Genomic DNA, 170,533 nt, shown 5'->3' with positions numbered 1-170,533 from the left:
TTAGAATTAGTGAGTGAATGTGGTGCAGGCGGGAAACCCTTTCGGTGGGCCTTTCAGGCCGAGGCCGGTAACAGAGGCTTTCAGCCGCAGAGCAAACCACCAGTTCACACTGGTGGTTTTGATTGTGTTGTTCCTCCTTTCATCACTCCGAAATAAGTTCTAGTCCTTTCTCTTATCGCTCTTCTCATCTCAATCCCAGCAGTTGATAGATGCTGCGCACTACCTATAGCGGTTATCCAACGCTTCGGTAGCATCCTTCGCTTTCCGCGGGCACGGCTTCAGCTAACTTGGTAAAGAAAAGCCCTTTACCAAGTGGATCTTCAGCTCGCGCTGTTCCCGCTGGAGTCTTCGTATGCTCCCTGCGCTAAGGAGCATGCTGATTAGCGGAAGCGTAGACTTTTTCCTGAGAACCAACAAAGCCATCTTAAAAACGTTTGTCAGGAAGTAGGTATTCCTTTTCATAAAAGACAGTTGGAGTTCCCGTCTTATCTCCTGTTCTTGGACTTTCCGCTTGTTTTTCTAGCAATGTCATTTGATGATACGGGCCATGAAGTACGATGAATAAAAAAATGTCCAGTACACGCGTTTATAAACAGAAAGCTGTTCCTAGCGAAGAAAATACCCGGAGACTCCCGCGGGAGGAAAGGCCTCGGTGAGATCCCGCAGAGCGTCAGCTCGAGGAAGCTCACCAGCCGCCCGCGGAAAGCGCAGGGTATTTTCGCAGCGTCGAATTCCAACTCAACAAAAGTAAGAAGTCAGGAAGACGCATCCAAACTATGTCGCAGTTTATATTTAATACGAAAAAATCAAATGGTCAGCTTGATAGGGCGGAGCTTCGTTACAAGTAATTCAGTGAATTTTTTGTTGACAAGCGAGGGAGGAAATTCTATCATGATAATGAGAATCATTTTCAATTAAAGAGCTCTAATTGAAAACCACTCAATCTATACTGCTGCAAATCACCACCATTTTTATCGGCTGCCAAAAAACATGCTGCATGCTGGAGTGATGAGACAGCTGGTCATTGATACATAAAAACAAAAGAGGAAAGGAATGGTTTTACAAATGAATACAAAAGGGAAATTTTCACTGGCAATCACGGTTATTTTGACTTTTAGCATTCTGGTTTTGTTTGGATGCTCAGCGGGCCAAACAAGTTCTGCCTCTAAATCAGAAGATAACGAGGACGCTTCGGCCAATGAAGAAAACACCGAATATCCAATTGTGATCGAGCATGCCTTTGGCGAAACGGTCATTGAGAGCAAGCCTGAACGAGTTGCGACCGTTCAATGGGCGAATCACGATGTTGCACTTGCCCTTGGAGTAGTACCTGTCGGTTTCTCGGCAGCAAATTACGGGGTCCAGGATGGCAGCGGGATGTTGCCTTGGACAGCTGAAAAACTGGAAGAACTCGGAGCAGAAGATCCGAATATTTTCCAGGATACAGATGGTCTTGATTTCGAGGCGATTTCAGATACAAATCCGGATGTCATTTTAGCCGGTTATTCCGGAATCACACAGGAAGACTATGATATCCTCAGTGAAATCGCTCCGGTTGTTGCCTATAAGGATGGTCCTTGGCTGACCACTTGGCGGGAGCAAGTCAGATTGGATGCAGCAGGCATGGGAATGAAACAAGAGGGGGAACAACTTATAAAAGACACCGAGAACCTGATCAAGGAAAAAGCAAGCGATTACCCTGAGATGAAAGGGAAAAAAGTTGTTTTTGCCAACTTCTCTGCCGATGATTTATCGAAAATTTATGTTTATACACCTGAAGATCCTCGAGGAGCATTCTTGACCGAGCTAGGAATGGAATATCCGGAAAGTGTAACGGATGAAATCACGGATCCAAACAGCTTTTCCCTGACCCTAAGCGCCGAGAATGCCGATGTCCTTAACGATGCGGATATATTGATCGGCTATGGTGATGAAAGCTTATACCAGGCAGTGAAAGAAGATCCTCTGCTCGGAAAAATCCCGGCCATTGAAAGAGGTTCTGTTGTATTCATTGGAAACAATACACCTCTAGCGGCATCTGGGAATCCAAATCCGCTTTCGATTGCTTATACCATTGACGACTATCTAGAACTAATTGGAGGAGCTATTGAAAAGCTAGATGAATAGTTTACCAAATTCCAAAAAGAAAGGCTTCACCCCGCATGTTCCGCACAACTTTGTCGCGGTGCTGGTTATTTGTTTCATTTTGCTGTGTTTATGTGTGGCTGCGTCCCTCGTCCTTGGTTCGCGCCCGATAAGTTTCGATGAATTGATAGATGGTTTGTTTCATCCGTCTATCGACTCTTATGAGGCTAATGTAGTGCGTAAAAGGGTCTCCCGCACCGTATTCAGCTTGTTTTGCGGTGCGGCACTTGGCATTTCCGGTGCACTAATGCAGGCGGTCACTCACAACCCGATTGCGGATCCAAGCATATTGGGAGTCAACACAGGTGCTTCCTTGTTTGTGGTAGGCGGTATTGCATTCCTGAACATTAACACTGCCAATCAGTATATCTTGCTTGCCTTAGCAGGGGCGATGCTTACTGCTGTTTTCGTGTTTGGAATCGGGTCTATGGGACGGGGCGGTGCCACTCCCCTTAAGCTTGTGTTGGCTGGAGCCGCCACGAGCGCTGCCCTTTCTTCTCTGGTGACAGCAATCATGATTCCGCGCTCTTACGTTATGGATCAATTCAGGTTTTGGCAAGTGGGAAGCGTCAGCTCAGCAAACTGGAGCGATATTACTACCTTCCTCCCATTTTTGTTGATTGGAATTCTGCTGGGGATCATTTCCACCACCGCACTCAATGCATTGGCCTTAGGGGATGAAGTTGCTACAGGGTTGGGTGTTCGAACTGGCATGCTGCGCCTTGTTGCAGCTTTGGCTGCTGTTCTTTTGTGTGGAGCGACTACGGCATTGGCAGGGCCGATCGGTTTTATAGGCTTGCTGGCGACTCATGTCATGCGACTTATTCTAGGGTCGGACATGCGGTTTATTATTCCGATGTCAGCCATCTCCGGAGCCGTCATTTTAACGATATCAGATGTGTGCGGGAGATTCCTCGGCAGCCCAGGAGAGCTTGAGGTCGGGGTTGTAACAGCTTTTGTAGGGGCTCCCATATTGATTATACTTGCCAGAAAGGCGAAAGTGCGTTCATTATGAAGAATAATAAATCTGTAGAGTTTATCATTGCAGGCAGACGTCAAAGACGCCGGCGATGGATAATTGTCACAGGAACTCTTGCAATACTTTTATTTATATTATGCTGGGCGATGCTCATACTGGGGAGCACCGTTTACCCAATAAAGGATGTATTGCAAGTCCTTCTGGGAGAAAAAATCAAGGGTGTGTCTTTTGCCGTCAATAACATTCGCTTGCCGAGAATGCTGGCTGGTCTTCTTGCGGGCTTTGCTTTTGGCATCGGCGGAAACACCTTTCAGACGATGCTGCGCAATCCACTCGCCAATCCGAATGTCATTGGAATCACTACAGGATCCAGCGCGGCTGCCGTTTTTTGTATTGTCATCCTGCATACTAGTGATGCGATTGTTTCTATGGCGTCCATCATTGCCGGTCTGGCCACTGTTTTGTTCATTTATCTGTTCTCAAGGGGAAAAACATTTTCGATAGGGCGGATCATCTTAGTCGGAATCGGTATACAGGCGATGCTTAATTCATTGATATCCTATCTTCTGTTAGTGGGAGCGCAACAAGATATACCCGCCGCACTTAGATGGCTCAGCGGCAGTCTCAATGGTTCGCAAATGCACGAACTTCCACTGCTTATTATCAGTGTTCTGTGCTTGGCGCCTATCATTGTAGCACTGGGGAAACAACTTGGCATTCTGGAGCTTGGAGAACAATCGGCCACTTCTCTGGGAGTAAGAACGGATATGACCAGAATTGTTCTGATTTTGAGTTCCGTGTGTATCATTGCATTGGCAACGGCCGTCACGGGGCCGATCGCCTTTGTGGCATTTCTTGCTGGACCGATTGCGAAAAGACTCGTAGGTGTTGGGTTTTCGAGCGCGATCCCGGCAGGTCTTGTTGGTGCCAATCTAGTTTTGGCGTCTGATTTGATCGGTCAATTTGCATTTGAGGTCCGATACCCTGTAGGAATCATCACCGGCATCATCGGTGCGCCGTATTTGATTTACTTGCTAGTCCGTATGAATCGAAAAGGAGAGTTGTAATGAAACCGAATCATATCTTTCAGGCAGAAAAGGTAATCGCTGGCTATGATGATAAAACGGTTATCCAAGAAATTAGCATGGAGATTCCAAGTAACAAAATAAATGTGATCATTGGTGCAAATGCCTGCGGAAAGTCTACGCTTCTTAAAACATTGGCAAGGCTGATTAAACCGATTTCCGGTAAAATCACCCTGGATGGAAAGTCGATCAGCAAAGTACCGCCAAAGCATCTTGCGCGTATTGTAGGGCTTCTTCCACAGTCACCGATCGTTCCTGAAGGAATCAGTGTGGCTGATTTGGTTGGACGAGGGAGGTTTCCGCATCAAGCCCTGTTTGGCGGTTGGACGAAAGAGGACTACGAGGCAGTTGCCGAGGCGATGGAAATCATGAATATCACAGAACTCGCCAATCAGCACATTGACGAGCTCTCAGGCGGTCAAAGACAGCGCGTCTGGATAGCGATGGCGCTGGCACAGCAAACAGACATATTATTTCTGGATGAACCGACTACCTTTCTTGATATCACCTATCAGGTGGAAATTCTCGATTTGCTTACAGACCTTAACCGAAAATACGGAACAACCATTGTCATGGTGCTTCATGACATAAACTTGTCAGCACGCTATGCCGACCATATTTTTGCTCTTAACAAAGGAAAACTGGTCGCAAATGGCTGCCCTTCCCGAGTCATCTCAAGTACGTTGATTAAAGATATTTTCGGACTGGATTGTACCGTGATAGAAGACCCGATTTCAGGTTCTCCTTTTGTGGTGCCGATAGGACGACATCACGTTACGAGTAGGACCGGTACTTATAGTTGAAAACAGGTGAATCATGGCGCAAAAAATTGCTCGCTTTAAGCAGTTTTTTTGCGTCATTTGCATGCTTCACCCTACGTACTACGTGGAAAGAGCATTTTATCCTGGGCTAAGCTGTCTTCTTAAGCGGCGGAATTTCTGCCGATGTGTCTTTTAGTGTTCAATAGAACTTCCAAAAGGGGCTAAGCCGCTTGCCTGCAATACAATAGGACTAGGTTGAATAAAACGCTTCCCGGGTATAAGCTGGATATAATCAAATCATCCTTTAACAAGGGAGGCAGGTAACATGGCATATGACGTGGAGGAGAAGAAAAGAAGAGCCGGTGAAAAAGCAGTCGAATACATAGAAGACGGGATGACGATTGGTTTGGGTTCTGGCTCTACCGTCTACTGGATGATGAAAAAGCTGGGAGAACGAATCAAGCAAGGGTTGGAGATTAAGGGAGTTCCTTCATCTTTGCGTACGGAAGCATGGGCCCAAGACTTTGGCATCCCCCTTGCCACTTTTGCTGAAATCAACAGGCTTGACTTGACAATCGATGGCGCAGATGAAGTCGATCCAGATTTTCAGCTGATTAAAGGAGGCGGTGGGTCCCTGCTTCGGGAAAAGCTAGTCGCTGACGCTGCAAAGAAACTAATCATTATTGTAGATGAAAGTAAGCAGGTTCGAAAGCTGGGCAGTTTTCCACTCCCTGTGGAGATTGTCCGCTTTGGTTGGGAAAACACAACGAGAAAACTTTCCTCCTTAGGATGTACACCAAAATTGAGGAAAACTGAGGAGGGAGAAGTGTTTGTGACCAACAATGACAATTATATCGTGGATTGCGCTTTCGAGGCGATGGGAGACCCCGCAGCTGTACACCGTGAACTAAAACTGACATTAGGAGTGGTGGAAACAGGATTGTTTCTCAATCGGACGAACAAAGTGATTGTCGGCCGGAAAAGCGGTGTTGAAATTCTGGAAAGATAGGGTTGGAGAAAACTTGCAGACTATGCATCTGCAAGTTTTTTTGCCTTTCACATTGTGGTGAGTATGCACTTTAACAAAAGGGAAGCCTTGAAAAGAGATTGACAGGGGAGAAGGGATAAGCTAAGATTGCACTGTAAATGATAATGAGAATCTTTATCATTTATAATGATTACATAACCATACTTAAACTAAAAGAGGGGGACAAAATGAAATGAAGAAGTGGTATATACTTATAATCACGATAATCACGGCTGTTTTGCTGGCTGCCTGCGGAGACGGTTCCGATCAGGACGAGCAAGCCGGTCAAAAAGAAGATACCTCTGGGAAAGAAGCTATTACAGTAGAAGATGCATACGGCGAACAGTCTTTTGACCAGGCTCCGGAACGTGTCGTCGTATTGGAATGGGTTTATGCGGAAGATTTATTGGCTCTTGGCATTCAGCCAGTCGGGATGGCTGACATAGAAGGATATCATAACTGGGTAAACATCGAACCGGAGCTTGGAGAGGATGTCCAGGATGTCGGGACGAGACAGGAACCGAATTTGGAAGCGATTGCCGAGTTGGATCCAGATTTGATCATCACAGCGGGGTATCGTCACGAAGCGATAATGGACAGCTTGAAAGAAATCGCGCCGACTATGGCATTTAATCCCTATCCAGCGGAAGGAGAGGGGAATCAGTATGAGGAAATGACCGGGACGTTCAACGAATTGGCCAAGCTGTTTGGAAAACAGGATAAGGCTGACCAAGTTTTAAATGATTTGGAATCTGCCTATCAACAAGCGGAACAGGAAATATCCGACGCTGGGATGGGCGAAAAGCCGTTTGTGCTGTCCCAGGCATACAGTTCGGACAATAGTCCGGTAATCCGTTTGTTCAAAGATAACGCAATGGCAGTTCAAATCATGGAAAATATCGGATTGGAAAATGCCTACCAATCAGATGGATTCCAGGTATATGGATATGATGAAACGAGTGTCGAAACGTTGCAAAATTTCCAGGACGCACGCTTTTTTTACATCGTTCAGGAAGAAGACAATATTTTTGACGATCAGTTGAAAGGAAACCCTGCTTGGGAAAATCTCCGATTTGTCGAACAGGATGAAACTTATCGGCTGCCAGGGGACACATGGACATTCGGAGGCCCGTTGTCGGCAGGAGTATTTGCGGAACAAATCAAGGAAGCGCTAATCGAGTAGAGAAGTGATAGTATGAAGGATGCTTTTTTGAACGTGAATAAATGGTTGAAGACGGCTTTCACTTTTGGAGGGGGAGCCGTACTTCTCGTTTCCCTTCTGTTTCTGCACATCAATCAAGGGAGCGTCGATTTATCCTGGGATGTAGTATGGAATGCTTTGGTGGCACCCGAAGACATCATTGAGCACCATACCGTACGCTATCTCCGCCTGCCGAGGGCAGTGATGGGGATTTTGGCTGGAGGATCCCTGGCTGTCTCCGGCGTTATTTTGCAGACGATCACGAAAAATCCACTTGCCTCTGCCAGTACACTTGGAATTCATTCTGGTACATATTTTGCGGTTGTTGTCAGTACCATCTTTCTTCCTGCCTCCCTTCCCCTTCAAGGATTGCTACCTGCGTTCCTTGGAGGTCTTTTCACCGCCCTGCTTGTTTATGGGCTGGCAGGAGGGACGGCGGCCAACCCGGTCAGAATGGTCTTGGCAGGAATGGTTGTAACCATCATGTTTTCATCATTTACTTCTGTCCTGCAAATATTTTATGAAAACGAAACAGCTGGTTTGTTTTTATGGGGAGCCGGAACGCTTGTCCAAAATGACTGGAGCGGTGTACAGTTTTCCATGCCTTTGATTGTGATCGGCATGGTCGTAGCGTTTTTTCTTGCAAAACAGCTTGATATTTTCCGGATGGGTGAGGATGTAGCGGCCTCTCTGGGACAGCAAGTGGGTCGAATCCGCATGATTGCGTTACTTGCTGCGGTGCTGCTCACAGCTGTAACGGTGAGTGTGGTAGGTCCCATCGGATTTGTCGGGCTGATTGCTCCCCATCTAATCAAGCTGCTCGGTTTTCGTAATCATTTTAGCCTGGTGACTGCGTCCTTTATCTGGGGGGCAAATGTTCTTTTAGGAGCGGATGTGCTCGCAAGATGGGTCGATCCTTCGTTTTCCGAGCTTCCTGTCGGGGCGATCACGGCCCTGATTGGAGCCCCATGGCTGATATGGCTTGTACTGAGAAACAGAAGCAGACAATATGGAGAAAAGAACACTGCTATGCTTGCAGGAAGCGTCAGACTTCCTCTTCAAGGCGGGTGGTTTATTGCAGGGCTTGTACTGTTGCTTATTTCCGCTATTGTAGTCGGTGCTGCCACCGGGAATAATGGCATTCAACTTACACAAAGTTTCTCAGCCGTTTTTGACGACGGGCAGGAGTTCCTTCGCAATATGATTTTTCAGTTACGCTTGCCACGTCTGCTTGTTGCCGCACTCAGTGGAGGACTGCTAGCTGTCAGTGGATTCGTCTTTCAAGGGGTGCTTCGCAATCCCTTGGCAGATCCTTCGGTGATCGGGATTACATCGGGTGCAGGGGTGGGGGCTTTGCTGGTCATTTTTTCTGCCTTTTCCGCAGCGTTTATTCCACTTGGTGCCTTCATCGGTGCACTTGCGGCATTTCTTGTGGTCATGGGATTATCCTACCGTGCCAACTTCCAGCCATCTTTGTTGGCATTGCTAGGAATCGGTGTTTCTGCTTTTGGCTCTGCAATTATCCAAATTGTCGTAGTGCAAGCGGATATGGCTGTGGCCTCAGCGCTGACATGGCTGTCTGGCAGTACGTATGCCAAAAGCTGGGAGGCACTGCTGTATTACTTACTCGGTCCTATGCTTCTTCTTGTTCCGCTTCTATATTTGCAAATAAGAAATCTGAACGTCCTGTCGCTTGGAGATGAAACAGCGAAAGGATTGGGAATGAAAGTGTCCAGGACACGTTTTTATATGGCATTGATTGCTTCCCTGTTGGCTGCTGCAAGTGTTTCAGCTGTCGGAACGATAAGCTTCGTCGGTTTGTTGGCTCCGCATGCTGCACGGATTCTGCTTGGCTCTGGTCACAAACAGCTGCTGCCCGCTTCTGCGCTGATTGGAGCAGTCTTGCTGGTGATTGCCGATGTTTTGAGCCGGACGCTGTTGGTACCAAAAGAAATCCCATCAGGTATTCTGGTCGCTTTGATCGGCGCCCCTTACTTTTTATGGTTGATGTACCGCTCCTCACACGTGAAAAAAGCTTAGGGGAAACCGGCATCATTCACTGGCAAAAGACGAACGATAACAGGTTTTGAAATAAGGAAAAGAACTCCATTTCCTGCAATAAACTTATTATGAAGGTGCAACTCCGGCAAGGTATTTTGCTTTCTGCGGGCATGGCTTCAGTTAACTTGGTAAAGAAAATCGCTTTGCCAAGTGGGTCTTCAGCTCGTGCTCATCCCGCAGGAGTCTATATACCTTGCCTCCGTTTGCTTTGAATAAGCGCAGTATCTTGCCGTAGCGATGGGGGGAAGGCACTCTTCAAACAATAGAATAAAAGCAAGCATGTCATTAAAAAAACCGAACGTGTTCGAATGTTTCCATTCGAAGCATCGTTCGGTTTTTGTTTCGGTGTCTCTATAATATTGTTTCAATCATTTGAATTCAGCGATTTACTGATTTGTTTTTTCGCGGATGAACTGTTCGACTTCTTCTGCTGTATTCATCGACAACAGCTTGTCCTTGAAGGAGGCAAGCTCTTCCTTGGAAAGATCTTTGATCTGGGTTCTTGCAGGAAGAATCGAAGTCGCGCTCATGCTGAATTCATCCAGTCCAAGGCCAAGTAAGATTGGAATGGCGATTGAATCTCCGGCCATTTCTCCACACATTCCAGCCCATTTTCCTTCTGCGTGGGCAGCTTCGATGACGTTATTGACCAGGTTCAGAATCGATGGGTTATACGGCTGGTACAAGTAGGAAACCCTCTCGTTCATCCGGTCAGCCGCCATCGTATATTGAATCAAGTCGTTCGTGCCAATGCTGAAAAAGTCGACTTCTTTGGCGAATTGGCGTGCAATGACTGCAGTAGAAGGGATTTCTACCATAATGCCGATTTCGATATCGTCAGAAACTTCGGTACCGGCGTTCGTCAAGTTCTCTTTTTCTTCCAATAGAATCGCTTTTGCCTGACGGAACTCGTCCAGCGTGGCGATCATCGGGAACATGATTTTCAGGTTGCCGGATGTACTTGCCCGCAGCAATGCGCGCAGCTGGGTACGGAAAATGTCATCTCGCTCCAGACAAAGGCGGATGGCGCGGAAGCCTAAGAACGGATTCAATTCTTTCGGCAAATCCAAATAAGAAAGCTCTTTATCTCCTCCGATGTCGAGTGTACGGACAACTACCGGTTTGTCTCCCATTTGCTCCAATACGGATTTATAGGCTTCATACTGTTCTTCTTCAGTAGGAAGTTCGCTTTTGCCCATGTAAAGGAACTCGGTACGGTAAAGTCCGACACCTTCGCCGCCGTTATTGATTACACCTTCTACATCATCCGGAGTACCAATGTTGGCTACCAGCTCTACATGCTTGCCATCAGCGGTTTTAGTCGGTTCATCTCTCAGTTTGGCCCACTCTTGTTTTTGTTCTTCAAAGTCAGCTTGTTTTTGTTTATATGTCGCAAGTTGTTTTTCATCCGGATCGACGATGACTTCGCCGTCGATGCCATCGACAATTACCAAGGTGTCTTTTTCCGCCGTATCGGTAATGTTCTTCGTACCCACTACTGCCGGAATTTCCAGGGACCTCGCCATAATGGCAGAATGGGAAGTTCTTCCGCCGATATTTGTGGTGAACCCTTTGACAAACTGTTTGTTCAATTGGGCGGTGTCGGAAGGAGTCAAGTCTTCAGCGACTATGACTACTTCCTCATCGATCAGTGCTGGATCAGGGAAGGTCACTTTCAACAGGTGAGCCATGACACGTTTGGTGACATCCTGGATATCGGCAGCGCGTTCTCTCATGTACTCATTGTCCATGTTTTTGAACATATCGATAAACATGTTTGCCGTTTCATCCAATGCTGCTTCTGCATTGACATTTTCTGATTTGATTTTATCCTTGATCGGATTGATCATCTCCGGATCACTAAGTACAAGCAAGTGCGCCGAGAAAATCTCAGCATGTTCGTCGCCAAGAGATTTTCTGGCATTTTCCTTGATGATTTCCAGCTCTTGCTTGGATACGGATAACGCATCGTTTAAGCGTTCGATCTCCGCATCAGGATTTTCGATACTTTTCTTATCGAAAGTAAGTTCCGGGACCTCTAATTTATATACTTTGGCAATCGCGATCCCGCTTGATGCTGCAATACCCTTAATGCTGTTCATTATGTTTATTCTCCTAGCCCTTCATTTTTAATGGTGTCTACGATTGTCTGCAAGGCTTCTTCTTCATCAGAACCATCAGCAGTCACTTTGACTTCGGCATCCTTCGGAATACCAAGGGACATAACGCCCATGATCGATTTAAGATTGACGGATTTTCCGTTATACTCCAGGTTGATGTCTGATTCAAAGTTACCGGCTTTATTGACTAAAACCGTCGCTGGACGCGCGTGAACTCCTGTTTCGTCTGTGATAGTCATTGTTTTTTCTACCATAGATAAAACCTCCTATAAAAATTTATGATAAGCAAACAACGGGCAGTCTCCCTGTCCTATTTTACTCTTTTGTCAGGTCTTTTTTCAAGAATCCAAGAATGACAGCACTTACTGCAGAACCAATCAGGATTGCCAGCAAGTACAGTAGTGGATTTCCTTCCACAAGCCCAGCTACTACAATACCACCATGGGGGGCTCTGAGTCCAATATCGAACAACATCGTCAATCCGCCCGCGATGGCAGAACCGATGGCAACAGACGGGATGACCCTGGCCGGATCTGCTGCCGCAAACGGGATGGCCCCTTCTGTGATAAAGAAGGCACCGAGTGCATAGGCGGATTTACCTGCTTCCCGTTCCTGTTTCGTGAACTTGTTTTTGAAAAAGGTAGTGGCCAATGCCAGTGACAGAGGTGGTACCATTCCGCCTGCCATAATGGCGGCGATAAACGAAAAGTTATCAGCATCGAGCATGGCGATACCGAATGTATAGGCTGCTTTGTTGATCGGGCCGCCCATATCAATCGCCATCATGCCTCCCAACAGCAGTCCGAGCAAGACAAGGTTGGAACCACCCAGGCTTTCCAGCCAGCTGGATAAGCCAGTGTAAATGGTGGTCAATGGCGGGTTTATCAGCAACATAATCAATCCGGTAATTCCGATCGAGAAGACTGGGTAAAGCAATACAGTTTTTAATCCATCAAAAATAGCCGGCAATACTTCCATAGCTTTTTTTACGAGCAGGGTGATATACCCGGCAAGGAAACCTGCGATCAAACCGCCAAGGAACCCGGAACCGCCATCTGCACCTTCCACACCGGAAGAGATGGCAATCAAACCAGCAACCATACCCGGCGCAAAACCTGGCCTGTCAGCAATACTGGAGGCGATAAATCCGGCAAGGACAGGAACCATCAGGAAGAAGGCGTTCCCGCCGCCAATCGTATTGAGCATTTCGGCAAACCGATTATAGTCAGCACTTTCTGGATCGGCTGAATTGATACCCCATAGGAAAGAAATAGCAATCAGGATACCGCCTCCGACCACGAATGGAAGCATGTTGGAAACACCGTTCATCAAATGTTTATAAAAGCCGGTACGTCCTTTTTCCTCCTGTTGTCCTTCTTCCTTACCTTCACCTCCGTCTCCTTGGTAAATCGGCGCATCCTTTTCAATGGCTTTGTTCAGCAGTTCTTGCGGCTGATGGATCGCCTTGCCTACAGGCACTTGAATCAAAGGTTTACCGCGGAAGCGTTCGGTTTCGATTTTGGTATCTGCTGCGACGATAATAGCATCAGCTGCTTCGATTTCTTCTTTGGTCAAACGGTTTTTCACCCCGCCGGAACCATTGGTTTCCACTTTAATCGAAATGCCCATTTCAGTGGCGGTTTCTTTCAGTTTGTCCGCCGCCATGTAAGTATGGGCGATTCCTGTAGGACAACCGGTCACAGCCAAGATCCGGCTGGAAGCAGCTCCATCGGTCGTTTCCTCCTCGGCGGATTCGTCTTGTTCTTTTGCATCGACGACGGCCATCACTTCTTCCGCAGTGGATGCTTCTTCCAGCTTCTGGCGGAACTTTTTATCCATCAAGAAAGAAGATAATCGTGACAGGGTTTCCAAGTGTGTCTGATTGGCTCCTTCAGAAGCGGCAATCATGAAAAACAAGTGGGAAGGGGACTCATCCAATGCCTTATAATCAATTCCCTCAGCAGATCTCCCGAAAACGATAGCTGGTGTTTTTACAGCAGCTGTCTTGGCGTGCGGGATGGCAATCCCTTCGCCGATTCCGGTCGTGCTTTGTTCTTCCCGTGCGAGGATCGCTTTTTTATATTCCTCTTTATCGTTTAAACGGCCGGCTTCATCGAGCTTGTTGACAAGCTCCTCGATAACGCCGGGCTTGTCTGACGCCTTTAAATCAAGAATAATCGTGTCTTTTTTCAATAAGTCTGTGATTTTCATTGTTAGAACCTCCCTTTATCTAATGAATGAACGGTGACTTGAGGGAGCAGGCCGTCCACGTCTGTTTTGTTACATAAATCATCCTGAAACGCAGTGGCGCTCCCTGCCGCGACAGCTGTTTGAAAAGCTTGTTCCGGTTTGTTCCCGGCTGCAATGCTTGCGAGAAATCCTGCTACCATCGAGTCGCCGGATCCTACGGTGTTTCGAACTTCTCCAGCAGGAACATGTGCCTGCAAGTACGTATCGCCGCTAACATAAACTGCTCCTTGTCCGCCCATCGATATAATGACATGTTTGGCTCCTTGCTCGTGCAGTTTACTGCCAAAATGAACGGCATCTTCTACGGTGGTGATTGTGGTATCGAACAATTCACCCAGCTCATGGTGGTTTGGTTTTACCAGAAATACTTCCTGGCCGACGATTTTTTTCAGTGCGTAACTGGATGTGTCCGCTATCATGTTCACTTCATTATTCCGGCAAAATTCTGCCGCTTTCACATAAAAGTCAGAGGAAACAGTGGAAGGAACGCTGCCGGCGGCAACCAGATAGTCGCCTTTTTTCAGATTGGCGATTTTTTGAAGCAGTTTCTGCTCCTGTTCTGCGGATATTGCCGGGCCGGGTCCGTTGATTTCCGTCTCTTCTTCTGATTTTAACTTCATATTCACTCGGGTCGGGCCGTCCGTTTCAATAAAGTCATGGGTGATTTGGGCCTTGTCCAGCTCCTTTTTTATGAAGTCACCGGTAAAACCGCCGAGGAACCCTAGAGCCGTATTCTGTTGTCCCAGTCGCTGCAGCACTCTGGACACGTTGATTCCTTTACCCCCAGGGTAATAAGCGGTGTCTTTCCCTCTGTTCAAACCTCCCTGTTCAAATCGTTCGACGTGGATGATGTAATCTACGGATGGATTCAATGTACATGTATAAATCATTTGTTACACAACCTTTATGTTTGTCTTGTCTTGATAAGGGGAGAGGATGTCTTCATCCTTTTCATTGGTGATAAGAAGTACCTCTTCTAAACCTGCAATCTTGCTGAATGAAACCTGACCAAATTTCGTGTGATCCGCCAGTACAAAACATTGTTGAGCTGAATGTAAAGCCTGTTGTTTGATCAATGCTTCTTCGGGATCGGGAGTAGTCAGTCCATAAGTTAAATCAATGCCGTTAACCCCGATAAAACATTTATCAAAACGATAGTTTTGCAAGCCGGTCTGGGCTCCGCGGCCAATCAAAGCTCTTGTCTTATGTTTTACCAATCCGCCAGTCAGATACGTGGTTATTTGCTGTGCGCTCAATGCGTCCAAATGGGTGAGACCATTCGTCACCACCGTGATATTTTTGTCCTTCAGGTGAGGAATCATCTCCAATGTCGTGGTGCCAGCATCCAAGTAAATGTATTCATCGTGTTCCACCAATGCGGCTGCTTCGGCAGCAATCCGCTTTTTTTCTTGAAGGTTTTTGGTCGTTTTTTCCGGAATGCTTAATTCCTGGCTGATTGTTTGTCTTGAAGCAGCTCCACCGTGGACCCGGACCAGCTTATGTTGGTTTTCCAGTTCGCTCAAATCTCTGCGGATCGTCGACTCTGAGGCTGTCGTCAGTTTGATGAGGTCTTGGATGGCAACGGTTCCATATTCGGCGACTTGCTTTAGAATTAATTGATGTCGTTCTGGTGTCAGGATAAGTCATCACCTCTATTTTTCTTTCAACCATCTAAATCATAAAGCAACCCCTTACATTTTTCAATCATAAATGTTCAAAAACATTCAAAAACATTCACCGATGTCATAAAATAGTCACGGAAAAAACAGCCATGTTCCTAAGCAGATCTTTCCGTGTTCTCCATTAAATATAGGGTGGATTATAGTGGGATGGGAAATACGGATACAGCAACGGGGGAAAAAACGGAGGTCGGGGAAGTTGTCAGCCCAACGCTGCGGAGACGGATTGTTTTCCGGAACATCAGGCCAGGGGCAAATCCCGGACATTCTGTTTAAATCCGGGTATTAGCTTAACTCATGACATCATGGATCCAGTTGACGATGTCAGTAAAAACTTCTTCTTTGTTTATTTCATTCAACATTTCATGTCGTCCATTTTCATAAATCCGGACGGTGATATCCTGGATGCCGTGTTGATAATATGTGTCTGCAGTGCGAAAAACACCCTTCACCTGTTTTCCGACTGGATCCTTACTACCAGAGAAAAACAACATGGGAAGTTGTTTAGCAATGGATTCAATCCCATTCGGATCATCCATATGGTCGAATCCTGTGAATAAATCTAAAAAGAAAGCTGCTGTCGGGACAAAACCGGAAAATGGATCGTTCAGATAAGCGCGAACCAGTTCGGAATCCCGGCTCAACCAGTCGAATTCAGTGACCCGATTATCAATGTTCCGATTGTAATTGGCGAAAGCCAGTTGATGGAGGAGCTTGGAGGGAACTTTTGGACCTCTGCGCTTTCTTTCTGCGATTGCCAGTATTTTTCCCAAATTATTTATCAAACCAGGGTGACTTCCTGTTCCTGAGAGAAGAACCCCGTTAAGCGCATGGCTATGCTGCTGGATGTAGCGTCTTGCTAAAAAAGATCCCATGCTATGGCCAAGCAGGAACAATGGCTTTCCGGGATGTTCTCTTTCAATCGTTTTCGTTACGCTCCATAAATCATTGACCGTTTTATCAAAGCCGTTCTTTTCGTCAAGAAAACCGAGGGTGCCCTGCCTTTTGCCGGTGTGACCGTGCCCTCGATGATCATTGGCATATACCGCGAAGTTTCGTTCAACCATAAATTCGGCGAATCGCTGGTATCTGCCGGTATGTTCTGCCATTCCATGAGCCAGCTGTATGATGGCTTTTGGCGAATGATTTGACTGGTACCAATTCCGGACAAAAACCTTATGGTGATCATCCGTGGTCAGCCAATACGTTTTTTGCTCCATATTTTTCCTCTCCTTTTATTTCATCATAATATTTATTTGGGAAACCGTCTAATATCGGCTTGCTAAGCGTCGGGGGATTATGCTACATTACTAGTATGTAATCGTCCGTTTATATGAGGTGTTATTGGATAAGAAATAGATTGGACAAGGATAATTTCTGGATGGACTTATAATCGGCGCAAATCAGCCGATAGTTTATTAGGGGGTGGAGCAGCATGTATGCAGCTGCGATTACGTTATTAATCATTGATGCAATTGCACTTATCGTATTGGTTTTACTTCAGTCCGGGAAAAGTGCTGGTCTTTCGGGAGCGATTTCCGGAGGAGCTGAGCAGCTTTTCGGCAAACAGAAAGCGCGCGGAATGGATTTAGTTCTTCACCGGGCCACCGTGGTGGCTTCGGTTGTCTTGTTCGTGCTCACGTTTGTTGTCGGTTTTATTTTGCAACCATAAGACTGGAGCCTGAACGGGACTGATTGAATTTGAATAAGGTATCCCAACGATCCCTTGCTGCAAGAGCGGCAGGGGATTGTTTAATTTTAAAGATAAGAAGGCCAGTCTTAACGCCCTCGAGGGTTTGTTGAAGTTTGTCGATAGCCCGCACGATGGGGGACGTGCAGGGGTTGTCATTGGAAGTGTTGATTTTAGCCTGATTCCTTTACAGGCGCTTGTGCTTTTCTTAACCCGGCAAGTAAAACCTTATCCCGTTACAATCCTTCATAAGAAAGCTAAAATAGGGGAAGAGAAACACGACGGTGAAATCTGTAAGAGGAAGCAGAAATTCCGTTGCACACAGAAAATACATGAAACAGCGAAAAATGAGGAGTGGAAGCAATTATGAAAATCAAACTGCCGGAACCATTTACGTTTGAAGGTGGAGAGCGCGCGGTATTATTATTACATGGATTCACAGGCCATACTGCTGATGTGCGGATGCTGGGCAGATACCTGCAAAAAAAAGGATATACTTGCCATGCACCTATTTATCGCGGGCATGGAGCACCGCCTGAAGAATTGATCAAAGCCCATCCGGATCAATGGTGGGAAGATGTCCAGGCAGCGATGAAACACCTGGAGGATATGGGACACCGAGAAATCGCCATTGCAGGACTGTCTCTTGGCGGGGTGTTGGGTTTGAAGCTAGCACATTCCCGACCTGTCAAAGCAGTCATCCCGATGTGCGCACCGATGTTTTTTGACAACGAAAAGCAGTTGACCAAGGGGTTTCAAGCATTCGCGAAAGAATTTAAACAACTGGAGAAAAAAGATGACCAGACGATTGAACGCGAAGTCCAGGAACTGCTAGACCATTCCAGCCGTATGTTCAAGGATTTAGGCGGACTGATTACTGAAGTGAAGGGAAAGGTCGATGAAATTTATGCACCGACTTTTGTGGTACAGGCCAGGAATGATGAAATGATCAATACGGACAGTGCTTCTTACATATATGAAAATGTGGAAGCGGACCATAAGGACATGAAATGGTATGAAAATTCTTCCCATGTGATAACACTCGACAAAGAAAAAGACCAGCTTCATGAGGATATTTATCAATTTTTAGAATCCTTGGAATGGAGTTAAGGCATAATAGAAATACTTATACCATTCTGGATAAAAAAGACCGAACGTAACGAATAAAAGACTAGTGAAGGAAGGTGAGCGTTTGGAAAACGAGATGAAACAGCAAATAATGGATTATTTCAAAGAGAATGCGTCCAAGCCATTGTCTGTGCAGGAAATCGAAGAAATTCTCGATTTGCAGGAGGCTGACGATTTTAAAATTTTGATGAAAAATCTTAATGAGCTGGAAGAAGCAGGAGAACTGGTCAGGACGAGAAAAAACCGCTATGGCCCCCCTGAAAGGATGAATTTGATCCGCGGAAAAATACAAATGCATGCGAAAGGCTTTGCATTCCTGATACCAGAAGAAGAAGGATTGGACGATGTTTATATCAATCATGCAGATTTACAATCTGCAATGAATAACGATAAGGTTCTGGTCCGGATTGAGGGAAGGGACGAGCACGGCAAACGGCCGGAAGGAGTTGTCGTCCGCATTTTGGAGCGTGCTGCCACTGAAGTGGTCGGTACTTACGATGATAACGGGAATTTTGGTTTTGTCATGGCGGATGACAAACGGATTCCGAATGATATTTTCGTCCCGAAAAGTGCTTCCAAGGGAGCAGTAGACGGACACAAGGTGATTGTCAAAATCACCAAATTTCCGGAAGGACGCATGAGTGCCGAGGGAGAAGTTTTGCAAATACTTGGTCACAAAAATGATCCAGGCATCGATATTATTTCCATTATCTACAAACATGGAATCAAAATCGACTTCCCGGAGGCGGTACTGGAACAGGCGGAAAACACACCGGAAACAATCCGGCCGGAGGAAATCGCCAACCGGAAAGATTTACGCGATGAAATGATTGTGACAATAGACGGCGCCGACGCAAAGGATTTGGATGACGCTGTCACTGTTAAACAATTGGAAAACGGTAACTATAAGTTAGGCGTCTATATCGCAGATGTTTCTTACTATGTAGAAGAAGGCTCTCCGATTGACGAGGAAGCGAATGAGCGGGCGACAAGTGTGTATTTGGTGGATCGCGTCATACCGATGATTCCGCACCGGCTTTCTAACGGAATTTGTTCTTTGAACCCACAAGTGGACAGACTGACACTTGGCTGTGAGATGGAAATCACACCACAAGGAGAAGTCATCAGCCATGACATTTTCCAAAGTGTCATCAAAACAAATGAACGAATGACCTACCATGACGTAAATAAAATTTTGGTGGATGATGATCCTGCTTTGAAAGATCGCTATGAGGAATTGGTTCCCATGTTCAAGGATATGGAAGAGCTTGCGGCCATACTACGCCGTAAGCGGATGAATCGCGGGGCCATCGACTTTGATTTCAAAGAAGCACAAGTCTTGGTGGATAAGGAAGGAAAAGCAGTAGATGTCGCACTACGGGAACGTTCTGTGGCCGAGCGTTTGATCGAAGAATTCATGCTTGCTGCTAATGAGACAGTGGCCGAGCATTTTCATTGGATGGAAGTTCCGTTCATTCACCGGATTCACCAGGATCCGAACCCGGATAAACTGCAGCATTTCTTTGAATTCATCGCCAACCTGGGTTACGTTGTGAAAGGGACATCGAACGAAATTCATCCACAGGCACTTCAGAGCGTATTGGAGGAAGTACAGGGAACGCAGGAAGAAATGATCATTTCCAAACTGATGCTGCGTTCCATGCAACAGGCGAAATATGACCCGCAAAGCATCGGTCATTTTGGTCTGGCGACAGATTTTTATACCCACTTTACTTCCCCGATTCGTCGTTATCCGGATTTGATTGTTCATCGATTGATCAGGACTTATTTGGTGAACGGCCAGTTGGATCAGCAAACACAGAAGCATTGGAAAAAAAAGATGCCGGAAATCGCCAGGCATTCTTCCGAGATGGAAAGGGCTGCTGTCGATGCCGAGCGTGAAACCGATGATTTGAAGAAAGCGGAATATATGCAAGATAAAATCGGTGAAGAGTACGATGGTGTCATTAGTTCGGTAACAGGATTCGGTTTGTTTGTCGAATTGCCGAATACGATCGAAGGACTTGTCCATGTCAGTTACTTGACCGACGACTATTATCATTTTGACGAAAAACATTACGCGATGATCGGTGAACGGACCGGCAACATTTTCCGGATTGGAGACGAAATCACGATCCGGGTGGTGAATGTCAATTTAGACGAGCGGGTGGTCGACTTCGAGATTGTCGGAATGAAACCGAGAAAGGCACGGGTTGCACCGGATCGTCCGAAGGTGATCACGGCCAAAAGGGAACGTACCAACAAACAAAACGGGAAAGCAAGCAAGAAACCGAAAGGCTCGTCGAAAAAGAGCAATGGGAAACGAAAGAAAAAGAAGAAGTAGGGCTTGTATTTTTTGGCTGTCGGCAGCATACCGCCAGCCTTTTTGCTTGTCTTTTCCCGTGCACTTGGCTGCGTTAATTTGCTTTTGATAGAAACTGCGCATTAACTGATGTTGTCTTGTCTCTGGAAAAGTGTAGTCCAACGCTGCGGAAATACCCTGCGCTTTCCGCGGGCGGCTGGTGAGCTTCCTCGAGCTGAAGCTCTGCGGGATCTCACCGAGGCCTTTCCTCCCGCAGGACAAGGAAGGCTGCGGCAGCGATGCATCGCACGAAGAAAATTGTTTTGTATTTTCGAGGAGTCTTCGGGTATTTCCTTCGCTAGGGCAAGTTTCCTGTTTAGAAACAATGAACTAGGCATTTTTTTATTCATGGTTCTCGACGCACCGTTTTATCAAAAGACATAGCTAGGAAAACAAGCAGAAAGAAAGTCCATGAAAAGGGGAAAAGACAGAACTCCAACTGTTTTCTGGGAAGATAAGCATGCGTTTCCTGACAACCGTTTTAAAGAATTCTTGTTGGGCTTCAAGGAAAGAGTTTCTACGCTTCTACGCTTGCGATAATCAGCATACTTCTTGGCGCAGGTAGCATGCGCAGACTCCTGCGGGAACAGCACGAGCTGAAGATCCACTTGGTAAAGCGGTTTTCTTTACCAAGTTAGCTGAAGCCGTGCCCGCGGAAAGCGAAGTATGCTACCGAAGCGTTGATTAGCACGCTTTTTGAATAGGCAATGAAACTTCTCATTACAGTTACTGCGCAGTTAATATTTTTTACAAAAGAGGAACCGTAGAAAAAACACTCGCAGAGGTTTTAGCGAGTGTTTTTCAAAGAATCAGGAGAGCAGAAGTGCCAAACAAATGAACAGGATAGCCGAAATCAAGTAAACAAGCCCTAGTATGCGTGATTTGGTCTCCTTATTGCGAATGGAAATTCCTCCTGTAATAAAGAGAAACAAGGTGAATACGACAAACGCTGCCCAGCCCCAGCGGTAAGGGAGACCAAACTGGAGCCGGATCAAAAATAAAATGTTTGCCGGAATGGCAATAATCAATGGAATATATAAGGAGTTAAGCGTGACTTGTTTGTTCTGATCCATCGTAATGCCTCCTTATCAACTAAACTTACTATTCATTTACCCGATAAGTTTTTCCGTTAAATCCATGTCCCATACAAAACCCAGGGATCTTCGAGTCGGAACGCCTGCTTATTGGGGATACTTTCGAAAGCTGTCTGGGAAAAATCGAACCAGGCAGTCGGTTGAAGCTCATCTTTGGCCAAATGATCTTTGACAGTGTCCATGAAACCAGGCTGTTCAAAATGATCGTTCCAGAAGTATTTAATTTGAGCATACCATTCGCGCTTGTGATCGTTTTTTATGGTGAAGAACCGTTTCCTGTCCGGACTCACATAAAAAGTTGATTCTGCCAGATATTCATCTGTCAGCAAACCCGGAGTCAATGGCAGTGGATAATAACATTCGTAAGGAAAAACATTGATTGCATTCTCACTCAATGAATCAAGCAAAGCATGTTTATCTTTCACGTCACCGATACGATCCCATTTTGGCCCTGACGTTCCGGTTAGCAGTTTGCAATCGACTGCTGGCAACGAATGTAACTTTGTAAACACATCCAGATTGAGTTTTTCCAATACACGGCGTGCTGGAAAGTTATGTTCATTCGTATTCGCTCCCGCCCACCGGATCTGCGGGTTTTCTTTCAGGCTGGAAATGATGTAGGCCAACAGTTCTGTCGCATGCCCTTGAGAAAGAAAGCGGTTATCGCTTCGCAATCTGCCAAGCATCGCCATTCCCCCGGGAAACAGCGTATAACCTGCAATGGCAGCCAGTTGATTTCCCGAAAATAATCCAAAGAGTTCATGTGCGTTTGAATCAACTAAATCCGGGAAAATATCAACGACGTAATCGTATTCTAGATTTGTTTTCATTTGCTTTACTAAAATCCAATCATCGGAAGTCAGTTTTCTGATTTGCAATAAGTCTTGAGGCACTGTCATCGTACTCCTTCTGGGGATATTTCTTTCGGTATTTTCTCACAGACCTCCCCGATTTGCACTAAAAAAGTACGGGAGTCTTTTAAACGAAAGTGGACCGATAATTGGAATCGAACGGTTTTTTTGTTAAAATGAAAGGTACGGAAACATAGGAGGAAATAGGGATGCCAAAAGGACAAGGGAACACAATCGCACAAAATCGAAAAGCAGGACACGATTTTTTTATAGAAGAAACATTTGAAGCAGGCATCGTCTTGAAAGGTACCGAGATTAAATCAATCCGGGCCGGCAGGGTGAATTTGAAAGACAGCTTTGCCCGTATCGACAGGGGCGAGGCTTACTTGATGAATATGCACATCTCTCCCTACGAACAGGGCAACCGTTTCAATCATGATCCAACCCGGACACGCAAACTGCTGCTTCATCGCAAAGAGATCGACAAACTGATCGGAGCAACCCAGCAGCAGGGCTATTCTCTTGTGCCCTTGAAGGTATATATAAAAAATGGTGTTGCCAAAGTGCTGATTGGATTAGGAAAAGGGAAGAAAAAGTACGACAAACGGGAAGATCTGAAACGTAAACAGGCTAAACGTGATGTCGACAGAGCCATCAAGGAAAGCCTGCAATGATTGCACTGGGTTGAAAAAAAGCGTATTTATGATATAATAAGAATTGTCTTAGGGACATTTACAACTCCATATGATAATGCTTGATCATATTTTCCGTTGTACCCTTTTTTACATGGGGACGTTACGGATTCGACAGGGATAGATCGAGCTCAGGCTGCGGGTCGAGGTTACGTCTCGTAAACCGTTACTCGCCTAAATATAACTGGCAAAGAAAACAATTACTCTTTAGCAGCTGCGTAAGCAGCACTAAAGGATCCTTCCTGCCATCGCCCGTGTGGCAGATTGAAGGGTCTCAACTGAAGCGGGCTACGCTGTCATCCACCGTCTGAGGATGCCAGAAGAGACTAATCAGACTAGCTCCCCGGAAGCCTGTTGGTAGGCTGAAAGGGTAGTGAATGATAATATACCAACTACGCTCGTAGATGCCTGAGTGCCGATATCTCTGGACGTGGGTTCGATTCCCACCGTCTCCACCAAATACATAGAAGATGGTTTTGGTGGATTTTCTATATCATAAACCGATAAAGCATAAGCTTTCACTTCAGGAAAGCTTATGCTTTATTTTATTTTTGGCTTTAGTGGTAGACATCAATTCATATTCTAATGATGGAAATTCTCCTGGTTGACAAAATACCCCGAGAGGTATATTATTGGTTTTGCATTACGAGCTACCGGTATTTTGTAACGGAAACTGGTAACAGGGCAGAGGCCCATTTTTATTTCCATTTTTAAATACCCCTAGGGGTAACTTAGGGGCAGCAAAGAGGAGGTTTTATTGGTATGTCAGAAACGAAAAAAACAACAATCGTTCTATTCAGCGGCGATTATGATAAGGCGATGGCCGCATACATCATCGCAAATGGCGCTGCTGCATATGACCATGAAGTCACCATATTCCATACCTTTTGGGGTTTGAATGCACTTAGAAAAGCAGAAAGCATGGAAGTGAAAAAAGGATTCATGGAGAAATTGTTTGGGAAAATGATGCCACGTGGTGTAGACAAAATGGGCTTATCGAAGATGAATTTTGCTGGATTTGGCCCTAAAATGATCAAGAAAGTCATGAAAAAGCATAATGCAATGAGCCTGCCGAACTTAATGGAAATGGCCCAAGAACAAGAGGTAAAGCTAGTGGCATGCACGATGACAATGGATTTATTGGGACTTCAAAAAGAAGAACTTTTAGATGATATAGAGTATGCAGGGGTTGCAGCGTACCTTGGTGACGCAGAAGATGGCAATGTAAACCTGTTTATCTGATCGTTTAGGTTCTCCCTGGTCACGAAAAGGGATGAGTCATATTTGTTCTCCATGCAAATGATTGGTATTTGTTTAAAAAAGCTTCATAGAAAGGAGATGATTAGCATGAAAGAAATAACAGCAAAAGAACTGCAGCGTTTTATGGAGAAGGATCAAACGTTAACTATTATTGATGTCAGGGAAACTGCTGAAGTGGCAGACGGAAAAATACCGGGTGCGGTGAACATTCCGCTTGGGTTGTTAGAATTCCGCATACACGATTTGGATAAATCGGCCGAATATATTTTAGTTTGTCGTTCAGGCGGCAGAAGCGCGCAAGCTGTACAATTTCTGGAAAATCAAGGATTCGATGCCATTAACATGGTTGGCGGAATGTTAGCTTGGGAAGGCAAAACAGAATAATTTTTTTAAACTACATTATACCCCTAGTGGTATAGGAGGTTGAAGTAATATGGAAAACGTGAAAGCCGATATAGTGTTGGATGCGAAAGGATTGGCATGTCCAATGCCAATCGTGAAAACGAAAAAAGCGATGAAAGATGTGGAAGCGGGCCAAGTGATCGAAGTACAAGCAACCGATAAAGGATCGAAAGCTGATATCGAGGCGTGGGCCAACAGTGCCGGGCACCAATATTTAGGTACACTGGAGGAAGGCACAACGTTAAAACACTATTTAAGAAAAGCATCCGAAGAAGAAACGGTTGAAAAACAACATCCTATAACTGCGACAAATGAAGATTTACAAGCAAAGTTATCGGAAAACATTGTTGTTCTCGATGTAAGAGAGACAGCAGAATTTGCGTTCAATCATATTCCGAGTGCGGTTTCTATCCCGCTAGGAGATCTGGAAAACCGTCTGGATGAATTAAACAAAGAGGATGAAATCTATGTCGTCTGTCGCACAGGAAGCAGAAGTGATCTAGCTGCTCAAAAATTGACGGAAAACGGTTTTGAACATGTCGTCAATGTTGTGCCCGGCATGAGTCAGTGGAACGGGGAAACGAAAAAACTGAACAATTGAGAAAAGGAAAAAACAAGAATTAACCATGATTTTTTTTGATTGAAAATATACGGTAGGGGGTAAAGATATGGCCGTGAACATGATGACCGCACATGAAGTCACGAAGAAGGTTATTAACAAGGAAGAGCTGTTTATTTTAGATGTTCGCAATCCGGATGCATTTTCAGATTGGAAAATTGAAGGAGAAAACTTCGACTATTTGAACATCCCTTATTTTGAACTGTTGGATGGAGTGGATGAAGTCCTTGATAAAATCCCTTCAAACAAAGAGGTATTGGTGGTTTGTGCAAAAGAGGGTTCGTCTGTAATGGTAGCAGAAATGCTGTCTGACGAAGGTTTGACGGTCTCTGTTTTGCAAGGTGGGATGAAGGCTTGGAGTGAACATTTAGAGCCTGTCAAAGTAGGAGACTTGAAAGGCGGCGGTGAAGTTTATCAGTTTGTGCGTATCGGGAAAGGCTGCTTGTCTTACATGGTTCTTTCGGATGGGGAAGCTGCAATCATCGATGCCACACGGATGATAGATGTTTTTATAGATTTTGCAAAAAGTAAAGAAGCAAAGATAACCAACGTGTTTGATACGCATCTTCATGCAGATCATATCTCTGGGGGAAGAAAAATCGCTGAACAAACAGGTGCAACATATTGGATGCCTTCACAAGATGCACAGGAAGTTACTTTCACATATACAGCATTAGAAGGTGGACAGGAAGTAACCATTGGGAACACAGCGATTGATATCCATGCCCTATATACACCAGGACACACGATTGGCTCCACATCTTTTGTCGTAGATGACAAGTTTTTACTGACTGGGGATATTTTATTCATCGACTCTATTGGACGACCAGATTTGGCAGGAAGGGCCGAAGACTGGGGCGGTGATTTAAGAGAAAGCCTGTATACCCGTTATAGAGAATTGTCTTCGGAACTAATTGTTTTACCCGCACACTTTATGATTATGGATGAATTGAATGAAGATGGAAGTGTTGGAGAAAAATTGGGTGTGCTTTTTAAACAAAATCATGGGTTGAACATAGCGGATGAAACAGCGTTCAGGAAACTTGTTACAGAAAATTTGCCGCCGCAGCCTAATGCATACCATGAGATCCGTGAAACAAATATGGGGATGATCGACCCGGAAGAAGAAAAGCAAAGAGAAATGGAAATCGGGCCGAACCGCTGTGCAGTTCGTTGATTGAGGAAAACGAAGAGAAAAATATCAAGGAGGAATTGAAGATGGATGTAACCAAAGTAATAGATGCAAAAGGATTGGCTTGCCCAATGCCGATCGTAAGGACAAAAAAGGCAATGAACGATTTGGAATCTGGTCAAATCCTTGAAGTACATGCCACCGACAAAGGAGCAAAAAGCGATTTGTCGGCATGGGCAAAATCCGGGGGTCATGAATTACTGAAAGATACCGAAGAAAATGATGTTTTAAAATTTTGGATAAAAAAGGGATGAAAGAGGGAACCGCTCTAGGTTCCTCTTTTTTTAAAGATAAGAAAGCATAAACCACTTCGAGGATTCGCTTAAGCTTGTCGGAGGCCCACACGAAGTGGGTCATGCAGGCGTTGCCACAAGAGGTGGCGGATTTAGCCTGTATCCTTTAAACACCGCTTGCGCTTTTCTTGTCTAGCTTCAGCGCCTACCCCCTCGAGGTCTTAAGCGAAGCCTCTATGTGGCAAAAAATCGCCACTTCGAGGATTCGCTTAAGCTTGTCGGGGGTGCCCAAGGCGCTTGCGCTTTTCTTATAAGGAGGTTCAACCATGGATTTTTTTGTTATTGTGACGATTTTCTTCTTGGGTTTTGTAGGTTCGTTTTTTTCAGGAATGCTTGGTATCGGGGGATCTATTATAAACTTTCCCATGCTATTGTATATTCCTGCTGCCTTGGGAGTGGCCGAGTTCAGTGCCCATGAAGTTTCTGGAATTACTGCCATCCAAGTGTTATTTGCAACAATCGGCGGTGTATGGGCCTATCGGAAAGGCGGATTGTTGAATATATCTTTGATTGGTTACATGGGGGTTAGTATTTTAATCGGAAGTTTTATTGGTGGATTCGGTTCGACCCATCTATCAGAAAATAGTGTCAATGTCGTTTATGGAGTGTTGGCGATAATTGCAGTTATCATGATGTTCCTTCCGAAAAAGATAAAGGAGGAAATTCCTTTGGAACAAGTGACATTCAACAAGGGGCTAGCGGCATTTCTTGCTTTTTTAGTCGGGATTGGCGCTGGAATTGTGGGTGCTGGCGGTGCATTTCTTTTAGTCCCGATTATGTTGGGCGTTTTGAAGATCCCTACAAGAATGACTATCGCTTCTTCATTAGCTATCACTTTTTTATCGTCCATCGGAGCAACGATAGGAAAGATTTCTACAGGGCAAGTAGAGTATTTTGCCGCTGCAATTATGGTTGTTGCTAGTTTAATTGCTTCGCCTTTGGGAGCAAAGGCAGCTAAAAAAACAAATACGAAAGTGTTGCAAATGATTCTGGCATTGTTGATAACAGGGACTGCAGTGAAGATATGGATGGAGATTCTTTAAAACGGACATTATAATCGAAAAGAGATAACAACCGCATTTGAATGAAGGAGTGGGGGAGAATCAATGGGTTTCTTATCAATCGTATTCATACTCGTTTTTTTGACTCTCTATCAAAGATATTTCCCAGTACAGGGAGTCAAAGAACTGAGAAAACGGACAAATGATTTAAATAGCAAATCAGATGTGATATTTTTAGATACAAGGGACTACCAAACCTCGTCCAAAGAAAAAATCGACGGAAATACTTTTTGCATACCACTTCCCTATCTAAAACGCCATTATGTCCATTTGCCTATAGATAAAGATTTGATTGTCATTAATTCCGATCGAACGGAGAGCTATTTGAGTATTAGGTTGTTAAGAAAGAAAGGTTTTCGGGTAGTCGGCTATTTCTTACCTGGTAAAAAGAAGAAGGAGGAGTACCGTTATGGAATACAATGCTCAAATGAAAAATAGAATGAAAAGGATTGAAGGGCAAGTCAGAGGTTTGGTACGAATGATGGAAGAACAAAAGGATTGCAGAGATGTCGTTACACAAATGTCAGCCGTAAGAAGTGCTCTGGATAAAACAGCGGCGCTTATTGTAAGTACCAATCTGGAGCGATGCATTCGAGAGGAACAAGAAGCTGGGGAAAGCTCCGAAGAATTAATAAAAGAAGCGGTGAATTTACTAGTGAAAAGTAGATAATGCACTTAATTAGTTTCTTTTAACAGAAGCCTTTTTATTATAGTGATCACCAGATATTTTTTAGGTTTCATCATACGCTTACCCGTATATGTATGTTTTTGGATTGACCTGCAAAGCATGGTCGGCAGGCAAATACGCTGAACGTCTTTTGCTTTCTGAGGAAGTTGAAGCCGTGCCCGTGGAACGCGTAGTATCTTGCCGTAGCGATACGAACCACGCATCAAACAACAGGATGATAAGAAATCTATCTAAAGAACACAAATAGTAAAAGTCGAACGAATTTGATTGATAGTTCAAGTTCGCCCGGTTGTTGCTTTGGTGGCCATGCTTTTGTCTGGCCACTCTTCTGTTTAAATTTTCGTCTTCACGTTGGACGGTTATGAATTACCAGATAGATAAGCTCCTCGATGGACATTTTATGTTCTTGCTGCATACTATTTTTCCAGAGACCAATTTATCCGCCTACTGGGAATATACTTGTTTACAGGAGATTTCCTGTAAAGTTATCGGCGGATGAACATATACTAATCCCACTTGATGGCTATCTTGTGAGCAGAGGAGAAGATGTGCTTTGGAAAATGTAATGCTTGCTTTCGCCCTCACTTTAATGGCAGGTTTGGCCACTGGTATCGGGAGTTTGCTGGCCTTCTTCACTTCCACTACCAATACTAAGTTTTTATCCTTTTCCCTCGGCTTTTCTGCCGGGGTCATGATTTATGTTTCCATGATCGAGATTTTTGTGAAAGCCCAAGATGCCCTTGTCGGCGCGCTTGGCAATGGACCTGGGCACTGGTTTACGGTTATCGGTTTTTTCGCCGGAATGCTGTTGATTGCCTTGATTGATAAAATCATACCGAAGCAAGGGAATCCACATGAAGTAAAGAAAGTAGAGGATATGTCTAAACACAAACGGACTGTCAGCGATCCCTCCCTTTTGAAAATGGGCACCTTCACAGCATTGGCAATCGGAATCCATAACTTTCCGGAAGGGATTGCCACTTTTACATCGGCATTGCAGGACCCCGCGCTCGGTCTTGCGATAGCTGTCGCTATTGCTATTCATAATATTCCGGAAGGGATTGCTGTTTCGGTTCCTGTTTATTTCTCCACGGGGGATAAGCGAAAAGCTTTCAAACTGTCTTTCTTGTCCGGGTTGTCTGAGCCGGTCGGTGCTGTTGCTGCCTATTTTCTTCTTATGCCCTTTCTGAATGATGTAATGTTTGGAATGATTTTTGCTGCTGTCGCAGGAATCATGGTGTTTATTTCGCTTGACGAGCTGCTTCCTGCTTCCAAAAGATATGATGAAGCCCATCTATCCATTTATGGTTTGATCGGCGGCATGGCTGTCATGGCGTTGAGTCTTCTTTTGTTTATTTAGCATGGAACAGGAAAGGGAGCGGCAATAAAATTTTGCTGGCGACCTTTCCTTCTGGGTGCACGTTCCTTCTCAAATGATTTATACTTATTGGGGAACTCTATCAATGAAAACGAAAATTGGAGGATGACACGTGTTTTTCGCCATTATTTTTTTCTTAGTAGCGTCTTTTTTCCTGTCAGGCAGTGAAACTGCATTGACAGCCGTAAATAAAATGAAGGTGAAATCGAAAGCGGAGAACGGGGACAAGCGATCGCAAAATCTGTTGAAAATGGTGCAGAAGCCCGATGAATTGATTACGGCCATTCTGATTGGAAACAATATCTCCAATATCATGCTGCCGACGCTGGTAACAATGGTTGCCATCGAATATGGGTTCAATGTGGGAATGGCGACAGGGATTTTGACGTTTGTATTGATCATTTTTGCAGAAGTGTTGCCGAAATCGATTGCAGCTGCTTTTGCAGAAAAAGTATCCTATATAGTTTTTCCGTTCATTCGTCTGTTGATGATGATAACCAAGCCTTTAACCTTTCTATTGAACAAGCTGACCAGACTTGTTATCCGGCTAGTATCCAGTGAAGATCCGGACAAGGTTTCCATTTCAAAAGAAGAATTTATCACGATGGTCGATATCGCGACTGCGGAAGGAACATTTGCCAGCGAGGAAAAACACCGGATAAAGGGGGTCATCGATTTCCAGCGACTAGATGTGAGAGACGCATTGAAAACCCCGCGTATGGAAATCGACGGCATTCCCGCCGATGCTACCTATGAAACTGCTTTGTCCGACGTGATGAACAGCAATCATACGCGCTATCCTGTTTACCAGGACAACATGGATAACATTATCGGTGTATTCCATGCTAAACAACTGTTGGCCTGGTCACTGGAACAGGACAAGCCTTTAGAAGAATTCATGGACGGAGAACCGTTGTATGTTTTTGAGTTTTATTCCATAGAAAAAGTGTTCAAACTAATGCTGAAAGAACGGAAACATATGGCTATCGTTCTCGATGAATACGGGGGGACTAGCGGAATCTTAAGTAATGAAGATATTATCGAAGCGATGATCGGGCAGGAAATAAAAGACGAGACAGACGATAACGAGGAAGTCTTGATTGAGGAATTGGGAGAAAACAGAATAGTTTGTAACGGGAAATTATCCCTTCATCGATTGAATGAAATGTTCCGAACTGATATACCGGAAGAAGAGGATATCTTGTCGGGGTTTTTGTTACGTGAATTCGGTCGATTTCCCGAGGAGGGGGAAATCATCTATTTTCAAAATCTGCAATTCGAAATTCTGCGAGTAGAGGAAAATCGGCTCCAATCCATAGCCATTGAAAAAATGTCAGAGTGAAGGTCGTTGGAACAGGAGTAACTTGTTCTTATCCAGAGAGGTCTTGCACTCTACACAGGAATGTGGTGTTCCCTGTCTTGCTGCGGGTTCGTGGTGCGAGAGGGACGCCAATTTTTCATAGAAATACGGGAGATTAAAGATAGTCAAATGGATTGTACTATAAAGCCTGTTAACCAAAATAGGATCCACAGCGGACTTTTCAAGGAACCTCGGTCGTTCGTGTCAGCAGAAAGCGAGTTTAGTTCCTGTGTGGCTTGTGGGAAATCGCTACTTTGATGGTATATGGATTGAAAATCTATTTGCAGAGAACCCTGTTTTCTGACGGTGGCAAATAATAGCAAACCGGACGGTATTTCGAAAACTTTGGAAATATCGTCCGGCTTTTATATTGGCTACTGGGCTTTTATGCCAGTCATTTTCAAATCAAACTGTCTTAGAAAGACACTAGTTGCTGCTTTACTTTATTTTTATGACGATTTTTCCCTGGGCATGATGAGTTTCACTCAGTTTATGTGCGTCGCGTACTCCTTGGGTAGTCAGAGGGAAAGTTTTGCCGACGTTTGCCTTCACCTTTCCATCCTCCAGCAGCTTTCCGAGTTCTGCCAGTTGCTCGCCATCAGGGTTGAGCCACAAGGACCCCGATTTGATTTGTTTTCTGTCGGCAATCTCCTTGTCCGGTTCTCCGACAATCGAAACGAGCGTGCCGCCTTCTTTTAAGATTTCAAAGCTTTTTTTCTGTATATCCCCACCTAATGTGTCGACGACGATGTCATATTCCTGCAGTACTTCTGCAAAATCTTCTTCCTGGTAATTGATAAACCGGTCCACGCCTAACTGCTTCAGAAAATCTTCATTCTTTCCGCTGGCTGTGGAAGCGACATAAGCTCCAAAACTTTTGGCGATTTGGATTGCAAAACTTCCAACTCCGCCAGCTCCGGCATGGATCAACACTTTATCGCCTTCTTTTATTTCGGCGAAGTCTATGAGACACTGCCACGCAGTAAGTCCTGCCAGTGGCACGGCAGCGGCTTCTTCAAAGCTTATGTTTTCAGGCATTTTTGCCAGCAATCCTTCGTCAATGGCGGTGTATTCTGCATACGTACCATTCCGGGTAGTGGCTGGTCTGGCAAATACACGATCCCCTGGCTGAAACCGGGATACGTTTGAGCCGGTTTCTTTTACGATTCCAGCGGCATCCCACCCTAAAATTATCGGGAAATCAAACGGCAGCATTTCTTTCAAATAACCTTCTCTCAGCTTCCAATCAATCGGATTGACAGAGGTGGCATGCATTTCGACTAAAACCTGTCCTGCTTCAATTGACGGTTTTTCCATCTCTATTTCATGTAATTGATCCGTGGATCCATATTGATCGATGACGACTGCTTTCATCATTACCCCTTCTTTCCTTCGTTTTCATCAAATATTACTACTTTTCCCGATTAACACTTCTGCCATTCGATAAAAGGTTACATTTATGGGTCTTGACGAACAAAATCCATGAAATCTATTAACTGGATTTTAATCGAGCTTCGAGTCAATGACAGCAAGAATGTAAAATCTCTATTATTTACCCCGTGATAGAAGTGAATAATCGTGGAATACAGCATAACCAATTCGTCAGAGTTACACAATCAAACAGCTTTCGAGGCGATTTTTGTTACTTTTTACCTGTAATTGATACACAATTGTAATATTGAGATAATATTTCTGTCATTTTGTAGTGATATACTACTAATTGCAATCGATAGATTTACGAGAAAAATAGATAACAATAACTACGAGAGAGTTCATACATAAATAGCGATTAAATTGTAAACAAGGTACTTAGGGGGAATAGCATGCTTACGAGAAAGTGGATCGGGATTAACACTGCCGTAATGATTTGTTTTGGAAGCGCGATCGCGGCACCGGCTGTTTCTGCAGAAACGAGCCTGGAAGACGAACAGCAACAAGTGCAAAGCGAACGGTCGGAAGTGCAGGCGGATATCGATGCGAAACAAGCAGAGATTGAAGAAGTACTGGCTGAATTGGAGCAATTAAACGAGCAAATCAAGCGGGTAGAGCAGGCGATCAAAGACAACGAGCAGAAAATCACTGATACAAAAACGGAAATCAAGCAGACCAAAGAGGATATCGAAAAACTCGAAGCGGAAATTGCCGAGCTTCAAGAAACAATGGAAAAACGATTCGACATTTTGAAAGAACGGGCAAAAACGTTACAAAAAAATGGTGGTACGGTCAGTTACATGGAAGTAATTCTAGGTTCGAAAAACTTTGGTGATTTTATTGATCGTGTAACCCTTGTATCGAAAGTGATGGATTCAGATGCCGATCTTCTGGAGCAGCATGAAGCGGATAAGGAAAAATTGGAAACGAAGCGCCAGGACATGGACGACAAGCTGGCTGATTTGAATGACATGAAAACAGAATTGGAAGGCATGCAGGCTCAGATACTTGAGCAAAAAGAACAAAATGATCAATTGAAGGAAGAATTGAAAGAAAAAGAACAAGCCACTCGTGATGAAAAAGCATCCTTACAGGAAAAGGATCAGCAGCTGGCTTCAGAGGAACAGCAAATTAAAGAAGATATCGAAAAACAGGAAACGCAGATTCAGGCAATGAGTATCGAGCAGTCACGCGATAATGCTTCGTCTTCCGGCAAGTCTTCGGCAGCATCCTCTGCCCCTAAGGCAACGGGAGCAAGCGGAAATGTAAGTACGGTTATTTCAGCAGGATATAAGTATATTGGCAATTCGGTATATGTATTTGGTGGAGGAAGAACGGCTTCTGACGTTGCAAACGGTCGATTCGACTGTTCCGGGTTTGTAAGCTGGGCGTTCTCCCAGGCGGGTGTAAGTGTTCCGGCAAGCACCGGAGCTTTGACAGGCGCTGGAAGCAAAGTATCTACCGGCAATATGAAACCTGGTGACTTAGTCTTCTTTGATACTTACAAAAAAGACGGACATGTCGGTATTTATATCGGCGGCGGCAACTTCATCGGTTCCCAAAGCTCTACAGGGGTTGCTGTAGCAAACATGACCAGCGGTTACTGGAAAAATCACTTTAAAGGCCATGTTGTCCGGGTAATGAACTGAACGGGTGTATGAAAAAGTTAACATAGAGGACTTTCCGTTATGGAGAGTTCTCTTTTTATTGCAGGCCATGTGACTAACAGCCAATGATTAGAAGCATACTGTCAAATGTTGTCGCCGGACATCAGGAGGAATGCTTCCAATCCGCCGAGCAGTGGTGTTGATAAAAGACCCACTTATGAATGACTTAATGTTTAACTAGCGGGGTGCTATTGTGAAAAAACTTCTTTCTTCTTTTTTATTATTGATTATCTTTACCCAACATATACTGCCATCAAACGTCGATGCAGCTGATTTAAATGAAAAATTGTTGAGTGAATCCGCTATATTGATCGATGCGGATTCTGGACAGGTTTTATATGAAAAAAACGCAGAGAAATCAATGTATCCCGCTAGTTTGACCAAAGTGGCAACCGCCATTTATGCAATTGAAACGGCCGATTTAGATGAAGTGGTGACTGTTAGTGCCAATGCGCGGTCAGTTGAAGGAACGAGAGTATATCTGGAAGAAGGCGAGCAAGTATCGTTGAAAAAATTGATCCAGGGAATGCTCATCAATTCCGGCAATGATGCCGGCGTCGCGATTGCCGAACATCTGGGAGGAAGCTCTGCACAATTCGCGGATGATTTAAACAGCTATTTAAAGGCGGTCATCGGTGTTCGCGATACCCATTTCACCAATGCCCATGGTTTGTTCAATGAAAATCACACTACAACGGCCTCAGACCTGGCAAAAATAACTCAATACGCCATGAAAAATCCTACTTTCAAAGAAATATTTGGAACTAAAGAATTGAAGTGGGAGGGAGAAGCCTGGTCGACCACACTTTATCATCACCACAAAATGATGCGGGAGAATCCTTATGAAGGGATCACTGGCGGTAAAACCGGATATGTCGATCAGTCGGGACATACCTTGATCACGACAGCCGAGCGAGGTGACCAACGGTTGATTGCGGTAACGTTGAAAGCAGCGACACAAGATTGGGCTTACCAGGATGCTGAAGCTCTGCTTGATTATGGTTTTGGTTCATTCGAAACGGTCACCGTACCAAAAGGGACAGAGTTTGTTAGTGACAACGGTTCTGCGTACAGTACCGACCATGCGATTGTATACACCAAAATGAAGGGACAGGATGCAGAACTCTCGGTGGATGATCAAGGAAACTTGGCTATTGAACAGGAGAACCAATCATTGGACATTTCTTTTGAACTGAAAGGGGATAAAGATAAACAAGAAGCTGAAAAAAGCAAGAAAGCAGCAGCTGATCAACCCGATAAACAGTCCGGTTTTACTTCTCTGTGGATAATTGCAGGACTGGCAGGAATTGCAGTGGTGTTTTTCCGGAAATGGATCAAACGTGTGGTCATGTAGGAACGTCATTAGGATAAGACAGGTCTTGGATTTTACCTTTGCAGTACAGCGGAGGACCTTCAAATTTACTTGACTATAATAAAGCTCTCTGACCCTTTTCTTTTGAATGATGGGTTGTCCATTTAAAGAAGCTTAATTTATATCGAACTAAAAAGAAACCGAACGATTTCGAAGTGTATGCATCGAATCATCGTTCGGTTTTTGTACTTCCATGCATTGATGATTTTGACCAAAGCACAGGAGTGTCTTGTTTCAGGCAGTCGTTTTCTTGAACCAGTTAGCATGATTCTGTTGAATATGCCGCATACTAACAGAAGAAAACGAAAGAAAAGGAGTAATCCAGTGAACAACTTTGACGGCGTTTTATTCAGCGGTGAATTTTCTGATGATGATGAACTGTTTTATTTGCGGCGGGTGAAAAATCTGCAAACACAGTCCATCCTTTCCAATCGGCAATTGGAGCAGCTGTATCATTATTTGTCCAGACAAAATGACAGGCAGGAGAGCTGTACGATTACGGTGAATGATCAAATTCCCGTTCTTTTGACCCCGCAAGAAGCAGAGCAATTGTTGACAGAGCTGGACGAAATAATCACCCACTTGTAAAAAAGAATAGTAGGAGGAATTAGGATGACAAATAAACGGAAATCCATGAAAAATGATGCTGAAAAGGTAGCGGAAAAAATGTATGATCCTGCTGACTATCAGAAAGATGAACAGTTATCGAAAGGAATGGCTGTAACACATGAACAAGTTTCCGACGATTATACAGAGGGCACAATTGATGGAGCCATTGATGCAGTAGATGACAATGGCAATTTAATCAACCATCATGGGGAGAAGATGACAAATGACAGAAGGAGGGGTGAAAATGGTGGCAAGAAGGAATAAAATTCTTGTTCCGGAAGCTAGAGAAGGATTGGACAGGCTTAAGGCAAAAGTCTCCAACACGCAGGATCCGGATAAGGCAAAGTACGAAACAGCCGAAGAACAAGGCATTGATTTGAAACAAGGATACAACGGAAACATCAAGGCAAAAGATGCCGGGAAAATCGGTGGCAAGATCGGTGGCAATATGGTTAAAGAAATGATCGAAATGGCAGAAGAACAATTGAAAAACAAGCAATAAGCAGCTGTCTGGTTCTGGGTTTATCTCCTTTCCTTTGTGGTTATCGAATAGTAAGGAAAGGTGGGTGAGAGGATGACGAGACATAAGTTAAACGATCTTAGAGTGGGCGAAAATTACTCGGCCTCCGAGTTGGACAGCTTTGTTTCTTCAAGCGATGTAGTGATTATCTCATCAAACGACTCCCAGCTTTTTTCTGATCCAGAAAGAGAGTATAAAGTTGTCCACCAATTTAACGGTTTCTTTGAGCATTCTTCCGAAAATGGAGAAAAATATTTCAGGGACAAACCTGCGTTTTTAGTAGAAAAAGTATAGAGTGCCAGGCCGGGATTAAAAAAGCGGCAGCTCCTGTTTACTTATACAGGGTCTGCCGCTTGCTTTTGTTAACAGTGTTTGTTGTATGCCTGAGAAAGGTTTGCTGCGATATCTTCCACTTCATGATCTTCAATCTCTTCACGTGGAATAAAGTGAAGGACTTTTCCATCTTTCATAACGGCCATTGAAGGGGAGGAGGGTTCGATCCCCACAAAATATTCGCGCATCCTTGCCGTTGCTTCCCGGTCTTGTCCTGCGAACACAGTCACGAGGTTATCTGGCTTTTTATCATTGTTCAAGGATTCTCTTACCGCCGGTCTTGCAAGCCCGGCCGCACATCCACAGACCGAATTGACTACGACTAGTGAAGTGCCTTGAGTTGAATGGATAAATTCATCGACTGCTTCAGAAGATGTCAATTCCTCGAAACCAGCTTCTGTCAGCTCTGATCTCATCGGCTGAGATATTTCTTTCATATATTGTTCATATGCATTCATTTTGCTTCCTCCTTAACTTTCACTTTTGGTTGCTTCGGTCATCTGACTCCATACTGAACCTTTTGCTTCTTCCCCGCCTTTGATTCGTTCAAGGGCAAGGTTCACTTGCATCCTCACTTCGAATTCCGGATCATCGCTGGCTGCCTCCAAAGCAGGAATCGCACGTTCATCTCCTACCTCGTATAAAAACATGGCGGCACGCCAACGTACGAGCCGATTCTTGTCTTTCAGCGATTCAGTCATTTGTGGCATTGCCTGTTTGAATCCGAGATCTGAGATACAATCGCCTGCCGTGCGGCGGACAGTAACCACTTTATCGTGGAGGGCTTTGTATAAAAAAGGCAGCACGGCAGGATCTTCTATCATACCTAAGTATGCAGTGGCCAAACGACGGATAGAGGCTTTATCATCCTGTAATGCTTTATCCAAAAAAGGAAGGTCTTCTTCATCCGGCTCGCCCAGTCTGTCCAATGCCGCATAACGTTTTTTCCAGTCAGGATCGTCCAGCACTGCCGGGTTTGGACGTTCTTTTGCAGATTCTGTTGATTTCTGCTCTGTTCCATCCTCAAAGGCTAGGTTTACCAGTTTTTTTAACCGCTCCTCATCATAACTGGCCGTTATTTCATCCACGACAGTTTCTCCGATTTCCTCCAATGTACCATAACGGGGACTTTGCTCTATCCATTTCCGTTCCATCACCATGTTTGCTGATGCGGTGGACGCTTCCATTGCGGCATCCAGGAATCGTTGGGGCAGGCCGAATCGCTGTTCTCGATCACCGTCCTCCAATTTCACCTGCATTGGCAACCCACGGAACTTTTGGATATATACTTTCACTTCGCCAAAAGCGTCATCAGGCGTTTGGATGGCTTCTATCTTACCGGCTGATCCTGTCAGCTCTTCCCCGAAAATTTGTCTCGCCGCCGGCAGTATTGTTTCCCATGCATGCTTTGGATGGCGTTCCAACGCAAGGAAATCAGCGACCCGATAAATGCCCTTAACGCCTTCTATGTCAAATAGCGCTTGAATATAATCAGGAGCAGAACGTAAGTCGTCTCCTTGTTTATAGTTATGGTTTTGTCCTGCGGGTAATTCCTCGTCTACATTGATTTTCATCGAATGCGGGCTGGGAGTGGGCTCTATTGATATTATTTTCACTTATATCCCCCTTTCAAGCCTTCTTGACTGAAATTTTACCAGACTTTGCGGCGATAATCCATCATCCTGATAGCGACAGGGACACATGAATCTCATTGACAGGAATAAAAAGCCGGCTTGAATAATCAGTTCTGAAAACAATGGCCATATTTTTACTTTTGAAAAGTTGCCTGCTGAGTGGAGGAAAAGCTTCCTTTCTTTAAAACATCTTCGGTTTTGGTTATAGTAATAATCAAAGAAAAGGAGGAATAAGAAAATGGCGAAACAAGTGATTCTTTACAGCCAGGAGACCTGCAGTCCTTGCCATGCTGAAAAGGAGTGGCTGAAAGACAACGGAGTCTCGTTTGAAGACCGCGATATTCGCAGTGATTCTCAATACATGAACGAAGTGATGGCCTTGGGGGCCAGTGCAACTCCGGTGACAGTGATCAAAGAAGCTGATGAGCAGGAAGTTGTCATGGGATTTGACAAAGAACGGCTGTCCGTTTTGCTCGGAATCTAAAAGATGTAAAAGTTATCCGGCTGCATACATTGCAGACCGGATTTTTTGCCTTGAAGAAGCTTAAACGACGGTTCAAGTTGCCAGCTGTTGTGTCGATTGGTTGTTAAGAAACGGTTTACCTTAGTTGGATGGGTAGATTCACTTATTCCGAGGAACGAAGAAGCCTTCCTTTTCCACAAAAATTTTGATAATTTTCGCTGGTGCGTTGACAGATGAAAATTACATGATAATATAAGGGTAGCTAATTGATAATGAATCTCATTATTAATTAGTCCTGGAATTACATAAGAGCAGACGGAAAGTGAAGGATTTTGTTATGAAGTTACGTTATTTGACACTAGCACTGATTGTACTATCGCTCATCTCGTTGTTTACCGGAGTGACAAGCCTGTCGCCTTCCGATATATTCAACCTTACAGAGGATCAGCTGGAGATATTGTGGTTGAGCAGGGTACCAAGGCTGATCAGTATTCTGATCGCCGGAATGGGAATGAGCATATGCGGTCTGATCATGCAGCAACTGAGCAGAAATAAATTTGTTTCCCCCACTACGGCCGGGACAATCGATTCGGCCAGATTCGGTATCCTGATTTCGCTGCTGATGTTCTCGTCTGCCGGCCCTTTGCAAAAAATGCTGGTCGCCTTTTTCTTTGCTTTGCTGGGTACTTTTATTTTCATGAAAATACTCGATAAAGTGAAGTTCAAAGATGCCATCTTCATTCCGCTCGTCGGATTGATGTTTGGGAATATTGTCAGTTCCATCACCACTTTTTTTGCATATAAAGAAGATTTGATCCAAAACATGTCATCCTGGCTCCAGGGCAATTTCGCTTTGATATTACAGGGGCGATACGAATTATTGTATATAAGCATTCCTTTGCTGGCGGTAGCGTATTTGTACGCCAACCGTTTTACGATAGCCGGCATGGGAGAGGAATTTTCAACCAATCTTGGTTTGAACCATAAACAAGTAGTCAATATTGGTTTGGTTATTGTGGCGCTGGTCACCACGGTTGTTGTTTTGACGGTCGGCATGATTCCTTTCCTGGGATTGATCATCCCGAACATCGTTACCATCTATCAGGGGGACCACTTGAAAAAAAGCCTTACTCATACTGCTTTGCTAGGTGCCGTATTTGTACTTGCTTGTGATATCATCGGCAGGGTGATCATTTACCCTTATGAAATTGCCATTGGAGTCACCGTCGGCGTCATCGGTAGCGGAATTTTTCTATACCTGGTATTGAGGAGAAAAGCGTATGAGTAATCGAACGAAACTGATCATACTTACAGTTATGTCTGCTGTCCTGGTGATTGTTTTTCTGTTTGGCAGTGCTGGCAGCAACTGGGACTACATACTGCCGAGAAGGACGACGAAAATTTTGGCTATCGCACTTACCGGCGGAGTTATCGCATTTTCGACTGTTATATTTCAAACCATCACCAACAACCGGATTCTGACTCCGAGCATCATCGGATTGGATTCACTATACTTATTGATTCAAACATTTATCATTTTTGTATTCGGATCGAACAGTGTGATGGTACTGAACAAAAATTTCAATTTCATTCTTTCGGTCGGCATGATGGTGTTGTTTGCCGGAGTGCTTTATAAGCTCCTCTTTAAGCAGAGTGGCAAAAATATTTACTTTCTCCTTCTGGTCGGATTGATTTTCGGTACATTTTTTGAAAGTTTGTCGACTTTCATGCAGGTGTTGATTGATCCGAACGAGTTCATGATTGTCCAGAATAAAATGTTCGCAAGTTTCAACAATGTCAATACCGATTTACTTGCTATTTCTTTTGTGCTGGTACTGTTGATTGTGATTTACTTTTGGCGTTTTTCCAAATACTTGGATGTGATGGCGCTTGGAAAGGAACAGGCGATCAATTTAGGGGTGGATTACGATTATGTGGTCAAACGGATGCTGGTCATCATTGCGGTCTTAGTGTCTATATCCACGGCGTTGGTCGGCCCGATAACCTTCCTTGGGTTACTTGTGGCCAATGTCGCTCACGAATTTTTGAAAACGTACCGTCATCGTTACTTGATTGTCGGGTCGATATTGATCAGTGTTGTCGCCTTGGTCGGGGGCCAACTGATTGTTGAGCGTGTGTTCACTTTTTCTACGACTTTGAGTGTAATCGTCAATTTTGTCGGTGGGGTTTACTTTATCTATCTTTTATTAAAGGAGAGTAAAGCATGGTAGTTGTAAAAGAAGTTTCCAAGCAATATGGAACGAAAAATGTAGTGGATAATGTGTCGATGAACATCCCCCGGGGGAAAATAACATCTTTTATTGGTCCAAACGGGGCAGGCAAAAGCACCCTGTTGTCCATGGTCAGCCGGTTAATTGCGAAAGACCATGGAGAAATTTTGATAGATGGCCAGGAAGTGAGTGAAAGCAAAAACAAAGAGCTGGCCAAAAAAATATCGATTCTCCGGCAGTCCAACCATATAAATATCCGGCTTACCGTGAAAGAACTGGTCAGCTTTGGTCGTTTTCCATATTCACAGGGAAAATTAAGCATAGAAGACAAGCGGTTTGTCGATGAAGCAATCGCTTATATGGAGTTACAGGAAATCCAGGATAAGTTTCTCGACCAACTAAGCGGAGGACAGCAGCAACGGGCATATATCGCCATGGTAATCGCCCAGGATACGGAATATATTTTGCTGGACGAACCATTGAACAATCTCGATATGAAACATTCCGTGCAAATTATGAAAGTCTTGCGGAGGCTGGTGAATGACCTTGGCAAAACAGTCATTCTTGTCATTCATGATGTTAACTTCGCTTCTGTATATTCTGATTATATTGTTGCATTAAAAGATGGGAAAATTGTGAACAAGGGGCCGACAAACGAGATTATCGACAAGGCGGTCTTAAAAGAAGTTTATGATATGGATATTGATATCCAGGATATCGATCAATGCAAGATTTGTTTGTACTTTTCTTAATGATGTGTATCAAATGACAGGAAGGCATGCCGATTTTCCGTAAACCTGATCGACGCTTTCCCGAAGGACAGTCTGACAGTGGGCCCAATTAATAACTGTTCAATGATTGTTTTTAAGGGAAGAAGGAAGACAGGCCGAGGAAGAAAAGTGAGCTTTATTCTGTCAATTAAAAAAATTTATTTAGAGGTGAAAGGTTATGACAAAAAGATTAGCAATGCTAATTTCCATTCTTATACTGGCTTTGTTCACAGCTGCATGCGGCAGTCAGGACTCTTCTGGCGATGACGCTGCAGCGGCATCCGAAAGTGGAGAAAAGGAACAAAAGACCGTTACGGTCGAGCATGAGTTAGGGAAGACCGAGGTACCTGTCAATCCAGAAAAAGTGGTAGTCTTCGATTTTGGTACACTTGATACGCTGAATAAACTCGGCGTCGATGTAACTGCCGTACCAAAAGAAAATCTTCCGTCTTACTTATCCGATTATGATAGTGAAGAGTATGAAAATGCCGGAACATTATTTGAACCGGATTTTGAGAAATTAAGCGAAATCGACCCTGATTTAATCATCATCTCCGGTCGTACTTCCGAAGCATATGATGATTTAAACGAGCTTGCTCCTACAATCCATCTTGGTGTAGACACGACCAGATATATGGATTCCTTTAAAGAAAATGCAACAGTGCTGGGAGAAATTTTCGGGAAAGAGTCTGAAGTGGAAGAAGAACTGGCTACAATCGATGGACAAATTTCCGACTTGAATGAAAAAGCTTCTGCTAGCGGAAAAAACAGTCTGGTGATCCTTACCAACGATGGCAGTATCAATGCTTATGGTCCTGGCTCACGCTTTGGCGTGATTCATGATGTGTTTGGTTTTACACCTGTTGATGAAAACATCGAAGCATCGACTCATGGACAAAATGTTTCTTTCGAGTACTTAGCAGAAAAGGATCCCGATTATTTATTTGTCGTGGATAGGAATAAAGTGGTAGGCGGAGAATCATCTGCCAAAAAAACTTTGGAAAATAAATTGGTGCAAGACACCAAAGCATATAAAGAAGACAATATTGTTTATCTGAATCCAGATTACTGGTACCTATCCGGCGGAGGATTGATTTCCGTGTCGGAAATGGTAAACGAAGTTGCAAGCAGTATCGAATAATTTAAAAAGAGCGTGACAAAAGCATAGTGACCTGTATAAAAACCGGACGATTTTCCAATTCGTTCGGTTTTTAATCTTCTCTTTTGATAAGGGTGCCACACTCCACTCCGGCAAAGTACTTCGCATTCCGCGGGCACGGCTTCAGCTAATTTGGCAAAGAAACCCGCTTGCCAAGTGGATTTTCATCACGACTGGAGTCTGCGCACCTTGCCTCCGTTGGAAGGAGAGACTTTCTCTACTGGCAGGATTACCGTTTTGCCTATTGCCGTCCGGGATAGAAAGTTAAGACGTATGGAACCAGGAGTTCTTCTTTTATCAAAGAACAAAGGCCACCTTTCTGCTGGTTCTTCGTCACTGTTTAGATACCTTTCAGCCAATAGAAAAATTCGTTTAATCCATCTTGTCTCGGTAACATAAAATCAGAAACGCGAAAATGTAGCGAAGGCAAGATACAGAGACTCCGATGGAACAGCACGAGCTGAAAATCCCGCAGGAAAGCGGTTGGTGCTTTCTGTGAAAGTGAAGCCGTGCTCGTGGAACACATATATGCTGAGACTCAATCTACAATTTTTTCAGGATAATGCAATTACCACTAGGATGGAAAGGATACAATTTATTTACTATTTACACAAAAATATGTTGAATTGTGTCGAAAATATATTATAATGAATGCAAACCAACTAAATCTTTATACTTAGTCAAAAAGAACTAACGAAAAGGGCAAACTCTTTGAAAAAAGGGGACGCAAAGCTTAGGGTCTAAAGCCGTCAAGGTCAAGATCGCCTGGCTGCCGATATCTTTTCTATTAGTCTATGGCTATTCAGAGAACCAGAATAGCCACTTTTAATGACTATATTTGTTAGAATATTCAGATAAAGGAGTGGTTATCATCGTAACAAGTGAAAAGAATCGAGTTGTAAAAGAATTGTACAATGAAACGCTAAAGTCAATTCAAGCCGTCATTCCTTTAGAAGCAGAGATCGGCAAAGCGAAAGTACTACAAGAATCCTTGACGATTCCTTTCGGTGTATTAATCGAGGTGACGGGAGATGTGCAGGGGACATTGGTGTTGAAGGCAAACGACGGGTTATTTGGATCGATTGGTGAAGCAATGTTCGGCATGCCCCTTGAAGGAGAGATGCTCCATTCTTTCTCTGGGGAACTCGGCAATATGATTGCCGGCAGCATGTCTACCGGTATTTATGAAAAAGGGTTGGAAACAGATATTACTTCCCCCTTGGTCACATCGGATGGGGACAAGGTTCTTGAAAATTTCCAACAGGCAATACAAGTCGAGTTGACCTATGAAACCATCGGCAAGATGGAAATTGCTTTGTTGATTCATACATAAACAGACAAGATGTCATGCAGGTAAAAAACGGAAAGGAATGATGCGCCGGAAGAAAACCAAACATTGCCGTGACTGTAAAACAGCTTTTGGACCAACTCAAAGGAAGAAGGTGCTGCAATGAAATTATTTCAATTCAAGCGTCTAAGAACAAAGATTTTGGCGGGTTTCTCCATAGTTATTTTATTGGTAGTCGGATTCGGACTTTATAATTTTTTATCACAGGGAAAAGTAAACCAAGATACAGAATCGATTGTTACGGAACAGCTTCCATTACTTATCGCCGATGAGCGGGCTGCATTTAATATAGCAGAAATGATCGCTTTGACAAGAGGTTATGTCATTTATGGAGATCCGGAATACCTGGAGCAGTTTGATCGATATGCTGAAGAGTTAGATCAAATGGAAAAAACGATATTGTCGTTAAGTGATAATGAGCAAGTAAAACAATTGGTGGAAAAAGGGGACGAATGGGAAACGACAGTCCGGGAACAAGTATTTGCCGTCTATAAGAACGGCAATGAAGACCAGGCGATATCTAATCTCTCCTTGCAAGTCAAACCGTTGGCCAGGGAGTTGATGAACGGTTTCAATGAGATGGCTGAACATAGGGAATCGGAAATCAAAACAGTTGGAGACAGTCTGGTTTCTTCGGGGAAAACAACACAAATCACCAGTGTAGCCATTTCCATCCTGGTTGCTGTACTTGGTATTTTAATAGCCATAATGACTGCCCGTATGATAACGAATCCTGTTTCCAGGGTGATGAAACGGATGAAACTGGTAGCGGAAGGCGATTTAAGCCATGAACCTCTGAAGGTACATTCCCGGGATGAAGTCGGTCAGCTGGTTACTGCAGTCAACCAAATGAACGACAACATGCGGGAATTGGTGACGGAAATCAGTTCGGTTTCAACGACTGTATCTGGTCAAAGCGAGGAATTGAGTCAATCGGCAAATGAAGTAAAAGAAGGAAGTAACCAAGTGGCAGTCACGATGGAAGAGCTCTCTTCGGGCTCGGAATCGCAGGCTAACACCACGACAGATTTGGCTGCATCGATGGCCGGTTTCACGGATAAAATTAAAGAAGCGCATGAAAACGGGAATACAATTCATGATAAATCCGAAAGCGTCCTGAAGCTGACGGAGGAAGGCAGCCAGATGATGCATTCTTCCATTGCACAAATGAGCCAGATTGATGCCATCGTCAAAAATGCCGTGGAAAAAGTAAAAGGATTGGACAAACAGTCAAAAGAAATATCAAAATTGGTTGGAGTCATAAAAGATATAGCCGAGCAAACCAATTTGCTTGCACTAAATGCCGCAATCGAGGCAGCGCGGGCGGGTGAGCAAGGAAAAGGTTTCGCAGTAGTGGCCGATGAAGTCAGAAAACTTGCCGAACAGGTATCTTCTTCCGTAACAGATATCACGGGGATTGTAACAAGCATACAAGCAGAATCAGGTTCTGTTGCCGAAGCCCTTCAGGGCGGTTATGAAGAAGTGGAAAACGGGACAGCTCAAATCAAAACAACCGGCCAAACCTTTGACGGTATCAATCATTCCATCAATGAAATGGTCGAGAGTGTCACGGTCATAACCGGCAACTTGACCAGCATCGTAGAAACAAGTGGACAAATGAGCCAATCTATTGAAGATATTGCCGCTGTTTCAGAAGAATCGGCAGCAGGCATCGAGGAAACTTCTGCTTCCATCCAGCAAACAAGCAGTTCGATGGAAGAAATCGCAGACAGGTCCACAGAACTTTCCCGGCTTGCTGACAATTTGAACGGATTGATTGGACGTTTTAAAGTATGATGCAAAGAGCCATTGTTTTTGGTGGAGTTGTATTCTCCATGCACTCGGTGGAATTCCGGAGAGCATTAATTTAAGGAAGCTCACCAGCAGTCCTCGGAAAGCGAAGGTATTTCCGGCAGTGGCGCGCACCAATTCCAATGTAATGCAGGGGGTTGGTAAAACTGTTTTAGCTATATCGCAGTTTCTTTTCATCGCGACTTTTCGCAAGCAGTAAAGAAGGCGGCGATAGAAGCCTTTTTAAAAAGAGAAGTGTTACACGGAGAGAAGAATCTTCATGTCCTCTTTTTTCGCTATGAAAAAGTATTGGAATACAAAACAAGCGTAGTCCATAGTCATTCAAATGACAAAGGGTCTGCGCTTGTTTATTTAGCAAAAATTTTGTCTGCTTCCTTCTCTAAGGGCTTCTGCTTCAACTATGGGCGGCATTCGGTTTGCCCATGCTTGCTTTTTGTTTCAATGTTTTAACATAGGGAAGCAAAAAGCTGATTAAAACACCGCTGAACAACGCATTGATCAAGGTGCCTGGACCGATTGCACCGCTGCATAGAAATGCTAAAAGAACGAGGATGACACTTATCAAAGCTCTTGAATAGGTAACACTCCATCCGGTAATCTCCGTAATCACCATCATGGAGCGATCCATCGGATTCGGGGCAATTTTTGATTGAAGATAGGTCGCCACTCCAGCAGCCGTGAATAACAATCCTGCTGTGAAACAAACCGATTGTCCGAACAAGGTTTCTGGCTCTATCCGGCCATTCAATAGATATACCCAGCCATCAATACCAGCTCCGGTAATAAAGGAAGTAATCATGGCGCTGAATTCAGGGAGGCTCTTTTTTGCCAAGGCGTTTCCTGCAATCATGGCAAAACCCACGACAACTTCCCAAGAGCCGATTGTCAGGCCGAAGGTACGATAGAGTCCGACAAGCAAGGCATCGAATGGAGATGTTCCTAGGTGCGATTGAATAGTTAGTCCTATCCCTAAGGTGAGAATGAGCAGCCCTGCCAAATAAAAAGGACTTTCTTGTTTAAGTGTCTGCATGGTTGGTCTTCCTTCCTATTCCGGTTATCCTAGTTCACTATAACAAAGTGAAAGGTATGCGGAAAGCTAAAGGTTGGTAATGAAAATAAATACAAGTAAGCCAAGTTGAAAACTTGTATTTTTTGACCCCCCTTTTGTAAAATGGAAGCAGACCGTAAGTATACGAAGGACAGGAGTGATAAAGGGTGTCTTACTTCTTGGACTCATTCGTCCAAAACAACCGCCAGCAGGAAATGCTGGAAACAGCAGAAAGCTTGGCGGCAAAATTTAAACAAAGAACGGAAGAAACAGAACAAAGTGCTGAATTTTCAAAGGATAATCTGGAAGATTTAAAACAAACGGGATATGTCACGTTGCCACTTCCAGAGAAATTTGGCGGAAAACACATCAATTTGAGCGAATTGCTGATGATGCAGGAAAGACTTGCGGAAGGAGACGGTTCTGCAGCGTTGTCAATTGGCTGGCACATGGGAGTTGTGATGGAACTCAGTGAACAACAGCTATGGAGCCAAGATCAATTTGAAGCTTTCGCACGGGAAATCGGTGAGAAAAAACTGGTTGTCAATCGGGCTGCATCCGAGCCGGCTACAGGCAGTCCGACTCGCGGCGGCATACCAGAAACAAAAGCAGTCAGACAAGGGGAGCACTATATCGTCAACGGCAGAAAAACGTTTACAACGATGGCCAGCGTACTTGACTACTATCTTGTTACTGCTTATATAGAAGAAAAAGAAGCAATCGGTTCTTTTTTAATTCCGCGGAACACCCGTGGCCTCGAGGTGGAACATACTTGGGATACCATGGCAATGCGCGGAACCGGCAGTGATGATTTGGTATTGCAAAATGTAAAATTGCCCCAACAGGCTTTAGTTGAATTGAATCAAGGTAAATCATCAAAACCAAAAGGCTGGCTGCTGCACATCCCGGCATGTTATTTGGGAATTGCAGTCGCTGCCCGCAATGATGCTGTCACCTTCGCTAAAAATTATCAACCGAACAGCCTGAAAACTACTATTTCAGAAGTCCCGCACATCAAGCAAAAAATCGGTGAGATGGATTTGAAGTTAGTGCAGGCACATTATTTCATGTACGGTGTCGCACGCAAATGGGATGAATATCCCGAATCGAGAGAGCAACTTGGAACAGAGCTTGCTGCAGTGAAGACATCCGTTACCAATGCGGCAAATGAAGTGGTCGATTTGGCACTCCGTATTGCCGGAGGTAGAGGGTTGTCTAAGCAGTACAAATTTGAACAATATTATCGTAATGTGAGAGCAGGTCTTCATAACCCGCCAATGGATGATATGGTTATTCAAATGCTTGCCGGAAAAGCGTTGAAGTCTGTTTGATAATGCTGTTGGCAGGATAAGAAAGCACCTGGGCTGAACTTTCTCTCAACTTGATTTGATGCGTGTTTCGCATCTTTCCGGAGTGGAAACGTGAAGGGTAGAACTGTTCACTTCTTGCTAATCAAAAAACCGAACGACTGGGATAATCGTTCGGTTTATATGTTTTTATCACGATGCTTGACCCGGCTTCTTTGATTAATGGAAGAGCGAACCGAGCTGATAACCGATAAAAGCAAGAGCGATTCCGCCTGCATAAGTGAAAATAGTATAGAAAATAAATGCTCTTTTTTGCTTTCTCAGATGGAGTTGGACTGCTTCCAGTTTGAAAGTGGAAAAAGTAGTGAAGGCACCGCAAAAACCAGTTCCAGCCAGAAGCAACATATATTCACTTACATGGAGGCCGTTCAATAATCCGAGCAAAAAAGATCCTATGACATTTACAAATACTGTCGCAACCGGAATGGTAAATCGAACATGGTGTTTCAGCTGTTGACTGATTGCAAAGCGGGCGATTGCACCAATAAACCCGCCGATTGCCACCAGAATAAATAGTAATCCGTTCATTCAGATTCACTCCTCACTACCGCCCGGTACCCCAGCTTGCTCATTGCAAGGCCGCCGAATATACTGATCAAGACATAAAATACGGCGAGCAGCTGCCTTTCATCCTGAAATAAATTGATTGTTTCCACACTCAATGTCGAAAACGTGGTAAAAGAACCGACAAACCCTGTTCCAATTGCTGTTTTCATTGCGGGAGATAGCTTCACAGCATGGAAAATGGACGCTGTCAGCCATGCCAGCAGAAAACTCCCCGCCAAATTGATGATTAAAGTAGAAACAGGAAATACTGCATCGGCTTGGTAAAATGCCAGTCCGACTCCATATCGCAACATGGCACCAAGCGACCCGGCTATTCCTACATAAAAATAAATCATACAAAACCTCCAATATTTTCCAATGCAAAAATGACTCCTGCCAGAATGTACACTGGCAGGAGTCATCAGCACGTCGGCGGTTAAAGGTGAACTCCATCACCTATCGAATCTTTTGTTAATATACATATATAGTACCACTTTACGGATGGGATGCAAATCATTCCTTACGTCAGAAACCAATAAATCAAGGAGAGGCATTTCTATGACGCACATGTTAACAAAGGATTCCCTATACACTTTTGAGAAAATGGAAGCGGATATTCAAGAATTGGTGAGACGTTATCCAGACATCTTTCAAGCTGAAATAATCGGCGAATCAGTGGAAGGCAGACCCCTTTATGCTTTCAGAGTGGGAACAGGAAAGGCAAAAGTGCTTTTAAACGGATCCCATCATGCAAGGGAATGGCTGACCTCCTATTTATTGATGCAAATGGCGGAGGCTTACTCCTTGGCTTGGACTAAAAAAGAAACCATCTCCGGTTTTGAGATTCGTGATCTTCTCAGTAAGGCTTCCATCTGGTTTATACCGATGGTCAATCCTGATGGCGTCACCTTGGTGCAAAAGGGTGCCCAAGCCGCCAAGCAGCCAGACACCGTTTTACGGCTCAACGATAACCAAACTGAATTTGCGGGATGGAAGGCAAACATAAGAGGGGTAGATCTCAATCGACAATATCCGGCAGGCTGGGAAACAATCAAACCGACCGTCGACAGACCAGGTCCTATGAATCACAAAGGGCCTTACCCACTGAATGAACCAGAAGCAAAGGCTGTTTACCATTTCACGAAAAAGCATCGTTTCCACATCGCTGCTGCTTACCATTCGTCTGGAGAGGAAATATACTGGAAGTACAAAATCGATGGGAAACTGCTGGCTATCAGCCGTGAAATAGCTGAAAAGATAAGCGGACAAACCGGTTATCGTCTGGTCGATCCAGGTCCCGATCCAAGCGGGGGCGGCTACACTGATTGGTTTTTAACAGAAATGAAAAGACCGGCGTTCACCCCTGAAATTTCTCCATACATCGGTCCCAGGCCAGTTCCTGTTGAACATTATCCTGCGATATGGAAACAAAACCAGTCGATTGGGCTGCTTCTTGCAGAAGAAGCCTGTGACCTTCTATACAAAGTGTAGTTCTTTAAGTCCACTCTGAAACGGCCGCCTTCACCAGTGGTAAAATTGACAATCTGGCATGGACGGCCGATTATTCATCCTTCTTTTCGTCCGTTTTCCCGTCCTGTAATTCGATAATGTCCTGCCCTTCATTTTCTTCTGCAAATTCTGTTTGTAGACGAGCAGTCGTTTGTCTGTTTGCTTCTTCGTAATCCGGTTCATCATCCAGCACTCTGTTTTGCATGTACATATGAAAAATGACTTCAGCTGCTGCAATAAACAGGGCCGAAAACAAGGAGGCATTGACAACGGCGACGTCATTCCCGATAAAGAAGGTGCTCAATATCCAAACGGAAGCAAATGCAAGCCCAAAGTCGGCTATGGAGGCAGTCAGGTTGCCGAAACGCGGCAGGATGAATAGATCTCCAAGCAAGTAGGCGACTCCGGTGACAAGCAGTGTGATGATAAAGATATCCCCTGCCGTTGCAGTATAAAAAATGCCTAAAATCGAGTAAAGGACAATTCCGGTGACTGCAAATTTGATGACAAGCGCTCTTACATGTTCCATTGTATTCTTTCCTTTCATACTGGAATATACGTTCAAGCTTATTCTGTACGAAATGATAAAAATTATTGACAGAAACTAAAAAAGCTTGAGCCAAAAAACTCCGATTACAAAAATTGCCGATAAATAGAGTAAAGGAAAGAAAATGAAAGGAATCGCTTTATGATTTACGTTTACATGGGATTTGTCTTATTCGGTTCGGTGTGGTAAGATTCAATTTGTTTTGAGCGGATTTACTTTCTTGCGGAAAGTTTAAAATAGAAATGAAAGAGGTGTCGTGTTGAATCTATCTGCAATTAAACAGAGTTGGTTTGGCAATATCAAGGGAGACATATTAGCTGGGATGGTCGTGGCCTTGGCATTAATTCCGGAAGCAATTGCTTTTTCGATTATAGCCGGTGTCGATCCGATGGTCGGTTTATATGCTTCCTTTTGTATTGCCGTCGTAATTGCTTTTGTCGGCGGCAGACCGGGAATGATTTCCGCAGCAACTGGAGCGATGGCGTTGGTCATGGTCACCTTGGTCGCTGAACACGGTTTGCAGTATTTATTGGCTGCTACGATTTTGACAGGTATTATCCAGATTGTGATGGGAATATTCAAGCTTGCCAGGTTTATGAAATTTGTCCCAAGATCGGTGATGATCGGATTTGTAAACGCACTGGCCATTTTGATTTTCACTTCACAATTACAGCATTTTGTCGGTGAGTCTTGGCAGATGTATGCGATGGTGGCAGGAGCATTGGCCATTATTTATATTCTTCCGCGTTTTACTAAAGCTGTACCTGCTCCTCTAGTTGCCATCGTCGTCATCACCTTAATAGCGGTCTATACGGGAAGCGAAGTCCGGACCGTTGGAGATATGGGGGAGCTGACCCAAGCGCTTCCGTTATTTTTACTGCCGGATATCCCGCTGAATTTGGAAACATTGATGATCATCTTTCCTTATTCCTTGGCACTCGCTGTAGTGGGATTGTTGGAATCCCTTCTGACTGCCCAAATCGTCGACGATATGACGGATACAGAAAGTGATAAGAATAAAGAAACAAAAGGACAGGGAATCGCCAATGTTGTTGCCGGATTTTTTGGTGGTATGGCAGGCTGTGCCATGATCGGTCAATCCGTTATCAATGTGAAGTCGGGGGGCACTGGCCGTTTATCCACCTTGACTGCGGGGGTTTTCCTGATGATTCTGATCATGGTATTCAATGATTTATTGGTGCAAATACCGATGGCCGCCCTGGTTGGTGTGATGATTATGGTTTCGATCGGTACCTTCGATTGGTCATCGCTCCGGCATTTGCACTTGATGCCGAAAACGGACGCAGTCGTCATGGTTGTCACGGTGGCAGCTGTTGTGCTGACCCACAATTTATCAATCGGTGTACTGGTAGGTGTCTTATTGAGCGCCATCTTCTTCGCCGCCAAGATATCCAAGGTCCATGTCCACAGTCTACAGGTGGAAGCAGGACGTAAAAAAGTCTATGTGGTGACAGGTCAATTATTTTTTGCCTCCGTCAATGAGTTTGTAGCTTCGTTCGATTACAAAGAATCATGCGAGGAAATAGATATCGATTTAAAAGCAGCGCACCTATGGGACGATTCAGCTGTCGGCGCAATCGATAAAGTTGTTTTGAAGTATCAGGATAATGGAACAAAAGTAAATATTATAGGTTTGAATCACGAGAGTTCTATATTGGTCGAGAAGCGCGCGGTTTATAATAAACCAGACGCAAAAGCGGCCAATCATTGATAGAGGAGGGCAGGATGCTGAATAAAGCTCCTGTCCTGTTTTTTTCGCCAAAGAACTCCATCTTTAAGAGAAGAGAATCTTTGTTATAATTGGGATAGGAAATCTTTTTTCTGGAGGACATAGAATGTTTGATAAAATATTATTAGCTTCAGACGGCTCTGAACATGCTATCAGGGCTGTGGAAAAGGCATTGTTTTTGACCCGAAATAATTCAAACGCTTTCATCGAAGTGGTATATGTAGTGGACAGGGACAAATCAAAGGCAGACGTTTTGCAAAATTGGAATGCCGCCGATATTGATTTGAAGCGGAAGGAAAAACTCGCATTCACAGAGCAAAAGTTAAAACATGCCGGAGTTCGTTATCAGATCAACATTCTGCACGGGGATCCCGGGCCAAGCATCGTAAAACATGCCAATGAGAAAGCGTTTGATGTTTGCGTGATTGGCAGCCGCGGATTGAATTCCTTGCAGGAAATGGTATTGGGAAGTGTCAGTCACAAAGTGGCAAAACGGGCAAATTGTCCTGTGATGATTGTGAAGTAGTTGAACAAAAAAGATAAGAGCGGGGATATCCGTCCTTATCTTTTTTCTATGACTTTTTTTACTTTTTTCTTGCGGAAGACGATAAATTTCATCAAGAGAAAACTGGTGGAAAACGAAAGGAACATTGCGGCCCCTTTGGCGACATTGTGTACAAAAAAGCTTGGCAACGACAGAGCGGAAATCTGGAATAGCAGTTTGCTCAGGCCGATAAAAACCACGTTGTTGATGACCCAGGCAACAATCGCCTGTAATGAGAATAAACCCAATTCCTTTGTGTTTATCCGGGCATGATGACTGAATGTATATTTTACATTCCATATATAGGAGTTCATTATCGCTAGAAAGTAAGCGATGGTGTTGAAGATAAACAGCATTCGTGTTTCTTCTGTCGGCCATATCCATAACAATAGATTTAGTACGCCGATATCGATGGCGGCGTTGGCCAGACCGATAAAACTGAACTGAATTATCTGTGCTTTTACTTTTTTGGCCATATGATCCTTCTCTTTCTGGAGATTAGGTAATAAGTTTATCATGTTTCCAACTATACGTAAAAATACACCGCCTCCGGTTTCTTCCTTTTTCCATAACCGCTAGGAGCAACGATCGAAACAGGTTTTGGTTTTTGGATGAAAGGATACACACTTTATATAAATGGATAACACTTCTAAAGGAGTGAGTCTTGATGAAATTCGATAAACAGCTGAAGCAATTGGAAAATATCCAGTTACAACGTCCCAACAGAGTGCTCTCCATGTATCTGAATACGGACCCTTCTGATCCCGAGCAACAAGGCGGAGAATGGAAAATTCACTTAAAAAACGGGCTAAACCATTTTGAAAGTTATCTGAAGGAAAGTGGAGACAATCAAGAATTGAAAAATTTTCAAGCGGTCCGTGAAAAAGTGGAACGCTTTGTACAAGGGAATGAACAGGCATTTAAAAAAGGCATCGTTTTATTTGCTTCTGCAGACGAACAGGTATGGTTTGCCGAGCGGCTTCAAATGCGCTTGCAAACGGAGTTTCATTGGGAAGATGCCCCTGTTACAGACCAACTGAAAGAATTGAGGAACAAGTTTCCGAAATCGGGTATCATACTAGTGCAACAGAACCAAGTAAAAGTGATTGAAGCAGAATTGGGTGCCATCCTGGAAACGAAGCATTATGAACTGGATCTGGATACAGAGGACTGGCGTGAATATACTGCTGAACAAAAACGACCGATGTCCATGGGAAAAGGCGGTAAGGACCCAAGCCGCGACAGCTTTGATGCGAGAGTGAGCGCAAACCAGCAGCGCTGGTATAAAGGACTGGCACCGAAGCTGGATAAACTCGCCAAAGACAATCAATGGGACCGCATCTATCTTGTAGGGGAAAAAGAAGAGGCAAAAGATATGGAATCATATATGAACAAGGAAGTTTATCAGGTAGAAGGAAAGAATATGCTTGATCATGAAGAAATGAAAGTGATTGAAAAAGTCGTGGCATAATGGTCATGCATCTATTTTAGTGACTGAAATCCTAATAAAAAACATCGCCTTTTCTATAAGGGAATCTGACCTCGTGAAAAGGCGGTGTTTTCTTTGATTCTTTTGTCTCTATACGAGATGTGGCGGGGTTCCCTGTCGTGATGCGGATTCGGGTCATTGCAGACCGATTTCACTTCATGCGATTTTGGGGTTTTGTGGAAAAAACCATTCCGACTTTAAGAAGAAGGGCGGCGCTAGGTTGAAAAGCAAATCCATCCCCGTTTAAAAGAAACGCATGCCTTAAAGAACAGATTGGATGAATGGTTGTTTAAGACAAGTGAGGAAAGACAGGCGGAAAAGGACTGAAGGAATGTCCGGATGGATGCGTCGTCCGCGGAAAGAGATTATATTTCCCCGGCAGCTTTAGATGAAAGGAGTCGTGCCAGAGAAAATCAAGGGTCTTAACCATACATACGAGAAAAAGGAGTTTATAATGAAAAAAAGCTGGGCATGTGAAAGGTATTGGAAGAATAAAATTGATTGTAGAAGTTGGCCGTGATCAGTTAACTTTGTAAGTAGTGCCTTTGTTTCACCTATATAGGCATTAAATCATGCTTGATCCACTGACCATAGTACTTTTGTAAGAAATTGTACGTAATCGGTTTCACGGCTGGATAAACTGGGAATCGGGCAACAAAACAACATAAAGATAGTTGGCTCAGTTTGCGGTGAAAAAGGGACCTGGCCCTGTTCCAGGCTAATTTATCTGGTAAAAGGAGACGATAAAGGTGAAACAAGTGGTAAAGATTTATACGAAAGCAGCTTGTCAAGAAAGCCAGTCGCTGAAAGAGTTTTTGTCGAAGGACCAGGTACCGTACGTTGAAGTCGACATTACTGAATCCGAAGAAAAACAAAGACAGCTGCAGTCAACAGCCGGTACAAACCTAGTGCCGACTATCGTAATTGAGCAAGAAGGCATCATCGGAAAAAAGAAGAATATCATTTATACCGGTTTCACCAACAACAAAGATGAAATCGACCGTACTATAAAACACTGAATCGACAGTTATTTCGTACTCACACGATAATGGAAAAAATGAAAAATAGCCATGGATGAAAGTCGGCGTCCTTTGCTTTTATAAGAAAAAGGGCTGTCCTAGAAAAATTGGACAGCCCTTTTTATATCTTGGTGAGATTTACGTTTACTTTAGAAGACCCTGTCAATCCTGTTTGCTGGATCAAATCGTCAGGAAGCCTGGCAAGACGGACAACGCCCATAAATTTCAAACTTGTGGTCCTCAACTTGGAAACCGCCCAATTCCCCTTTGACATTATCCATCGGACACGTTTCGATTTCTTTGGTAATCCCGCATTGCTTGCAGATGAAATGATGATGATGGTGACCGACGCAGCTGATTCTGAAGAGTTTTTCCCCTTCCAGCTCGGTTGATTCCAAAATCGCCAGTTCGTCGAACAAATGAAGATTCCGGTAAATCGTATCAAAACTGATGCCCGGGTACGATGGCTCCATGAAATTCAACAAATCCTTCGCACTGCGGTAACCGTCTTCCTGGTCGAAATAAGACAAAATATCCTTTCTTTTCTGGGTGTACTTATATCCCTTCTGTTTCAAGATAACCAATGCTTCTTCCATGTTCATTGCTGCGTCCTCCTTGTAAAGAAATTCATCCGGAGACGTTTTACGGTCAATGCCGCCAACAAAATGATAATAGAGGTCATCACGATTGTTCCTCCGGGAGGTATTTCAAAATAGTAACCGGAAACCAATCCGGCAATCACAGAGATTTCTCCAAAAACAACAGACAGTATAATGGATTGCTTGAATCCTTTCGCGAGCCGGATGCTTGCTGCTACCGGCAAGGTCATCAGTGCAGACACAAGCAGCACACCGACAATCCTGATAGAAGCTGCAATCACAAGTGCCGTCAATAAAATGAATAAGAAATGAATCCGTTTAGCATGAATACCTGAAACGACTGCATGTTCTTCGTCAAATGATAACATAAACAGCTCCTTAAAAAATAAGAACAAGACTGCAAGTACAATCACAGAAATAACGATAATGGTCCACAAATCAGAACGGCTGACCGCAGACACCGATCCGAACAAGTAATTGAATAAATCGGTGTTGAAACCATCGGCAAGCGAGATGAACACAACGCTCAAACCGACTCCGCCAGACAAAATGATGGGGATGGCAAGTTCCTGATAGGCTTTATATACACTTCGCAGCTGTTCGATGAATATGGAGGCAATCACCGAAAAACCCATCCCGCTGTAGAAAGGGGTAATAAAGCCGGCGGCAAATTTCTTTTCGATCAGTAAACCGAACGCAATCCCGGCCAGTGTCACATGGGAGAGGGCGTCGGCGATCAGGGAAAGCCGTCTGACTACGATGAACGAACCGAGTAGTGGAGCGATCAAACCGATCAACAAACCGGTATATAAAGTATTTTGTAAAAATTCGTATTGAAAAAAATTAGCTAACATGTTGACTACGCTCCTTAATGCTCATGGGACACCAAATTTAAGGCATGGCCGTAATAATTGGACAGTTCGGCGTCGGATAAAGAAGAAAACTGATCCGCGTTTCCGTGGAAATGCATCGTTTTATTCAAGCATACTATATTTGTCGCATGGTGTGTCATGGTTCCTATATCGTGGGTGACCAGCAGCAGGGTGATGTTTTTTTCCTGATTGAGTCTGTGCAGCAATCCGTAAAACTTTTGGACATGCTCCGTATCTACCCCGACAGTCGGCTCATCAAGAATCAACAGTTCCGGGTCGCTTACAAGTGCCCTGGCGATAAATACACGCTGTTGCTGACCTCCGGATAAATCACCAATATTCTCATGAAGGTAAGCGCCCATGCCTACTTGATCGACTGCCTGCTTTATTTTTTCCCGGTGACTTCGGGAGAAAAAGCGAAGATAACCGACCTTGGCAGTCAAGCCCATTGATACGACCTCTTCCACTGTGGCTGGAAACCCTCGGTTAAAGGTGTTTGCTTTTTGAGATACAAAACCAATCTTATTCCAGCTTTTGAATTTGTTGATCGGAGTGCCCAGTAACTCGATTGATCCATGTTGAGGTTTTAATAAACCGAGAATCAGCTTGATGAGGGTGGTTTTCCCCCCGCCGTTAGGGCCGACAAGCCCCATGAATGCTCCTTGGGGAATCTCGAAATTGATATGTTGCAAAGCTGGTTTGTGATCATAATAGAAATCGACATTTTGCATGGAGATCACTGTGTTCTTCATTCATCCATCCTCCTTTGTTGTTCGGTCTGTAGCTCTCTGGAGCACTTGAAGGTTTTGTTTCATCAGGGATAGATAATCTTCCCCATGATTGATATCTTCTTCGGTCAGGACGGCTAAATTATGAATTTGCAGGGCTTTGCCGTCTATTTCCCTTTGAATTTCTTTTGATACTTTGTCCTGGACATTTTGTTCGAAAATGACATAATCCATTCCGAGATTCTTTGCCTGTTCTATAATGTTGATCAAATCCTGCTGAGATGGTTCACTGCTGTTGGATATGCCATTAACGGCAATCTGTCTGATTCCATAACGATCTTCCCAATAACCATATGCGGCATGGGAAACCAAAATTTCCTTATGCTTGCTCTTACTTAACGTATTAAGGAATTGGTTATCCAATTTCGTTAAATCTTCTTGTAATGACGAAAGATTTTGCTGTAAAACAGCTTCATGGTTCGGGTATATGTCCGTTAATCGCTTTTCGATAATACCAGCCATTTCCTGCATTCGCAGAGGATCAAGCCAAATATGGGGATCGTGGCTTCCATGGTCGTGGCTATGATGTTTCGATTCAGCATGATTGCTGTCATGATCCGCAGTACTTTCGCTTGCAGTATGAAACAACTCTTCATATCCTGCCAGGCCGATCAGCCGAACCTCTTCTTGTTGCAAAGCTTCAGCTGTCGTGGAGGCGAATGATTCCAATTCTTCGCCGAGATATACGAAAGCATAGCCCTCGGCAATATCGGTCATTGTTTTGGCAGTAGGTTCGTAAGAATGGGCATCCGCACCAGGAGGGTATATGGTTGTTACCTCTACAAAGTCACCGGCCAATCTTTCAATAATGTATTGAATAGGATAGACCGTCGTATAAATGGTGTGCTCCGCTTTCTCCCCATAATTATCAGGGGAGGGGCTGCATCCAGCTTGCAGCAAGATGCCGCTGAATAAAAGGATCAATACTACCTTCCACTTCATCATTGTCCTCGTTTCTTCAAGTTTCTATTTATGTGGTAAACAAGATTTCTTACTATACTTATTGTCTTTCCTGACTTAAAAATGAATACTCTTCATTCTATCGTAATGATTATGGTTTGTAAATAATAACGATTCCGTTTTACTTGGGGAGGAGTCCGGGAAAGGCAAGGGACATCATAGGAAATACCCTATAAATAGTGCGGGGTAAAGAAAAACTCGCCAAATTGGCGAGCCATCAGATGAAGACAGAAGGACGGCGTTAAGTAATGCTTTTGCAGTCCATAAATGTCAGTGAACGAGGGATTTAGACTTGGATCACTGAATCTGTCGCTATGATATCGATAAATACTCTCTTGTTTTTCTGGAAGAGTTCCTGAAGAACCTGTGTGTTATATTCATTGAAAGAGGAGAGCGCTAATCGAGGGTATTGGTTCATAAAGCTGTCGGGATCGTCATTCGGAAAGTTAAGGAGTAGGATATGATCGGCCGGCTGTTTATCTGAAAAAAAGTACTGATTCAGATTGGCAGCAGATTCTGTCACCAGTTTGGCTTGCACAGCCTCCAAACGTAAAAATCCAGATAGCAGCCTGGCGTACAAGTAGGCAGTTTCTTCCGCTGGGTAAAGGATTAAAGCACTTGACCTGCAAGTTGTATAACGCTCCGTCTCTTGTTCAATTTGGATCAATAACTCTGTTACTATTTGCGTGCTTTTATGGTAAGCAACTGATGACAACTCATCAATAGCTGCCATTTGATTGAGTTTGGCCACGGCTGGAAACAATATTTTTTCAAAGATATGATGGTAATGAAGACCATCAGAAAGAGTCTGATACAAGGCTTTGACTTCGTTTTGGTCACCGGATGAAAGGTTGTCCAAAAATTCACGGAACAATTGCTCGTCCGATTTAGGCTGGAAAGCCAGAATTTTTTGAACTGTGAGCGAAAAGTTGGTCGGAAGTGAAAAATCACCACCTCCCTTTAACAAGCGTACCTGTGGAACGGTAGGATAGTATTTACTGACGCTTGAAATTTTTGCCTGCTCGTTATTGGATAGGAGTACCGTTGCATCATACGGATAAATCATAAGTGCATCGATAAAATGATAAAGTATATGCCAATCAAACTGCTTTTGATCCTTTAACAATATCTTAATCGCTTCATATGCCGGCACTTCTTCTTTGTAGGCGCGCTTCAATGTGAGTGCAGAGAAGACATCCACAATGGATAAGATTCGCAATTCTAATGGCAGCTGACCGCCACTTAGACCATCCGGATAACCGGAACCATCCAAACGTTCGTGATGGGAGCGGGCGAAAGCGCCCAACTGTTCATACCCTAGGGATTGAAGCAGCCTTTCTCCGTCTGTCGTATGCTTCTGGATTTGCTTGAATTCCGCACCGGTCAGTTTAGCTTGTTTATGTAGTATTTCTCGTGGTGTTTCAATTTTTCCGATATCATGAAAAAGAAAACCAGCTGCGCAGGTCTCCAGGTCAGTGACAGTTAGTTTTTCTGCCATGAGGCTCCCTAGGACAAAAACATCGAAGGAATGGATATATGCATAAGAATCCCATTTATATAGAGCAGAAAGTGTGTCGGTTATACCGTAATTTTTATGAATGTTAATGAATAGTTGTTTTAGAAACAGCACTGTTTCTTGTCTGTTCAACAACTTTCCATAGCGATATTCATAGCCTATTTTTTCGAGAATGTGAAAAAAATGTTTTCCCAGTTCTTCTTCTGAGTATTGCCCTCGGTTGGTTTCTAGCGGCTGTGTTGCAGTGATCCCCATAGTATTTGGTTGGTTTTCGTTAGCCGCTGTCGAAGTATTCGGTTCAATAACCTTCAATTCTTTTATTCCTCGTTTTTTTAAACGGTTGATCAGTCTTGGGGTCATTTTCGTCCCTTTTTTGATGATCAACGTATCACCGGCATAAATATCTTCTGCCAAACGTTCTTCCGGCAGCACTTGAGAAATGGACTTAGCTTTCATATAAATACCTCCCATTTGTTTTACTCGAAAGGAAAATCGAATAACTCCTTGACGGGAATATCGAGTGCCTCGGCTAGCCTGCGGATATTCAGTAAGGATATATTCCGCTTGCCGGTTTCAATTTCTGTGTAATATGATCTCGAAAATCCAGCCAACTCAGCTAATTCTTCTTGCGTCATCCGTTGATGAAGCCGATATCGCCGCAGCCGACTTCCGAATGTTTTCAGGAAACAGACGTCCTTTGACTGGTAGGCCACCGTAATCACATTATTCCCTCCCCCCGGTATATGGTTTGCTAACTGCCTCCTATGGTGCCCTGAAAGTATTTTACGTTCGTGGAGAAACGATTGCTTAACAGTAGTTGTCATTAGCAAACAGTTGCAGAAAAACGGTAAGAACTAGTTCAATTCATTGTAGATTCACTTATTGGCAACAATATGAAGTCGATGATTCCAAAGACTAGGGAAGCCAGTTACCTCATTAGATTAACAACTTAGTAAGTGTAAGGAATCAAAAGAACCATTCTGTTATAAGCCGGTTTCTTGGACTGCAGAGTATTAAGTCGAATCGCATGCAAGCACTCGCGTTGCATAGAAGGAGAACGCTTTCTGAAGGACGCAATTCGACATTATAATTCTAAAGTCCTACATCCATCTCTATCATATGACAATAGCCGACGGAGGCTCCACCTGATATAAGTGACATACAGAGAGACATGTTTAAGGAGAGGGACAATTCAGGAGGCACATAGAGGCACAGAGGCTCGACGAGAATCAAGCCAACAGAGCGTGCTGCATTTCCGAAAAAAACAGCCGAAGCTCAGAAGCATCGGCTGTTTATCGCATTTGGAGTAATGGCAACAGTAGGCTGTAAAGCGGACTTCCAGTCACTGTGGTGGCAACTGATTCAAATATCCGCTGTATTGCTGATAGGCTTGTTGAATCTTATGCTGATCGGCTTTTTCAAGAGAATACCAGCCGTTCTTGAACATCAAGTTGTAAAGGGTTCGCTGGCAATCCTGGGTTTCTTTGCATATAGCTGCCAAGTCCTGATACAGCCCTTGATTGCTCGCCTCGTTCAAAGCAATACTGTATGCGCCGGTCAAATATTTCTCTGAAGCCAATACATCATTGACAAAATCTCTTTCACTCATTTGCGGTGTCTTCGGTACTTGTGTTTCCGGATTTTGCACTTTCTGTTGCTGATTCATGCTAATCCCCTTTCTAAATGACATTCCCGGGCTGGGTGTTCAAATGGCTGAGAATCTGCTGATAGTGGCGCTGATGCATCTTGGCGGTTGTATCAAGCGCCTGCTTTATTTCCGGTAATTGGCACTGTTCAGCATAAAAGTTGGCTTTTTTGCTGGCATTCAAATTCCAGGACAGCATATCGGTGATGTAAAGTAAATCTTTTTCGCTAATCATATTCGGCGGCTGCTGCATAGGTTGTTGGTTCAAGCGAATTCCTCCTTAAAAAAAGACTGTCGGTTCCCGTTTTATTATTGCCGGGTAGGTGCGTGGTTATTCTGCTTGCAACATCGTGATGAATTTTGTATGCAAAAAGTACCTCTTTCCCCGTAAAAATGATAGAATAGTACAAGAAAGCATACTAGTTTGAAAGTTTTCACATCGGCTGCGGCGGATATAGATAAGCAACCGTTTTGCTGAGTTTGCGTTTAATTAAGAAAGCGGTTCCGCTGTACTGGATGATTACTGGGGGGGCTTATAATGGAACAAATCCTGCGTAACTTCTTTTTATTTTTATCCAAAAACAAGTTTTTCACCAAGTTGGCTAAAAGGTATGGTCTACGCTTCGGGGCCGGCCGTTTTGTAGCTGGGGAATCGGTGGATAACGCCGCAAAGGTCATTGAGCAATTGAATCAAAAAGGGATGGTTGTTACTGTTGATCATCTTGGAGAGTTTATCGACAGCGAACAAGAAGCACGCCAGGCGGCTGATGAATGTGTGGAAATGATTGAAAAAATTGCCGAACAGAAGCTGGACTCTCAGCTATCTTTAAAAATGACTTCCATGGGACTGGATATATCGGAAGCATTGGTGATGGAAAACATGCGGAAAATTCTCGCTGCAGGAAAAAAACACGGTGTTTTTGTGACGATTGATATGGAAGACTACGAGCGCTGCCAAAAGACGATCGATATATTTAAAGAGTTAAAGGAAGAGTACGATAATATCGGTACCGTCATTCAAGCATATTTATACCGTACTGTAGGAGACATAGAGGAACTGAATGCTTATCATCCGAATCTCCGGCTGGTCAAAGGCGCGTACAAAGAGTCACCGAAGGTTGCTTTTCCGGATAAACAGGACGTGGATGAGAATTATAAGAAAATCATCAAAATGCATTTGTTGAATGGGAATTACACTGCCATTGCTACTCATGACGATGAAATGATCGCATACACAAAGCATTTGGAGAAAGAACATGACATTCCCAGGGATCAATTTGAATTTCAAATGCTTTACGGAATCCGAATCGATAGGCAGGAGGAACTGACTGCCGAAGGATATAAAATGAGAGTTTACGTTCCTTATGGTACAGACTGGTATGGATATTTTATGCGGCGCCTGGCCGAACGGCCGGCAAATGTGGCATTCGTTCTTAAAGGAGTCTTCGGTAAATAGACCACGAGCGACTGGGACAACCGAATGATTTCAGCGTTCTACTCTTTTATTATGAAAGTGCGATTTTCCACGATGGCAAGGTACTTCGCTTTCTGCGGCCACGGCTGCAGCTAACCGGCGGCTTGCCAAGTCGGTTTTCAGCTTGCGCTCATCCCGCCGGAGATGCCTTTTCTTCTGGCGGGATTTCCGCTTTGCCTAATCCCGCACCTATTACCCAATAGAAGAATATGGTTCATCCTGTCTTTATCATATGGAAATCAGTTCACGAAAATGCAGCGATACGAAGCACGCATCAAATGACAGGATAAAAAGAAGTCAATCCAAGGAATAGACAAATAAAAGTATCGGGCGGACTCGCTCGGTGTATAGAGTTCGTTTTTTGCTTTGGTGGGTATGCTTTTGTCCGGGCCACTATAAAATCTGCATGGAACCGGGAAAAAATGATTGCGAAATATCTGAAAATACCTTATAGTTGAATTAGATGCAGATAGGGAACTATCTACTTTTTTTACACGCATAGTGAATGAGTATTCATTCAAAATGATAGGGGGATAAAGGAATGACTCGAAAAATCAGACGTGCAGCCGTTTTGGGATCAGGAGTGATGGGATCCGGAATAGCGGCACACTTGGCAAACGTCGGCATTGAAACTTGGATGCTCGATATCGTACCCAAGGAATTGACGGATGAGGAGCAGGGCAAGGGACTTTCCTTAGAAGACAAAGTGATACGCAATAAGTTTGCGGATACAAGCAAAAAAGCGTTGTTAAAACAAAAACCTTCACCGCTTACCAGCAAAGGCAGTCTTGATTTGATCCATACAGGAAATATGTCGGATGACCTTGATGTGCTTGGAAAAGTCGACTGGATCATCGAGGTGGTCGTGGAAAATCTTCAAGTGAAAAAGCAGGTTTTCCAGAATGTAGACAAGTACCGGAAAACGGGAGCCGTTGTCAGTTCCAATACGTCGGGCATTTCCATAGAAAAAATGGCTGAAGACTGTTCGGATGATTTTAAACAACATTTTCTCGGGACGCACTTTTTCAATCCTCCACGCTATCTGAAACTGCTCGAAGTCATTCCGACCAAATGGACGGATGAGCAGGTTTTACGTGAAATGAAGCAAATTGGGGAAGACATCCTCGGTAAAGGAGTAGTCGAGGCGAAAGACACACCAAACTTCATCGCCAACCGCATCGGGACTTATGGGCTTCTTGTAACAGTGAGAGAGATGAAGAAACAGGGATTGAGCATCGGTGAAGTGGATTCGATCACCGGGCCCATGATCGGGAGACCGAAAAGCGCCACCTTCCGTACGCTGGATGTTGTAGGACTCGACACCTTTATCCATGTTGCTAAAAATGTCTATGACCAGGTGGAAGGAGACGAAAAACAGGTTTTCGAAATCCCGGAATTCCTGCAAACCATGAATGCGAAAGGCTGGCTGGGCCAAAAAAGCGGTCAGGGATTCTACTTGAAGAAAAAACAAGGCGGCAGCAGTACAATCTATGAATTGAACCCGGGAACTTTGGAATATCAGGAGCGTAAGAAGTTGAAAACCAAGGCGACAGAACAAGCCAAACAAGAAAAAGGTCCCGGCAGAAAAATGAAAGCGCTTGTATATTCGGAAGGTGATCCGGCAGGTGATTTAATTTGGTCCATTACGAAACCAGTATTGCTGTATGCTGCGCGACTCACTGGAGAAATCGCAGACGACATCCTTTCGATTGATGAAGCAATGAAGTGGGGATTCGGCTGGAGACTAGGACCATTTGAAATGTGGGATGCAATCGGTGTCGGAAAAGCAGTAGAACGCATGAAAGCTGATGGCGAAACTGTCCCGGGATGGATAGAACGGATGCTTGCCAATGGGGCGGAATCTTTCTATAAAACAGATGGAGGAAATCTGCTTTATTATCGGGATGGCGAATATCGACAAAAGCAGGTAAACCAGAAAGAGATTCATATTAAGGGCTTGAAGGAAAGAAAGGGAGTCATCAAGAAAAACACGGGAGCAAGCTTAATTGACTTGGGTGACGGGGTGGCCGGTTTAGAGTTTCACTCAAAGAGCAACGCCATCGGTCTTGACATCATCCAGATGATCAACTACTCCGTAGAAGAAGTTGAAAAGAACTTCCAGGGTCTGGTCATCGGCAACCAGGGGAAAAACTTCTGCGTGGGAGCCAATCTGGCGATGATGCTCATGGAAGCACAGGATCATAATTTCTTTGAAATAGAAATGGTCGTGAAACATTTTCAAAATGCCATGATGAAAGTCAAATATGCAGAAAAACCAGTTGTGGCTGCGCCGTTTGGAATGACACTCGGCGGAGGTGCAGAGGTTTGCCTGCCGGCCAGTTCGATTCAGGCAGCGCAAGAAACGTATATTGGGCTGGTGGAAGCCGGGGTTGGCCTGATTCCTGGAGGCGGCGGCAATAAAGAACTATACATCAAGCAAGTAAGAGATTTGCCACAGGGGATCGAGTTTGATTTGCAGAAAGCTGCCAATAAAGTTTTTGAGACAATTGCTACTGCCAAGGTTTCAACGTCGGCAGCTGAAGGGCATGAGAACGGTTTTCTGAACAAACGTGATGCAATCAGTGTCAATACTGACCATTTACTTCATGACGCCAAGCAAAAAGTGCTTGCATTGAGCAAGGCAGGGTACGAGCCGCCAAAACGGGAGAAAATTCCTGTCGTGGGTGAGGCCGGATATTCCGCCATGTTATTGGGGGCCAAGTCACTGGCGTTTGGGGGGTATGCATCGGAGCATGATGTGAAAATTGCAGATAAACTGGCATTTGTGCTCGCGGGTGGACGCCTGCAGTCGGGAACGCTTGTCGATGAACAATACTTACTGGATTTGGAACGGGAAGCGTTTCTAAGCCTGATCGGTGAGAGAAAAACACAGGAAAGGATGCAGCACATGCTGCTCAAGGGAAAACCATTGCGTAACTAATGCCATATTTATTTAGAAGAGGGGGAAGTGCTGTGAAGGAAGCAGTGATTGTTTCTGGCTCGAGAACACCGGTCGGAAAGGCTAAAAAAGGTGCTTTAGCCAATGTCCGTCCCGATGATCTTGCAGCTTTGACTATCAAAGAAACGTTGAAGAGGGCTGACGGATATCAAGGCAATATCGATGATGTGATTATCGGCTGTGCAATGCCGGAAGCTGAACAGGGCATGAATATGGCCCGTAACATCGCCGGACTGGCAGGATTGCCATTGGATGTCCCCGGCATAACAGTCAATCGCTATTGTTCGTCCGGCCTGCAAAGCATCGCTTATGCAGCAGAACGAATCATGCTGGGACATAGCGATGCTATCATCGCTGGCGGGGCCGAATCAATGAGTTTGATACCAATGGGCGGCCATGTCATCAAACCTAATTTGGAGCTGGTGAAAAATGCACCAGGCTATTATATGGCAATGGGTCATACTGCTGAAGAAGTGGCCCGAAGGTTCGATATATCCCGTGAGGATCAGGATGCATTTGCGGCCAACAGCCATCGAAAAGCAGCCAATGCTCTGAAAGAGGGTAAGTTTGATGACGAAGTAGTTCCGGTAGAAGTTACCGCAAGGCAAATCGGTCAGGATAACAAAGTTGAAGAAAAAACATTCCTGTTCAGTAAAGACGAAGGGGTCCGCGCCGCTACGACAGAAGCAGTGCTGGCCAAATTGAAGCCAGCATTTGCGCTGAAAGGAACTGTAACAGCCGGCAATTCTTCACAAATGAGCGATGGCGCTGCTTCCGTGTTGGTGATGGACAGGGAAAAAGCGGAAGCAGAGGGACTGAAGCCGCTGGTTAAATTCCGTTCGTTCGCATTAGCGGGAGTGGAACCGGAAATCATGGGAGTCGGTCCGATAAAGGCCATCCCGAAAGCCTTGAAGTTAGCTGGTTTGGATCTCTCTGATATTGGATTGTTTGAATTAAACGAAGCGTTTGCTTCCCAGTCGTTGCGTGTCATTCGGGCTCTGGAACTGGATGAGGATAAAGTCAATGTGAACGGAGGCGCTATCGCACTCGGGCATCCACTTGGCTGCACTGGTACAAAGTTGACGCTCAGCCTCATTCATGAAATGAAACGCCGGAATGAACAGTTCGGTGTCGTCACCATGTGTATTGGAGGAGGAATGGGAGCTGCAGGTGTATTCGAACTAGTTTAGTATTTTCTACTATTAAGAAAAAGGGGCGAAAAACATGAGTGAAACCAAAGAAAAAATGTTTAAAGGCGGCGCATTCATCATAGAAGATTTAGAGCCGGAAGATATTATTACTCCGGAAGACTTCACGGATGAGCATCATATGATTGCCAAGACAACTGAAGACTTTGTTGCAGGGGAAGTCGTTCCGAAAATCGATAAGCTGGAAAACCATGAATTTGAACATTCTGTGCAACTTTTGAAACAGGCTGGAGAACTTGGGCTTCTGGGAGTCGATGTTCCAGAAGAGTATGGCGGATTGGGATTGGACAAAATCAGTTCTTCCCTGATTACTGAAAAGTTCTCGAAAGCCGGCGGATTCTCGGTAACACACGGAGCACACGTCGGAATTGGGTCCCTTCCAATCGTCTTTTTCGGAAATGAAGCGCAAAAACAAAAGTATCTGCCACTTTTGGCAACAGGTGAAAAACTCGCCGCATATGCATTGACGGAGCCAGGTTCCGGTTCGGACGCCCTAGGAGCCAAAACAACAGCAAAACTAAATGAAGCTGGCACCCATTATTTGCTGAATGGAGAAAAACAATGGATCACCAACTCGGCTTTTGCTGACATTTTCATTGTGTATGCCAAAGTTGATGGAGAGAAATTTACAGCCTTTATTGTGGAAAGAGAATTTCCGGGTGTTTCGACAGGCGCTGAAGAGAAGAAAATGGGAATCAAAAGCTCCTCCACGAGGACGGTCATTCTCGAAGATGCCGAGGTTCCGGTAGAAAACGTACTCGGTGAAATCGGCCGGGGTCATGTAATCGCGTTTAACATTTTGAATGTCGGGCGTTATAAATTGGCCATTGGCGGTGTTGGCGGTTCAAAAATCGGTATCGAGTTGTCTGCCAAGTATGCCAATGAACGCAAACAATTCAATACCCCAATTTCCCGCTTTTCTTTGATACAGGAAAAACTGGCTACCATGGCCGCTAAAACATATGCCAACGAGAGTGCGGTGTATCGTACAGTCGGTTTGTTCGAACAGCGGATGAGCAATCTGAGCAACGAGGAACTCAATGATGGCAAGGCCGTTGCAGCGGCTATTGCGGAGTACCAGGTGGAATGCTCATTGAATAAAGTCTCTGCGACAGAACTGATGGACTTTGTAGCGGATGAAGCGGTCCAAATCCATGGCGGTTATGGCTTCATGCAGGAATACGAAGTGGAGCGGATGTACCGGGACTCTCGTATCCAGCGAATTTTCGAGGGGACAAATGAAATCAATAGGCTGCTAGTTCCTGGTTCTCTTCTGAAAAAAGCAATGAAAGGTGAACTGCCATTGCTGCAAAAGGCCCAGGCGCTGCAGGAAGAATTGATGATGCTGATGCCGGAAGAAGTGGGTTCGGAGCCACTGGAACAGGAAAAATATCTGTTGAAAAACGCGAAAAAAATCGGCTTGCTGGCCGCTGGGCTAGCAGCACAGAAATATGGGAATAAACTGGAACAAGAGCAGGAAATCCTTGCTAATATAGCTGACATAGTCAATGAGGTTTATAACATGGAAGCGGCCGTCTTGCGTACAGAAAAAGCAATCAACAAATCTGGATTGGAAGCGAGCTCGCTTAAGCTTCTTTATACCCAGGTATATGTACAGGAAGCGTTCAATCGAGTAGAAGCTAATGCTAAGGAAACATTGATTGCAAGCGAAGAGGGGGACACATTGAGAATGATGCTGTCCGCGATGCGTAAGCTGACAAGACATGATCCGACCAATGTCATTGCCAAGAAGCGGGAAATCGCCAAGCGGATAATTGAAGAAGAAAAATATGTCGTCTGATCATTAATCTTATTTAAAGGGCCGCCTCAGTCAAATTGACTGAAGCGGCCTTTTTACATGGGACCCGCATTGCGTATCGATTCGTAAAGCAAAGGTACAGCTAACAGAAGGTTGTTTAAAAGAAAGTTTCGTCATAAAAATTATAGACTGCGCAGTAACTGTAATGGGAAGTTCCATTGCTTATTCAAAAAGCGAATTACCCACCGCTTCGGTAGCATACTTCGCTTTCCGCGGGCACGGCTTCAGCTAACTTGGTAAAGAAAAGCCCTTTACCAAGTGGATCTTCAGCTCGCGCTGTTCCCGCTGGAGTCTGCGTATGCTACCTACGCTAAGAAGCATGCTGCTTGTCGTAAGTATAGAGAATTTTTTTTTTGAGACCCAACAAGCCATCTTAAAAACGGTTGTCAGAAAACATGTACTTCTTTTCATAAAAAGAAAGATGGAATTCTGTATTTGCTCCTTCTCTTGAACTTCTTCCTTGTTTTCCCAGCTATGTCCTTTGATGATACGGTGCATGGAGTATTATGAATAAAAAAATTCGAGTACACGCGTTTCTAAACAGAAAGCTGTTTCTAGCGAAGAAAATACCCGGAGACTCCAGCGGGAGGAAAGGCCTCGGGGAGATCCCGCAGAGCGTCAGCTCGAGGAAGCTCACCAGCCGCCCGCGGAAAGCGCAGGGTATTTTCGCAGCGTCGAACTCCCACTCAACGAATGGAAGAAGTCAGGAAGACAACTTCAAACTATGTCGCAGTTTCTATCTGCAACGACGGTTATTCAGTAACGAAGCGAAACAAATTAAGTAAATTTTCTCATGGAATTTATCAGCTTGCTTTTCTCTCCAGTGCAGACTGCTGACATATATGCTTGTTGGCAGTTTTGCATGAAATATATAAGCAAGTTATGATAATATAGGAAGAAATTAAAGGGGGTGCTGCCATGTCACTGAAATTTTACTGGTATCCAAACTGTGGTACTTGCAAAAACGCGAAAAAATGGCTGGACGACAACAAAGTCGATTATCAGGAAATACATATTGTGGAAGAAACGCCGTCCAAAAATGATTTGAAAAGCCTCGTGGAAAAAAGCGGACAGCCTGTGAAGAAATTTTTCAATACAAGTGGAAAAAAGTATCGAGAATTGGGCTTGAAGGATAAATTGAAAGAAGCAGATGAAAATCAGATGCTGGAATGGCTGGCTTCGGACGGAATGTTGATAAAGCGGCCGATTTTAGAATCCGAAGAGAAAGCAACAGTCGGTTTTAAACCGGAAGTCTATGAAGAAAACTGGAAATGACGAATTGAAGCAAACCACTGGAATTTGCCTTGGGGAGCTACTATATTAGATGAAGGATGTTCGCTGTTTGGAGGAAACTTGGAACAGGACAGTTGGACAAGTTAAGACAAATAAAAGCAGATAAGGAAAGTGGAGGTTTTATACGATGAGTTTACCAAAGGAATTACGTTACTCTGAAGAACATGAATGGGTCAAAGTGGAAGGGGAGAAAGTCCGGATCGGAATCACAGACCACGCCCAATCCGAATTGGGAGATATTGTTTTTGTCGAACTTCCGGAAGTCGGAGATACTATTGAAGCGGACGAGCCGTTTGGCAGTGTCGAATCCGTGAAGACGGTATCTGAGTTGTATGCTCCAATCAATGGTAAAGTAGTGGAAGTAAACGAAGATCTCGATGATAGTCCTGAATTTGTCAATGAATCTCCATATGAAAAAGCGTGGATGATCGTCGTGGAAACAGAAGATCTTTCGCAAGTCGATGAACTGATGAGTGCTGACCAATATCAGGAAATGATCGACGAAGAGTAAGCTTCTTCCGTATTCCGCGTCCATCTTTTTTATGTCATTGTCTATGCCATGCATCAAAAAAGAAATAATCAATACAATGATTATAGAGAGCGAACGCAATCCCTTGTTACCGTTAATGTGACAGGGGATTATTGTTAAGCAGGATGGCCGCGTTTTAAACTTATCGATTAAAAAGCAGGTGAACGCTATGAATGATGCTGACAAAGTGATTATTGTGGAGGGGCGGACCGACAAGGTACAGATTCAGAAAGTGATTGATGAAAAAATAGAAATCATTTGCACCAATGGTACTTTGGGAGTCGAAAGGCTGGAAGAGCTGTTGATAGAATATGATCTGGATAATAAGGACGTCTTTATACTGGTGGATGAGGACAATGCAGGACATAAACTGCGAAAGCAATTGTCCTTCGAACTCCCTCATGCCGAACATATCTATGTAGATAAAACCTTCAGGGAAGTGGCGGCTACTCCAGAAGCGGAATTAGCAGCAGCTCTATTGAGCAGAAGCATAGCAGTGAATCCACTTTATCTATAGAGGTGGCGGATAAGTTATATTCAAAAGGAAAAGGGATGGAATTTATGTTGGCAATTTCGGATGAACACGCACTCAAAGACTTTTCAAAAGGGTTTGTGTTTATTCATACGCCTTTCTGCGGCACATGTAAAATGGCGGAGAAAATGCTGTTGGTATTAGAACAAATCGAAGAGGCATCACTTTTCCATGAAATGAATGCCTCTCTTTTTCCGGGCTTCATGCAATCATTTCACATAGAAAGCGTTCCCTGTCTGTTAATAGTGGAAAATGGCCGGGTGCAGGAAAAAATATACGCATTTCATTCGTTAATGCATATTCAGGAGAAGATACAGAAATACAGAAACTAAAAAGGAAGGAATATTTCCCGAGAAATACTCCTTCCTTTTTTGCTTATGTCTTTTGGAAGACTCCATCTGCTTTTCTTTTTTGCAGGAAATACATGCTGGATGGCGAACTACTGTTAACAGGGAGGCGGTAGTCTTGTCAGAACAACTTTTGGCAGAATGGAAACGGCGTTTGGAAGATCGTGAAGATTTGTTGTATTTATATGAACAAAAGCACTTGGACATCAAAGTGGATGTAGGTGAATTCTCGGCTTGGGTTAAATTTCGTTCAGGAATTGTGGAACTCCATGCCGATTCACAATTCCCGTCTGCTGCCCCTTTAAAGGTGAAGGTGAACAATGACATAGCAGAACAACTTTTTAACGGGGAGCGGAAGCTGACAGCTTTCCCTGCAGGGCTTGCCTCCTGGACAGGGAGGTACAGGGACTGCCTGCTTTTTGAAACATTGCTGTACCTGCCTTAAACGAGTTGCCTGCCCAATGCTTGGACAATAGATAAAAAAGGTGCTTTGTCGCCAAACTGAGCCGCTATATCACCCTGCTTGTCAATAATGACAGTACTGGGAACCCCTTGACAGCGGTACATATCGTAAACGTTTGTCCCTTCGTCCGACAATGTCGGCTGTTGCAGAAACTTCTTATGGAATGCTTCTGCTTCATCCACCGAACGTTCTCTCCCAGTCACATTGATGGTCAACATTTTTATATCATTTTTGTTGATTGTTTTATATAACTGCTCTTTTTTGGGTAAGTCCGCTGCGCAGTCCGGGCACCAGGATGTCCAAAAGGTAAGCATGATCACCTTGCCAAGGTCCTTTTTCAGTTGATAGGTCTTTGGGGTACCCAGAATCGGAAGCTCGAAAACCGGGGCTTTCATCCAACCACTCCTTGCTTCTCAGTAAGTTTTTCTTGTTGTATATGCTAACATAACCAAAAATGGAAAACGATTATCGCACTTCAATTAATGAATTAGCTTGACACCTAACTGCGCCAATGCTAAAATCCTATTTAGCGCTTAAGGAACGACCTAATTAAATATTCTAATCTCTTATCAAGAGAGGTGGAGGGACTGGCCCTGTGAAGCCCGGCAACCGTTAACCAGTTTTTACTGGTTAAAATGGTGCCAATTCCTGCGAAGCAATAAGCTTTGGCAGATGAGAGAACATGAAAGTAGTCATACTGCGTCTTTCTGTTCTCTTGTGAACGGAAGGACGCTTTTTTAATACACACAAAAGAAGTATTAGGTAGTTCGGCAAGTATTGCTGAGGAGGAAGAAAGTTGATTTCAATTAAAGGCTTGAAAAAAGTTTATCCAGCCAAGCATCAGGATGTCCTCGCTGTCGATAACCTCAACCTGGAAGTAAGCAAAGGGGAAATTTTCGGGGTGATCGGATACAGTGGTGCTGGTAAAAGTACGTTCATCAGACTGCTTAATCGGCTGGAAGAACCGACTGAAGGACAAATTTATATTGATGGAAAAGAAATATCTGCAATGGGAAAGCAGCAGCTGCGTAAATCACGACAGGAAATAGGGATGATTTTTCAACATTTCAACCTGCTCTGGTCCCGTACCGTTCGTGACAACATTGCTTTTCCGCTGGAAATAGCGGGAATTCCCAAGGGGAAAAGGAGAGCCAGGGTCGAAGAGCTGATAGATTTAGTCGGGCTTAAAGGAAGAGAAGATGCCTATCCTTCGCAATTAAGCGGAGGGCAAAAACAACGGGTCGGCATTGCAAGGGCGTTGGCCAACAACCCAAAAGTGCTGTTGTGTGATGAAGCCACATCGGCGCTAGATCCGGATACGACGGATGCGATATTACGGCTGCTTGTCGATATCAATGAAAAATTGGGGTTGACCATCATTTTGATCACACATGAGATGCATGTCATCCGTAAGATTTGTCATCGGGTCGCTGTGATGGAGTCAGGAAGAGTAGCAGAGCAAGGCGATGTGCTGGATGTTTTCTTGCATCCCAAACAGCCTGTTACCAAGCGGTTCGTTGAACAAGTCATGGGAGACAGGGATCAAGAAGAATCGCTCCATTTATTGGAAAATTATCAAAGCGGGCAAGTTGTACGGCTTCATTTTGTGGGAGAAACAACCAATCAGGCGCTGATAAGCCAGGTGTCAAAGCGATTTGATGTGGCTGTCAATATCCTTCAGGGTAAAGTCACTCAAACACAAAAAGGGGCATATGGAACTTTGTTTGTCCATATGGACGGCTCTGCAGAAGAGATAGCCAGGGCGATTGCCTTTATCAAAACCACCTCGGTAGAAGTGGAGGTGGATCCAAATGCTGAGTGAACTTTTTCCAAACGTGAAAATGGAGGATATTTGGACAGCGATCGGTGAAACATTTTATATGACACTGATATCGGTGGCAGGGACGATTGTTTTAGGGGTCCTGTTGGGACTTTTATTATTTCTCACTGCCAGAGGTGGTTTGTGGCAAAATAAAATATTGAATTTTTTTGCTGCAGCGCTGGTGAATATCTTCCGGGCCATCCCATTTATCATTTTGATTTTATTGTTATTCCCATTCACTGATTTTCTTATAGGCACGATTCGTGGTCCGAAAGCGGCGTTGCCAGCTTTGATCATCGGTTCGGCACCGTTTTATGCAAGGTTGGTGGAAATCGGTCTGAAGGAAGTGGACAAAGGTGTAGTGGAGGCCGCCAAAGCGATGGGTGCAAAAACGCACACGATTATCTTCAAGGTTTTGCTTCCGGAATCGATGCCTGCTTTAGTATCCGGGATTACTGTAACAGCAATAGCATTGATTGGCTATACGGCTGTTGCCGGAGTGATCGGGGCCGGGGGTCTTGGAGATTTCGCCTATTTTTATGGCTTTCAACGTCGCGAATTTGACGTCGTGTTTATCTGCACCGTTTTAATAGTAGTAATTGTATTTATTTTTCAGTTTATCGGTGATTATATCGCCAATAAATTAGATAAAAGATAAGGCACTTTCCATCATACAGTTCCGTTGTCATGTTCCGTATATAGGGTGTAGTGACTTTATATGGAAAACGCAGGCATAAGGAAAGCAATACCGTATGCGAAAAGGGCCAAGTTTAAAACATGAAAAGGGGAAATGAGATCATGAAAAAGTATTTATTTTTGTTACTGACTGCTGCGGTTCTTGCAGTGTTGGCTGCTTGCGGCAGCTCGGATGAAGATAATTCGTCCGATGGAGGGACTTCTGGTGGAGGAGACGAATCAACAGAAATAAAAGTAGGGGCGTCAAGTACTCCTCACGCAGAAATTTTGGAAGAAGCAAAACCGTTGTTGGAAGAGCAAGGTGTTACTCTTACGATTTCTGAATATCAGGATTATGTCTTACCTAATCAGGACTTAGAGGATGGCGAAATTGATGCCAACTATTTTCAGCATAAACCATACTTGAAGGATCAAATTAATCAGTTCGGCTATGACTTTGTCAGTCTTGGAGGGGTTCATGTCGAGCCGATGGGAGTCTATTCCAAGAATATCTCCAGCATCGATGAGATACCAGATGGAACAGAAGTGATCATCAGCCGTTCTGTTGCCGACCATGGACGTATTCTCAGCTTGTTTGAAGCGAACGGTTTAATTAAATTGGATGAAAATGTCGACAAGGCAGCCGCTACGACGGATGATATAGTGGAAAATCCGAAAAATTTAACCTTTTCGCCGGACGTTGATGCTGCAACGCTTCCTGAAATGTATGAATCCGAAGAAGATGCCTTAGTGGCAATCAATACCAATTATGCGCTGGAGGCGGGCTTAGTACCGACAGAAGATGCCATTTTTGTGGAGGATGAAGATTCGCCTTATGTCAATCAGGTTGTAGTCCGTTCCGAAGATAAAGATAACGAAGCGCTTAATACATTGGTTGAAGTATTGCAATCTGAAGAGATTCAGAACTTCATCAGTGAAAACTATGATGGGGCGATTGTGCCGGCGGCTACTCCTGGAGACTGATTTTTTGGAAACAGCCGAAATCAGCAGAAATTCCTTACATTATTGAAGGTGGATGATTTAAGCCGCATATGATGGAACATAGCGGTGCAGAGAAGCATTTTCCTGTTTATTTCCTGTTTGGGAAGGGAAAAGAATCCGTGATACAATTTGTTTGTCAGAAAATATAACAATCCCGAAAGGAAGGATTCATTATCACAGACAGTGGTATAGGTCTGAATTATACCTCAGAGATGGAAAAAGCCATGCATCAAAACCATGGAATTGGTTATGCGGAGTATGAAAGAAAGCTTGACAAAAGACTCGAGGTCGAAAAAGAAAGAGAAGACAGCTATCGGCAGAGCCGCCGTGTTGTCGCTGAAGTTGAACGGCAAGTCCACCGCTGATACGGTGGTGGAAACAAATAGAAATTTCATGGTAAATCCCCTGCTGCTTGTTTTTGGCGGCAGGGGATTTATGTTACATTATAGATAGAGCGATGTGGATGATTAGGTATAGTAAATGGTTGGCAGGTACATTCTAATCGAAAATTTGAAAATGTTGATAATAGATTCGAAATGATATAAGATTGTAATGAGAATAAATTGAGAATGGGTGTAAATCCATTCTGCATTAATAAAGAGTAACTGGAGGTATTGTTATGGCAGGTTCAACATTGGAAATAAAGGATCTTCATGTATCGATTGAAGACCAGGAAATACTTAAGGGAGTTAATTTGACAATTAAGGGCGGCGAATTCCACGCTGTTATGGGTCCTAACGGAACTGGTAAATCAACGCTGGCATCCGCCATCATGGGGCATCCAAAATACGAAATCACGCAAGGATCTGTTCTTCTCGATGGAGAAGACGTACTGGAAATGGAAGTGGACGAACGCGCCAAAGCTGGTCTGTTTTTGGCAATGCAGTATCCTAGTGAAATCAGCGGTGTAACTAATTCTGATTTCCTCCGTTCTTCCATCAATGCGCGCCGTGAAGAAGGCGACGAAATTTCCTTGATGAAATTCATCAAAGAGATGGATGAAGCGATGGATTACTTGGAAATGGATAAAAACATGGCGCAACGTTATTTGAATGAAGGGTTTTCCGGCGGTGAGAAAAAACGTAATGAAATTCTTCAATTAATGATGATTAAACCGGAAATTGCCATTCTTGACGAAATCGACTCCGGACTTGATATCGACGCATTGAAGGTTGTTTCCAAAGGAATCAACAAACTTCGCGATGAGAACTTCGGCTGCCTGATCATCACGCACTATCAAAGACTGTTGAACTACATCACACCGGATAAAGTCCATGTCATGATGCAGGGCAGAGTGGTTAAATCCGGCGGTCCTGAGCTTGCACAGCGTTTGGAAGCAGAAGGATATGAGTGGATCAAAGAAGAACTAGGCATTGAAGATGAAACTGTAGGGCAAGAAGCGTAACAGGAAGGAGGGGTACCATGACTGTAGAAACAAAACTGCCATACGATCAAGAATATATCAGCCAGTTTTCACAAAAGCATAAAGAACCGGAATGGATGAAGTCATTGCGCCTTCAAGCATTGGAAAAAGCTGCTGCGCTTCCAATGCCCAAACCGGACAAAACGAATATCACGAATTGGAATTTCTCCAATTTCAAGCATGAAGCGGCTGGAGAACCGATTCAGTCTTTGGAAGATCTTCCTCAGGAAATAAAAGTGTTTCTTGATTTGGAAAACACGGAACAAAATCTTGTCATCCAGCGTAACCATTCGGTGGCATATGCTTCCCTGTCACCAAAGCTGAAAGAGCAAGGCGTCATCTTAACGGACATCTATACGGCCATGGCGGAACATGGGGAACTCGTCCAACGTTATTACATGAAAGACGCAGTAGGAGTAGACGAAAACCGCATGACTGCATTGCATGCTGCGTTGATGAACGGTGGTGTGTTTGTCTATGTGCCGAAAAATGTCACTGTTGAAGAACCACTGCAATCGATTTTTTGGCAGGAGGATGCCGAAGCGGCTTCATTCAATCACGTAATCGTCGTTGCCGAAGCGAACAGTTCCCTGACTTATGTGGAAAATTATATTTCACATAATCAAGAGGAAGAAGCTGTAGCCAATATCGTCACGGAAGTTATCGCCCATGACAATGCGAACGTTTCATTCGGTGCAGTTGATAACTTTGCACAGGGAACAACTGCATATGTAAACCGTCGTGGCGTTGCTTACCGCGATGCTGTAATCGAATGGGCGCTCGGACAAATGAATGACGGTAACACCGTTTCGGAAAATATCACTCATCTTATTGGGGATAATTCAGTTTCCAACGCCAAGACCGTTACTGTCGGACGTGGCAAACAATCACAAAATTTCACAGCGAAAATCGTCAATCATGGCCTTCAGTCGGATGGCTACATTCTGCAGCACGGGGTCATGAAAGACAGTGCTACGTCGGTGTTCAATGGAATCGGAAAAATAGAGCATGGTGCTTCCAAATCGAACGCTGAACAGGAATCCCGTGTATTGATGCTGAGCAAGGATGCACGCGGAGATGCCAATCCGATCCTTCTCATCGATGAAGATGACGTAACGGCCGGACACGCTGCTTCTGTAGGCCGTGTCGATCCGATCCAGCTATATTATTTAATGAGCCGTGGTATTTCCAAGCAGGAAGCAGAACGTCTGGTTATCCATGGTTTCCTTGCACCGGTGGTTACACAGATTCCGATCAAAGCGGTAAGAGAACAGTTGACAGAGGTAATTGAAAGGAAAGTATATTAATGGACGTCAAAGCCATTAGGGAACAGTTTCCGATTTTGAACCAGGAGATAAATGGACATCCATTGGTTTATCTGGATTCATCGGCGACTTCCCAAAAACCGGTTTCAGTAATCAAGGCAGTAGAGGATTACTATAAACAGGATAATTCCAATGTCCATCGCGGTGTCCATACACTGGGAACAAGGGCTACAGATAAATATGAAGGTGCCAGGGAAAAAGTGAAGAAATTCATTAATGCATCCAGTACCAAAGAGGTGATATTCACCCGTGGTACAACGACTTCCATCAATACTGTGGCATACAGTTATGCCCGGGCAAACCTGAAGGAAGGCGATGAAATTGTAGTGACGCCAATGGAGCATCACAGCAATATCATTCCATGGCAGCAGGCGGCCAAAGCCACGGGGGCTACCTTGAAATATTTGCCCTTGCGACCGGATGGTACAATAGAGATGGAGGACGTAAAGGATACGATTACGGACAGAACTAAAGTGGTTGCTGTCATGCATGTATCCAATGTCCTGGGAACCATCAATCCTATCAAGGAGATAACAGCTGTCGCTCATCAGCACGGCGCTGTGATGATGGTGGATGGTGCCCAGAGTGTCCCGCACATGCAAGTGGACGTTCAGGATTTGGACTGTGATTTCTATGCTTTTTCCGGCCATAAGATGTGCGGCCCCACCGGCATCGGCGTTTTATATGGAAAGAGAGAACTGCTTGAGAACATGGAACCAGTAGAGTTCGGCGGTGAAATGATTGACTTTGTCAATCTGTATGATTCCACCTGGAAAGAACTGCCCTGGAAGTTTGAAGGCGGCACACCGATTATCGCAGGGGCAATCGGTCTCGGAGCGGCTATCGACTTCCTGACGGACATCGGCATGGAAAACATTCATGAGCATGAAGACCAATTGATTGCTTATGCAATGGACCGTATGAAGGCGCTGGACGAATTGGAGATTTACGGACCGGAGCAACGCGCAGCGTTGATCACCTTCAATCTTACGGATGTCCACCCGCATGACACGGCGACCGTTTTAGATGCAGAAGGAATTGCAGTAAGAGCGGGGCATCACTGCGCACAGCCGCTGATGAAGTGGCTGGAAGTGACAGCTACCGCAAGAGCCAGCTTTTATTTATACAATACTCCAGAAGACGTCGATCGTCTTGTGGAAGGACTAAACAAAACGAAGGAGTATTTTGGAGATGTCTTTTGATAATCTCGATACGTTATATAGGCAGGTCATCATGGATCACTATAAAAACCCCCGCAATCGTGGAACATTGGCGGACGATGCTATGACAATCGACATGAACAATCCGACGTGCGGGGACAGGATTCAAATTCATCTCCAGGTGGATGACGGTATCGTCGAAGATGCTAAGTTTGAAGGGGAAGGATGTTCGATCAGTCTTTCATCCGCATCCATGATGACGCAGGCTATAAAAGGCAAGAAAGTAGACGACGCTTTGAAGATGTCCAAAATTTTCTCGGATATGATGTTAGGCAAAGAAGTGGAAGAAGATGATATAGATTTAGGTGATATCGAAGCTTTGCAGGGTGTTTCTAAGTTTCCTGCCCGGATCAAGTGTGCCACACTGGCGTGGAAAGCGATGGAAAAGGGCGTAGGCGAAGAGCAATAGAAACAACTTATGGAAGATAATTACCTAATAGGAGGTTTTCGACATGGCGAAAAAAGCGCCCGAAATTGAAGATTATAAATATGGGTTCCATGACAAGGATATTTCGATTTTCCGTACGGAAAGAGGCCTGACAAAACGGGTTGTTGAAGAAATTTCCCGTCAAAAAGACGAACCGCAATGGATGCTCGACTTCAGACTGAAAGCTCTCGAGCAATTTTATAAAAAGCCAATGCCTCAGTGGGGCGGCGATTTATCCGAGTTGGATTTCGATGAGATCACGTATTACGTCAAGCCTTCTGAGAAATCCGAACGTTCCTGGGATGAAGTTCCAGAAGAAATCAAAAATACTTTTGATAAATTGGGGATTCCGGAAGCAGAACAGAAGTATCTCGCAGGTGTTTCTGCCCAGTATGAATCAGAAGTTGTTTACCATAGTCTCCAGGAAGACTTGGAAGAAATGGGTATCGTCTTTAAAGACACCGATACCGCATTAAAAGAAAACGAGGACTTGTTCAAGGAGTATTTCGGTAAAGTTATTCCGCCTTCTGACAACAAGTTTGCGGCACTTAACTCTGCCGTGTGGTCCGGTGGTTCCTTTATTTATGTGCCGAAAGGTGTAAAAACGGACACACCGCTTCAGGCATATTTCCGGATCAACTCAGAAAACATGGGTCAATTCGAAAGAACGTTGATCATTGTAGACGAGGGCGCATCCGTCCACTACGTAGAGGGATGTACAGCGCCTGTATATACAACGAATTCCCTGCATAGTGCAGTCGTTGAAATCTTTGTTAAAAAAGATGCTTACTGCCGTTACACTACCATTCAAAACTGGGCAAACAATGTTTACAACCTGGTTACGAAGCGTTCGATTTGTGACGAAAATGCTACCATGGAATGGATTGACGGAAACCTTGGTTCGAAGCTGACGATGAAATATCCGGCAGTCATCCTGAAAGGGCAAGGAGCCCGTGGCATGACCTTGTCTATCGCATTGGCAGGGAAAGGTCAGCATCAGGATGCAGGGGCTAAAATGCATCACCTTGCTCCTAACACATCTTCCACCATTGTTTCGAAATCGATATCCAAGCATGGCGGTAAAGTAACTTATCGCGGTATCGTTCAATTCGGACGTAAAGCAGAAGGCGCCCGGGCCAATATCGAATGTGATACGTTGATTATGGACAACAAATCAACTTCCGATACCATCCCGTACAACGAGATTTTGAATGAAAATATTTCGTTGGAGCATGAGGCGAAAGTTTCCAAAGTATCAGAAGAACAATTATTCTATCTGATGAGTCGTGGTATCTCTGAAGAAGAAGCGACAGAAATGATCGTCATGGGCTTCATCGAGCCATTTACGAAAGAACTGCCAATGGAATATGCAGTTGAAATGAACCGCCTGATCAAGTTCGAAATGGAAGGTTCTATTGGATAATTGAATAATTTAATGTAATAATAAAAGGGCCCTGGAATAGGGCCCTTTTTTCATAGAAATACATGACGGGTAAAGGATTTTATGATCGATTGATTCTTTGTCCTCGAAATTTCTATAAGGGCCATCCCTTCCATTTACCCCTTTTACAGAAGAGTGACATCGGGTAAACATAAGGGTATAGCAAACCGGAATTGGACTAGTTCCTTGCAACGGTCCGGTATTCTGCCGGATTATCATACATAACTTTAACAGATAGAAGGGAATCAGACTGTGGTTTACGTTTTAAGTGTTTTAATCGGTTTTTTAACAGCTTTTGTCGGGAGTATCGCTGGTTTGGGAGGAGGGATCATTCTTGTTCCGAGCTTGTTGCTGCTCAGTCAGCTGCTAGATAGTTTCAGTTGGGCGGCACCGCAAAATATTGTCGGCATTTCGTTGCTGGTGATGGTTTTTACCGGACTATCTTCCAGCATATCCTATATGAAGAAAGGCAGAGTCGATTATCGCAGCGGCAGGATTTTCTTATCCGGCGCGATTCCAGGCGGCATTCTTGGCTCATGGCTCAATCAGTTTGTTTCGGAGGACGCTTTTTCCTTATACTTGGGAATATTGATGCTGTTATTATCAGCTATGTTTTTTATCAAAAAGAAAGAACCTATCGTGAGTCAGCCGGTCCACAGCAAGGGTATAGTCAGAACCGTCCTCATCGATGGGGAAAAGTTTTCTTATACGTATTCGATGGCTGCTGCAGTATCCATCGCTTTTGCTGTTGGTGTGTTGTCAGGAATGTTTGGAATCGGAGGCGGATCCTTGATCGTTCCGGCAATGATTCTTCTATTCGGTTTCCCGCCGCATATCGCCACGGCTACTTCGATGTTCATGATTTTGTTTTTAAGCTTGATTAGTTCTTCGACTCATATTGTGTTGGGGCATGTACCTTGGCAGTATGTGTGGCTGTTCATTCCTGGTGCCTGGATTGGCGGCACACTTGGTGCAAAGGTCAATCAGTTGCTTAAAGGGAAAACGGTGGAATGGATACTCAGGATATTGTTGGTGGTAATCGGTTTTCGATTAATTTTACAAGGTATTGGATAGGAGACTTTAAGATGGAAGAGAAGATTTTCCTTTATTATACAAATGACTTACACAGTCACTTTGAGAACTTGCCGCAAATCATTGGCCACTTCAATGAGGAAAAAGAAGCGAGAGAACGTAACGGCCAGTCATACTGGATGATTGATATCGGCGATCATGTCGATCGCTCCCATCCAATCGCAGAAGCAATGAAGGGAAAAGCCAATGTGCAGTTATTGAACGATGCAGGTTATCAGTTCGCCACCTTGGGAAACAACGAAGGGATCACGCTCGATCATGATGATTTATTCCATCTATATGATCAGGCCGACTTTCAATTATTGTGTGCAAATCTTATCAGTCTGGATGGACTGCAGCCGGACTGGTTGAAGCCAATCTCCTATGTCACTACGGAAACGGGCGTACGGATCGGCTTTATTGGACTGACTGCACCGTTCAATGATTTCTATCATTTACTGGGATGGAGTGTCGCCAATCCTTTTTCCGTCATCGAAGAGTATCTTCCTCAGCTGGAAAAACAAGCAGACATCATTGTGCTTCTTTCCCATCTGGGTATCACTGATGATGAGGAAATAGCCAGGCGTTACCCGCAAATCGATGTCATTATCGGAGGACATACTCATCACCTATTCCGTGATGGAGAGTATATAAATGAAACATTGCTTACTGCGGCAGGTAAACATGGTAAGTATGTAGGAGAAGTGATTTTGACGTGGAATCATGTACAGCGGAAACTGATTCGAAAAGAAGCTTACGCGAGCAGTACAGAATATTTTCCAAAGGATGAAGAGACGGAGCAAAAACTGATGGCATATCAAGATCAGGCGAATGACTTACTCGGGGAAACAGTGACGACTTTGGAAAAACCACTGGAATTTGGCTGGTTCAAAGAAACCTTTATCATGAAACAGCTAGTCGAGACGTTGAAGGAGTGGACGGGGGCAGACTGTGCCATGTTGAATGCCGGACTTCTGCTGGATAGATTTGAGCAAGGGGATGTGACCTACGGGGATATTCACCGGATTTGCCCTCATCCAATCAATCCTTGTCTCGTCACGTTGCAAGGAGATGAATTGCTGGAAGTTATAAGGGCTTCTTTCACCAAGCAGTTTACGGAATTGAAATTGCAAGGTTTCGGTTTTCGCGGTGAAATAATCGGCCGAATGGTCTTTGGCGGTGCAATCGTGAAAACGAGCAAGCTGGCAGATGGCCAAGAACGGGTCGATTATGTAGAAGTAAACGGCAAGCCTCTGGATGTGGATGAACAGTACAAAGTGGCAACCGCCGATACGTTTACCTTCGGACGGTTGCTTCCGGAAATCGCAAGAGCGGAGAACAAGCAGTTTTTCATGCCTGAATTTTTGCGTGACTTATTGGCCGATACGTTAAGGAAAAAAGTAGCTTCTGAATGACACATATGCTCCTGATATCCATATAGTATGGTGAAGGGAGTGTGGCCATCTTATGATTTCCATCAAGCCTGTGTTTATCGAGGATATTCCTTTTACGGCAATCCGCGTGGAATTGCCAAAGACCAATCTGTTGATTGTTTCGAATGATACCGGGTATATTATGTGCGGCGCTCTTGACGTCGACTTGTTAAGCGAGAAGCTGGCAGACCGAAAAGTGATAGCTGCCCGGGCTGTAGGGGTCAAAACAATTGAACAATTGCTTGAAGCTCCACTGGAGAAAGTGACGAATGCTTCCAGGGAAAAAGGCTGGCAGGAAGGAATGACAGGAAAAGAAGCTCTGTTGAAAATCGCAGAGCTGGATGAAAGAAAAAAATAGACAAATTCCTACAAATTTAGTTTGATTTCTCCTATAAATCCTCTATACTCGATATAGAGGATTTTCTTGTTGTCTATACAAGGGAATCAACTGTTTCATTCTAAATGGTGCGGTTAGGAGATAGATATGAGAATTGCAGCAACCAAGTCAATTGAACCCGGAACAAAGCTTGCTAAAGCAGTATATAACGAAAACGGACAAATATTGCTTCAAGAAGATGTCAGTCTTACACAACGGATGTTGAAAAGACTGCTGAAATATAACATTACATACGTACACATAAAAGATTCGTTGACGGAGGATATCGACATTTCACCTCCGATTCCCGAAAAGCTGCGAATGGAAGCCTATCAAACGATCAAGCATTCTTTTTCAGCTATTCAAAGCCAGGGTCTCGGAGAAAACTCGTTTGTATTCGAGAAAGCGGGCAATGAAATGACGGATATGGTTGGAAGTCTCTTGGATGAGATTCAACATGCGGACCAGGTCATTTCCATCTTGTCGGATGTATTCCTGACCGATAACTATGTGTTTTCCCATTCACTTAATGTGACAATATATTCCCTGGCTTTGGCTACAGAGCTTGGAATGCCGCGTTCGAAAATGGAGGAAATAGGTCTTGGGGCAATGCTTCATGATGTGGGCAAGATGTTCATTCCGCAGGAAATCTTGCAAAAGCAAGGAAAGCTTTCTGACACCGAGTTTGAAATCATTAAAGGGCACACGGATATCGGCTTCGAATTCCTGCGAAATAATCAGAACATCCCATTGCTCGCAGCTCACTGTGCCTTCCAACATCATGAACGATTGAACGGAACGGGATACCCCCGCGGGCTTACGGAAAGTGACATCCATCCGCATGCCAAATTGATCGGCATAGCGGACGTATTCGATGCCATTACCAGCAACAGGGTGTATCGTGAAGCTATGCTTCCACATGAAGGGCTGGAAGTCCTATATGCTGGAGCCGGAGACCTGTTCGATCGAGAACTGGTGGAGGCCTTTCGCCGGACTATCGCAGTTTATCCAACAGGATTGATGGTCGAACTCAGCGATGGAAGAGCCGGAATCGTTGCAAAACAAAACCAACAGCTTTGTGAACGGCCGGTGATCCGTATCCTGGAGGAAGACGGCAACGCAGTAACGGTTCCATATGAGATCGATCTTGCTGAACATTTGAACCTGATGGTAACCTCTTGTTTTGCAGCGGATTTGGCAAAAAGTTAATGCAGTATAAAATTCTAACCTCCTGCTAAAAAGCATATGTTTTTTTGAGGGGGTATTTATTTTGAGAAAAAACAGGAATTTCAAGGGCCGTATGGCACCGCCTCCGTTTCGTCATGTGTTCGTGGTTACAATCGTCTTTTTTACAATATCTTCTTTGGTCAGTATTTTGATAATCAACCGCGGGCTTGAGCCTACGCTTATGGATATTGCGGAAACTAGGGCTCGGCAATATGCCAGAATGGCGATTAATGAAGCAGTGAGCAAAAAAATTGCCGATGATTTGGAATACGATGAATTGATCCAGGAAAAGGTCGATAATGAAGGGAATGCGGTTTCGGTAGGATGGAATTCCGTTGTAACCAATCGTGTGGTACGGAATACCACCAACCGGGTGCAAAATTTTTTAAAGCTGTTGGAAAAAGGACAGGTTCCGGACCCGGGAAGCACGCTTGATGTGGAGCTGGAACCAGAAGAGAAGCCTTCCATCGAATCGGTCAAAGAAGAACCGACATTGATTCAAATCCCAGTCGGCCAAGCGCTGGGAATCCCGTTGTTGGCAAATTTGGGGCCTGAAATCCCTGTCAATATAGAAGTGATTGGCGATGTTCAGTCGGAACCAGTGATGGAGCGTGAAGAACTGGGGATCAATAATGTATACTTCGCTTTGTATGTAGAAATGGAAGTCAGTCTGCGAGTGGTTGTTCCGTTCCAAACCAAAACGACACAAATCAGTTCGAAGATAAAAATCGATGATCGGGTGGTCAGCTTCGATGTTCCATATTATTATAACGGAAATGGCGGCGGAGAATCGCCGCAGCTCTCGATTCCGATGGAACCCTTGCAATAGCAGCCATCCACTGGTACAATATACGAGGAATTGAATAGCGAGACCTTATCAGATCGGTGAGGTAGAGGTGCAGACAGGATGAGTATCCTTTTGGAGGATGATAACTGGGAAGAATGGTGAAAGGCCTGTTTGCCGAAGTATGAGGGAGTGTCAACCCCTTATTGCTGGTATTATCTCGAACAGGGATAGTACTGTCATGTCTGGAAAGAATAGCATGAAGGGCTACTGATCGAAATGGAGGATAACAGAATTGCTTATAGAAGCAGTGATAGGTTATTTTCTATCACTGCTTCTTTCTGTTTAAAGACACATTTCTCGTTGGCGAATTTATCATAATCCGCAAGTCGAAGGGGGGCAGGCTGCACCCGGCTTTTTCCTTTCGGACAACCCGATCGGCCGGATGCCCTCTGACTTACCGTGCGTGAGACCAGACAGGTTTTCCTCATTTTTTTCTTCAGCATGTCAATCCATTCATTTCCATAACCAAACAGTAATGGAGGTACAACATGGAAGGAACAATTTATTCATTGATTCCTGCCCTGCTGATGCTTGTGCTTGTACTGGCCACAAGAAAAGTATTGTTGTCATTAGGGGCAGGTGTATTGATCGGAGCTTTCATGCTTCATGATTTTTCGATTTCGCAAACTGCCGGAGAAATCTGGCTTGTTTTCCGAAACATCTTTTACGCGGATGGCGCGTTAAACACCGGGAACTTATATTTATTGATATTCTTGCTATTGTTAGGAATTGTCACAGCTTTTTTGACCGCTTCAGGTGGAAGCAGGGCTTTCGGTGAATGGGCGATCCGTAAAATAAAAACAAGAAAAGGGGCTCAGTTGATGCCTGCTGTATTGGGGGTCATCATTTTTATCGATGATTACTTCAACAGTCTGGCTGTAGGTCAAATCGCTCGTCCGTTGACGGACCGTCATCAGATTTCCCGTGCGAAGCTCGCTTATTTTATCGATTCGACTTCTGCTCCGATAACGGTAATCTCGCCGATATCAAGTTGGGGAGCTTATATTATCGGTACATTAGGCAGTATATTGGCAGCCAATGAAATAACCGACTATGGGCCACTGCAAGCGTTTGTCGCAATGATTCCATTGAATATGTATGCTTTTGCGGCCCTTTTGCTGGTGTTTTTGACGGCTTTGTTGAAGGTGGATATCGGTTTGATGAAAACCCATGAAAACCGGGCCATGGAAAACGGAGAACTGACGGACCCGGAGCGGGGAGAGATTGCAGGCGACTTGGAACAAAGCTTTGCAGCCAATGAAAGCGGAAGAATCTACCACCTCATCATACCGATTCTTTTATTGATCGCCGGTACAGTCGCATTCATGATCGGAACCGGCATGGACAACACGGATGGTCCGGCAGATGTGTTGGACGTATTCGCCAATACGGACGTCAACCTGTCTCTGTTTTGGGGAGGGCTTATAGCGGCTCTAGGTGCAGCAATCCTATACAGTGTGCAGGACTCATCGAAAACGAAAATTGGCAAAGTATTCCTGGAGGGAATCAAAGCGATGCTACCTGCCATCTACATTTTAGTTTTGGCATGGATGATCGGTTCGATCATAGATAGTCTGGCGACTGGCGAGTACTTGGCAAACCTCGTGCAGCAAACCTCTTTGAATTCAGCATTCCTGCCATTTTTGATTTTCATTGTAGCTGGCTTCATGGCATTGGCTACAGGAACATCCTGGGGAACCTTTGGCATCATGCTGCCGATCGCAGCAGAAATTGCGGCACTTACAGATGGGCAACTTGTCCTTCCGGCTATGGCTGCAGTGTTGGCCGGGTCTGTGTTCGGCGACCATTGTTCACCGATTTCCGATACATCGATTCTCTCTTCTACCGGTGCAGGCTCCAACCATATTGATCATGTCCTGACCCAGTTGCCTTATGCATTCATCGCGGCAACAGCATCAGTTATCGGATATTTGATTCTTGGGATAACAGGCCAGACCTGGATTGCATTATTGCTTACTTTGGTGCTTATCATGATTACAGCAATCCTGATACACAAAGCAAACGGAAAAAGCAGTCAACACAAGTGAATGAGCAAAGAAGTTGAAATAAAAAAAGCATAGAACCAAAATCAAAACCGAACGGTGTAATCGTTCGGTTTTGCTGTGCATTCACTGTAAGAATACAAACCGATTTAACCTTCTCTTGTGAACTGTGCACTATCCGGCAAGGCATTTTGCTTTCTGCAGTGCAAGGTTCATCACGCTTTCCAGCTGAGCTTGCACACCTTGCTACCGTCGATTGGCTGTCTTCGGTAATAGAAATATCATACCTTTTCTTACTTGTCATATTCTTACAGGAAAAAGGGCCCAGAACCTTTCTCCTAAATCTTCCTTTGACATTCTGGTTTTGTCTACTATATAATACAATCATAAATATCAGAAAAAAATAAAAATTTAAAACATTCGTTACACATAGAGGATGTTTTAAAAAAACAGGGGAGGTACAAACATGGAAAATCGATCACAATGGGGAACACGATTAGGTTTTCTGCTGGCAGCGATGGGATCTGCAATTGGTTTGGGAAATATTTGGCGATTCCCGGCTACAGCATACGAAAACGGAGGGGGCGCATTTTTTCTTCCATATTTATTTGCACTGTTGACTGCCGGAATTCCGCTATTGATTTTGGAATACACCATCGGCCATAAATTTCGGGGTTCTGCTCCGCGTTCTTATGGGAAAATCAGTAAAGGGATGGAATGGATTGGCTGGTGGCAGGTAGCTGTATCGTTTGTCATTTCTACTTATTACCCGGTTATCATTGCTTGGGCAATTATGTATGCTTATTTTTCTTTCGGGCAACAATGGGGTGGAGATGCTACAGCATTTTTTGTCGGAGACTACCTGCAATTAGGCGATCCAGGAAGCTTCGGAGCGATGGTGCCGAGCGTATTGCTGCCATTGATTGCCGTGTGGGCTGTCGCTTTATTTTTCTTGGGCCGAGGGGTCAAAAAAGGGATAGAGGTAGCAAACAAGATTTTCATTCCCACGTTGGCGGTCATTTTTGTGATCATTGTTATCAGAGCAGTGACACTAGACGGGGCGATGGAAGGGTTGGATGCTTTCTTCAAACCGAACTGGTCGGCAATTGCCGATGGGCAGGTATGGGTTGCAGCCTATGGCCAAATATTCTTTAGTTTGTCGATCGCTTTTGCAATCATGATTACGTATGCTTCTTATTTACCGAAAAAGTCTGATATTACCAACAATGCATTTATCACCGGTTTCGCCAATTCATCTTTCGAGCTATTGGCTGGTATCGGAGTATTTGCCGCATTAGGCTTTATGGCAGTCCAGTCCGGTCAGGAAGTATCGGAGGTAGTGACTGGCGGAGTCGGCCTTGCGTTTATGGTTTTTCCGGAAATCATCAGCCAGATGCCGGGAGCTGGATTTTTCGGATTCTTGTTCTTTGCGTCGCTTGTGCTGGCAGGTTTGTCTTCGTTGATATCCATTTCGGAAACATATATCGCTGGTATTCAGGAGAAATTCAACGTATCACGCGGCAAAGCTGTTTTATTCGGCGGAGGGCTTGCAGCAATTCTTTCATTGGCCTTTGCTACAAAGGACGGTTTGAATTTGCTTGATACGGTCGACCATTTCATCAATAACTACGGAGTAGCCCTTGCTGGTTTGTTCGAAGTAGTGGCCATTGCTTGGTTTGCAAAGTCTTTGAAAGATTTTCAAAGCCACGCCAATTCTGTTTCTGATATCCCGCTAGGGGCTTGGTGGAGAGTATGTCTCGGTGTCATTACTCCTATCGTTTTAGGCTATATGATGCTGCAGAATCTGAGAGGCGAAGTCTCAGAGGCTTATGGCGGTTATCCGATCGATTTCTTGTTCAACTACGGTTGGATAGTAGCTATCGGGGCGATGTTCGCCGGTGCCTTGCTAACCTTGAAAAAATGGCCGGATCGGGCAGCAGAAGTTTCATCAAGCGAATCGGAAGACAAGGAGGTGGCTCAATAATGTCAGGAGGAGCCATAACCATGGCAATCATCGGGGTTGTCGTCATCTGGGGCGGATTGATTGCCAGCATTCTTTATGCAAGGAAAGTTGCGAAAGCGAAATAAATTCATGATAAACCGCCTCACCGACACGGTGAGGCGGTTTTCGTTGTAAAAGAGCAGGGAAAGGGATTTCCGGCTTTTCAGCATTCATCCCAAAAAATCTCAAGGCCCCTATCGAAGTATGGCTTCTCTAGTGCTTAGCCTTTATACACATTCATTTAGTTTCGGGCGTTTCGTTCCCATTTTTTTAAATGAGGGTATGGATCGAACGACCATTCACTATAGCCGTTGTCTTTATACATCCCGTAATGAAGATGTGGTGGGAATTTTCCGGAAGTGCCGGGTGGCCCATATCCTGTTGCTCCCACTGAACCGATGACCGTCCCTGGTTCCACGACATCGCCGACATTTATCCCTTTCTCATAACCGTTCAGGTGAGCGAAGTAGTGATAATGGTTATGGATGTCCCGGATCCCGATCCGCCACCCTCCATATTTATTCCAGCCTTTCATTTCTACAACTCCATAAGTGGTTGCTTTCACCGGTACTCCGTAGCCTGCAAATATGTCGGTTCCTTCGTGGATTCTCCTGCCCCCGAAACCACGGGCATCTCCCCATGTATTCCGGTAGCTATAGTTTGCATGCAAGGGGAGGGGGAAATCGGTTTTATCCAAGGTGAGTGTACCGAACTTTTCGTATATTTTTGCAATGCTCATGATCGTTTGCACAGTCAATTCACGTTGGTAATAGTTCCATAGGGAGATTTTGATGTCCTCTTTATTGTTCCCGAATTGATTTATCCAATGGGCCATTGTGTACAAAACATCTTCATCATTGCTTTTTTCGGCCAATCCATCCCCATCTCCGTCACGCCCCCAGCCGTTGGAAACGGCTATCAGCTCTTCTGAAGTAAAGCCGGGATTGCTGACTCCGAACCAGAGCTCGTCCGGGATATCGATCGAAGTGAGTCGTTCCGCTTTGTCTTCTTCTTTTTGAATATTATGTTCATACTGATCAATTGCAGCAAAGTAATACCAAGGGATATGTGTAATGGCTTGTGTCTTTTTGAAAAGCGCCATTTTTGTCTGTTTTTCATCTGGTACCTTTTCTTCAGCTATTACAGAAGAAGAGAAGAACAAAAAGAAAAATGACAATGCGGCAAAGCAAGTTGTTTTTGATTTCAAGGTTATTCACCCCCCGGTTCTAAGTTTTCTGGTATTAGTGTGCACGAGTAATCCGGAAAAACAATTGGAAACTTATACATCCTCGAGGAGTTCACAAAGCAAAGGATGCTCCAAAGCCATTGTTGGAACATCCCTGTCTGTTTCCGTTTTATTCTGTCATGGCATCGTCATCCCGGTCCTTTACATCGGCTTCTGGCCAGCCCTCTCCTTGCGGGGCTTCTTTCATGCTTTCCATGATACTGCGGAGTGTATTCTCATAGTCGTCGTCTAGCGTCGAAGAATTTTTCAAGCTTTGGATTTCTTGAAAGGATACATCCTTGTCAGACACGATGATATCGTAGTATCCGGGCATTAAAGACATTGCAGTTTTTTTTGCTATGGATGCTGCTTTTTCTCGTTCCATGTTTTCCGGTCTGTGATAGGCGATAAGCACTTCATCGTCGGTTACAAGTGTTGCAGCTTCCTCAAAACCGTCATAGCGAAGAATCATTCTGGTGATGGTATCGGCCATTTTATTCCGGTCGATGCTGACCATTTGTCTGCTTTCTTCATCACTGTCAAGTTCATCTTTTTTATATCGTACATAACCAAGCTTCGAGGTGACGTCATTCTCATCCATCGTGCCGGTCCCTTGCTCATTATCGGCTTCCGTACCGTTTAAGGAACGGTCCACTTCTGGATCGGCCCCTCTGTTCCCAGTGGCGCATCCGGAAGCCATAAGGAGAGCAGCCAGCAGCAATGGGAAACTTCTTCGTTTATTCATCATGAGTACCCTCCTGACTTTTGATTGTTGTTCCCCCTTGTTTTAGTTTGTTGATTTTCTTTCGGTTTCATGCTGGGAAAAAACGGAGATGTATTTCTACAAGAAAAAATGTGGTACACTATTAACAGGCTTAAGGAGTGGATGTCATGATCGAAATAGAGGGCAAAAATTACGAAGTAGTAGAGAATGTGAAGGATGGCTTCCAGGAAGAAGCGATAAAACAACGATTCAGTGATATTTTAAGCAAATATGATTTTATAGTCGGCGATTGGGGCTATGAACAGCTCCGTTTGAAAGGATTTTATGATAACCAGAATCCCAAAGCGGGTTTTGATTCAAAGATAAGTACGCTCGATGATTATCTATATGAGTATTGCAATTTTGGCTGTGCCTATTTTGTCATGAAACGCATTGACCAGTAAAGCGCGAATAGAGCCGCGGAAGAACTATTCCTGTTCTTCCTGCGGCTCTACGTCACCTTTATGGTCATGAGGCGGATGTGCAGGTCCCACCTGTCTTGGCAAATCATCATGAAAATCTTTGTCCGGGAAGTTGAATGCACTATGAAACCGCTGTTCTTCATGCCAAGGAGTGCTTTTATTTTCCACTGGTTCGGATTTGTTGATAGGTGATCCATAAGCACCTTCGGGGACTTCTTCTGCTGCCAGGAAGTTTCTCCTGTCCTCGACGGTAGAGACATCAGAATACTTCTGCTTTTTTCGCTGCTTTTTTTTCATCTACTGTTCCTCCCTTATGGATAGCTTGGCAAAAGGGAGAGGTGAATATACGAAAAGAATTGCTCCAGAAACTTCCTGCTTTCCTCAATCAAGCACTTCGGTTAGAAAACGTCTCAGTTCCTCCGCTCGCACTTCCGTGAGGTGAAACTCATGTTCGAGGTTTCCTTCTTTGGCCGCGTCTTCTTTATCCATTATAGTAAAGCGGTTTCCGCTCAGATCGATTACCATTGTTTTTCCCTGATATTGTTCAGAATGAACAAGTGCCAGATCAAACCGCTGATGGTTCGATTTAAAGCTGATAAAACGGGTTTTTACTTCCTGGATTTCATCTTTAATGATCATTCGTTCTTCCGCCAATGTTATTCCTCCTAATAAGAATGCGTTTGTGTCTCTGTACATCATAGCAAAGTTCCTTTTGCTTTTAAACCACTGCCTGTATGGATATAGTTATGGTATGATAAGGACAAAATCGATTAGTTGTCGGGAGGGACAAGTCATTGTATTTTGTAGACAGAAGTATTATTGAACGTCATTTATTATATATGGATGGATTGATGACCGAATTCGACCAACATACTTACGATTCATTTTTGGAAAAACTCAGTTTGGAGAGAATGACACATATGGTGATTGAATCGATGCTCGATGTTGGCAACATGGTCATTGATGGTTTTATTATGCGTGATCCAGGTAGTTTTTTCGATATCATCGACATTCTGGTGGATGAAACAGTGTTGCCTGCAGAGGAAGCAGACGGGTATAAGCAAGTGATCGAATTGAGAAAGATGCTGGTAAAGGATTATTTGAACATCGACCATGAAGAGATTTTACGGGTGATTAAGACGAATTATGCTTCGATTGAAATGTTCAGTTCCAGGATCAATGATTTTCTTGATAATGAAACGGATGTGGCCAATACATTTTCGGGCAATTGATACGAGTTCGATGAAAATCCTTGCCAAATGGCGGGGTTTTTTCCATTGGACCGACAGCAATGGAAACTGAACAAAAGGAAGGACAGGTGAGGAACTACCATGAAAAACTATCAGGCTTATTTGATCGATTTGGATGGCACCATGTATAAAGGGATGCAGTGCATAGAAGATGCTCCGGCTTTCATAGCAAAAGTAAAAGAAAGAAACCTGCCACATCTGTTTTTGACGAATAATTCTTCCTTGACCCAGCGACAGATAGCAGACAAATTGAATGGCATGGGAATAGCTGCCGAGGAAGGCGAAGTGTTTACTTCGAGCATGGCGACTGCGGCCTATATCCGGCAGGAGAACCCCGATGCCACCGTTTTTGCCATTGGAGAAGGAGGATTGATGGCAGCGTTGGAGCAGGAAGGACTCACCCTGTCCGGTGAAAATGCTGATTATGTGGTTATCGGTATCGACCGGGATATCAATTATGAAAAACTGGCAAAAGCTTGCTTGAATGTTCGCGAGGGGGCACAGTTCATCTCTACCAACGGGGACATAGCCATTCCGACAGAACGTGGCCTTGTACCAGGAAACGGAGCGATCACTTCCGTGGTCTCCACGAGTACTGGTAAGCTTCCGCTTGTCATCGGAAAGCCCGAGAGCGGGATAATGGAGCAGGCATTAAAAGAGCTGGGCGCATCACGAGATGACACGCTAATGGTCGGAGATAATTATGACACAGATATTTTGGCAGGAATGAATGCAGGTCTTGATACGTTGATGGTGTTCACCGGGTTGACATCAGAGGAACAATTGAAAGGATATGCGGAACAACCGACTTATACGGTGCAAACGTTGAAAGATTGGCTGGACAAGCTGTAAGAACAAAGAAAAGCCCAAGCGACCCTGACATTTGTTAAAATGAGGAACCTCGATCCAAGGTGGGAAAGGGTAGGCCCCTTCGTTAGAAACAGGAAGTCCTCCAGCCGCCCGCGTAAAGCACATGGTATTTCCGCCGAATGAATGCAGGAGGTTAGCTTGTCGCTGTTTTTGTCCATTTGGTGGCCGTATATAACCGAGCAGTGAACCCATATAAAAAGACGCTTGAACAATGTGTTCAGGCGTCTTTCTCTATCTAATCGATATCTTTTTCGTCGTTCGCACTATGTGCCAGCCTGCTTGATGCAGCTGCAGCAATGGCGCCCACGATGTCATCCAGGAATGTGTGGCATTCTCCAGTGGATTTATCATTCAATTTTTTTAAAATACCCGGCTTTTGTTTGTCGATATAACCATAGTTTGTAAAACCGATGGAGCCATACACATTCACAATAGAAAAAGCGATGATTTCATCTACACCATACAAACTTTCGTCAATTTCGATTGTATGCTGAAGCGGCTCTTCCAACTTTTTTTGCTCGGCAAGCACATCCAGCTGGATGCCTGTCAGGATGGCGTTTTGAATTTCCCGCTTGCTTAGCACCCGGTCTACATGGTGCTTACATTGCTCCAAGGTAAGATTTTCATGATATTTATTTTGTAAGTAATAAACAAGATCGGCAATGTCATCCATGGTAACTCCACGATCGACGAGCCATGACCTTGCCTTTTGTTCTAGTGCGGATTTTTTTGTATTATTCTCCATAGCAAGACACCTAACCTTATAATTATTTCTACTCCTTACTATACCCTAAGCCAGCATCGATAAATCAAAAACAAGGTTCGAATTTGTTCTGAGTCTTCATAAGCTGAACTAAAAGCAAAAAGGAGAGAGTGATCCATGCTGGAACTTCTATCCGAATATACCGACGGCTTTCAGGGCAGTGAAGTGACACTAGATGGGGTGAAAGGCTACCGTCAGGAAAAGGATTGTTTCTTTATTATACCAAAGTCAGCAAGTGATAAGCGGTATTTCGAACAAAAAGCAGTTGGCGAGTACTTTTTTCAAAATGGGTTTTCTCGTCTGGCAGTTCCCATTGTGAATAAGCAGGGCGATCTGTTCACCGAATATGGCGGTCAACCTTACGTTGTATTGTATGCAAACCTGTCCGAAGATCGGGAATATACAGACCATGGCGCTGATTTGGCTATGTTCCATCAACTTGGCAGAAATTATCCTTACCAGCCGTCAGAGGCTGTTGCCTACGGACAATGGAAACAGTTATGGATCAGCAAACTGGCGTTGTTTGATTCCATTTTCCAGCAGCAGTATAACGAACGGCCGGTGTCCCGATTTCAACGATTGTTCATCGATACATACCCGTATGTGAGCGGGTGTGCGGAAAATGCCCTTCAATATTTGCAGGAGGCAGAGTCCGAACAGCATTTTGACGATGGGGATGGGGGCTGCTTCACCTTTCAACGATATGGGGGACAAGTGAAAGGACAAACGATTTGGCCGGATGAAATTGTTTATGATCATGCCGCAAGGGACATTGCCGAGCAGATCCGCATGATGCTGTTGCAACCAGATTCAGGGTTTTACCGCGTAGAACAATTTCTTTCCGAATATCAGGCTGTCAAGCCGCTTTCCATCTTCGGCTGGCGATTGGTTTATGCTCGATTGCTGCTGCCAATTCATTTGTTCGATTATATCGAAACAGGAATATCGAGTCGCGACCCCGAATTCACTTATAAGGGATACGCAGAGCTGTTGGAGAATCAACCGGAATACGAGCAGAAAATGAGAACTTTTTTTGCCGATCTGGGCCTCGATGCAAAAGCATTGCATATCCCTGTATTAGATTGGTAAGAAAGGATGTAACTATTATGATCAAACCATATCTCTATGTGACCCGTAAACTACCGGAAGAAATTATCTCACCTTTTCAGCGTCACTTTGATATCCAGATGTGGCCGTATGAGGAGAAACCGGTTAATCGAGAAACGTTGGAAAAAGAAACCAAACGTGCTGATGCCATACTCACCATGCTCTCAGATCCAATGGGCGGTTCGCTGCTTGAGCAGGCTGAGAACTTGAAAATTGTCGCAAATCTCGCTGTCGGGTACGACAATATCGATATTGCTGCTGCCCGTAAATTGGGAATCACTGTTAGTAATACCCCTGATGTATTGACGGAGACTACCGCAGATTTAACCTTTGCTTTGCTGCTGGCAACGGCGCGAAGAATTGTGGAAGCCGACAGCTTCATCAAGCAGGGGTTATGGAAGAATTGGGCACCTTTCTTGATGGCCGGTACAGATGTTCATCATAAAACATTGGGAATCATCGGCATGGGAAGAATCGGAGAAGCAGTCGCACGCAGAGCCCAGGGCTTTTCTATGAATGTTCTTTACCATAATCGTACAAGGAAACTTCAAGCAGAAGAAGCACTCGGGGTCCATTATGCAGAGTTCGACCGCCTTCTAGAGAAGGCTGATTATGTTGTTTGCCTGGCACCTTTAACAGACGAGACCAGGTATATGTTCGACAAGGAATCATTTTCCAAGATGAAAAAGACTGCTGTCTTTATCAATGCTTCCCGTGGGAAAAATGTAGATGAGAAAGCATTGTATCAGGCATTGATCCAGGAAGAAATAGCTGGTGCTGGCCTGGATGTTTTTGAAGATGAACCGATTGATTCCACACATCCATTATTAACGCTGCAACAGGTAACTTGTCTTCCGCATATAGGTTCGGCAACAACTGAAACAAGAAAGAGAATGATTGAGTTGTGTCTGGAAAATATCGAACGGGTGCTAAGTGGGGAGAAAGCGAAAACACCGGTATCCTGACAGATAGGACCTGCTGTGCAGATTGGTGCTATTAAAGTGATTATTTTCTTAACATTCAAAAACCTCCTTGCTAAACAAGATGGAGACAGGTATAATGTCCTCTATAGATAAACAGATGTATATTTATAACATACACGAGGAGGCGGAATAATGACGGGGAAAATCAGCATCGGTCTGTGCGGCCTCGGCACAGTCGGCACAGGAGTTATCAAAATTCTGCAAAACCACCAGGAAGAAATCAAGTATAAGCTCGGTTGTGAACTGGAAGTAAAGAAAATTCTGGTACATACGCTGGAAAAGGCTAGAAATATTGAAGTGAATGCTGGTGTGTTGACGACAGAACCGGATGACTTGGTCAGTGATCAGGAAATCGATATTATCATCGAAGTCATGGGAGGAATCGAGTCTACTTACGAACTGCTTGAAAAGGCATTGCATCATAAAAAACATATCATTACTGCCAATAAAGATTTGATGGCTGTATATGGACAAAAACTCCACAAAATAGCGAAAGCAAATGATTGTGATATTTTCTATGAAGCAAGCGTGGCAGGAGGTATTCCGATTCTCCGCTCGTTGACAGACGGACTCGCTTCCGACCGGATTCAAAAGATGATGGGAATCGTCAATGGCACTACTAATTATATTTTGACCAAGATGACCGACGAACAGCGAACTTTCACCGATGTCCTGAAAGAAGCGCAGGAACTCGGGTTTGCAGAGTCCGACCCTACAGCAGATGTAGAGGGGCTGGATGCTGCTCGTAAAATGGCGCTCTTGGCGAATTTGGCTTTTAAGATGGATATTCACTTAGACGATGTTGCGGTGACCGGAATTACATCGATATCTCAGGAAGATATCGTGTTTGCCAAACGGTTGGGTTATGTTGTAAAGCTTATCGGGATTGCGTCTATGGGCGAAGGGAAGGTAGAGGTAAGCGTCGAACCTACATTGCTGCCACAGGACCATCCGTTGGCTCTTGTGAAAAATGAATACAATGCTGTTTATGTACATGGGGAAGCAGTCGGTGAAACCATGTTTTATGGTCCAGGGGCAGGCAGTATGCCGACAGCAACATCCGTGGTTTCCGACTTAATGGAAGCTGTAAAGAACATTAGGCTGGGCATTAGCGGCAATTCGTATATCACACCCCAGTTCACAACAAAGTTAAAGAACGATTCCGAAAAACATTCCCGCTATTTTGTCAGGCTGGAGGCGGATGACCAAGCAGGAACTTTTCAGGAATTGACCAATGTATTTACAGATCAGAATATCAGTTTTGCAAAAATACTGCAGCTTCCTGGAAGTGCAGAAAACACAGCGGAAATCGTGATGGTCACCCATCATACAAGTAAACAACAGCTGATGAACAGTTTAGAGAGCCTGAACAACCTGGATGTTGTAAAACGGCTTATTAGTTATTATCGAGTAGATGGGGAGGAATGAACATGGCTTGGCAGGGATTGTTAAAGCAGTATCAGGATTTTTTGCCGGTAAATGCAAACACGCCCAGTGTGAGTTTGCAAGAGGGGAATACGCCGCTGATTAAGCTGGAAAAATTATCGGAACAGTTGTCTGTGCAAGTGTATGCCAAAGTGGAAGGAGCGAATCCTACCGGTTCCTTTAAGGATCGGGGCATGGTGCTGGCTATTGCAAAAGCGGTGGAAGAAGGAGCGAATGCCGTCATTTGCGCATCGACCGGAAACACAAGTGCATCTGCTGCAGCCTTTGCCTCAAGAGCTGGTTTAAAGTGCATCGTCGTTATTCCGGAAGGGAAAATTGCGCAGGGGAAGCTTGCACAGGCTGTGATGTATGGGGCGGAAGTGTTTTCGATTGAAGGAAATTTTGATGACGCGCTTAAGGCGGTAAGGCAAATAAGCAAGGAACAAAATGTCACGCTGGTGAATTCGGTGAACCCTTATCGGATAGAAGGGCAAAAAACCGCCGCCTTTGAAGTTTGTGAAGAGCTTGGAAAAGCTCCGGATTACTTATTTATACCTGTTGGAAATGCAGGGAATATCACGGCCTACTGGAAAGGATTCAAAGAATTTAATGAAAGACATCGATCCGGTCTTCCAAAAATGATGGGGTATGAAGCAAGTGGAGCGGCTGCAATCGTTCATGACCGCGTATTCGAAAAACCGGAAACCGTAGGAACTGCAATCAGAATCGGCAATCCGGCCAGTTGGAAGGGCGCAGTACAAGCACGTAACGAATCAGGTGGCGCAATTGACGAAGTAACAGATGAAGAAATGATCGCTGCTTATCAATGGCTCGCTGCCAATGAAGGGATTTTTGCAGAACCTGCATCCTGTGCCTCGGTGGCCGGCTTGTTCAAAGCCGACAGAAACAACCAGCTGGAAAAGGGATCGACCATTGTGACAGTTTTGACCGGAAATGGTTTGAAAGACCCCGACACTGCTATTGATTATAGCACCATCAAACCAAAGGTGCTTCCGAATGATCAGGAAAAAATTGCAGGGGAAATCAGAGGCCGTGTCCTTGTATGAATTTCACCGTCAAAATTCCATGCAGTACCTCTAATTTAGGTGCAGGTTTCGATTCGATCGGTTTGGCCCTGAATCTGTATTTGGAACTGGAGGCAAATAAGTCCGATGCATGGGAATTCATTCCCCTTTCGAAGACGTTGCAGGACCTCCCTTCGGGGAAAGACAATTTCATCTATCAGATTGCTGATAAGGTGGCCCGAAAGTATGGTTTTGCACAGTTACCTCCATGCCAAGTGAAAGTAAAGAGCGAGATTCCGCTTGCCAGAGGACTCGGCAGCAGTGCGACTGCCACTTTGGCCGGGATAGAGCTGGCCAGTCAGCTGCTTGATTTGCAGTTGAAAACAGAAGAAAAGCTGGCTATTGCTACAGCTATCGAAGGGCATCCAGATAATGTAGCCCCTTCTCTGCTCGGGGGATGCGTGATTGGGCATTATCAAGAGGAAGTAAACTGTGTTCAGCTCCCGTTTGAAAATGTATCACTAATCGCAATGATTCCTGAATTTGAGTTGAAAACAAAAGCTGCGCGGGCAGTACTGCCCAAAGAGCTCTCCTTTCAGACAAGTGTCCATGCCAGCAGTATAGCAAATGTCAGTGTGGCAGCCATTTGCCAGCAAAATTGGCCGCTGCTCGGCAGTTTGATGAAAAAGGATTTGTTCCATCAGCCTTACCGAAAAAAACTTGTACCGCATTTTGAACAACTACAGACTTACTTGCAAGGAGAGGTCTATGGCTTGTTCATAAGTGGTGCGGGCCCCACTGTCATAGCCTTGGCAGAAAAAGACGTACCGGAATCACTGCTAGCTGAATGGCAGAACAACTTCCAAACCTGCCATTGGATGAAACTCCAAGTAGACACAAATGGCATGGAGGTAAGAAAAGCGAAAACGCCTTGAACAGCGACGTATAAACTGGACTGCGCCGTCGGAGATAAAGGAAACACGGAGCGAAAGCGACGATGTTGACTTTCACCCAAGGGGGTATAAGGGCGACTAAACCTCTGGTTACACCAATCGGCAAGTCTTCTTTATCGCACAGAGGCAAAGGAAGTTTACTAGTCGATAGGCGTTGTAGCTAGACAAAGAAAAGCGAAAACGCCTTGAACAGTGACGTATAAACTGCGCCCCCGCATCGGGGATGGTTCGATGTTGCCGCGCAATGCGGGATGGGTTAAATGGAACAAATAAAAAACGAAGGTGCTGTGATACGGTCAGCTGCCTTCGTTTTTTTATAAGAGGTGTTTATTTTGTATTCTCATTTTGTAGAAGTTTTTAAAATACTTGTTCGATTTCCGTTACACCTGGTACTTCGGCCATGAGAGCCCGTTCGATTCCAGCCTTAAGCGTAATTGTCGAACTTGGACAATTGCCGCACGCTCCCATTAGGCGAAGACGTACAATGCCTTCATCTACATCAACCAACTCAACATCCCCGCCATCACGCAATAAAAATGGACGCAGTTTGTTCAACACTTCTTGTACTTGTTCTTGCATCATCCATCTTCTCCTTTCCTGATTACATTTCTTATTATAGATGGTTTTAAGCAAAAAATCTATCATTAATGATTTTGATTCTCAATTAGGTGTGTTTATCATTATTTTATTATTTAAAGTTGAATTTGTAAAATAAACTTTTAAATTTATGTATAATGGCAAGGAAAGGATATTGCTGTTGTTTTTGAAAGTGGCTTTTCTTTATGCAATTGTCTTCTTAGCAGGGGGCAGGGGAGTAACCGCGTTTTCAGGAAAGTGCGGGGAGCCTCAAGGCTTTCATCACCGGGTATAGCCAGCCGAAAATGAAAGCTTTCCATCAATAACAGTTATTATTGATGGATAACAGTGATTTCTTGGAAAAACGCTTATATAAAGGCAATATAGCCGCAAGGGAGGGGCAGCGATTGAGTGATCAATCTGTTAAGTTAACCGTGTATGGAGCGAATCAGATTTGCGCCAGTTGTGTTAACGCACCAGGTTCAAGAGAAACCTATGAATGGTTGCAAGCAGCCATTGCACGGAAATATCAGGACGCTTCCATTGAATACGAATATATAGACATTTTCCAGCCTTCTGACAAGGAAGAACAGGAGGCGTTTTCCAGGCGGGTGCGAAATGAAGAATTTTTTTACCCTGTTGTGTTGATAAACGGCAAAGTGGTGGACGAAGGAAATCCACGTTTGAAAAAAGTTTTTCAGGCTCTGGAGGCACACGGAATACAGTGAAGATGAAAAATAGACTTATCGAAAGACAATTGTTTGGACAGGCCGCCCTGTGGTACGATTAGTATTCAATGAGGATGGACCTTTTTGTGCACATTGCTTGGCATGCAAAAGGCAGGACTCCACATAACAGACCATGGGTTTGGTCAGGGAAGAAGGTAGAAATATTTGTTGAATCCAACTATCGAATTTTGTATTAACAATATAGTGAGCGGTTCGCAGAAAGCAAAGGAAGAGCTTGATAAAGACCCTGACTTAGATGTCATAGAATATGGTTGTACAAGCTTTTGCGGGCTTTGTTCTCAGTTTTTGGTTGCGATTGTAAATGGGGAACCGGTAACTGCTGGTAGTCCAGAAGAATTAGTGGACAATGTTTATCAGTATCTTGAGGAAAATCCCATGCTATAAATAGAGCCATCCTGCTTGCTGGTGATGGCATAACAGTTACTTCGTGAGGCTAGGTGATCAAGGTGGGAATACCTTATACAAAGATGCACGGATTGGGCAATAGTTATATATTTTTGAATTTATTTTCTTTTTCTGTGGAAGAATCAATATTAGTCGATTTGGCTCGGAAAGTATCCGATGTAAATACCGGAATAGGTTCAGATGGGTTGATTTTGATTCATCCAACCGCTGCAGCAGACGTGGGCATGCGTATTTTCAATAAAGATGGATCGGAAGGTAAAAACTGCGGAAATGGCCTTCGCTGTGTCGCGAAATACGCATTTGAGAATAACCTGGTAAATAAAACGCAGTTTGTTATTGAGACCCGTGCCGGTAATGTAACAGCTGAGGTCTTTCTTGATGGAGATACCGTCGAGGAAGTGACGGTTGATATGGGCAAGCCGATTTTAAATAGACAGGCAATTCCAATGCTTGGAAATGACGACACAGTGATTTCGGAAGTATTCGAAGTGAATCATCATCTTTTAGAATTAACGGCCGTTTCTATGGGGAATCCTCATGCAGTTTTTTTTGTGGAAGACATCAATGATGCCCCGCTGTATGATCTCGGCCCGTTGATTACGAACGACGATCGGTTTCCCGAAGGAGTCAACGTGGAATTCATCGAGATGATTTCCGAAACCGAAATGCATTTTCGGGTATGGGAAAGAGGATCGGGGGTCACCCAGGCTTGTGGAACAGGTGCCTGTGCAGCTGCCGTGGCTAGTATTCTGAATGGGTATGCCCAGAAGGATACGGAAGTTTGTGTCCATCTAAGCGGGGGAGATTTGTTTATCAAATGGGCTGGAGATGGCCGCGTCTGGATGCGGGGCAAAGCAGAAACAACGACAACAGGAACCTTTTATTGGAAGCGTTAATGTTGATGTATTCCCGCTTCCTTAGTATACTAAAGAAGACGAATTGACTATAAGTCTTTATCATAAAGCAAGAGGGAAGACGGAAATTTAGGAGGGCTTTGTATGACCATCAATATTACGGACAATGCAAGTCTGCAGATCAAAGAAATGATGAAAGAAGAGGAATCTTCCGACGTTCGCCTCCGTTTTGGCGTGAAAGGCGGCGGCTGCAGTGGTTTATCTTACTCCATGGGGTTCGATGAAGAAGTTAATTCGGAGCTGGATAAAGTCGAGGAAAGCAATGGCATTCCTTTGATTATCAGCCAACAAGACATCCCGATTATCGAAGGGACGACAATTGATTTTAAACAAAACATGATGGGCGGCGGATTCACCATCGATAACCCAAACGCCATCGTTTCTTGTGGCTGTGGTTCATCTTTCAAAACAGCGACAAATGCCGGTACGCCAGATCCGGATTGCTGATCAAAAATCACAAAAAAACAAGAGCTTGGGACAAAAGCATAGCGACCAATGTAAAAACCGAACGATGAATTCGTTCGGTTTTTGTCTTATGAATAGCACTCCACTCCGGCAAGGTATTTCGCTTTCCGAGGATACGGCTTCAGCTAACTTGGCAAAGAAAAGCACTTTGCCAAGTGGATCTTCAGCTCGCGCTCCTCCCGCAGGAGTCTACGCACCTTGCCTCCGTTGAATGAAGATGGTTTCTCTTCTGGCGTGATTTCCGTCTTGTCTATTGCTGCTTCGAATAGAAAGCTAAACCGCATGGAAGCGAGGAGTATTTTCCTTCCTATGCTGTTGATCTGCTCTTCCAATTTCTGAAGAATAACGAATCTTCCCCTGCTGATTTTTCGTCTTCGTCTCTATTTAGAAACCTAAAGTCAATAGAAGAATACGGTTTTGTTTATTTTTCTTGGTATGTAGAAATCAAGACCACGAAAACGTAGCAGAGGCAAGATACGGAGACCCCAACGGGAACAGCATGAGCTGAAAATCCCGCAAGAAAGCGGTTGGTGCTTTCGGAGGAAGTTGAAGCCGTGCCCGTGGAACGCGTAGAATCTTGCCGTAGCGCTGCGAAGCACCGATCAAACAACAGGAAAAAAGAAGTTTTTTGAACATACGAGGAAAAACCGAACGAATTTGATTGACACTTCGAATTCGCTCGGTTTTTGCTTTGGTGTCCATGTGTTTGTCCCGGCCACTTTGTTTATCGTTAAATTATACTACATGTAACGACCTTGTTCCGGGACTGCGATGGTGTCAAAATTGTCGACGAGTTTTTGCAGTTCCTGGGCGAGAAAATCTCCTGTCATTGGAATCCCGTGGCCTGTCGCAGCCAGGAGAGGTCCCAGCTCGTTGAGTTTGAAGACGGATTGCTTTGCGGCATCCCAGTCCGTTGTTAAATATCTAGGAGGACCGCTGATTTCTTGTTTTTGTGTCATTACGTTATACAACGATTCTTGTTTGACTGTGACAAAGGCATCACCGGCAATTAAAGAACGATCCTCTTCACGGAACAGGGAAACATGTCCTTTGGTATGCCCTGGTGTATGAATCCATTCCCATCCCTGCATGCCAGGAACCGAGTGGTCATCGGGAAGCGGTTTGACATACTCGGAAATGTCGATACTATGGTTTGGAAACATCGGCGACATTTTGGCGACCAATCCGCCGTCGACGGAAGCATCGGGTTCTGGATAAGATTCTTTGCCAGTCAAGTATGGCAACTCATCCTTATGGGCATACACAGGTACCGGCCATTTTTCGAGCAGCTCGACAATCGCTCCGACATGGTCAAAATGTCCATGAGTGAGGATAATGGCTTCCGGTTTGGCATCCTTTCCAAATCGATTTTCTGCCGCATCTATGATTTTATCGGCTGAACGTGGCATTCCGGCATCGATGATTGTCCATCTATCGCCAGGATGTCCATAAAAATACATATTGACGACTTGAATCGGGAAGCAATAAAGGTCGGTCAGAAGCTCTTTACCAACCCCGCTGGCAACCGAAGTGGCCGGAATGAGTCTATCTTCAAATTCATTTTCCATGTACAAGCACCTCCATTGGCATATTCCATTCGTATTATCCCCGCAAGCAGCCATCCTATCAGCAGCCAGTGGAAGACTTACTTATAGTTGTATACCAACGCCATCCTGTCTCTAAACAAAAAGCTGGTTAAGGGGAGGGAAGTTTGCTTTAATTAACCGTCTTGAAATTTGTTGTTAGCTATATTTTACCCTTTTGATAGAAACTGCGACATGGTTTGAATTTGTCTTCCCAACTTCTTCCACTCGTTGAGTGGGAGTTCGACGCTGCGAAAATACCCTGCGCTTTCCGCGGGCGGCTGGTGAGCTTCCTCGAGCTGACGCTCTGCGGGATCTCACCGAGGCCTTTCCTCCCGCAGGACAAGGAAGGCTGCGGCAGCGATGCATCGCACGAAGAAAATTGTTTTGTATTTTCGAGGAGTCTCCAGGTATTTTCTTCGCTAGGAACAGCGTTCTGTTTAGAAACGCGTGTACTCGCATTTTTTTCATAATACTTCATGCACCGTATCATCAAAGGAGATAGCTGGGAAAACAAGGCAGAAAGTTCAAGAGAAGGAGCAAATACAGAATTCCAACTTTCTTTTTATGAAAAGAAGTACATGTTTTCTGACAACCGTTTTTAAGATGGCTTGTTGGGCTTAAAGAAAATTCTCTATACTTACGACAAGCAGCATGCTCCTTAGCGCAGGTAGCATACGCAGACTCCAGCGGGAAAAGCGCGAGCTGAAGATCCACTTGGTAAAGCGGTTTTCTTTACCAAGTTAGCTGAAGCCGTGCCCGCGGAAAGTGAAGTATGCTACCGAAGCGGTGGATAATACGCTTTTTGGATAAGCAATGGAAGTTCCCATTACAGTTACTGCGCAGTTTATATTTTTTACGCTATGGCAGAAAATAAAAAAACTTGCAGAAAAACGTTTAGGTTTTCTGCAAGTTATAAAATATAGTGAGCAATTAAAACATGCTTGTGGAATGCTTTGGCTGTACACGAGCGTTGGGATCGATATAGTTTTTCGCGTTATTGACTGCTGTCGGTCCTTCGCCGAATCCGGAAGCAATCAAGTTGACCTTGCCAGGGTAGGTACAAATATCACCGGCTGCATAAATGCCAGGAATATTTGTTTCCATTTTCGAATTCACCACTATACTGTTCTTTTCTATTTCCAAATCCCATTTCTTGATTGGGCCTAGGGAGGAAATGAAGCCATAGTTGACTAAAACCGAGTCTACATCGATCAATTCTTCTCTGTCACCTTTTACTTCTTTCAGTTTCACTTGCTCTATTTTATTTTCTCCGATCATTTCTTCCGGAACAAACGGAGTCATGATATTCACACTGGAATTCATCAATTTTTCTACACTATGTTCATGGGCGCGGAAATTATCTCTCCGATGTACCAATGTCACTTCCTTGGCAATCGGCTCCAGCATCAAGGCCCAGTCAACTGCAGAGTCACCGCCGCCGCACAATAGGACGCGCTCTCCAGCATACTTATTCATATCTTCTACGTAGTAGTTAAGATTGATCCCTTCAAATGCTTCGATACCCTCAATTGTCAAACGACGCGGCTGGAACGCACCATTACCCGCTGTTATGATGATGGTCTTGGTATAGTGCACATCATTTGTATTGGTAGTCATTTTGAAAGAACCATCTTCCAACCGTTCAATCGCTTCAACGGACTGCCCCAGGACTATGGCAGGGTCGAACATGTCAGCCTGTTCTTTCAGGTTGTCTACTAGCTCCTGTGCGCGGACTTTAGGAAATCCAGCCACATCATATATATATTTCTCTGGATAAAGAGCAGACAACTGTCCTCCGATATGTGGTAAACTTTCCAATATTTTTACGCTGGCTTGCCGCATACCGCCATAAAAGGCAGTGAACAAACCGACAGGACCAGCGCCGATTATTGTCACATCATATACCTCGTTGGTCATGATTGATTCCTCCTATTACCTTGGATACACAACCACTATTCTAACATAAAAAGGAGTTCCGCTAACAATGAATGACTCTCCCGTTATAATTTCAATTTTCTAAAAAAGAAAAATTGGCTTGAAAGTTGTATGAAAAAGGGCTAAGATTATCATTGTGTTAAATATATTACGATATTGTGACAATTACATACAACCCCGGTCAACTAGTTCTTTTTTACTAAGTGTGCGGGATTGCGGAGATTACAGCCGTTTTTCTGATTGTCTTTTTATGGAGGATTACGTGAAAAACATCACGTAATAATAATCGTAAACTTTCGGAAAATAAAAGTAAGCCAAATAAATATTAAATGGAAGTGATCAGAATGAACAAGCCAAACATTGTCATCCTTGGAGCCGGATACGGCGGGATCATGACAACTGTGAAACTGCAAAAAAAACTTGGGGTCAACGATGCGCACATCACACTTGTCAACAAACATGACTACCACTACCAGACTACATGGCTACATGAAAATGCCGCCGGAACGCTTCATCAGGACCGTACTCGCCTGCCGATCAAAGATGTCGTTGATTTTAGTAAAATCAACTTTGTTCAAGATACGGTCGTCAGCATCGATCCGGACGAAAAACAAGTTAAGTTGGAAAACGGCCAGCTCGACTACGATTATCTGGTAGTTGCCCTAGGCTTTGAAGCAGCGACTTTCGGAATCCCAGGATTGCTTGAAAATGCTTTTACCATCAACAATATCAATTCAGCCCGTCTGATCAGGGAACACATTGAATACAATTTCGCTAAATACAATAATGAAGCCGAGAAGAAACAAGAGCGTTTGAACATTGTTGTCGGCGGAGGCGGTTTTACGGGAATCGAGTTTGTAGGAGAACTTGCCAACCGCATTCCGGAGCTTTGCAAAGAATATGATATCGATCGCAGCCAGGTCCGGATCATCAATGTAGAGGCCGCACCTACTGTTCTGCCGGGATTCGATCCAGCATTGGTGGAATACGCAATGAATGCGTTGGAAGCGAAGGGAGTAGAATTTAAAGTTGGTGCTATGTTGAAGGAATGTACGCCAAATAGCATCATTATCGAAAAAGATGAAAAACGGGAAGAAATACCGACAAATACTACCGTATGGGCTGCTGGTGTGAGAGCGAATTCCCTGGTGGAAGAGTCCGGCCTGGAAGTGAACCGGGGCAAAGTAGAGGTCCAGAAAGACCTTCGTGCACCTTCTCATCCTGATGTATTTGTAGTGGGTGACTGCGCATTGATCATGAACGAAGAAACAGGACGTCCTTACCCGCCAACAGCTCAAATTGCCATTCAGGAAGCTGAAGTAGCTGCTCATAACCTGGCGATACTTGCGGGCGGCGGGACTCAATTGGAAAGTTTCGCGTATAACGATCGCGGAACAGTTGCTTCCCTGGGTCATGACGATGCGATCGGTGTCGTATTCGGCGATAAAAAATTATTCGGCTGGTCGGCTTCGGTCATGAAAAAAGTCATCGATAACCGTTATTTATTGAAGCTTGGAGGCGTCGGTCTCCTGTTGAAAAAAGGGAAATTCAACTTCTTTGGCTAATGTGTCATGTTAAAAGGGCTGTCCCACGGTTCAATACAACCGTTCGGACGGCCCTTTTTTGTGTAGGCTGTTCTCTATCGCGGCCCTTCGTCAATCTATTTAATGGATGGTAGTGCATTACCGCGATAAAACACCCGTCTTACGATGGGATGCTTCAGACAGGGTACAACTAATAAAGCCAGGGAAGAAAAGGCGGTCTGCAAACGGCGGTTGCGCAATTGTTTCTTTCGCTATAAAATTGGTTGTGGATGAATTAATGGGCGATTGCGCTCAAGGGGGAAAAGCGGTTGATACAGCTAGTCGTATCTATTTTACTATTTTTTGTCTTATTTTTCGGGATTGCATTTATATTGAATATGTTGCTCCGCCAATCGTGGCTGATGGCATTTATATATCCGATCATCGTTTTGTTGATTGTAGATGACATTCCCTTCAAAGAGTATTTTACCAATACCGGCAGTGCATTTCAGGCTTTGGGAGACAGGTTGGTCGGACTTACAATCGTTGACATTGTCATATTAGTCAGCGGATTTATCGGCACGATTGTATCCGGCATTGTAATCAGGATGTTGCGAAAAAACGGCTACCAGATGTTCTGATTTACGTTTGATTCATGATGTTTTGTATAATTTTTCTCATTTATGGAAAGGATGACATCCAGAGAGGTGTTATCCATGAGAAAATCAAAATTTCTAAGAAGAAGCATGATGATCCTTTTGTTTCTTGGAGCATTCTATGCTACGTTTGGGGCACTGACAAATGTATCGGCAATGGATTTGAAAAACGGCATCAGTGAAAAAATGAACGGCGCCCCTGCAGATCAAAAATCATATGGCCTGCAGTCTGAAAGAAAAGTCAGTTTGTCGAAGAAATCATTAAACCATCTAAAAACAGAAACGACTTATATATCCAGTCAACAGGTAAAGGGTCCAGAAACCCTGGAGGAAGCAATCGATTTCGATCAATATCCCAGTGCCACCGTGATGGCCACAGGATATACGGCAGGCGTGGAGTCAACTGGAAAATCCCCTGACCATCCGCAATACGGAATCACTTATTCCGGAGTCAAGGTCACGAGAGATTTATACTCTACGATTGCTGCTGATTTGACTGTTTATCCGATCGGAACCATCCTTTATATTCCAGGCTATGGCTATGGAGTGGTTGCAGATAAGGGATCGGCTATCCAAGGGAACAAAATTGATTTGTACTATCCAACAGTCGAAGATGTCTTTGCCAAATGGGGCAAAAAAGAAGTAGAAGTATTTGTTGTGGAAAAAGGCGATGGTTCGCTTACAGAGAAAGAATTGACGGCGTTGAATGAAACGGAGGCGCTGCAAGTATTTCGCGAGCAAATAAAAAAGAGTTGAAACGAATAGAAGGCTGGCAAAGGAAGAAAGCAGCACGGAGTTAAACCGGAAGTGCTATTGTTTTCCTTGGGTCAGCCTTCTTTTTGTTTTCATAGATAACCAAACAAAAAACCCGCCGATTAAGCGAGTTTTTCAGCAAGCAAAGTGCCCGGAGAGGAGAGGATTCCCCCTTTATTTTTTACGTAAACTGGTAAAGTACCAACGCGATGATAATACCGCATAAAGCTCCGAAAAACACCTCTATCGGCTGGTGACCGAGCAGTTCTTTCAGTTCCTCCCGCTTCTGATAATCTCCCTTTTTCCCCCAGCCCTTCGCTTCTTCCATGAAGGAACCGAAGTCTTTTACAAGTGTATTCAGCAGGATGGCCTGTTCACCGGTTTGGCGACGGACACCGGAAGCATCAAACATGATGATAATGCTGAAGACACAGGAAACGGCAAAGATTCCGGAATCAAATCCCTCCTGCATCCCGATACCGGTTGATACCGCTGCAACTGCAGCGGAGTGGCTGCTTGGCATGCCGCCTGTACTGAAAGCCAAGCCAGGCTTGAATTCCCGTTCAGCTACCATATGAATCGGAACCTTTACTGCTTGGGCTATCACGATACCTGCCAAAGCAGCCAACAAGGGAAAATTGAACAATAAATCCATAAAACCATTACATCCTTTCCTGGCCAATATCTCGTCTTATAGTTTTCCCCAACATCCTGTCCACATAACGTTCGTTTTGCAAAAGTGCAGATGCATACGGCAGGCGTTTGAATTAAGTTCGATTATATCATAACTGAAAAGCAAACCGTAACAGAGAAAGGGCTGACCCTGCAAGCAAATCTTGTCTTGCGGGCCAGCCCCGGTTGGGCAATAACCTATGGAGTTTCCGGCAGTCCTTATTAAAGCAAAAAGGGAGATGGCAACTGTGGCTTTATACCTCTATTGTTTCCCACCTCCGGGCTGCGCTTCAACTGGTTGGCAGCGGATATATGAATAAAAGATTGCTTTTCAGCTGCTGTTGCCAGTTTTCTATCTTATCGGGGAGTGGAGGAAAAGGGAGCGGAACGGTGCTGCAAGCTGTTGGCTATTTTCAGCATTAAGGCAGCCGCGACCATTGTCAGGCCGACATCTTTTATCAAAAAAGGCGCCATGCCGAGCCAGGCAGCTTGATAAGAAATGTGGAGGCCGAGCCACGTGTTCATTGCCACATACATATAATTGACGCCAATCAAGTAATTAGCGAGCACCCCGGCGAAAGCTGCCCCGGCTAATGGAAGCAACTTAGGGCGCTCCATCTTATCTGCAATCCACCCGGTAATAAAGGCGACAGCTAAAAAAGAGAGCAAAAATCCTCCAGTGTAATCAAACAGGACAAAAAGTCCCGATTTCATGTTGGCGAAAACAGGCACACCTGCAAAACCAATCATGATATATGTAAACATCGTAAATACACCTAACTTTTTGCCGAGCAGCAAACCCGCAAGGATGGCAAAAAACGTTTGTAGCGAAAGTGGAACAGAAACCCCTCCGATTGGAACCGCCAAAAAGGGGAACCAGACTGCGATATTGGCGCCAATGGCCATCAATCCAACAAAAACAGCTCCCATTGATAAGTCTGCAGCAGTAAATTTTTTCATTTCAAGCCCCTCCTTTTTATTAAGAATAGAACCATCTGTCTTTATTGTCAACCCATAGAATTAACTGGTTAACGTATTGATCAAACAAAGGCCGGCACCTTTGAAGAAGCCGGCGTGTTTCCTTACTTGATTGCAGTTTCCAGAGCAACTTCGATCATCTCATTGAAGGTGGTCTGTCTTTCTTCCGCACTTGTTTCCTCGCCAGTAAGAATGTGATCGGAAACAGTCAATACAGACAGTGCCTGCCGTCCGAATTTAGCTGCCAACGTATAAAGGGCGGTTGTTTCCATTTCCACACCCAGCACGTTATATTGAGCTAATTGTTTAAACAGCTCCAATCCATTATCCCGATAAAAGCTATCGCTGGTGAAGACGTTCCCGACACGAAGGTGAAGTCCCTTTTCGTTTCCAGTCTCATATGCATTTTTCAGCAGTTCAAAATCTGCTGATGGCGCGAAATCTATACCGCCGAACACCATCCTGTTAATTTGCGAGTCAGTCGTGGAAGTGGAAGCCAGGATGACGTCGCGGACTTTGACATCCTCTTGAATAGCCCCGCAAGTCCCGACTCGGATCAACTTTTTCACATCATAACTTTGAATTAATTCATTGACGTAAATAGAGATAGAAGGGACGCCCATACCGGTTCCTTGTACAGACAACTTCTCGCCTTTGTATGTACCGGTGAAACCATACATTCCTCTTACTTCATTATAGCAGTGGACATCTTCCAAAAAGTTTTCTGCAATATATTTAGCACGCAATGGGTCTCCGGGAAGGAGAATCTTATCGGCTATATCTCCTGGTTGCGCTCCAATATGTACGCTCATGGCAATACCTCCTGTTTGTTAGCTATGTACAAACTTAAGTTATCATAATCAAAATTTAAATACAAATAACGGACGAGAATTCCCTTTAGTTATTTCGGTATCGAAAAACAGGAGATTTTTGTTTCTAAATCAAAGGTTTTCGTATATAATAAATTGGAGTTCAACTTTTCACATATGGGTTTGAAACACATAGCTTATGGAAAAGTGATATATAATTGGGAAGACTGAAAGGATGGATAACAATGCAAGAAAGAAAATTCACTATTACAGACGACACAGGAGTTCACGCACGACCGGCTACTCTTCTTGTGAATAAAGCAGGTCAGTATGAATCAGAAATCGAAATGCATTACAACGGCAAAACAGTTAACCTTAAATCGATCATGGGCGTTATGTCACTTGGTGTGCCAAAAGGTGCTGAAATCACTGTTACAGCCGACGGAAGCGACGAAGAACAAGCACTACAAGGCGTGGCAGAAGTTATTACAGAACATCTTGGTGAATAATTTCACTTATAGCAAGGAAGAAAAAAAGCTAGAGACTCTCTCTAGCTTTTTTTTACAGACAATTATGCAAGAAGTAAGCGAGGTGTACAAAAATGAATGTATCGGTTTCACAGCTGCCGGGGATTGGACAAAAAATCACGTTGAAGACATGCGAGGACAGCATGCTTGTGGTAGTGGTCCACCACTCGGGCAAACGGGAGTTGTACTTTTTTAATGATGCAGACAGCGATGAGGCTGATTTCGGTATGGACCTTACACCCGACGAAACGAGGGAGCTGGGAGCTCAACTGTTGGGGGCCACTTATCAGCCAGTCGATGCAGACAAATTGAAAATTTTTCAAAACCAAATTGTCATCGATTACGTGAAGTTAAAAGAAAGTTCGTCGCTGGCTAATAAAACAATCGAAGAATCTGGAGTGAGAAACAAGACAGGGGCTACTATCATCGGTATTGTCCAAGGGGGAGAAACGATTGCCATTCCTGAAACAACGACTAAATTGGAGCCGGGAAATCTGTTGATGTGTGTGGGCAAAAAAGACCAAATCGCCGCATTGACCGCTTTGTGCAAAGGGGAGGAATGATCGTCCTTGCATACTGAACTACCAGTATTACTGGGTGCTGGCTTAATCCTTCTGGGCATTTTCTACTTGGGTTTTTTAAGCTTGAAAATAAAATTTCCGAGTGTCATTTTATATATTTTGTTCGGGATCGTTCTGGCCGACTATTTGAATGACAATGAAATCCTTCACGTCGCCAGTGAAATCGGCATTGTACTGCTATTTTTTTTACTTGGAATGGAATTCAGTGTTTCCAGGCTTGGCGGAATTGCAAAAAAAGCCTGGACTTCAGGGCTTTTGGATGTTGTATTGAGCTTTGGTGTTTCGATGATGATTGCGGTCGGTTTTGGAATGGACTTATTTTCTGCTTTTATTGTTGGCGGCGTGGCATATGCTACGAGTTCGTCCATTACGGCCAAACTGTTGGACGACAATAGCAGGATGGCCAACACTGAAACCGAATTCATTCTGGCTATTCTCATTTTTGAAGATTTGGTCGCCCCGGTGGTCGTGGCGATTTTGATTGGCATGGGAAGCGGTGGCAGTTTTGCCGCAAATGATCTGGTATTCTTGCTGGGGAAAATTGTCGGGCTGGCTCTGTTGGCGGTTTTCCTTGGTAAAGTGGTTTTCAAGAAGTTCGATCATTTGTGGGAGAAAGTTGAAGATGAAGATTTTAAAATGGCCCTGTTGGTCGGGATTGCTGTGGCTTATGGAGGATTGGCCCTGCTTCTCGGCTTATCGGAGGTGTTGGGGGCGTTTCTGGCCGGCATGATGCTTGCTGAAATCCGCTACCTTCACCGGGTCGAGCAAGCCGTTGTTCCGCTTCGGGATTTGATGCTGCCGACATTCTTCATCTACTTCGGAACCACCATTGAATTAGGCAATGGAATTCCGATGCCTTTGCTGCTGGTTTCCTTACTAGCTTGGTCGGTGGTTTCCAAAGTGTTGGTGGGCACCATCGGCGGTAGATGGTATGGATTGTCGAAAAAGGTATCATTACGTGCTGGTTTATCGCTATGTGCCCGCGGAGAGTTTTCCGTGGTGATGGCTGCCACAGCGGCCGGGACAGTAAAGGTAATGGCCGGTATCTATATTTTGGTTGCTGCTTTTTTAGGCATGCTGTTGTTTGAACAGGCTCCGAAAATAACCAATAAGGTTTACGGAAAAGCAAAGCCGAAGAAGAAGGATTTACGGGTACCTGGTACATAATGCCGAACAGGCCAAGCTGTTATCGGGGCAGTCTGTTCTTTTAATTGCCAGAGAAGCAAGCAAAGCCAAAGCCTCGGTGCCGGAAGCCCCGAGGCTTTTCTTGAGCATGTGGGCGCAAGGTGCTGACTACCTATTGAAAATAGGAACGTTCTAGTTCTTCAAGGCTTTTGATTGCCTTCTGGTTAAATGGATTATCTTGTTTGCTCAATTTCTTTTTCAATTCATCAACCGATTGTCGGAGGGATGATTCATAATCAGGGATCGAGTTTTCCGTATATGGATGGACTGCAGGTTTCGACACATTCATTTTTTCCTGCCAGCTCAATGCTTTTCGTTGATGGAAAAACACATCTTCTGTTTTTCCGTAATTGTGTAAGTCACCTTGTAACGGGTGCTTTGCGACTGCCAGCACTTTAATCAAGTAGTTTGCACCGCGATCCTCGATGACCTCTCCTATATATGTTCCCGATTTGTAATGGGCTTTGACGATTTCACCTATTGTGGCATTCTCCATTCAGGTCACTCCCTTTTGTAGGTTAATTCAATTTTGCCAGATGCAGAATATATGTACAAGAATTAACCCGTTTTGCTATAATGAGGGCAGAAGGACGTGATTTATCATGATGGAATTTTTATATTTTCCTGAGGATAAAACAGAATATATACCTGCTGTGATATCCTTGGTGATATTTTCTATCGGCGCCGCTGTCACCATGTACCTTATATACAAGCATTCGAAAAAAGAGGAAAGACGAATGGAAGAAAAGTACTCGATCGACTCTTCTTCTTCACCTATCTCGAATGAAAACCATCGTCCCAAACAGTGACCCGGTGAGCCTGGGACAAAAGCATCGAGACCAAAATAACAACCGAACGAATCCACCATTCGTTCGGTTGTTTTGATTAGCGGAAACTTATGAATATTGTAATGATCCATTCCCGCAAGGTATTTCGCTTTCAGTTCGTGCCAGACAAGATGGACAGTACCGTATTCTTCGATTCACTGATAAGTATCTAAACAGTGACGAAGGCAGGCATCGTGTAGAAATTAGAAATCTGACCACAAAAACGCAGCGATTCGAATCGCGTACCAAACAACAGGATTAAAAGAAGTTTACTAAAGAGATACAAATAAAAACCATATGAATTCGATTAGCTTTTGGAGTTTGTTCGTTTTTTGCTTGGTGACCATGCTTTTTTTTGTCTGAAAGCACGTCTGAAAAAGGATAAATCCGCAGTTAACCGGCTATACTATTCCCATATGAAGTTTTGGGTGGGAGTTGATTTCTTGGTTAAGCTGTTACTGAAGGCAGCTCTTAGTGTGCCGTTGGTTTTCATGGTCGGCTGTCAGGAGGATACCCGATCCCCTTTAAAGATTGACATGTTGAATAGCGACGGAGATTCCCTGGGGACAGCTGAACTGTCAGAACAATCAGATGGTGTTCAAGTAAAACTGTCCTTGGAGGGGTTGGAGCCTGGCCTTCACGGCATTCATGTACATGAATTTCCTAAATGCGAAGGGCCGGATTTCACAACGGCAGGCAGTCACTTGAATCCAGAAGGTAAGGAGCATGGATTGATGCATCCAGAAGGCGCTCATCTTGGAGACCTTCCCAATGTGGAAGTGGCGGAGGATGGGATAGCCGAAGCGGAATTGATGCTCAGCGGTGCCACGTTGACCGATGGAAAAAATTCATTGCTCAAAGAAGATGGCACTTCCCTGGTCCTCCATGAAAGCCAGGATGATGGTGTAAGTCAGCCTGCAGGCGAATCTGGTGCCAGAATTGTTTGTGGAAAAATACAAGCAGAAGATTCCGCGGCTGAGCAGTCGCCGACAGATCCGACGGAAGATAATCAGGAGAAAGAACAAGAATAGGCTGTCGCCGAAACTGCTCCATTAGAAGCGGTTGCGACAGCCTGTTTTTTGGCATGTATTTTTCGTTTCATAAGAACTGGAGTTATTTTTTTCGGGCATCCAAGGCGGATAGAATCCGGTTCAACCCTTCTTCGACTGTCGCGCGGGGACAAGCGATATTGATGCGCATGAACCCTTCCCCATCTTTCCCAAAGGAGGCTCCGTCATTAAGTCCTACTTTAGCATCTTCCTGCATGAACCTTTTCAGTTCCTCCTGCGACATGTTTAACGACCTGCAATCAAGCCAGATAAGATAAGTGCCTTCGGCTGGTATAACATTTATTTCATCCCGGTTGTCAAAAGCTTTCTCGACAAGCTGCCTGTTCCCGTCCAACAGTCGCAGCAGCTGTTCCAGCCAATCCTCCCCTTCGTTATACGCCGCTTCCAAAGCTGTTATTCCCATCGTATTGATCATTTTTATCCCTTGCTTATGGAAAAAGTGATCGATTTTTTCACGTTTATGTTTGTCTGGCGTAATCAAATAAGAAACTTGCAAACCGGCCAAGTTAAAGGACTTGGTAGGAGACATGCACGTGATGGTGATCTGGTTTATTTCATCGGAAAGGGAAGCAATTGGAACATGTGTATGGCCAGGGTAAACTACGTCTGCGTGAATTTCATCGGAGAAGATCAAAACATTGTGTTTCAAACAGAGCTGGCCGATTTTTCGCAGTTCTTCTTCGGTCCATACCCTTCCGACCGGATTGTGCGGATTACAAAGGATGAGCGCTTTTACCCCTTGGCTCAAGGACGTTTCGAATGCATCAAAGTCAACTTCATAACGGCCCTCTTTCAATTTCAGCGGGCATTTGACCAGCTGTCTATCATGCATTTCGACAAGATCATAAAAAGGTGGATAAACCGGTGTTTGAATCATGATCTTGTCGTTTGCTTCTGTCAGTACCTGTACAGCCATATGGAGACTTGTAATAACACCCGGGCTATATAGCAGCCATGACGGTTTGATTTTCCATCCATGCCGTCTTTCCAGCCAACTGATGACAGAATCACTGATTGCTTTATCTGTCACCGTATATCCAAATATTCCATGTTCTGCCCTGTCTACGAGGGCGTTTTTGACGGAATCAGGTACGGCGATGTCCATATCGGCGACCCACATTGGCAGAACTTCTTCAGATCCATAAATAGATTTTAATAAATCCCACTTAACCGATCTGGTGCCGGTACGCTGTGGGGCTTGATCGAAATTAACCATGGTCTTTTCCTCCTTCAGTACTCTTAACTGCAATGGTGGTCCTTCAGCACGCCAACTTGCAGTCTTGTAAGTGCATAAAATCGTTTCACGGTTTGTTATCCTTTCATGCTCTTCTTCATTATATAAACAGGAAAAATAGATTGGAAACAATTTGAACTCATTTCTCTCTTCGGATGGTTTTAGCCAATATATAATCACAGATGAGTCCTGGGGCTTCTTCCGGCAAGAAGTGACCAGCCCTGCTTAACGTACACAATTCTGCATTTGGTAAATCACGCAAGAGTCGGTAACTGTTGGAAACAGGCAAAATCAAGTCCTGCTTTCCCCAAATAATCAGACATGGCTGGTCAATGGCACGCAGGCTGGAAGATGGCAAATCTCCTTCTCTGTCCCGGATCAATTTGGTGAGACACGGATAAATGTCGTATTCTAAAAAAGGTTTCGTATAGACAGCAATCATTCGTTTGGTGATCAATTGTTCATCGTGCATACACTTTTTCAGAATACCGTCGACACCCGCGCGGCGCAGAACCGCTTTTAAGAGTTTGGGGGAGGTGGGGAATGCACTAAAAGCATTCAGCATTTTGGAAGCTTTTTTCATGTAACAGGAAGGGGCCATCAAAATCAGTTTTTCTATTCTCTCCGGGTAACACATCGCGCAACGAAGTGCGATTTGACCACCCATCGAGTGAGCACCTATCCAAACTTTTCCGATGTTCAATGCATCAAGTACATATATAACCAAATCGGCCATATTTTGATAGGAATAATAAAAGGATGTCACTTTTCCGCTTTTTCCAAAGGGTGGGAGGTCGATGGTGAGTATATGGAAATGGCGGCGGAGTTGCGGAATCATCTTACGGAAGCAAAACTGACTGGATAAGAAGCCGTGCAGCAAAAAAAGGCAAGGGTTGTCTGATTTTCCGGTAGATTGATAAAGGCGATAGTGGATGTCGGCATTTTGAAAGTGAATGGTTTTTTTCTGTTTAGTGGTTTCCATGTAAATCCCCCGGTATTAAAAGATAAAGATTATTATTCCACAGTTTTTGCGGTTTATTTGAGTGTCGGAGTTGTTAAAAGACAAAAAAAAGACAAAGCAACGTTGCTTTGTCTTCAACAGGGGGAATACGAGAAAGTCTTACAGTTATAGGTATAACCGTATTGATCTCTTTTTAAACATTAAAAAACAAAAAAATTTTATCAAAAGGTTATTTTTTTATAATCGACGTCTGAAATTCCTCGGATTATGCATTTTTTTGCGGGAAAACACTTTATATGCTAAAATTGTTTATTGTGTATTAATCATAGAAAATAAAATCGGGAGTTGTTCAGCATGGCAGAGAAGTTTGAAACAGGACAAATTATTGAAGGTAAAGTAACAGGTATCCAGCCATACGGTGCGTTTGTGGCACTGGACGATGAAGTGCAGGGACTTGTTCATATTTCAGAAGTGACACATGGTTATGTGAAGGATATCAACGATCATCTTTCCGTTGGCGATCAAGTAAAAGTGAAAATTCTTCAAATAGATGAGGAAAAGAATAAGTATTCTTTATCCATCCGTGCTACAGAAGAGGCGCCGAAAAAGCCTGAACCGAAGCGACAAAAGTCTAATGCTGCCGTTCAGCAGGACAGTCAGCAAGCAGGTTTCAACACATTGAAAGACAAGCTGGAAGAATGGATCGAGCAGTCGAAAGAACGCGAAAACACATACAAAAACTAATTTGATTTTGAAACTGCCTTTTTTCAGGCAGTTTTTTTATATTTTTATATGATTAAAAAGTATAAAATTCAGGGATGTTTAGCGCAAGCGCCTGCCTTCTTGCAACTGTAAGGTTATTTATATGTGCAAATTCCTTACCAGTTTCTTTTTTCTTGTAAAGAACCGTCCTGTACTTTGGAAGTACAAGACGGTTGTATGCATTATCTTTCTGTTTCTGGTTCTCTTTTATCAGCAAATTGCTCGTCCGGTTTAAACAGCATCGATAAACAAATCAGCCCGCTGATGCCGACCAATGTGTATATGATCCTGGCAAAAGCACCGCTTTGCTCTCCGCCGCCGAATAAGGCTGCAACTAAATCGAATTGGAATAAACCTACAAGACCCCAGTTTACCGCACCGATGATTACAAGCAGTAAAGAAATACGCTGTAATGCATTCACACAGCATCCCTCCTTCAAATTTAACTTCCAGTAATAGCAATCCCCAGAAGGAAGGGAAATATGCAAAAAAATCACTGCCAAACAGGATAAGATGCGCGGACCGATCTCCGATTTCCTTTCATCTCTGGCCCGTGTGATGTTGGATGATGGGCATTGCTTGATTTACCGATTAGGTTTCGGTACATTTAAATCAGGTTGATTTTTTAATTTTGGAGGTAGAATGATGACACATATAAGCTTTGAATATGAACGCGCCCTATCATTTTTTGGCAAGCATGAAATTGATTATTTACAAGAGCCTGTGAAGCTTGCACACCAGGCTTTGCATAATCAAACGGGAGCAGGCAGCGACTTTTTAGGCTGGCTCGATTTACCTGAAAACTATGATAAGGAAGAGTTCAGCCGGATTAAAAAGGCTGCAGAAAAAATCAAATCTGATTCTGACGTTCTGTTGGTGATCGGCATCGGCGGCTCTTATTTGGGAGCAAGAGCAGCAATCGAAATGCTCAATCATTCATTCTATAATGAATTGACTAAAGAGCAACGTGGAACCCCACAGGTTTTCTTCGTCGGAAACAGTATCAGCGCACCTTATATGAACGACTTGTATGACATGCTTGAAGGCAAGGACGTTTCGATAAACGTTATTTCCAAGAGCGGTACGACAACAGAACCGGCGATCGCGTTTCGTCTGTTCCGGAAATATCTGGAAGATAAATACGGTGTGGAAGAAGCAAGAAAACGTATCTATGCAACGACAGACAAACAAAAAGGTGCATTGAAAACACTGGCTAACGAGGAAGGCTACGAGAGCTTTGTCATCCCCGATGATGTAGGCGGCCGTTATTCCGTTCTAACTGCGGTAGGTTTGCTGCCGATAGCTGCAAGCGGGATTGATATCGATGCGATGATGGATGGGGCATACAAAGCGCAGCAGGAATTGTCCTCTGAAAACCTGGATGAAAACCCTGCCTATCAGTATGCTGCTGTCCGTAATATCTTTTACAATAAAGGAAAAAACATCGAAATGCTGATCAACTATGAACCAGCCCTCCAATATTTTGCGGAATGGTGGAAGCAGCTGTTCGGGGAAAGTGAAGGGAAAGACTTCAAGGGGCTGTACCCTTCTTCAGCCAATTTTTCTACTGACCTCCATTCATTAGGCCAGTATGTTCAAGAAGGTAGAAGAGATTTGTTTGAAACCGTACTTCATGTTGAAGAGCCGAAGTCGAACATCACCATCGAAGAAGATGCTCAAGACTTGGATGGTTTGAATTATCTTGCAGGTAAAACGATCGATGAAGTAAATCAAAAAGCATACCAGGGTACCATGCTTGCCCATACAGACGGACAAGTGCCTAATCTGATCGTTCACCTGCCGAAACTGGATGCCTACACTTTCGGTTATGTCGTCTATTTCTTTGAAAAAGCATGTGCAATCAGCGGCTACTTGCTGGGTGTCAATCCATTTGATCAACCCGGTGTGGAAGCATACAAGAAAAATATGTTTGCTTTATTGGGCAAGCCAGGATTTGAGGAACAAAAACAAGAATTGGAAAATCGTTTAAAAAAATAAATCGGCAATACAAAAAGGGAGTGTCAAAAAGTTTTTAACTTATTGGCACTCCCTTTTTTATTTGAGAGAAAAACCTTCGGCATGATGTGAATGAGCCCCTCATCACCTGCAGTGAATGTTGCTGAGGCAACCTTGCGCATTCCAATAGTGGCGCCAAGCGTACTCCCGAGCGTTTGACGAGTTCTCACCAAGGCTTTTCTTTACACCTCCATGACATTCAGCTTCTACAGGCTCATTGGATTTCTCATGAAATTGCTTGATCGGGGCAAGCTGATATCAAAGGAGGTAGTTGAAAATGATTCCAATACCATCTGATTTGGAAAATCGTGATTTTTCACTTCATGCACTGGAAGAAACATTAAAACCGATGGGCTTTTCCATCGGCGGCAACTGGGATTATGACCAAGGATCGTTTGATTACAAAATGGGGGTAGAGGACGGCTACCAGTTTTTGCGAATTCCCTTCAAAGCAGTAAAAGGCATGCTTGACTCACCTGGAGTGATAGTCAAATTGGGCAAACCGTTCGTGCTTTCCCATGTGTACCAGTCCGGAGTGGACGCAGACGGCCGCAATGGCGCCCTGAGGGGTGCGGTGGACCAATTTCAAACACCGGTGGATCCTGATGGAGAAGTAAATGATCAATTTGTAGAAGAGGGGAAAGAGCTTCTCCAGGAAGTGGAACGATCACTCATGGAGCGATGAAAGGACAATTAACGTGTCACCTTTTTGGAGCGTGGTGCTAAAAGCTGGATTGACGAGCATCTGCCCCTTCCTCATGATACCGATCAACAGTTGTTCTGAAACGGCATAATAATCGGCGCATTGTAAGAAAGTCTTATCATAAAGATTTTCAGGCAAAGGGAATTGATGGAACTGCTGATCTGCCAGTACTTGTATCAGCAAATCAAACGGTTTGACCGGTTTGTGCCGGAATAGCTCGTGGAATAACAGGGTACTCATAAAGTCATTTGACCGAATGATGGAATCTGCGCCAGCCCGGCTGGCGTTTTTGATTTGCTCTTTTGTCAATATTTCTGTGATCAGGACAATATCAGGATTGTTCCCTTTGATAGCGACTGCTGTCAGGATTGTCGACTGGTCGGCTTGAAGTTCTTTTTTGGAAGGATCAGCGGTGACGACAGCGTACTTGGCATCTTTTAAATTGGCTTTTTCCAATGTCTCATCCTCAAAGGCGGAGCCACGCACAAAATGCAATTGGTGTTTTTGATAAGGCAAATTATTCATGGTATGGTCGATCAACACGATTTGTTTTTTCATGTTCCTTTCCACAATCATTTCCATGAGCTGCTTAGTCCGTTCGTTCCAGCCTACTAGGATGATATGATCTTTGCCTCTGTACTTTACCAGTCCTTTTGAAAGGTCTCGTTCATGTTTGATTGTCCCTGCAGAGATGGTGGCCATATAAAATGTCACCAACCCACCGCCGGCGAGAATCAACAGAATGGCAACCAGTCTTCCGGCAGAGCTGAGCGGTACATAATCACCGTACCCAACCGTCGACCCGGTAACAAATGCCCACCAAATACCATCAAAAATAGTCGGAAAGTGAACGGGCTCCAGAATGTGAATAGCAATACCGAATAACATCATCAATAGAAGGACAGATGATAATAAACGGAAAAATATCGGCATGCGGAAATAAACCTGCAGAAGTGTTTGCATTGGGTAAGCTCACCTTTTGTTTTTTTACTATCCAGTATTTCCAAAATGTCTTTCCCATAGTATAAAAATCCCCGACTTGCGGCCGGGGAAAATAAGATTAGATTGCATGTTCTAAAGTGGAAAGAATGCTTTGATATGTTTGCTGCCAGAAGTCCTTATTGTCTCGAAATGATTTGGTTACGAAAGTGAACAATTCCCGCTGTTTTTCCTGGTAATCTGCAGCTTCTTTTTCCGGAAGATTGGCCAGGGATTGGTCGATAAACTGCTGGACCTCGGGCGCCCGCGGCCCCCATTTTGCAATCTCCCGGCCATTTTCATCGATAAAGATGAAAATCGGAATGGAGCGAGCTTTTCCGTTTGTCAGATATTGATCCATCAACTCCAGGTTTTGATCACGGGCAAGCAGACGCACGTCCATTTCCGCCCGTTCGGCAAGGTGGAACAAAATCGGTACATTCATCATGGCATCCCCACACCAGTCCTCTGTTAAGACGATGACACGCAGGTTTTCTTTTGCAAGCTTCTCGAAAAGCAAATCGTCTTCAGGCAAAGTGAAATGATCATATACGTACAACAAGTTTTCTCTATGCTGTTGCATCGATTCTATATACTCATCCGGATCGATCCCTTTTTGGTACCATGTTTCTAAATTCAACTGTATCACTCCTGATTTTTTGATTCAAAATGGATTCTGGCTTCACAACATTTAGTGTTTTCCCAAATTTTTGGTATCATTAACATATGTGATAAAGGAGGAACTACATATGGAACAAAACAGACAACAATTTTTAATGGACTTGCTGCGAACGCCATCTCCATCCAGTATGGAGATGAACATTCAAAAAAAGTGGATCGACTATGTAAAACCTTTCGCTGACAAAATAATCACCGACAATGCAGGGAATGCAATCGGTGTACTCAATCCGGAAGCTGAATTCAAAATTCTTTTGGCTGGTCACTGTGATGAAATCGCCCTTGTGATCAACCGGATTGATGAACAAGGATATCTTCATTTCGACAAAATGGGCGGCATCAATCCGAAAGCAGCCATTGGAATGAAAGTGACGGTCTTGGGCTATGCCCAGGAAATCACCGGAGTGATTGGAGTCAATGCCCAACATCATGGCGGCATCAAGGGTGATTTCGATTTAGAGGACTTGTTCATCGATTGCGGTGCACGCTCGAAAGAGGAAATGGAGAAATATGTCCAAATCGGTGATTTAGCCGTTTACAAAAGGGAACCGGAAGTGTTGCTTGATCGATATATATCCGGCCGCGGCCTTGATAACCGGACAGGCGCTTTCATAGTGGCAGAAGTGCTTCGCCGCCTGGCGGAGAAGGAAGTAGATGTGGGCGTGTATGCCGCCAGTACAGTAAATGAGGAAACCAATATGGGTGGTGCTTATTTTGCTGCCGCAGGCATTGAACCTGATATGGCTATTGCTTGTGATGTAACTTTCGCGACCGATTATCCAGGGGTGAACAAAAATAAATATGGCGACGTTCAATTGGAAAAAGGGCCGGTTCTGGCTAAAGGGGCACCGATCAATATCAAAATCAACCAGCTGTTGGAGAAAGCAGCCCGTTCTCTGAATATGCGGGTGCAATACGAATTGACCCAACGAGCGACAGGAACGGATGCAGACAAGATGCGTCTTACGGGTCGGGGAGTTCCGGTCGGACTTGTCTCCCTTCCGCTGAGGTATATGCACTCACCTGTGGAAACGGTCAGTATCAAGGATATGGATGAAGAAATTGATTTGTTGGTCAAAATGATTGCCGAGATGACCGGCAATGAAAGTCTGAATCCGCTGGAGGACTGATCAAACGTTTCTATTTGCAAAAGTTTGGAAAGGTAGTATAATAAGATTACCAAATAAATATCGAATCTATCTTCGGGGCAGGGTGAAATTCCCGACCGACGGTGAAGAGCTTGAGCTCTAAGTCCGTGACCTGTCCGGCTAACGCCGGATGGCTGACCTGGTGCGATTCCAGGACCGACAGTTACAGTCTGGATGGGAGAAGATACGGAACAGAAAAGGCATGGATAAGACTGCCTTTTATTTCCCTCTGAACATAAACCCTGAAGCTTCTATACGCTTCAGGGTTTTCTGATGGATTTCTTGATTCACGGGAATTCTGTTTCACCTTCATCGCCAGATAGGATTCGATGCACAAGATGAAGGAGGAGAAGATATTGGCTACAACAACCAAGCAATCTTCAAATTTATTAAAATTGATTATTTTGGCACTGCTGGGAACTATTTCAATGATGTTGATGTTTTTGAATTTTCCCCTTCCGATGCTGCCGCAATATTTGAAAGTTGATTTCAGTGAAGTACCGGCATTGATTGCCTCCCTGATTTTTTCCCCTGGGGCAGGCATCATAGTGGAAGCAGTCAAAAATTTGCTTTATTTGATTTATACAGGTGCAGGTGATCCGATCGGCATTGCTTCCAATTTCCTCGCCGGTGTTCTGTTTGTAGTGCCTGTATCCATGCTCTATCATAAGTTCAAAGGGGTAAAGAGTCTGGTTTCCGGGTTAGTGACAGGCACGGTTGTCATGGCAGTGGGAATGGGGCTGCTGAATTACTTTGTCCTTTTGCCCGCTTACAGTATGTTTATGGGGTGGGAATCGATGAGTGACCAAGTGAAACTGGTGACGGTAACGGGAGGTATTCTTCCCTTTAATGTAATCAAAGGAATCGTTATCGGTGCGCTTTTCGTGCCGCTGTTTATAAAGTTGAAACCATGGCTGGAGAAAAAAAGGATGGCTGCGTCTTAATATCTCCTGAAAAGAAGCTGGGACAGAAGCAAAGTGCAAAATAAAAGCCGAACGTTTTCCATAAAAAGTACCCTATAAGAAGACTCTTTTTAAGTGTCTGCTCTATAGGGTGCTTTTTATTTCTCGGGCATTTAGAATTCGCTCGTTTTTTTGCTTTGGCGGCCGCACTATTGTCCCGGCCGCTTTCAATTTATTAGTCGTTTCCGTCGACTTCCTCGACTAGATAACGCGCCGTCGGTTCTATTTCCAGACGCTCTTCGGGAATTGGTTTTCCTGACGATTCACTGAAACCGTAAGTGCCTTTGTCGATTTTATCCAAAGCATGTTCGATTTCGCTTAATCGTTGACGTGCTTGTGAGTTGAGGGTGGCCGCCTTTTCCCGCTCGAACATTTCCGTTCCCAAGTCAGCCGGGTGGTTGTCATAGTTGGTGAACTCTCCGATCGAGTCGTCCGGATATTCTTTATCCAGATTATAGCTGTCGGCATTTTGACCGAGTTCTTCTTGTGCCTCTTTTTTCATCGTTTCCAATAATTGTTTATAGTGTGCGAGTTTTTCTTGATCCATTAACGATACTCCTTTCTTGCAGGTTCAGAGGATAAGAGCAGATGTGATGGAAAGGACAAAGCGCTCCATGCTGTTCTTGTCTAGCTCCGGCGCCTTTCTCCTCACGTTCATAAGCCGATTCTTTCTGTGGTAGAAGACGCCGCCCCGTTGTCGGAGGCCCGCAGACGGAGTCATGCAGGCGTTGGTGCCACAGGCCGTGCGGGACTCTCTGCGCTTTTAAACAGGCGTCTTGCTCTTTTCTTAGTTTTTCAAGGGTACGACTCCCACTGTGCAGCGTGAAACAGAAATGAGTCGCTCTTGTTCGTCCACAATTTTAATGTCCCAAACCATAGTCGTCTTGCCGAGGTGGAGCGGGGTAGCTCTTCCGGTAACGATTCCGGAACGTTTGCTTTTTATGTGGTTGGCATTGATTTCTATACCAAAAATCTGGTGTTTGTCTGCATCTATATTCAAGAAAGAAGCGATGCTTGCTGCTGATTCTGCCAATGCAACGCTGGCACCTCCATGCAAATAACCCATTGGCTGGTGCGTTTGTTTGTTTACCGGCATGGTTATTTCGACTAAATTCTTCTCCTGTGTGATTACCTGCATTCCAAGTGCTTCCATCAAGGTGTTTTCAAGATTCATAGTGAACATCCTTTCTATCATATTTCCCCGGGACAATAGGTTGAAACGTCCATTTTCTTCCTGGCTATCCCGGCATTACGTATTATGGAATAAAAAAACGACAAGTCGGCAGCTTGTCGTTTACTTCGGTGTACTTAAAAATGAAATGGAATGAAATATTCAATCAGCAACGACAGTCCCAGCAGCAACCCGAAAAAGGTGTTCGTCTGCGCTGTTGCCTTCATTGCCGGCATCATTTCCAAATTGACGGTTTTTCCTTTAAAGCCTTTGACTGCACTTACCGCTTTTTTTGTTCCAAGCAGGGTGATGAAGGACCAAATAGGCAGAATTCCTGTAAACACATAAACTGCCATCAATAAATAACTGATAGTAAATAAGGACGCTAGCAGTAACACCGCACTTTTTCTGCCGATTAAAATAGCGATTGTTTTTCTGCCGTTTTCTTTGTCGCCCTCCAAGTCCCTGATGTTATTAGAAAGCATGATCGTGCCGATAAAGATGGCTACAGGAATGGAAATCCATACAACGGAGCCGGTCACTTCCATTGTTTGAATAAAGTAACTAATCCCGATGATGACTGTTCCCATGAAAAAACCGGCGATCAGTTCCCCAAAAGGGGTATATGCGATTGGATAAGGTCCCCCTGTGTATAAATAGCCGCACAACATGGAAATGATTCCGATTGCGGCAATCCACCAGCTGGATTCAAGGCAAATATAGACGCCGAGCATGACAGCTATGGCGAAGAAACTAAGCGCCAAACGAAGCACCGTTTGAGGAGCGACGCCGTCCCGGACAATGGTGCCGCCGATTCCGACAGATTTCTCGTTGTCCAACCCTCTGACAAAATCGTAGTATTCATTGAACATATTGGTTGCCGCCTGGATGAGCATGGAAGCCAACAGCATTGCTGCAAATAACCAGAAATTAACGGAAGCATCCAGCAGTGCTGCCATGGTACCGACAAAAACTGGTACAAACGAAGCGGTAAGAGTATGCGGTCGTAGCAGACGCCACCAGACTTGAAACCCTGCTTTTTCATTGAGCGCACTGCTGATTGCGTTTTTATCAAGGGATTGCATATGGTTCTCTCCTTACATAAGCCTTCAAATCGTGGTATATCATATTAAGTTTAGGGAAACGACAAGACCGTGTCAATTATCTATTATAATAATTTACTAGGAATTAGTGGCAATTGTTGAGAAACGGACGAAAAGGGAATAAAATAGATAGTGGTTCTCAAGTCTGCAGTGCAGGTGTGAATACTTGATTTTATAGCTTGGAAGTTATATTTTTTATTAATGTGCCTTATTTATGGGTAAATAGATACATGGGCCGGTTTGCCAGTCGAGGGACCGGTGCTCGTTTCTGTACTTATATTGGAAGAAATAATCACATACTTTCTCCCTATTGTATTGGAGGGTATCATACATGATTCAAACAGAATTGAAAGAATTGGGACTTGCTGTCGAGGAGGCGGTCACCGCAGCCAGGTCAAATCAGGAGCCCCAGTTATTAAGTTTTACCGAACCGGTTCCTGCAGTCAATCCGATTTCTTTTTTCGCCAATGGGTCTTCGTTTGATGGCGGCCGGATTTTTTGGGGGAATTCTGCAGGCAGTCTCATGCTGGCAGGAGCGGGAGAAGCCCATGCTTTAATTGCTTCAGGAGAAAAACGGTTCGAACAAATGGAGAATAAATGGAAAAAGATGATCCAGCAGGCGATCATCCACAATCCTCAGCGTCAACCGGGAACAGGGCCGATTGCCTTCGGCGGTTTTTCTTTTGATCCTGCTAAACCGGCTACTTCCCTTTGGAAGTCTTTTCCCGACAGCAAACTTCGAATTCCCGCTTACTTGCTTACAGTCGTAAACGGGAAACATTATTTGACTAGTAACATCGTTGTTTATCAGGACGATAGGGCAGCTGACATCGAACAGCGCATGGATAAAGACAGACGGTTGCTGTTATCTTCTGCTACATTGCCGGAGGGCCCTGTTGTTTCGGAAAAAAGCGAGGTGGAACCCATGGCGTGGAAACAGCTCGTTCGGGAAGCTACGGAAACGATCAAGCAAGGGGAAACCGAAAAAATCGTGCTTGCGCGTGAGCTCCGCGTACAATTTTCGGACAAGGCACATGTGGCCCCTGTCTTGAAAGCATTGACAGAATCCCAGACGAATAGTTACATTTTTGCCTTTGAAAACGACGAAGATTGTTTTTTAGGTGCCACACCGGAACGGTTGGTGAAGGTGGAAGATCAAAAGCTGCTGTCGACGTGTCTCGCTGGTACTGCGCCCAGGGGAACGACCGAAGCAGAAGATAACCGGATCGGCGAGCAGCTCTTGACCGATGAAAAAAACCGCAGTGAACATCAGTTTGTGGTGGAAATGATCAAGAAAGCTGTATCCGCATGTTGTGATCACGTCCGGGTTCCGGATGAACCAGTTTTATATCCGTTGAAAAATTTGCAGCATCTCTATACCCCTGTGGAAGCCGTCCTGCATGATGGCTATACCATTCTCGATATTGTGAAACGGCTCCATCCGACGCCTGCATTGGGTGGTCTGCCAAGCGAGGAATCGGTTGCATTCATCCGTGAACACGAGCACCTGGATCGCGGCTGGTACGGAGCACCGATTGGCTGGTTGGATGCCTATCAAAACGGAGAATTCGCCGTTGCAATCCGTTCGGCACTGATCCAGGACGACCATGCTTCCCTATTTGCCGGATGCGGCGTTGTTAAGGACTCAAACCCGGAGGAAGAGTATCAGGAGACAAATATAAAGTTCACACCGATACTGTCTGTTTTAGGAGGACGATCATGAGTTATACCGAGGCGTTGACCAGATATACTGCCAATTTTGTCGATGAACTGTATCAAAGTGGACTGAGAGATGTAGTTGTTTCACCAGGTTCACGATCGACCCCGCTCGCTGTCACTTTCGCAGAACATCCGCATATCAGTCATTGGGTGAATATGGATGAGCGATCTGCGGCCTATTTTGCTCTCGGTATGGCAAAGCAGCAAAACAAACCTGTCGCCATTGTCTGTACGTCCGGGACAGCAGCGGCCAATTATTTTCCTGCGGTTGTAGAAGCATATTACAGTCGTGTGCCTCTCGTGGTATTGACGGCGGATCGTCCGCATGAACTTCGGGATGTCGGGGCCCCTCAAGCAATTGAACAAATCGAAATGTATGGAAAATACGCCAAATGGTTTCAGGAAATGGCGCTTCCGGAGCAGGAGCCGGCCATGCTGCAATATGCACGAAGTAAAGCAGCCAGGGCTTTCCATACTGCAGCGGAAGGAAACCCTGGGCCTGTGCATTTGAATTTTCCATTCCGCGAACCTTTAATGCCCGATTTCTCTTTGGAGAATATATGGGGAGACAGTAACGGCAAGTCCCACCATCAAACATATACGGGCGGAAAAAGATTGGAGCAACACCAGCTTGATAAACTGATTGAACAGCTGTCTGTGCATCAAAAAGGCTTGCTTGTCTGTGGTCCTCAATTCGATCCGGATTTGGCAGAGGCCGTTTGCCTTTTGGCAGAAAAGTGGCAGCTTCCTGTACTTGCCGATCCATTGTCCCAGTTGAGGGCAGGACAGCATGACAAAGTGAACGTCATGGAAAGCTACGATGCTGTACTGAAAAGTAAGCAAGTCAGGGATCGGATCGACCCGGACTTTATTATCCGATTTGGGGCTATGCCTGTTTCTAAGCCGTATTTGCTGTTTGTCAAAGAACATCCGGGTATCGAACATTTTGTGGTAGAACCGCATCATGGGTATCGGGAACCGGCTGGTACATCGGCTCAATTCATTTATGCCGATCCCATCCAGCTCTGTCGGGATCTAGCGCATGTTGGAACTGTTCCTCCATACAACCAGCAATGGCTGCAAACTTGGAGGGAAATGAATAAAACGGCCAAAGCCAAGCTTTTGGAAGAAAATGCAGAACCATTTTCTTTAACCGAGGGACATACGGTGAAACAACTGGCAGAAGCAGCTCCGGAGAAAAGCACTATTTTTGTCGGCAATAGTATGCCCATCCGGGATATGGACACCTTCTTTATGGCTACGCCGAAATCAATCCGCGTACTGGGCAATAGAGGAGCCAATGGGATAGATGGCACCACTTCTTCTGCGCTTGGGGCTGCTTCCCAAGGGGAAAGAGTGACTCTTTTATTAGGTGATGTAACCTTTTTCCATGATCTCAACGGCTTGATGGCGGCCAAACAATATCAACTCGATTTAACAGTGGTATTAATCAACAACAACGGTGGAGGGATATTTTCCTTTTTGCCGCAGGCAGGGCAGACCAGCCACTTCGAGACCATTTTCGGCACCCCGTTGGATCTTGATTTTAAACATGCGAGTGCGTTGTATGAAGGGAAATACACGAAGCCGGAAACTTGGAACGACTTGCGGCAAGCCTTATCTGACAGTTATCGTTATGAGGGATTGTCCATTATCGAAGTTCAAACGAATCGGCAGGAAAACGTGGAATGGCATCGAGAAAAATGGAATGAAATCGAACATCGTTTGCTAGATTATCTTGGCGGGTGATAAGGATGTATTACACAATCGACAGGAAACAATATTGGTTGAAAGAGGTTGGCAGCGGCCCTCCTTTGCTACTGCTGCACGGTTTTACCGGCAGCAGTGAAAGCTGGCAGCAATATGTCGAAAAGTGGAAGGATCGGTTTCGGGTTTTGCTGCTCGATTTGCCTGGTCACGGAAAGACGAAGACCCAGGCCCCTATCCGGATGGAGGATTTCTGTGATGATCTGGGACAATTGCTGGACCAGCTTTCTATTTCAAAGGTTAATTTGCTTGGTTACTCACTAGGTGGGAGGGCGGCATTATCTTTTACGGTAATGAAACCTGAACGAGTTCAGTCATTGATGCTGGAAAGTGCATCCCCTGGTCTCGATTCGCCTGACGAACAGCTTGCGAGAAAGACAAAAGACGAGGCGCTGGCCGAAAGAATTCTGGAACAAGGTGTGACTTCGTTTGTGGACTATTGGGAGAACCTTCCCTTGTTTGATTCACAAAATAAACTTCCAGATTCTATCCAAAATCGCATTCGCCAGGAAAGATTAAGTCATACAGAGCGGGGACTTGCAAATTCGCTGATAGGGATGGGGACGGGGGCGCAGCCATCCTGGTGGGGAGAACTGGGCGACATTCGCTTGCCGGTTTTACTTCTGGCGGGTGAAATGGATCAGAAGTTCGTCGGCATTGCAGAAGAGATGCATCAGAGTATGCCGTCCAGCGAGTTGAAAATAATTCCTTTATCCGGGCATGCAATTCATGTGGAGCAACCACAAAAATTTGATACAATAGTACATGAATTCTTGTTGGGAAATGTCTGAGGAAGCTAATGGAGCATAGAAATCAGGGAAGTGCTTTTATGATTTTTCTATGAGATCTTTCCCGAATAGCCCCCTTAGCTTCCCGGGAACAAGAAGCCAAAACAATCTTGAATGGAGGGTATCCCTATGGCAATTGAATGGGTTACAGAACGGGAATACGAAGATATTCTTTACGAATCTTATAATGGAATCGCAAAAATCACGATTAACCGTCCAGAGGTACGCAATGCATTTCGTCCAGAAACAACGAATGAATTGATAGACGCGTTTACCCGGGCGCGTGACAACTCCAATATCGGTGTTATTGTCCTTGCAGGTGCAGGTGATGAAGCGTTCTGTGCAGGAGGAGATCAGAAGGTCCGCGGTCATGGCGGTTACGTCGGCGAGGATCAAATCCCCCGCCTGAATGTGCTGGATTTACAGCGATTGATTCGCGTTATTCCAAAACCGGTAGTAGCAATGGTTTCCGGTTATGCAATCGGAGGCGGCCATGTTCTACATATTGTATGTGACTTGACGATTGCTGCCGATAATGCGGTGTTCGGGCAGACAGGACCTAAAGTCGGGAGTTTCGATGCTGGTTATGGCGCCGGTCTTCTGGCGAGAATTGTCGGTCATAAAAAGGCAAGGGAAATCTGGTACTTGTGCCGTCAATACAGCGCAAAAGAAGCCGAGGATATGGGCTTGGTGAATACGGTAGTGCCGTTGGATAAGCTCGAAGAGGAAACTGTTCAGTGGTGCCAGGAAATGCTGGAAAAATCACCGACTGCCCTCCGTTTCTTGAAAGCTTCTTTCAACGCTGATACAGATGGTTTGGCTGGCTTACAGCAAATGGGCGGCGATGCGACATTGCTGTATTACACCACAGATGAGGCGAAGGAAGGAAGAGACGCTTTCAAAGAAAAGCGTAAACCGGACTTCAAGCAATTCCCTCGTTTTCCTTGATAAGAACCAAGAACTGGGACAAAAGCATAGCGACCATCAAAAAACCGGACGATGATTGAAATCGTTCGGTTTTTGCTTTTGATCACCCTTGGTACAGAATGCTGTTCGGCTGAGCTCGGGCCTTACGTTAATCCGCTATGCGGCAAAAGCCGTTGGTTTAATCTTGTCGGATATTTATGAAGTGCAAATCGAAGCAGAAAAGCAGATAAACTGATCGGGAGTGAGTTTCATTTGCATTTAGTTGATTCTGGACATTTCCCTTCTTTTCACTTTAGGATAAAGATAAGGGTCTACTCATTATTTAGAGAGGATGAAAGCAATGAAAGTTTTAGTTGTTGGAGCAAACGGACAGATAGGCAAGCATCTTGTCACGATTATGCAGAATAAGGACAATCTGGAAGCGAAGGCAATGATCCGGAAACAGGAACAGGCTGCGGTTTTTGAAGAACTGAACGCTGAAACAGCAGTAGTGGATTTGGAACAGGACATCGATACTATCGCAAAAGCTGCCGAGGGAACAGACGCCGTTGTTTTCACCGCAGGTTCCGGCCCACATACGGGAAAAGACAAAACGATCATGGTTGACTTGGACGGAGCTGTCAAAACAATTGAAGCTGCCAAAGCGGCTGGCGTGAAACGCTTTATAATGATTAGCTCGTTTGATACTAGAAGGGAAGCAATACAGGCTGCTCCTTCCTCGTTTGCGCCTTATGTTGCTGCAAAACATTACGCAGATGAGTGGCTAAAGCGGACGGACTTGGATTATACAATCATTCATCCTGGTGCATTGACAAATGAGGAAGGAACAGGGAAGGTAAAGGCAGCAACTGAAGTGGAAAGAGGAGAAGTTCCCCGGCAAGACATTGCAAGCGTCATCGCTGCCAGTCTGGAGAACGATTCGACAATCGGCAAAGAATTTCAAGTAGTGGGTGGAACTACGCCGATTAACGAAGCAATCCGCGCCTTATAGAGCGCAGCTGTCAACCTGATTCAATTCTATAATCACGAGAAAAGGGCTGCAAACGCAGCCCTTTTCTCTCTATTTTACTTTTGCGCAAATGATAAACTACGCAGTAATTGTAATTGGGAGTACCATAGCCTATGTAAAAGCGTGTTAACCCCCGCTTCGGTAGCATACTTCGCTTTCCGCGGGCACGGCTTCAGCTAACTTGGTAAAGAAAACCGCTTTACCAAGTGGATCTTCAGCTCGCGCTGTTCCCGCAGGAGTCTGCGTATGCTCCCTGCGCTAGGAAGCATGCTGATTAGCGAAAGCGTTAAACCTCTTAATAAAGTGCTTATGATGATATGCACTTCTTTTTATAAAAACAGTTTGGCTTCCGTCTTTTTTCCTTCTCTCGGACTTTTTGCTTGTTGTTCTAGCTACATGCAGGCTCAAGGAATTCAAGATTAAAAATGTCTCGTACACTCGTTTAGAAACAGGAATCTGTTCCCAGCGAAGGAAATACCCGAAGACTCCTCGAAAATACAAAACAATTTTCTTCGTGCGAGGCATCGCTGCCGCAGCCTTCCTTGTCCTGCGGGAGGAAAGGCTTCGGTGAGATCCCGCAGAGCGTCAGCTCGAGGAAGCTCACCAGCCGCCCGCGGAAAGCGCAGGGTATTTCCGCAGCGAAGAATTTACACTCAATAAACTGTAGGAAGTTAGAAAGATGCATTCAAACTTAGTCGTGGTTTCTATCCTTCGACCATTAACGTGACAAGCCATACAATATGTTAAAAAGCTTCCGGTATCATTTTAAATCCTTCTATCACCGTATCTTCTTCCACTTCGATCATAATACAGCGTTTGCCATTGAAGTTTACTTGTCTGACGTATCGCAAATCCTCCGGGCTGATCGAAATGTTCGCCACTTTCGTATTGATTTTTATCGATTTTGATTTATACTTTGGCAGGATACTGCTCGCTTTCAGCTCGTATTTTTCGTCATCAATAACATGTTGAAACGCAGCTTCGACCTTTTCTGTATTTACGTCCTCGACTCCGCTCATTTTTAATACCCGTTCAACATCCCGATAGTCTAACTTTGGTGTTTCTTCTTCTTCATTGTCTTCCATTACGCGGTTGATTTCCTCATAAACATTGGCGAGTGTGGATGTATTCAATTGATCTCCCGTTACATCCTTTACAATTTCCTCGAAAACGGTCTTATCCTCTTTGGCGGTGATTGTTTCTTGTGCATTCAACACTTCTTCTACGAAGCTTGGGTCTGGCTCATTCACTTTGCCGGCTGAATAGAGGATATGGTTGACGTCTGCGGCATTATCCGTGATACAAGGGAACAAGAACCCTGCCATCGGGGCGTTCAAGTTGATGATCGGATCGACGACATTGTATTTGAATTCCTTCTCGACATAATCAAAAAGCAGCTCCTTCTTTGGATCTTGTGTTTTGTTGATGCTGCAAAGAATAAACGGATTGGAAAAAACGGTATCCCGTTCACTTTCCTCCGACTCCTCACTCTGGCGTTTCATCGGTTTCAGATACTCTGCCTTGATAAAGGTGACTACGATATCCATCTCGTATTGTTTGTTTTGCAGCATTTTCTCAACGATATGCAGCATCCGCTGTTTCCAGTCTTCTACATCGCTGCTCAGCAACCCTTGATGTAAAACAAGCTGACTGCTGTTTTCTATGTCCCTTTCGAATTTCAGTTCGAATAGTTTTTCATCCAATTGTCCAGTAAGCAGTTTTTTAAAATTGTTCATGAATAATTCCTGCTGATCTTGTTCCAGCATTTCAAAAGGCTGGCTTTGATGATGATAAATTTCACTTGATTCCTTCATAATATAAACATTGAATATGTCAGATATTTTTAGTAAATCATTGTCTACTTTAAATTGCTTGCGGATAGCAGCGACATCTTTTTTGTTCATTGATAAACCCACCTTTATTTATGTGATTGCTATATCGAACAGCATGAGAAAGTGGAGAGCAAATAGTTGGTGTACCGCTTCATTCACTCTCCACCGATTTAGTATTTTTTTATTTTAACATAAGGTGTTAAAGATGACGTGATGAAATTGTTACTTAATTTGGATAGAAGGCCATCCGCTTTTGGATGGCCAAGCTTTTATTTTTTTCCGTTGTTCGATAAAATTGTGACATACTAGTTATCAGGTTTTTAAAGAAAGGATTCGAACATCATGACAGAAACTATTCCTCATTGGCTCAATAAACAAGCAGATTTATCACCAGATAAAACAGCAATTGAAACATCGGATGGAGAGGAGCTGACGTTTTTGCAGCTGCGGGATAAAAGCAGGTCCCTGGCAAGGAAAATAGCTGCCTCTGGTGTGCGGAAAGGAAACCACGTTGCTTTATTGGCTGCGAACTCTTCAGATATGGCGGCCGCCATTCATGCTTTGTCATATCTGGGGGCTGTCGCCGTTTTACTGAATGTCCGTCTTTCTGCTAGAGAACTCGCTTATCAATTAAATGATGCAGAAGTTTCGTTTCTGCTATATGACGAGGACCACACCGAGCTGGCCCTTTCTACTGTCTACCAAACCGATTGTCCAAATTTCAGCAGTTTTCAGGAGATTGATGAACAAACAGAAGCAACTGTCGATTTGCGGGAAGAGTTGGGACTGGATGAGCTGTTTACGATCATTTATACATCTGGAACTACCGGTTTTCCAAAAGGGGTGGAACATACCTATGGTAATCATTGGTGGAGTGCGGTATCTTCCGCTCTCAATCTAGGGTTGAGCAGAAATGATAAATGGCTGGCTTCCCTTCCACTGTTTCACGTTGGGGGTCTATCGCTGTTAGTGAAAAGTGTCGTCTATGGCATGCCGATTTATTTAATGAAAAAATTTGATATCGACCTGGCCCATCAGGCGATCATTTCAGGAAATGTCACCATTGTTTCCGTGGTAACAGTGATGCTTGAACGGCTGATCGACAAATTGGATGGAGGGCGTTATCCCGATTCCTTCCGGTGTATGCTTTTAGGCGGCGGACCGGCTCCGGAGCCGTTGTTGAAGAGGGCGAAAAGACAAGAAATACCAGTTTTTCAAACGTACGGCATGACGGAAACTTCTTCGCAAATTGTCACGCTTAGCCCAGACTATGCCTTATCCAAGCTGGGGTCGGCAGGAAAACCCCTGGTTCCTGCACAATTGAAAATCATGCTGGATGGAAAGCCCGCTCCTGATGGAACGGTCGGAGAAATAGTAGTCAAAGGCCCGATGGTGACAAAAGGTTATTATCAAAATGACTCAGCCACCAGCAAAGCATTTCAGGATGGCTGGCTGGCCACCGGGGACCTGGGAAAATTGGATGAAGACGGTTTTCTTTATGTAATGGACAGACGGAAGGATTTGATCATTTCCGGCGGTGAAAACATTTACCCAGCTGAAATCGAGAGTGTTCTTGCCGGGCTGGATGGAGTAAAAGAGGCAGGCGTCATCGGCAGGGAGGACGATCAATGGGGGCAGGTGCCCGTTGCCTTCATCGTCCCATCCGATGCCGATTTAACCAAAGAGCAAGTTTTCCGGTACTGCAGGGAGCGTCTGGCTAAATTCAAAGTGCCGAAACATGTTTATTTTATTGCTGAATTGCCACGCAATGCATCAAATAAGCTCGTCAGGCACAAGCTTGTTGACCTGGCGGGGGATGGAGAATCCTAAGAGAGGAGCTGGGAAATGGGCCAGGAAAATATTTTGATTCGTCAGATCGAGGAAAGAGATTTGGAAACACTGTGGAAATTGGCTTACAGTGAAAAGTCACCTGAGTGGAAAAAGTGGGATGCACCATACTTTGCCCATCGTCAAATCTCCCTGGATGAATATCTTGATAAAAAAGATCAGTTGATCCACCAGGATGAACGCTGGGTTGTTACAGTGGATGACAAGGTGATCGGTATGGTCAGCTATTATTGGGAGCATAAGCCTTCGCTATGGTTGGAAATGGGAATTGTCATCTATCAGCCCCAGTATTGGAGTGGAGGATATGGAACAGAAGCCCTGCGTCTGTGGATCAATCATTTGTTTCAGACCATGCCGCTGGTCCGGGTGGGTTATACTACTTGGTCCGGAAACCAGCGAATGATAAAAGTCGGGGAGAAGCTAGGCATGACCATGGAGGCAAGGCTGAGGAAGTGCCGTTATTATAATGGGAAGTTTTATGATTCGATCCGGATGGGTCTGCTTCGGGAAGAATGGGAAGCCAACCCCATCTTCCAATGATGCTGCCGGTTTTCCTCAGGCTTTGTGGCCGCCGATTTTATGGGTGCGGTCAAGGGTGACACCCAGATCCGTAAAGCTGGTGGCCCGAAGCAGGGAAGCGGCCCCGTGCTTTTGCCGGATTTGATCCATGACATAACCAAGATCTTTTTGTTTGGTTTTGTCCATGAACAAATCCAGCTGGGTTTCCTCATCATTTGCTAAGTTGTCCAAGGTGACGAACACGCGGCGGATTTTGCTGACACCGTCATAAAATTCACGGAACAACTGCATGCACACTTTGTATATTTCCATGGTGATGTTTGTCGGAAGTGCCACTGAACGGGACCTGCTGAATCCCCCGCCGTTTTCCCGGGAATAACCGATACCGAGATGGACCGTTCTGCCAGCCCGGCCGGCGGTCCTTGCTCTTCGGCACACTTCTTCGCACAAATCAAGAATACAGGCGAAAACTTCATCACCACGATAATCCCGCAGCAATGTAATTCCATGTCCGAATCCTTTTTGCTCCTGTTTTTGAAAATCGCCGATGACTGGGCTTGAATCGATGCCCCACGCGTGCCAATACAGTTGTTCTCCCATAATGCCAAATCGCTTCTTAAGCCGCTCCACGGGAAAGTCCGCCAGCTGACCCAATGTGACAATTCCCATTCGATTTAAATTACGCATCATCCGTTTCCCGATTCCCCAAATCTGTTCAATCGGTACCGGCCAAAGCATTTTTTCTACATCTTCGTACCGGCACTCGGCAATCCCTGTCTCTTTGGCGTACAAGTCCATGACAACTTTCGCCAAAAATTTGTTATCCCCAATCCCGATCGAACAGGTCAACCCCATTGTTTCCAGCAATTCTGCTTTGATCATCCGGGCGACTTGCCAGGAGTCCCCGTATAGCTTCTCCAGACCGTTCACCGTCACCCACAGTTCATCCACGGAGTACTGATGGATTGCTTCTTTCGGGACGTATTGGTTGACGAGCTTGGTTATTTCCATGGACACTTGTAAATAATCGCCCATTTTCGCTTCTACGATATGGATGTCCGGATCATCCGGAAGTTCGAAAAAGCGGCTCACATTTTTTATTCCGTGTTTTTTCTTCAATCGAGGGGATGCTGCCAGAATGATACTCCCTGACCGCTTTTTATCGCCTACGACTGCGAGCATATCCTGCATGGGGTCCAAATTGTTTTTCATGCATTCTACGCTGGCATAAAAAGAACGCATATCGATACAAAGAACATTATTTCTAGGAAGCTTCAGGTTTGTCGGCAGCATGTAATCCCTCCTATCGAAGAACGTATGTTCGTTTTGATTATAATATAACCCAGCTACAAGGATTTAAACAGCGTTAATTTATTCCAGACAGGCCCGGGCCTGCTTGTTTTTGTATAGAAGGCAGCCGAAGTGCGGACAATGCGGAAAAGATGAAAGACGAAGGCCTGTAAATCTCTGTCCATCCCCCTCGATGACACGCTAAAAGAAGCAGGGGCAGATAACCGGAAAAAAACTATATAAACAAACTGTATTTTTTGGTAAACTTACATTGCTGCAATTGAAAGGCAAGGAGAATCAAGATGAACATTTTTTCGCGATTATTTAAAGCAAGTCACCTATCGACAATCCGTTTGATTGTTTTGTTTTATTTGATGACCGTCCTTATATCGACTCTTTTGTTGGGCATCCCGCTTTTTCATCAGGGTGGTTTCAGCATATCTTTCATTGATTTGGTGTTTACAGCAGTAAGTGCCGTCAGTGTGACTGGCCTTACAGTTGTTTCCACAGCAGATACATTTAATGCTGCAGGAAAAATAGCATTGACGGTGGTACTTCAGTTCGGCGGTATCGGGATTATGACCCTGGGGACGTTCATCTGGATTTTGCTGGGGAAAAAAATCGGTCTTCGGGGCAGACAGCTGATCCAGATTGATCAAAACCGGACCACTTTATCCGGACTGGTGAAATTAATGCTCAAGATTCTGAAGATCATTGTGACGATTGAAGTCATTGGTACCATTATATTAAGCACTTATTTTCTATCCTATTTTGATACATGGCAGGAAGCATTACTGCAAGGTTTTTTTGCCTCGGTGAGTGCCACGACCAATGCAGGATTCGACATAACCGGAGCATCCCTGATTCCCTTTGCGGATGACTATTTTGTTCAGTTTGTCAATATTATCTTGCTGATTTTGGGGGCAATCGGTTTTCCTGTATTAATTGAAGTGCAGGAATTGATGAGAAGAGGTCATCAATCGGATATTAACCAAAAATATACCTTTTCATTATTTTCCAAGGTTACTTCTTTAACGTTTTTTGCATTGATTGTAGCTGGATGGTTGTTGATTTACGTTTTAGAAAGCAATCATTTTTTAGCTGATAAGATATGGCATGAAAAGATATTTTACAGTTTGTTTCAATCTGTGACGACCAGAAGCGGTGGTCTGGCGACAATGGATGTTAATGATTTCACCTTGCCGACACTGGTAGTGATTTGCATCCTCATGTTCATTGGCGCTTCTCCAAGCAGTGTCGGGGGAGGGATTAGAACAACATCGTTTGCGATTATGTTATTGGCAATTTACAACTATGGAAAAGGTAACACCAGCATAAAAGTGTTCGGAAGAGAACTTGATCAGGAAGATGTAATGCGGTCTTTCATTGTCATTACGACAGCGGCGATGCTTTGTTTAGGATCCATTATTGCATTGACATATTTGGAGCCATTCCCGCTAATATCCATTGCGTTCGAAGTGTGTTCAGCGTTTGGAACAACCGGGTTGTCGATGGGGATAACTCCCGATTTATCGACGGCGGGGAAGATCATCATCATTTTCCTTATGTTTATCGGGAGGATCGGGATATTCTCCTTCCTGTTCTTGCTGAGAGGTCGTGTGACAAAAGATATTTATCATTATCCAAAAGAACGGGTCATCATCGGTTAAGTGCATCGTCGACATTTCGTTGGAGGAAGGGCAGAAAAGGACATTACCTGGGCCGAGCCGCATAGCGGTTTGGTCTTTGGTGAGGTCAGGGATGTGCGTAACCTTTTATATGAAGAGAATCCAAACATTTGATCGGAGTAAAGGAATTAAAAAACTCCGTTTATGTCCCTTTACGAAAACCGGGCACAAAAAATAAATGAGAACAATTATCAAAATCATTGACGCCGAGCTCTAAAGCAAATAAACTGGTAATAGAGTAAAAACGATTAGGGAACGGCATTTTCGTTGAAATAGCTTTTAAGCCATCGCTCGTAAGGGAGAGATCGCGAAATGGAAACATTGACAGCAAAGGATTTGACCCTCGGATACGGAGAGGACATAATCATTGATGATTTAAATATAACTATTCCTAAAGGGGAAATTACAGTCTTCATTGGTGGAAATGGCTGCGGAAAATCGACACTGTTGCGCTCGATGGCAAGGTTGTTGAAGCCGAAACAAGGCGGTGTGATTCTCCATGGCGAGGAAATTGCCAAGATGCCGACAAAGGAAGTCGCCCAAAAGCTGGCGATTTTGCCGCAAAGCCCTGTAAGTCCGGAGGGATTATCGGTCCTGGACCTGGTAAAGCAGGGGAGACATCCATACAAAGGCATGTTTAAAAAATGGTCAAAGGATGACGACCAGGCTGTTGAGGAAGCGTTGCAGGCGACCAACATGAAAGAACTTCAGGATCGGCCTGTCGATTCTTTATCCGGCGGTCAAAGGCAAAGAGCATGGATTGCGATGACGCTTGCACAAAAAACAGATACCATATTATTGGATGAACCGACTACTTATTTGGATATGACCCATCAAATCGAAATTCTCGATTTATTATTTGAATTGAATGAGCGGGATGGACGCACCGTCGTAATGGTATTGCATGATTTGAACTTGGCTTGCCGTTACGCACATCATATTGTCGCCATCAAAGATAAACAGGTATATGCACAGGGAAGACCTGAAGAAATCATCAGCTGCAACATGGTGCATGATGTGTTCAATATGAAGTGTGATGTGACATATGATCCGATGTTCGGAACGCCTATGTGTATTCCGCATGGTAGAGGCCGCTGTTTGATAAAAAGTGCTGTGGAAGAAGCACGCCAGGCCCGTAAAGCAGAATCACTTGCATAAGATGATTGACTCACTGATCTTGTCAGTGGGTTTTTTTATGACAAATTTGTCTCATCAGGGGCTGAAACAATCTTTGTTTCCAGCTTATTGTTTAGATAGCCGCCTAATATTTCATCCAGTTCATCTTTGGGACAACCTTCAAAAACTTCCAGTAAATCCTCATGATCCATTTGTTCTAAAACAGAGTGAATAAATACTTCTAAAAATTCCTTTTCTTCAAAGTGTCGCAAATATAATTCAAAAAGGTTGTCTGCGAATTTCATGTTACCCTTTCCTTTCTAAGCTTGTTTGTAACTTACCATATGCAGAAACATAAAAAAGTTGTTCATAAATTCCTGCAAATAGCGAAAATTAAAGGGTAGGAGGGTGAAAGATGGAAAAGAAAAGATACTTTGTCAACATAGGTACTTTGGAAATTTCACAGGTGGAGTCGGGGAATAACAATGATTTCACGATTCTCGCAAGCGATGAAGAGGTTTTCCAGTTAAGAGAAATTTTCAACGAAATGTACAATTCCGATATTACTGCCTTTTTTCGCACCCATTTACCAATACCTTATCATAAGGATTCTGCCAATGATCGTTATGACACAGGAATTGTATCGGCTTTTCAAAAGCTTTACGAGTTAGGCGATGAAAAAACAAAAAGTCACATCGATAGCATGCACATTCTTCCTGAATAGTCTTCTGGACCGAAAAGTATCTGAGCAGGCACCCGGAGATTTACTGCAGTCAAATGTTCCTCCTGGAAGAATTGCGGCAATTCAAACGTTGACTTTCTTATCTTTAAAGTAAGACCTTGCCCAGTGCGGGCAAGGTCCATTGAGCTTATATGGGATTTTCCATTTCGATCGCGGTATCGGTTACTTCCTGAGGAACTTCGATGCTATCCAATTCATTGAAGTTACGGTAGGTGGATTCCATTTTTTGAGCGATGTTGGTTGTTTCTCCGTTTTCTTCTATATCGATGTCCATGTCCACCGTCATCGATTCTGGGTAATACGTATCTTTGTTCACGGCAATGGTGTAATCAAGTTTGTTGATTTTCAGGGTGTCGAGTAGTTCCTCTGTGACCTCTCCTTCCGGCAGGTTGTTCATCTGCTCTTTCAGCAGCTGATCGAAACCTTCTCCGGATGCGCTCAATGATAAGATGTAACGGTTATCTTTTTCCTCCATGTTGAAGTCATCTGCATAGGCTTCAAGTTGTTTTAATTGATCAGAAGGATTCTGTTGCTGCTGGACCGCTGCTGTATTCAGTTGATCAGCCAATTCTTTCGGACCTTTCATCCATTGTCCTTGTTGCGGGTCTTTGAAAAACATCCCTTCTTCTGTATAGTACATTTCCACTTCCTGGCCCATTACATCCATTGTTTGGTGAAAGGCAAGAGGTTCTAGCTGGATTTCAGCGTTAATGGTGGTCGAAATTGACGGCATTTCCATTCCACCGCCAGCGATTTCCTGATCCACATCTGCTTCCATCTCAAAATTTTTCAATTCCTCGGAAGCCGCGAGCGTCTCCTGATAAATATCTTCGAGTTCGGCCTTTTCCTCCGCGCTGCAGGCAACCGTGAAAAGTATCAGGAAAGCCAAACTGCACACTGGTAAAATGAATTTTTTCAAAAATATCTCTCCTTTTTTTGGCTTTTTCGCATCGATTGTTGGTGTATCGTCAAAAGGGAAAAATCCCCTCTTAAAAGAAGCTCATTGGGTCTCTGCATTGTTCATTGCTGCGGAAAACACTCCCTTTCCGGGGGACGGTCAGGCCCTTGGGGTCTGCATCTCCAGGAGTTAAACTTCGCGGGTTTCTTCGACCAAATGGGGCAAAGGACGTGTTCAAGTAGACCCCAGACCTCGTCCGCTGCGGCTGAAGTTGTGCGCCAAACTATCATCAGGACGACAGCGGTTACTGCACAGTTTCTCTCTTGGTCCACCAACGATCTCTGGATAAGAGCCTTAAAATATTGTCCCATTGCACCCATAAAACAGGAGCAACAGGTAATTAAATCGTTTCATTAACCATACGTTAAGAAGAAAGAAAAGGTTTCACGGTAATTCAATTTTAATAATGGTTTAAAAAAATGGGAATAAAGGTATAAAAAACTATCGAGCATGATGAATCTAAAGGGGGAGGCTACATGAGAAAAACAGCAGCAACGATCCTGGCGACATTTGTACTTATTTTGATTATACCACTACTGATTTTGTCCGGGCAGGGTGATAAAGCAGATATCCTCCCATCGAATAACATAGAGCACGCAAGCCAGGCAAAGACAAGTCCGGCACATGAAAGCCCCGGCGAAGATGAACCAACAAAAGAAAGTACCCCGACGCATGAGGAGTTGGTTTCCGTTACGGAGACGTTTATTGATTTGCTTGTGCAGGAAACAGATGACAATTACCGGGTGACGAATTATCACTCGATCGATGAAATAACGGACGCATTTACCAAGGTAGCCACGCCAAGTGCAGCAAAAAAATATATCGATTATTATTATGAAGAAAAAGGGGACGGGTTATATCTTTTGCCGGCTGAAACGCCGCCATGGTTTCAAAGTGAGTCCGAATATGAGATGATAGAATCAGGAGATGGAACAGTGAAAGTCATTCAGGACAACCAGACTGATTTGCACGGGAGCTATACGCTAGAGCTTGAATTAACTTATGACGACAGCTGGAAAATCACCGATACGAAACATTCTTGATATTCAAGTTCTAAAAGGCAGTTGAACCAATAATGAACACATTCACAGATTACTACAATAACGAAGTAAAGCTTTCTTTCGATGATCATCCTTTTTCAAAAACTCCAAAGCATGTTTGGGTGATTTGCCGGTCAGAAAACCGTTGGTTGTTGACAAGGCATAAAGAGCGGGGAATCGAATTTCCCGGGGGCAAAGTGGAACCAGGTGAAACAGCCGAACAGGCGGCTGTCCGGGAAGTCCACGAGGAAACCGGAGGTATCGTCAAAGATCTGGTCTATATCGGTCAATACCATGTAGCTGGAAAAGGCGGAACCATTATAAAAAATGTTTACTTTGCTACAATCGAACAAGTAATAGAACAACCCACCTACTATGAAACCGAAGGGCCGGTATGGCTTGATGAATTTCCGAAGCATATGAAAATAAATCCGGATTATAGTTTCATGATGAAGGATCAAGTGCTTCCATTAAGTTTGAAGCGTGTATATATGTTAGCTCAGTTTAGTTGACCAGGTTCTGATCCTAAAATGACCTTCCGGTTGTCGAAGTTTCATTCAACACTTTCAACTTTAAAAGTTGCGGGTACAAAAACATGGCTGCCAAAGCAAAAACCGAGCGAACTCTAAATGCTGAGTGAATTCGCTCGGCTTTTTTGTAAAGCTTGACTGCCTATTTATACTGTTGTTTGATTCGCGCATCGCTATGTGTGGAGAGTTCCACTATTGAATGGTTTACTCTTTCCTAATCAAAGAACCGAACGAATATCGTTCGGCTTTTATTTTTGGTCAGGGTGCTTTTGTTCCAGGCTTTTCAACAGAGTAGATAGATTATTGCCTGGCATTTTTGATCAGCCATTTTTCAAGTTTTTCAACAAGCTGATACATGATCGCGGCCAGAATCGCAATGATCAGCAAGCTATAAAGAACGAGGGTGAAATCGAAGACTTGAAAGCCATAGACAATCAGGTAGCCCAGGCCTTTGGCGGAAACAAGGAATTCCCCTACAATCACTCCAACCCAGGAAAGTCCGACATTCACCTTCAGGGTGGAAATCATAGACGGGAAGGAGGCGGGAAGAATGGCTGCTGTAAAGCATTGTCTCTTGCTGGCTCCGAAGCTTTTCAACACTTTCACATAGTTTTCGTCCACTTCCCGGAAGGCAGAGTAGACAACCAAGGTTGTAATGATGACACAGATGATCGCTCCCATTGCAATGATCGAAAAGTAGCCCGGTCCTAAGGCAACAATGATAATCGGCCCTAAGGCAACCTTCGGCATGGCATTTAGTACGACTAAGTAAGGATCTAAAATTCTGGATAGTTTTTCGGACCACCATAAGATGGCAGCAAGAATGATCCCGAGCAAGGTACCGGCCGCGAAACCGATAATCGTCTCAATAAGCGTAACGCGAAGGTGAAACCAGAGAGACCCATCCAGCAGATTTTCTGTGAACAGCAAACCGACTTGGGATGGGGAACTGAAGATCAACGGATCAATCCATTCCTGTCTGCTCGCCAATTCCCAGCAGGCAAAGAATACAACAAAAATAATGCACTGCCAAAAAATAACACTTTTACGATAAGACTTGCGGCGTTTTTGGTGTAGTTCAAAAAGTTGATCGTCAGACTTGCTGTTTATTTTCAAGGGAATTCAACTCCTCCCATATACGATCGAACAATAATTGATATTTTAGATGCTTCCTTGCTTGAAAAGGAGGCAAATCTCTTAGTTCGATTGGTACTTCAAAAACCTCTGCTATTTCCCCGGGATTTGCTTTCATCAAGTATATTTGATCACTCATCGCGATGGCTTCGCCAATGTCGTGGGTAACAAGTACCGAGGTCTTATGGTATTCCTTCAATAGACGTGAAACCAAGTCCTCCAGCTTCAATTTTGTTTGATAGTCGAGTGCAGAAAACGGCTCATCCAGCAATAACAGTTTCGGATCAGTAATAAGCGTGCGAATCAGTGCAGCACGCTGCCGCATGCCTCCGGAAAGTTCGGAGGGGTAGGCATGAATAACAGTCCCCAGACCGATCTCCTTCAAAAAATCCATTGCCTGTTTTTGTATGGCTCCCGTTAATTTTTGCTGGACTTTCGGGCCGATGAGGACATTATCAAGAATCGTTTTCCAAGGGAATAAATAATCCTGTTGAAGCATGTAGCCAATCTCCGCCTCTGCATCTGTTACGTTTTTATCACCGAGTGTCACTTCGCCCCGGGTAGGCTGGATCAGGCCTGAAATGATGGAAAGCAATGTAGTCTTTCCACAGCCACTTGGACCTAAAATGGAGATGAACGAGCCTTCTTCCACTGTCAAGGTGATATTATCCAATGCTTTTGTATAGCTTTTTTCCGTGAAATACTGATGGGAAATGTGATTGAGAGCCAGGAATGCCATTGTCTTCTCCTCCTATTCTGTCATCACATCTTCGGCAATGGTAGTGTTTACAAGTTCCTCATATGGGATATCCTTGGGAAGTTCCCCTGCTTCCTCCATAATTTCTTTGAGATTGGTCCATTCCTCTTCATCCAAAATGGGATCTTCTGCAAAGGATCCTTGGCTTTTATAGCGTTCGATGGAGGAGCTGAGCAGCTCTACATCTACATCTTCAAAATACGGTGCTACAATTTCAGCAATTTTTTCAGGTGATTGTTCCTGGATATAGGTTTGCGCTTTGTAAATGGCTCTGGTGAATTTTTGCGCCGTTTCTTCATTGTCATTGAGAAAACTTTGTTTTGCCATAAACACCGTATATGGCACATGGCCCGATTCTTCACCGAACGAAGCAACAATATAACCGTTTCCATCCGCTTCGAACTTACTTGCTTGCGGCTCGAATAACTGGACGTATTCTCCGGTCCCGGAGGTGAATGCTCCAGGAATATTTGCAAAGTCGATGTTCTGAATCAGGTTCAAATCTTCGTGCGGGTCGATTCCGTGCTGTTTCAACACATATTCACCGACCATTTGCGGCATACCGCCTTTTCGTTGTCCGAGAAAGTCACTTCCGATTAAATTTTCCCAAGTGAAATCTTCATCTGGTTTCTTTGCTACCAGGAAAGTGCCATCAGTCTGGGTCAATTGGGCAAAGTTGATAACCGGATCGTTGGCCCCGCGCGAAGCTACGTAAATCGATGTTTCGGATCCGACCAATGCTACGTCTGCATCATCGGATAACAACGCCGTCATGGTTTTGTCTCCTCCCCAAGTCGTCTGCAGCTCGACTTCCAGTCCCTCATCTGCAAAATAGCCTTGTTCCAATGCGACATATTGAGGAGCATAAAAAATACTGCGGGTGACCTCGGCGATTTTCACCGACGTTTTTCCTCCATTCGAGCTGCACGCTGTTAATGCAAGCGCACATACAAGTATAAATAAGCCAAACAGTTGTTTTCTTTTCATATCGGTCAACCTTTCGTTGAAATATGTTCGGTTGGGTTATTGTATGCGCAAGCCCAAAGTGTGTGAAATGCCCAGGCGAATAGAATCAAAAATAAGCAGGCATAATGCCCACTGGTAGAGGAAGTTAAGAACAGTCGGCCGATTTTCCTGCAGGTTAATTAAAAATATTTGCTATTTTATTTAGCTAAGCATCTCATTTGTGAAGGATTGTGGGATAGTTCAAAAAAGGAGAAATGAAAATCCTGCAGAAAATCAGAAGATTCTCTACAGGATTTGGGCGAGTACAATGGAGTGGCGGTTCTGAAGGCCCTGTGTCCATCTACCTGGAGTACACAGGGCCGGCATTTTTGATTTCTTCACTTACCTTTGCAAAAGACCGGAAATTATCATGGAACTTAGCCGCAAGCTGTGCTGCTTTTTCCTGATAAGAGGAATAGGAATCCCATGCTTCCCATGGTTTCAGCAATTGACTGGGAACACCGGGAATGGATTCCGGTATATGGAGACCGAAGAAGTCATCCGGTACTGTGTTTATTCCATCAAGTTTATGTTCGAGGACGGCGTCGACCATCGATCTTGTATAAACGAGCGGGATTCTTTCTCCGATGCCGAACGGTCCTTTTATCCAACCGGTGTTGATCAGATATACATCTGCATCATATTCGTCTATTTTGTCACCGAGCATGTCTGCGTATACCGCTGGAGCAAGCGGTAGAAAAGGTGCACCGAAGCAAGCGGAAAAAGTTGCTTCCGGCGCGGTGACCCCCCGCTCTGTACCAGCCAGCTTGCTGGTGTATCCGCTCAGAAAATGATACATGGCCTGTTCCTTTGTCAATCTGCTGATCGGCGGAAGGACACCGAACGCGTCGGCAGTCAGGAATATAATCGATTTGGGATGCGATCCCTGGCTCGGAAAAATACTATTGTCAATGTGGGTAAGTGGATAAGCCGCCCGTGTGTTTTCCGTCCTTTCCGTATTTGAATAATCGGGCCTTCCATTATGACAGAAAACGTTCTCCAGAACTGCACCATGTTTGATGGCATGGTATATTTGAGGTTCTTTCTCCTCGCTCAGTCCGACACACTTGGCATAACATCCCCCTTCGATGTTGAAAATGCCATTGGCTGACCACCCGTGCTCGTCATCTCCGATAAGGCGGCGGTCAGGGTTTGCTGACAAGGTTGTTTTGCCAGTACCAGACAAGCCGAAAAACAAGGCAGTATCTCCTGTCTCTCCAGTATTGGCAGAACAGTGCATAGGGAGCACTCCCTGTTGCGGCAACAAGTAATTCATAACCGAGAAAACAGCTTTTTTAATTTCCCCGGCATATTCGGTTCCACCTATCAGGATGACTCTTTCTTCAAAAGAAATAATAATGAAAGCTTCTGAATTGGTGTTATCCCGTTTCGGATCCGCTTTGAACGTGGGGGCGGAGATGACAGTGAACGCATCATGATGATCGGCATTGCTTTTTTCTTCGCGGATAAAAAGCTGTCGGGAAAACAAATTGTGCCAGGCAAATTCGGTGATGACTTCAATCGGCAGCCGGTAGTCTGTATCAGCTCCTGCCCATCCGCTGAAACGGAACACTGTATCCTGGGAGTGAAGATATGCGATTACGCGTTCATACAAGGCGTTAAAGCTGTCTTTATCCATCGGCTTGTTGACAGAACCCCAATCGACTTGTTCAGAAGCTTCCCCTTCGTTTACAATGAACTTGTCTTTCGGAGAGCGCCCGGTATATTTTCCGGTAGTGACGCTGACTGCCCCATCGGCAGTTATGCTGCCTTCGCCGCGTTCCTCGATGATTTCGACCAGTTCTTCTGTTGAAAGATTGAGTCTGCAGTTCTGCAGGGAATCGGATAATTTAGAAGCGCTTTCATTTGTGTGGTTCACATGCTCACTCCTTTGTATGAATTGATGGCTTGATAACGAGTAGTATAACATAATGGTTAATATATAACATACTTAATGACAAATTGAAAGATGATCGTTTAGATTTCCGCTATCGTTTTATTTTCGTTAAAATAAAGGGTAAAGGATTAAAAAGACAAGAAAAGCGCGTCAAGCGGCTGTGGGAAAAAGAAGTACGGGCTTAGACATTCTCTGAGATTTTTATTTATCTTTTAAAAAAGGCGGGATAATATGGAACGTAAATCAATTGTACTTTATGATGGAGATTGTTATTTGTGCCGTCAGACAAAACAAGCAATTGAAATGCTGGACTGGTTTGGTGCTTTTCGCTGGTTGTCGCTGCAGGAATATGAAAAAAGGCAAACCATTTCGGACAAACAACGGGAGGCGATGATGGGTGAAATCCATATCGTGAAGCCGGACGGGAAGATAAGCACAGGTTACCATGCAGTCCGGTTTATGCTTGCGCGCTGCCCTTTGACTGCCCCTCTCGGAGTCTTGATGTACTTGCCAAAGGCCGAAGTGGTAGGAGATCCAGTATACCGGTTGATAGCCAGAAACCGTTATCGCATTTTCAAAAACAAATGCACAAACGGCGTGTGCAAACTCCCGCAATAGGAGTGTTTAATTCCAACCAAAAAGGTGGTAATTTATTGACATCGCCGGCTTGTTTCGTTACGATAAAGTGCGAACGGATACTCTCTTATCCAGAGACGGCGGAGGGACAGGCCCGAAGAAACCCGGCAACCATCACGAAGATGAAAAGGTGCCAACCTGATGCAAGGTTTTACCTTGGACGATAAGATGAGAAAGGCCATTTTCCTTTCCTTCTCCCTATTAAGGAAAGGTTTTTTGTTTGGTAAAAGGTAATTTACCGTGCGCATATGATTTTATTCGTATAGAGGACAAAAAACAGTTGAAACGGAAATGGAAATTCACCTGCTGAATGAATTTGTAATAACATACCTAGGAAAGAGCGGTTCCGTATTATTTGATGAAATGAAGGAGGATTTAGCAGAATGACTGCAAATCGTCGATTATTCACCTCAGAATCGGTTACAGAAGGACACCCGGATAAAATATGTGATCAGATTTCTGATGCCATTTTAGATGAAATTTTAGCAAGTGATCCCGATGCTCGTGTGGCATGCGAGACAACCGTTACGACGGGACTTGTTTTAGTTTCGGGGGAAATCACTACCAGTACTTACGTGGATATTCCAAGCATTGTTCGCAAGACAGTGAAAAATATTGGGTACACAAGAGCAAAATATGGCTTTGATGCAGAGACCTGTGCTGTCCTTACTGCAATTGATGAACAGTCCCCAGATATTGCAGGGGGGGTTGACCAGGCATTGGAAGCACGCGAGGATACAAGCTACGATGAAGAAATCGAAGCAATCGGTGCTGGTGACCAGGGCCTCATGTTCGGATATGCAAACAATGAAACACCAGAGCTTATGCCGCTTCCCATTTCACTTGCCCATAAAATCAGTAAACGTTTGTCCGATGTGAGAAAAGAAAACATCCTGCCATACTTGCGTCCGGACGGAAAAACCCAGGTGACGGTCGAGTATGATGAAAATGACAAACCGGTAAGAGTGGATACCATTGTCGTTTCCACTCAGCATCATCCGGAAATCGAGCTCAAACAAATTCAACAGGACATTAAAGAATTCGTCATTAAGCCGATTGTGCCAGAAGCGTTTCTGGACGATAAGACAAAATACTTCATCAACCCTACCGGAAGATTTGTAATCGGTGGTCCACAAGGAGATGCCGGCTTGACCGGCAGAAAAATCATTGTAGATACTTACGGGGGCTATGCCCGTCACGGAGGCGGAGCATTCAGCGGAAAAGATGCCACAAAAGTGGACCGCTCGGCTGCATATGCTGCGCGCTATGTAGCGAAAAACATCGTAGCAGCGGAACTGGCCGAATCCTGTGAAGTGCAGCTTGCTTACGCAATCGGTGTTGCAGAACCGGTATCTATATCGATCAACACTTTCGGCACGGGAAAAGTGACGGAAGATGAATTGGTGAAATCTGTAAGAGGATTGTTCGACCTTCGCCCTGCCGGTATCATCAAGATGCTTGATCTTAAACGTCCTATTTACCAAAACACAGCTGCCTATGGACACTTCGGCAGAACTGACGTCATGTTCCCCTGGGAACAGACCGATAAGGTCGACAGCTTGAAGAAAATTTTAAATCAATAAGAGCGGCCGGGGGAAAACCGTGACTCAACCGAAAACCGAACGATGATTCGAAGGACGACCTTCGAACTCGTTCGGTTTTTCTTTTGTGGTATTTTACCCGTCCCTGTAATAAAGCGCCCTGAACATACCTTCCTCCGCTGTTTCTTTCATTGCCTCTTCAACCGATTATAGAAAAATGTCCTATTTAATAGACAGGATTTATAGTGTTGTTTATCCGCTTCCTCCGTATAACATTTGAGCGTTTCAAAAAAGTTATTGGAATCTGAAACAAATAAATTTCGGCTTTCGTCTATAGATGGAGCTACTTGAGAAAGGTGGAAAAGAGGGGAGTCATGGAAAAAGACGAAAAAGAAGCTATCTTGGAAGAAATGATGATAAAACATGGAAGTGATTTAGTTAGATTGGCATTCAACTACGTGAAAGACAGGGAAACCGCAAAAGACATGGTTCAGAATTCTTTCATTAAATGTTATGAAAACTTAGATGGCTTTCGGTGCGATTCTTCGATGAAAACATGGTTATACCGAATCACGGTCAACCAGTGCAAAGATTATTTAAGAAGCTGGCATTACCGAAAAGTCCAAACGAAAAGCGCTTTTGTAAATGCGATTAAATCTATTTCCTCCTTGACAGAAAAGGAGGTCATAAAAAAATCGGAATCTGAAGAAATGAAAAATATTATGTTTTCTTTACCCGCAAGCTACAGGGAAGTTATTTATTTATATTATTACAAAGACTTAGCTATCACGGAAATAGCGGAAGTCACTGGTTTGAATTTGAACACCGTTAAAACGAGACTGAGAAGAGGGAAACAGAGACTGAAAAATTTACTTGAGGAGGCTGAGGTGTATGGGGAAATTCACTAAGCGAATATCAAGGTATGAAGACAATCAGGATTTGACGTTCACTAAAAAAGACAGGTTGGAAACGTTTAAAAGAATCCAGCGGAGCCCTGCCCCCTATCATCAAAGGAGCACTACCTTGCGCCGTATTGGTAAACGGTATGTCGGCCCCATATTGGGCACTTTGATGGTAGTGCTCATAATGATCGGTTTCCTTTTACCTGAATTTTATCAAACCAATGAAACAAAGGTACCGAGTTCGAATCAGGCCTCTGAGCAGAAAAACACATCATTTTCCGCGTTACTGATCGGAAAGGAAACGGTTGAAGACAATAGTGGTAGAACTTCGATTCATATTTTGCTGACCTATAATAGCATCGATAAAAGTGTAAAGTTAGTGCCCATCCCAAGTGATGCTTATGTGGATATAAGTGATCCTGCAGGAGAAATGACCCAGAAAGACAAATTAATGCATGCCTATGCTTATCATTCCTCCCCAGAAGCTGTTTTGGCAACAGTCTCTACACTTTTCGATATGCCCATTGATTACTATTCCATTTTTTCCGAAGAAGAAATATACGGGATGTTGGGAATAAAGGAAGACGACCGCAAGAATGGTCCAGTCCAGCTATATAAAATGAGAGATTTACTGGAAGAGCGATTATCCGGTTCACAAATAAACAAGATATTAGAAGTGAGTGAAACGGATATACCCGACAACATTCTTAACCATTTCCAAGTGGATGGGAGTAATGCTGCATCCGTCGAGATCATGGATATGGAAAAGGGCACGGAGGAAACATTCATTAATGGAATTTACTATGTAAAAATCAATCAAGACCTGTTGGAATCTACAGCTAATAAACTCAAACAGCATGTCGGATACCGAGAATGAAAACCCAATATACGCAGAAGGGCAAATGGTTTTGAAAATCAAAATCCGCAGCAATTCTGGTCCAACCGCCCGATTGGGCTGGGGGGATGGTTTCATATAATGGCTGTAACCGGCGTATGAAGAACTCATGGAAAGTTCTAGATGCCAGGCAAAGGAGGTTATTCTTTGAGCCATTTTGAAACGTGCAACAGAAATATTGGGGAAGCGGTCAAGATTACCTGTCATGATGGCACTGTGCATCGGGGAATCATCGATAGAGTGCACAGGGACCGTGTGTTTATCCGCCCGATCGAAGAAAGAGTCGGAGATCCTGGTCCCGGCGGTCCGGGCTTGTTTTTATATGGACCAGGCTGGGGATGGGGCTACGGAGCTGCATATGGAGTAGCATTCGCCTCCATAGCGGCACTTACCTTGCTTCCTTTCCTTTTTTGGTAGGAGAAACTGCCGAAAACCCGTCCAGGTTTCCGAAAAAATATTTAGGAAGCCTGCCGGGTCTTTTGGCAGGTTTTTTGTGATATTGCACTTTCCGCCCCTTTTTCGGTTAGTATTGAAATTTGGATTGTGCTATAATTAACAAGATGTAAACATATAGAAAGAGAGGCAAGATTATGTGTGGTTTTATCGGAATGATCCGCAACCAACCTCAAGCACCAGAACAAGACAACAAAAATACCTTTCAAAAGCAAAATAACATTATTTCCCATAGAGGGCCCGATGACGAAGGGTATTTCTATGATGAATATATTTCACTTGGCTTTAGAAGATTAAGCATAATCGACATAGAAAGCGGTCAGCAGCCGTTCAATTATGATGACGACCATTATTGGATGATTTTTAATGGAGAGATTTACAATTATATCGAGCTGCGCGACCGATTGATCGAAAAAGGATACACGTTTACCACCGAATCTGATACGGAAGTTATCATTGCTATGTTCAAAGAGCACGGAACCGCCGCTTTTGAACAACTAAGAGGAATGTTTTCTGTGTTGATTTGGGATAAGCAGACGCAAGTACTGTATGGGGTTAGAGATCCTTTCGGGATCAAGCCGCTCTTTTACAGCGAAATGGACGAGGGTACATACTTCGCGTCCGAGAAAAAAAGCATTACCATGATGATGGAAAGTGAGCAAGTTGATACTGCAGCCCTGCAGCACTATTTAAGCTTTCAGTTCGCTCCAGAACCACTGACATTGACCAAGGGCATCAGAAAGGTGGAACCGGGCCATTTCTTTGTCAAAAAGCCAGGCGAACCGATTGAATTCACACGCTATTGGCATGCCAAATTCGCGCCGGTTTTAATGGAAAAAAACGAATGGATCAAACGTATCCAGGATGTTATGTATGATTCTGTCAATGTTCATATGCGCAGTGATGTCCCGGTCGGTTCATTCTTATCCGGCGGGATTGACTCTTCATTGATTGTGGCAATGGCCAGGGAGTTCAACCCCGATATCAAAACCTTCTCGGTAGGATTTGAAAGAGATGGCTATTCCGAAGTGGATGTAGCGAAAGAAACTGCGGAAAAACTGAATGTCGAAAACATCTCGTACACGATCACGCCGGAAGAATATGTGCAAAAACTGCCGAAGATTATGTGGCATATGGATGATCCGCTGGCAGATCCGGCATGTGTACCGTTGTATTTTGTCGGAAGAGAAGCCAGTAAGCATGTAACCGTTGTGCTTTCCGGTGAAGGTTCTGATGAATTGTTCGGTGGATATAATATTTACCGCGAGCCGGAATCGTTGAAATTGTTCGAGTCGATTCCGTCACCTGCCAAAGGATTGCTTTCCAAAGTGGCGGCCGTGCTTCCTGAAGGTGTCAGGGGCAAGAGCTTCTTGGAACGAGGAACCACGCCACTGAAGGATCGGTATATCGGCAACGCAAAAATGTTCGAGGATGAGGAGAAAAAACAGCTGTTGAAAGCCTATCATCCTGATTTGTATTACCAGCAAATCACCAAACCGCTTTATGCCAACGTAGCAGGTGAACATCCGGTGAATCAAATGCAATATATCGACATTCATACGTGGCTTCGCGGGGATATTTTATTGAAAGCAGATAAAATGACCATGGCCCACTCTCTTGAATTGCGTGTGCCATTCCTGGATAAAGAAGTGTTCCGTATCGCAAGTGAAATTCCCGTCGACTTAAAAATCGCTAACGGGACAACTAAAAGTATTTTGCGCGAAGCATCAAGAGGCATCGTGCCTGATCATGTCCTTGATCGAAAGAAACTTGGGTTCCCAGTACCGATTCGTCACTGGCTGAAGGATGAGCTCTATGATTGGGCAAAAAACCTGATTGCCGAAAGTGAAACAGATCACTTGCTTCACAAAGGGTACATTGAGAACCTTCTCGAGGAGCACTGCCAGGGCAAAGGCGATTATAGCAGAAAAATATGGACGGTATTGATGTTCATGTTGTGGCACCAAATTTATGTGGAAAGAAAGTATTCTTTCGAGGAATTGCAAGAAGAAGACCAAACAAAAAGCAAGCTTACGGTTTAACCGTAATTGCTTGCTTTCCCATTTGCACCCACGCTTCTTTGAAGTCATTGATGGGTGCTTTTCTTTGTTTTTTGGCAAGTGGATCATTGAAATAAATGTACGTTTCATCATATCCGGTTACCAAGACGGAATGCTCCTTCATCGTTATCTTGATACTTCCCTGTTCCGTATTCCAAGTTTGAAATTCTTTTTCTGGCAGTTTTTTAAAGGTTGTATTGGTGATGACCCAAACCGGTTGGCCGTTATGGAGATAGTTGAAAATTTCGTAAAAGTGTCCGCCGCTGAAATCGTGAACCCGGTCACCCAGGTATCTTTCTGCAAGTCGTGCGATGGGCTGGTGATAAACCCCGAACCCGGGCTTGTCCAGAGAATACATGTCACCGACAAAACCCTTGGAAGGATTGCCGAAGAACATTTCCTTTTCATTTTTATGAAATGGAGTGGGATCTTTTTCAACTTGATCAGCTAGTTTCAATTTGGATACTTCTACTCCATTATATTGGAGAAGCATGGCCAGGCTGGTCACCTCGCAACCGCGTGGCAGCTCCGGGTATTGCATAATCAGAGGTGCATCCAATTGAACAGACTCGGGAAGTTGAAATTGTTCTATCAAGGGGAAAACAGGCTCCAATTCGGCTGTAGGAAGCTCATCTGCCAGGGCCCGTACTGGATTGGCCTGTTCTTTTATCCATTCTGTCGCTGCCGGCTGCCAGGCCGTCCGATTATGATAAAGAATGATCAGTGAAACTGTAACAGTGCAAAGCGCAAACAGTAATGCGTTGGATTTATAAAAAAGCCGCCAAGTTGTTTTTTTCGCTTTTCGATGAAAATATGTGAGCATGAGTGTCATCAGGAATGCAAAAAACCCGATAAATAATAGCACGGTACACTGCACCTCCTGTTTATAGAATAACGCATTTCGACAAAATAAACAGGAAGCAATTTTGACAATTTGACGTTATTTTTCCTGCTGATTTTTATAATACTGCCCTTTTTCCACATAAGATTGTCTGATTCTGCCCATTTCTTTGAAATCCTTTTCGGTCAGTTCGCGGACCACTTTGGCAGGCCGTCCGAAAGCCAGAGTGTTTGGCGGTATAACTTTGCCGGGAGGGATAAGGCTTCCCGCACCGATGAAGGCGTGCTCTCCAACTTCTGCGTCGTCAAGTATGATGGAACCCATTCCAATCAAGGCTGCTTCCCTGATTTTGGCTGAATGCAACGTCACCTGATGGCCGATCGTAACACCGTCTTCGATGACAAGTGGAAGACCGGGGCTTTGGTGTAACAGGCTGAGATCCTGGACATTTGCCTGTTTTCCGATATGGACGGGAGCGACGTCGCCTCTGATAACTGTTTTGAACCAGATGCTCGCAAATGCTTCAATGGTCACTTCTCCAGTGATGACAGCATCTTCGGCTATAAAAGCGGAGTCATGAATGACAGGTTTTTTCCCTTTATATTCGTAAATCATTTGAATCCCCCTGTAAATTATGGTGATATAGATAATAGTATCATAAATGCAAGCGGCCATTTAAACCAAATTCAGTTGACAAAAATGTTTTAAAGAAACAGAAAGAGGGAGAAACTTTGCCATACAGCATCCCGCGAACTTCGCCGATTTTAATGAAAAATGTGTACACAAGAATATTCCCGCAGGTCGATCGTGAGTTGTCTTTCTGGAAAAACAGAGCAAACGAGATTCCGGATCACGAATTGCGTAAACAAGCACAAGACAGCATAAGAGACAAAAAATTCCACTGTCAAGGCGGGGCTGTTTATAGTATTTTGGCTGGTCCATATTGGCGAGAAGCCGTCCGTTTTATCGTTGCTTATCAAACAATCAGTGATTACCTCGACAACTTATGTGATCGGAGCACCTCGCTTGATCCAAGAGATTTCCGGATGCTTCATCAATCGATGCAAGACGCATTGAAACCGGCTGAATCAATAAAACTTTATTATTTTTACCGAGATGAACAGAATGATGGAGAGTACTTATCAGACTTGGTAAGGACCTGTCAAAACTGCCTGCGCAATCTGAGCGGTTATCCGTTGATAAGTACTCATATTCAACAGCTTGAGGGACTTTATGCCGATCTCCAGGTACATAAGCATGTGAAGGAAGAAGAACGAATTCCGCGATTGGAAGAATGGTTCGAGGAGTACAGGGAAAAATGGCCTTACTTAAGCTGGTATGAATTTTCAGCATGCAGCGGTTCCACACTCGGTATTTTTTGCCTTGTTTCCTACACGATGGGTGGCAGAATGTCTCAGTCGCTTGCTGATGAATTGTTTGAAAGTTATTTTCCTTTCATGCAGGGGTTGCATATATTGCTGGATTATTATATCGATCAGCAGGAGGACCTTGAAGAAGGCGACTTGAATTTTTGCAACTACTATAAGACACCGGAAGAAATGAAGCGGCGTCTCCTATTTTTCATTGAACAAACAAACAAAAATGTACAACGGCTGCCAGACCGTCAATTTCATGAAATGGTACATAACGGACTTGTCGGACTCTATTTGGCAGACCCTAAAGTTGCCCACCTGTCCGGAGGAAGGGAAGTGACCAGGAAGCTTTTGCGGGCCGGGGGGATCAGGTCGGCTTTTTTCCATCTGAACGTGAAAGTGTACAATCGCTTCAAACGATGAGAAAAAGCACAAGGCAGAACAATCGGCCTTGTGCTTTGTTTATCCCTTTTTTTGGAGAGCAAGCAGAAACGGCGGATTGTTCTGCTGATTGATAAATGCGTACTGCAGGACAGAAAACTCCTTTTGATCCAAACCGGCAAGATGATCGAGCAGTTCCTGTTTCTCCAGTTGGCCGCCTTGATGACCATAATAGACGACGATAGCGATTAAACCACCGGGTTTCATGATATCGGCTAAAGCTCGAATTGCCCCTATTGTGCTCTCCGGGGTCGTAATCGTCTGTTTGTCGCTTCCGGGCAGATAGCCTAAATTGAATATCGCCCCGCCAATTTGCCCATGAGATGTCGCTGGTATGTAAGTTTTCACATATTGATGATCAGCCAACAAGAGGCGGACATTGAAAATTCTTTGTTGTTCAAGTAACAGCCTTGTCCGGTCAATTGCTTGCTGTTGGATATCCAGAGCGTAAACGGTACCCTTGTCGCCGACAAGCTTACTCAAGAATGCTGTATCGTGTCCATTGCCGCAAGTGGCATCAACCACTATCTCTCCGGGTTTTACGGTTTCTCTTAATAAGTCATGTGCAAATGGTATAACCTTTTTCACGATTTCCTCTTTCCCTTCTTTTGAAGTGGAAGCAGTCCATATTTTATCATAACCTCCTGTTGGGGAAAATAGCACAGCTATAGCAAGAGTATGAAAATAGCCAAGAATGCACACCTTATAAAGGGGTGATGAAATTGGCTACCAGACAATCAATCGATGATCTAATTGCCAGAACAAATGACTGTATATCAAATGCAGAAGAACAGCTCGATATCACCAATCGAAATGGCTATTCAGTCGATGCCGATTATTCTGAAGCGCAGGCAAAGTTGACCCAAATGGAAGCGGAAATCGCCAAATTAATGGACAGCTCCAACGCTCAGCAACGTGAACAACTGCACCGGCTGCATTTGAAGGCCAGCCAATGCTTGAATGATATGATACTGGATCAAAACGATTTAGCTGGTGAATAATCAAGAATACCGCCACAGTTCATACTGGGACACTGAAAAGCCCCTGTTAATCGAATCTGCTGTCAACGTTAGTTTTTGACTCCGCGAATCGCTTGGCGGTGGCTGCTGGGCAGCGGGTCCGGCCTCAGTCGACTTGGTGAAGAGGGACACTTGATTAAGTGGATCTTCTACTCGCGCTGTCCCCGCAGGCATCACCTATCGCCCATCGTGAAATCAACAGTGGTCAACCTGAAAAGAGTGATTTTCTTGTATCCAACAATGAAAATCACTCTTTTTTATTGTATGGGAAATTATAAAAATAACTGTCTGTGGATAATTATTGGCCGAAACAGCCACGTCCAGCTCCAGCGCCTACCTCTCGAGGTCTTGAGCCCCACCCTCTGTGTGGCAAAAGCGCCACGCCGAGGCTGTTCTTAAGCTTGTCGGAGGCCCACACGATATGGGTCATGCAGGCGTTGCTACAGGAAGTGGCGGCTTTAGCCTGTACACCTTTAAACAGGCGCTTGCGCTTTTCCATTTGTGTGATAAATAGAAAAAATATTTTGAATTTATATTTAAAAGTGAAATCCGGGAAGGCATCCTTCACATATTCACTCAATTCCCGATATTACCTTTGGGACTATTTTTAAAGGGGAGTTTTTACACAAATGAAAAAAATCGCATTAGTTGCTTTATTTGCTCTGATATCGGTTCTTTTTGTCGCCGGATGCAGTCAACAGGAAACTGCCGAAGGAGAGGAAGAACCATTGAAAGTCGGGATTATGCTCTCGGATGTCGGTCTTGGCGACCAATCGTTCAGTGACTCTGCATTCACCGGGTTGATCAAAGCCAGAGATGAGCTTGGCATTGTGTTCGATTACAGGGAGTTAGATGAATCAGGCAGTTATGAACCAGGCTTGAACGAGCTGATCGCAGAGGATAATGATATTATTATCGGGCTCGGGTACATGGTGCAAGAGGAATTGGAAAAAGTCGCAGAAGAAAACCCAGACCAGCAATTTGTATTAATCGACGCCGTTTCAGGTTTAGAGAATGTAACCTCGGTCACTTTTAAAGCTGACCAGGGTAGTTATCTGGCAGGGGTTCTGGCGGCCCTGACTTCCGATAGTAATACAATCGGGTTTATTGGAGGGGAAAACAACGACACGATCAACCAGTTTATGCACGCATACAGAGAAGGGGCAAGGTCGGTTTCCAGCGACATCAATGTGTTGGTAGAGTATGCCGGTGACTTTGGTAACGACCAGCTGGGAGCAAAACTTGCAGGCGAAATGGCAGACAAAGATGCAGATGTCATTTTCGCAGCCGCCGGGTTTACAGGAACGGGCGCCTTAAAGGAGGCACAGAATCTGGGGATATATGCAATTGGCGTGGACTCGGATCAATATTTCCATGCCGAAAAAGCGGTGATTACTTCTGTCATGAAGAATATTGATGCCGCGGTTTATGAACTTGCTTCCCAATTAGTGGAAAATAATGAAATTAAGCAGGGGCAATTGGACCTCGGGTTAGAAGAAAAAGGTGTGGGATTGGCTCCTGTTCGGATTGTTAACCTGACCCAGAAAGAAAATGAGTTGTTGGAAGATGCAAAGCAGGAATTAATGCAATAATGCTAGGGGGATATCATGACGATTAAGAAAAAACTTTTACTCAACTCACTCGGAATTTTATTGCTAGCTTGTTTAATCGTAGGATTTATTATTTATAATATGTTGCACATTCAATCATCATCATCCGACCAAGTTTCCATCCTGTTGAATATTGAAAAATTTCAATCAGAAATGAATGGGACAAAGCAAAGCTTGAGCAATTTTTCTTTTTCAGGAACCGATGCCTTAAAACAGGAATCGACTAGACAAATGGAAGCAAGTCAGGCATTGCTTGAAGAATTAAAAGCGTCAGTAACCGACCAATCGAGCCTAGGTTATCTGACAAAGGCAGAAACGAAATTCGCCGAATGGAAGGAGGGAGTTGCTGCTTCCCTTGAGGAAAAGGACCTCGGTGAAGCAAAGCGTCAATCGATCCGGACAGATGGCATACTGAACGATATCTACATGCTTAGCCAATCGGCTGAAAGGAATTACCAGGATATACAACAGCAGTTGAAAAACCAAATCCGGTTTACGATCGTTTCTTCCTTGATCGGTTGTATCGTACTGCTGATTCTTGCTTCTTTCTCTACCCTGAAAGTGACGAATTCTATTTCGACTACCCTGCGTAGGCTTGCCGATAATGCCGGAAAGATAGCGACTGGGAATTTGGCAGTCCGCCCTCTGGATTACAATAAGCAAGATGAACTGGGAGCGTTGAATGTTTCGTTCAGTAAAATGACGGGACAGCTGCGCGACTTGATTTCCTCCATTGACGGGGTGAGCAAAGATGTCGAAAACTTTGCAGCTGTAATCGACGAAGAGAATAAGTCTCTGACTGAAGTGAGTAAACAAGTTGCTGTATCCACCGATGAGCTATCTGCAGGTACCCAGTCCATTTCGGAAGATTTGCAGGACGCAGTGACTTTGATTGAACAAATGGATCATGACTTTTCAGAAAATGTGGAACACACGCAACAAGCCGTTACATTCGGAAATGCTGCCGGGGAAGCAGTCGTAATCGGACAAAAAGCAATTCAATCTCAACAACAACTAGTAGTGGAAAATGCCAAGACATCGAAGGAAATAAGACAAGCAGCTGAGACTTTTGCCAACTATACAGGAGAAATCAACAACATGGCTAAATCGGTTGCCGAGATTGCCGACCAAACGAATTTGCTTGCATTGAATGCTGCCATAGAGGCGGCACGGGCAGGGGAAGCCGGGAAGGGCTTCGCAGTTGTTGCAGAGGAGGTGCGCAAGCTTGCGGAAGACTCTTCGACTGCAACGGGGCATATTTTTGAAATGGTAAAGTTAATCGAAGAAGGAATCAGCGATATTACCATTTCAGCAGAAAGAGGAGCCGGTATCGTACAGGAGGAGCAGGCTTCCATGGATAAAACAACTTCTGCTTTTGCCAATATCGAACAGAAGGTGGAAGGTTTCAGCGAAGAGTTATCGATTTTGCTGGATGGCATTCAACGCTCGAAAGAAACTGGGCAAAAAGTGCTGGAAAATGTGGAAAGCATCAGTGCAGTTGTGGAACAGTCAGCTGCTGGAAATGAACAAATTTCCGCTTCTACACAAGAACAATTGACAGCTTTCAATCATATGGTAGAGCAAGTTGCGAAGTTGAGAAAACTGACAGATGAATTGAACGAAACAGTCGATACATTCCAACGTTAAACGGACTTGTATGCCCGTCTTGTCACAAACCTTGACAAATACCTGGGGTTTCTTTACAATACGGTTACATTAACAAATGAACGACTTGGATAAGGAGTAGTAATAATGTTTCCGGGTGTCAGAGAGACAGCGGCCGGTGCAAGCTGTTCCCGGACATTATGAACTCGCCTTTGATGTCGCAGAAGTGAATCTGCCAGTAGCTTTTGCCGTCGGCCGCGTTAAGGCTTCAAGCGGGCGCTTATTGCGCTAAGTTGGGTGGTACCGCGGGATTAATCTCTCGTCCCATTATGGGATGGAGGGATTTTTTTATAGCTTTTTTGCAGTTTTTTGCGGCTTGGGGGGCAGGTCGAATCAATTGAAGGAGGAATGACCCATGTCATTTGATCATCGAAGAATAGAAGAAAAATGGCGAAATTATTGGTTGGACAACAAGACATTTAAATCAGACAGTGATACAAACAAGGATAAGTATTATGTCCTCGACATGTTCCCTTATCCATCCGGTGCAGGCTTGCATGTTGGTCATCCGGAAGGTTATACAGCAACCGACATCATTGCAAGGATGAAACGAATGCAAGGCTATGAAGTATTGCATCCCATGGGTTGGGATGCCTTCGGTCTACCGGCTGAGCAATATGCATTGGATACAGGGAATGATCCGGAAGAATTCACTCGCCAAAATATAGAAACCTTCCGCAGGCAAATCCAGGAGCTCGGTTTTTCATATGATTGGGATCGGGAAATCAACACTACTGATCCTAATTACTATAAATGGACACAATGGATTTTTCTGAAGCTATATGAAAAAGGACTTGCTTATATAGATGAAGTACCTGTTAATTGGTGTCCCGCGCTTGGTACCGTTTTGGCCAATGAAGAGGTGATCGATGGAAAAAGCGAGCGTGGCGGCCATCCGGTCGAGCGGAGACCCATGAAGCAATGGATGCTGAAAATAACAGCCTATGCCGACCGGTTATTGGAGGATCTGGAGGAGCTTGACTGGCCGGAAAGCATCAAAGATATGCAGCGAAACTGGATCGGCCGTTCTGAAGGAGCAGAGGTTTATTTCGGAATCGAAGGTATGGAAGATTCATTCACCGTGTTCACGACTCGTCCTGATACATTGTTCGGTGCCACTTATGCAGTCATGGCACCGGAACATCCGTTGGTTGACAAAATTGTCTCCCATGAGCAAAAACAAAAAGTCGCCAATTATATCAAGGAAATCCAGGCGAAAAGCGATTTAGAACGTACAGATCTTGCGAAGGAAAAGACCGGGGTTTTCACTGGTGCGTTTGCGGTGAATCCGATCAATGGAGAAAAGTTACCAATATGGGTTGCCGATTATGTACTGATGAGTTATGGTTCAGGTGCCATCATGGCAGTTCCTGCTCATGATGAAAGAGACCATGAGTTCGCTGTCAAATTCGAACTTCCGATTGTCCCGGTGGTCGAAGGCGGCGATACGGAAAAAGAAGCATATACAGGAAGTGGTCCTCACATCAATTCTGCATTTCTTGACGGATTGGATACGCAGGAAGCCATTGTTAAAGCAATTGAATGGCTGGAAACCAATGGAAAAGGGGAACGCAAGGTAACCTACCGCCTTCGCGACTGGCTGTTCAGCCGTCAGCGTTACTGGGGGGAACCTATCCCGATTATCCATTGGGAAGACGGAACCATGTCTGCAGTAAAGGAAGAGGACCTGCCGCTTGAACTTCCAAAAACAAAGGAAATAAAGCCATCAGGAACCGGCGAGTCTCCACTGGCCAATATAGAAGATTGGGTCACTGTAGTCGATCCGAAGTCCGGCAAAAAGGGCCGGCGTGAAACGAATACGATGCCGCAATGGGCGGGAAGCTGTTGGTATTTCTTGCGCTACATCGATCCTCATAATCCAGATGCACTTGCGGATTATCGGAGATTGGAAAAATGGCTTCCGGCAGACACGTATATCGGCGGAGCGGAACATGCTGTTCTTCATTTGCTTTATGCTCGCTTCTGGCATAAATTCTTGTATGATATCGGAGTGGTTCCAACAAAAGAACCATTCCAGAAACTATATAACCAGGGAATGATTCTCGGAGAAAACAATGAGAAAATGAGTAAATCCAAGGGCAATGTCGTAAATCCTGATGAAATTGTTGCTTCTCATGGAGCAGATACACTCAGACTTTATGAAATGTTCATGGGACCGCTGGATGCAGCAGTAGCCTGGAGCACGAATGGACTGGACGGAGCAAGACGCTTCCTGGACCGAGTCTGGCGTTTGTTTGTGACAGAGGATGGAAAGCCTGCTGCAAAAATCGTCGCGGACTCAAGCGATACGTCCCTAGAAAAGGCCTATCATGAAACGGTCAAAAAAGTGACGGAAAACTTTGAGGCTCTACGTTTCAATACAGGGATTTCCCAAATGATGGTGTTTATTAACGAAGCATACAAAGCAAAAGAAATCCCTCAACTTTTCGCGGAAGGGTTTGTAAAGCTTCTTTCCCCTGTAGCGCCACATTTGGCGGAAGAAATCTGGGAGGCACTTGGGCACAATGAAACACTTGCATACCAAAGTTGGCCTGCTTTTGACGAAGCGAAGCTTGTAGAAGATGAAGTCGAAGTAGCAATACAGGTAATGGGTAAAGTCCGCGCCAAAATGATGGTTTCTAAAGACGCTTCAAAAGATGAGTTGGAGAAACAGGCGTTGGAACTAGAGAGTATCCAAGACTGGCTTGAAGGCAAAACAGTCCGCAAAGTCATTGCCGTGCCAGGTAAACTGGTTAATATTGTGGCTAATTAAAAAGGTGAAAATCGGCATAAAAGCATAGCCAAACAGAAACCGAACGGTTATTCTAAGTCGTTCGGTTTTTGTAATCGGGTAGCGCGATCAGCAGGGTCCAACACAGTTTTTTCATACTATCCATTGTATTTTACTTTCGATGTTAAATGTTTTTCTTATCCCGCCCTCCTTGTTGTCTCTTGAAGTCTATCCTTTTATAATATAGCTGGTGACTGATTTAAAATTCAGGTTTTAAAGGAGAATCAAATGATGGAATCCATAAAGGAAATAACTGCAGCAGAATTGCAGGAAATGTTGGAACAGGATACAAAAGTATCCTTGATAGATGTAAGAGAAGAAGAAGAAGTCGCTACTGGAATGATCGAAGGGGCTGTGCATATCCCTCTGCGCGAGATACCGGAAGCGATAGAATCGCTGGACAAGCAAACAGAATATATAGTGATTTGCCATTCGGGGGTGAGGAGTATGAATGCTGCATTGTTTATGAAAGATGAAGGTTTTAACGTTCATAACCTTGCAGGTGGAATGATGAAGTGGAATGGAGAATTGATTTTTTAACGTTTTAAATGGTGGGAAGTGGGGTATAGGCAGATATCTGGACTTCCCATCCTATAAAACAGCGAAGATTTTAAAATCCTCTTGATTTTTTCAGCTACACATAGTAATATATTTATTGCTGTCGCGTTGAACTTATCAACTGACAAAACATCCTAAAAATTGGAATTGACATCAAGTGACAATGATGATAAAATTTAATTACTGTCGCTGATGCGGCTTTGATCTTTGAAAACTGAACAAAACAACCAGTATGTCAAGCAAGATATACAAGCTAGTTTTTTGAACGAGCAAGCAAGCTCATCATTTATGGAGAGTTTGATCTTGGCTCAGGACGAACGCTGGCGGCGTGCCTAATACATGCAAGTCGAGCGCGGGAAGCAGGCGGATCCCTTCGGGGTGAAACCTGTAGAACGAGCGGCGGACGGGTGAGTAACACGTGGGCAACCTGCCTGTAAGATCGGGATAACTCCGGGAAACCGGGGCTAATACCGGGTAATACCTTTCTCCGCATGGAGGAAGGTTGAAAGGCGGCCTTTTGGCTGTCACTTACAGATGGGCCCGCGGCGCATTAGCTAGTTGGTGGGGTAACGGCCTACCAAGGCAACGATGCGTAGCCGACCTGAGAGGGTGATCGGCCACACTG

The 170,533-nt window shown here is 44.4% G+C and carries 173 protein-coding genes, 1 rRNA gene, 1 other RNA gene, 6 riboswitches and 1 other annotated feature; of the genes, 118 read left to right on the top strand and 57 right to left on the bottom strand.

Annotated features, from left to right (window positions below; genetic code table 11):
- The first annotated feature begins 1,053 nt into the window (after positions 1-1,053).
- The 7 genes from F6X55_RS19220 (at position 1,054) to F6X55_RS19190 (ending at position 9,238) form a co-directional block, all read left to right on the top strand.
- Positions 1,054-2,127, top strand: a complete 1,074-nt coding sequence (locus F6X55_RS19220; RefSeq protein WP_419866473.1) for an iron-siderophore ABC transporter substrate-binding protein — start codon at positions 1,054-1,056, stop codon at positions 2,125-2,127.
- Entirely contained in the window at positions 2,120-3,160 is a 1,041-nt protein-coding gene (locus tag F6X55_RS19215; protein ID WP_153465351.1) for a FecCD family ABC transporter permease, read from the top strand. Before F6X55_RS19220 ends, F6X55_RS19215 begins: the two co-directional genes overlap by 8 nt.
- On the top strand, positions 3,157-4,191 hold the full coding sequence (locus F6X55_RS19210) for a FecCD family ABC transporter permease (RefSeq protein ID WP_026569488.1): 1,035 nt from the start codon (positions 3,157-3,159) through the stop codon (positions 4,189-4,191). Before F6X55_RS19215 ends, F6X55_RS19210 begins: the two co-directional genes overlap by 4 nt.
- Positions 4,191-5,012 carry an ABC transporter ATP-binding protein gene (locus tag F6X55_RS19205; RefSeq protein ID WP_153465348.1) on the top strand — a complete coding sequence of 274 codons (822 nt, stop codon included), beginning with the start codon at positions 4,191-4,193 and terminating at the stop codon, positions 5,010-5,012. Before F6X55_RS19210 ends, F6X55_RS19205 begins: the two co-directional genes overlap by 1 nt.
- A gap of 283 nt (positions 5,013-5,295) precedes the next feature.
- Positions 5,296-5,979, top strand: a complete 684-nt coding sequence (gene rpiA / locus F6X55_RS19200; protein WP_153465346.1) for a ribose 5-phosphate isomerase A — start codon at positions 5,296-5,298, stop codon at positions 5,977-5,979.
- Positions 5,980-6,190: 211 nt separating this feature from the next.
- The gene (locus tag F6X55_RS19195; RefSeq protein ID WP_026569491.1) at positions 6,191-7,180 is read left to right on the top strand and encodes an ABC transporter substrate-binding protein; all 990 of its coding nucleotides are present in this window, start codon (positions 6,191-6,193) and stop codon (positions 7,178-7,180) included.
- Between the two features lie 12 nt (positions 7,181-7,192).
- The gene (locus tag F6X55_RS19190; RefSeq protein ID WP_153465344.1) at positions 7,193-9,238 is read left to right on the top strand and encodes an iron ABC transporter permease; all 2,046 of its coding nucleotides are present in this window, start codon (positions 7,193-7,195) and stop codon (positions 9,236-9,238) included.
- 407 nt (positions 9,239-9,645) lie between these two features.
- Here F6X55_RS19190 and ptsP read toward each other — a convergent pair whose 3' ends face one another.
- The 6 genes from ptsP to F6X55_RS19160 all read right to left on the bottom strand — a co-directional run bounded on the left by ptsP (position 9,646) and on the right by F6X55_RS19160 (position 16,528).
- The gene (gene ptsP, locus F6X55_RS19185) at positions 9,646-11,361 is read right to left on the bottom strand and encodes a phosphoenolpyruvate--protein phosphotransferase (RefSeq protein WP_153465342.1); all 1,716 of its coding nucleotides are present in this window, start codon (positions 11,359-11,361) and stop codon (positions 9,646-9,648) included.
- 5 nt (positions 11,362-11,366) lie between these two features.
- The gene (locus F6X55_RS19180; protein ID WP_026569494.1) at positions 11,367-11,633 is read right to left on the bottom strand and encodes a phosphocarrier protein HPr; all 267 of its coding nucleotides are present in this window, start codon (positions 11,631-11,633) and stop codon (positions 11,367-11,369) included.
- A gap of 61 nt (positions 11,634-11,694) precedes the next feature.
- On the bottom strand, positions 11,695-13,590 hold the full coding sequence (locus F6X55_RS19175) for a PTS fructose transporter subunit IIABC (protein ID WP_026772329.1): 1,896 nt from the start codon (positions 13,588-13,590) through the stop codon (positions 11,695-11,697).
- A gap of 2 nt (positions 13,591-13,592) precedes the next feature.
- Positions 13,593-14,519: a 1-phosphofructokinase gene (gene pfkB / locus F6X55_RS19170; RefSeq protein WP_026772330.1), complete on the bottom strand. Its 927-nt coding sequence runs from the start codon at positions 14,517-14,519 to the stop codon at positions 13,593-13,595.
- A 3-nt stretch (positions 14,520-14,522) separates the two neighbouring features.
- Positions 14,523-15,269 carry a DeoR/GlpR family DNA-binding transcription regulator gene (locus tag F6X55_RS19165; protein ID WP_153465340.1) on the bottom strand — a complete coding sequence of 249 codons (747 nt, stop codon included), beginning with the start codon at positions 15,267-15,269 and terminating at the stop codon, positions 14,523-14,525.
- Positions 15,270-15,598: 329 nt separating this feature from the next.
- Positions 15,599-16,528, bottom strand: a complete 930-nt coding sequence (locus F6X55_RS19160; protein WP_026772332.1) for an alpha/beta hydrolase — start codon at positions 16,526-16,528, stop codon at positions 15,599-15,601.
- Positions 16,529-16,743: 215 nt separating this feature from the next.
- Between F6X55_RS19160 and secG the strand changes: the two genes are divergently transcribed.
- The 4 genes from secG (at position 16,744) to rnr (ending at position 20,470) form a co-directional block, all read left to right on the top strand.
- Positions 16,744-16,980: a preprotein translocase subunit SecG gene (secG, locus tag F6X55_RS19155; protein WP_026569499.1), complete on the top strand. Its 237-nt coding sequence runs from the start codon at positions 16,744-16,746 to the stop codon at positions 16,978-16,980.
- A 76-nt stretch (positions 16,981-17,056) separates the two neighbouring features.
- Positions 17,057-17,368, top strand: coding sequence for a hypothetical protein (locus F6X55_RS19150; RefSeq protein ID WP_153465338.1), 312 nt, complete (start codon positions 17,057-17,059; stop codon positions 17,366-17,368).
- Positions 17,365-18,108: an alpha/beta hydrolase gene (locus F6X55_RS19145; RefSeq protein ID WP_026569501.1), complete on the top strand. Its 744-nt coding sequence runs from the start codon at positions 17,365-17,367 to the stop codon at positions 18,106-18,108. Before F6X55_RS19150 ends, F6X55_RS19145 begins: the two co-directional genes overlap by 4 nt.
- Positions 18,109-18,202: 94 nt before the next feature.
- Positions 18,203-20,470 carry a ribonuclease R gene (gene rnr, locus F6X55_RS19140; RefSeq protein ID WP_153465363.1) on the top strand — a complete coding sequence of 756 codons (2,268 nt, stop codon included), beginning with the start codon at positions 18,203-18,205 and terminating at the stop codon, positions 20,468-20,470.
- An 827-nt stretch (positions 20,471-21,297) separates the two neighbouring features.
- Here rnr and F6X55_RS19135 read toward each other — a convergent pair.
- Both F6X55_RS19135 and F6X55_RS19130 read right to left on the bottom strand, forming a co-directional pair.
- Entirely contained in the window at positions 21,298-21,561 is a 264-nt protein-coding gene (locus F6X55_RS19135) for a hypothetical protein (RefSeq protein WP_026569502.1), read from the bottom strand.
- A 56-nt stretch (positions 21,562-21,617) separates the two neighbouring features.
- Complete coding sequence (locus F6X55_RS19130; protein ID WP_153465336.1) at positions 21,618-22,481, bottom strand: GNAT family N-acetyltransferase; 864 nt, start codon at positions 22,479-22,481, stop codon at positions 21,618-21,620.
- Positions 22,482-22,642: 161 nt separating this feature from the next.
- Here F6X55_RS19130 and smpB point away from each other — a divergent pair, with 161 nt between their 5' ends.
- The 12 genes from smpB (at position 22,643) to F6X55_RS19070 (ending at position 31,360) form a co-directional block, all read left to right on the top strand.
- Positions 22,643-23,107 (top strand): SsrA-binding protein SmpB, encoded by a 465-nt coding sequence (gene smpB, locus F6X55_RS19125; RefSeq protein WP_026569504.1) that lies wholly within the window; start codon positions 22,643-22,645, stop codon positions 23,105-23,107.
- 114 nt (positions 23,108-23,221) lie between these two features.
- Positions 23,222-23,583, top strand: a transfer-messenger RNA (tmRNA) gene (gene ssrA, locus F6X55_RS19120).
- A 304-nt stretch (positions 23,584-23,887) separates the two neighbouring features.
- A complete protein-coding gene (locus F6X55_RS19115; RefSeq protein WP_026569505.1) occupies positions 23,888-24,367 on the top strand; it encodes a DsrE/DsrF/DrsH-like family protein in 480 nt (159 codons plus the stop codon).
- Between the two features lie 105 nt (positions 24,368-24,472).
- A complete protein-coding gene (locus F6X55_RS19110) occupies positions 24,473-24,769 on the top strand; it encodes a rhodanese-like domain-containing protein (RefSeq protein WP_026569506.1) in 297 nt (98 codons plus the stop codon).
- A gap of 49 nt (positions 24,770-24,818) precedes the next feature.
- Positions 24,819-25,388: a sulfurtransferase TusA family protein gene (locus tag F6X55_RS19105; protein ID WP_026772339.1), complete on the top strand. Its 570-nt coding sequence runs from the start codon at positions 24,819-24,821 to the stop codon at positions 25,386-25,388.
- A 67-nt stretch (positions 25,389-25,455) separates the two neighbouring features.
- Entirely contained in the window at positions 25,456-26,583 is a 1,128-nt protein-coding gene (locus F6X55_RS19100) for an MBL fold metallo-hydrolase (protein WP_153465334.1), read from the top strand.
- 41 nt (positions 26,584-26,624) lie between these two features.
- Positions 26,625-26,852 carry a sulfurtransferase TusA family protein gene (locus tag F6X55_RS19095; RefSeq protein WP_026772341.1) on the top strand — a complete coding sequence of 76 codons (228 nt, stop codon included), beginning with the start codon at positions 26,625-26,627 and terminating at the stop codon, positions 26,850-26,852.
- A 305-nt stretch (positions 26,853-27,157) separates the two neighbouring features.
- Complete coding sequence (locus F6X55_RS19090) at positions 27,158-27,934, top strand: sulfite exporter TauE/SafE family protein (protein ID WP_153465332.1); 777 nt, start codon at positions 27,158-27,160, stop codon at positions 27,932-27,934.
- Between the two features lie 63 nt (positions 27,935-27,997).
- Positions 27,998-28,390 (top strand): rhodanese-like domain-containing protein, encoded by a 393-nt coding sequence (locus F6X55_RS19085; protein ID WP_026569510.1) that lies wholly within the window; start codon positions 27,998-28,000, stop codon positions 28,388-28,390.
- Positions 28,362-28,622: a metal-sensitive transcriptional regulator gene (locus F6X55_RS19080; RefSeq protein ID WP_026569511.1), complete on the top strand. Its 261-nt coding sequence runs from the start codon at positions 28,362-28,364 to the stop codon at positions 28,620-28,622. The genes F6X55_RS19085 and F6X55_RS19080 overlap by 29 nt, the downstream gene beginning before the upstream one ends.
- 583 nt (positions 28,623-29,205) lie before the next feature.
- Complete coding sequence (gene zupT, locus F6X55_RS19075) at positions 29,206-30,000, top strand: zinc transporter ZupT (protein WP_035426756.1); 795 nt, start codon at positions 29,206-29,208, stop codon at positions 29,998-30,000.
- A 130-nt stretch (positions 30,001-30,130) separates the two neighbouring features.
- Positions 30,131-31,360: a hemolysin family protein gene (locus F6X55_RS19070; protein WP_153465330.1), complete on the top strand. Its 1,230-nt coding sequence runs from the start codon at positions 30,131-30,133 to the stop codon at positions 31,358-31,360.
- A gap of 456 nt (positions 31,361-31,816) precedes the next feature.
- Here F6X55_RS19070 and F6X55_RS19065 read toward each other — a convergent pair whose 3' ends face one another.
- Positions 31,817-32,752: an NADP-dependent oxidoreductase gene (locus F6X55_RS19065; RefSeq protein WP_026569514.1), complete on the bottom strand. Its 936-nt coding sequence runs from the start codon at positions 32,750-32,752 to the stop codon at positions 31,817-31,819.
- Between the two features lie 449 nt (positions 32,753-33,201).
- On the opposite strand from F6X55_RS19065, the gene F6X55_RS19060 reads away from it, so the two are divergent.
- From F6X55_RS19060 to F6X55_RS19035, 6 genes are all read left to right on the top strand, one after another.
- A complete protein-coding gene (locus F6X55_RS19060) occupies positions 33,202-34,458 on the top strand; it encodes a coiled-coil domain-containing protein (protein WP_153465328.1) in 1,257 nt (418 codons plus the stop codon).
- A gap of 211 nt (positions 34,459-34,669) precedes the next feature.
- Positions 34,670-35,830 (top strand): serine hydrolase, encoded by a 1,161-nt coding sequence (locus F6X55_RS19055; protein WP_037329399.1) that lies wholly within the window; start codon positions 34,670-34,672, stop codon positions 35,828-35,830.
- A gap of 342 nt (positions 35,831-36,172) precedes the next feature.
- Positions 36,173-36,436 carry a hypothetical protein gene (locus F6X55_RS19050; RefSeq protein WP_026772345.1) on the top strand — a complete coding sequence of 88 codons (264 nt, stop codon included), beginning with the start codon at positions 36,173-36,175 and terminating at the stop codon, positions 36,434-36,436.
- Positions 36,437-36,460: 24 nt separating this feature from the next.
- Positions 36,461-36,721, top strand: a complete 261-nt coding sequence (locus F6X55_RS20445; protein ID WP_081704652.1) for a YozQ family protein — start codon at positions 36,461-36,463, stop codon at positions 36,719-36,721.
- Positions 36,705-36,959: an alpha/beta-type small acid-soluble spore protein gene (locus F6X55_RS19040; protein ID WP_026569517.1), complete on the top strand. Its 255-nt coding sequence runs from the start codon at positions 36,705-36,707 to the stop codon at positions 36,957-36,959. Before F6X55_RS20445 ends, F6X55_RS19040 begins: the two co-directional genes overlap by 17 nt.
- A gap of 72 nt (positions 36,960-37,031) precedes the next feature.
- Complete coding sequence (locus F6X55_RS19035) at positions 37,032-37,271, top strand: hypothetical protein (RefSeq protein ID WP_026569518.1); 240 nt, start codon at positions 37,032-37,034, stop codon at positions 37,269-37,271.
- Positions 37,272-37,339: 68 nt separating this feature from the next.
- Here the strand turns inward: F6X55_RS19035 and F6X55_RS19030 are convergent, their stop codons facing one another.
- The gene (locus tag F6X55_RS19030; protein WP_026569519.1) at positions 37,340-37,768 is read right to left on the bottom strand and encodes a BrxA/BrxB family bacilliredoxin; all 429 of its coding nucleotides are present in this window, start codon (positions 37,766-37,768) and stop codon (positions 37,340-37,342) included.
- A gap of 12 nt (positions 37,769-37,780) precedes the next feature.
- The gene (locus F6X55_RS19025; RefSeq protein ID WP_026772346.1) at positions 37,781-38,926 is read right to left on the bottom strand and encodes a conserved virulence factor C family protein; all 1,146 of its coding nucleotides are present in this window, start codon (positions 38,924-38,926) and stop codon (positions 37,781-37,783) included.
- Positions 38,927-39,182: 256 nt separating this feature from the next.
- On the opposite strand from F6X55_RS19025, the gene F6X55_RS19020 reads away from it, so the two are divergent.
- From F6X55_RS19020 to F6X55_RS18990, 7 genes are all read left to right on the top strand, one after another.
- Positions 39,183-39,428, top strand: coding sequence for a glutaredoxin family protein (locus F6X55_RS19020; RefSeq protein ID WP_026569521.1), 246 nt, complete (start codon positions 39,183-39,185; stop codon positions 39,426-39,428).
- A gap of 316 nt (positions 39,429-39,744) precedes the next feature.
- Positions 39,745-40,695, top strand: coding sequence for an ABC transporter permease (locus tag F6X55_RS19015; RefSeq protein ID WP_153465326.1), 951 nt, complete (start codon positions 39,745-39,747; stop codon positions 40,693-40,695).
- A 28-nt stretch (positions 40,696-40,723) separates the two neighbouring features.
- On the top strand, positions 40,724-41,638 hold the full coding sequence (locus F6X55_RS19010) for an iron chelate uptake ABC transporter family permease subunit (RefSeq protein WP_371069414.1): 915 nt from the start codon (positions 40,724-40,726) through the stop codon (positions 41,636-41,638).
- Positions 41,632-42,390, top strand: coding sequence for an iron ABC transporter ATP-binding protein (locus F6X55_RS19005; RefSeq protein ID WP_153465324.1), 759 nt, complete (start codon positions 41,632-41,634; stop codon positions 42,388-42,390). The genes F6X55_RS19010 and F6X55_RS19005 overlap by 7 nt, the downstream gene beginning before the upstream one ends.
- A gap of 196 nt (positions 42,391-42,586) precedes the next feature.
- Positions 42,587-43,549: a siderophore ABC transporter substrate-binding protein gene (locus F6X55_RS19000; protein WP_026569525.1), complete on the top strand. Its 963-nt coding sequence runs from the start codon at positions 42,587-42,589 to the stop codon at positions 43,547-43,549.
- A gap of 709 nt (positions 43,550-44,258) precedes the next feature.
- Positions 44,259-44,344, top strand: a riboswitch (cyclic di-GMP riboswitch).
- An 85-nt stretch (positions 44,345-44,429) separates the two neighbouring features.
- Positions 44,430-44,900, top strand: a complete 471-nt coding sequence (locus F6X55_RS18995; RefSeq protein WP_026569526.1) for a chemotaxis protein CheX — start codon at positions 44,430-44,432, stop codon at positions 44,898-44,900.
- Between the two features lie 117 nt (positions 44,901-45,017).
- Positions 45,018-46,712, top strand: coding sequence for a methyl-accepting chemotaxis protein (locus F6X55_RS18990; RefSeq protein WP_026772351.1), 1,695 nt, complete (start codon positions 45,018-45,020; stop codon positions 46,710-46,712).
- 409 nt (positions 46,713-47,121) lie between these two features.
- Here F6X55_RS18990 and F6X55_RS18985 read toward each other — a convergent pair whose 3' ends face one another.
- Positions 47,122-47,757 (bottom strand): YczE/YyaS/YitT family protein, encoded by a 636-nt coding sequence (locus tag F6X55_RS18985; RefSeq protein ID WP_153465322.1) that lies wholly within the window; start codon positions 47,755-47,757, stop codon positions 47,122-47,124.
- Positions 47,758-47,942: 185 nt separating this feature from the next.
- On the opposite strand from F6X55_RS18985, the gene F6X55_RS18980 reads away from it, so the two are divergent.
- A complete protein-coding gene (locus F6X55_RS18980) occupies positions 47,943-49,106 on the top strand; it encodes an acyl-CoA dehydrogenase family protein (RefSeq protein WP_237648716.1) in 1,164 nt (387 codons plus the stop codon).
- 195 nt (positions 49,107-49,301) lie between these two features.
- On the opposite strand, the gene crcB (F6X55_RS18975) is transcribed toward F6X55_RS18980, so the two are convergent.
- Positions 49,302-49,670: a fluoride efflux transporter CrcB gene (gene crcB / locus F6X55_RS18975; protein ID WP_026772353.1), complete on the bottom strand. Its 369-nt coding sequence runs from the start codon at positions 49,668-49,670 to the stop codon at positions 49,302-49,304.
- Positions 49,667-50,044 carry a fluoride efflux transporter CrcB gene (gene crcB / locus F6X55_RS18970; protein WP_153465320.1) on the bottom strand — a complete coding sequence of 126 codons (378 nt, stop codon included), beginning with the start codon at positions 50,042-50,044 and terminating at the stop codon, positions 49,667-49,669. The genes crcB (F6X55_RS18975) and crcB (F6X55_RS18970) overlap by 4 nt, the downstream gene beginning before the upstream one ends.
- 49 nt (positions 50,045-50,093) lie before the next feature.
- A riboswitch (Fluoride riboswitch) is annotated at positions 50,094-50,154 on the bottom strand.
- A 92-nt stretch (positions 50,155-50,246) separates the two neighbouring features.
- Here crcB (F6X55_RS18970) and F6X55_RS18965 point away from each other — a divergent pair.
- On the top strand, positions 50,247-51,179 hold the full coding sequence (locus F6X55_RS18965; RefSeq protein ID WP_161993117.1) for a M14 family metallopeptidase: 933 nt from the start codon (positions 50,247-50,249) through the stop codon (positions 51,177-51,179).
- Between the two features lie 70 nt (positions 51,180-51,249).
- Here the strand turns inward: F6X55_RS18965 and F6X55_RS18960 are convergent, their stop codons facing one another.
- Positions 51,250-51,726, bottom strand: coding sequence for a YndM family protein (locus F6X55_RS18960; RefSeq protein ID WP_026569533.1), 477 nt, complete (start codon positions 51,724-51,726; stop codon positions 51,250-51,252).
- 277 nt (positions 51,727-52,003) lie between these two features.
- Between F6X55_RS18960 and F6X55_RS18955 the strand changes: the two genes are divergently transcribed.
- Both F6X55_RS18955 and F6X55_RS18950 read left to right on the top strand, forming a co-directional pair.
- The gene (locus tag F6X55_RS18955) at positions 52,004-53,476 is read left to right on the top strand and encodes a SulP family inorganic anion transporter (protein ID WP_153465315.1); all 1,473 of its coding nucleotides are present in this window, start codon (positions 52,004-52,006) and stop codon (positions 53,474-53,476) included.
- Between the two features lie 124 nt (positions 53,477-53,600).
- Positions 53,601-54,020 (top strand): universal stress protein, encoded by a 420-nt coding sequence (locus tag F6X55_RS18950; protein WP_153465313.1) that lies wholly within the window; start codon positions 53,601-53,603, stop codon positions 54,018-54,020.
- A 35-nt stretch (positions 54,021-54,055) separates the two neighbouring features.
- Here the strand turns inward: F6X55_RS18950 and F6X55_RS18945 are convergent, their stop codons facing one another.
- Entirely contained in the window at positions 54,056-54,514 is a 459-nt protein-coding gene (locus F6X55_RS18945) for a GtrA family protein (protein WP_153465311.1), read from the bottom strand.
- A gap of 191 nt (positions 54,515-54,705) precedes the next feature.
- On the opposite strand from F6X55_RS18945, the gene F6X55_RS18940 reads away from it, so the two are divergent.
- Both F6X55_RS18940 and F6X55_RS18935 read left to right on the top strand, forming a co-directional pair.
- Positions 54,706-55,509, top strand: coding sequence for a VLRF1 family aeRF1-type release factor (locus F6X55_RS18940; RefSeq protein WP_026569537.1), 804 nt, complete (start codon positions 54,706-54,708; stop codon positions 55,507-55,509).
- Between the two features lie 767 nt (positions 55,510-56,276).
- Entirely contained in the window at positions 56,277-56,546 is a 270-nt protein-coding gene (locus F6X55_RS18935; protein ID WP_026569538.1) for a glutaredoxin family protein, read from the top strand.
- 188 nt (positions 56,547-56,734) lie between these two features.
- Here the strand turns inward: F6X55_RS18935 and F6X55_RS18930 are convergent, their stop codons facing one another.
- From F6X55_RS18930 to F6X55_RS18895, 8 genes are all read right to left on the bottom strand, one after another.
- Positions 56,735-57,148: a Fur family transcriptional regulator gene (locus F6X55_RS18930; protein ID WP_153465309.1), complete on the bottom strand. Its 414-nt coding sequence runs from the start codon at positions 57,146-57,148 to the stop codon at positions 56,735-56,737.
- A complete protein-coding gene (locus F6X55_RS18925) occupies positions 57,145-57,999 on the bottom strand; it encodes a metal ABC transporter permease (RefSeq protein WP_026569539.1) in 855 nt (284 codons plus the stop codon). Before F6X55_RS18925 ends, F6X55_RS18930 begins: the two co-directional genes overlap by 4 nt.
- A gap of 14 nt (positions 58,000-58,013) precedes the next feature.
- Entirely contained in the window at positions 58,014-58,769 is a 756-nt protein-coding gene (locus F6X55_RS18920; RefSeq protein WP_026569540.1) for a metal ABC transporter ATP-binding protein, read from the bottom strand.
- A complete protein-coding gene (locus F6X55_RS18915) occupies positions 58,770-59,747 on the bottom strand; it encodes a metal ABC transporter solute-binding protein, Zn/Mn family (RefSeq protein ID WP_237648715.1) in 978 nt (325 codons plus the stop codon).
- Between the two features lie 304 nt (positions 59,748-60,051).
- Entirely contained in the window at positions 60,052-61,737 is a 1,686-nt protein-coding gene (locus F6X55_RS18910; protein ID WP_026772361.1) for an HD-GYP domain-containing protein, read from the bottom strand.
- Positions 61,738-61,757: 20 nt separating this feature from the next.
- Positions 61,758-62,003, bottom strand: coding sequence for a helix-turn-helix domain-containing protein (locus F6X55_RS18905; protein WP_051382217.1), 246 nt, complete (start codon positions 62,001-62,003; stop codon positions 61,758-61,760).
- 620 nt (positions 62,004-62,623) lie between these two features.
- Entirely contained in the window at positions 62,624-62,947 is a 324-nt protein-coding gene (locus tag F6X55_RS18900; protein WP_153465304.1) for a spore coat protein, read from the bottom strand.
- 13 nt (positions 62,948-62,960) lie between these two features.
- Positions 62,961-63,194 carry a spore coat protein gene (locus tag F6X55_RS18895; protein WP_371069367.1) on the bottom strand — a complete coding sequence of 78 codons (234 nt, stop codon included), beginning with the start codon at positions 63,192-63,194 and terminating at the stop codon, positions 62,961-62,963.
- Positions 63,195-63,464: 270 nt separating this feature from the next.
- On the opposite strand from F6X55_RS18895, the gene F6X55_RS18890 reads away from it, so the two are divergent.
- From F6X55_RS18890 to F6X55_RS18850, 9 genes are all read left to right on the top strand, one after another.
- Positions 63,465-64,382, top strand: coding sequence for a proline dehydrogenase family protein (locus tag F6X55_RS18890; RefSeq protein ID WP_026569546.1), 918 nt, complete (start codon positions 63,465-63,467; stop codon positions 64,380-64,382).
- Positions 64,383-64,941: 559 nt separating this feature from the next.
- A complete protein-coding gene (locus F6X55_RS18885) occupies positions 64,942-67,341 on the top strand; it encodes a 3-hydroxyacyl-CoA dehydrogenase/enoyl-CoA hydratase family protein (protein ID WP_153465301.1) in 2,400 nt (799 codons plus the stop codon).
- A 32-nt stretch (positions 67,342-67,373) separates the two neighbouring features.
- The gene (locus F6X55_RS18880; RefSeq protein ID WP_026569548.1) at positions 67,374-68,549 is read left to right on the top strand and encodes an acetyl-CoA C-acetyltransferase; all 1,176 of its coding nucleotides are present in this window, start codon (positions 67,374-67,376) and stop codon (positions 68,547-68,549) included.
- A 34-nt stretch (positions 68,550-68,583) separates the two neighbouring features.
- On the top strand, positions 68,584-70,368 hold the full coding sequence (locus F6X55_RS18875) for an acyl-CoA dehydrogenase family protein (protein ID WP_153465298.1): 1,785 nt from the start codon (positions 68,584-68,586) through the stop codon (positions 70,366-70,368).
- Positions 70,369-71,304: 936 nt separating this feature from the next.
- Entirely contained in the window at positions 71,305-71,661 is a 357-nt protein-coding gene (locus F6X55_RS18870) for an arsenate reductase family protein (protein ID WP_026772365.1), read from the top strand.
- 145 nt (positions 71,662-71,806) lie between these two features.
- Positions 71,807-72,190, top strand: coding sequence for a glycine cleavage system protein GcvH (gcvH, locus tag F6X55_RS18865; protein WP_026569551.1), 384 nt, complete (start codon positions 71,807-71,809; stop codon positions 72,188-72,190).
- A gap of 187 nt (positions 72,191-72,377) precedes the next feature.
- Complete coding sequence (locus F6X55_RS18860) at positions 72,378-72,725, top strand: toprim domain-containing protein (protein WP_026569552.1); 348 nt, start codon at positions 72,378-72,380, stop codon at positions 72,723-72,725.
- Positions 72,726-72,769: 44 nt separating this feature from the next.
- Positions 72,770-73,072 (top strand): thioredoxin family protein, encoded by a 303-nt coding sequence (locus F6X55_RS18855; protein ID WP_026569553.1) that lies wholly within the window; start codon positions 72,770-72,772, stop codon positions 73,070-73,072.
- Between the two features lie 133 nt (positions 73,073-73,205).
- Entirely contained in the window at positions 73,206-73,532 is a 327-nt protein-coding gene (locus F6X55_RS18850) for a hypothetical protein (RefSeq protein ID WP_026772366.1), read from the top strand.
- Here the strand turns inward: F6X55_RS18850 and F6X55_RS18845 are convergent.
- Positions 73,529-73,945, bottom strand: coding sequence for a TlpA family protein disulfide reductase (locus tag F6X55_RS18845; RefSeq protein ID WP_026772367.1), 417 nt, complete (start codon positions 73,943-73,945; stop codon positions 73,529-73,531). The genes F6X55_RS18850 and F6X55_RS18845 overlap by 4 nt on opposite strands.
- 168 nt (positions 73,946-74,113) lie before the next feature.
- A riboswitch (SAM riboswitch) is annotated at positions 74,114-74,229 on the top strand.
- Positions 74,230-74,346: 117 nt separating this feature from the next.
- On the opposite strand from F6X55_RS18845, the gene F6X55_RS18840 reads away from it, so the two are divergent.
- From F6X55_RS18840 to F6X55_RS18760, 17 genes are all read left to right on the top strand, one after another.
- Complete coding sequence (locus F6X55_RS18840; protein WP_026772368.1) at positions 74,347-75,372, top strand: methionine ABC transporter ATP-binding protein; 1,026 nt, start codon at positions 74,347-74,349, stop codon at positions 75,370-75,372.
- Positions 75,362-76,030 (top strand): methionine ABC transporter permease, encoded by a 669-nt coding sequence (locus tag F6X55_RS18835; RefSeq protein WP_026569557.1) that lies wholly within the window; start codon positions 75,362-75,364, stop codon positions 76,028-76,030. The genes F6X55_RS18840 and F6X55_RS18835 overlap by 11 nt, the downstream gene beginning before the upstream one ends.
- A 140-nt stretch (positions 76,031-76,170) precedes the next feature.
- Positions 76,171-77,031 carry a MetQ/NlpA family ABC transporter substrate-binding protein gene (locus F6X55_RS18830; protein ID WP_026569558.1) on the top strand — a complete coding sequence of 287 codons (861 nt, stop codon included), beginning with the start codon at positions 76,171-76,173 and terminating at the stop codon, positions 77,029-77,031.
- A gap of 230 nt (positions 77,032-77,261) precedes the next feature.
- A complete protein-coding gene (locus F6X55_RS20465; RefSeq protein ID WP_474103981.1) occupies positions 77,262-77,414 on the top strand; it encodes a YuzK family famiily protein in 153 nt (50 codons plus the stop codon).
- 254 nt (positions 77,415-77,668) lie between these two features.
- Positions 77,669-78,454 (top strand): Fe-S cluster assembly ATPase SufC, encoded by a 786-nt coding sequence (sufC, locus tag F6X55_RS18820; protein WP_026569559.1) that lies wholly within the window; start codon positions 77,669-77,671, stop codon positions 78,452-78,454.
- A 17-nt stretch (positions 78,455-78,471) separates the two neighbouring features.
- Positions 78,472-79,779, top strand: coding sequence for a Fe-S cluster assembly protein SufD (gene sufD, locus F6X55_RS18815; RefSeq protein ID WP_026569560.1), 1,308 nt, complete (start codon positions 78,472-78,474; stop codon positions 79,777-79,779).
- Positions 79,779-80,999: a cysteine desulfurase gene (locus F6X55_RS18810; RefSeq protein WP_153465294.1), complete on the top strand. Its 1,221-nt coding sequence runs from the start codon at positions 79,779-79,781 to the stop codon at positions 80,997-80,999. Before sufD ends, F6X55_RS18810 begins: the two co-directional genes overlap by 1 nt.
- Positions 80,989-81,426 (top strand): Fe-S cluster assembly sulfur transfer protein SufU, encoded by a 438-nt coding sequence (sufU, locus tag F6X55_RS18805; protein WP_153465292.1) that lies wholly within the window; start codon positions 80,989-80,991, stop codon positions 81,424-81,426. Before F6X55_RS18810 ends, sufU begins: the two co-directional genes overlap by 11 nt.
- Positions 81,427-81,469: 43 nt before the next feature.
- Positions 81,470-82,867 carry a Fe-S cluster assembly protein SufB gene (sufB, locus tag F6X55_RS18800; RefSeq protein ID WP_026569563.1) on the top strand — a complete coding sequence of 466 codons (1,398 nt, stop codon included), beginning with the start codon at positions 81,470-81,472 and terminating at the stop codon, positions 82,865-82,867.
- A 270-nt stretch (positions 82,868-83,137) separates the two neighbouring features.
- Positions 83,138-83,959, top strand: a complete 822-nt coding sequence (locus F6X55_RS18795; protein ID WP_026569564.1) for a sulfite exporter TauE/SafE family protein — start codon at positions 83,138-83,140, stop codon at positions 83,957-83,959.
- Between the two features lie 11 nt (positions 83,960-83,970).
- A complete protein-coding gene (locus tag F6X55_RS18790) occupies positions 83,971-85,371 on the top strand; it encodes a bifunctional metallophosphatase/5'-nucleotidase (protein WP_153465290.1) in 1,401 nt (466 codons plus the stop codon).
- A gap of 52 nt (positions 85,372-85,423) precedes the next feature.
- The gene (locus F6X55_RS18785) at positions 85,424-85,747 is read left to right on the top strand and encodes a YunC family protein (protein ID WP_026569566.1); all 324 of its coding nucleotides are present in this window, start codon (positions 85,424-85,426) and stop codon (positions 85,745-85,747) included.
- 126 nt (positions 85,748-85,873) lie between these two features.
- A complete protein-coding gene (locus F6X55_RS18780; protein WP_026569567.1) occupies positions 85,874-86,974 on the top strand; it encodes an HD-GYP domain-containing protein in 1,101 nt (366 codons plus the stop codon).
- A gap of 61 nt (positions 86,975-87,035) precedes the next feature.
- Positions 87,036-87,821: a sporulation protein YunB gene (gene yunB / locus F6X55_RS18775; RefSeq protein ID WP_051382219.1), complete on the top strand. Its 786-nt coding sequence runs from the start codon at positions 87,036-87,038 to the stop codon at positions 87,819-87,821.
- Positions 87,822-87,875: 54 nt separating this feature from the next.
- Positions 87,876-88,054: riboswitch (Lysine riboswitch) on the top strand.
- Positions 88,055-88,327: 273 nt separating this feature from the next.
- On the top strand, positions 88,328-89,887 hold the full coding sequence (locus F6X55_RS18770; protein WP_153465287.1) for a Na+/H+ antiporter NhaC family protein: 1,560 nt from the start codon (positions 88,328-88,330) through the stop codon (positions 89,885-89,887).
- A 421-nt stretch (positions 89,888-90,308) separates the two neighbouring features.
- Positions 90,309-91,826 carry a sodium-dependent transporter gene (locus tag F6X55_RS18765; protein ID WP_026569570.1) on the top strand — a complete coding sequence of 506 codons (1,518 nt, stop codon included), beginning with the start codon at positions 90,309-90,311 and terminating at the stop codon, positions 91,824-91,826.
- Positions 91,826-91,930: a methionine/alanine import family NSS transporter small subunit gene (locus F6X55_RS18760; protein WP_152525584.1), complete on the top strand. Its 105-nt coding sequence runs from the start codon at positions 91,826-91,828 to the stop codon at positions 91,928-91,930. The genes F6X55_RS18765 and F6X55_RS18760 overlap by 1 nt, the downstream gene beginning before the upstream one ends.
- A gap of 155 nt (positions 91,931-92,085) precedes the next feature.
- On the opposite strand, the gene F6X55_RS18755 is transcribed toward F6X55_RS18760, so the two are convergent.
- Together F6X55_RS18755 and F6X55_RS18750 are read right to left on the bottom strand one after the other, a co-directional pair.
- The gene (locus F6X55_RS18755) at positions 92,086-93,051 is read right to left on the bottom strand and encodes a M23 family metallopeptidase (protein ID WP_371069363.1); all 966 of its coding nucleotides are present in this window, start codon (positions 93,049-93,051) and stop codon (positions 92,086-92,088) included.
- Between the two features lie 148 nt (positions 93,052-93,199).
- Positions 93,200-93,814 (bottom strand): YhcN/YlaJ family sporulation lipoprotein, encoded by a 615-nt coding sequence (locus tag F6X55_RS18750; protein ID WP_026569572.1) that lies wholly within the window; start codon positions 93,812-93,814, stop codon positions 93,200-93,202.
- Positions 93,815-93,960: 146 nt separating this feature from the next.
- Between F6X55_RS18750 and F6X55_RS18745 the strand changes: the two genes are divergently transcribed.
- Positions 93,961-94,236: a YutD family protein gene (locus tag F6X55_RS18745; protein ID WP_026569573.1), complete on the top strand. Its 276-nt coding sequence runs from the start codon at positions 93,961-93,963 to the stop codon at positions 94,234-94,236.
- A 24-nt stretch (positions 94,237-94,260) separates the two neighbouring features.
- Here the strand turns inward: F6X55_RS18745 and F6X55_RS18740 are convergent, their stop codons facing one another.
- The gene (locus F6X55_RS18740) at positions 94,261-94,551 is read right to left on the bottom strand and encodes a hypothetical protein (RefSeq protein ID WP_026569574.1); all 291 of its coding nucleotides are present in this window, start codon (positions 94,549-94,551) and stop codon (positions 94,261-94,263) included.
- Between the two features lie 84 nt (positions 94,552-94,635).
- Positions 94,636-94,908, bottom strand: a complete 273-nt coding sequence (locus F6X55_RS18735; protein ID WP_026569575.1) for a DUF3055 domain-containing protein — start codon at positions 94,906-94,908, stop codon at positions 94,636-94,638.
- Positions 94,909-95,048: 140 nt separating this feature from the next.
- Here F6X55_RS18735 and F6X55_RS18730 point away from each other — a divergent pair, with 140 nt between their 5' ends.
- A complete protein-coding gene (locus tag F6X55_RS18730; RefSeq protein ID WP_153465285.1) occupies positions 95,049-95,486 on the top strand; it encodes a DUF86 domain-containing protein in 438 nt (145 codons plus the stop codon).
- 99 nt (positions 95,487-95,585) lie between these two features.
- A complete protein-coding gene (locus F6X55_RS18725; RefSeq protein WP_026569577.1) occupies positions 95,586-96,356 on the top strand; it encodes a TIGR01457 family HAD-type hydrolase in 771 nt (256 codons plus the stop codon).
- A gap of 253 nt (positions 96,357-96,609) precedes the next feature.
- Here the strand turns inward: F6X55_RS18725 and F6X55_RS18720 are convergent, their stop codons facing one another.
- Positions 96,610-97,119, bottom strand: coding sequence for a phosphatidylglycerophosphatase A family protein (locus F6X55_RS18720; RefSeq protein WP_026569578.1), 510 nt, complete (start codon positions 97,117-97,119; stop codon positions 96,610-96,612).
- Between the two features lie 135 nt (positions 97,120-97,254).
- Between F6X55_RS18720 and F6X55_RS18715 the strand changes: the two genes are divergently transcribed.
- The 5 genes from F6X55_RS18715 to thrB all read left to right on the top strand — a co-directional run bounded on the left by F6X55_RS18715 (position 97,255) and on the right by thrB (position 102,612).
- Positions 97,255-98,226 (top strand): protein kinase family protein, encoded by a 972-nt coding sequence (locus F6X55_RS18715; RefSeq protein ID WP_051390391.1) that lies wholly within the window; start codon positions 97,255-97,257, stop codon positions 98,224-98,226.
- A 17-nt stretch (positions 98,227-98,243) separates the two neighbouring features.
- The gene (locus F6X55_RS18710; RefSeq protein WP_153465283.1) at positions 98,244-99,209 is read left to right on the top strand and encodes a 2-hydroxyacid dehydrogenase; all 966 of its coding nucleotides are present in this window, start codon (positions 98,244-98,246) and stop codon (positions 99,207-99,209) included.
- Between the two features lie 150 nt (positions 99,210-99,359).
- Complete coding sequence (locus F6X55_RS18705) at positions 99,360-100,655, top strand: homoserine dehydrogenase (RefSeq protein WP_026569580.1); 1,296 nt, start codon at positions 99,360-99,362, stop codon at positions 100,653-100,655.
- Positions 100,656-100,657: 2 nt separating this feature from the next.
- Positions 100,658-101,719 (top strand): threonine synthase, encoded by a 1,062-nt coding sequence (gene thrC / locus F6X55_RS18700; RefSeq protein ID WP_026569581.1) that lies wholly within the window; start codon positions 100,658-100,660, stop codon positions 101,717-101,719.
- Complete coding sequence (gene thrB, locus F6X55_RS18695) at positions 101,716-102,612, top strand: homoserine kinase (RefSeq protein WP_153465281.1); 897 nt, start codon at positions 101,716-101,718, stop codon at positions 102,610-102,612. Before thrC ends, thrB begins: the two co-directional genes overlap by 4 nt.
- A gap of 375 nt (positions 102,613-102,987) precedes the next feature.
- On the opposite strand, the gene F6X55_RS18690 is transcribed toward thrB, so the two are convergent.
- Positions 102,988-103,209, bottom strand: coding sequence for a NifU family protein (locus F6X55_RS18690; RefSeq protein WP_026569583.1), 222 nt, complete (start codon positions 103,207-103,209; stop codon positions 102,988-102,990).
- A 404-nt stretch (positions 103,210-103,613) separates the two neighbouring features.
- Here F6X55_RS18690 and F6X55_RS18685 point away from each other — a divergent pair, with 404 nt between their 5' ends.
- From F6X55_RS18685 to F6X55_RS18670, 4 genes are all read left to right on the top strand, one after another.
- Positions 103,614-103,934, top strand: a complete 321-nt coding sequence (locus F6X55_RS18685) for a YuzD family protein (RefSeq protein WP_237648714.1) — start codon at positions 103,614-103,616, stop codon at positions 103,932-103,934.
- A 168-nt stretch (positions 103,935-104,102) separates the two neighbouring features.
- The gene (locus tag F6X55_RS18680) at positions 104,103-104,339 is read left to right on the top strand and encodes a YuzB family protein (protein ID WP_026569585.1); all 237 of its coding nucleotides are present in this window, start codon (positions 104,103-104,105) and stop codon (positions 104,337-104,339) included.
- 83 nt (positions 104,340-104,422) lie between these two features.
- The gene (gene dapF, locus F6X55_RS18675) at positions 104,423-105,256 is read left to right on the top strand and encodes a diaminopimelate epimerase (protein ID WP_035426761.1); all 834 of its coding nucleotides are present in this window, start codon (positions 104,423-104,425) and stop codon (positions 105,254-105,256) included.
- A 102-nt stretch (positions 105,257-105,358) separates the two neighbouring features.
- Positions 105,359-105,721 carry a HesB/IscA family protein gene (locus F6X55_RS18670; RefSeq protein ID WP_153465277.1) on the top strand — a complete coding sequence of 121 codons (363 nt, stop codon included), beginning with the start codon at positions 105,359-105,361 and terminating at the stop codon, positions 105,719-105,721.
- Positions 105,722-106,479: 758 nt separating this feature from the next.
- Here the strand turns inward: F6X55_RS18670 and F6X55_RS18665 are convergent.
- Entirely contained in the window at positions 106,480-107,307 is an 828-nt protein-coding gene (locus tag F6X55_RS18665; RefSeq protein WP_153465275.1) for an MBL fold metallo-hydrolase, read from the bottom strand.
- A 948-nt stretch (positions 107,308-108,255) separates the two neighbouring features.
- A complete protein-coding gene (locus tag F6X55_RS18660) occupies positions 108,256-109,242 on the bottom strand; it encodes an NAD(P)/FAD-dependent oxidoreductase (protein ID WP_026569589.1) in 987 nt (328 codons plus the stop codon).
- A 362-nt stretch (positions 109,243-109,604) separates the two neighbouring features.
- Between F6X55_RS18660 and F6X55_RS18655 the strand changes: the two genes are divergently transcribed.
- The 3 genes from F6X55_RS18655 to F6X55_RS18645 all read left to right on the top strand — a co-directional run bounded on the left by F6X55_RS18655 (position 109,605) and on the right by F6X55_RS18645 (position 112,195).
- Complete coding sequence (locus F6X55_RS18655) at positions 109,605-110,825, top strand: NAD(P)/FAD-dependent oxidoreductase (RefSeq protein ID WP_153465273.1); 1,221 nt, start codon at positions 109,605-109,607, stop codon at positions 110,823-110,825.
- Positions 110,826-111,112: 287 nt separating this feature from the next.
- Complete coding sequence (locus F6X55_RS18650; protein WP_153465271.1) at positions 111,113-111,424, top strand: YuiB family protein; 312 nt, start codon at positions 111,113-111,115, stop codon at positions 111,422-111,424.
- A gap of 75 nt (positions 111,425-111,499) precedes the next feature.
- The gene (locus tag F6X55_RS18645) at positions 111,500-112,195 is read left to right on the top strand and encodes a 3D domain-containing protein (RefSeq protein ID WP_026569592.1); all 696 of its coding nucleotides are present in this window, start codon (positions 111,500-111,502) and stop codon (positions 112,193-112,195) included.
- Between the two features lie 178 nt (positions 112,196-112,373).
- On the opposite strand, the gene F6X55_RS18640 is transcribed toward F6X55_RS18645, so the two are convergent.
- From F6X55_RS18640 to deoD, 3 genes are all read right to left on the bottom strand, one after another.
- Positions 112,374-112,847, bottom strand: coding sequence for a divergent PAP2 family protein (locus tag F6X55_RS18640; RefSeq protein ID WP_026569593.1), 474 nt, complete (start codon positions 112,845-112,847; stop codon positions 112,374-112,376).
- 374 nt (positions 112,848-113,221) lie between these two features.
- Positions 113,222-113,824: a biotin transporter BioY gene (locus F6X55_RS18635; RefSeq protein WP_153465269.1), complete on the bottom strand. Its 603-nt coding sequence runs from the start codon at positions 113,822-113,824 to the stop codon at positions 113,222-113,224.
- Positions 113,825-113,946: 122 nt separating this feature from the next.
- Positions 113,947-114,654, bottom strand: a complete 708-nt coding sequence (gene deoD, locus F6X55_RS18630) for a purine-nucleoside phosphorylase (RefSeq protein ID WP_026569595.1) — start codon at positions 114,652-114,654, stop codon at positions 113,947-113,949.
- Between the two features lie 242 nt (positions 114,655-114,896).
- Here deoD and F6X55_RS18625 point away from each other — a divergent pair, with 242 nt between their 5' ends.
- The 3 genes from F6X55_RS18625 (at position 114,897) to F6X55_RS18615 (ending at position 116,926) form a co-directional block, all read left to right on the top strand.
- Positions 114,897-115,160, top strand: a complete 264-nt coding sequence (locus F6X55_RS18625; RefSeq protein ID WP_026569596.1) for a phosphocarrier protein HPr — start codon at positions 114,897-114,899, stop codon at positions 115,158-115,160.
- Between the two features lie 92 nt (positions 115,161-115,252).
- Positions 115,253-115,741, top strand: a complete 489-nt coding sequence (locus F6X55_RS18620) for a cation:proton antiporter regulatory subunit (RefSeq protein WP_026772381.1) — start codon at positions 115,253-115,255, stop codon at positions 115,739-115,741.
- Between the two features lie 6 nt (positions 115,742-115,747).
- A complete protein-coding gene (locus F6X55_RS18615; protein ID WP_026772382.1) occupies positions 115,748-116,926 on the top strand; it encodes a cation:proton antiporter in 1,179 nt (392 codons plus the stop codon).
- A 130-nt stretch (positions 116,927-117,056) separates the two neighbouring features.
- Here the strand turns inward: F6X55_RS18615 and kapB are convergent, their stop codons facing one another.
- Positions 117,057-117,440 carry a kinase-associated lipoprotein KapB gene (gene kapB, locus F6X55_RS18610; RefSeq protein WP_026569599.1) on the bottom strand — a complete coding sequence of 128 codons (384 nt, stop codon included), beginning with the start codon at positions 117,438-117,440 and terminating at the stop codon, positions 117,057-117,059.
- 106 nt (positions 117,441-117,546) lie between these two features.
- Between kapB and F6X55_RS18605 the strand changes: the two genes are divergently transcribed.
- Positions 117,547-117,753, top strand: coding sequence for a hypothetical protein (locus F6X55_RS18605; RefSeq protein WP_037329406.1), 207 nt, complete (start codon positions 117,547-117,549; stop codon positions 117,751-117,753).
- A gap of 461 nt (positions 117,754-118,214) precedes the next feature.
- Positions 118,215-118,802 carry a superoxide dismutase family protein gene (locus tag F6X55_RS18600; RefSeq protein WP_035426648.1) on the top strand — a complete coding sequence of 196 codons (588 nt, stop codon included), beginning with the start codon at positions 118,215-118,217 and terminating at the stop codon, positions 118,800-118,802.
- Positions 118,803-118,884: 82 nt separating this feature from the next.
- Here the strand turns inward: F6X55_RS18600 and F6X55_RS18595 are convergent, their stop codons facing one another.
- Positions 118,885-120,057 carry a MalY/PatB family protein gene (locus F6X55_RS18595; protein ID WP_153465267.1) on the bottom strand — a complete coding sequence of 391 codons (1,173 nt, stop codon included), beginning with the start codon at positions 120,055-120,057 and terminating at the stop codon, positions 118,885-118,887.
- 157 nt (positions 120,058-120,214) lie between these two features.
- Positions 120,215-121,057 (bottom strand): alpha/beta fold hydrolase, encoded by an 843-nt coding sequence (locus F6X55_RS18590; protein WP_153465265.1) that lies wholly within the window; start codon positions 121,055-121,057, stop codon positions 120,215-120,217.
- 333 nt (positions 121,058-121,390) lie between these two features.
- Between F6X55_RS18590 and yugI the strand changes: the two genes are divergently transcribed.
- The gene (gene yugI, locus F6X55_RS18585) at positions 121,391-121,780 is read left to right on the top strand and encodes a S1 domain-containing post-transcriptional regulator GSP13 (protein WP_026569604.1); all 390 of its coding nucleotides are present in this window, start codon (positions 121,391-121,393) and stop codon (positions 121,778-121,780) included.
- Positions 121,781-121,980: 200 nt separating this feature from the next.
- Here the strand turns inward: yugI and F6X55_RS18580 are convergent, their stop codons facing one another.
- A complete protein-coding gene (locus F6X55_RS18580) occupies positions 121,981-122,220 on the bottom strand; it encodes a DUF378 domain-containing protein (protein ID WP_026569605.1) in 240 nt (79 codons plus the stop codon).
- Between the two features lie 223 nt (positions 122,221-122,443).
- On the opposite strand from F6X55_RS18580, the gene F6X55_RS18575 reads away from it, so the two are divergent.
- Together F6X55_RS18575 and F6X55_RS18570 are read left to right on the top strand one after the other, a co-directional pair.
- Positions 122,444-123,796 carry a glucose-6-phosphate isomerase gene (locus F6X55_RS18575; RefSeq protein ID WP_153465263.1) on the top strand — a complete coding sequence of 451 codons (1,353 nt, stop codon included), beginning with the start codon at positions 122,444-122,446 and terminating at the stop codon, positions 123,794-123,796.
- A gap of 295 nt (positions 123,797-124,091) precedes the next feature.
- Positions 124,092-124,499, top strand: a complete 408-nt coding sequence (locus tag F6X55_RS18570; protein WP_026569607.1) for a YugN family protein — start codon at positions 124,092-124,094, stop codon at positions 124,497-124,499.
- On the opposite strand, the gene F6X55_RS18565 is transcribed toward F6X55_RS18570, so the two are convergent.
- Together F6X55_RS18565 and F6X55_RS18560 are read right to left on the bottom strand one after the other, a co-directional pair.
- Entirely contained in the window at positions 124,482-125,480 is a 999-nt protein-coding gene (locus tag F6X55_RS18565; RefSeq protein WP_026569608.1) for a potassium channel family protein, read from the bottom strand. The two genes, F6X55_RS18570 and F6X55_RS18565, sit on opposite strands and share 18 nt — an antisense overlap.
- Positions 125,481-125,577: 97 nt before the next feature.
- The gene (locus F6X55_RS18560; protein WP_153465261.1) at positions 125,578-126,135 is read right to left on the bottom strand and encodes a thioredoxin family protein; all 558 of its coding nucleotides are present in this window, start codon (positions 126,133-126,135) and stop codon (positions 125,578-125,580) included.
- A gap of 109 nt (positions 126,136-126,244) precedes the next feature.
- Between F6X55_RS18560 and F6X55_RS18555 the strand changes: the two genes are divergently transcribed.
- Positions 126,245-127,303 carry a M20/M25/M40 family metallo-hydrolase gene (locus F6X55_RS18555; protein WP_026569610.1) on the top strand — a complete coding sequence of 353 codons (1,059 nt, stop codon included), beginning with the start codon at positions 126,245-126,247 and terminating at the stop codon, positions 127,301-127,303.
- A gap of 64 nt (positions 127,304-127,367) precedes the next feature.
- Positions 127,368-127,511, top strand: a riboswitch (FMN riboswitch).
- Between the two features lie 166 nt (positions 127,512-127,677).
- Positions 127,678-128,265 (top strand): ECF transporter S component, encoded by a 588-nt coding sequence (locus F6X55_RS18550; RefSeq protein ID WP_272914956.1) that lies wholly within the window; start codon positions 127,678-127,680, stop codon positions 128,263-128,265.
- 193 nt (positions 128,266-128,458) lie between these two features.
- Here F6X55_RS18550 and F6X55_RS18545 read toward each other — a convergent pair whose 3' ends face one another.
- The 3 genes from F6X55_RS18545 to F6X55_RS18535 form a co-directional block, all read right to left on the bottom strand.
- Positions 128,459-128,830 carry a TraR/DksA C4-type zinc finger protein gene (locus tag F6X55_RS18545; protein ID WP_026772386.1) on the bottom strand — a complete coding sequence of 124 codons (372 nt, stop codon included), beginning with the start codon at positions 128,828-128,830 and terminating at the stop codon, positions 128,459-128,461.
- Positions 128,831-129,070: 240 nt separating this feature from the next.
- Positions 129,071-129,457: a hotdog fold thioesterase gene (locus tag F6X55_RS18540; protein ID WP_035426650.1), complete on the bottom strand. Its 387-nt coding sequence runs from the start codon at positions 129,455-129,457 to the stop codon at positions 129,071-129,073.
- A 134-nt stretch (positions 129,458-129,591) separates the two neighbouring features.
- Entirely contained in the window at positions 129,592-130,539 is a 948-nt protein-coding gene (locus F6X55_RS18535) for a 1,4-dihydroxy-2-naphthoate polyprenyltransferase (RefSeq protein ID WP_153465257.1), read from the bottom strand.
- A gap of 349 nt (positions 130,540-130,888) precedes the next feature.
- On the opposite strand from F6X55_RS18535, the gene F6X55_RS18530 reads away from it, so the two are divergent.
- The 5 genes from F6X55_RS18530 (at position 130,889) to F6X55_RS18510 (ending at position 136,749) form a co-directional block, all read left to right on the top strand.
- Positions 130,889-132,280: an isochorismate synthase gene (locus F6X55_RS18530; protein WP_026569615.1), complete on the top strand. Its 1,392-nt coding sequence runs from the start codon at positions 130,889-130,891 to the stop codon at positions 132,278-132,280.
- Positions 132,277-134,025, top strand: coding sequence for a 2-succinyl-5-enolpyruvyl-6-hydroxy-3-cyclohexene-1-carboxylic-acid synthase (menD, locus tag F6X55_RS18525; protein WP_153465255.1), 1,749 nt, complete (start codon positions 132,277-132,279; stop codon positions 134,023-134,025). Before F6X55_RS18530 ends, menD begins: the two co-directional genes overlap by 4 nt.
- Before the next feature lie 5 nt (positions 134,026-134,030).
- Positions 134,031-134,834 (top strand): 2-succinyl-6-hydroxy-2,4-cyclohexadiene-1-carboxylate synthase, encoded by an 804-nt coding sequence (gene menH / locus F6X55_RS18520; protein ID WP_153465253.1) that lies wholly within the window; start codon positions 134,031-134,033, stop codon positions 134,832-134,834.
- A 126-nt stretch (positions 134,835-134,960) separates the two neighbouring features.
- On the top strand, positions 134,961-135,779 hold the full coding sequence (gene menB, locus F6X55_RS18515) for a 1,4-dihydroxy-2-naphthoyl-CoA synthase (protein WP_026569618.1): 819 nt from the start codon (positions 134,961-134,963) through the stop codon (positions 135,777-135,779).
- A gap of 319 nt (positions 135,780-136,098) precedes the next feature.
- Positions 136,099-136,749 (top strand): SDR family oxidoreductase, encoded by a 651-nt coding sequence (locus F6X55_RS18510; RefSeq protein WP_026772389.1) that lies wholly within the window; start codon positions 136,099-136,101, stop codon positions 136,747-136,749.
- A gap of 761 nt (positions 136,750-137,510) precedes the next feature.
- On the opposite strand, the gene F6X55_RS18505 is transcribed toward F6X55_RS18510, so the two are convergent.
- On the bottom strand, positions 137,511-138,671 hold the full coding sequence (locus F6X55_RS18505) for a DUF4317 domain-containing protein (RefSeq protein WP_153465251.1): 1,161 nt from the start codon (positions 138,669-138,671) through the stop codon (positions 137,511-137,513).
- Positions 138,672-138,941: 270 nt separating this feature from the next.
- Here F6X55_RS18505 and F6X55_RS18500 point away from each other — a divergent pair, with 270 nt between their 5' ends.
- Both F6X55_RS18500 and F6X55_RS18495 read left to right on the top strand, forming a co-directional pair.
- Positions 138,942-140,429, top strand: a complete 1,488-nt coding sequence (locus tag F6X55_RS18500; protein WP_026772391.1) for an o-succinylbenzoate--CoA ligase — start codon at positions 138,942-138,944, stop codon at positions 140,427-140,429.
- A 15-nt stretch (positions 140,430-140,444) separates the two neighbouring features.
- On the top strand, positions 140,445-140,987 hold the full coding sequence (locus F6X55_RS18495; RefSeq protein ID WP_026569622.1) for a GNAT family N-acetyltransferase: 543 nt from the start codon (positions 140,445-140,447) through the stop codon (positions 140,985-140,987).
- Positions 140,988-141,002: 15 nt separating this feature from the next.
- Here the strand turns inward: F6X55_RS18495 and F6X55_RS18490 are convergent, their stop codons facing one another.
- Positions 141,003-142,259 (bottom strand): DNA polymerase IV, encoded by a 1,257-nt coding sequence (locus F6X55_RS18490; protein ID WP_153465249.1) that lies wholly within the window; start codon positions 142,257-142,259, stop codon positions 141,003-141,005.
- A gap of 299 nt (positions 142,260-142,558) precedes the next feature.
- Here F6X55_RS18490 and F6X55_RS18485 point away from each other — a divergent pair, with 299 nt between their 5' ends.
- Positions 142,559-143,926 (top strand): TrkH family potassium uptake protein, encoded by a 1,368-nt coding sequence (locus F6X55_RS18485; protein WP_153465247.1) that lies wholly within the window; start codon positions 142,559-142,561, stop codon positions 143,924-143,926.
- A gap of 330 nt (positions 143,927-144,256) precedes the next feature.
- Positions 144,257-145,102: an ABC transporter ATP-binding protein gene (locus tag F6X55_RS18480; protein ID WP_026569625.1), complete on the top strand. Its 846-nt coding sequence runs from the start codon at positions 144,257-144,259 to the stop codon at positions 145,100-145,102.
- Positions 145,103-145,137: 35 nt separating this feature from the next.
- Here F6X55_RS18480 and F6X55_RS18475 read toward each other — a convergent pair whose 3' ends face one another.
- On the bottom strand, positions 145,138-145,365 hold the full coding sequence (locus F6X55_RS18475; RefSeq protein WP_026569626.1) for a DUF6154 family protein: 228 nt from the start codon (positions 145,363-145,365) through the stop codon (positions 145,138-145,140).
- Between the two features lie 110 nt (positions 145,366-145,475).
- Between F6X55_RS18475 and F6X55_RS18470 the strand changes: the two genes are divergently transcribed.
- Entirely contained in the window at positions 145,476-145,784 is a 309-nt protein-coding gene (locus F6X55_RS18470) for a hypothetical protein (RefSeq protein ID WP_026569627.1), read from the top strand.
- A gap of 145 nt (positions 145,785-145,929) precedes the next feature.
- Here the strand turns inward: F6X55_RS18470 and F6X55_RS18465 are convergent, their stop codons facing one another.
- Positions 145,930-146,721, bottom strand: a complete 792-nt coding sequence (locus F6X55_RS18465) for a DUF6612 family protein (protein WP_153465245.1) — start codon at positions 146,719-146,721, stop codon at positions 145,930-145,932.
- A gap of 515 nt (positions 146,722-147,236) precedes the next feature.
- On the opposite strand from F6X55_RS18465, the gene F6X55_RS18460 reads away from it, so the two are divergent.
- Together F6X55_RS18460 and ytkD are read left to right on the top strand one after the other, a co-directional pair.
- Entirely contained in the window at positions 147,237-147,803 is a 567-nt protein-coding gene (locus F6X55_RS18460; RefSeq protein WP_153465244.1) for a hypothetical protein, read from the top strand.
- A gap of 32 nt (positions 147,804-147,835) precedes the next feature.
- Positions 147,836-148,312 (top strand): RNA deprotection pyrophosphohydrolase, encoded by a 477-nt coding sequence (gene ytkD, locus F6X55_RS18455; protein ID WP_026569629.1) that lies wholly within the window; start codon positions 147,836-147,838, stop codon positions 148,310-148,312.
- 318 nt (positions 148,313-148,630) lie between these two features.
- Here the strand turns inward: ytkD and F6X55_RS18450 are convergent, their stop codons facing one another.
- The 4 genes from F6X55_RS18450 to pckA all read right to left on the bottom strand — a co-directional run bounded on the left by F6X55_RS18450 (position 148,631) and on the right by pckA (position 153,105).
- On the bottom strand, positions 148,631-149,446 hold the full coding sequence (locus F6X55_RS18450) for an ABC transporter permease (RefSeq protein WP_153465241.1): 816 nt from the start codon (positions 149,444-149,446) through the stop codon (positions 148,631-148,633).
- Positions 149,424-150,203: an ABC transporter ATP-binding protein gene (locus F6X55_RS18445; RefSeq protein ID WP_153465239.1), complete on the bottom strand. Its 780-nt coding sequence runs from the start codon at positions 150,201-150,203 to the stop codon at positions 149,424-149,426. The genes F6X55_RS18450 and F6X55_RS18445 overlap by 23 nt, the downstream gene beginning before the upstream one ends.
- Before the next feature lie 12 nt (positions 150,204-150,215).
- On the bottom strand, positions 150,216-151,208 hold the full coding sequence (locus F6X55_RS18440) for an ABC transporter substrate-binding protein (RefSeq protein WP_153465237.1): 993 nt from the start codon (positions 151,206-151,208) through the stop codon (positions 150,216-150,218).
- A 319-nt stretch (positions 151,209-151,527) separates the two neighbouring features.
- Positions 151,528-153,105 carry a phosphoenolpyruvate carboxykinase (ATP) gene (gene pckA / locus F6X55_RS18435; RefSeq protein ID WP_035426654.1) on the bottom strand — a complete coding sequence of 526 codons (1,578 nt, stop codon included), beginning with the start codon at positions 153,103-153,105 and terminating at the stop codon, positions 151,528-151,530.
- Positions 153,106-153,354: 249 nt separating this feature from the next.
- Here pckA and F6X55_RS18430 point away from each other — a divergent pair, with 249 nt between their 5' ends.
- The 6 genes from F6X55_RS18430 to asnB all read left to right on the top strand — a co-directional run bounded on the left by F6X55_RS18430 (position 153,355) and on the right by asnB (position 159,592).
- Positions 153,355-153,741, top strand: coding sequence for a thiol-disulfide oxidoreductase DCC family protein (locus tag F6X55_RS18430; protein WP_035426655.1), 387 nt, complete (start codon positions 153,355-153,357; stop codon positions 153,739-153,741).
- A gap of 82 nt (positions 153,742-153,823) precedes the next feature.
- Positions 153,824-153,929, top strand: a riboswitch (SAM riboswitch).
- A gap of 213 nt (positions 153,930-154,142) precedes the next feature.
- Positions 154,143-155,342: a methionine adenosyltransferase gene (gene metK, locus F6X55_RS18425; RefSeq protein WP_153465235.1), complete on the top strand. Its 1,200-nt coding sequence runs from the start codon at positions 154,143-154,145 to the stop codon at positions 155,340-155,342.
- A 332-nt stretch (positions 155,343-155,674) separates the two neighbouring features.
- Positions 155,675-156,208, top strand: coding sequence for a sigma-70 family RNA polymerase sigma factor (locus tag F6X55_RS18420; protein WP_026569635.1), 534 nt, complete (start codon positions 155,675-155,677; stop codon positions 156,206-156,208).
- Positions 156,192-157,079, top strand: a complete 888-nt coding sequence (locus F6X55_RS18415) for an LCP family glycopolymer transferase (protein ID WP_153465233.1) — start codon at positions 156,192-156,194, stop codon at positions 157,077-157,079. Before F6X55_RS18420 ends, F6X55_RS18415 begins: the two co-directional genes overlap by 17 nt.
- Positions 157,080-157,244: 165 nt before the next feature.
- Positions 157,245-157,514, top strand: a complete 270-nt coding sequence (locus F6X55_RS18410) for a hypothetical protein (RefSeq protein WP_026772396.1) — start codon at positions 157,245-157,247, stop codon at positions 157,512-157,514.
- A 173-nt stretch (positions 157,515-157,687) separates the two neighbouring features.
- A complete protein-coding gene (gene asnB / locus F6X55_RS18405) occupies positions 157,688-159,592 on the top strand; it encodes an asparagine synthase (glutamine-hydrolyzing) (RefSeq protein ID WP_153465231.1) in 1,905 nt (634 codons plus the stop codon).
- Here the strand turns inward: asnB and F6X55_RS18400 are convergent.
- Positions 159,582-160,475: a C39 family peptidase gene (locus F6X55_RS18400; protein ID WP_237648713.1), complete on the bottom strand. Its 894-nt coding sequence runs from the start codon at positions 160,473-160,475 to the stop codon at positions 159,582-159,584. The genes asnB and F6X55_RS18400 overlap by 11 nt on opposite strands.
- Before the next feature lie 75 nt (positions 160,476-160,550).
- On the bottom strand, positions 160,551-161,066 hold the full coding sequence (locus tag F6X55_RS18395; protein ID WP_153465229.1) for a gamma carbonic anhydrase: 516 nt from the start codon (positions 161,064-161,066) through the stop codon (positions 160,551-160,553).
- Between the two features lie 116 nt (positions 161,067-161,182).
- On the opposite strand from F6X55_RS18395, the gene F6X55_RS18390 reads away from it, so the two are divergent.
- On the top strand, positions 161,183-162,247 hold the full coding sequence (locus F6X55_RS18390) for a tetraprenyl-beta-curcumene synthase family protein (RefSeq protein ID WP_272914955.1): 1,065 nt from the start codon (positions 161,183-161,185) through the stop codon (positions 162,245-162,247).
- A 39-nt stretch (positions 162,248-162,286) separates the two neighbouring features.
- Here F6X55_RS18390 and mnmM read toward each other — a convergent pair whose 3' ends face one another.
- Complete coding sequence (gene mnmM, locus F6X55_RS18385) at positions 162,287-162,853, bottom strand: tRNA 5-(aminomethyl)-2-thiouridylate-methyltransferase MnmM (RefSeq protein ID WP_337189845.1); 567 nt, start codon at positions 162,851-162,853, stop codon at positions 162,287-162,289.
- Between the two features lie 134 nt (positions 162,854-162,987).
- Here mnmM and F6X55_RS18380 point away from each other — a divergent pair, with 134 nt between their 5' ends.
- The gene (locus tag F6X55_RS18380; protein WP_026569641.1) at positions 162,988-163,266 is read left to right on the top strand and encodes a DUF2524 family protein; all 279 of its coding nucleotides are present in this window, start codon (positions 162,988-162,990) and stop codon (positions 163,264-163,266) included.
- A gap of 316 nt (positions 163,267-163,582) precedes the next feature.
- On the opposite strand, the gene F6X55_RS18375 is transcribed toward F6X55_RS18380, so the two are convergent.
- Positions 163,583-163,864 carry a hypothetical protein gene (locus F6X55_RS18375; protein ID WP_153465227.1) on the bottom strand — a complete coding sequence of 94 codons (282 nt, stop codon included), beginning with the start codon at positions 163,862-163,864 and terminating at the stop codon, positions 163,583-163,585.
- Between the two features lie 49 nt (positions 163,865-163,913).
- Between F6X55_RS18375 and F6X55_RS18370 the strand changes: the two genes are divergently transcribed.
- The 5 genes from F6X55_RS18370 to F6X55_RS18350 all read left to right on the top strand — a co-directional run.
- On the top strand, positions 163,914-164,876 hold the full coding sequence (locus F6X55_RS18370; protein ID WP_153465225.1) for a BMP family lipoprotein: 963 nt from the start codon (positions 163,914-163,916) through the stop codon (positions 164,874-164,876).
- A gap of 15 nt (positions 164,877-164,891) precedes the next feature.
- A complete protein-coding gene (locus F6X55_RS18365) occupies positions 164,892-166,541 on the top strand; it encodes a methyl-accepting chemotaxis protein (protein WP_153465223.1) in 1,650 nt (549 codons plus the stop codon).
- Positions 166,542-166,618: 77 nt separating this feature from the next.
- Positions 166,619-166,829, top strand: a binding site (T-box leader).
- An 85-nt stretch (positions 166,830-166,914) separates the two neighbouring features.
- Positions 166,915-169,332 (top strand): leucine--tRNA ligase, encoded by a 2,418-nt coding sequence (gene leuS, locus F6X55_RS18360; RefSeq protein WP_153465221.1) that lies wholly within the window; start codon positions 166,915-166,917, stop codon positions 169,330-169,332.
- 249 nt (positions 169,333-169,581) lie between these two features.
- A complete protein-coding gene (locus tag F6X55_RS18355; RefSeq protein ID WP_153465219.1) occupies positions 169,582-169,890 on the top strand; it encodes a rhodanese-like domain-containing protein in 309 nt (102 codons plus the stop codon).
- Between the two features lie 303 nt (positions 169,891-170,193).
- Positions 170,194-170,533, top strand: a 16S ribosomal RNA gene (locus tag F6X55_RS18350); the annotation flags it as partial.

Origin of the sequence: Sediminibacillus terrae (assembly GCF_009602435.1) — a bacterium.
Taxonomy (GTDB): Bacteria; Bacillota; Bacilli; order Bacillales; family Amphibacillaceae; genus Sediminibacillus; species Sediminibacillus terrae.
This window is presented reverse-complemented; position numbering and strand designations above follow the sequence as displayed.

Coding starts and splice junctions, on each gene's coding strand:
- F6X55_RS18480 (WP_026569625.1), top strand. CDS start 144,257: ATGGAAACATTGACAGCAAAGGATTTGACCCTCGGATACGGAGAGGAC.
- kapB (WP_026569599.1), bottom strand. CDS start 117,440: ATGGAGAATGCCACAATAGGTGAAATCGTCAAAGCCCATTACAAATCG.
- F6X55_RS18890 (WP_026569546.1), top strand. CDS start 63,465: ATGGAACAAATCCTGCGTAACTTCTTTTTATTTTTATCCAAAAACAAG.
- thrC (WP_026569581.1), top strand. CDS start 100,658: ATGGCTTGGCAGGGATTGTTAAAGCAGTATCAGGATTTTTTGCCGGTA.
- F6X55_RS18950 (WP_153465313.1), top strand. CDS start 53,601: ATGTTTGATAAAATATTATTAGCTTCAGACGGCTCTGAACATGCTATC.
- F6X55_RS18415 (WP_153465233.1), top strand. CDS start 156,192: ATGGGGAAATTCACTAAGCGAATATCAAGGTATGAAGACAATCAGGAT.
- thrB (WP_153465281.1), top strand. CDS start 101,716: ATGAATTTCACCGTCAAAATTCCATGCAGTACCTCTAATTTAGGTGCA.
- asnB (WP_153465231.1), top strand. CDS start 157,688: ATGTGTGGTTTTATCGGAATGATCCGCAACCAACCTCAAGCACCAGAA.
- smpB (WP_026569504.1), top strand. CDS start 22,643: ATGCCAAAAGGACAAGGGAACACAATCGCACAAAATCGAAAAGCAGGA.
- F6X55_RS19020 (WP_026569521.1), top strand. CDS start 39,183: ATGGCGAAACAAGTGATTCTTTACAGCCAGGAGACCTGCAGTCCTTGC.
- F6X55_RS18620 (WP_026772381.1), top strand. CDS start 115,253: ATGAATGTATCGGTTTCACAGCTGCCGGGGATTGGACAAAAAATCACG.
- F6X55_RS18505 (WP_153465251.1), bottom strand. CDS start 138,671: ATGAACAAAAAAGATGTCGCTGCTATCCGCAAGCAATTTAAAGTAGAC.
- F6X55_RS18365 (WP_153465223.1), top strand. CDS start 164,892: ATGACGATTAAGAAAAAACTTTTACTCAACTCACTCGGAATTTTATTG.
- secG (WP_026569499.1), top strand. CDS start 16,744: ATGTATGCAGCTGCGATTACGTTATTAATCATTGATGCAATTGCACTT.
- F6X55_RS18725 (WP_026569577.1), top strand. CDS start 95,586: ATGAAAAACTATCAGGCTTATTTGATCGATTTGGATGGCACCATGTAT.
- gcvH (WP_026569551.1), top strand. CDS start 71,807: ATGAGTTTACCAAAGGAATTACGTTACTCTGAAGAACATGAATGGGTC.
- F6X55_RS18655 (WP_153465273.1), top strand. CDS start 109,605: ATGAACAAGCCAAACATTGTCATCCTTGGAGCCGGATACGGCGGGATC.
- F6X55_RS18910 (WP_026772361.1), bottom strand. CDS start 61,737: ATGAAAGCTAAGTCCATTTCTCAAGTGCTGCCGGAAGAACGTTTGGCA.
- F6X55_RS19000 (WP_026569525.1), top strand. CDS start 42,587: ATGACAAAAAGATTAGCAATGCTAATTTCCATTCTTATACTGGCTTTG.
- F6X55_RS19190 (WP_153465344.1), top strand. CDS start 7,193: ATGAAGGATGCTTTTTTGAACGTGAATAAATGGTTGAAGACGGCTTTC.
- F6X55_RS18750 (WP_026569572.1), bottom strand. CDS start 93,814: ATGAATAAACGAAGAAGTTTCCCATTGCTGCTGGCTGCTCTCCTTATG.
- F6X55_RS18490 (WP_153465249.1), bottom strand. CDS start 142,259: ATGCTGCCGACAAACCTGAAGCTTCCTAGAAATAATGTTCTTTGTATC.
- F6X55_RS18530 (WP_026569615.1), top strand. CDS start 130,889: ATGATTCAAACAGAATTGAAAGAATTGGGACTTGCTGTCGAGGAGGCG.
- F6X55_RS19215 (WP_153465351.1), top strand. CDS start 2,120: ATGAATAGTTTACCAAATTCCAAAAAGAAAGGCTTCACCCCGCATGTT.
- zupT (WP_035426756.1), top strand. CDS start 29,206: ATGCTTGCTTTCGCCCTCACTTTAATGGCAGGTTTGGCCACTGGTATC.
- F6X55_RS18460 (WP_153465244.1), top strand. CDS start 147,237: ATGAGAAAAACAGCAGCAACGATCCTGGCGACATTTGTACTTATTTTG.
- crcB (WP_153465320.1), bottom strand. CDS start 50,044: ATGATTTATTTTTATGTAGGAATAGCCGGGTCGCTTGGTGCCATGTTG.
- F6X55_RS18665 (WP_153465275.1), bottom strand. CDS start 107,307: ATGGAAAATGAATTTGAAGATAGACTCATTCCGGCCACTTCGGTTGCC.
- F6X55_RS18885 (WP_153465301.1), top strand. CDS start 64,942: ATGACTCGAAAAATCAGACGTGCAGCCGTTTTGGGATCAGGAGTGATG.
- F6X55_RS18740 (WP_026569574.1), bottom strand. CDS start 94,551: ATGAAAAAAAAGCAGCGAAAAAAGCAGAAGTATTCTGATGTCTCTACC.
- F6X55_RS18705 (WP_026569580.1), top strand. CDS start 99,360: ATGACGGGGAAAATCAGCATCGGTCTGTGCGGCCTCGGCACAGTCGGC.
- F6X55_RS18575 (WP_153465263.1), top strand. CDS start 122,444: ATGACACATATAAGCTTTGAATATGAACGCGCCCTATCATTTTTTGGC.
- rpiA (WP_153465346.1), top strand. CDS start 5,296: ATGGCATATGACGTGGAGGAGAAGAAAAGAAGAGCCGGTGAAAAAGCA.
- F6X55_RS18915 (WP_237648715.1), bottom strand. CDS start 59,747: ATGAAGTGGAAGGTAGTATTGATCCTTTTATTCAGCGGCATCTTGCTG.
- ptsP (WP_153465342.1), bottom strand. CDS start 11,361: ATGAACAGCATTAAGGGTATTGCAGCATCAAGCGGGATCGCGATTGCC.
- F6X55_RS18355 (WP_153465219.1), top strand. CDS start 169,582: ATGGAATCCATAAAGGAAATAACTGCAGCAGAATTGCAGGAAATGTTG.
- F6X55_RS19035 (WP_026569518.1), top strand. CDS start 37,032: ATGACGAGACATAAGTTAAACGATCTTAGAGTGGGCGAAAATTACTCG.
- F6X55_RS18720 (WP_026569578.1), bottom strand. CDS start 97,119: ATGGAGAATAATACAAAAAAATCCGCACTAGAACAAAAGGCAAGGTCA.
- F6X55_RS19060 (WP_153465328.1), top strand. CDS start 33,202: ATGCTTACGAGAAAGTGGATCGGGATTAACACTGCCGTAATGATTTGT.
- F6X55_RS19130 (WP_153465336.1), bottom strand. CDS start 22,481: ATGACAGTGCCTCAAGACTTATTGCAAATCAGAAAACTGACTTCCGAT.
- F6X55_RS19205 (WP_153465348.1), top strand. CDS start 4,191: ATGAAACCGAATCATATCTTTCAGGCAGAAAAGGTAATCGCTGGCTAT.
- dapF (WP_035426761.1), top strand. CDS start 104,423: ATGCACGGATTGGGCAATAGTTATATATTTTTGAATTTATTTTCTTTT.
- F6X55_RS18990 (WP_026772351.1), top strand. CDS start 45,018: ATGAAATTATTTCAATTCAAGCGTCTAAGAACAAAGATTTTGGCGGGT.
- F6X55_RS18765 (WP_026569570.1), top strand. CDS start 90,309: ATGGAAAATCGATCACAATGGGGAACACGATTAGGTTTTCTGCTGGCA.
- F6X55_RS18555 (WP_026569610.1), top strand. CDS start 126,245: ATGGAACAAAACAGACAACAATTTTTAATGGACTTGCTGCGAACGCCA.
- F6X55_RS18625 (WP_026569596.1), top strand. CDS start 114,897: ATGCAAGAAAGAAAATTCACTATTACAGACGACACAGGAGTTCACGCA.
- F6X55_RS18395 (WP_153465229.1), bottom strand. CDS start 161,066: ATGATTTACGAATATAAAGGGAAAAAACCTGTCATTCATGACTCCGCT.
- F6X55_RS18595 (WP_153465267.1), bottom strand. CDS start 120,057: ATGGTTAATTTCGATCAAGCCCCACAGCGTACCGGCACCAGATCGGTT.
- F6X55_RS18635 (WP_153465269.1), bottom strand. CDS start 113,824: ATGAAAAAATTTACTGCTGCAGACTTATCAATGGGAGCTGTTTTTGTT.
- F6X55_RS18940 (WP_026569537.1), top strand. CDS start 54,706: ATGAAATTCGATAAACAGCTGAAGCAATTGGAAAATATCCAGTTACAA.
- F6X55_RS19105 (WP_026772339.1), top strand. CDS start 24,819: ATGGAAAACGTGAAAGCCGATATAGTGTTGGATGCGAAAGGATTGGCA.
- F6X55_RS18770 (WP_153465287.1), top strand. CDS start 88,328: ATGGAAGGAACAATTTATTCATTGATTCCTGCCCTGCTGATGCTTGTG.
- menH (WP_153465253.1), top strand. CDS start 134,031: ATGTATTACACAATCGACAGGAAACAATATTGGTTGAAAGAGGTTGGC.
- F6X55_RS19180 (WP_026569494.1), bottom strand. CDS start 11,633: ATGGTAGAAAAAACAATGACTATCACAGACGAAACAGGAGTTCACGCG.
- F6X55_RS18920 (WP_026569540.1), bottom strand. CDS start 58,769: ATGAAGAACACAGTGATCTCCATGCAAAATGTCGATTTCTATTATGAT.
- sufB (WP_026569563.1), top strand. CDS start 81,470: ATGGCGAAAAAAGCGCCCGAAATTGAAGATTATAAATATGGGTTCCAT.
- F6X55_RS18510 (WP_026772389.1), top strand. CDS start 136,099: ATGAAAGTTTTAGTTGTTGGAGCAAACGGACAGATAGGCAAGCATCTT.
- F6X55_RS18835 (WP_026569557.1), top strand. CDS start 75,362: ATGCTGAGTGAACTTTTTCCAAACGTGAAAATGGAGGATATTTGGACA.
- F6X55_RS18715 (WP_051390391.1), top strand. CDS start 97,255: ATGCTGGAACTTCTATCCGAATATACCGACGGCTTTCAGGGCAGTGAA.
- F6X55_RS19015 (WP_153465326.1), top strand. CDS start 39,745: ATGAAGTTACGTTATTTGACACTAGCACTGATTGTACTATCGCTCATC.
- sufU (WP_153465292.1), top strand. CDS start 80,989: ATGTCTTTTGATAATCTCGATACGTTATATAGGCAGGTCATCATGGAT.
- F6X55_RS18985 (WP_153465322.1), bottom strand. CDS start 47,757: ATGCAGACACTTAAACAAGAAAGTCCTTTTTATTTGGCAGGGCTGCTC.
- F6X55_RS19220 (WP_419866473.1), top strand. CDS start 1,054: ATGGTTTTACAAATGAATACAAAAGGGAAATTTTCACTGGCAATCACG.
- F6X55_RS18590 (WP_153465265.1), bottom strand. CDS start 121,057: ATGGAAACCACTAAACAGAAAAAAACCATTCACTTTCAAAATGCCGAC.
- F6X55_RS19160 (WP_026772332.1), bottom strand. CDS start 16,528: ATGGAGCAAAAAACGTATTGGCTGACCACGGATGATCACCATAAGGTT.
- F6X55_RS18605 (WP_037329406.1), top strand. CDS start 117,547: ATGATGGAATTTTTATATTTTCCTGAGGATAAAACAGAATATATACCT.
- sufC (WP_026569559.1), top strand. CDS start 77,669: ATGGCAGGTTCAACATTGGAAATAAAGGATCTTCATGTATCGATTGAA.
- crcB (WP_026772353.1), bottom strand. CDS start 49,670: ATGAACGGATTACTATTTATTCTGGTGGCAATCGGCGGGTTTATTGGT.
- F6X55_RS18780 (WP_026569567.1), top strand. CDS start 85,874: ATGAGAATTGCAGCAACCAAGTCAATTGAACCCGGAACAAAGCTTGCT.
- leuS (WP_153465221.1), top strand. CDS start 166,915: ATGTCATTTGATCATCGAAGAATAGAAGAAAAATGGCGAAATTATTGG.
- ytkD (WP_026569629.1), top strand. CDS start 147,836: ATGAACACATTCACAGATTACTACAATAACGAAGTAAAGCTTTCTTTC.
- F6X55_RS19135 (WP_026569502.1), bottom strand. CDS start 21,561: ATGGATCAGAACAAACAAGTCACGCTTAACTCCTTATATATTCCATTG.
- F6X55_RS18670 (WP_153465277.1), top strand. CDS start 105,359: ATGACCATCAATATTACGGACAATGCAAGTCTGCAGATCAAAGAAATG.
- F6X55_RS19085 (WP_026569510.1), top strand. CDS start 27,998: ATGGGTTTCTTATCAATCGTATTCATACTCGTTTTTTTGACTCTCTAT.
- F6X55_RS18930 (WP_153465309.1), bottom strand. CDS start 57,148: ATGAACATGGAAGAAGCATTGGTTATCTTGAAACAGAAGGGATATAAG.
- F6X55_RS18445 (WP_153465239.1), bottom strand. CDS start 150,203: ATGGCATTCCTGGCTCTCAATCACATTTCCCATCAGTATTTCACGGAA.
- rnr (WP_153465363.1), top strand. CDS start 18,203: ATGAAACAGCAAATAATGGATTATTTCAAAGAGAATGCGTCCAAGCCA.
- F6X55_RS18690 (WP_026569583.1), bottom strand. CDS start 103,209: ATGCAAGAACAAGTACAAGAAGTGTTGAACAAACTGCGTCCATTTTTA.
- F6X55_RS18845 (WP_026772367.1), bottom strand. CDS start 73,945: ATGAAAGCCCCGGTTTTCGAGCTTCCGATTCTGGGTACCCCAAAGACC.
- F6X55_RS18860 (WP_026569552.1), top strand. CDS start 72,378: ATGAATGATGCTGACAAAGTGATTATTGTGGAGGGGCGGACCGACAAG.
- F6X55_RS19030 (WP_026569519.1), bottom strand. CDS start 37,768: ATGAATGCATATGAACAATATATGAAAGAAATATCTCAGCCGATGAGA.
- F6X55_RS19110 (WP_026569506.1), top strand. CDS start 24,473: ATGAAAGAAATAACAGCAAAAGAACTGCAGCGTTTTATGGAGAAGGAT.
- F6X55_RS18855 (WP_026569553.1), top strand. CDS start 72,770: ATGTTGGCAATTTCGGATGAACACGCACTCAAAGACTTTTCAAAAGGG.
- F6X55_RS19090 (WP_153465332.1), top strand. CDS start 27,158: ATGGATTTTTTTGTTATTGTGACGATTTTCTTCTTGGGTTTTGTAGGT.
- F6X55_RS19080 (WP_026569511.1), top strand. CDS start 28,362: ATGGAATACAATGCTCAAATGAAAAATAGAATGAAAAGGATTGAAGGG.
- F6X55_RS18810 (WP_153465294.1), top strand. CDS start 79,779: ATGGACGTCAAAGCCATTAGGGAACAGTTTCCGATTTTGAACCAGGAG.
- F6X55_RS19065 (WP_026569514.1), bottom strand. CDS start 32,752: ATGAAAGCAGTCGTCATCGATCAATATGGATCCACGGATCAATTACAT.
- F6X55_RS18430 (WP_035426655.1), top strand. CDS start 153,355: ATGGAACGTAAATCAATTGTACTTTATGATGGAGATTGTTATTTGTGC.
- F6X55_RS19005 (WP_153465324.1), top strand. CDS start 41,632: ATGGTAGTTGTAAAAGAAGTTTCCAAGCAATATGGAACGAAAAATGTA.
- F6X55_RS19100 (WP_153465334.1), top strand. CDS start 25,456: ATGGCCGTGAACATGATGACCGCACATGAAGTCACGAAGAAGGTTATT.
- F6X55_RS20445 (WP_081704652.1), top strand. CDS start 36,461: ATGACAAATAAACGGAAATCCATGAAAAATGATGCTGAAAAGGTAGCG.
- F6X55_RS18925 (WP_026569539.1), bottom strand. CDS start 57,999: ATGTTAGCTAATTTTTTTCAATACGAATTTTTACAAAATACTTTATAT.
- F6X55_RS18570 (WP_026569607.1), top strand. CDS start 124,092: ATGATTCCAATACCATCTGATTTGGAAAATCGTGATTTTTCACTTCAT.
- F6X55_RS18745 (WP_026569573.1), top strand. CDS start 93,961: ATGATCGAAATAGAGGGCAAAAATTACGAAGTAGTAGAGAATGTGAAG.
- sufD (WP_026569560.1), top strand. CDS start 78,472: ATGACTGTAGAAACAAAACTGCCATACGATCAAGAATATATCAGCCAG.
- F6X55_RS18960 (WP_026569533.1), bottom strand. CDS start 51,726: ATGGAACATGTAAGAGCGCTTGTCATCAAATTTGCAGTCACCGGAATT.
- F6X55_RS18485 (WP_153465247.1), top strand. CDS start 142,559: ATGAACATTTTTTCGCGATTATTTAAAGCAAGTCACCTATCGACAATC.
- F6X55_RS18640 (WP_026569593.1), bottom strand. CDS start 112,847: ATGGATTTATTGTTCAATTTTCCCTTGTTGGCTGCTTTGGCAGGTATC.
- F6X55_RS18900 (WP_153465304.1), bottom strand. CDS start 62,947: ATGAATCAGCAACAGAAAGTGCAAAATCCGGAAACACAAGTACCGAAG.
- deoD (WP_026569595.1), bottom strand. CDS start 114,654: ATGAGCGTACATATTGGAGCGCAACCAGGAGATATAGCCGATAAGATT.
- F6X55_RS18370 (WP_153465225.1), top strand. CDS start 163,914: ATGAAAAAAATCGCATTAGTTGCTTTATTTGCTCTGATATCGGTTCTT.
- menB (WP_026569618.1), top strand. CDS start 134,961: ATGGCAATTGAATGGGTTACAGAACGGGAATACGAAGATATTCTTTAC.
- F6X55_RS19095 (WP_026772341.1), top strand. CDS start 26,625: ATGGATGTAACCAAAGTAATAGATGCAAAAGGATTGGCTTGCCCAATG.
- F6X55_RS19210 (WP_026569488.1), top strand. CDS start 3,157: ATGAAGAATAATAAATCTGTAGAGTTTATCATTGCAGGCAGACGTCAA.
- F6X55_RS18875 (WP_153465298.1), top strand. CDS start 68,584: ATGAGTGAAACCAAAGAAAAAATGTTTAAAGGCGGCGCATTCATCATA.
- F6X55_RS18830 (WP_026569558.1), top strand. CDS start 76,171: ATGAAAAAGTATTTATTTTTGTTACTGACTGCTGCGGTTCTTGCAGTG.
- F6X55_RS18965 (WP_161993117.1), top strand. CDS start 50,247: ATGACGCACATGTTAACAAAGGATTCCCTATACACTTTTGAGAAAATG.
- F6X55_RS18495 (WP_026569622.1), top strand. CDS start 140,445: ATGGGCCAGGAAAATATTTTGATTCGTCAGATCGAGGAAAGAGATTTG.
- F6X55_RS18785 (WP_026569566.1), top strand. CDS start 85,424: ATGATTTCCATCAAGCCTGTGTTTATCGAGGATATTCCTTTTACGGCA.
- F6X55_RS18500 (WP_026772391.1), top strand. CDS start 138,942: ATGACAGAAACTATTCCTCATTGGCTCAATAAACAAGCAGATTTATCA.
- pfkB (WP_026772330.1), bottom strand. CDS start 14,519: ATGATTTATACATGTACATTGAATCCATCCGTAGATTACATCATCCAC.
- F6X55_RS18545 (WP_026772386.1), bottom strand. CDS start 128,830: ATGGATCAAGAAAAACTCGCACACTATAAACAATTATTGGAAACGATG.
- F6X55_RS18535 (WP_153465257.1), bottom strand. CDS start 130,539: ATGCAATCCCTTGATAAAAACGCAATCAGCAGTGCGCTCAATGAAAAA.
- F6X55_RS18645 (WP_026569592.1), top strand. CDS start 111,500: ATGAGAAAATCAAAATTTCTAAGAAGAAGCATGATGATCCTTTTGTTT.
- F6X55_RS19145 (WP_026569501.1), top strand. CDS start 17,365: ATGAAAATCAAACTGCCGGAACCATTTACGTTTGAAGGTGGAGAGCGC.
- F6X55_RS20465 (WP_474103981.1), top strand. CDS start 77,262: ATGGAAAAAGCCATGCATCAAAACCATGGAATTGGTTATGCGGAGTAT.
- F6X55_RS18710 (WP_153465283.1), top strand. CDS start 98,244: ATGATCAAACCATATCTCTATGTGACCCGTAAACTACCGGAAGAAATT.
- F6X55_RS18440 (WP_153465237.1), bottom strand. CDS start 151,208: ATGAAAAGAAAACAACTGTTTGGCTTATTTATACTTGTATGTGCGCTT.
- F6X55_RS18660 (WP_026569589.1), bottom strand. CDS start 109,242: ATGACCAACGAGGTATATGATGTGACAATAATCGGCGCTGGTCCTGTC.
- yugI (WP_026569604.1), top strand. CDS start 121,391: ATGGCAGAGAAGTTTGAAACAGGACAAATTATTGAAGGTAAAGTAACA.
- metK (WP_153465235.1), top strand. CDS start 154,143: ATGACTGCAAATCGTCGATTATTCACCTCAGAATCGGTTACAGAAGGA.
- F6X55_RS18565 (WP_026569608.1), bottom strand. CDS start 125,480: ATGCAAACACTTCTGCAGGTTTATTTCCGCATGCCGATATTTTTCCGT.
- F6X55_RS18540 (WP_035426650.1), bottom strand. CDS start 129,457: ATGAATCTTGAAAACACCTTGATGGAAGCACTTGGAATGCAGGTAATC.
- F6X55_RS18760 (WP_152525584.1), top strand. CDS start 91,826: ATGTCAGGAGGAGCCATAACCATGGCAATCATCGGGGTTGTCGTCATC.
- F6X55_RS18945 (WP_153465311.1), bottom strand. CDS start 54,514: ATGGCCAAAAAAGTAAAAGCACAGATAATTCAGTTCAGTTTTATCGGT.
- F6X55_RS19115 (WP_026569505.1), top strand. CDS start 23,888: ATGTCAGAAACGAAAAAAACAACAATCGTTCTATTCAGCGGCGATTAT.
- F6X55_RS18475 (WP_026569626.1), bottom strand. CDS start 145,365: ATGAAATTCGCAGACAACCTTTTTGAATTATATTTGCGACACTTTGAA.
- F6X55_RS18420 (WP_026569635.1), top strand. CDS start 155,675: ATGGAAAAAGACGAAAAAGAAGCTATCTTGGAAGAAATGATGATAAAA.
- F6X55_RS19195 (WP_026569491.1), top strand. CDS start 6,191: ATGAAGAAGTGGTATATACTTATAATCACGATAATCACGGCTGTTTTG.
- F6X55_RS19010 (WP_371069414.1), top strand. CDS start 40,724: ATGTCTGCTGTCCTGGTGATTGTTTTTCTGTTTGGCAGTGCTGGCAGC.
- menD (WP_153465255.1), top strand. CDS start 132,277: ATGAGTTATACCGAGGCGTTGACCAGATATACTGCCAATTTTGTCGAT.
- F6X55_RS18470 (WP_026569627.1), top strand. CDS start 145,476: ATGGAAAAGAAAAGATACTTTGTCAACATAGGTACTTTGGAAATTTCA.
- F6X55_RS18870 (WP_026772365.1), top strand. CDS start 71,305: ATGTCACTGAAATTTTACTGGTATCCAAACTGTGGTACTTGCAAAAAC.
- F6X55_RS19175 (WP_026772329.1), bottom strand. CDS start 13,590: ATGAAAATCACAGACTTATTGAAAAAAGACACGATTATTCTTGATTTA.
- F6X55_RS18790 (WP_153465290.1), top strand. CDS start 83,971: ATGGAAGAGAAGATTTTCCTTTATTATACAAATGACTTACACAGTCAC.